Origin of the sequence: Ruminococcus gauvreauii (assembly GCF_025151995.1) — a bacterium.
GTDB lineage: Bacteria > Bacillota > Clostridia > Lachnospirales > Lachnospiraceae > Ruminococcus_G > Ruminococcus_G gauvreauii.
Genome location: NZ_CP102290.1, coordinates 3,748,044 through 3,978,729, shown reverse-complemented (window position 1 = coordinate 3,978,729; position 230,686 = coordinate 3,748,044). Strand labels below are relative to the sequence as shown.

The 230,686-nt window shown below is 48.7% G+C and carries 194 protein-coding genes, 4 tRNA genes, 2 other RNA genes, 1 pseudogene, 1 riboswitch and 2 other annotated features (1 of these 204 running past the window's edge); of the genes and pseudogenes, 40 read left to right on the top strand and 161 right to left on the bottom strand.

Features of this window, described 5'->3' with window-relative positions; all coding sequences use genetic code 11:
• The 14 genes from NQ502_RS19550 to NQ502_RS18510 form a co-directional block, all read right to left on the bottom strand.
• A protein-coding gene (locus tag NQ502_RS19550) for a response regulator (RefSeq protein WP_083963182.1) crosses the window boundary here: on the bottom strand, positions 1–5,451 show its 5' portion. It extends 1,842 nt beyond the left edge of the window; the window shows 5,451 of its 7,293 coding nt (coding positions 1–5,451); it begins with the start codon at positions 5,449–5,451; the stop codon falls past the left edge of the window.
• Positions 5,439–10,460 (bottom strand): diguanylate cyclase domain-containing protein, encoded by a 5,022-nt coding sequence (locus NQ502_RS18570; protein ID WP_028527959.1) that lies wholly within the window; start codon positions 10,458–10,460, stop codon positions 5,439–5,441. Before NQ502_RS18570 ends, NQ502_RS19550 begins: the two co-directional genes overlap by 13 nt.
• Positions 10,461–11,040: 580 nt before the next feature.
• Positions 11,041–12,066, bottom strand: a complete 1,026-nt coding sequence (gene queA, locus NQ502_RS18565) for a tRNA preQ1(34) S-adenosylmethionine ribosyltransferase-isomerase QueA (RefSeq protein WP_028527958.1) — start codon at positions 12,064–12,066, stop codon at positions 11,041–11,043.
• The gene (locus NQ502_RS18560; RefSeq protein WP_028527957.1) at positions 12,063–12,692 is read right to left on the bottom strand and encodes a histidine phosphatase family protein; all 630 of its coding nucleotides are present in this window, start codon (positions 12,690–12,692) and stop codon (positions 12,063–12,065) included. The genes queA and NQ502_RS18560 overlap by 4 nt, the downstream gene beginning before the upstream one ends.
• Positions 12,693–12,702: 10 nt before the next feature.
• Entirely contained in the window at positions 12,703–15,120 is a 2,418-nt protein-coding gene (pheT, locus tag NQ502_RS18555) for a phenylalanine--tRNA ligase subunit beta (RefSeq protein WP_028527956.1), read from the bottom strand.
• 44 nt (positions 15,121–15,164) lie between these two features.
• Positions 15,165–16,184: a phenylalanine--tRNA ligase subunit alpha gene (gene pheS, locus NQ502_RS18550; RefSeq protein WP_028527955.1), complete on the bottom strand. Its 1,020-nt coding sequence runs from the start codon at positions 16,182–16,184 to the stop codon at positions 15,165–15,167.
• Between the two features lie 68 nt (positions 16,185–16,252).
• Positions 16,253–16,473 (bottom strand) — a binding site (T-box leader).
• A gap of 155 nt (positions 16,474–16,628) precedes the next feature.
• Positions 16,629–18,233, bottom strand: coding sequence for a phosphoenolpyruvate carboxykinase (ATP) (gene pckA / locus NQ502_RS18545; protein ID WP_028527954.1), 1,605 nt, complete (start codon positions 18,231–18,233; stop codon positions 16,629–16,631).
• Between the two features lie 81 nt (positions 18,234–18,314).
• A complete protein-coding gene (locus tag NQ502_RS18540; RefSeq protein ID WP_028527953.1) occupies positions 18,315–19,286 on the bottom strand; it encodes a YihY/virulence factor BrkB family protein in 972 nt (323 codons plus the stop codon).
• A gap of 63 nt (positions 19,287–19,349) precedes the next feature.
• A non-coding RNA gene (gene ssrS, locus NQ502_RS18535) (6S RNA) lies at positions 19,350–19,527 on the bottom strand.
• Positions 19,528–19,632: 105 nt separating this feature from the next.
• Entirely contained in the window at positions 19,633–20,814 is a 1,182-nt protein-coding gene (locus NQ502_RS18530) for an MFS transporter (protein WP_028527952.1), read from the bottom strand.
• A gap of 15 nt (positions 20,815–20,829) precedes the next feature.
• Positions 20,830–22,248, bottom strand: coding sequence for a deoxyguanosinetriphosphate triphosphohydrolase (locus NQ502_RS18525; RefSeq protein WP_028527951.1), 1,419 nt, complete (start codon positions 22,246–22,248; stop codon positions 20,830–20,832).
• 14 nt (positions 22,249–22,262) lie between these two features.
• Positions 22,263–23,750, bottom strand: a complete 1,488-nt coding sequence (gene thrC / locus NQ502_RS18520) for a threonine synthase (RefSeq protein ID WP_028527950.1) — start codon at positions 23,748–23,750, stop codon at positions 22,263–22,265.
• Positions 23,751–23,907: 157 nt separating this feature from the next.
• On the bottom strand, positions 23,908–24,789 hold the full coding sequence (locus NQ502_RS18515) for a cell wall hydrolase (RefSeq protein ID WP_049898057.1): 882 nt from the start codon (positions 24,787–24,789) through the stop codon (positions 23,908–23,910).
• 232 nt (positions 24,790–25,021) lie between these two features.
• Complete coding sequence (locus tag NQ502_RS18510; protein WP_187374513.1) at positions 25,022–26,680, bottom strand: 2-isopropylmalate synthase; 1,659 nt, start codon at positions 26,678–26,680, stop codon at positions 25,022–25,024.
• An 81-nt stretch (positions 26,681–26,761) separates the two neighbouring features.
• Positions 26,762–27,019, bottom strand: a binding site (T-box leader).
• A 198-nt stretch (positions 27,020–27,217) separates the two neighbouring features.
• Between NQ502_RS18510 and NQ502_RS18505 the strand changes: the two genes are divergently transcribed.
• Positions 27,218–27,430 (top strand): hypothetical protein, encoded by a 213-nt coding sequence (locus tag NQ502_RS18505; RefSeq protein WP_028527948.1) that lies wholly within the window; start codon positions 27,218–27,220, stop codon positions 27,428–27,430.
• 74 nt (positions 27,431–27,504) lie between these two features.
• Here the strand turns inward: NQ502_RS18505 and NQ502_RS18500 are convergent.
• The 3 genes from NQ502_RS18500 to leuC form a co-directional block, all read right to left on the bottom strand.
• A tRNA-Pro gene (locus NQ502_RS18500) sits at positions 27,505–27,578 on the bottom strand.
• A gap of 96 nt (positions 27,579–27,674) precedes the next feature.
• Positions 27,675–28,163, bottom strand: a complete 489-nt coding sequence (gene leuD / locus NQ502_RS18495) for a 3-isopropylmalate dehydratase small subunit (protein WP_028527947.1) — start codon at positions 28,161–28,163, stop codon at positions 27,675–27,677.
• An 11-nt stretch (positions 28,164–28,174) separates the two neighbouring features.
• Positions 28,175–29,443 carry a 3-isopropylmalate dehydratase large subunit gene (gene leuC / locus NQ502_RS18490; protein ID WP_028527946.1) on the bottom strand — a complete coding sequence of 423 codons (1,269 nt, stop codon included), beginning with the start codon at positions 29,441–29,443 and terminating at the stop codon, positions 28,175–28,177.
• Positions 29,444–29,590: 147 nt separating this feature from the next.
• Between leuC and NQ502_RS18485 the strand changes: the two genes are divergently transcribed.
• Positions 29,591–30,490 carry a LysR family transcriptional regulator gene (locus NQ502_RS18485; RefSeq protein WP_028527945.1) on the top strand — a complete coding sequence of 300 codons (900 nt, stop codon included), beginning with the start codon at positions 29,591–29,593 and terminating at the stop codon, positions 30,488–30,490.
• A gap of 3 nt (positions 30,491–30,493) precedes the next feature.
• On the opposite strand, the gene NQ502_RS18480 is transcribed toward NQ502_RS18485, so the two are convergent.
• From NQ502_RS18480 to NQ502_RS18470, 3 genes are read right to left on the bottom strand one after another with little or no spacing between them, the layout of a single operon-like run.
• Positions 30,494–30,988: a hypothetical protein gene (locus NQ502_RS18480; protein WP_028527944.1), complete on the bottom strand. Its 495-nt coding sequence runs from the start codon at positions 30,986–30,988 to the stop codon at positions 30,494–30,496.
• Complete coding sequence (locus NQ502_RS18475) at positions 30,985–31,554, bottom strand: chromate transporter (protein ID WP_028527943.1); 570 nt, start codon at positions 31,552–31,554, stop codon at positions 30,985–30,987. The genes NQ502_RS18480 and NQ502_RS18475 overlap by 4 nt, the downstream gene beginning before the upstream one ends.
• Positions 31,551–32,114: a chromate transporter gene (locus tag NQ502_RS18470; RefSeq protein ID WP_028527942.1), complete on the bottom strand. Its 564-nt coding sequence runs from the start codon at positions 32,112–32,114 to the stop codon at positions 31,551–31,553. Before NQ502_RS18470 ends, NQ502_RS18475 begins: the two co-directional genes overlap by 4 nt.
• Before the next feature lie 108 nt (positions 32,115–32,222).
• Here NQ502_RS18470 and NQ502_RS18465 point away from each other — a divergent pair, with 108 nt between their 5' ends.
• Positions 32,223–33,104, top strand: a complete 882-nt coding sequence (locus NQ502_RS18465; RefSeq protein WP_028527941.1) for a LysR family transcriptional regulator — start codon at positions 32,223–32,225, stop codon at positions 33,102–33,104.
• Positions 33,105–33,265: 161 nt separating this feature from the next.
• Here the strand turns inward: NQ502_RS18465 and ilvC are convergent, their stop codons facing one another.
• The 7 genes from ilvC to NQ502_RS18430 form a co-directional block, all read right to left on the bottom strand.
• On the bottom strand, positions 33,266–34,285 hold the full coding sequence (gene ilvC / locus NQ502_RS18460) for a ketol-acid reductoisomerase (protein ID WP_028527940.1): 1,020 nt from the start codon (positions 34,283–34,285) through the stop codon (positions 33,266–33,268).
• 219 nt (positions 34,286–34,504) lie between these two features.
• Positions 34,505–35,002, bottom strand: coding sequence for an acetolactate synthase small subunit (gene ilvN / locus NQ502_RS18455; protein WP_028527939.1), 498 nt, complete (start codon positions 35,000–35,002; stop codon positions 34,505–34,507).
• 410 nt (positions 35,003–35,412) lie between these two features.
• Complete coding sequence (locus NQ502_RS18450; RefSeq protein ID WP_028527938.1) at positions 35,413–36,777, bottom strand: MATE family efflux transporter; 1,365 nt, start codon at positions 36,775–36,777, stop codon at positions 35,413–35,415.
• A 17-nt stretch (positions 36,778–36,794) separates the two neighbouring features.
• The gene (locus NQ502_RS18445; protein WP_028527937.1) at positions 36,795–37,439 is read right to left on the bottom strand and encodes an ABC-2 transporter permease; all 645 of its coding nucleotides are present in this window, start codon (positions 37,437–37,439) and stop codon (positions 36,795–36,797) included.
• A complete protein-coding gene (locus NQ502_RS18440) occupies positions 37,436–38,296 on the bottom strand; it encodes an ABC transporter ATP-binding protein (protein ID WP_028527936.1) in 861 nt (286 codons plus the stop codon). Before NQ502_RS18440 ends, NQ502_RS18445 begins: the two co-directional genes overlap by 4 nt.
• Before the next feature lie 2 nt (positions 38,297–38,298).
• Positions 38,299–38,673, bottom strand: a complete 375-nt coding sequence (locus NQ502_RS18435; RefSeq protein ID WP_028527935.1) for a GntR family transcriptional regulator — start codon at positions 38,671–38,673, stop codon at positions 38,299–38,301.
• Between the two features lie 134 nt (positions 38,674–38,807).
• Positions 38,808–40,442 carry a bifunctional metallophosphatase/5'-nucleotidase gene (locus tag NQ502_RS18430; protein ID WP_049898056.1) on the bottom strand — a complete coding sequence of 545 codons (1,635 nt, stop codon included), beginning with the start codon at positions 40,440–40,442 and terminating at the stop codon, positions 38,808–38,810.
• 152 nt (positions 40,443–40,594) lie between these two features.
• Between NQ502_RS18430 and NQ502_RS18425 the strand changes: the two genes are divergently transcribed.
• Positions 40,595–41,275 (top strand): chloramphenicol acetyltransferase, encoded by a 681-nt coding sequence (locus NQ502_RS18425; RefSeq protein WP_044983068.1) that lies wholly within the window; start codon positions 40,595–40,597, stop codon positions 41,273–41,275.
• A gap of 18 nt (positions 41,276–41,293) precedes the next feature.
• Here NQ502_RS18425 and NQ502_RS18420 read toward each other — a convergent pair whose 3' ends face one another.
• Both NQ502_RS18420 and NQ502_RS18415 read right to left on the bottom strand, forming a co-directional pair.
• Positions 41,294–41,512, bottom strand: a complete 219-nt coding sequence (locus tag NQ502_RS18420; protein ID WP_028527934.1) for a DUF3006 domain-containing protein — start codon at positions 41,510–41,512, stop codon at positions 41,294–41,296.
• A 15-nt stretch (positions 41,513–41,527) separates the two neighbouring features.
• A complete protein-coding gene (locus tag NQ502_RS18415; protein WP_083963178.1) occupies positions 41,528–42,580 on the bottom strand; it encodes a ComEC/Rec2 family competence protein in 1,053 nt (350 codons plus the stop codon).
• 90 nt (positions 42,581–42,670) lie between these two features.
• Here NQ502_RS18415 and NQ502_RS18410 point away from each other — a divergent pair, with 90 nt between their 5' ends.
• Positions 42,671–42,883 carry a hypothetical protein gene (locus tag NQ502_RS18410; RefSeq protein ID WP_028527933.1) on the top strand — a complete coding sequence of 71 codons (213 nt, stop codon included), beginning with the start codon at positions 42,671–42,673 and terminating at the stop codon, positions 42,881–42,883.
• Positions 42,884–42,940: 57 nt separating this feature from the next.
• Here the strand turns inward: NQ502_RS18410 and NQ502_RS18405 are convergent, their stop codons facing one another.
• Complete coding sequence (locus tag NQ502_RS18405; protein WP_028527932.1) at positions 42,941–43,561, bottom strand: flavodoxin family protein; 621 nt, start codon at positions 43,559–43,561, stop codon at positions 42,941–42,943.
• Positions 43,562–43,998: 437 nt separating this feature from the next.
• On the opposite strand from NQ502_RS18405, the gene NQ502_RS18400 reads away from it, so the two are divergent.
• The 4 genes from NQ502_RS18400 (at position 43,999) to NQ502_RS18385 (ending at position 44,744) form a co-directional block, all read left to right on the top strand.
• Positions 43,999–44,181 carry a hypothetical protein gene (locus tag NQ502_RS18400; RefSeq protein WP_028529872.1) on the top strand — a complete coding sequence of 61 codons (183 nt, stop codon included), beginning with the start codon at positions 43,999–44,001 and terminating at the stop codon, positions 44,179–44,181.
• Between the two features lie 51 nt (positions 44,182–44,232).
• A tRNA-Val gene (locus tag NQ502_RS18395) sits at positions 44,233–44,306 on the top strand.
• A 3-nt stretch (positions 44,307–44,309) separates the two neighbouring features.
• A tRNA-Ala gene (locus tag NQ502_RS18390) sits at positions 44,310–44,382 on the top strand.
• 89 nt (positions 44,383–44,471) lie between these two features.
• The gene (locus tag NQ502_RS18385; protein ID WP_028529871.1) at positions 44,472–44,744 is read left to right on the top strand and encodes a GNAT family N-acetyltransferase; all 273 of its coding nucleotides are present in this window, start codon (positions 44,472–44,474) and stop codon (positions 44,742–44,744) included.
• Between the two features lie 20 nt (positions 44,745–44,764).
• Here NQ502_RS18385 and NQ502_RS18380 read toward each other — a convergent pair whose 3' ends face one another.
• The gene (locus NQ502_RS18380) at positions 44,765–46,579 is read right to left on the bottom strand and encodes an ABC-F family ATP-binding cassette domain-containing protein (RefSeq protein WP_028529870.1); all 1,815 of its coding nucleotides are present in this window, start codon (positions 46,577–46,579) and stop codon (positions 44,765–44,767) included.
• A gap of 169 nt (positions 46,580–46,748) precedes the next feature.
• Here NQ502_RS18380 and NQ502_RS18375 point away from each other — a divergent pair, with 169 nt between their 5' ends.
• On the top strand, positions 46,749–47,249 hold the full coding sequence (locus tag NQ502_RS18375; protein WP_028529869.1) for a hypothetical protein: 501 nt from the start codon (positions 46,749–46,751) through the stop codon (positions 47,247–47,249).
• A gap of 184 nt (positions 47,250–47,433) precedes the next feature.
• Here the strand turns inward: NQ502_RS18375 and carB are convergent, their stop codons facing one another.
• Both carB and NQ502_RS18365 read right to left on the bottom strand, forming a co-directional pair.
• Complete coding sequence (carB, locus tag NQ502_RS18370; protein WP_028529868.1) at positions 47,434–50,658, bottom strand: carbamoyl-phosphate synthase large subunit; 3,225 nt, start codon at positions 50,656–50,658, stop codon at positions 47,434–47,436.
• 188 nt (positions 50,659–50,846) lie between these two features.
• Positions 50,847–51,590 (bottom strand): TraX family protein, encoded by a 744-nt coding sequence (locus NQ502_RS18365; RefSeq protein ID WP_028529867.1) that lies wholly within the window; start codon positions 51,588–51,590, stop codon positions 50,847–50,849.
• A 137-nt stretch (positions 51,591–51,727) separates the two neighbouring features.
• On the opposite strand from NQ502_RS18365, the gene NQ502_RS18360 reads away from it, so the two are divergent.
• The 3 genes from NQ502_RS18360 to NQ502_RS18350 all read left to right on the top strand — a co-directional run bounded on the left by NQ502_RS18360 (position 51,728) and on the right by NQ502_RS18350 (position 53,765).
• Positions 51,728–52,420, top strand: a complete 693-nt coding sequence (locus tag NQ502_RS18360; protein ID WP_028529866.1) for an iron-sulfur cluster assembly scaffold protein — start codon at positions 51,728–51,730, stop codon at positions 52,418–52,420.
• Between the two features lie 18 nt (positions 52,421–52,438).
• A complete protein-coding gene (locus tag NQ502_RS18355; RefSeq protein ID WP_028529865.1) occupies positions 52,439–53,437 on the top strand; it encodes a GGGtGRT protein in 999 nt (332 codons plus the stop codon).
• 139 nt (positions 53,438–53,576) lie between these two features.
• A complete protein-coding gene (locus NQ502_RS18350) occupies positions 53,577–53,765 on the top strand; it encodes a (2Fe-2S)-binding protein (RefSeq protein ID WP_028529864.1) in 189 nt (62 codons plus the stop codon).
• A 51-nt stretch (positions 53,766–53,816) separates the two neighbouring features.
• Here NQ502_RS18350 and NQ502_RS18345 read toward each other — a convergent pair whose 3' ends face one another.
• On the bottom strand, positions 53,817–55,256 hold the full coding sequence (locus tag NQ502_RS18345; RefSeq protein ID WP_028529863.1) for a PucR family transcriptional regulator: 1,440 nt from the start codon (positions 55,254–55,256) through the stop codon (positions 53,817–53,819).
• 148 nt (positions 55,257–55,404) lie between these two features.
• Here NQ502_RS18345 and NQ502_RS18340 point away from each other — a divergent pair, with 148 nt between their 5' ends.
• The 3 genes from NQ502_RS18340 to NQ502_RS18330 all read left to right on the top strand — a co-directional run bounded on the left by NQ502_RS18340 (position 55,405) and on the right by NQ502_RS18330 (position 58,047).
• Entirely contained in the window at positions 55,405–56,631 is a 1,227-nt protein-coding gene (locus tag NQ502_RS18340; protein ID WP_028529862.1) for a uroporphyrinogen decarboxylase family protein, read from the top strand.
• 25 nt (positions 56,632–56,656) lie between these two features.
• Positions 56,657–57,652 (top strand): amidohydrolase family protein, encoded by a 996-nt coding sequence (locus NQ502_RS18335; RefSeq protein ID WP_028529861.1) that lies wholly within the window; start codon positions 56,657–56,659, stop codon positions 57,650–57,652.
• A gap of 194 nt (positions 57,653–57,846) precedes the next feature.
• Positions 57,847–58,047 (top strand): cold-shock protein, encoded by a 201-nt coding sequence (locus NQ502_RS18330; RefSeq protein ID WP_028529860.1) that lies wholly within the window; start codon positions 57,847–57,849, stop codon positions 58,045–58,047.
• A 142-nt stretch (positions 58,048–58,189) separates the two neighbouring features.
• On the opposite strand, the gene NQ502_RS18325 is transcribed toward NQ502_RS18330, so the two are convergent.
• From NQ502_RS18325 to NQ502_RS18300, 6 genes are all read right to left on the bottom strand, one after another.
• A complete protein-coding gene (locus tag NQ502_RS18325; protein WP_028529859.1) occupies positions 58,190–60,175 on the bottom strand; it encodes an FUSC family protein in 1,986 nt (661 codons plus the stop codon).
• Positions 60,176–60,271: 96 nt separating this feature from the next.
• A complete protein-coding gene (locus NQ502_RS18320; protein WP_028529858.1) occupies positions 60,272–60,940 on the bottom strand; it encodes an acyltransferase in 669 nt (222 codons plus the stop codon).
• Complete coding sequence (locus NQ502_RS18315; RefSeq protein WP_028529857.1) at positions 60,933–62,942, bottom strand: DNA topoisomerase; 2,010 nt, start codon at positions 62,940–62,942, stop codon at positions 60,933–60,935. Before NQ502_RS18315 ends, NQ502_RS18320 begins: the two co-directional genes overlap by 8 nt.
• 15 nt (positions 62,943–62,957) lie before the next feature.
• Positions 62,958–64,043, bottom strand: a complete 1,086-nt coding sequence (gene asd, locus NQ502_RS18310; protein ID WP_028529856.1) for an aspartate-semialdehyde dehydrogenase — start codon at positions 64,041–64,043, stop codon at positions 62,958–62,960.
• A gap of 16 nt (positions 64,044–64,059) precedes the next feature.
• Positions 64,060–65,445, bottom strand: a complete 1,386-nt coding sequence (gene argH, locus NQ502_RS18305) for an argininosuccinate lyase (protein ID WP_028529855.1) — start codon at positions 65,443–65,445, stop codon at positions 64,060–64,062.
• A 71-nt stretch (positions 65,446–65,516) separates the two neighbouring features.
• Positions 65,517–66,161, bottom strand: a complete 645-nt coding sequence (locus NQ502_RS18300) for an epoxyqueuosine reductase QueH (protein WP_028529854.1) — start codon at positions 66,159–66,161, stop codon at positions 65,517–65,519.
• Positions 66,162–66,260: 99 nt separating this feature from the next.
• Here NQ502_RS18300 and NQ502_RS18295 point away from each other — a divergent pair, with 99 nt between their 5' ends.
• Both NQ502_RS18295 and NQ502_RS18290 read left to right on the top strand, forming a co-directional pair.
• Positions 66,261–67,031: an ABC transporter ATP-binding protein gene (locus NQ502_RS18295; RefSeq protein ID WP_044983540.1), complete on the top strand. Its 771-nt coding sequence runs from the start codon at positions 66,261–66,263 to the stop codon at positions 67,029–67,031.
• A complete protein-coding gene (locus tag NQ502_RS18290; protein ID WP_341349433.1) occupies positions 67,018–67,842 on the top strand; it encodes an ABC transporter permease in 825 nt (274 codons plus the stop codon). Before NQ502_RS18295 ends, NQ502_RS18290 begins: the two co-directional genes overlap by 14 nt.
• Here the strand turns inward: NQ502_RS18290 and NQ502_RS18285 are convergent.
• From NQ502_RS18285 to NQ502_RS18145, 28 genes are all read right to left on the bottom strand, one after another.
• Complete coding sequence (locus NQ502_RS18285; protein ID WP_028529851.1) at positions 67,758–68,861, bottom strand: KamA family radical SAM protein; 1,104 nt, start codon at positions 68,859–68,861, stop codon at positions 67,758–67,760. The two genes, NQ502_RS18290 and NQ502_RS18285, sit on opposite strands and share 85 nt — an antisense overlap.
• A 106-nt stretch (positions 68,862–68,967) precedes the next feature.
• A complete protein-coding gene (locus NQ502_RS18280; RefSeq protein WP_028529850.1) occupies positions 68,968–69,735 on the bottom strand; it encodes a membrane protein in 768 nt (255 codons plus the stop codon).
• Positions 69,732–70,652, bottom strand: a complete 921-nt coding sequence (locus tag NQ502_RS18275; RefSeq protein ID WP_028529849.1) for an ABC transporter ATP-binding protein — start codon at positions 70,650–70,652, stop codon at positions 69,732–69,734. The genes NQ502_RS18280 and NQ502_RS18275 overlap by 4 nt, the downstream gene beginning before the upstream one ends.
• Positions 70,649–70,852, bottom strand: coding sequence for a PLDc N-terminal domain-containing protein (locus tag NQ502_RS18270; RefSeq protein ID WP_028529848.1), 204 nt, complete (start codon positions 70,850–70,852; stop codon positions 70,649–70,651). The genes NQ502_RS18275 and NQ502_RS18270 overlap by 4 nt, the downstream gene beginning before the upstream one ends.
• Complete coding sequence (locus NQ502_RS18265; protein WP_028529847.1) at positions 70,853–71,959, bottom strand: helix-turn-helix domain-containing protein; 1,107 nt, start codon at positions 71,957–71,959, stop codon at positions 70,853–70,855.
• Between the two features lie 161 nt (positions 71,960–72,120).
• A complete protein-coding gene (locus tag NQ502_RS18260) occupies positions 72,121–72,945 on the bottom strand; it encodes a hypothetical protein (protein ID WP_028529846.1) in 825 nt (274 codons plus the stop codon).
• Between the two features lie 91 nt (positions 72,946–73,036).
• On the bottom strand, positions 73,037–74,617 hold the full coding sequence (locus tag NQ502_RS18255) for a hypothetical protein (protein ID WP_028529845.1): 1,581 nt from the start codon (positions 74,615–74,617) through the stop codon (positions 73,037–73,039).
• Positions 74,610–75,317 carry an ABC transporter ATP-binding protein gene (locus tag NQ502_RS18250; protein WP_028529844.1) on the bottom strand — a complete coding sequence of 236 codons (708 nt, stop codon included), beginning with the start codon at positions 75,315–75,317 and terminating at the stop codon, positions 74,610–74,612. Before NQ502_RS18250 ends, NQ502_RS18255 begins: the two co-directional genes overlap by 8 nt.
• Before the next feature lie 111 nt (positions 75,318–75,428).
• Positions 75,429–77,159: a recombinase family protein gene (locus tag NQ502_RS18245; RefSeq protein ID WP_028529843.1), complete on the bottom strand. Its 1,731-nt coding sequence runs from the start codon at positions 77,157–77,159 to the stop codon at positions 75,429–75,431.
• Between the two features lie 17 nt (positions 77,160–77,176).
• On the bottom strand, positions 77,177–77,410 hold the full coding sequence (locus NQ502_RS18240) for a hypothetical protein (protein WP_028529842.1): 234 nt from the start codon (positions 77,408–77,410) through the stop codon (positions 77,177–77,179).
• Between the two features lie 239 nt (positions 77,411–77,649).
• On the bottom strand, positions 77,650–78,021 hold the full coding sequence (locus tag NQ502_RS18230; protein WP_028529841.1) for a metallopeptidase family protein: 372 nt from the start codon (positions 78,019–78,021) through the stop codon (positions 77,650–77,652).
• Between the two features lie 172 nt (positions 78,022–78,193).
• Complete coding sequence (locus NQ502_RS18225) at positions 78,194–78,805, bottom strand: manganese catalase family protein (protein ID WP_028529840.1); 612 nt, start codon at positions 78,803–78,805, stop codon at positions 78,194–78,196.
• The gene (locus tag NQ502_RS18220) at positions 78,805–79,278 is read right to left on the bottom strand and encodes a spore coat protein CotJB (RefSeq protein ID WP_049898401.1); all 474 of its coding nucleotides are present in this window, start codon (positions 79,276–79,278) and stop codon (positions 78,805–78,807) included. The genes NQ502_RS18225 and NQ502_RS18220 overlap by 1 nt, the downstream gene beginning before the upstream one ends.
• Before the next feature lie 260 nt (positions 79,279–79,538).
• Positions 79,539–80,843: a phosphomethylpyrimidine synthase ThiC gene (thiC, locus tag NQ502_RS18215; RefSeq protein WP_028529838.1), complete on the bottom strand. Its 1,305-nt coding sequence runs from the start codon at positions 80,841–80,843 to the stop codon at positions 79,539–79,541.
• Positions 80,844–80,937: 94 nt separating this feature from the next.
• A riboswitch (TPP riboswitch) is annotated at positions 80,938–81,043 on the bottom strand.
• A gap of 19 nt (positions 81,044–81,062) precedes the next feature.
• Positions 81,063–82,196: a 4-hydroxybutyrate dehydrogenase gene (locus NQ502_RS18210; RefSeq protein WP_028529837.1), complete on the bottom strand. Its 1,134-nt coding sequence runs from the start codon at positions 82,194–82,196 to the stop codon at positions 81,063–81,065.
• A 95-nt stretch (positions 82,197–82,291) separates the two neighbouring features.
• Positions 82,292–83,071, bottom strand: coding sequence for an enoyl-CoA hydratase/isomerase family protein (locus tag NQ502_RS18205; RefSeq protein WP_028529836.1), 780 nt, complete (start codon positions 83,069–83,071; stop codon positions 82,292–82,294).
• Positions 83,072–83,082: 11 nt separating this feature from the next.
• Positions 83,083–83,373, bottom strand: a complete 291-nt coding sequence (locus NQ502_RS18200; RefSeq protein WP_049898398.1) for a hypothetical protein — start codon at positions 83,371–83,373, stop codon at positions 83,083–83,085.
• Entirely contained in the window at positions 83,370–84,821 is a 1,452-nt protein-coding gene (locus NQ502_RS18195; protein ID WP_028529835.1) for a 4-hydroxyphenylacetate 3-hydroxylase family protein, read from the bottom strand. The genes NQ502_RS18200 and NQ502_RS18195 overlap by 4 nt, the downstream gene beginning before the upstream one ends.
• Positions 84,822–84,843: 22 nt before the next feature.
• On the bottom strand, positions 84,844–85,980 hold the full coding sequence (gene acrA / locus NQ502_RS18190; RefSeq protein ID WP_028529834.1) for an acryloyl-CoA reductase electron transfer subunit beta: 1,137 nt from the start codon (positions 85,978–85,980) through the stop codon (positions 84,844–84,846).
• 17 nt (positions 85,981–85,997) lie between these two features.
• Positions 85,998–86,798 (bottom strand): acryloyl-CoA reductase electron transfer subunit gamma, encoded by an 801-nt coding sequence (gene acrB, locus NQ502_RS18185; protein ID WP_028529833.1) that lies wholly within the window; start codon positions 86,796–86,798, stop codon positions 85,998–86,000.
• Positions 86,799–86,816: 18 nt separating this feature from the next.
• Positions 86,817–87,968, bottom strand: a complete 1,152-nt coding sequence (locus NQ502_RS18180; RefSeq protein ID WP_028530325.1) for an acyl-CoA dehydrogenase — start codon at positions 87,966–87,968, stop codon at positions 86,817–86,819.
• A 301-nt stretch (positions 87,969–88,269) separates the two neighbouring features.
• Complete coding sequence (gene acrA / locus NQ502_RS18175) at positions 88,270–89,406, bottom strand: acryloyl-CoA reductase electron transfer subunit beta (protein ID WP_028529834.1); 1,137 nt, start codon at positions 89,404–89,406, stop codon at positions 88,270–88,272.
• A 17-nt stretch (positions 89,407–89,423) separates the two neighbouring features.
• Positions 89,424–90,224, bottom strand: coding sequence for an acryloyl-CoA reductase electron transfer subunit gamma (acrB, locus tag NQ502_RS18170; protein WP_028529833.1), 801 nt, complete (start codon positions 90,222–90,224; stop codon positions 89,424–89,426).
• 16 nt (positions 90,225–90,240) lie between these two features.
• Positions 90,241–91,380: an acyl-CoA dehydrogenase gene (locus NQ502_RS18165; protein WP_028530288.1), complete on the bottom strand. Its 1,140-nt coding sequence runs from the start codon at positions 91,378–91,380 to the stop codon at positions 90,241–90,243.
• A 211-nt stretch (positions 91,381–91,591) separates the two neighbouring features.
• Positions 91,592–92,416 (bottom strand): energy-coupling factor ABC transporter ATP-binding protein, encoded by an 825-nt coding sequence (locus NQ502_RS18160; RefSeq protein WP_028530289.1) that lies wholly within the window; start codon positions 92,414–92,416, stop codon positions 91,592–91,594.
• Positions 92,417–92,427: 11 nt separating this feature from the next.
• On the bottom strand, positions 92,428–93,246 hold the full coding sequence (cbiQ, locus tag NQ502_RS18155; RefSeq protein WP_148511994.1) for a cobalt ECF transporter T component CbiQ: 819 nt from the start codon (positions 93,244–93,246) through the stop codon (positions 92,428–92,430).
• Positions 93,247–93,356: 110 nt separating this feature from the next.
• Positions 93,357–94,676, bottom strand: coding sequence for an ATP-grasp domain-containing protein (locus NQ502_RS18150; protein WP_028530291.1), 1,320 nt, complete (start codon positions 94,674–94,676; stop codon positions 93,357–93,359).
• A complete protein-coding gene (locus NQ502_RS18145) occupies positions 94,657–95,904 on the bottom strand; it encodes a glutamate-cysteine ligase family protein (RefSeq protein WP_028530292.1) in 1,248 nt (415 codons plus the stop codon). The genes NQ502_RS18150 and NQ502_RS18145 overlap by 20 nt, the downstream gene beginning before the upstream one ends.
• 96 nt (positions 95,905–96,000) lie before the next feature.
• Here NQ502_RS18145 and NQ502_RS18140 point away from each other — a divergent pair.
• A tRNA-Thr gene (locus NQ502_RS18140) sits at positions 96,001–96,073 on the top strand.
• A gap of 172 nt (positions 96,074–96,245) precedes the next feature.
• Here NQ502_RS18140 and NQ502_RS18135 read toward each other — a convergent pair.
• Positions 96,246–97,196 (bottom strand): helix-turn-helix transcriptional regulator, encoded by a 951-nt coding sequence (locus NQ502_RS18135; RefSeq protein WP_028530293.1) that lies wholly within the window; start codon positions 97,194–97,196, stop codon positions 96,246–96,248.
• A 158-nt stretch (positions 97,197–97,354) separates the two neighbouring features.
• On the opposite strand from NQ502_RS18135, the gene NQ502_RS18130 reads away from it, so the two are divergent.
• Positions 97,355–98,713, top strand: coding sequence for an MATE family efflux transporter (locus NQ502_RS18130; protein ID WP_044983647.1), 1,359 nt, complete (start codon positions 97,355–97,357; stop codon positions 98,711–98,713).
• Between the two features lie 50 nt (positions 98,714–98,763).
• On the opposite strand, the gene NQ502_RS18125 is transcribed toward NQ502_RS18130, so the two are convergent.
• On the bottom strand, positions 98,764–99,618 hold the full coding sequence (locus tag NQ502_RS18125) for a GH25 family lysozyme (protein ID WP_028530295.1): 855 nt from the start codon (positions 99,616–99,618) through the stop codon (positions 98,764–98,766).
• Positions 99,619–99,988: 370 nt separating this feature from the next.
• On the opposite strand from NQ502_RS18125, the gene NQ502_RS18120 reads away from it, so the two are divergent.
• Genes NQ502_RS18120 through NQ502_RS18110 form a run of 3 tightly spaced genes read left to right on the top strand, consistent with a single transcriptional unit; the run spans position 99,989 to position 102,814 of the window.
• On the top strand, positions 99,989–100,711 hold the full coding sequence (locus NQ502_RS18120; protein ID WP_028528914.1) for a DUF5058 family protein: 723 nt from the start codon (positions 99,989–99,991) through the stop codon (positions 100,709–100,711).
• Between the two features lie 13 nt (positions 100,712–100,724).
• Positions 100,725–101,378: a hypothetical protein gene (locus NQ502_RS18115; protein WP_028528913.1), complete on the top strand. Its 654-nt coding sequence runs from the start codon at positions 100,725–100,727 to the stop codon at positions 101,376–101,378.
• 2 nt (positions 101,379–101,380) lie between these two features.
• A complete protein-coding gene (locus NQ502_RS18110; protein ID WP_028528912.1) occupies positions 101,381–102,814 on the top strand; it encodes a M20/M25/M40 family metallo-hydrolase in 1,434 nt (477 codons plus the stop codon).
• 49 nt (positions 102,815–102,863) lie between these two features.
• Here the strand turns inward: NQ502_RS18110 and NQ502_RS18105 are convergent, their stop codons facing one another.
• The 15 genes from NQ502_RS18105 to NQ502_RS18035 all read right to left on the bottom strand — a co-directional run bounded on the left by NQ502_RS18105 (position 102,864) and on the right by NQ502_RS18035 (position 119,404).
• On the bottom strand, positions 102,864–103,823 hold the full coding sequence (locus tag NQ502_RS18105; RefSeq protein ID WP_028528911.1) for a P1 family peptidase: 960 nt from the start codon (positions 103,821–103,823) through the stop codon (positions 102,864–102,866).
• Between the two features lie 119 nt (positions 103,824–103,942).
• Positions 103,943–104,872, bottom strand: a complete 930-nt coding sequence (locus tag NQ502_RS18100) for a sugar phosphate isomerase/epimerase family protein (protein ID WP_028528910.1) — start codon at positions 104,870–104,872, stop codon at positions 103,943–103,945.
• A 69-nt stretch (positions 104,873–104,941) separates the two neighbouring features.
• Positions 104,942–106,126 (bottom strand): pyridoxal phosphate-dependent aminotransferase, encoded by a 1,185-nt coding sequence (locus NQ502_RS18095; RefSeq protein WP_028528909.1) that lies wholly within the window; start codon positions 106,124–106,126, stop codon positions 104,942–104,944.
• Positions 106,123–106,974, bottom strand: a complete 852-nt coding sequence (locus NQ502_RS18090; RefSeq protein ID WP_044983300.1) for a mechanosensitive ion channel family protein — start codon at positions 106,972–106,974, stop codon at positions 106,123–106,125. The genes NQ502_RS18095 and NQ502_RS18090 overlap by 4 nt, the downstream gene beginning before the upstream one ends.
• A 6-nt stretch (positions 106,975–106,980) precedes the next feature.
• Positions 106,981–109,182, bottom strand: coding sequence for a 1,4-alpha-glucan branching protein GlgB (gene glgB / locus NQ502_RS18085; RefSeq protein WP_049898181.1), 2,202 nt, complete (start codon positions 109,180–109,182; stop codon positions 106,981–106,983).
• 55 nt (positions 109,183–109,237) lie between these two features.
• Positions 109,238–110,479: a DUF1015 domain-containing protein gene (locus NQ502_RS18080; protein WP_028528908.1), complete on the bottom strand. Its 1,242-nt coding sequence runs from the start codon at positions 110,477–110,479 to the stop codon at positions 109,238–109,240.
• 3 nt (positions 110,480–110,482) lie between these two features.
• Positions 110,483–110,611: a hypothetical protein gene (locus tag NQ502_RS18075; protein ID WP_260046575.1), complete on the bottom strand. Its 129-nt coding sequence runs from the start codon at positions 110,609–110,611 to the stop codon at positions 110,483–110,485.
• A gap of 101 nt (positions 110,612–110,712) precedes the next feature.
• Complete coding sequence (locus NQ502_RS18070; protein WP_028528907.1) at positions 110,713–111,876, bottom strand: phosphoglycerate dehydrogenase; 1,164 nt, start codon at positions 111,874–111,876, stop codon at positions 110,713–110,715.
• Between the two features lies 1 nt (position 111,877).
• Positions 111,878–112,960 carry a 3-phosphoserine/phosphohydroxythreonine transaminase gene (serC, locus tag NQ502_RS18065; RefSeq protein WP_028528906.1) on the bottom strand — a complete coding sequence of 361 codons (1,083 nt, stop codon included), beginning with the start codon at positions 112,958–112,960 and terminating at the stop codon, positions 111,878–111,880.
• Positions 112,961–113,068: 108 nt separating this feature from the next.
• Entirely contained in the window at positions 113,069–114,751 is a 1,683-nt protein-coding gene (gene ilvB / locus NQ502_RS18060) for a biosynthetic-type acetolactate synthase large subunit (RefSeq protein ID WP_028528905.1), read from the bottom strand.
• Positions 114,752–114,762: 11 nt separating this feature from the next.
• Complete coding sequence (gene ilvD, locus NQ502_RS18055; RefSeq protein ID WP_028528904.1) at positions 114,763–116,433, bottom strand: dihydroxy-acid dehydratase; 1,671 nt, start codon at positions 116,431–116,433, stop codon at positions 114,763–114,765.
• 22 nt (positions 116,434–116,455) lie between these two features.
• Positions 116,456–117,538, bottom strand: a complete 1,083-nt coding sequence (gene leuB, locus NQ502_RS18050; protein ID WP_028528903.1) for a 3-isopropylmalate dehydrogenase — start codon at positions 117,536–117,538, stop codon at positions 116,456–116,458.
• A 136-nt stretch (positions 117,539–117,674) separates the two neighbouring features.
• Positions 117,675–118,001, bottom strand: coding sequence for a preprotein translocase subunit YajC (yajC, locus tag NQ502_RS18045; protein WP_028528902.1), 327 nt, complete (start codon positions 117,999–118,001; stop codon positions 117,675–117,677).
• 97 nt (positions 118,002–118,098) lie between these two features.
• Positions 118,099–119,238 carry a tRNA guanosine(34) transglycosylase Tgt gene (gene tgt, locus NQ502_RS18040; RefSeq protein ID WP_028528901.1) on the bottom strand — a complete coding sequence of 380 codons (1,140 nt, stop codon included), beginning with the start codon at positions 119,236–119,238 and terminating at the stop codon, positions 118,099–118,101.
• A gap of 4 nt (positions 119,239–119,242) precedes the next feature.
• Positions 119,243–119,404, bottom strand: coding sequence for a hypothetical protein (locus NQ502_RS18035; protein ID WP_156887909.1), 162 nt, complete (start codon positions 119,402–119,404; stop codon positions 119,243–119,245).
• A gap of 189 nt (positions 119,405–119,593) precedes the next feature.
• Here NQ502_RS18035 and NQ502_RS18030 point away from each other — a divergent pair, with 189 nt between their 5' ends.
• Complete coding sequence (locus tag NQ502_RS18030) at positions 119,594–123,814, top strand: 2-hydroxyacyl-CoA dehydratase (RefSeq protein ID WP_028528900.1); 4,221 nt, start codon at positions 119,594–119,596, stop codon at positions 123,812–123,814.
• Between the two features lie 70 nt (positions 123,815–123,884).
• Here the strand turns inward: NQ502_RS18030 and NQ502_RS18025 are convergent, their stop codons facing one another.
• The 11 genes from NQ502_RS18025 to NQ502_RS17975 form a co-directional block, all read right to left on the bottom strand.
• Positions 123,885–125,507: a putative polysaccharide biosynthesis protein gene (locus tag NQ502_RS18025; RefSeq protein WP_028528899.1), complete on the bottom strand. Its 1,623-nt coding sequence runs from the start codon at positions 125,505–125,507 to the stop codon at positions 123,885–123,887.
• Between the two features lie 14 nt (positions 125,508–125,521).
• A complete protein-coding gene (locus tag NQ502_RS18020; RefSeq protein WP_028528898.1) occupies positions 125,522–126,199 on the bottom strand; it encodes a uracil-DNA glycosylase in 678 nt (225 codons plus the stop codon).
• 15 nt (positions 126,200–126,214) lie between these two features.
• Positions 126,215–126,976, bottom strand: a complete 762-nt coding sequence (hisF, locus tag NQ502_RS18015) for an imidazole glycerol phosphate synthase subunit HisF (RefSeq protein ID WP_028528897.1) — start codon at positions 126,974–126,976, stop codon at positions 126,215–126,217.
• Between the two features lie 2 nt (positions 126,977–126,978).
• Positions 126,979–127,599 carry an imidazole glycerol phosphate synthase subunit HisH gene (hisH, locus tag NQ502_RS18010; protein WP_028528896.1) on the bottom strand — a complete coding sequence of 207 codons (621 nt, stop codon included), beginning with the start codon at positions 127,597–127,599 and terminating at the stop codon, positions 126,979–126,981.
• A gap of 21 nt (positions 127,600–127,620) precedes the next feature.
• Positions 127,621–129,087, bottom strand: coding sequence for a sensor histidine kinase (locus NQ502_RS18005; protein WP_028528895.1), 1,467 nt, complete (start codon positions 129,085–129,087; stop codon positions 127,621–127,623).
• Positions 129,084–129,764 (bottom strand): response regulator transcription factor, encoded by a 681-nt coding sequence (locus NQ502_RS18000; RefSeq protein ID WP_028528894.1) that lies wholly within the window; start codon positions 129,762–129,764, stop codon positions 129,084–129,086. The genes NQ502_RS18005 and NQ502_RS18000 overlap by 4 nt, the downstream gene beginning before the upstream one ends.
• 78 nt (positions 129,765–129,842) lie before the next feature.
• On the bottom strand, positions 129,843–130,433 hold the full coding sequence (locus NQ502_RS17995) for an ABC-2 transporter permease (protein ID WP_028528893.1): 591 nt from the start codon (positions 130,431–130,433) through the stop codon (positions 129,843–129,845).
• Between the two features lie 275 nt (positions 130,434–130,708).
• The gene (locus tag NQ502_RS17990) at positions 130,709–131,299 is read right to left on the bottom strand and encodes an ATP-dependent Clp protease proteolytic subunit (RefSeq protein ID WP_028528892.1); all 591 of its coding nucleotides are present in this window, start codon (positions 131,297–131,299) and stop codon (positions 130,709–130,711) included.
• Positions 131,296–131,712 carry a helix-turn-helix domain-containing protein gene (locus NQ502_RS17985; protein WP_242830269.1) on the bottom strand — a complete coding sequence of 139 codons (417 nt, stop codon included), beginning with the start codon at positions 131,710–131,712 and terminating at the stop codon, positions 131,296–131,298. Before NQ502_RS17985 ends, NQ502_RS17990 begins: the two co-directional genes overlap by 4 nt.
• A gap of 154 nt (positions 131,713–131,866) precedes the next feature.
• A complete protein-coding gene (gene putP, locus NQ502_RS17980; RefSeq protein WP_028528891.1) occupies positions 131,867–133,414 on the bottom strand; it encodes a sodium/proline symporter PutP in 1,548 nt (515 codons plus the stop codon).
• Between the two features lie 143 nt (positions 133,415–133,557).
• Positions 133,558–134,445 carry a LysR family transcriptional regulator gene (locus NQ502_RS17975; RefSeq protein WP_028528890.1) on the bottom strand — a complete coding sequence of 296 codons (888 nt, stop codon included), beginning with the start codon at positions 134,443–134,445 and terminating at the stop codon, positions 133,558–133,560.
• A gap of 225 nt (positions 134,446–134,670) precedes the next feature.
• Here NQ502_RS17975 and NQ502_RS17970 point away from each other — a divergent pair, with 225 nt between their 5' ends.
• Genes NQ502_RS17970 through NQ502_RS17950 form a run of 5 tightly spaced genes read left to right on the top strand, consistent with a single transcriptional unit; the run spans position 134,671 to position 141,382 of the window.
• Positions 134,671–137,490, top strand: a complete 2,820-nt coding sequence (locus NQ502_RS17970) for a molybdopterin-dependent oxidoreductase (RefSeq protein WP_028528889.1) — start codon at positions 134,671–134,673, stop codon at positions 137,488–137,490.
• 34 nt (positions 137,491–137,524) lie between these two features.
• Positions 137,525–139,747 carry a pyridine nucleotide-disulfide oxidoreductase/dicluster-binding protein gene (locus NQ502_RS17965; protein WP_028528888.1) on the top strand — a complete coding sequence of 741 codons (2,223 nt, stop codon included), beginning with the start codon at positions 137,525–137,527 and terminating at the stop codon, positions 139,745–139,747.
• Between the two features lie 2 nt (positions 139,748–139,749).
• Complete coding sequence (locus tag NQ502_RS17960; protein ID WP_156887908.1) at positions 139,750–139,926, top strand: DVU_1557 family redox protein; 177 nt, start codon at positions 139,750–139,752, stop codon at positions 139,924–139,926.
• Positions 139,927–139,938: 12 nt separating this feature from the next.
• Positions 139,939–140,475 carry a class I SAM-dependent methyltransferase gene (locus NQ502_RS17955; RefSeq protein WP_049898177.1) on the top strand — a complete coding sequence of 179 codons (537 nt, stop codon included), beginning with the start codon at positions 139,939–139,941 and terminating at the stop codon, positions 140,473–140,475.
• A 46-nt stretch (positions 140,476–140,521) separates the two neighbouring features.
• Positions 140,522–141,382: an AraC family transcriptional regulator gene (locus tag NQ502_RS17950; protein ID WP_028528886.1), complete on the top strand. Its 861-nt coding sequence runs from the start codon at positions 140,522–140,524 to the stop codon at positions 141,380–141,382.
• A 53-nt stretch (positions 141,383–141,435) separates the two neighbouring features.
• On the opposite strand, the gene NQ502_RS17945 is transcribed toward NQ502_RS17950, so the two are convergent.
• The 8 genes from NQ502_RS17945 to NQ502_RS17910 all read right to left on the bottom strand — a co-directional run bounded on the left by NQ502_RS17945 (position 141,436) and on the right by NQ502_RS17910 (position 150,655).
• Positions 141,436–142,602, bottom strand: coding sequence for a zinc-binding dehydrogenase (locus tag NQ502_RS17945; RefSeq protein WP_028528885.1), 1,167 nt, complete (start codon positions 142,600–142,602; stop codon positions 141,436–141,438).
• A gap of 40 nt (positions 142,603–142,642) precedes the next feature.
• The gene (locus tag NQ502_RS17940; RefSeq protein WP_028528884.1) at positions 142,643–143,686 is read right to left on the bottom strand and encodes a sugar ABC transporter substrate-binding protein; all 1,044 of its coding nucleotides are present in this window, start codon (positions 143,684–143,686) and stop codon (positions 142,643–142,645) included.
• Positions 143,687–143,734: 48 nt separating this feature from the next.
• Positions 143,735–144,718, bottom strand: a complete 984-nt coding sequence (locus NQ502_RS17935; protein ID WP_028528883.1) for an ABC transporter permease — start codon at positions 144,716–144,718, stop codon at positions 143,735–143,737.
• Positions 144,719–144,722: 4 nt separating this feature from the next.
• Positions 144,723–146,228 carry a sugar ABC transporter ATP-binding protein gene (locus NQ502_RS17930; RefSeq protein ID WP_207637658.1) on the bottom strand — a complete coding sequence of 502 codons (1,506 nt, stop codon included), beginning with the start codon at positions 146,226–146,228 and terminating at the stop codon, positions 144,723–144,725.
• A gap of 20 nt (positions 146,229–146,248) precedes the next feature.
• Positions 146,249–147,421 (bottom strand): zinc-dependent alcohol dehydrogenase, encoded by a 1,173-nt coding sequence (locus NQ502_RS17925; RefSeq protein ID WP_028528881.1) that lies wholly within the window; start codon positions 147,419–147,421, stop codon positions 146,249–146,251.
• Positions 147,422–147,854: 433 nt separating this feature from the next.
• The gene (locus NQ502_RS17920) at positions 147,855–149,969 is read right to left on the bottom strand and encodes an NAD(P)/FAD-dependent oxidoreductase (protein ID WP_028528880.1); all 2,115 of its coding nucleotides are present in this window, start codon (positions 149,967–149,969) and stop codon (positions 147,855–147,857) included.
• Between the two features lie 24 nt (positions 149,970–149,993).
• A complete protein-coding gene (locus NQ502_RS17915) occupies positions 149,994–150,371 on the bottom strand; it encodes an aldehyde dehydrogenase family protein (protein ID WP_242830271.1) in 378 nt (125 codons plus the stop codon).
• Positions 150,308–150,655 carry an aldehyde dehydrogenase family protein gene (locus tag NQ502_RS17910; protein ID WP_148511930.1) on the bottom strand — a complete coding sequence of 116 codons (348 nt, stop codon included), beginning with the start codon at positions 150,653–150,655 and terminating at the stop codon, positions 150,308–150,310. Before NQ502_RS17910 ends, NQ502_RS17915 begins: the two co-directional genes overlap by 64 nt.
• Before the next feature lie 181 nt (positions 150,656–150,836).
• Between NQ502_RS17910 and NQ502_RS17905 the strand changes: the two genes are divergently transcribed.
• Genes NQ502_RS17905 through NQ502_RS17895 form a run of 3 tightly spaced genes read left to right on the top strand, consistent with a single transcriptional unit; the run spans position 150,837 to position 152,947 of the window.
• On the top strand, positions 150,837–151,415 hold the full coding sequence (locus tag NQ502_RS17905; protein ID WP_028528877.1) for a TetR/AcrR family transcriptional regulator: 579 nt from the start codon (positions 150,837–150,839) through the stop codon (positions 151,413–151,415).
• A gap of 14 nt (positions 151,416–151,429) precedes the next feature.
• Positions 151,430–152,179, top strand: coding sequence for an EFR1 family ferrodoxin (locus NQ502_RS17900; RefSeq protein ID WP_028528876.1), 750 nt, complete (start codon positions 151,430–151,432; stop codon positions 152,177–152,179).
• A gap of 15 nt (positions 152,180–152,194) precedes the next feature.
• On the top strand, positions 152,195–152,947 hold the full coding sequence (locus NQ502_RS17895; RefSeq protein WP_028528875.1) for an EFR1 family ferrodoxin: 753 nt from the start codon (positions 152,195–152,197) through the stop codon (positions 152,945–152,947).
• A 288-nt stretch (positions 152,948–153,235) separates the two neighbouring features.
• On the opposite strand, the gene ssrA is transcribed toward NQ502_RS17895, so the two are convergent.
• From ssrA to NQ502_RS17820, 15 genes are all read right to left on the bottom strand, one after another.
• Positions 153,236–153,577, bottom strand: a transfer-messenger RNA (tmRNA) gene (gene ssrA / locus NQ502_RS17890).
• A gap of 71 nt (positions 153,578–153,648) precedes the next feature.
• Positions 153,649–154,119 carry an SsrA-binding protein SmpB gene (smpB, locus tag NQ502_RS17885; RefSeq protein WP_028528874.1) on the bottom strand — a complete coding sequence of 157 codons (471 nt, stop codon included), beginning with the start codon at positions 154,117–154,119 and terminating at the stop codon, positions 153,649–153,651.
• Positions 154,082–156,289 carry a ribonuclease R gene (rnr, locus tag NQ502_RS17880; protein ID WP_044983298.1) on the bottom strand — a complete coding sequence of 736 codons (2,208 nt, stop codon included), beginning with the start codon at positions 156,287–156,289 and terminating at the stop codon, positions 154,082–154,084. Before rnr ends, smpB begins: the two co-directional genes overlap by 38 nt.
• 50 nt (positions 156,290–156,339) lie before the next feature.
• The gene (secG, locus tag NQ502_RS17875; RefSeq protein WP_028528873.1) at positions 156,340–156,576 is read right to left on the bottom strand and encodes a preprotein translocase subunit SecG; all 237 of its coding nucleotides are present in this window, start codon (positions 156,574–156,576) and stop codon (positions 156,340–156,342) included.
• Between the two features lie 201 nt (positions 156,577–156,777).
• Positions 156,778–158,094 carry a phosphopyruvate hydratase gene (gene eno, locus NQ502_RS17870; protein ID WP_028528872.1) on the bottom strand — a complete coding sequence of 439 codons (1,317 nt, stop codon included), beginning with the start codon at positions 158,092–158,094 and terminating at the stop codon, positions 156,778–156,780.
• Between the two features lie 52 nt (positions 158,095–158,146).
• Positions 158,147–159,304, bottom strand: a complete 1,158-nt coding sequence (locus tag NQ502_RS17865) for an SAM-dependent methyltransferase (RefSeq protein ID WP_028528871.1) — start codon at positions 159,302–159,304, stop codon at positions 158,147–158,149.
• Between the two features lie 98 nt (positions 159,305–159,402).
• Positions 159,403–160,947, bottom strand: a complete 1,545-nt coding sequence (gene gpmI, locus NQ502_RS17860) for a 2,3-bisphosphoglycerate-independent phosphoglycerate mutase (protein WP_028528870.1) — start codon at positions 160,945–160,947, stop codon at positions 159,403–159,405.
• Between the two features lie 29 nt (positions 160,948–160,976).
• A complete protein-coding gene (locus tag NQ502_RS17855; protein WP_187374523.1) occupies positions 160,977–161,699 on the bottom strand; it encodes an amino acid ABC transporter ATP-binding protein in 723 nt (240 codons plus the stop codon).
• A 7-nt stretch (positions 161,700–161,706) separates the two neighbouring features.
• Positions 161,707–162,399, bottom strand: a complete 693-nt coding sequence (locus NQ502_RS17850; RefSeq protein WP_028528868.1) for an amino acid ABC transporter permease — start codon at positions 162,397–162,399, stop codon at positions 161,707–161,709.
• A gap of 85 nt (positions 162,400–162,484) precedes the next feature.
• Entirely contained in the window at positions 162,485–163,279 is a 795-nt protein-coding gene (locus NQ502_RS17845; protein WP_028528867.1) for a transporter substrate-binding domain-containing protein, read from the bottom strand.
• Between the two features lie 113 nt (positions 163,280–163,392).
• Positions 163,393–164,046: a phosphate signaling complex protein PhoU gene (phoU, locus tag NQ502_RS17840; protein ID WP_028528866.1), complete on the bottom strand. Its 654-nt coding sequence runs from the start codon at positions 164,044–164,046 to the stop codon at positions 163,393–163,395.
• Between the two features lies 1 nt (position 164,047).
• Positions 164,048–164,797: a phosphate ABC transporter ATP-binding protein PstB gene (gene pstB, locus NQ502_RS17835; protein WP_028528865.1), complete on the bottom strand. Its 750-nt coding sequence runs from the start codon at positions 164,795–164,797 to the stop codon at positions 164,048–164,050.
• A 7-nt stretch (positions 164,798–164,804) separates the two neighbouring features.
• Positions 164,805–165,611, bottom strand: a complete 807-nt coding sequence (gene pstA, locus NQ502_RS17830) for a phosphate ABC transporter permease PstA (RefSeq protein ID WP_044983301.1) — start codon at positions 165,609–165,611, stop codon at positions 164,805–164,807.
• Between the two features lie 49 nt (positions 165,612–165,660).
• Positions 165,661–166,524 carry a phosphate ABC transporter permease subunit PstC gene (gene pstC / locus NQ502_RS17825; protein ID WP_028528863.1) on the bottom strand — a complete coding sequence of 288 codons (864 nt, stop codon included), beginning with the start codon at positions 166,522–166,524 and terminating at the stop codon, positions 165,661–165,663.
• Positions 166,525–166,553: 29 nt separating this feature from the next.
• Complete coding sequence (locus NQ502_RS17820) at positions 166,554–167,516, bottom strand: substrate-binding domain-containing protein (RefSeq protein WP_028528862.1); 963 nt, start codon at positions 167,514–167,516, stop codon at positions 166,554–166,556.
• A gap of 186 nt (positions 167,517–167,702) precedes the next feature.
• Here NQ502_RS17820 and NQ502_RS17815 point away from each other — a divergent pair, with 186 nt between their 5' ends.
• Positions 167,703–168,476, top strand: coding sequence for an HAD-IIA family hydrolase (locus NQ502_RS17815; RefSeq protein WP_028528861.1), 774 nt, complete (start codon positions 167,703–167,705; stop codon positions 168,474–168,476).
• A gap of 70 nt (positions 168,477–168,546) precedes the next feature.
• Here NQ502_RS17815 and NQ502_RS17810 read toward each other — a convergent pair whose 3' ends face one another.
• Genes NQ502_RS17810 through NQ502_RS17790 form a run of 5 tightly spaced genes read right to left on the bottom strand, consistent with a single transcriptional unit; the run spans position 168,547 to position 173,008 of the window.
• A complete protein-coding gene (locus NQ502_RS17810; RefSeq protein ID WP_028528860.1) occupies positions 168,547–170,031 on the bottom strand; it encodes an AMP-dependent synthetase/ligase in 1,485 nt (494 codons plus the stop codon).
• A gap of 23 nt (positions 170,032–170,054) precedes the next feature.
• On the bottom strand, positions 170,055–170,282 hold the full coding sequence (locus tag NQ502_RS17805) for an acyl carrier protein (RefSeq protein ID WP_028528859.1): 228 nt from the start codon (positions 170,280–170,282) through the stop codon (positions 170,055–170,057).
• A 21-nt stretch (positions 170,283–170,303) separates the two neighbouring features.
• Positions 170,304–171,707: a condensation domain-containing protein gene (locus tag NQ502_RS17800; RefSeq protein WP_341349415.1), complete on the bottom strand. Its 1,404-nt coding sequence runs from the start codon at positions 171,705–171,707 to the stop codon at positions 170,304–170,306.
• 14 nt (positions 171,708–171,721) lie between these two features.
• Entirely contained in the window at positions 171,722–172,666 is a 945-nt protein-coding gene (locus NQ502_RS17795) for an alpha/beta hydrolase (protein WP_341349414.1), read from the bottom strand.
• A 24-nt stretch (positions 172,667–172,690) separates the two neighbouring features.
• The gene (locus NQ502_RS17790) at positions 172,691–173,008 is read right to left on the bottom strand and encodes an SCP2 sterol-binding domain-containing protein (protein ID WP_028528856.1); all 318 of its coding nucleotides are present in this window, start codon (positions 173,006–173,008) and stop codon (positions 172,691–172,693) included.
• Positions 173,009–173,193: 185 nt separating this feature from the next.
• On the opposite strand from NQ502_RS17790, the gene NQ502_RS17785 reads away from it, so the two are divergent.
• Positions 173,194–173,805 (top strand): TetR/AcrR family transcriptional regulator, encoded by a 612-nt coding sequence (locus NQ502_RS17785; RefSeq protein ID WP_028528855.1) that lies wholly within the window; start codon positions 173,194–173,196, stop codon positions 173,803–173,805.
• Positions 173,806–173,869: 64 nt separating this feature from the next.
• On the opposite strand, the gene NQ502_RS17780 is transcribed toward NQ502_RS17785, so the two are convergent.
• The 10 genes from NQ502_RS17780 to NQ502_RS17735 all read right to left on the bottom strand — a co-directional run bounded on the left by NQ502_RS17780 (position 173,870) and on the right by NQ502_RS17735 (position 182,355).
• The gene (locus NQ502_RS17780) at positions 173,870–174,229 is read right to left on the bottom strand and encodes a YccF domain-containing protein (RefSeq protein WP_028528854.1); all 360 of its coding nucleotides are present in this window, start codon (positions 174,227–174,229) and stop codon (positions 173,870–173,872) included.
• Positions 174,229–174,684, bottom strand: a complete 456-nt coding sequence (locus tag NQ502_RS17775; RefSeq protein WP_028528853.1) for a hypothetical protein — start codon at positions 174,682–174,684, stop codon at positions 174,229–174,231. The genes NQ502_RS17780 and NQ502_RS17775 overlap by 1 nt, the downstream gene beginning before the upstream one ends.
• A 418-nt stretch (positions 174,685–175,102) precedes the next feature.
• Positions 175,103–175,852 carry a triose-phosphate isomerase gene (gene tpiA, locus NQ502_RS17770; protein ID WP_028528852.1) on the bottom strand — a complete coding sequence of 250 codons (750 nt, stop codon included), beginning with the start codon at positions 175,850–175,852 and terminating at the stop codon, positions 175,103–175,105.
• 35 nt (positions 175,853–175,887) lie between these two features.
• Positions 175,888–177,093, bottom strand: a complete 1,206-nt coding sequence (locus NQ502_RS17765) for a phosphoglycerate kinase (protein WP_028528851.1) — start codon at positions 177,091–177,093, stop codon at positions 175,888–175,890.
• An 86-nt stretch (positions 177,094–177,179) separates the two neighbouring features.
• Positions 177,180–178,193, bottom strand: a complete 1,014-nt coding sequence (gap, locus tag NQ502_RS17760) for a type I glyceraldehyde-3-phosphate dehydrogenase (protein WP_028528850.1) — start codon at positions 178,191–178,193, stop codon at positions 177,180–177,182.
• Between the two features lie 142 nt (positions 178,194–178,335).
• Positions 178,336–179,130 carry a histidinol-phosphatase HisJ family protein gene (locus tag NQ502_RS17755; protein WP_028528849.1) on the bottom strand — a complete coding sequence of 265 codons (795 nt, stop codon included), beginning with the start codon at positions 179,128–179,130 and terminating at the stop codon, positions 178,336–178,338.
• Positions 179,127–180,209 carry a tRNA 2-thiouridine(34) synthase MnmA gene (mnmA, locus tag NQ502_RS17750; RefSeq protein ID WP_044983297.1) on the bottom strand — a complete coding sequence of 361 codons (1,083 nt, stop codon included), beginning with the start codon at positions 180,207–180,209 and terminating at the stop codon, positions 179,127–179,129. Before mnmA ends, NQ502_RS17755 begins: the two co-directional genes overlap by 4 nt.
• A complete protein-coding gene (gene nifU / locus NQ502_RS17745; RefSeq protein WP_028528847.1) occupies positions 180,209–180,652 on the bottom strand; it encodes a Fe-S cluster assembly scaffold protein NifU in 444 nt (147 codons plus the stop codon). Before nifU ends, mnmA begins: the two co-directional genes overlap by 1 nt.
• Before the next feature lie 42 nt (positions 180,653–180,694).
• Entirely contained in the window at positions 180,695–181,885 is a 1,191-nt protein-coding gene (gene nifS, locus NQ502_RS17740; RefSeq protein ID WP_028528846.1) for a cysteine desulfurase NifS, read from the bottom strand.
• 11 nt (positions 181,886–181,896) lie between these two features.
• Positions 181,897–182,355, bottom strand: coding sequence for an RrF2 family transcriptional regulator (locus NQ502_RS17735; protein ID WP_028528845.1), 459 nt, complete (start codon positions 182,353–182,355; stop codon positions 181,897–181,899).
• A 128-nt stretch (positions 182,356–182,483) separates the two neighbouring features.
• Between NQ502_RS17735 and NQ502_RS17730 the strand changes: the two genes are divergently transcribed.
• Both NQ502_RS17730 and NQ502_RS17725 read left to right on the top strand, forming a co-directional pair.
• Entirely contained in the window at positions 182,484–184,019 is a 1,536-nt protein-coding gene (locus NQ502_RS17730; protein ID WP_044983296.1) for a polysaccharide biosynthesis protein, read from the top strand.
• Positions 184,020–184,131: 112 nt separating this feature from the next.
• Positions 184,132–185,163: a 3-deoxy-7-phosphoheptulonate synthase gene (locus tag NQ502_RS17725; RefSeq protein ID WP_028528844.1), complete on the top strand. Its 1,032-nt coding sequence runs from the start codon at positions 184,132–184,134 to the stop codon at positions 185,161–185,163.
• 30 nt (positions 185,164–185,193) lie between these two features.
• Here NQ502_RS17725 and xerD read toward each other — a convergent pair whose 3' ends face one another.
• Entirely contained in the window at positions 185,194–186,078 is an 885-nt protein-coding gene (gene xerD / locus NQ502_RS17720) for a site-specific tyrosine recombinase XerD (RefSeq protein ID WP_028528843.1), read from the bottom strand.
• A gap of 202 nt (positions 186,079–186,280) precedes the next feature.
• Entirely contained in the window at positions 186,281–186,865 is a 585-nt protein-coding gene (locus NQ502_RS17715; RefSeq protein WP_028528842.1) for a stage II sporulation protein M, read from the bottom strand.
• Between the two features lie 161 nt (positions 186,866–187,026).
• On the opposite strand from NQ502_RS17715, the gene NQ502_RS17710 reads away from it, so the two are divergent.
• Positions 187,027–187,761, top strand: coding sequence for a LytR/AlgR family response regulator transcription factor (locus tag NQ502_RS17710; RefSeq protein WP_028528841.1), 735 nt, complete (start codon positions 187,027–187,029; stop codon positions 187,759–187,761).
• A complete protein-coding gene (locus tag NQ502_RS17705) occupies positions 187,758–189,125 on the top strand; it encodes a sensor histidine kinase (protein WP_028528840.1) in 1,368 nt (455 codons plus the stop codon). Before NQ502_RS17710 ends, NQ502_RS17705 begins: the two co-directional genes overlap by 4 nt.
• Positions 189,126–189,225: 100 nt before the next feature.
• Here NQ502_RS17705 and NQ502_RS17700 read toward each other — a convergent pair whose 3' ends face one another.
• On the bottom strand, positions 189,226–190,566 hold the full coding sequence (locus NQ502_RS17700) for a CHAD domain-containing protein (RefSeq protein ID WP_028528839.1): 1,341 nt from the start codon (positions 190,564–190,566) through the stop codon (positions 189,226–189,228).
• Between the two features lie 282 nt (positions 190,567–190,848).
• On the opposite strand from NQ502_RS17700, the gene NQ502_RS17695 reads away from it, so the two are divergent.
• The gene (locus tag NQ502_RS17695; RefSeq protein ID WP_028528838.1) at positions 190,849–192,186 is read left to right on the top strand and encodes a M18 family aminopeptidase; all 1,338 of its coding nucleotides are present in this window, start codon (positions 190,849–190,851) and stop codon (positions 192,184–192,186) included.
• Between the two features lie 39 nt (positions 192,187–192,225).
• On the opposite strand, the gene NQ502_RS17690 is transcribed toward NQ502_RS17695, so the two are convergent.
• The 20 genes and pseudogenes from NQ502_RS17690 to NQ502_RS17595 all read right to left on the bottom strand — a co-directional run bounded on the left by NQ502_RS17690 (position 192,226) and on the right by NQ502_RS17595 (position 221,689).
• Complete coding sequence (locus tag NQ502_RS17690; protein WP_148511928.1) at positions 192,226–192,453, bottom strand: hypothetical protein; 228 nt, start codon at positions 192,451–192,453, stop codon at positions 192,226–192,228.
• Between the two features lie 134 nt (positions 192,454–192,587).
• Positions 192,588–193,715 (bottom strand): tyrosine-type recombinase/integrase, encoded by a 1,128-nt coding sequence (locus NQ502_RS17685; protein ID WP_028530329.1) that lies wholly within the window; start codon positions 193,713–193,715, stop codon positions 192,588–192,590.
• 182 nt (positions 193,716–193,897) lie between these two features.
• On the bottom strand, positions 193,898–194,794 hold the full coding sequence (locus NQ502_RS17680; RefSeq protein ID WP_028528769.1) for an RluA family pseudouridine synthase: 897 nt from the start codon (positions 194,792–194,794) through the stop codon (positions 193,898–193,900).
• A gap of 83 nt (positions 194,795–194,877) precedes the next feature.
• Positions 194,878–196,134 (bottom strand): prepilin-type N-terminal cleavage/methylation domain-containing protein, encoded by a 1,257-nt coding sequence (locus NQ502_RS17675; RefSeq protein ID WP_028528768.1) that lies wholly within the window; start codon positions 196,132–196,134, stop codon positions 194,878–194,880.
• A gap of 2 nt (positions 196,135–196,136) precedes the next feature.
• Positions 196,137–196,547, bottom strand: coding sequence for a hypothetical protein (locus NQ502_RS17670; protein ID WP_028528767.1), 411 nt, complete (start codon positions 196,545–196,547; stop codon positions 196,137–196,139).
• A 12-nt stretch (positions 196,548–196,559) separates the two neighbouring features.
• A complete protein-coding gene (locus tag NQ502_RS17665) occupies positions 196,560–197,225 on the bottom strand; it encodes a type IV pilus modification PilV family protein (protein ID WP_148511926.1) in 666 nt (221 codons plus the stop codon).
• A 22-nt stretch (positions 197,226–197,247) separates the two neighbouring features.
• Positions 197,248–208,383, bottom strand: coding sequence for a hypothetical protein (locus tag NQ502_RS17660; protein WP_028528765.1), 11,136 nt, complete (start codon positions 208,381–208,383; stop codon positions 197,248–197,250).
• A gap of 16 nt (positions 208,384–208,399) precedes the next feature.
• Positions 208,400–209,452: pseudogene (locus tag NQ502_RS17655) on the bottom strand (type IV pilus twitching motility protein PilT); the annotation flags it as partial.
• A 37-nt stretch (positions 209,453–209,489) separates the two neighbouring features.
• Complete coding sequence (locus NQ502_RS17650) at positions 209,490–211,172, bottom strand: GspE/PulE family protein (protein WP_242830266.1); 1,683 nt, start codon at positions 211,170–211,172, stop codon at positions 209,490–209,492.
• 9 nt (positions 211,173–211,181) lie between these two features.
• Positions 211,182–211,913 (bottom strand): hypothetical protein, encoded by a 732-nt coding sequence (locus NQ502_RS17645; RefSeq protein ID WP_028528762.1) that lies wholly within the window; start codon positions 211,911–211,913, stop codon positions 211,182–211,184.
• 4 nt (positions 211,914–211,917) lie between these two features.
• Positions 211,918–213,390 carry a hypothetical protein gene (locus NQ502_RS17640; protein WP_028528761.1) on the bottom strand — a complete coding sequence of 491 codons (1,473 nt, stop codon included), beginning with the start codon at positions 213,388–213,390 and terminating at the stop codon, positions 211,918–211,920.
• 16 nt (positions 213,391–213,406) lie between these two features.
• Complete coding sequence (locus NQ502_RS17635) at positions 213,407–214,603, bottom strand: type II secretion system F family protein (protein WP_028528760.1); 1,197 nt, start codon at positions 214,601–214,603, stop codon at positions 213,407–213,409.
• Between the two features lie 41 nt (positions 214,604–214,644).
• Positions 214,645–215,418: a prepilin peptidase gene (locus NQ502_RS17630; protein ID WP_028528759.1), complete on the bottom strand. Its 774-nt coding sequence runs from the start codon at positions 215,416–215,418 to the stop codon at positions 214,645–214,647.
• 82 nt (positions 215,419–215,500) lie between these two features.
• Positions 215,501–215,953, bottom strand: a complete 453-nt coding sequence (locus NQ502_RS17625) for a hypothetical protein (protein WP_028528758.1) — start codon at positions 215,951–215,953, stop codon at positions 215,501–215,503.
• 37 nt (positions 215,954–215,990) lie between these two features.
• The gene (locus NQ502_RS17620; RefSeq protein WP_049898159.1) at positions 215,991–216,428 is read right to left on the bottom strand and encodes a prepilin-type N-terminal cleavage/methylation domain-containing protein; all 438 of its coding nucleotides are present in this window, start codon (positions 216,426–216,428) and stop codon (positions 215,991–215,993) included.
• 272 nt (positions 216,429–216,700) lie between these two features.
• Entirely contained in the window at positions 216,701–217,843 is a 1,143-nt protein-coding gene (locus tag NQ502_RS17615; RefSeq protein WP_028528757.1) for a glycerate kinase family protein, read from the bottom strand.
• Positions 217,844–217,998: 155 nt separating this feature from the next.
• A complete protein-coding gene (locus NQ502_RS17610) occupies positions 217,999–219,153 on the bottom strand; it encodes a CdaR family transcriptional regulator (RefSeq protein WP_028528756.1) in 1,155 nt (384 codons plus the stop codon).
• A 15-nt stretch (positions 219,154–219,168) separates the two neighbouring features.
• The gene (locus NQ502_RS17605) at positions 219,169–220,128 is read right to left on the bottom strand and encodes a D-2-hydroxyacid dehydrogenase (RefSeq protein ID WP_028528755.1); all 960 of its coding nucleotides are present in this window, start codon (positions 220,126–220,128) and stop codon (positions 219,169–219,171) included.
• A 13-nt stretch (positions 220,129–220,141) separates the two neighbouring features.
• The gene (locus NQ502_RS17600) at positions 220,142–220,963 is read right to left on the bottom strand and encodes an ATP-binding cassette domain-containing protein (protein WP_028528754.1); all 822 of its coding nucleotides are present in this window, start codon (positions 220,961–220,963) and stop codon (positions 220,142–220,144) included.
• Entirely contained in the window at positions 220,964–221,689 is a 726-nt protein-coding gene (locus NQ502_RS17595) for a hypothetical protein (protein WP_028528753.1), read from the bottom strand.
• A gap of 390 nt (positions 221,690–222,079) precedes the next feature.
• Here NQ502_RS17595 and NQ502_RS17590 point away from each other — a divergent pair, with 390 nt between their 5' ends.
• Positions 222,080–223,450 (top strand): MATE family efflux transporter, encoded by a 1,371-nt coding sequence (locus tag NQ502_RS17590; RefSeq protein ID WP_028528752.1) that lies wholly within the window; start codon positions 222,080–222,082, stop codon positions 223,448–223,450.
• An 82-nt stretch (positions 223,451–223,532) separates the two neighbouring features.
• Here NQ502_RS17590 and NQ502_RS17585 read toward each other — a convergent pair whose 3' ends face one another.
• From NQ502_RS17585 to NQ502_RS17570, 4 genes are all read right to left on the bottom strand, one after another.
• A complete protein-coding gene (locus NQ502_RS17585) occupies positions 223,533–224,087 on the bottom strand; it encodes an inorganic diphosphatase (RefSeq protein ID WP_028528751.1) in 555 nt (184 codons plus the stop codon).
• 265 nt (positions 224,088–224,352) lie between these two features.
• Complete coding sequence (locus NQ502_RS17580) at positions 224,353–225,342, bottom strand: GGDEF domain-containing protein (RefSeq protein WP_028528749.1); 990 nt, start codon at positions 225,340–225,342, stop codon at positions 224,353–224,355.
• A gap of 125 nt (positions 225,343–225,467) precedes the next feature.
• Positions 225,468–226,691 (bottom strand): serine/threonine transporter SstT, encoded by a 1,224-nt coding sequence (gene sstT, locus NQ502_RS17575; protein WP_028528748.1) that lies wholly within the window; start codon positions 226,689–226,691, stop codon positions 225,468–225,470.
• Positions 226,692–226,769: 78 nt separating this feature from the next.
• Positions 226,770–230,519, bottom strand: coding sequence for a diguanylate cyclase domain-containing protein (locus NQ502_RS17570; RefSeq protein WP_028528747.1), 3,750 nt, complete (start codon positions 230,517–230,519; stop codon positions 226,770–226,772).
• Positions 230,520–230,686 lie beyond the last annotated feature (167 nt).

Genomic DNA, 230,686 nt, shown 5'->3' with positions numbered 1-230,686 from the left:
TGCAACCAACCTGACCGCCGTCTGGAACCGGCCCTCAGCCGGCACCTTATCTTTCACTTCCGGTTTGTACGAGACCATCCGATAGGTATCCCACCGGATATTGACTTCCATAATGTATTCGTAGTCCAGTTCCGTTACCTTGTCCAGGAGCTGCTCCTGCAGCCGCTGCTCTGTCACATCCATAGTATATAAGAATGCAATCACGTCACCGCTTGCCGGATGCTTATGGAACCTGCAATTCGTCCTGCTCCAAAACAGTTCGCCATCTTTGCGTTTCCTCAGAAATTCAAAATGGAGATCCGTCTTCCCGGCTGCAAAGCCGTCCAGCACCTGCTTCTTGTCCAGTGCGGCCCTAAGACGCTCTCCGTATGCCGCATCTGCCGCTGAGTCTGCCATCCTCTGGATTGTCCGGTCATACTTGTCCCCCGTTCTGGATATTGCAATCGTATCCGGAGACTGGTAATTCTCCACCCTGTTCTGCGTAACATTCACCCTGCACTGGGCACTACCCTCATCCGAAGCCGCATTGGCAAAGTGGGACAGTTCCTTCTCGTAGAGCTCCCGGATGCGGTCCTGAAGCTGCTTTTCCTCTGTGATATCCACAAAGACGCCATATACATACATATTCCCGTCATCTTCCGTAAAGAGCTGGGCTTTCAGCGAGATCCATCTGACTCCACTGTCCTTACAGAGCAGCCGGTATTCACCCTGGATAGCTCCGCCGTCTGTTCCAATCTGACTCCTCATGCCCTCAAAATCTTCCGGATGGAGCACACTGGCCATCTGGTTTCCCATCGCCGCAAACTCCTCCATCGTATATCCCAGATACTCATACAGGCCTTCGTTTGCGCTGATAACAGAAAAATGCCTGTCATACCGGCAGCGGAATACTGCGCCGGGGACGTTATTATAGAGGTGCATGACTTCAGCCTGGGCATTTTGACGTACCCTGATTTCCTCCTGAAGCTCCTCCGTCCTCTCATCTACCAGAAAGCGCAGGTTCTCGTATAAATAGGCATTTTCCAGCGAGATTGCAAGCTGTGCCGCAATGGGCATCAGGATCTCCTTCCTCTGCTGGTCAAAGACACCGGCGGCCAGGTTATTTTCCATATACAGGATACCCTGTATTTTGCCCTTGCTGAGTATAGGCATACATAAGACCGACTTACAGTGACACTTCTGTATGTGAACATCCTTTCCATACATCCTGGATCTTTCCGCATCGTCTAAGATCACTGTCTCTGATGTTCTTCCCGCATACATGACGATACTGAGGGGAATCTCCATATCGTCTGCCAGTCTTTTAGAAACAATGCAGGTTTTCTTAGACCCGGAATGACCTTCCGCCTGTACCGCATATCCGGAGTCCGTCTTGACGAGGTAATAGATATTTTGTGCTCCGGCGCATTCTAACAGGCTGTAAATCAGTTTCTCCAATATGCCTTCCATCTCTAATTCTTCCGAAATGGCCTGAGATGCCCTCAGCACAGAGTTCATATCCAGCGAGGCAGCGGTACGGATCATTTCGTCAGATAAGGTGTAATTCCGGTCACCCTCAGACTCCCGGTGGCGCTTAAGCTCCGGGTGGTCCTGTCTCATTCTGGCGCATTTCCCTTCCGCCCCCCAGGAGGAATACAGATGGTAGGTACTACGCAGGTAATGCTTTGCCGCTGACTTTATCCCCAGTTTCTCATATCTCAGTGTAATTACATCGCTGATGATGGCGTGATGGAGGCCGCGGTTATGCTTTCCTGCCGCTTCCAGAGCCTCCTCATAAAGCGGAAGGGCCTCACCGATTTTGCCGCAGACTGCCTTGTATTCCGCCTCGATCACAAGATACAGATGACCGAAATTGCAGAACACATCCTCACTGCGTTTCTTCATCCATTCCTGATTTTCCTTCAGGATTCCCATAAGCTCCTGCCTTACTTCCGGTGTGCCGCCATATTCTTTTATTTCCAAGACCTGACAGATAGACAGGGAATATAAAAAGTTATGAAGCGCCACATTGTAAAAGCTGGAAACATGGCGTAACAGCGGTATCGCATCCCGGCACAGCTGGAAGGCAGTCTGGTAGTCCCCGTATATCACGGCTGTCAATGCCCGTATCACATAAAAATAGCTTTGTGCCTGCAGATTGTGCTCAAATTGCTTTCGATACTCCTGTTCGGAAAATCCGCCCCCGTCAAAGCTGCCGGAGAGAGAAAGTTCTCCCCTTAAGCTTCTGCAAAGCTGACCAAAATTATAAAAGGTTCCCAGCGCATGATAATTTCCGGTCTTTTTCGCAAATTTCAGCGCAGGCTCCACTTCATTCCACAGTTCGTCCACATTGGCGGAACTTTCCACCGCCGCCATCATTGCACTATAATACCCATAACATGCATACTCAAAATCGCCCATCTGAGCGTTCCCCTTAATGGACTCCTTTGCATAAGGAATTTCATTGGCTACATCTTCAAACCAATGGCAGGAATGCAGCGTAAACAGGCAGTAAATACAGTAAATCACCTCACGGTACTGGTGTTTCTCAGCAAGCTGCATCGCTGACCAGGCCGCCTGATAGGCGGTCCTGTAATCCCCGCGCAGCTCACCCAGCGGCATAATCAGATTGGCATACATCTGCAGGGCATACGGGGTATAGCCGTACCGGAACAGACGCCTTGCAGCCGCGATTACCGTCCAGTAGGAGTAGCCGGGGTTAAAGAATATGGCTGGGCCGCATAAACGGCAGAATAATTTGCCGATTCCTGCTTCCCATGGGTCTTCGGCTGCTTCTATATTCGATATATTCCCATCCCCAAGAGCCTCCCATTCCTGATAAAACAAATCCATCTCTTTTTCCATGGTGGGTTCAAAATCTTCCCGCGGAAAAGAAACCCCTAGCTTTGACAGAAGTGCAATCCCAATCTCAAACGCATCCTCATACCGGCCTCTGTTGGAAAAACTGGAGATCTGCATACAACAGCTGTCTACCAGTTCAGCAGGGTTGTCCACCATATCACAGAGCAACCCATAGATACGGTCACATTCCCTGACTTTTACCAGATTGCACAGCACGGTATGGTATTCGGTATAAACCCGGGTCAGAAACCTGCGGTTTACCGGCTTCTTAAGTTCCGGCTGTGCTAGAAGAAGCTCCAGATAATGAGCTGCCGTGTCAAAGGCCGACACAAGCCCGCACCGGTTCGCAGCCTTTAACAGAAGCTCCTGTATCCGATGCCTTTCGCCAGTATCCGTCACTCTCTGCATCCCCTTGGCGTAATGATCTGCAATTTCAAACAGCCGTTCATCCATATCCCCCTCTAAAACCGCCCGCTTCTCATATCGTTTTGCAATCTGATAGTGAACCTGCATCCTTTCCTGCGGGGACAGGACTGTATAGAATACCTGCTGAAACCGGTCATGGGCAAACTGGAACCTGGACTGACGGCCGGTTTTCGCATTTTTTTCTATGGGATAGACTGCCTCCTGCCCGACTGCCACTACCAGCTTCCTGTTAATTTCCTCCTCCGGCTGGCCGCTGACAGCTGACAGATCCTCCACAGAAAAGCTCTGTCCGAGGCATGCCCCAAAGGGAAGCAGCGACAAGGTATCCTCTGAGAACTGGTCAAGGTTTTCTGCAAGAAAGTCCACAACATTCTCCTGCGCAGGTAATGCCTGTATCTTCGCCTCATTCCCGTCCCAGCTTCCATTTTCCATATTCAAAACCAGATATCCCCGGGAATGACAGAGGCGAAGGAACTGCTTGATATAGAAGGGATTTCCTCCTGTTTTCTTATAGATAACCTCTGTCAGCCCGGTCATCTCTTCTGTACTCTTATGAAACAAGTCAGCCACCATCTGTACGGCGCTGCCTGCGTCCAGCCCTTTTAAGTGAATCTTCGTGACACGTCCGCCCCACTGTACGATTTTATTCAGGCTGTGGATAACCGGATGCTCATCACTCACTTCATTTTCCCGATAACACATGACAATCATTAAATGACCAAGTTTCTCATTCTTAAAAATCTCCTCAAGCATTTCCATAGAACCCATGTCTGCCCGGTGCACATCGTCTAAAAACAATACCAGCGGGTGCTCCGGGGAAGCCAACAGAGACAGAAACTTTTCCAAAACCGCCTTAAAACGCGTCCGTTCCTCCAAAGGCCCCATATCCTCAAGTGCGGAATAAACCTCTGTGAGCAGGGACAGCTCCGCCACCTTGCCGGTCAGCAAAACCGCGTCATCTCCTAATGTTTCCGTCAGTTTCTCCTTCCATTCCCGGATGCTCTCTTCCGTCTCCAGCAAAATCTGACTGCAAAACTGTTTTATGGATTCAAAAAATGCAAAATATGGTACATTGGCGTGATACTGGTCAAATTTCCCCTGAAGGAACATGCCGCTTCCCATCAATGCCTCTCCCTGAATCTGATTGACCAGGGAGGTCTTTCCAATGCCGGAATACCCGCTGATCGAAACAAGGATTTTGGAACCGGACGTTACTGCCTTATAGTCATTCTTCAGCTGCATAATCTCAGCTTCCCGTCCGTACAACTGACGGGTGAACTCAAAACGCCTGCTGAAGTCCCTTTCCCCAAGCACAAATTCCTGTTCTGTGCGGCACCGTTCCAAATCATAAAGCAGACCATCACAGCTTACATAGCGGTCTTTCGCCATCTTGGACAGAAGCTTGTTTATGACCGCTGCCAACATGGGCGGCAGATTGGGCAAAAGGGAGCGCAGATCCGGCGGTTCCTTCGCCATATGGCAAAACACCAGCTCTGCGGGAGTTTCTGCCTCAAATGGACAATGCCCTGTAAGCATCTCATAAAAAGTAATACCCAGGGAATAAAAATCAGCGCGGTAATCCAGCTCCGCATTTACCCGCCCGGTCTGTTCCGGTGCAATATAAGGAAGGGTCCCTTCTATGTTGCTAAGCCTGGTTCCGGACATCCTTTCATGCAGATATACTGTGGATATACTGAAGTCTAAAAATACGGCGCGGTCAGTCACCGCGTCATATATGATATTGGAAGGATTCACATCTTTATGGATAATCCCCGCTTCATGCAGGTCACGCAGTCCTGTCACCAGCTGCCTGGCAATCCGGTAGAAGTCCGTCATTTCCAAAGCACCCTGCTTTAGCATCCTGCTAAGCGTAATCCCCGGGTAATACTCCTCCGCCAGATAATAGCGCCCGTCTATCACCACCTCTCCTACGGCTTTCGCCGCATGGGGGCTGTCTGCCTGCTGCATGACCTGATATTCATGCTTCAGCCGCTCAGCCGCTTCCGCTGACATCTGCTCCTGCCCGCCTGTCTTTAAGACTACCGTTCGGCCCGTGCCGCATTCTTTCCCGCGCAGGACTTTGCTGGACGGAGAATCATATAAAATTTCTATGATTTTATACGGATGCTTCACCCCATTCTCCCCCGGATAATCCTCTTTTTTCATTCCTTTCATTCCATCCATGACAGACTGTCATCCTTTCCGCTATCCCCCGCAAAGGAATAGTAATTTTTCTCACTTTTTTTCACGCAGTACATCGCCTGGTCCGCTTGGGTGAGAAGGCTCTTTTCGTCCTGACCGTCCTGCGGAAATACGCTGATGCCTATGCTTGCGGTCATCTGAACTGTTTGATCCGCCGAAATCAGGAATGGCTGTCGGATTTCATTGAGAATCCGCATACACACATGCCGGATCTCATCCTCATCTGCAATCCCGTTTAAAATCAGGACAAACTCGTCGCCTCCTATGCGGGATACCGTATCACTGCTGCGGACAGCATGACACAGACGCCTTGCGGCCTCAGTCAGCACCAAATCTCCCTTATCATGCCCATAGGTATCGTTAATATCCTTAAATCCATCCAGATCCATGTAAAGTACCGCAAGCTTTTTCCTGCCTGTTTCTGCCTTCAGCAGCGACTGTGACAAAATCTCATAGAGCAGCCGACGGTTGGGAAGTCCTGTCAGGGAATCAAAATTTGCCATACGCTCCAACTTCTTCTCCGCCTTTTCACGTACCTTGATCTCCTCCTTGAGCGCCTTCGTCCTCTCATCTACCAGATAGCGCAAATGTTCATACAGATATGCATTTTCTAATGAGATGGCAAGCTGTGCCGCAATCGGAAGCAGATTTTCCTTCCGCCGCTGGTCAAAGACTCCTGCCGCCAGATTATTTTCCAGATACAGGATGCCTTTCATCTCTCCTTTGCTGAGTATGGGCATGCACAAGACTGATTTACAATGTTTCTCTTTTATATGGACATCCTTCCCATAGATCCGGGAGCTTTCCGCATCATCCAGGATAACCGTCTCTGATGTCCTCTCCACAAACGAAACAATACTGAGAGGAATCTCCCTGCCCTCTGCCGGACGTTTCAATATAATGCAGTCATCCTTCAGTCCGGAATGTCCCTCTGCCTGTATCTCGTATTCGGATTTCTTTCTGTTTACATAATAAATATGCTGTGCCCCGGCGCATTCCAGAAGGCTGTAAATCAACTTTTCCAGGATCCCTTCCAATTCCAGTTCTTCCGAAATGGCCTGGGATGCCTTCAGTACAGACTTCATATCCAGTGATGTGGTGGTTTGGATGGATTCCCCGGACAGGGTCGTCTGCCGGCTTTCTTCCGACTTCAAAATACCCGCCAGCTCCGGATAATCCTGCCTCATTCCGGCACATTTTCCCTCTGCGCCCCAGACAGAATACAGCCGGTAGGTGTTCCGCAGGTAATGCCTGAATACGGATTTGACTCCAATCCTTCTATACCGCTGTGCCGTCACACCGCAGATGATCGCTTGATGCAGGCTGCGGTTATGTTTCCCTGCCGCTTCCATGGCGCACTCATAAAGCTTAAGAGCCTCCCCGATACAGCCGCAGACCGCCTTTTGCTCTGCCTCAATTAAAAGATACAGATGTCCGAAATTACAATATGCATCCCCGCTTCGCTTTTTCAGCCAGTCCTGATTATCTTTCAGAACTTTCAGAAGCTTCTGCCTTTCTTCCTGCCGGTCCCGGTACTCTTCTGTTTCCAGAACCTGGCAGATGGACAGGGAATATAAAAAATTATGCAGCGCCACATTATAAAAACCGGAAACATGAGACATAAGCGGCACCGCGTCCCGGCACATCCGGTACGCCGTCCGATAGTCTTCGTATATCACAGCCGCCAAGGCCCTGATCACATAGTAATAGCTGACTGCCTGCCGGTTATGCGTGAATTGCTTTAAGTGTTCCTGTTCGGAAAATCCGTCCCCGTCAAAGCTGCCGGTATAGGAAAGCTTCCCCCGCAGGCTCCTGCAAAGCTGCCGGAAGCTGTAAAAAGTCCCCAGAGCGTGAAGGTTGCCGGTTTTTTCCGCGAACTTCAGCGCAGGCTCCACCTCATGCCACAGCTCATCCACATGGGATGAATGATCAACGGAAGCCATGATCAGACCATAATACCCATAACTTGCATACTCAAAATCGCCCATCTGGATATTTCCTCTCACAGACTCCTTTGCATATGGAATCCCATTGGAAATATCCTCAAACCAATGGCAGGAATGCAGCGCAAACATACAGTACATGCTGTAGATGACCTCCCGGTACTGGTGCTTTTCCGCTATCTGTATCGCTGCCCTTGCCGCCTCATAGGAAGTCCTGTAATCCCTGCGTGCCTCTCCCAGAAGCATCATAAGATTGGAGTACATCTGCAGGGTATGGGGCGTATAACCATGCCGCAGCATACGCCTTGCAGCCGCAATTACCGTCCAGTAGGAATGATGTGGCTTGAAGAAAAAGAACGGTCCATAGATGCGGCACAGCAGCTTGCCGATTCCCCGCTCCAATGGGTCATTGGCTTCAGCCAGGTTCCGGATCCCCCTGTCTCCAAGGGCTTCCTGTTCCTGATAAAACAGTGCAATTTCCCGTTCCATGGTCGATTCAAAATCCTGATGAGGAAAGGAAACCCCCATCTGCTCCAGCAGCGAAAGGCCGATGCGAAAGGCCTCCTCATACTCGCCTCTGTTGCAGAGGCTTGATATCTGCATACAGCAGCTGTCAACAAGCTCGGCCGGGTGTTTCACCATATCGCAGAGCAGTCTGTAGATGCGGTCACATTCGCTCACTTTTACCAGATTGCACAGCACCGTATGGTATTCCATATAGGTCCGGATCAGAAATTCACGGTTTTCCGGCTGCTCCAGTTCAGGCTGAGAGAGGAGGAGCTCCAGATAGCTGGCGGCGGTATCGAAAGCCGATACGAGCCCGCACCGGACCGCCGCCTTCAGCAGCAATTCCTGTATCCGGCGACTTTCATTAAGATCTGCCGCCTCCTCAATTCCCCTGGCATAATGATCCGCAATCTCAAACAGGCGTTCCTCCGAATCCCCCTCTAAAACTACTTTTTCTTCACAGCGTTTTCCGAGGCGGTAATGGATCCCTGCTCTTTTCTTCGGAGACAGAACCGTATAAAATACCTGCTGGAACCGGTCATGGGTAAACTGGTATCTTGTCTGCCGGCAGGTTTTCACATTCTTCCCAATCGGAACAACAGCCTCCTGTCCGACCGCCACAACCAGCCTCCTGTTAATCTCCTTCTCCGACAAACCGCAGACAGCTGCAAGATCCTCCGCGGAAAAGCTCTGTCCAACACATGCTCCAGCGGAAAGCAGAGACAATGTTTCCTCTGAAAACTGGTCCATATTTCCCAGAAGGAAATCGACAACATTCTCCCGGGCAGGACAGCTCTTTATCCCCGCTTCGTCCCAGCTCCAGACTCCGGTATCCATATCCAGATTAAGATATCCATTCGTGTGGCAAAGCCGCAAAAACTGCCTGATATAAAATGGGTTTCCTTTTGTTTTCTTATAGATAATCTCTGCCAGCCCGGATGTTTTCTCCGCTTCCGTCCTGAATATGCCGGCCAGCATCTGTGCAGTGCTCCTCGTTTCCAGCCCCTTTAAATGAATCTGTGTGACACGGCAGCCTCTCTGCACGATTCTGTTCAGGCTGCGGATCAGCGGATGCCCGTCACTGACCTCATTTTCCCGGTAGCATACGACAATTATGATATGACCAAGTTCCTCATTTTTAAATATCTCCTCCAGCATTTCCAGAGACCCCATGTCCGCCCGGTGTACGTCATCCAAAAATAATGCCAGCGGATGCTCCGGCGAAGCCAATAGAGACAGGAACTTTTCTAAAACTGCCTTAAAACGCGTTCGTTCCTCTAAAGGCCCCATATCCTCCAGCGCCGGATAAGCCTCTGTGAGCAGGGACAGCTCCGCTACCTTACCGGTAAGTAAAACCACGTCGTTTCCTAATGTTTCCGATAGTTTCACTTTCCATGCCCGGATGTTTTCTTCCGTCTCCAGCAAGATCTGACTGCAGAACTGTTTTATGGCTTCAAAAAATGCAAAATACGGCACATTGGCGTGATACTGGTCAAATTTCCCCTGAAGGAACATGCCGTTTCCCATCAATGCCTCCTCCTGGATCTGATTGACCAGAGAGGTCTTTCCAATACCGGAATATCCACTGATTGAAACAAGGATTTTAGAACCGGATGCCGCCTCCCTATAGTCAGTTTTCAGCTGTACAATCTCTTCTTCCCGCCCGTACAGCTGATGGATGAACTCAAAACGCCTGCTGAAATCTTTTTCCCCGAGTACGAATTTCTGTTCTGTGCGGCACCTTTCCAAATCATAAAGCAGCCCGTCGCAGCTGACATAGCGGTCTTTCGCCATCTTGGACAGAAGTTTATTAATGATTGATGCCAGCATCGGCGGAATGCCTGGCAAAAGGGCACAAAGATCCGGCGGCTGCTTGGCAATATGTGCAAATACCATCTCCGCGGGAGTCTCTGCCTCAAATGGGCAATGACCTGTAAGCATCTCATAAAAAGTAATACCCAGGGAATAAAAATCAGCGCGGTAATCCAGTTCAGCATTTACCCGCCCGGTCTGTTCGGGAGCTATGTAGCGGACGGTTCCCTCTATATTGTCAAATCTGGCCCCTGTCGTCTTTTCGTGAGAGAAAACCGAGGATATGCCAAAATCCAAAAATACGGCGCGGCCGGACTCTGCGTCATATATGATATTGGAAGGGTTTACATCTTTATGAATAATGCCCGACTCATGCAGGTCACGCAGACCCTGTACAAGCTGTTCTGCAATCCGGTAGAATACAGGCATATCAAGGGCGCCCTGTTTTAACATTCTGCTAAGCGTAACCCCCGGACAGTATTCTTCCACCAGATAGTAACGGCCGCCTATCATGGTCTCTCCAAGGGCTCTTACCACATGGGAACTGTCCGCCTGCTGCATAATTTGATATTCATGCTTCAGCCGCTCCAGCGATTCCGGCGTCATCTGCTCCTGTCCGCCGGTCTTTAAGACTACCGGGCGATCCGTATCACATTCTTTCCCACGCATGACTTTGCTGGATAGCGAATGATAAATGATATCCAGATTTTTATATCGGCGATTATTCATGACACACCTTTATCCTTTCCACGGCAGACATCTTTATCGCTGGGTTCTAAGCAAACATCTCGAACACTTAATGATAATTGTTGTCAATTTAATTGACTATATATGAAAGACACTTACTATAATGGTTATAGTCTACTCGATTTACTTCCGAAATTCAAGCGTTGAACCTTAGAAAAAACATTCTTTTATGGAACCTTTAAAATATTTCATCATTTTCAATGACACTCTTTTGTCATTCTTCATGCAATTATCACGAATTTATAATTTTACAAAGGGAAAAAGGGATCCTGAACCATCAGATATGTATAAAGAATTCATGCTGTATGTGACTGCTCAACAAACGAATGCATGCCATCAATTAAAAAAGTATAGAGTGTACCACAGTATAGACACTGGACACACTCTATTGTTCTGGTATTTTCTTTGGACATAACAGCAAAATCACAAAAACAAAAGAACTGCTGCACACATCCGTAAATAATTAATATATTCCGAATTATTGGTAGTACGCGAACCTCGGTCATGACAATATTACATAAATATTCGCCAATTTGGAGTTCTTTTCTCATGATTTTTTTACTCACCCAATATACATGCTATCACCGAATGAAAAAAAACGATACCGCTCTCTCACTGCCTCCTCATACGCTCTCATGATATTCTCCTTGCCGGCAAGCGCTGACACCAGCATCAGCAGCGTGGATTCCGGCAGATGAAAGTTCGTGATCAGTCCGTCTATCATTTTAAATCTGTAACCGGGGTAGATAAAAATATCTGTCCATCCGCTTCCGGCTTTCAGTATTCCATCATCATCTGCCGCCGATTCCAATGTACGGCAGCTCGTCGTCCCCACAGAGATCACCCGGTGGCCTGAAGCCCTGGTCTCATTAATCAGCTTTGCCTGATCTTCCTCCACGATGTAAAACTCCGAGTGCATATGGTGGTCTGTCACGTCTTCCACCTTGACCGGCCGGAAAGTGCCAAGTCCCACGTGGAGCGTTACATGTGCAATCCGGACACCCTTTTGCATTACTTTTTCCAGGAGTTCCTGTGTGAAATGTAGTCCCGCGGTCGGCGCAGCCGCCGAACCGTCGTGCTTTGCATAGACTGTCTGGTATCTGTTTTTGTCCTGCAGCTTATGTGTGATATACGGCGGCAGCGGCATTTCCCCGAGCACATCCAGGATCTCTTCAAAGATTCCGTCATACGTAAACTGGATCAGACGGTTTCCTTCCTCCACAATCTCCAGGACTTCGCCTCTCAAAGCGCCGTCGCCGAAGATAAGTTTCGTACCGGGTTTTGCCTTTTTCCCCGGCTTTACCAGAGTCTCCCATATATCGTTCTCCCTGCGTTTTAAAAGCAGGATTTCGATATGAGCGTCCGTTCCTTCTTTTCTGCCGAACAGACGGGCCGGAATCACTTTCGTATCATTGATCACAAGACAGTCGCCCGGCCGCAGATATGAAAGGATGTCCGTAAACCTGCCGTGTGTGATCTCTCCGCTTTCCCTGTCAAGGTGCAGCAGCCTGGAGTCCGAACGGTTGGGGAGCGGATCCTGAGCAATCAGCTCCTCCGGCAGCTCATAGTAAAAGTCTGAAGTCTTCATACGTCACTCTCCTCCCGGTAATATATCCGGTCTTCTTCCAGGACGTCGGCAGTTCCATCCTTCACTTCCACGATCGACACCCCGCAGTTCGGAGGCACATGCCCCCGCCAGAATGACGAAGTGAAGTCCTGATAAAAATAATTCATCAATGCACGCAGCGTACACCCGTGTGTCGAGAGCAGGATCGTTTCCTGTTCATTTCCCGGTTCCTGCAGAAGTTCATCCAGAAAATGTTCCGTACGCCTGCAGACTTCCAATACACTTTCCCCTCCCTTTGGCGGATCAAACTGAAACGGATCGCGGAAAAACTGTTCAAAAGAGTCCGAAGGGATCTCATAATTATCTCTGCTGCAGGACAGGCCTTCCCATTCGCCGAAGCTGATCTCTCTTATGCGGTCTTCTATCACAACAGGAATCTGTCGTCCTCCTGCAACCAGCTCCGCCGTCTGAACAGCTCTTTTGAGGGGACTTGTATAAATCCTGGTAAACGGAATATCCCGCATCGCTTCGCCCGTTTTTCGGGCAAGAGATACCCCGTTATCATTTAACGGAATATCACTCATGCCCTGCAGCCTGGCCTGCGTGTTCCATGTTGTTTCTCCATGTCGTATTACATATAATTTCATAAAGCACCTGCTACTGTCTGAGGACAGCTCCCAAATCTTCCAGACCATTCAGTATCTTTTTCATCACGGCAGTGATATCTGCCTCTTCAAGGGTTCTGTCAGCTGCACGGAATGTAATCGAATACGCAACTGATTTAAAGCCTTCTTCAATCTGGCTTCCCTCATATACATCAAACAGCTGATAGCTTTCCAGGATGTTTCCGCCGCGCTGTTCGATAACAGCTTCAATTTGTCCCACAAGAACTTCTTTCGGCAATACCATGCTGATGTCACGTGTCACCGCAGGATATTTTGCAATACCCGTATATTTTCTGTCATATGACGCGAATTCAAGTACTTTCAGGATGTCGATGACCGCAGCATACACGCGTGTTCCGATATCATAATTATCAGCGACATCCGGATGTATTTCTCCGAGATATCCGATATTAACGCCATCATAGATGACATTTGCCTGTCTGCCCGGATGCAGGAACGTCTTCCCTGCCTGAGGGTCATAATGTGGCTTTCTGTGCATACCCACCTTTTCCAGAAACTCTTCGATCACACCTTTCATCGTGAAAAAGTCTCCGTCTCCGTACATTCCGAGCGTAAGCATCATTCTCTCTTCCGGCAGTTCCCGTAGCGGCAGCTGTTTAGGGATATAGATATTGCCAAGCTCATATAATTTCACATTCTTGTTTCTGCGGTTGTAATTGGTGGACAGTGAAGTCAACATTCCGTTCAGCGAAATCGTACGCATGATACTGAAATCCTCACCGAGCGGATTCATGATCGTCACTGCTCTCCGAAGCGGGCTGTCCGGTGTGATCAACAGCTTGTCGAATACTTTCGGACTTTCAAACGAGTAGCACATGCCCTGTGAGAATCCGCAGTATTCCGCCACGTCTCTGGCCGTCTCCTCTATGCGCATTTTAAATGAAATCTTGCCGGTCGTAGCCTCTCCGCTCGGAAGAGTCGTCGGGATGTTGTCGTATCCATAAAAACGTGCAACCTCCTCGGCCAGATCAGCAGTGCGGAAAATGTCATGCCGGAATGTCGGTGCCACGATCTCATTTGCATTCTCATCATATGACAGTTCTACGCGCCCCAGATATTCCAGCATCTGTTCTTTGGAAAGATTAGTGCCGAGCAGTGCGTTGATCTTCTCCGGCTCAAACGGGACACGCACAGGCTCTTTCTTCTTCGTGTAGACGTCGACAGTGCCTCCGACGACTTCACCTGCTCCCAGCTCTTCCATCAGCTGGCACGCACGGTCGATTGCGGCTTTCGCATTGTTTGGATCCAGTCCCTTTTCAAATTTCCCGGAAGCATCCGTGCGCAGACCGACACGTTTGCTGGAAAGCCGGATATTCGTTCCGTCAAAGCAGGCAGCCTCGAACAGGACCGTCTTTACGGAATCAGTAATCATAGAATTCTCACCGCCCATGATGCCGGCAATGCCAACTGGTTTCTCGGCATCACAGATCATCAGTACCGATTCATCCATTTTACGTTCCTGTCCATCCAGTGTTACGAAATTTTCTTCTTTTGCCGCCCGTCTGACGATGATCTCATTCCCTTCGATCATATCAAGATCGTAGGCATGCATCGGCTGACCGTATTCTTCCATCACGTAATTCGTGATATCTACAAGATTGTTAATCGGACGGATTCCATTCGTCGCCAGGCATCTCTGCATCCACTTCGGCGAAGGCCCGATCTTAACGTTTTTCACCACGCGGGCACAATATCTCGGGCAGAGATCTTCATCTTCCACCGTCACTTTGATATAGTCATTGACATCCTCATTATTTCCTGTCTCATTTACGGCCGGCGGATGGAACTCCTTCCGGAATGTAGCGGCAGCTTCCCGTGCAATCCCGATCACACTGTAGCAGTCCACACGGTTAGAAGTCACCTCATATTCAAATACGACATCTTCAAGCCCCAGCGCTTTTATGGCACTCTCACCGACGACCGCATCCACAGGAAAAATGTAGATCCCATACTCCGGAGCTTCCGGATACATTTCTCTTGTGCTTCCGAGTTCCTCGATGGAACACATCATGCCGTAGGATTCAATCCCTCTCAGTTTTCCTTTTTTTATCCTGATGCCTCCCGGCGTCTTCTTTCCGTCGTGTCCTCCGGCTACACGGCCGCCGTCCAGGACAACCGGCACCTTATCCCCTTCCTTCACATTCGGCGCACCGGTCACGATCTGTACAGTTTCTGCGCCCACATTTACCTGACAGATGATCAGCTTATCCGCATCCGGATGTCTCTCGATCTTCTCGATCTGTCCGATCACAATATCTGACAGGTCTGCATCCAGCTTTTCATACCCTTCTACTTTCGTCCCGGAAAGTGTCATGGCGTCTGTATATTCCTGTGCCGTCACTTCCAGATCCGGTACATATTGTTTGATCCATGATAATGATGTATTCAATTCTTCTTCCTCCTGAATTTAAAAATGTCCATCGTGTCACTGCATTAGAACTGTTTTAAGAAACGGTCATCATTTTCATATAACAGTCTCATATCGTCAATCTCGTATTTTAACAATGCGATACGTTCCAGTCCGACGCCGAATGCAAAACCAGTATATTCTTCCGGGTCAATGCCGCACATCTCAAGCACATGCGGGTGAACCATCCCACAGCCCAGAATCTCGATCCAGCCGGTGCCTTTACAGAAACGGCAGCCGCTTCCGCCGCATTTAAAGCAAGTCACATCTACTTCCGCACTCGGCTCTGTGAACGGGAAATGATGCGGGCGGAACTTCGTTCTCGTCTCTTCCCCGAACAGTTCTTTTGCAAATTCCTCCAGCGTTCCTTTCAGGTCAGCAAACGTGATATTCCTGTCGATGACAAGCCCTTCAATCTGATGGAATGACGGTGAGTGGGTTGCATCCACCTCGTCAGAACGGAATACGCGTCCCGGTGCGATCATACGGATCGGAAGTTTCCCCTCTTCCATGACACGCGCCTGGACCGGTGATGTCTGGGTGCGCAGCACGATGTCTTTGTTGATATAGAAGGTGTCCTGTTCATCCTTTGCCGGATGATTGGCCGGTATGTTCAGCTTTTCGAAATTGTATAAATCATACTCCACTTCCGGGCCTTCCACGACTTCATATCCCATGCCGATGAAGATACGCTCCACTTCTTCCAGCGCGATCGTATTCGGATGGCGGTGCCCCACTCTGGCACGCTTTGCCGGGAGTGTGACGTCGATCACTTCCTCTTTCATCTGGTGTTCACGAATCGCCCTCTCCAGACGCACTTTAGTTTCTTCCAGATACTGCTCGATCTTTTCTCTTGTCTCATTGACCATCTGCCCTACTTTCGGACGGTCTTCCGCTGCGACATCTTTCATTCCCTTCAAAACAGAAGTTAACTTTCCTTTTTTTCCAAGAAAACTGACACGCACATCATTCAGCTTGTCAAGGGCGTCAGAATCCTGAATGTTCTGTGTCGCCTCATCCAGAATCGCCTGTAATTTGTCTTTCATACTTTCGCTCATGATTCATTCTCCTTATTGATTGATTAATAATCTGGCAATAAAAAAACCCCGTCCGCAAAAGGGACGAAGTTCAAGATCCGTGGTACCACCCTGATTCCCGGATTTCACCGGGCACTCAAACAGCTTAACGCGCTCCATACGGCATCTCCTACTTGATTTCAGAGATGCGGCTCCAGTGGGAATCTCAATATGCATCTGAACTCAAGGAAGCTTTCAGCCGGTGACTTCCCCTCTCTGATAGAAAATACATATCTACTGACACTTTCATCGCCGATATTAATATAATTACTAATTTTAACACAAAGACCTGATGTGTCAAGGAAAATTTATTTTTTTTAATATTTTTATGCTTCTTCCCTGGTTTTCACCGAAAAAAACCGCATGCAGATCCTTCGCAGATCCGCATACGGCGTTTTTTGTTATTGCTTTCTTTTATAACTGAGGACCAGCAGAAACTAATGCTTTTCCTGCCTCATTACCCTCATATTTTGCAAAGTTCTTGACAAATCTCTGTGCCAGGTCTTTCGCCTTGGTCTCCCACTCAGCAGCGCTCGCATAGGTGTCACGCGGATCAAGGATCGCAGGATCTACACCCGGAAGCTCTGTTGGGATCTCGAAGTTAAAATATGGCAGTTCTTTTGTCGGTGCACTTGCGATGGATCCGTCCAGAATTGCGTCGATGATTCCACGGGTATCCTTGATTGAGATACGTTTTCCGGAACCGTTCCAGCCGGTGTTCACCAAGTATGCTTTTGCACCGCTCATCTGCATTCTCTTCACAAGCTCCTCTGCATATTTGGTAGGATGCAGTTCCAGGAACGCCTGACCGAAACAAGCGGAGAATGTCGGAGTCGGTTCTGTGATTCCGCGCTCTGTACCGGCAAGTTTTGCTGTGAATCCGGACAGGAAATAATACTGTGTCTGTTCCGGAGTCAGAATGGATACAGGAGGAAGGACACCGAATGCGTCAGCAGACAGGAAAATAACATCCTTAGCCGCAGGAGCCGCAGAAACCGGGCGTACGATTTTTTCAATATGGTCGATCGGATAAGATACACGGGTATTTTCTGTTACACTCTTGTCATCAAAATCGATCTTACCGTTCTCATCCAGCGTAACATTCTCCAGAAGAGCATTGCGTTTGATTGCGTTATAGATATCAGGCTCAGATTCTTTATCCAGATTGATGACTTTCGCGTAGCAGCCGCCCTCAAAGTTAAAGATACCGTTGTCATCCCATCCGTGCTCATCATCACCGATCAAAAGACGTTTCGGATCTGTGGACAACGTGGTTTTTCCTGTTCCAGACAGTCCGAAGAAAATTGCGGTATTCTCCCCGTTCAGATCCGTGTTGGCGGAACAGTGCATGGAAGCGATGCCTTTCAGCGGCAGATAGTAGTTCATCATAGAGAACATACCCTTCTTCATCTCTCCGCCGTACCAGGTATTTACGATAACCTGCTCGCGGCTGGTGATGTTGAACATGGCTGCTGTCTCAGAATTCAGGCCCAGCTCCTTGTAGTTCTCGACTTTTGCCTTGGAAGCATTATATACAACAAAATCCGGCTCAAAGTTTTCGAGTTCTTCCGCGGTAGGTTTGATAAACATATTCATAACGAAATGAGCCTGCCATGCAACCTCTACGATGAAACGAATGGCCATGCGGGTATCCTTATTCGCTCCGCAGAACAAGTCGACTACAAACAGTCTTTTGCCGGAGAGCTCTTCCAGAGCAATCTTCTTGACAGTATCCCATGCCTCCTGGCTTGCAGGATGGTTATCATTCTTATACTCATCAGAAGTCCACCATACCGTGTCCTTCGAATTCTCATCCATGACAATAAATTTGTCTTTCGGTGAACGTCCCGTGTAGATACCGGTCATAACATTAACTGCACCAAGTTCACTTACCTGGCCTTTTTCAAACCCTTCCAGACCCGGTTTTGTCTCTTCTTCAAATATCATCTCATAAGAAGGATTGTGAACGATTTCTGTAACTCCGGTAATACCATATTGGCTTAAATCAATGTTTGCCATTTTTATCATCCTCTCTTTCGTCTAGTCAAAATTTTTTGATTCCTTCCCATTATTACATTTTGTGAAAGAAAAATCAATATTTTATTTTTTTTTCAGATTTTCTTTGTCATCCTCATCCTCATCACCCTCATGCTCATGCTCATCATCTTCGTCCGACGAGGAGAAAGAACGCAGTTCCATATACAGATGTTCCACTGCCGTCTGCTGAAGCTTACGGAATTTATCCTCAAAATATGCGTTGATCTCAGCCCCCAGCAATACAATGAACATACAGAAATAGACCCATAACATGATCATGATAAGAGTGGTCAGGCTTCCATACATATTTGATACATTGAAATACTCCAGATATATGGAGAAAATCAGAGAAAATACAGACCATGCGACTGCGGATATGACAGCTCCCGGCAGCTGACTTTTCAGTGTCGCCTTTCTGTTGGGAAGAAACTTATACATCAGCAGAAAAGCCACAGACAGCACTGCCAGCGAAACTCCTGTCCGCATCTGTAAAATGCTTTTTGCGATCTCTCCGATCAGAGGATAGCTTACGGACAGCGCCTCCTGTATGCTGTTACCAAAAACCAGCACGATCAGGGTCAGGATGATCACTGCGATAAAGAGCAATGTATACGCCGCCGACCGAATGCGTGCCAGTACGTAATTTCTCGTCTCAAATACCTGATAGACAGAGTTCAGTCCATTCGTGAGTCCCTGCATCCCTTTCCCGGCAGTCCAGAGTGTGATGATCGCCGTAAGAGGGACAACTGCCAGTGATTTGGAGTAAACCTCCAGGATAATCTGTTTGACAAAGCTCTGAAAGTCTTCCGGAACAATCTGAACAACAGCTTCCAGTATCATATTCTGTGTCAGCGGTGTATATCGTACAGATGTCATCAGCAGAAGAATAAAGGGAATAAACGAGAGCAGAATAAAATAGGAACACTGTGCAGCATACGCGCTGATGTGATCCCTCGTCGCCCGGTCTGTAAACCCAAATATGAGATTCGCAAAATTTTTCAATTTTTTCAAAAATCCAATCTTATTCTTTTTCATACAGGATAACCTGCCTCTTGCATGAAAAGAGAGTCATGAAAATGACTCTCTTTCTTTATCTTTTGTGGTCCCGGGATGCCGGTCCTATATTTTGAGTCCTAGCACTCGGCTAGGTGGGTATCCGCAGCTGGTCTTCTGCCTACCACAACGAGAGGTCTGACATCCGATCAGTGATATAGGATTCCCGTTTAAGATAATGTAGGTTCAAAATTAATAGGGTTGTCGAACATTCCAGGAAACCACAAACTGTTTTCTATATTTAGATTATACCTTATTCTATGTAGTTTTACAAGAACCATACACAATTTTTTCTTGTTGGTATATTTTTACGATAACTTTCCGTCGGTCAATGCGTCCTGTTCTTGTAATGCGCCAGAAATCCAAAGCCTGCCGCCGCCACGAAAACAGCCGCCGCCGCGGGGATAAATATCCCGATCTCCAGAGAAAACCTTGCGCTGACGCTGCCGATGACCGGTGATACCATACTGCCGCCAATATACATTCCGATGAACAGTATTGTGGTCGCGACCAGTGTGTTTGATTTCAGCCTTTCGCAGCTGAGATATGTGACATGTGGTATCGTATTGCCCCCGGCGAAGCCGGTCACTGCCATACAGGCGACCATGATGAACGGATTTTTAAGCAGGATGCCGGTAAGCATTGCAATTGCCGCCAGTGCACTGCCGTATGCCAGCTGCTTCTGCGGCCTGACACCCAGTCTTGGCAGGAGTATCCTGCTGATCGCCGTCCCCACCCAAAAGGCGGATAGCGCCGCGGTGCCCAGTACCCCGCTGCCCATCTCCACTTCAAAGAAACGCCGGATCCATGCCGCGATCCCCATCTGATGCGCACAGTAAAAAAACATCGCAAAGAACAGAAAAATGTTGCCGTCGGCCTTCAGAAAAGCGGCGATCCGTTTGATATTGATGCCTGTGTTTTCTGTTTCTGCATCGCTTTTTGTTCCGGGAGCACCTGCCTTTACAACCAGCAGGAAGACAGCCGCCAGAACCGCCTGCACGGCGAAAACGAATAAAAACACATGATTCCAGAGCACGCCCTCCGAGACCAGAAATTGAAATACCAACGGTGCGGTGATATTGCCGATGCCAAACAGGAAATGCATATCGTTCAGGCGCACCGGCGACTCCGGATGGATATCAACCATCAGGGCGCCGCCGGCAGTATCCTGTATCCCCATTGCAATCCCGAACAGACCGTACAGCAGAGACATCACTGCAAAAGGCGGAACAAGGGAAAGTCCGAGCATGGCAGTACAGGAAAACAGCAATGCTGTCAGCACCGCAGTATGCTTTTTGATTCTGCCCGCCATAAGCATCATCAGGATAATAGCGGCAACCGAAAAAGCATTCTGCAGCATCAGGGGCAGTCCCTGCGAAGATGCTGTCAGATTGTATTTTTCGATAAAGTTGGACAGAAAAAAACCCTGCGTTGCGCCCCCATACGCCAGCGTAAACATCGAAAGCAGTAACATTGCCGTATAAAAACCGGTTAAATGCTTTTTTATCATGGCATATCCCCCCACTTACTGTATCCCATTCAGCTCCTGATACAGATTTTTTGCATAACTATCCGTCATGCCGCTCACAAAGTCTGTCACAAGGAGCAGTCTTAAGTACAGTCTTTCCTGTTCTGACTTTCCTTTGGCGTATGTGTGATACGTCTGCAGATAATTCTCTGAAATCAGAGATATCATTTTCCCTTCCATCATATCCACGGGCTCAGAACTGTCATAATGCACTGCGGCAGGGACCAGTTTGTCCAGTAGGAAGGTCAGTATGGTACCAGCGGCGACTTCCAGTTTTAAAATGGGCTGTGAAGTGAACGCATAGCGATACGCAATATCACCGAGCGCCTCCATGACCCATGCGCCATCCGTCCCATAAAAGATATCATGCGTATAGCTTCCTGCCATAATATCGTCATAATTCGCTGTGAAACCTTCTGTCGCAGCAAAGATCAGCGAACTCTGCAGGCGAACCACCCAGTTCTGGACACTGTAGAGCTGCGGGTCTTTGATCCTGCGCCGGAGGGCATTGTCATACTGATGCTGAAGAATCCCGACGGCATCCATGCCTTCCGCGCGCGGCGCATGCTTTTCCTGAAAGTCACTGATCTCCTGAAAAAGTTCCCGATAGGATATACACCCTTTTTTAAATGCATCTTCAATATCTGCAGTTCTGTACGCGATGTCATCCGCAGCTTCCAGTATAAAGGTAAGCGGGTGGCGGACTCCTGCGGCAGTCGTCCCTGCTGCAATATCCTGATACAGCTGCTGCTCTGCATAAAAATACCCCATTTTCTTATCACGAATGTTTCCGCTGCCGGGTTTCATCCGCGTGGAACTGACCGGGTATTTGATAATCGTGTTTAAGAGGGCATACGTCAGATTCATGCCGTATTCATTTACCAGAAAATGAAGTTTGCTCACAAGGCGCAGTGCCTGGGCATTCCCCTCAAAGTGATACAGGTCCTGCAGCATCTGATCTGACAAGTAATCCGGAACCGGCACGCCGGACAGGCGTACACGGGACAGATTTTTCATGAACCAGTCACGGATCGCCTCCTCCCCAAAATGTCCGAACGGAGGATTCCCGATGTCGTGAATCAGCCCCGCACATTGGAGGATATCGCAGATATCACTTTTCGTCTGCAGATCAAAATCCGGATCTTTCTCATTTTTAAGAATGTACTGTGCAATATTCTGTCCCAGTGACTTTGCAAACGACGAGACCTCCATGGAGTGTGTCAGTCTTGTTCGGATAAAATCACTTTTGTCCAGCGGAAACACCTGTGTCTTATCCTGAAGCCTCCGAAAGGATGCGCTGCCGATGATCCGGTGATAGTCCTTTTCAAATTCACTCCTGAGGTCAGAGGTCCTGTGATTTCCGCTCTTTTGATAAACCCCGGCTCTGACCGGCGAGAGCAAATCTTTCCATCTCATATCTATTCTCCGGATCAGATTCCAAGAATCTTTCTGACAATTCCCTTCATCTCATCTTTTTCAACTACCGTATCGTGAAGCACCGGTGCACTGCGGATATCTTCAATCGCCTGAGGCACTTTTACCCTGGCAATCTTGGCGAGCTCGTCAACCAGTTCAAAGTCTGTCATCTCGTCGTAGGAATGATCGATCGCATTCATCACGCTTCTTGTGAACTTAAACGGGCTTGCCGTGGACGCAAGCAATGTCTTTTTATCGTCTCTCATATCCCGTTTATATTTCTGATAAACGCTCGCTGCCACAGCGGTATGGGTATCGATGATATATCCCGCTGTCTCATAAATACGCCGGATCGTCTGGGCCGTTTCCTCTTCACCCGCATAGTTGCCATAAAAATCTGCAAGCTTTGTCTTCATCGCATCGGTAATGGTATACTTTCCGTCTTTTGAGAGTGCATCCATAAATGCCCTGTTCTGTTCAGAATCGTCTCCCGTCAGATGATAGATCAGGCGTTCCAGATTACTGGAAATCAGAATGTCCATTGACGGTGAGGAAGTCAGGATAAACTCGCGGTTGCGGTCATACGTTCCTGTCGTAAAGAAATCGTACAGCACTTTATTTTCATTGGATGCGCAAATCAGCTTATCAATCGGTACTCCCATCTGCTTTGCATAGTACGCAGCCAGGATATTTCCGAAGTTACCGGTAGGCACAACAACATTGACAGTTTCCTGCGGTTCAATTTCTTTGTTTTTCACCAGGCTGGCATATGCATATACATAGTATACCACCTGCGGCACCAGTCGTCCGATATTGATGGAATTTGCAGAAGAAAACTGGCATCCTGCCTGCAAGAGCTCCTCCGCCAGTTCAGCGTCATTAAACATCTGCTTCACTCCGGTCTGGGCATCATCGAAATTGCCTTCAAGCGCAACAACGTACGTATTGCTGCCTTTCTGCGTCACCATCTGTTTTTCCTGGATCGGGCTGACGCCGTCCTTCGGGTAAAAAACAATGATTTTTGTACCGGGTACATCCGCAAATCCGGCGAGCGCCGCCTTTCCTGTATCTCCAGAAGTTGCTGTCAGGATCACGATGTCATTTTTCACCTGATTTTTGCGGGCGGCCGTTGTCATCAGATGCGGAAGTATTGACAACGCCATATCTTTAAAAGCAATGGTAGCTCCATGGAACAGTTCCAGATAATATGTTCCGTCTGCCTTCACGATCGGCGCAATATCACGGGTATCGAATTTCTCATCGTATGCCTTCTCTATGCAGTCCTGTAATTCTTCTTTCGTGAAATCCGTCAGAAACCGACTCATAACTTCATACGCTACTTCCTGATACGTCATTTTTGCCAGCGTCTCCATATCCATATCCAGTGACGGAATCTGTGTCGGAACAAAAAGGCCGCCATCTGCAGAAAGCCCCTGCAGTATAGCCTTTGAAGCCGTTACTGTTTCGTTATTACCTCTTGTGCTTTTATACAAAATTTCCATTTGTACTACCATCCTCTTCTTTCTTCGCATAAATAAAAACCTTTTCAGCCTTCATCGCTAAAGATTATAGCATATCGCAAAGATTCCCGCAACGCGGCTATGTATAAAAAAGGCGAAAAAAAGGTATTGTCAGCCTCCGGCAATACCTTTTCAATCTTTAATACTTATAAAAACTGTGACAGCCATGTTTAAACAAAAATGTCAGCTTGGAGTCAAACCATTTGACATTTTTCGCTTCGGAGTATTCTTTTTCCAGGAAAAATAACGCCCCGTCAGAATAATCTTCCCCGTCAATCGCCCTGTTCACCGCTTCGCGCGTCGTATCTGATACTGAAACGGTCGCAATCCTTCCGTCGATCGTCGGAGAAAATTGTGCGCTGCCTCCCGACTTATCCCACACGACTTCCGTCACGCTGTCGGGAAACTGATCGCTCGCAACCCGGTTGAATATTACATTTGCCACCAGAATTCGCCCCATAATGTCCTCGCCGCCGGCCTCAGCCTCGACAATCGACAGCAATGTCTCGTAATCATTATCCGAAATTTTCGTCTTTTCTACCAGCTCCCACGACTGGTCATCAATGGAATTCACTGTTTCTTTTACCAGGCTGCCCACATCAAATTCCGAGACTTCTTCCCGTATCGCAGTCCTCTGTCCAACCAGCACATCCTCAACATTTGTACCGATCGGATGGTACTCACCATTGGCAGCTTTCGTCGCATTTACACCGTCTATGATCCCCTGAAATCCCTGCGGTACGGTTTCCTCTTCCTCCGGCTGCACAGTTGCCTCTGCAGCGCCGGCAGGGTCGGGGTCCTCATCAGGATCTGAAAGCTGTTCCTGCTTCGGTACATCTGCCGCTGCAGTTCCCTGACCGGCATCCGCATTCTTGGCAGAGACGCTTCCGGCCGCAACACCCACTACAGCCGCTGTGACAACAACACTGACTATAACAGCGGTTTTGGTCCGGCTGTGTTTTTCATTTCTCCGTGACATAAGTGTCTTCACTTTGCACAGCAGTTTTTTGATTGCTTCCATCGATCTGTCCTTTGCCTTACGCGCTTTTCTACACTAAGCAAAGTATAGATATTCAGTTTGGTAAAGTCAATAGAAAAACCAAAATTTTGGCTGATTTCACTAATTATTCTCCACTTTTTCATGAAAAACGCCCATTATTTTATAAGCATTTCTCCACTTTTCGACGAATATCGCAATTTTTTACAATTCACCCTCCCCGCACACGACCGCGGTTTTGCATGTGAGTTTCATGTTATTTTACCAGATTATTGATGGCTGTCACCAGTGCATCAATAGATGCCCGGATGATATCCGGATCGACCGCGGCTCCCCATGCCATCTGATCCTGGCTCCCTTTCACACCGACATATGCGATCGCTCTGGAGCTGGAACTCTTCTCGAGTGCATGCTCCTGATAAGTAACCAGCTGGTAATCCAGGTCATACGCCTTTTTCAGCGCGTTGCTGACTGCATCCAGACGTCCGTTTCCAACCGCTTCCGTGACAATGGTCTCACCGTTATGGACAGATGTTACCTGTGTTGTGATTCCATCTTTCTGCTGGAAATGAACTTCAATAACATTGTAAGGTTCCGTGATGTTCTCATATTCTTTCTTAAACAGTTCGAATATTTCATCCGGATGCAGCTCTTTGTGCGTGTGATCGGAAACTGCTTTTGCAGCGTACCCCATTGCCTCCCGCATTTTTGCCGGAAGACAGAGTCCATATTTCGTCTCCAGAATATATCCCACGCCGCCCTTTCCTGACTGGCTGTTGATACGTATTACATCCGCATCGTAATTCCTGCCAATATCCGTAGGGTCGATCGGCAAATATGGAACCGTCCAGCGGTCCGGTGTCTTTTCTTCGATCCATTTCATACCTTTCGCGATTGCATCCTGATGAGAACCGGAAAAAGCGGCGAACACGAGTGAACCGCTGTACGGGCTTCTGGCATCAATCTGCATGCCTGTGTATTCTTCATACTTTTCACAGATATCCGGCATGTTCTCAAAGTTCAGTTCCGGGTCTACCCCCTGCGCATACATATTCATAGCCAGTGTAACTATATCCACATTCCCGGTGCGTTCCCCGTTTCCGAACAACGTTCCCTCAATGCGGTCAGCCCCAGCCAGAATTCCCAGCTCAGAGTCCGCAACGCCGCAGCCACGGTCATTATGTGGATGCAGGGATACCACTACATTTTCACGGTATTTCATATTCTTGCACATGTATTCAATCTGACTTGCATAAACATGCGGCAATGAATGCTGTACCGTAACAGGAAGATTAATGATTGCTTTCTTATCCGGTGTCGGTCTCCACACGTCCAATACTGCATTAACCACATCCAGCGCATACTCCGGCTCCGTCCCGGTAAAACTTTCCGGACTGTATTCGAATAGAAAGTTCCCGTCCGTTTCATCTGCCAGTTTTTTCAAAAGCTCTGCCCCGTCGACCGCAATCTTCAGGACCTCTTCTTTCGATTTTCGAAACACCTGCTCTCTCTGTGCCAGAGAAGTGGAATTATAGACGTGAACAACTGCTTTTTTCGCGCCGTCCAGTGCCTCAAAAGTTTTTCGGATAATGTGTTCTCTCGCCTGTGTCAACACCTGAATCGTCACATCGTCCGGAATCAGATTCTGTTCGATCAGCGTCCGAAGGAAAATATATTCCGTATCAGAAGCCGCGGGAAATCCAACTTCGATCTCTTTAAATCCCACATCCACAAGCAGTTTAAAAAACTCAATTTTCTGATCAAGGCTCATGGGAATGACCAGCGCCTGATTGCCGTCACGAAGATCTACACTGCACCAGACCGGCGCTTTGTCAATATACTCTTTTTTGGTCCAATCCATACACTCTGTGGGCGGCATGAAATACTGCCGCTGATACTTTTTGTGATTCATCATAATTCGTTTCCTCCCTGTTTTTTAATTGATACTGTTTCCGATGCAATAGAAAAACAGCCCTTCGCTCAGATGCTGCTTCCAGCAAGAGACGAAAGACTGTTATAGTCTACGCGGTACCACTCTCATTTTATGAATAAAATTCATACACTCACCGGATACGGATGAATTCATCGATATCCTCCCCCAGATAACGGTCGGGGCTCCGTCTGCGTCTACTTTTCAAAGAATTTCGGGCAGCCGCTCAGAGGTGAGTTCCATCAATCTTATCTACTGCTTCACATCAGCCAGCAGCTTTCTGAAATCTAAAATGGATGTACTATTCCTCATCTCAGCATTTAATTATTTAGCTGTATTTAGATTATCATTAACAGCCCATCATTGTCAACAACTTTTTTAACCCATCTTTTCAAATTCAAGTTTTACTTTGCAGCTTACAACTTATACGTAATGTTTGGATAACTGCTCCGTATTCTTTACAAGGCGATCATCATTCAGTCAAAAGCCACGCATCAATAAGTTCGCAAAGGAGATGATAACTTGAGCACAGAGTATAGAGATAAAATACTGCAGTTTCTGATGATGGATGACTCTGAATTTCTCATACAGTATTTGTATGATATGGAATTCAAGGATCTGAAAGACTTTACAGAAGAATTCCCTGAGTTTATGACTGATTTGAATAATGATGAAATAATAAACACATTAAAAAACACCGTCTATCAGGAGATATTAAAAAAGCTGGGAATATAAAACGCAAACAAAAAATCCACATACAGACTTCCGCAGTCATACCGCTTCCGCCATACATGGATTACAGTTATAAATCGGGGCAACAGGATTCGAACCTGCGACCTCACGGCCCCCAGCCGTGCGCGCTACCAAGCTACGCCATACCCCGTTTATTCGCAGGAATGCCGTATCAGGCATCCCCGCTAATTTAATATTATATCTTATTCATCATAAACTGTAAAGATTAATTTACAATTATATTTCATTATTTTTTAGCATTAATGTAGTTTACAAGTCCGCCGCTTGTGATGATTTTCTGCATGAACTCCGGGAAGGGCTGCCCTTTAAAGGAAGTTCCTTTCGTTTGATTGGTTATGACACCGCTGTCAAAATCAACCTCAATCTCATCTCCGGATTCAATTCCCTGAGCTGCTTCCGGACATTCAATGATCGGCAAACCTATGTTGATGGCATTTCTGTAGAAAATCCGTGCAAATGTCTCGGCTATCACACAACTCACACCAGCTGCTTTTATCGCAAGAGGTGCGTGTTCCCTTGAAGATCCACAGCCAAAATTTTTATTTGCTACGATGATGTCGCCTTTTTTTACTTTATTTACAAACTCCTTATCAATATCCTCCATGCAGTGGGTTGCCAGTTCTGCAGGGTCAGAAGAATTCAGATAACGCGCAGGAATGATAACATCCGTATCTACGTTATCGCCGTATTTAAATACTGTTCCGTTTGCTTTCATAGTCTAACCTCCTATAATCCAAGTTCTGCCGGTGCGGAAATTTTCCCCGTCACAGCGCTTGCAGCTGCAACAGCCGGACTCGCCAGATATACCTCTGATTCCACGTGCCCCATCCTTCCGACAAAGTTACGGTTTGTCGTGGATATACATCTTTCACCTTCGGCCAGAATCCCCATATAGCCGCCCAGACAAGGTCCGCAGGTTGGCGTACTTACAACCGCACCTGCTTCGATGAAAATCTTCAGCAGACCTTCTTCCATCGCCTGAAGATAAATTTTCTGTGTCGCAGGAATCACAATACACCGAACCCCTTTTTTCACTTTACGTCCTTTCAGGATCTCAGCCGCAATTCTCAGATCGTCAATCCTTCCATTCGTACAGGAGCCGATGACAGACTGGTCAATGACCACATCCTCCGTGATCTCATCGATCGTTTTTGTATTTTCGGGAAGATGTGGAAATGCGATCGTCGGTTTCAGTTCCGACAGATCAATCGTGTATTCTTCATCATACACTGCGTCTTCGTCCGCTTCGTACACGTTAAACTCACGCAGAGAATGTTCTTTCATGTAGGCTGCCGCTTTTTCATCCACGGGGAAAATACCGTTCTTTCCTCCGGCTTCGATTGCCATATTTGCGATCGTAAATCTGTCGTCCATGGACAGACTGGCGATTCCTTCTCCGACAAATTCCATGGATTTATAACGTGCACCATCCACGCCGATCATGCCGATGATATGGAGAATCACGTCTTTTCCGCTCACCCATTTGGATGGTTTCCCTACAATGTTAAACCTGATAGCAGACGGGACTTTGAACCATGCTTTGCCGGTCGCCATACCGGCAGCCATATCCGTACTTCCCACACCGGTTGAGAATGCTCCGAGTGCCCCGTATGTACATGTATGAGAGTCTGCACCGATCACAGTGTCGCCGGCTACAACCAGACCTTTCTCCGGAAGCAGTGCATGTTCGATCCCCATCTCTCCCACATCAAAATAATTGGTGATGTCATGTTTACATGCAAATTCACGCACACATTTACAGTGTTCTGCTGATTTAATATCCTTGTTCGGGATAAAGTGGTCCATAACCAGTGCCACCTTATCTTTATTAAATACTGTATCTACCGTCATCTTATCCATTTCATGAATGGCAACCGGTGAAGTGATATCATTTCCAAGCACCAGATCCAGATCTGCCTCAATTAACTGTCCCGCTTCCACTTTGTCCAGTCCTGCATGTGCAGCCAGAATCTTCTGCGTCATAGTCATACCCATGATCCAATTCCTCCTTTTCAGTCTTACAATTTAAACGTTTCCTGTCTTTGATATTGCTATTCTAGCACAAACATTGATATAATACAAATATATAAAATGAATACTTATTATAACTTCAAGTTATATAATATGAGGGGGCCCGGGAAAATGGATCAAAATTTATCTCTCTATCGGATTTTTTATACTGTTGCCAACACACAAAACATCTCCAAAGCTGCATCGGAACTCTTTATCAGCCAGCCGGCGATCAGCAAATCGCTCCGAAAGCTGGAAGAAAACCTGAATCTTTCTCTGTTTATCCGTAACTCACGCGGTGTCACGCTCACCTCGGAGGGGAAAACACTGTACACTTATGTCTCACAGGCATTCGACGCCCTGCAGACAGGCGAGGAAAAATTGCGGCAGATACAGGAACTCGGTATCGGTCATATCCGCATCGGAGTGAGCTCAACACTGTGCAAATTCACGCTGCTTCCCTATCTGGAAGACTTTATCAAAACACATCCTCATATCAGGATCACCATCGAGTGCCAGTCCACCAGTCACACGCTGTCCCTGCTTCGTGAAAACAAAATCGATCTCGGTCTCATCGGACGCCCGGAAAGCCTTTTGCACCTTCACTTTGATTCGCTCGGTGAAATCGAGGACATTTTTGTCGCAACCGGCACCTATCTGTCAAACCTTACTCTTCGCTCAGCGGACGGCAATGCCGACATCTTTAAAAATGCCACACTGATGCTGCTCGATAAGGGGAATATCACCCGCCAGTATATCGATGATTATCTGGTGCTCAATCACATAGAGACCGGTAATGTGCTTGAGATCTCCACGATGGACCTGCTGATCGAATTTGCAAAGATCAGCCTGGGCGTTGCCTGTGTCATCAAGCAGTTTGTCCAGAATGAGCTGTCCTCAGGGGAACTTTTAGAGATTCCGCTGGAGTATCCCATCCGGAAACGCGAGATAGGTTTTGCCTATCCTCGTCAGGCAGGCCAGTCCGGTGCTGTGCAGAAGTTCATTGACTTTTGTCTCAGAGATAAACCGTAATGATCAGACGATCAGAACCGTATCATCCTCCAAAAGGCGATTCGCCAGAAACAAAAGGAGAATCATCAGGGTATCATCCTCAGGTTTTTTCCTAAGTGATAACTGTGTTTTCCATCCCATCATATGACGAATGCTTCCTGCCAGCTCGCCTCTGCAGTAAAATTCTATATCCCTTGAGACCATCTGATGCAGCGAACAGCAGTATTTTCCCTTATTTCCAATATCCAGCCGCAGAGGCATCGGAGGCCGAAATGCTGCTTCCTGTACCGCCTTTCCTTCCTGGTCTGTCCGATAGAAAAAATGCCCCTCCAGAAACAGATCACTGCCTTTCATCACCCGGCACGTATCCTGATCGCGCTCATAAAAATATACCGCCGTGTATCCGCCGGCTGTCACTTCCAGCTTTCGGTCGCTTTTCTGCTTTGCTTTCACAATACAATTTGCACGCTCATCATACAGGTACCACCGTCTCAAAAATTTTACGCTGGAAAAGTTCATACGATCACCCCTTTCACAACAGAATACAGCACTTCCATCACGCCGCACATTACCATCACAAGGATTGGATTCTTATTCTTAACTTTCAGCAGTACCACTGCTAAGATAAAAATAATGACTGCATCCAATCTGATATTTCCGGGCTTCACGGCTTCGCTGCCGAAGAATGCCGACAGAAGAATGCTGATACCCGCCGAGGCAATCATGGCGACCACCGCTGGCCGAAGCGAATCCAGAATGCCCTGCAGCATATTCATCTTCCTGTATCGCAGGTAGATACGGGCGAGCGCCAGAACAAGGATGCAGGACGGCAGGATGCATCCGACAGTCGCGATAACCGCCCCGGCGATTCCGGCTATTTTAAGTCCGACGAATGTAGCGGAATTGATGGCAATCGGTCCCGGCGTCATCTGCGATATCGTGATCAGATCTGTGAACTCTCCCAGCGTCATCCACGAATGAACGTTTACCACCTGTTCCTTGATCAGCGGCATTGCCGCATATCCGCCGCCGAAACTGAACATGCCGATCTGCAGAAAACTTAAAAACAATTTGATATAAATCACGACCCCTTCCTCCTCTCCAGCAATGTCCTGATTACACCAAGCAGGGCACAGGCGATCACAACCAGCACAACATTCACGCCAAATATACAGGTTGCCGCAAATGCTGCACACATAATGATGATGGAAACGGTATTCTTTGCGTGTACGATACCGTATCCCATCTCATATACCACCACTGCAATCACAGCCCCGACGCCTGACTGCATGCCGCTCAGCATCATCTGTACGTAGGGATTGCTGTTAAACGCCTCATAGCAGAGGGAAATCAGGGAAATGATCACGAACGGCGGCAGAATCGTTGCAGCTATACTCACAAGAGCGCCCGAAGCTCCGGCGAGCTTATACCCGACCACGATCGCTCCGTTTACTGCAATTGCCCCCGGCGCAGACTGTGCGATCGCTACCAGATCAAGCATTTCACTCTCGTCAATCCATCCGTATTCATCCACAAATTTTTTCTTCATCAGGCTGACGATCACATATCCTCCCCCGAAGGTAAATACACTTAAATAAAATGTCGATAAAAACAATTTCCATAATATTTCACGCTTCTTTTTCATAATTGACCTCCTCCTTATATTTTTTAGTATATTGGCGGTTGATTCATATGTAAAATAGTATTAATATATGAAATATATATGATTTTTAATATGTATAAAGGAGGCGTCATGACTTTAAAACACATGAATATCTTTGTCAGGGTATATCAGAACCAAAGTATAACAAAAGCGGCACAGGAGCTTCACATGGTACAGCCCGCTGTAAGCATCGCCATAAAAGAGCTTGAGAAGTATTATGGGATTCAGCTGTTCGACCGGATATCGAGGCATATCTATCCCACCGAGCACGGGAAGCGGTTTTATCAGTATGCTCTTCACATCGTCTCGCTGTTCGACGAGATGGAAGCACAGATCAAAGACTGGGACAATCTAGGGGAGTTCCGTGTGGGCAGCAGCATCACCATCGGTACCTCCTTTCTGCCGTTGAAAATAAGGGAATTTCACAGACTCTACCCATCGATTAAAGTGTCTGCACACATAAAAAACAGTGAGACCATTATCCAGTATATCCTTGACAATCAACTGGATATCGCGCTCGTTGAGGGATCTGTCTCAAATCCTCAGATTGTCCAGCAGCCTTTCCTTTCCGACCATCTCTGTCTGATCGCAGCCTCTGACCACCCGCTGTCTGCCAGGCAGAGTGTGACGACCGCCGAACTGGAGCCCTATGATTTTTTACTGCGGGAACCCGGCAGCGCCGGGCGCAATATGATCGCCGGAATCTTCGCAGGACATAATCTGAACATTCGCCTGATCTGGGAAAGCGCCAGCACACAGGCTCTCGTATGCGGAGTCAAAAACGGACTGGGACTTTCCGTTCTCCCCTATATGCTGATCAGGGACGAACTTTCGAAGGGAACGATCCGCAGTATCACGATCTCGGATGCAGACCTATCGAGAGAATATTATATTATTTACCACAAGAATAAATATCTCTCCAGATCCGCCAAAGATTTTATTCGTCTGTGCCAGAATCCCTCCGGCGAATGAAATTTCATGTCTAACAATAATCCCGCTTGTGACCTGATTCTCCTCAGCCGCAGTTCGATCCTCCGGAGGTTTTTGTTACACATGGAACGCCGTTTCCTGTGTAACAAAAAACTGCTGCAAAATGGTATACCCATTCTACAGCAGTCTCTCTGTTCAGTTTATTAGTTATTGATCAGTTTATCTTCATCGCTCCAGCTGTACAGCTTACGTACTTCTTCACCTACTACCTCAGCAGGATGCTCCGCAGCAAGCTTTCTCATTGCTCTGAAGTGAGCCTGTCCGCCTGCCTCTGACATATCGAGCAGGAAATCTTTTGCAAAGGTACCGTCCTGAATATCGCTCAGGATCTTCTTCATTGCCTTCTTTGTATCATCTGTAATGATCTTCGGTCCTGTGATATAATCACCGTACTCTGCAGTGTTAGAGATAGAATATCTCATGCCTGCAAATCCTGACTGGTAAATCAGGTCTACGATCAGTTTCATTTCGTGGATACATTCAAAATATGCGTTTCTAGCGTCATATCCCGCTTCCACCAGTGTCTCAAAACCAGCCTGCATCAGTGCACAGACACCTCCGCACAGCACTGCCTGCTCGCCGAACAGGTCTGTCTCTGTCTCAGTTCTGAATGTTGTCTCCAGAACACCGGCTCTTGCTCCGCCGATACCCAGTGAATATGCGAGTGCTTTATCGAGTGCCTTTCCGGTTGCATCCTGATATACAGCGACCAGAGACGGAACACCCTTTCCAACTTCATATTCGCTTCTTACTGTATGTCCAGGTCCTTTTGGAGCAACCATCGTTACGTCGACGCCTTTCGGAGGAACGATCTGTCCGAAATGAATAGCAAAGCCGTGAGCAAACATCAGCATATTGCCTTCTTCCAGATTCGGCTCGATGGATTCTTTGTACATTGCTGCCTGTTTTTCGTCATTGATCAGGATCATGATGATATCAGCCTGTTTAGCAGCTTCCGCTGCGGTATAAACCTGAAATCCCTGAGCTTCTGCTTTTGCCCAGGATTTGCTTCCTTCATAAAGTCCAATGATAACATCGCATCCGGAATCTTTTAAATTCAGGGCATGTGCATGACCCTGGCTTCCGTATCCGATTACTGCGATTTTTTTTCCTTCCAATAATGAAAGATTACAATCTTCCTGATAATAAATTCTTGCTGCCATTTTTCTTCCTCCCGGCTATTAATAATTTATTTGGTAATAATTCAGGACGGCGGGGCAATTGGTACGAAAAAGCAGCGTCAAGCTTGCTTGTAAGCCGCTTTTTCGTACCAATTTCCACATCGGATGAACATCCGATGCTTCTTGACCGGCCTTTTCGGTCAAGAAGATGCGCCGTCCTGAACAGTTACTTTATTTGTTAGGGGTTAATCCTCCAGCGAGCTAAAAAAAACGTACGTCTTCTGATCCCCTGGCCAAACCGGCTAACCCTGTCCTCGCGACCTCCAGAATCTCATACTCACCCAGGATGTCAAGAAATGCTTCCAGTTTATCCTGTGAGCCTGTCAGTTCGATGATCATGGATTCTCTTGCTACATCTACGATCTTTGCACGGAAAATCTGCGCAGTCGTCGTAACGCTCTGACGCTGCTGCGGAAGAACCTTAATCTTTATCAGCATCAGTTCCCTGTTGACGCTCTCATCCGATTTCAATACTTTTACATACCGGACATCAACAAGTTTTTCCACCTGCTTCATAATCTGATCCAGCACCAGATCATCCCCGCTGCACACAACAGTCATACGGGAAATCCTCGGATTCGCCGTTACACCGACAGTAAGGCTGTCAATATTATAGCCTCTGCGGCTGAACAGACCGGAAACACGACTCAGTACACCGGATGTGTTGTCAACTAATATGGATAATACTCTTCGCTTCATACTCATCCTACTTTCTCCCACTAATGCGGTAAATAACCTTGACAATTATTCTACCAATTTATACTTTTTTTGTCAATGACTATTTACGATGAAAGTCCCGGATGGCGGCCATGTGAATGGGCAGGCTCGCCTGCAGCTTCACATGGACATCGGACGGGCAAGCCGGTATGAGCAAGCAGCGCAACAGCGCGGATTGCGAAGGACGGCGGCGATTGCGGGAGTCCAAAGGACGGTGCAATCGACTTTCATCTTACTGCAAAAGTCCCGGATGGCGGCCATGTGAATAGGCAGGCTCGCCTGCAGCTTCACATGGACATCGGACGGGCAAGCCGGTATGAGCAAGCAGCGCAGCAGCGCGGATTGCGAAGGACGGCGGCGATTGCGGGAGTCCAAAGGACGGAGCAATCGATTTATGACTGCACACGCAGCAGCCTTCGGAAAGATATAATAAACAGAATGACCGTCACGCTCACCGCACACGCGTCAGCAAGCGGCTCTGCCGTAAACACTGCCATTGTCTGAGATCCGGTGAAGATCCTGGGAAGCACAAATATAAGCGGTATCAAAAGAAAGACCTTTCTCAGCAGCGCCAGAAAAACTGAAGTTTTTGCATTTCCAAGCGCAATGAACGTCTGCTGACAGGCGATCTGTGCGCCAAACACCAGGGAAGCCGCCATATACACCCGAATCGCTTCAACGGTGAACGAGACCAGCTCTGCATTGGATGTAAACATATGAATCACGACCTGTGGAGCGAACATGCAGACCGCCCATACGAGTGAAGAATATGTAAGACAGCTGATCAGCATCAGCCGGAATGTATGTTTCACCCGTTTCAGGTTCCCGGCCCCGTAGTTGTAGCTGATGATGGGCTGCCCGCCCTGTGTCAACCCCATTAGCGGCAGCATGGAAAACTGCATCGCGCTGTTCAGGATCGTCATCGCACCAACAGCCAGGTCACCGCCGTATTTCAACAGCTGCGTATTGAAACACACGGACAGTATCCCTTCTGTGAACTGCATGATAAACGGTGACACTCCGAGCGCAATACACGGAAGAATTACTTTTGCCCGCAGCCTGAAATAGCGCGGCCGGATATGCAGCACAGTTTTCCGGGAACGCAGAAAACACAGCACCCAGATTGCTGAAACCAGCTGTGAAAGAATTGTCGCAAGCGCCGCTCCTTTCACTCCCATGCCAAACACAAAGATAAAGACAGGGTCCAGGATAATGTTTAAAACAGCTCCGATCAGCACGGTCAGCATGCTTGTCTTGGCAAAACCCTGTGCGGTGATAAACGCGTTCATGCCGAGTGCCAGCTGGACAAACAGTGTACCGCACGCATAAATCCGCATATAATCGATCGCATATCCGATTGTGTTTTCACTCGCACCGAACATCATCAGTATCGGACGCCCGAATATCAGAAAGACGACGGTCAGTATCACGCCGATGATCAGCAGCATGATAAAACTGTTGTTCATGATCTCTTCCGCCGCGTCCTCATCTCCTTTACCCATCATGATCGATGCGCGCGGCGCACTTCCCATGCTCGCCAGCGCTGCGAAGGCCGAGATCGCCATGATCAGCGGCATACACACGCCGACTCCGGTCAGCGCCTTGTCACCGATATCCGGGATATGCCCTATGTACATGCGGTCCACAATGTTATACAGTACGTTAATAATCTGCGCAGCAATAGCCGGCAGGGCCATCTGAAATAACAGCTTCCCTGCCGGCAATGTGCCCAGTCTTTTCTCTTGTTCCTGGTTCATTCCTGCTCTCTCCCTGATTAAAATTCTTTTTTCAGAAATATCTTGACTGAGGTCAGATAGGAGACAGTTACGATCACAACCAGAAGCAGTATACCGACTGCAGCTGCTGTGATGCCGGACATTCCACCTCCGATCCATGCCGAAAGGCTGCGGCGTGTGTCCGGTGTCAGTACTCTGCTGCCGAGTAAAATTACCGCCCCCGGAATCAAAATCATCACAACCAGCAGTATCCGTGCTTTTTCCACCTTCCATTTCAGTGCGGCCGGAATGATAGCAGACAGCGCTGCAAGATAGAAAGCTCCCCCGCCGAACACCTGCGGAAGCCATTCCCGCAAGGGTATGCTGTTTATCACTGCAATAATGGCCCCGATCACCGCTGTCACCGTGAAGATCAGTAAAAGTTCTATTAAGAACAGCAGATATTTCTCCTGTACTATTTTCCTACGATTTACCGGAAGTGTCAAGCAATAAGTGAATCCCCCTGACTCATCGATGGAAATCACGGAAAAGATCTGTGTCAGACCAACCATCAGGCCAAGAAAAGTCATATAAGTCGGGCTTTTCAGCATGACCGCGATCACACTGAAGAGCAGTATGGTCCCCAGGTATTGTTTCAGATACAGTTTCTGCATATAAAAATCTTTTAAAAGCAGTCCTTTCATACTCTCTCCCCCTTTACCATAAACAGAATTATTTCTTCTATATTCGTCGTATCGACCACCAGCTTTGGAAATCTTTTTCTTATCTGCATACGGTTTTCTACAAGCACTTCATACTCAAAATGATTTCTCCTGACACCTTTGACGAATTCTTTCGGCAGCTGTTCGTAGTCCTCACGTGTACAGCGCACTACACCGTAGTCATACAGCATCTCATCTTTGTTCAGGCAGAATCTCAATTCGCCGTTATCCAGGTAAGCGATGTAATCCGCTGCTTTTTCCAGATCACTCGTAATATGTGAAGAGATCAAAACCGTATGTTCTTCGTCCTGAATAAAATCCAGCAGCAGTTCCAGTATGTCATCCCTCACTACCGGGTCCAGACCGCTCGTTGCCTCATCCATGATCAGGAGGCTGGCATTGTGAGACATTGCAATGATGATGTTCAGCTTCATTTTCATTCCCTGAGAATAATCTTTGATTTTTTTAACGGGATCGATGTGAAATCTTTTCAGATACTGCTCATACGTCTCCTGCTGCCATCCGGCAAAAACCGACCGCAAGCAGTTCCCAACCTCCTCCGCATTCATGACAGACGCAAAATCGAGTCCCGTGATCACTGTTCCCACCTTGTTTTTCCAGTCATCCGGCAGCTCTTTCAGTAAAACACCGTCGATTCTGATCTCACCCCCGTCGCAGTGGAGCAGTTCCAGAATCAGCTTTAGAAGTGTTGTCTTTCCTGCCCCATTTTCCCCTACCAGCCCTACGATACAGCCCTTGGGAATATCCAATGTCACGTTGTTCAGTGTAAAGGTGTCAAAATGCTTTGTTACATTTTTCAGGCTGATTGCCGTTCCCATATTTATACCTCCTCATACAGCATGGTGAGCATATCCACCAGCTCTTCTTTTGATACTGCCGCCTGGTGTGCCTGTCCGATAGCGGCATTTAAATGATCCTCGATGATCTTCAGCTGTTCTTCCCTCATTAATTCATGATTGGTGTCCGCAACAAAGCTGCCCTTACCGACAACCGAGTAAATAAACCCGTCTTTTTCAAGATCCTCGTATGCACGTTTTGTTGTGATTACACTGATCCTGAGCTCTTTCGCCAGAAGGCGCATTGACGGCAGTGCGTCATGCGGTTTTAACTCTCCGGCCAGTATCATGCCTTTCATCTGGGAAGTGATCTGCTCGTAAATCGGTTTCCCGCTCGAATTACTGATAATTATATTCACGCCTTCTCCCCTTTCTCTCGCCTCTTTATTGTATATACCCATTATATACACTTATATACATTTTGTCAACAGAATAAAAGAAAGATTGCGCCGAAACGCAATCTCTTCACGGGTTCTGCCGCTGCTCTCTGACTTTACCCATAATATGCGGCAGCAGTTCCCCGTGCTGCCTGCATCTCATATCCAGATTCCCTGCCGCGAAAGATAATCCTGCCGCTGCCAAAAATGTTCTGATATCTGTCTTTCGGTATGCTCCCGCGAAGATTTCGCTTCAGATAAGAAACCAGCATCTCCGTATCTGACGGCAGTTCTTCTCTTTGAAGTACCTTTGCACCGGCAAACATCGTAAAACCATCACCGGCATCCAGAAGCATGTAACAGCTTCCGACCACCGTATACATTTTATCTGGTTCGATCTTCCGTCCATTGATCCGTACATTTTTTACTCTTCTGGACTTCCTGCTGTCCACATACAGAAACATATCCTTTTCATCCGTAACAACCGGACTTTCCCGTATCTGCAGATCGATCTCATACGTGAGGCCGGAGCTCTGCAAAAATCCCCCGCACTCACCGGGATTCATCCTGGCACCGTGCTCAAGCGCGTCCAGGACCTGCTGCCCGGAAATCCTGATCACGCACATCTCGTTATTCCACGGATTCACTTCGCTCATATGCCTGCGTGTCACAATACCCGCCCTAATCGATGCACGGATCCTGCCTCCGTTCACAAGCGCAACATCCGCACAGGAACATGCGCGGTATGCATCCGCGACAAAATCCCCCAGATTTGTTTCACAATTTCTCACCACCCGGTCACCGGTACAGATATCATACGCCACCAGACTGACCTCCGAGAAACCTGTCACCTCATCCAAACCGGAAGTCACTTTCAGGTACCGCTCCGTGATCCGTTTTACGGCATTATACGCTGCCAGCGCCTGTTTCGATTCTGCAGGGTCCACCGACTCCGCGCAGATCAGTTCACTCACTGCCGAACCATCATGCCGAATGATGATCTTTCCAAAGTGATCCAGATTCTCCCCTGCTGAAGTCAGAAGAACATCTCTGTCCTCTTTGTCTCGCTGCCTGATGAAAGGAATCCTCTGATGGGAATGACCATCGATAAACACGTCGATACCTGCCGTATTCGCTATGACATCAACAGACCTCCACCCCTCTGTGATCCCTTCAATCCCGAGATGTCCAAGTACAACGACAGTCTGGGCACCCGCCTCTCTCACATCATTGACCGCCTGCTGCACAACATCATACAGTTTTTCTTCACAGAATGTGTAACGGTACGCTCCGTCACAGTCTTTAAAATACCCGGGAGTGGATTTCGTATATGTTTCCGGAGTACATATCCCGATCAGAGCGATCTTCCTGCTGCCCCCAGTCATGATCCGGTACGGCGCAAAGATCCGGCTGTTGTTTTTCAGGTCCGTAAAATTTGCACTCAGATAAGGAAATTCTGCCTCATACTCTGCAAGCTGCAAAAACACATCCAAACCATAGTCAAATTCATGATTTCCTGGCACCGCAGCATCATATCCGACCGCATTCATGATCTGAACGATCGCTTTTCCTTTCGTCAGCGCCCCGATGGCTTCTCCCTGAATTGCATCTCCTGCATCCGCCAGGATGACGTCATGTCCTGCTTCCTCCATTTGACAGCGATAAGCTGCCAGTTTTGCAAACCCCTCTGCTGCACAATGAACATCATTGGAATATAGTATGACTGTATTGCATGATTTTTGATTTTCCATTCACTGCTCCTCCACAATATGACCGCTTTCTATTACTATGTTTTCGTTGACAGGGTTTATGTAAAGTATAATGAATCTCAGTAAAATCCCTGTAAATATCCTGGACTGCGTGCTATAATGTGGAGAAGCATATAATTGGGAGATGATGAACAATGACTTTTTCTTTAATTGATACAGACAGCTGGGAACGTACCGACCATTTCAACTATTACCGAAACACGCTTCCCTGCTGCTACAGCCTGACTTCCCGGCTGGATGTGACAAAATTCAGAAAAATGCTGGATATACAGAATCTAAAATTTTATCCGTCCTTTGTATACTGTGTATCCAGGCTCATAAAATCGACAGATGAATTCCGTATGGGTGTGGATGCAGACGGTAATCCCGGAAGATATGAATGTATGCATCCCAATTACACGATTTTTCATAAAGATGACGGCACATTCTCAGACGTGTGGACGCCGTATGATGATGATTTCGGCATTTTCTACCGCAATATGCGGTCGGACATGGAACATTACCGGGATGCAAAGGGTGTGAAAGTAAAAGAAGGACAGCCCCGGAATTTCTTCTGTATCTCATGCCTTCCCTGGCTGTCGTATACCGGTATTTCAACTTCTGTTCCGGGAGGCACTCCAAATCTGTTTCCAATTATCACTTTTGGAAAATACGCGGACGAGAATGGCCGGCTAACCATGCCGTTTTCTGTTACTATCTCACATGCAAGCGCCGACGGCTACCATACCTCCCGGTTTATGAATGAACTCCAGGAAATGCTGGACGGAATCAAACTGTGTGAATCGCAGACAGTACAGGAGGTTCACATCAGCTGATCTGAACCTCCTGCACCATCATTTTCTCTTCACCAGACTCTCAAACAGAGAATCGGCTTTCTGCTTTCTGTTACGGGTTTCTCCGGCGAGAATCCTTGCGGCGCCGTTTTCATACACGACAACGTCACCGTCCTCTGGTTCCGATGAGAATGCCGATAAGGGGATCTGCAACATCTCTTTTCTCTCATTTTCGCAGATCACCAGATCTTTTTCTCTGCGGTCTACAATCAATTTCATTCTCATGCTCCTTCCTTACTGAGGCGGCCGGCATCTGCTGCACGGGGTCATGCCTTTCGCTTTTGCTTCCTGAACTTCCACTTCAATATCACTCGATTTCAAATATTCACACCCGGCATTGTGATACTTTTTTCCGGTCTTTGTGATATGGACAGACTGCTCTGTCTGGCGGCTTCCCGCTGTCATCGACGTACTAGGCTTCAGATTCCAGGTGATCCTGCTGCCGTCGCTTTTTGCAATAACAGTACCCTGTTCGTCAGTCCGAAAAACTTTAATTCCCTGTTCTGCAAAGTATTTCAGTACACTTGCATCCGGATGCCCGTATTGGTTCCCTGTGCCGCAGCTGATAACCACATACTCAGGCTTCACGGCCTCAATAAAGCGTTCACTGTTTGAAGTTTCACTGCCGTGATGGCCTGCCTTTAACACATCGCCCCTGATGTCCAGCCCGCTGCTCAAGATATCTTTCTCTGTCCGTTCTTCGCCGTCACCGGTAAAAACAAAATGGTTCTCGCCATGTTCCAGCCTGATCCCAACCGACCAGCTGTTCAGATCCCCGCCATAATCTGCGTCCTTATCAGGCGCCAGTATGGTGAATTTACCGTTCCCGACCGAATACACATCCCCTGCCTGTGCCGGTGTAATCCCGAGCTTTTTCTTTTGTACCGCCCTCAGCACATCCAGAAATGTCTGTGATGTATGTGTCTTATCCGGCATGATCACCGTGCCGATCTCAAACGCGTCAATGACGTCATCCATCCCGCCGATATGGTCTTCATGCGGATGTGTGCATATCACATAGTCCAGCCTCTGAATTTTCATGCGTTCCAGGTACTTAACGACTGTCATACCGTCGTCATTGTTGCCCGCATCGATCAAAAGGCTTTCTTTGTCCGATGTTACCAGAATGCTGTCCGCCTGTCCCACATCGATAAAGTGGACTTCCATTGTAGAGATTTTCGCTGGTTTGGCTGACGTCATATCCGCTGTCGAAAATGTAAATGCTGCAACAGTCAGTATAAACAGCAAGCGCAACAACCACCGCAAAACTTTGTCTGTCTTTCTCATGAGTATCTCCTCTTATACGCAATCTTTCTTGTTTCCACGTACATATTTTTTCAGTCTGCGCACATACTGATTCAGAAAGGTGGTGTTCATATGGAAAGTAAAATCACAACCAATGCCATGGATCTGCCCTCTTCCTGTCACTCCAAAATGGATGACGTCATGGAGCAGGCAATCGCAGCAGAATCTTACAGTATCGCGGATATCTCAGACTCCTGCTGTTCAGAAATTCAGGCCTGTGAACAGAGAATCAGTTCGGAGCTTGGAAAACATATCTCTCTGATCGCTTATGAATCTGAGCGCTGAAAACAGCAGCACTTCCCCCTGCAGTCGTTGTACGAATACAGGGGGAAAAGTGCCGTATCAGCGTATAAAATTTGTCATCGTTCTCTGTCCTGTAGCAGGCGGATCAATTCTTCCTTTCGCGTCATGAATGAGATTCACCAGCCACGCAACATTACGGCCGAGTTTCGCCATTACTTCCACGCCTTCCGTATCCCGGAGTACTTCCCCCGCATCCAGCCCGTGTGCTGCCTGCCAGTAATCGGAAGTCGCGATTACCATCTCCATTGTATTCAGATATGCGTTAAGCTGCTGATAAGTCTCCAGGCCTCCTGACCTGCGCAGTGTAACGAGCGCCGCCCCGACTTTATGGTGCAGCCTGTTGCCTGCTGCAAGAAATGCCCGGTCCAGAAAACACTTCATTCCGCCGGCGATACCGCCGTAATACACCGGTGATGCCAGAATAATCCCGTCGGCTTCCACCATTTTATCAATCCAGTCATTCACTTCATCCTTCTGAACGCAATGTCCGCTTCCGGTTTCCAGACACTTACTGCAGGCAGTACACGGTTTTGCCTTCGCACCCACCTGAATAATTTCCAGTTCAATTCCCCCGGCATTCAATTCCTTTTCGACGATTCTCAGACACTGTTCTGTGTTGCCCCCTTTGCGGGGACTTCCGTTAAACGCAACTACTTTCATACTGTTCCCTCCGTACTTTATTTAATTCGCTGTGCCACCTGCACTCTGTGCAGTCATTATACCACGCGCGCAGGAAAACAAGCAGCCCGCAGGGATATTTGTTTTTCAAGCCGTGGCTCGCCAGGTATCATCCGCTGTGCAGCAGCGGCACAGCAACTATGTTGCTGTGGACTGCACTCTGTGCAGTCATTATACCACGTGCGCAGGAAAACAAGCAGGCCCGCAGGGATATTTGTTTTTCAAGCCGTGGCTCGCCAGGTATCATCCGCTGTGCAGCAGCGGCACAGCAACTATGTTGCTGTGGACTGCACTCTGTGCAGTCATTATACCACACTTTTCACTTCCTGCGTCCGCTACCGCTTAAGATATCGCTGTATAATTCATAAAAATAGCCGCATACTACATAAAAACAACCATTGGGAAAGGAGGCAACATCTATGCTTGATAACGAGGAACTGCCGATCGGTTTTACCATGGAGCTCGCATTACATCCCGAAATCATGAGTCATTTTTCCGGGCTGCCCCAGGAAAAACAGAACTCGGTCATTGACGGAGCACGTGAGATATCCTCCCGGCAGGATATGCACAGTTATGTTATGTCCATTCATGACATTTACTGAAAATTTTTTTGTTGCGCAGAAGGTACTTTATCTGATACAATGTTCTCATATGGAAGCATAGCTCAGCTGGGATGAGCGTTCGCCTGACACGCGAGAGGTCATGGGTTCGAGCCCCATTGCTTCCATATGGGGCATTAGCGCAGCTGGGAGCGCGCAACACTGGCAGTGTTGAGGTCACGGGTTCGAGCCCCGTATGCTCCATTCAAAAAAGCGATAGATCCGGTGTAATGCGTTGGATTTATCGCTTTTGTTCACTATTGATACTACAATTTAAGACAGGAGACTATAACATGAATTTTAATTATGATAAAAACAGAATCTACTTACCGGATGACAGGGATAACACACTCGCGGAAGTTACCTTTCCTTCTATAAGTGATGATACCGTGAATATCAATCATACCTTTGTTGATCATTCACTGAGAGGTCAGGGCGTAGCCGGCAAACTAATGAATGAGACAGCAAAATTTCTGCAGGATCAAAACAAGAAGGCGGTTTTAACCTGCTCGTACGCGGTGAAATGGTTCGGTGAACATCCGGAATACGAACATCTGATCCGATAGTCTTCACGGGCAGCGGGGCGCTACTTCTGCGCCTCGATGCGTTCTGCCAGGTCATCCAGATAGACCCAGCGCTCCATCTTTTCTTCCAGCTCGGCCTCTGTCTTTTCTTTTTCAGCGGTCAGCTCCGACAGCCTCAGCGAATTCGTTGCATTTGCCATCATATCGTCATCCAGTTTTTCAATCTTCGCCTCAAGAACAGCAATATCATCATCAATCGACTCAAATTCCTTCTGTTCTTTGTAAGTAAACTTAAGTTTTACAGGGGCATTTTTCTTCCAGTCTTTCCCCTGTGCTTTTTTCTTTTCGGAATTTCCGCTACTCTCAGTTTTTCCGGACTCCTGTCCCTCACATTCCCTTATTTTTTTAGTCTCGAGATAGTCCGTGTATCCGCCTTCGTACTGCTGAAGATGTCCATTGCCGTCAAACTCAAATATCCGGTCCGCTACATTGTCCAGAAAGTACCGGTCATGCGATACCGTGATGATGATTCCCGGAAAGGTGGTCAGGAAATCCTCAAGTATCGTCAGCGTCGGGATATCAATGTCATTGCTCAGCTCGTCAAACAGGTATACATTTGCACCGGTAAAAATCACTTTCAGCAGATACAGTCTCTTTTTCTCTCCGCCCGACAGCTTCGACACGGGCGCATACTGCATATCCGGCGTAAACAAAAAACGTTCCAGCATCTGGGATGCGGTGATTCTTCCATCCCTTGTCGGGATATATTCGGCCACATCCTTAATATAATCGATGACCCTCTGATTCGTGTCCATATCCGGTACTTCCTGGGCAAAATAACCGATTCTGATCGTTTCACCCAATATTACCTCACCCGAATCCGGCTGCTCCAGTCCCGCGATAATCTTCAAAAGCGTAGATTTCCCGCAGCCGTTCGGACCGATAATGCCAAGACGCTGATTCTTAAGTACAATATAATTAAAATCTTCAATCAGTTTTTTGTCACCGTAGTTCTTGCTGATATGATGCAGCTCCACAGTTTTTTTACCCATTCTGGTTTCCACTGCATCCACTTCTATTGTCTGATCATATGATGCGGCACCGCCGTTTTTCAGCGCGTCCAGCCTCTCCAGCCTGGCTTTTTGTTTTGTGCTTCTCGCACGGCATCCCCGCCTCGCCCACTCCAGCTCCATACGCAGGACACTCTTTCTCTTTCGTTCAGATGCCGCTTCCATCTCTTCCCGCTGAGCTTTCATCTCCAGAAACTTTGAATAGTTGGCATCGTAGCCATATAGCTGGCCATGATCGATCTCCAGAATCTTGTTGGTCACCCTGTCCAGAAAATACCGGTCATGTGTGACCATAACGATGACCCCCCGGTATTTATTCAGATACTCTTCCAGCCAGTTCAGCATCTCGTTATCAAGATGGTTCGTCGGCTCATCCAGAAGAAGTACGTCAAATGCCGCGATCAGCGTTTTTGCAAGTGCGGCTTTCTTTTTCTGACCTCCTGAGAGATGGCAAAGCGGTTCATCGTGGTCGGTGATCCCCAGCTTATTTAAAGCGCTCTTCGCGTCACTCCTGGCTGTCCAGTCCGTCTCCGGTATCCCATCCGTAACATAGGAAAGAACCGTACCGCCTTCTGGATATTCCGGATTCTGAGGCAGATACGCGATGCGCAAACCCTTCTGCGTGATCACCTGTCCCTCATCCGGCTCCTCTTCTCCCGCGATCATCCTCAGCAGCGTTGTCTTTCCGGTTCCGTTGATACCGATAATCCCGATTTTATCTCCCTCATGAATCCCGCAGGAGATATCATCAAAAATTTTTTTATCTCCAAATACTTTACTGATATGCTCTATATTTAAAATGTTCATAATTTCCCTCGTTTCTTTTCAAATGCTCTGTATGCCCTTTTGACCCTGGCATTATATCATTTCATATCATAAGGGATTTTCTGTAAAACGTCAACGACAGCGTATAGATTTTACTGGCCGGTAAGATACTAAATTTGATTCTCATGTGAATGATCGGAGGTTTTTAGTGATGAGACAAATCCAGATACTCCTCATGAAGTACACATCTCTGTTTGTTTTCTGCGGCCTCATATACGTAGGGATCGAATTGCTCTTTCGTCAGCGTTCGGATCACACCATGTTCTTTCTGGCAGGATTCTGCGGCACCGTGTTTTTGACCGGACTGAACAATCTGTTTTCCTATGAACTCGACTACACGCTTCAGGTTCTGATGAGCGGAACCTGCTGCACTATGTCTGAATGGGTCTGCGGCAGGCTTGTCAATATGGATTACCACATCTGGGATTACCGCGGACTCTGGCTGTCCAGTGCCGACGGTCAGGTGAATTTCTTTTTTTTCCTCGCATGGTGTGTGATATCAGCGCTAGCGATTCCCTGCCTGGATTATATTGAATGGAGAGTTTTCAGCTACCGCGAAGATACGCCCCCGTACTATAAGATTTTTGGCCGTATACGGTTCCAGTTCCATCAAAGTATACGAACTCACGTGAAAGAAAAGCCCGTTGACTGAAACTTGCCGCATTCTTTCACAATATGGTCATCGCATATGCGGAGGGATTTTCCTGGGTCATATTGCTGTTATTATACCTGATCCGGCTGATGCAAAAACGAACACCGCATATAAGATGAAAAAAACTGTCACAGCAAAACCGCACCGTCCAATTGGCCGGTGCGATCTTTTTTTTGTTTATGTTTTAGTTTTCTTTAATACTGCTGTGGAATTCCTGCAGGGATTTTACGCCGAACGCAGTGCCGCTCTTCGCAGCACGGATGCCTTCCACCGTAGCCTTTGCAGCAGCCATCGTTGTCATATACGGAATTCTGTTTTTGATGGCAGATTTACGAATATAGCTGTCATCAACCGCGCCTTTCTTTCCGACCGGTGTGTTAATCACCATCGTGATTTTTCCGTTCGCCATGTCATCCAGGATGTTCGGGCGGCCTTCGTTGATTTTTGCAATCTTGCGAACAGGCATTCCCGCCTGCTTGATCATCTCACACGTTCTTCCCGTGGCAACTATCTCAAATCCACATTCATGGAATCCTTTCGCAACCTCCACAAGCTCCGGCTTATCCCTGTCGCTGACACTGATCAGAACGGTTCCGCCGAGCGGAAGCTTCGTCTTCGTCGCTTCCTCCGCCTTGTAAAATGCCTCCCCAAAGTTACCGGCAATGCCGAGAACTTCGCCGGTTGAACGCATTTCCGGTCCAAGTACCGGGTCTACTTCCTGGAACATATTGAACGGGAATACCGCCTCCTTGACTCCGTAATGAGAGAACTGTTTCTCTCGCAGTTCCGGGACCGGAGACTTCCTGCCAGTCAAATGAGCAGTCATGATATCAGTCGCCAGTTTTACCATCTTAATATTGCATACCTTGGATACCAGCGGAACGGTTCTGGATGCTCTTGGATTCGCCTCCAGCACATAGACCACCCCGTCCTCGATCGCGTACTGCATATTCATCAGTCCGACAACATTCATCTCTTTTGCAATCTTTCTGGTATAATCTTTGATCGTTGCAATCTGCTCTTCTGTCAGATGCTTCGAGGGCAGAATACATGCGGAATCCCCGGAATGTACCCCCGCAAGCTCGATGTGCTCCATAACGGCGGGTACAAATACATTCGTTCCGTCACTGATTGCGTCTGCCTCACACTCCGTCGCATGGTGCAGGAAACGGTCGATCAGAATCGGGCGGTCCGGCGTCACGCCGACTGCAGCCTGCATATAGTATCTCAGATCTTCTTCATCATGGACGACTTCCATCCCGCGTCCGCCGAGCACGAAAGAAGGGCGAACCATAACCGGATAACCGATCCTGTTTGCGATCGTCACTGCCTCTTCCGTATTGACAGCCATGCCCGCTTCCGGCATGGGGATCTCAAGCTTATCCATCATCGCACGGAACAGATCACGGTCTTCCGCCATATTGATCGTCTCTGGTGTTGTACCCAGAATATTGACACCGGCCCTTTTCAGATCTTCCGCAAGGTTCAGAGGCGTCTGTCCTCCAAACTGTGCGATGACACCCACAGGCTTTTCCTTCTCATGGATGCTCAGCACATCTTCCAGTGTCAGCGGTTCGAAATACAGTTTATCAGAAGTATCATAGTCAGTGGAAACCGTCTCCGGATTACAGTTGACGATAATCGTCTCAAATCCCAGTTCCTTGAGTGCGATCGCCGCATGAACGCAGCAGTAATCAAATTCAATACCCTGGCCGATCCTGTTCGGTCCGCCTCCCAGAATCATGATCTTGGGTTTGTCGGTATTCACAGAACTGTCATCTGTTATATGATAGCTGGAATAATAGTATGCCGCGTCTTTCGTACCGCTGACGTGGACTCCTTCCCATGCCTCTACGATTCCGGCTTCCTTCCTGGCATTTCTCAATTCTTCTTCGGAAACTTCCAGAATACCGCTCAGATAGCGGTCCGAGAACCCATCCAGCTTTGCCTGGCGCAACGTCTTGATATCGGGAAGCTCTCCCTTCAGCTTTACGAGTGCCTCTTCCTCTTCCACCAGCTCCTGCATCTGTCTGATAAAGTAATGTTTTACTTTCGTCAGGTCATAAATTTCATCGACAGTGGCGCCTTTTCTCAGAGCTTCATACATGATGAAATGGCGCTCGCTGCTCGCGTTCGCAAGCATTTTCAGCAGTTCTTCTTTAGAACGGGACGCAAAATCCTTTGCCCCGCCCAGACCATAACGACCGGTCTCAAGACTGCGGATCGCTTTCTGGAACGCTTCTTTATAGGTTTTGCCGATACTCATAACCTCACCGACTGCGCGCATCTGTGTACCAAGCTTATCTTCCGCACCTTTGAATTTTTCAAACGCCCAGCGCGCAAATTTGATGACAACGTAGTCTCCTCCGGGAACATACTGATCGAGTGTGCCGTATTTCCCGCAAGGAATCTCATCCAGTGTCAGGCCGCAGGCCAGCATGGCGGATACGAGTGCGATCGGAAACCCGGTCGCTTTGGATGCCAGCGCTGAAGACCGGGATGTTCTCGGGTTGATCTCAATTACGATAATGCGGTCCGAAACAGGGTCATGGGCAAATTGAACATTCGTACCGCCGATCACTTCGATCGCCTCAACGATTTTGTACGCCTGTTCCTGAAGACGTTTCTGAACTTCTTCAGAAATCGTCAGCATCGGCGCCGAACAGAAGGAATCTCCGGTATGCACACCGAGAGGATCGATATTTTCAATAAAGCAGACCGTGATCATGTTGTTCTTGGCATCACGCACGACTTCCAGCTCCAGCTCCTCCCAGCCCAGTATGGATTCTTCTACCAGAACCTGACCGACAAGGCTTGCCTGAAGCCCTCTCGAACACACGGTCTTCAGTTCGTCAACGTTATAGACCAGGCCTCCGCCTGCTCCGCCCATCGTATAAGCAGGTCTCAGGACTACCGGATAACCGAGTCTGTCCGCGATGGAAAGTGCTTCCTCTACAGAATAGGCAACCTCGCTGCGTGCCATTTCAATCCCAAGGCTGTCCATTGTCTTTTTAAATTCTATTCTGTCTTCGCCCCGTTCAATTGCATCGACCTGAACACCGATAACCTTAACATTGAATTTATCCAGCACCCCTGCCTTGGCAAGTTCCGAACAAAGATTCAGACCAGACTGCCCGCCCAGATTCGGAAGCAGTGCATCCGGTCTCTCTTTTTCTATGATCTGTGTCAGCCGTTCCACATTCAGTGGTTCGATATATGTGACATCTGCCGTTTCCGGATCTGTCATGATCGTCGCCGGATTGGAATTAACCAATACAATTTCATATCCCAGTTGTCTTAATGCCTTACATGCCTGTGTCCCTGAGTAATCAAACTCACATGCCTGGCCGATAATAATCGGACCAGAACCAATGATCAACACCTTATGAATATCGCTTCTTTTCATTATTCCACCTATTTCCTTTGTAGTTGTTATTTCCCTAACCTCTATTTTAAAAAAATATGAGGTGTTTGTCTACGGGAAATATCATGTTTTTTCATTTTTATTTGATAAAGCCCGCCGCAGAATGTAAATATTGCCTGTGCCCAGGCGGTGTGGCGGCGTATTTTTCGCCGCCGCAGTGCGCTTTCACAACATCAGCCGGCCCCAGATAAGATGAGCAGGCTGCGGATAGCCGCCAGCAGCAGCAGATGCACCGGATAGAAAAAATAAAAGAAGTATTTCATGTTGCTTCCGCGCTGCTTATTGTAGAGATTGATCGGAATAAATGCCAGGCAGGCAGGCGCTTCCCAAAGCAGACTGATACAGCCTGCAGCTGTCATAAGCACCGGGTAATATCGGAAAAAATACAAAATCGCGATCAGTAAAACTCCGTGATAACTGTAATCCGACTTTAACAGCCAGGCAAGACCCATACCAACAGCTATCGCTGCAATCTGTGCATAGGGATTCGTCTCAAACTTCTCCATCAGACATAGCACCACAAGTCCGATCAGCAGCGTAAAAAACACATTCTGGTGGCCCCAGTCCACTGCCGTTCCAAACAGTGCAAGATCAAACGGAAGTTCAGAAAGCAAGGCGAAAACGCCGAGCCGGAACACATATTTTCTTCTGTTTGAAGTGTGAAGGAAGCCCTGAACCAGCAAGAAGCAAAAAACAGGAAATGCACTTCTCCCCACGAACCTCATGGCCCTGTATACGAGATAGACGTTATGAAGCGGAGTTCCTATTATAATAGGTGCATTGGGAAGCAGATAAACCATGTACAAAATTGCCTGCCCTGTATGATCGATCAGCATCAGTATCATCGCCAGCATTTTCAAAGAGCTTCCCGTCAGCCTGCGATATCCTGTTGTATCAGAATCTTGAACCATTGTCATATGAAAATCCTCCCGCAGAATATTTTACCATAACTTTACCCGGATAGAAAACATTATAAAGATTTTTACTGGACTAATTTGTCAGTTTATGAGAGAATAGCATAAAAAGATTTTATATAGTTGAAAGGAGTCTTACAATGATTTATTCACATGAAGTAGAAATGATGTGTCCGGTTGCACAGGGTGTGAACCACGGTGCTGCTCCAATTCCGGAAGAAGCAAAATGGGTAAAATCCAAAGAGATTAAAGATATTTCCGGCTTAACACACGGTGTTGGCTGGTGTGCTCCTCAGCAGGGCGCCTGTAAATTAACATTAAATGTAAAAGAAGGCATCATCCAGGAAGCTCTGGTGGAAACAATCGGATGTTCCGGCATGACGCACTCAGCTGCCATGGCATCCGAGATCCTTCCGGGAAGAACACTCCTCGAAGCACTCAACACTGACCTCGTATGCGATGCGATCAACACCGCCATGCGTGAACTGTTCTTACAGATCGTTTACGGCCGTACCCAGAGTGCATTTTCTGAAGACGGACTGCCGGTAGGTGCAGGACTGGAAGACCTTGGAAAGGGTCTCCGCTCTCAGGTTGGTACCATGTATGGAACTCTGAAAAAAGGTCCTCGTTATCTGGAGATGGCTGAGGGATACGTGACAGGGATTGCACTGAATGAAGACGATGAGATCATTGGTTATCAGTTTGTAAGCCTTGGTAAAATGACAGACTTCATCAAAAAAGGTGATGATCCTACAACTGCATGGGAAAAAGCAAAAGGTCAGTATGGCCGTGTAGATGACGCAGTGAAAATTATCGATCCCAGAGCAGAGTAAGACGAGGAGGAAAAAATAATGGCTTTATTTGAATCATATGAAAGAAGAATTGATAAAATTAACGAAGTACTGAACAGTTACGGAATTTCTTCGCTGGAAGAAGCGGAAAAGATCACCAAAGATGCCGGACTGAATGTTTACGATCAGGTGAAAAGTATTCAGCCGATCTGTTTCGAGAACGCATGCTGGGCTTATATCACAGGTGCTGCCATCGCACTCAAAAAAGGCTGCACAAAAGCTGCAGATGCTGCCGCTGCTATCGGAGAAGGCCTTCAGGCATTCTGTATCCCGGGTTCTGTTGCAGACCAGCGTAAAGTAGGTCTCGGTCATGGTAATCTTGGCAAGATGCTTCTGGAAGAAGACACAAAATGCTTTGCTTTTCTTGCAGGACACGAATCATTTGCAGCTGCAGAAGGCGCGATCGGTATCGCTGAGAAGGCAAACAAAGTTCGTAAAGAGCCTCTTCGTGTCATCTTAAACGGTCTTGGAAAAGATGCCGCACAGATCATCGCGCGTATCAACGGATTTACATATGTAGAGACTGAAATGGACTATTACACAGGCGAAGTAAAAGAGATTTTCAGAAAATCATATTCCGAAGGACTTCGCGCAAAGGTTAACTGCTACGGTGCAAACGACGTGACGGAAGGCGTTGCGATCATGCACAAGGAAGGCGTTGACGTATCGATCACAGGAAACTCAACGAACCCGACACGTTTCCAGCATCCGGTTGCAGGGACTTACAAAAAAGAATGTGTTGAACAGGGTAAAAAATACTTCTCCGTAGCTTCAGGCGGCGGGACGGGACGTACACTTCATCCGGACAACATGGCAGCGGGCCCTGCTTCCTACGGTATGACAGATACTATGGGACGTATGCACTCTGACGCACAGTTCGCAGGCTCCTCTTCCGTTCCTGCTCATGTGGAGATGATGGGTCTGATCGGCGCAGGAAATAATCCGATGGTCGGAATGACTGTGGCTGTAGCAGTGGCGATCGAGGAAGCATCCAAATAAAATAACATGAATCAAACACTATGATGGATATCCAGTTTGTGATCATCTATCATAGTGTTTTTTATTTTACAGGAGATTGCCTCCATTCCGAATATTTTTCTTAAATCTGTGTACCATATCCATGAAAGGATGGTATGTTATGAATTTAGATAAAATTGTATGTAACTGTATGAGCGTTACAAATGGCATGATCAAGGATGCGGTTGATTCAGGTGCAACTACCCTGGAAGAGGTTCAGGAGGAAACAGGCGCCGGTACCGTCTGCGGCGCCTGTGTTGATGATGTTCAGCGGCTTGTTGATTTCTTTATCGAAGAGCGCGGCAAGTGACACTACAGCACCCTTTTTGGTGCCTTACAACCTTCACCTGACATGTCTTCATTAATGATCCAGCATGTACGATAAAAGTAAATAGTTTCTGATCATCGGATCATCCAGATCAATACCTAAAAGTGCTTTTATCCTCTGGATCCTGTACATAAAAGAGTTGCGATGGATATGCAGGGCCTGTGATCCCAGCAGAATGCTGCGTTCGTTCAAAAGATACTGATACAATGTGTGATAGAAATCACCGCCGTTCTCAATATCATATCTCCTGAGCTTGGCAAGGGCCGGGTGAGTCAGCATCTGTCTCTTGTTTTTATCCCCTGTCAGCGACAGCAGATACTCAAAAGCACAGTCCTCGCTTAAGTATATGCCCGGATTGCCTTCAGCGCGTTCGAGAGCAAATAATGTCTGCTCATACCTCACCGTAATATTAGCGAGATCATCAAATGGCATGGAAAGACCTGCTAGATAGTACTGTTTTTCATTGCCTCCCAGAATTGATTTCAGAAGCGGCTGCGCGTCTTCGGCAGAAACAAGAGCCACTGCGCGGTCTCTGTAAATGAGCGGTACACTGGGCGTCGTATGTTCCCGCAGCCTGCTGACAATGCCGCGCGTATAAAATGTATCGCTGCGGTACGGATTATCTATGACGATGAGCTGCCACGGACTTGAACACTTAAGCTCAAGCTTACGTATCAGCTCTACATCGATCTCCGTGCCGTCCAGCAGATCAGAGATAATCGCGGAACTGGAGCGAAGTCCGGCACTCTGTTCTTTCTTTCCGATCATCGATGTTATGACGGAGCAAAGAACTTTAACAAGCCAGACATTCCCCGGGTTAATCGGTTTTCTGTATGCCCATAGACTAAAGGCGGCTACGTTCTCTCCCTCAGATATCAAAACTGCACCTATGGTGTTCGTGCCATCAGGCATCACATATTGGGCTGCTTCATTTGTCCAGGAGCGTACAAGCGATCCTCCCGGACTGCGCATGGGTGAGCCGAGCACAGCCGTTGGAACATGATTCGTATTCCGCGCCTCAACCCAGTACTCATTAATATCTTCATCACGGTACAGGCTGCTCATCGCCAGGATATTACCGTCTGCATCCGAGATCATCATAGGATTGCCAAGCACAGAATCGCTCATATCAAGGAGGCGCTGGAATGACTTATATGCCGATTCTGCCCACAGAGAGGACTCCCATGTGTTGTAATAGTCAAAAACCGCCAGCAGGTCATTGAGTATATTGTTCATATTTGTGCTCTGAAGAAGAATAATATCCCCGCCATTGATAAGCACCACTTCTTCCTCCGCATGAGCGTGGCTGGTAATCCCGGCATCCATTCCGAGGTAGACATACTGTTCTGTAAATGCCATCTCCTCTCCGGAGAAAAAACGAACACCTGTAATCCGTGCCTCCCCATTCTTGATATCATATTTGGGATTGTATTTCTGCAGCCTCTCGGCTATCATCCACATGCTCAGTTTCATGTTCCCACCCCCTTGAGACCATTATAGTGCTCCAGGCACAACACTTCAACTCAAATATCCTGACAAGATTAAGCTTCCGGCACGTAGACGCAAAGGAATGTTCGGTCTATACTTGGAATCAGATATCAAGCTTTAAGGAGGTATAAGCATGGAGACAACAAGAATGAGTTTTCTGGCTAAACGAATGGGTAACTTCGCCAATTTAGCCAATTGGCCAAACGCAAACGTACTGAACACAGCCCTGGTCACTGAGTACATCCCCGAGATGTGTAAAGTGCCCTATGACCTTTTGTTCCGTGATGATCCCCGCGCCATGGCAGAATGCACTCTGCTGATCTGGGAATATCTGCGGCTCGATCTTCTGACTGCAAACATGGATGTGTACAATTTTGAAGCTGAAGCGATGGGTGCGAAGATAAATTTCTACAAAAACCACTGTCCTGATTTTGACCGCGATACCTACTTTATCCAGGGAAATGAAGATCTGGACAAGATAAAGTACACCGGACTTAAAAGCGGTCGTTTCCCATATCTCATCGAATACTCCAGAATATTCAAACAATACACGGGAGTTGACACCTTCCCGATATTCTCTGCACCCTGGACACTTGCAGGTAATCTGTATGGACTGGATAACCTGATCGTTGACACCGTCACCAATCCGGACTTTGTACACGAACTGCTGAGACGCATCGTGGATGATTTCCATGTTCCCATGTACAAAGAGCTGAGCAGTGTCATTCCAGGGATGACCGAGGTCGCACTGGTGGATGCCTTTGCCACCATACCGATGGTTACCGTATCCATAGTCGATACATTCATCCGCCCATATCTTGAGCGGCTGATGGAAAAGCTGGATATGCCTGGCATGCCGCTTCTTGATACTGCATTCTTCGGGAGTTCGCTGCTCTCTGAAGATGACCGCAGGAAATTTGAGGAATTTGTCATCTTCGCAAATGGGCGCTTCTTCTGCAGTGACCCTGATGCCGCCGTGCTGACGCCCGAATACGCCAGAGCCCGTGCTACCGAGTGTCTGCTTCCGCTGCAGACCGGTGTCGATGCGAAAGTACTCCAGTTTGGTACCGTAGATGAGGTCATCGACAGGGTACGGCATTATGTACTGGCCGGCAAGAATGGTCCCACTCCCTGTGTCTTCTTCTTCAACAATATTGCACCGAACGTGCCGTTGGAAAATGTACAGGCGGCAATCAATACTGTGGAAATATACGGTGCCCCCGGTGCTGATGAAAACACACCGTATACCGAACCGGAGTTTCTTACTTTTGAAGACTTCCTACGCCGTAAGATCGCAGACAATAACGAGGGGTACACTTACGACTGGCTGAAACAATCGGGCTATGCATACCTTGCATAGTGCAGTAAAATTCTGGAGGTAACGTATGAGAATCATTACAATAGAAGAACATATTACAGATCCCGCTCTGGATGGCAGCGCCAGGAAATATATTATGGAAGATGCACCGTACTACAGCCTCACTCTGGGAAAAAACCTCCCGTACTATCCGGATTTTAATCTGTATGCGGATATGGACGAACTGCGAATTTCCGATATGAACAAAAACGGGATCGACATGCAGGTACTGTCCTGTCCGGCCCAGTCTGGAATGCTCACACCAGAGGAAGCGATTCCCCTGACCCGGGATGTGAACGACAGGATGGCGGCGGCTGTCGCAAGACATTCCAACCGTTTTGCAGCATTTGCAGCACTTCCATGGACAGATCCCGATGCTGCAGCCGCGGAACTTGAGCGTGCGGTAAATAAACTCAAAATGAAAGGTGTCCTGTTGCCCGGACGTCCTTCCCGTGAAGCTGTTTTTCTGGACGATGCGAAATTTTCACCCATATTGGAAACCGCAGAAAAATTCGGTATTCCCATTTACGTGCACCCTGGTTGTCCGGTTCCAGCTGTACAGGATGCATATTATGCGAGGCTCGATCCCGAGGTAAGTGCCCGGCTGTCCATCTTCAGCTGGGGCTGGCACAATGAGGCCGGGGTTCAGGTCATCCGCATGATTCTCGGAGGTGTTTTCGAGCGTTATCCCAAACTGCAGATTATCTCAGGCCACTGGGGCGAGCTGGTTCCGTTTTTCCTCTCCCGGCTGGATCAGGCACTTCCCCGTGAGGTTACCGGATTGTCGCGCACCATCACAGAAACTTACGCACAACATGTCTACGTCACACCCAGCGGTATTTTCACCTATCCCCAGCTCCAGTTTATGATACAGGTACTGGGCGCAGACAGGATCATCCATTCGGTTGATTTTCCTCTCGTAGGTAATGAGGACGCCCGTTCATTTTTGGAGAATGCTCCTGTCAGCGATGCAGAGAAACAAAAAATTGCATATGGGAACGCAGAAAATCTTTTGGGATTGTGACAGCAGCCTAAATCATATAATTTACTTTTATTTTTTCTTGACTTCATCATGCACATGTGATATAGTAATAAAAGTGTTTTAAAGACTTTTGATTTCGCATATCACTGTAGATCATTATTCTGTTAATGATCTACAGTGATATGCGATTTTTTATATGCCGAAAAAATACAATAAAAAAACAGGAGGTATCTTTCATGAATAAAGGTACAGTAAAATGGTTTAATGCGGAAAAAGGGTTTGGATTTATCACAGGAGAAGGCATGGCTGATGTATTCGTACATTTTTCAGCAATCCAGAGCGACGGATTCAAATCGTTAGACGAAGGACAGTCAGTTACTTTTGATACCGTTGAAGGTAACCGCGGATTACAGGCCGCAAACGTACAGATCGCATAGTAATCAAAGCATTCCTCTCATACTTAATGTCTGCAAACAGGTATTGAGAATTTCTGTATATTTAAGTAGCCAGAGCAATGTTAAATTATTACAGCAAAGCCAGTGAAGTGTATTGTATATGCTTTACTGGCTTAATCTAATGTCAGGCATGGTCCTCACGCCTGAATGACTTGCAAACGCAGCTGTACATCCTGGAGACCTGTTTCGAATACCCCTCCATCAGTTTGGACAGCCGCGGTTCTCCCTTCACGGAGCGTTTATAAATGTGCAGTTCAAAGATTACATCCGCATGATCCGTTTTCATATGGAGCATTTTCTGGATATCAGTGATGATGCATGCTGTAAACGTCAGGTAATCTTTCATCTGCTCGGCATCAAGCTCATTCGTCCTTCTGTTATTGATCAAAAACAACATCTGTTCAGCCTCTGAGACCATAAACCAGGATATTTCGAGCAGTTCTCTGATAAAATCAGCGTTCTCGCTCCCGGTTTTTGTCAAATATTCCAGTATCTGCCCATGGAGCATATGATAATAAATCTGTGCATCACTGATCACCTCGTAATCCAGGGGCGCATTCAGACTGTCTTCCAGCATTTGCAGATAAACATGATGCATATGAAACAGCTGCTGCAGATTATATCGGAACTGACCCTTGAAACTCGTCCGGAAGAAGAATCGATTCACCACCAGCACCAGTATACTTGCAGCGGCAACATAAAGAATCCTCAGTTCAGCGGCAAGTGTCTGAGGCAGTGCCATTGTAGTAAGTGTCAGTGCAAAGCAAGTGGAGAACAGTGCCTGCTGCCAGGTACCTGCCGCCTCCATATAAAGTCCCGCCGCCATAACTGTAGCCAACAGAAAATGCCACGCCGTCCCTGGAAACAGAGGTATCAGTATCTGTATGAGCATGCACCCTGCTGCGGTACCGATAAATCTCGCTTTCATCCTGGTAACGCTGTCCTCATACATGGGTCTCAGCAGCAGAAATGAAATCAGAGCAAACCAGTAACCATGATTAGCCTGACTGACCATACTGTAAACAAAACCCACGGTTAGCACTGCGCTCAGGCGAAGCGCAAACCGTGTCTCAAACGTATCTGTTTTCATCCGGCCGAATATTTTCTTTATGGCTCGGCGGTAAGCCGGACGCTTTCGGGATGGATGCGCTTTCTGTTCGTCAGCACTGGAGATACTTTCCAATATAATCAGAAAAAGCCTCAGAAAATTCTGGGCAAACACATATGGGGCCTCATCCATATCCCCAGTTCTGGAGAGAAAGTCATTTCCCCTCTCTATCAAAGTCTCCTGCCGAAGCCCGCCCGTTCCGGCATCTTCCATATATTGAGCCAGCTGAGACAACAGTTCCTCACATCGATCATCCTTCAGCATTTTGGCCTGGTAAGGGCTTGTAAGGAAATATGCTGCCCGCTGGAACAGGAGCGCAAACATATACTGAATCTTCCCCTGCGGTCTGACCATATAAGTCAATCCACGGCTTTTGTATGCCTCGTTATAGAGCCCGTGCAGGATAAGAAATATCTCATCCGTCTCATTGTCGGTCCCGTCCTGCTCTGAACCGATCCTTTTTCGTACCGCTTTTGCCAAAAGAATCAGCCCTTTTTGCGCAGAGTCAAAAGAATTCCCCTTTTTGTTTCCGGGAGAACATAATAGCAGTGCAGCCGTAAGCACCAGCAGACCGTAAGCCAGAGCACCCATCTGTATCGCCAGTCCCTGCCAGCCCACCACCGGCCGCAGCTGCAGAAACGTAAAGCACATGGCATTTGCGAAATATCCCAACTGATTAAACTGTGAAGCCTGAAGATAAACAAGTAAAAACGGAACTGCCAGATTAAAGAGAACACAGAGTATCAGTCCCTGCGAGGCTAAAAAAGCAAGCATTGCCATCAGAAACTGAGTCCCGATAAGAGTCAGAAGCTGCCTCATGGTGAGATGCTTTCGATAGTTGACCTTGAATAGAATGGTCACCACAGATACAAGAATTGCGTAAGATATTCCGAAAAACAAAACAATCGTATAGAATAAAAACATAAAAAAAGCAATGATTGGCAATGCCTCCGCAAACTTTGCGCGTGACCTTGCCAACCCCGACTTTAACATATTTCTCATAAGCCAATCGTCCCCTTTGGATCCTATTATACCTCCTGTAAGCAGGACTGTCATCTTCTTTCTTGTTTTCCAAATCCAGGGAGACGGTATGCTTTATCAATCTTCCTTTGTCACAATACATCCCGGAGCTTTAAAGATACTGTTCTCCGGCACAACGCCTCTCACAGAGGAGAGCGGATAGATATTGGTATGCGCACCTACAACCGTACCGGGATTCAGCACGGAATTGCATCCCACTTCCACTTCATCACCGAGCATGGCGCCGAACTTCTTAAGTCCCGTCTCGATGCGGACCTCTTCCCCTTTTACCACGACAAGTTTTTTATCGGACTTCACATTGGAAGTGATGGATCCCGCTCCCATATGCGCTTTGTAGCCCAGAATGGAATCTCCCACATAATTGTAATGCGGCACCTGAACGCGGTTAAACAGAACAACATTTTTAAGCTCCGTAGAGTTTCCGACGACTGCATGTTCTCCCACGATCACTTTTCCCCTGATAAACGCCCCGGGGCGGACTTCCGTATTCTTTCCTATGATGGCAGGACCTGTGATGGACGCTGTCGGAGCCACTTTCGCTGACTTTGCGATCCAGACGTTCCCGTCGATGCAGTCATATTCTTCTTCGGAAAGTGTTTTGCCAAGTTTTTCTGTAAACTCCCCAATATCCGCCAGAACCTCCCAGGGATATGTCTTCCCGTCAAATAATTCTTTTGCCATTGTCTCTTCCAGTGTATATAAGTCCTGAATCTTAATCTTATCCATTCTTTTTTGCTCCCTTCTGATAATATTCTGAGACCGCCTGGTAGCAGTTCCTCATCTGATACTGATTATTCAGCCTGAGCACCCCAGTCGTACGGTCTGTGATGAATTTCTCCAGTTTCTGCATATACTCGTCTTCCGTGATGCTTCCCTCCGCCACATAAGTCAGTCCTTTTTCCCAGCTGGCTGTCAGCTCCGGGTTCAGCAGAGAGCGTATAGAACTGTTCACGACATCAAAGATCATCTCACCCAGCATCGTAGGGGTGAGTATCTGTGTTTTTTTATTGAGTGCCATATATTTGTTCGCAACCAGCTTTTTCAGGATTTCAGCGCGCGTCGCACTCGTTCCGATACCGCTTCCCTTGATCTGCGCTCTCAGCTCTTCATCCTCGATCAGCTGCCCGGCATTTTCCATCGCAAGAATAATGGATCCGGAGTTATAACGTTTTGGCGGCGCGGTCTCGCCCTCTTTGATTTCAAATCCCCGTACCTGCAGAATCTGATTTTTCTTCAGCTTCTCCAGAATATCCGCAAGATCCGGTGTCCCGGACGCTTCACCGTTATCCTCCTCTTCCTTTTTCTTTAAGAAAGAAGCCTGTATTACCTTTAAATACCCCTGCTCCAGCAGCACTCTGGCGTTTGTGAAAAAAGTTTCCTTTCCGATGCCCGTGGTAAGTGCAAGCTTCCGGTACTGGGCAGGCGGATAGAATATGCTCAGAAATCTTCTCACCACCAGCTCATAGACTTTCTGTGAGACAGCCGGCAGTTTCGCAAGACCGGAGATTCCCTGTCCGGTGGGTATGATCGCGTAGTGGTCGGTAATCTGCCTGTCATTGACATACCGCGTCTTTGCAAGCCCCTGATAACTCCCGTTTTGCAGCACTTCATCTGTGAATTCAGCAGTGATTCCATACTGCCTGAGTCCCCTCAGATTCTGTGCGATCACCTTTGCCACTGCACTCGAGAGTACACGGGCATCCGTTCTCGGGTAGGTGACCAGCTTCCGCTCATACAATTCCTGCACGATGCGAAGCGTCTCGTCCGGACTGGTTTTCAGCAGCCTGGAGCATTCATTCTGCAGCTCTGCCAGATTATAAAGAAGAGGCGGATTCTTTCTTTCCTTTTTCTTCTCAATATTCAGCACAACAGCCTGTAGCGGATCCATAGCGGACAGTTTATCCGCCAGGGCTTTTGCATCCTTTTCCTCACGGAATCCGTTTTCTTTGTAGAGTGCCGGCGATTGAAAAAAGAGACTCTCAGGGTTCACCCGCCATTCACCTTCCAGTGCACAGCCTTCCAGTTCCAGCCCGGCAATCAGGCGGTAAAACGGTGTTTTTACGAAGTCCCGTATCTCACGCTCCCTGCGCACCACCATGCCCAGCACACATGTCATGACCCGTCCTACGGAAATCACCTGGTATTTGCTGCCCAGAAAATTTGCGACGCTGTTCCCGTATTTCAGGGAGAGCAGACGCGAAAAATTGATTCCCATCAGATAGTCTTCTTTTGCGCGCAGATAGGCGGATGCCGCAAGGTTGTCATATTCTTTCAGGTCTTTCGCTTCCCTGATTCCGCGTAAGATCTCCTCTTCCGTCTGAGAATCGATCCACACACGCCGGCGGTCCTTATCCTTGACATTTGCCATCATCTCGACAAGGCGGTAGATATACTCTCCCTCCCGCCCCGAGTCTGTGCAGACGTAGATCGTCGTAATATCCGGCCTGCGCAGCAGTCCGCTTACAATATCATACTGTTTCTTCACCGACGGAATGACTTCATATTTAAATTCAGACGGTAAAAAGGGGAGGGTCTCAAGCCTCCACCTTTTATACTTCTCATCATATTCTTCCGGATAGCTCATGGTGACAAGATGACCGACACACCACGTCACCACGGCGTCCTCCGACTCCAGATATCCGTCGTTTCTCCGGGCATTGATTTTCAAGGCTTTAGCAAACTCCTGTGCGACGCTCGGTTTTTCTGCAATATATAAAGATTTTGCCATTTGGTCACTTTCCGGCTATTTCGCCTTTATATATCCCTTTGCTTTCAGTGTCTCGGCACAGAGCACCGCTCCGCCTGCTGCTCCGCGGACCGTATTGTGGGAAAGTCCTACGAATTTATAATCATATACCTTATCCTCACGCAGTCTTCCGACTGAGATACCCATGCCGTTTTCATAGTCCACATCCATCGTTACCTGGGGACGATTGTCATCTTCCAGATACTGGATGAACTGCTTTGGAGCACTCGGCAGGTTCAGCTCCTGCGGGATTCCCCGGAAGTTTACCAGACGGTCGATCAGTTCTTCCTTCGTAGGATTTTTGCGGAATTTTACGAACACTGCCGCTGTATGTCCGTTTAAAACAGGAACGCGGATACACTGGCAGGTGATCACCGGTGATTCTGCAGTACGGATCACGCCGTCCTCGATCCTGCCCCACAGACGAAGCGGTTCCATCTCGCTCTTCTCTTCTTCTCCGCCAATGTAAGGAATGATATTTTCCACCATCTCCGGCCAGTCTTTAAATGTTTTTCCTGCTCCTGAAATCGCCTGATATGTCGTCGCTACTACTTCATACGGTTCGAATTCTTTCCATGCAGTCAGTACTGGTGCGTAACTCTGGATGGAACAGTTCGGTTTTACAGCGACAAATCCCCGTGTTGTTCCCAGTCTCTTTTTCTGAAACTCGATCACGTCAAAATGTTCCGGATTGATCTCCGGCACAACCATCGGTACATCGGGCGTCCATCTGTGAGCGCTGTTGTTGGAGACAACCGGTGTCTCTGTCTTTGCGTACTCTTCTTCGATGGCACGGATCTCATCTTTTGACATATCGACAGCTGAAAACACAAAATCAACACCTGACGCTACCTTTTCTACTTCATTAACGTTCATGACAACCAGATCTTTCACTGCCTCCGGCATCGGTGTCGTCATTTTCCAGCGTCCTCCGACCGCTTCCTCATATGTTTTACCCGCACTTCTCGGACTGGCTGCTACGGTCACCACTTCGAACCATGGATGATTTTCCAGCAGAGAGATAAATCTCTGACCTACCATGCCTGTTGCGCCTAAGATTCCCACACGTAATTTTTCACTCATCTTTTCTCTCCTCTTCCTAACATGAAATATCATCTAAAAATGCCCTGTTCGCCTCAACCACCTGTTCCATCGCGTCCGGTCCCGGAGCTCCAAGCGTCATACGTTTTTCCACACATGTCTTCAGACTGATTGCATCATAGATGTCCTCTTCAAATACCGGGCTGATCTTTTTATAATCAGCAAGTTTCATCTCATCAAGTGATATCCTGTGTTCAATGCAAAACAGAACAAGCTGACCGACAATGCCGTGCGCATCTCTGAACGGAACACCTCTGCCCACGAGATAATCTGCCGCATCCGTGGCATTGGTAAATCCCTTCTGTGCACTCTTTTCCATGACGTCTTTTTTGAATTCCATGGTCGCCAGCATGCCTTCAAACAAAGCCAGGCATCCTTTCGCCGTATCGATGGCATCAAAGGTGAGTTCCTTATCTTCCTGCATATCTTTATTATATGCAAGCGGAATGCCTTTCATCGTTGTCAGGATCGACGTCAGGGCTGCATAGACTCTGCCTGTCTTTCCCCTCACAAGTTCTGCAATATCCGGGTTCTTCTTCTGCGGCATGATACTGCTTCCCGTGCTGTATGCATCATCAATCTCTACAAACCCGTATTCGTTGGAATTCCAGATAATAATCTCTTCCGAAAATCTGCTCAGATGCATCATAACCGTGGACAGCGCCGACAGCAGTTCGATCACATAGTCCCTGTCGGATACCGAATCCATACTGTTTCTGGTCGGTCCCGCAAAACCGAGAAGCTGTGCCGTATAATCACGGTCAAGCGGATATGTAGTCCCCGCCAGAGCCCCGGAGCCCAGCGGACAGTAATTCATACGCTTATAAATATCACACAGTCTCTCGTAATCACGCCTGAACATCTCGAAGTAAGCACCCATGTGATGTGCCAGTGTGATCGGCTGTGCTTTCTGAAGGTGGGTGAATCCCGGCATGTAGGTCTCGAGATTCTCACTCATAATCTGATTCAGTGTCGCAAGCATCTTCACAACCAATGCTTTCAGCTCACAGATCTCGTCGCGCACATACAGCTTCATATCCAGTGCCACCTGATCGTTCCGGCTGCGGCCCGTATGCAGTTTCTTACCTGCATCTCCGATCCTGTCGATCAGATTCGCCTCCACAAAACTGTGAATGTCCTCATACTCTGAGGTGACGGGAAGGCGTCCTTCCTTTACATCCTTCAGAATGCCCTCAAGTCCGCCGATAATCTCGTCGCGTTCTGCCACTGTCAGAATTCCCTGTTTCGCCAGCATCTTTACATGTGCAGTGCTGCCTTTGATATCCTGCTCATAAAACTTCTGATCGAATCCGATCGAAGCATTAAAATTATACACAAGCTGATCCGTCTCTTTCGTGAAACGTCCGCCCCACAATTGTGCCATATCCATTCCTCATTTCTTTTATCGGGCACAGTCTCCTGTGTCTGTCTTATCTTGATTGATTTTACCATCCTCTACTTTCCATGGCAAGTATTATTCTTCTTTTTCTCCGATTCCCGCTGTTTTTTCGAGAAAATACAGCCGCAGTAATCCTGCCGGTACAGGCCGTATTCCTCCGAAAGTTCGATGGACCGCTTGTATCCTTCCCTCTTCTTAAAGTCTGACGGCAGCCATTTGACCCCGCAGACCTCCTCCAGCTCCCTGCCTATCTCATTCAGCCACTCTGCATTTTTCAGAGGACTGATCGATAACGTACTGCAAAAATATTCAAATCCGAACTCCCTGGCAGTCTGTGCAGTCCTGAGAAGCCGCAGCCGGTAACAATGGTAGCAGCGTTCCCCCCGCTCCAAAAGCTCCTCCATTCCTGCAGCCGCCTTATAGAATTCCTCCGGTTTGAATTCTCCTTCAAGAAATCCGACGGAATTCCTGACACTCAGTCTTTTGATAAACGTCCGCTGTTCCGCCGCTCGCTTCCGGTATTCTTCTTCCGGATAAATATTGGGATTATAATAAAAAACCGTAATGGAGAAATGCTGAGAAAGGTACTCCAGCACATAACTGCTGCACGGCGCGCAGCAGCTGTGCAGCAGCAGTTTCGGTACGCTCTCGCCCTGATTCCTGATCAGCTCCTCCAGCTGTTTTTGATAATTCTGCTTCATTCCCTGGAAAACTCCTGTCTTTTTCCTTTATTGTAATTCATTCTGACATTTCGTGCAATCGCTTCATATGATATTGTAAACATATCATGGAGGAATACCATGGACCAACCATTGTTAGAGCTGAAAAATGTCAGCCTTTCTTACCATTCTCTGGAGGGGGAGACCCCTGCCATTTCCCATATATCATTTCAGGTTCCTAAAGGCGGTTTCCTTGCAATCGTCGGACCGAGCGGCTGCGGCAAATCGACGATCCTGAATCTGATCTGCGGACTGCTCAGGCCGGAAGAAGGCGAAATCCTTCTCGGCGGAACAAGCCTGTCAGAGAAACCAATGAACATCGGATATATGCTGCAGAAAGATCATCTGTTTGAGTGGCGGACCGTCTACAGCAATATTCTGCTGGGACTTGAAACACAGAAACGTGTCACGCCGCAGAAAGAGGTTTATATCGAAAGCCTGATGCAGACGTACGGTCTGGACTCCTTTAAAAACGCAAAACCTTCGCAGCTGTCCGGCGGAATGCGCCAGCGGGCTGCTCTGATACGTACGCTGGCACTCGAACCTGACCTGCTGCTGCTGGATGAACCATTCTCCGCCCTCGATTACCAGACTCGTCTGAACGTCGGAGATGACATAGGCAAAATCATCAAACAGGAGGAAAAGACCGCAATCCTCGTAACGCATGACATCTCGGAAGCGATCAGTATGGCAGATACCGTTATCGTCCTCACTAAACGGCCTGCGACGATCAAATGTGTCATCCCCATTGATCTCGAACTTCCTGACCGCACACCTCTCACCTCCCGCAGTGCCCCGAAGTTTAAAACATATTTCAATCAGATATGGAAGGAACTGAATGACCATGAATGAACTTCGTGAAATGTCGATCGGACAAAAGAATTATCTGAAATCAAAAAAAAGGGACAGACAGGTCATCCAGCTTGTCCGGATTCTGATTTTTTTTATTTTCCTGTCGTTATGGGAAATCAGTACCCGGCTCGGCTGGATTGATTCTTTTATTTTCAGCAGTCCCTCACGTGTCCTTCGGACCATCGTCGATATGACGCTTCATCAGGGGCTGTTGCTTCATATCGGCACCACACTGTTCGAGACACTCGTAAGTTTCTTTTTTGTCACACTGCTATCCATCGGTGTCGCGGTGCTGCTCTGGATATCTTCCAGGCTTTCCCGTATCCTGGAACCATACCTGGTCATTTTAAACAGCCTTCCGAAATCCGCACTTGCACCGCTTCTGATCGTATGGCTGGGAGCAAAACCCACAACCATCATCGTTGCCGGCATGTCGGTCGCGATATTTGGCGCTATCATCAATCTCTACACTGGATTTCAGGAGGTAGACAAAGAAAAGCTGAAGCTGATTTACACGTTCGGGGGCACAAAAAAGGACGCCCTCATAAAGGTCGTCCTTCCCTCTTCGATTCCACTCATCCTGAGTGTAATGAAGGTTAACATCGGTCTGTGTCTGGTGGGTATCATCATCGGCGAATTCATCAGCAGCAAACAGGGTCTGGGACACCTGATCATCTATGGCAGCCAGGTATTCAGGTTTGCAGGCATTCTGATACTCTGTGATGTTCACGGTATCTCATCCAGCCATGTCTGTCCTGCGTCCAGCATTTTCGTAAAAATACGTCCCCGGTTCCCCTCGTCTTTTGCCTGATGATATTTAAACAGCATCTGACCGTCCGGAAGGTTTCCCAGTATCTCTATCTTTCCCGCCACATGTGACATCACGTAGCGCAGGCATTTTCCCTGACCGTTCTGTTGATTTTTCGCCTCTTCCACGATGTCATATCCGCGCTCCAACGGCACCTGAAACTGGTTCTTCACTCCGGCAACGGGACGGCACTGAAATATGTAATAGGGAATAATGCCGCATGCGGTCAGTTCCCGCAGGAGTCTCCCTGCTGTTTCTTTGCTGTCATTGACTCCCTTCAGCAGTACCATCTGGTTTTTGACAGTGATGCCTGCATCAGTCAGCAGCCTGACAGCCCGCTTCGTCTCATCCGTCAGTTCTTTTGGATGGTTCACATGGGTCATCACGTAAATCTTCTTTTTCCGGTTGTATTCTTTCAGCATCTCAACCAGCTCAGGATCCTCACTCACTCTCATCGGAAGTGTAACCAAGGTGCGCGTTCCAAACCGGATCAGATCCAGATGCTCAATACAGCTGAAAGCTTCCAGATATCTGCGGATGACCTCATTGCTGTTCAGAAATGCATCTCCGCCCGATATCAGTACATTGCTGATCTCTTTGTGCATTCGTACATACGCTGCCATATCTTCCATATTTTCTGCTGTCTCATCCTCAGATATACCGACCAGGCGCTTGCGGAAGCAGTGCCTGCAGTACATGGCACAGCGGTTCGTTGACAGGATCATGACCGTCTCCCGGTATTTGTGCTGCATCCCCGGCATTACTGTATTTTCCGCCTCGCCACTGGTGTCGAACTTCCCCGACAGATCCGTTTCCCCGACAGACGGGATACACATCTTCCGAATCGGATCCTGATCAGGATGCTTCCTGTCAATCAATGAATAATAGTATCTGGGAATCGTCATCGGAAAACGTTCCAGTATCCTGCACATCTGTTCCTCTTCGGCGGCGCCAAGTTTTAATAAATCCCTCACTTCACACGCCTCTGTAATGTTATGCCTCAGCTCCTCTTTCCATTTCATGCGCAGTCCTCCTTGTCTGTTTATCCAGTGTACTGACTACCAGTCTTCTGGATTATACCGTAACATAAATAAACAAGGTTTGCAAACTTTACTGTCGCATTTTTCATTAAATATGCTTTTTATTAAACAATATAACCGATATTCCGAGACATAGAATAGTAATCAGAACCGTCAAAATGACCGCCGGACCGAAGTCAGTCCACACAGCCTGATTCTGGAGCAATGTCATATTATCGGACACCAGCCGTATTGGCAGATTCGCTCTTACCCCCGGGATGATCCCCGCCGCAAACTGCAGGACCACAAAAATCCCGGTAAACAGCAGGCTCCCCCAGCCGCCACAAAACAGGACGCCTCCCAGCAGCACCACCGCAAGCAGCAGGATACCAAACAGCCATACCATGCCGACCGCCATCATAAGCCTTCCGATCTGCACATCCATATCCCAGAAGTATACCGAGTACAGCCAGGAAACGCAAAAACACATGGCGTAGACGGCCGTCCAGGTCAGAGCTGCTGCAGTAAACTTCGCGAACACCACCGTTTTTCTCGCCACCCCTTTCGTCAGGACAGGGATCAGCGTCCCACGCTGCAGCTCACCCGACATACTTCCCCCGAAGACCAGTACGAGCACAAAGAGCCCCATCTGAGGAGTATTTTTAAAAAACTGAAGCCAGGAATCCATCATCGTCGGTTCGGTCATCTCTATCGACATTCCCGCAGGCATAAAATTGCTGATTAACTCCGGCATAAATTTGGCTGTCAGCGGATTCATCATGCCTAGCAGCAGAAATACAAGTCCTGTCACCAGTAACTTATATGTCCGTACCTGTTCACAAAACTCTTTCTTCACAAATGCAGTATATTCCGTCATCCGACCACCTCCATAAACATATTTTCCAGTGTCGGTTCCAGAACCTCGAATTTCAACGGCAAAATATTGTGCGCACTCAGCTGTGCCAGCAATATTTGTTCCGCATGCTCCATGCTGCCGGTCACATGGCAGACCATCTCTGATCCTGAGACCTCCCTGTTCATCTGCAGGTCTTTGATCTCCTGTATGTTCAGAAACCTGTACAGTTCATTTGGATTCTGAAAAGCAATCCGTATACTGTCATGCCGGTGCTGTCCTCTGATCTTTTCCAGATCTCCCTGCAGTACAATTTTCCCGTGATGCAGTACCGCAATATCATCACAAATACGCTCCACATCTGACAGGATATGCGTGGAAAACAGAACCGTTGTGGTCTCCTTTACTTCCTCCAGGATGTCCAGAATCTCCTTTCGCCCCAGTGGATCCAAAGCGGAAGTCGGCTCATCACAGATCAGCAGCTTGGGTTGATTTAAAAGCGCCTGAGCGATCCCCAGCCGCTGCTTCATGCCTCTTGAAAACCCGGAAATCCTTTTATTAACGCCTTCAAGCCCCACAAGTTTCAGCAGCTCATCACTTCTGCTCTTGATCTGCCCGGAATCAAGTCCTGTAATTTCACCACAGAAGCCGAGGTATTCTTTCGGTTTCATAAACCCATAAAACTCCGGTACGTCCGGCAGGAAGCCAATGTGCCGGTTTGTATTCGTCTGACCGTACAAAACACGCTCTCCAAATACACGAATCTCACCTGTATCCGGTTTCAGCAGCCCCAGAATCATTTTCATCGTTGTCGTCTTTCCCGCCCCGTTCTGTCCCAGAAAACCAAACACACTGTTTTGCGGAACCTGAAGATACAAGTCGTCTATCACAGTATGAGTTCCAAAGGCTTTCCCCAGTCCCTTTATCTCAAGTGCATTCATTCTTCTTCACCTCGCCCGAATACGAAATACAGAATAGGACCGATAACCTGAATCAGAACGACAATGATAACCCAGATTGCTTTATTGCCAAACCTGTAATTTGGATGTCTTATCACATGGACCAGCGCGGTCACCATCAGCACCAGCTCAATCACGATAAGCGGCAGTAAGACCACCATGTATTCTTTTAATAGTTGCATTTATTTCACCTCCAGTTTCTGTTTCAGCTGCAGCACCAGCCTTTTATAGCGCGCATCGTCTTTGAGTATCTTCAGTTCTGGATTTTCTGTGAGTCCCTGAATCAGCGTTTCCTTAATCACGTCTGTGTTTAATGGAGCGTCCAGCCCAAGTTCAAGCTCATTCAGCCATGGTTCGATCAGATCGAAATAGGAATCCTTGCAAAGACGCATTGGAAAGTCGAGTTCGCAACAGACATGTACATACCGTTCCAGCATCTTTACTGCCTCATCTTTGTTTTCCACACGGCAGTAATACAGCGCACAGACCATGTAAAGACTGAGCGCCGTATTACTGTGCAGGGTGTCCACTTCATAAACACTGCACACCCGAAGAGAACGCTGTATGGTTTCCTCTGTTTTCTGTGTGTCCTGCATGTTATCTGATATATAACAGATGCTGTCACCCAGCAGAAACAGCATATGCTGATAGATACAGACCTGCATGATCCGGTTTGCCTCGATACGGTTTCCGGCAGCCTGGCAGGCTATCGCAAGGAGTTCAGACTCCTGAGTCATCGGCTGCAGCTTTTCTCCAAACAGCTCCATGATTTTGTGTGGCTCCTGCATCAGCAGATAAGCATTGGCCTCGACCTGAGACGCCTCTTTGGCAGACCAGACATCTGTACACAATTCCCTGGTTCTTTTGCATAATTCCACAGCCCTTTCAAGCACAGGCCGGGCATCCGGTGCCATCTGTGCATGATTCAGCAGCAGCACCGCCATCTGCAGAAGCAGCGCTTCACAGGAATAAAACTTTCGGATAAGTGTTTCGCATTCCTCCATCACTTCCTGAAATGGCCGGTGTGCAAAATCCGCCGCGAGACGGTGGTACAGTTTTCGGATATCGTCCTTTGTCATCTGTGGTTCATATCCCATCAGCGTATCAATGCTGATATTGAAGTATGCCGCAAGCTGGGGCAAAAGTGCGATATCCGGGTAACTGACTCCCGTTTCCCACTTCGATACCGCCGCCTTCGATACGCCCGCATACGCCGCAAGCTCCTCCTGTGTGATACCCTTCTCCCGTCTCTTTTCAATTAAAATCTTTCCGATATTAATTCCCTTCACTTCCTCACCTCCTGCTGCTATTGTATGTCTTTTTTCAGAAAACCACAATGGATTGTCAATTAACTTCCGATTGACAATATCAACCAGCATTCTACGACCCAGGGCGGGAATAAAAAGATTAAAAAAAAGATATGCAATATGATTTGCATATCTTTCACTCATTAAACAGCTGGGATCCTAAATCCGAATTCCCTGTTTCCATTCTCCCAGGATGCTGTGACCAGATAAACATATCCCTGATCTGCCCCCGGTATCACCCAGGTCCCGTCTTTGCTCTCCGCTTTCACAGGCTCACTCTCCGGGATATCCGCCTCGATACCTTCCTTCATCCATAAAGAGATATCCCACCGTTCCACTATTACGTCCTTCGGCTCTTCCGTAAACTGAAGCGTCAGGTCAGTCGGACTGTCAAGATTGATGTCCGTCAGATCTTTCCATGCGAGTATGTGTGCAGAATCAGCAACTACCGACTGCCGTTCTCCTGTTTCATCTTCAAATGACCAGGAATAACCTCCTTCTGTCAGAGAGACACTGGTAATGGCCAGCTCCGTGGTATACTCCGCATTTGCCGCCGGAGGAATCGAGGGATCAGGCTCCTGGTAGATGCCGTCTATGATGTGCTGATACTGATCTGCGTCTGACGGCTGTCCCACATCGACGACGTCCATGCGGCTGACACCGTTATACTGTCCCGGATAAGATTCCGCCATGACTCCGTTGCCGGTGATCTTCACGATATTTCCCTTTTCCAGCCGGTCGCCAGTTATCTGTTTTCCATTGATGTCATACAGTTCTTCCGGTATCGCCGCGGTAAACACCGTCCCGCTTTTTTCTTCTATAAACACTGAAGAATCCTCTCCGTAAGGGATGTACATTGCCTGCATCACATGTTCTTCCTGTTCCGAATCCCTGCCGCACGCTGACAGTGCCAGAGACAGTAAGATCAGATACAGTACAGGTATGATGGTTTTTGTCCTTTTTTTCATAAATTCATTCCCCTTTCCTGATAGCAGCCTATCGTATATATAGTGTCCGGTTCCTCAGTGTTTGTTGCACGGAATGAATTTTTTACCTGCCTTAATTTCTCAGCTTAAATGTCCTATTTGCCAGTTTAAACACAAGGATGCATGCTGCGATACAGTACAGGACACAGAAACTTATAACCAGTATTCCGAACAGAAGTGTATCCATGCGCAGCTGCATAAATCCGAAGCAGACGAAATACGTGATCCATACGACAATCTTATACGTACCGCTTTTCAGCTCGGTTCCGGAATTGTATGGCTGCAGCAGATAGTAGCATGTCAGGTAATGGACAGAAAAGAAGATACTCAAAGCCAGTATGGATATGATCAGTACTGCATAGTTGACGGGATTATCCGTTCCGCCTGAAAAGTATAAAAGTACTGCCAGACCGCCCCCGATGACCGATGCGGGCAGCAGATTGATCTTCATGATTTCTCTGAGACGGATGCGAAACAGTTTCAGAATGGATGCCGGTTCTTTGTAGCAGGAATACGTCAGCATACTGTGATCACAGTTCATAAACAAAACCTGCGTAAAACTGGTTCCCCGGTTCACCATATACATGATAAACACAAAATATGGCAAAAATGACATCAACAGTTCATTTGTCCTCTTCATGACGTCCGGTCTCAGCTGAAACAGAATGAGCATCACTGCTATGATACCTGCGGCGATAACAGCCACCCTCTCCGCTGGACGCCACAGCACCTTCCGGTGACGCTTGATAAACAACTCATTGAGATATTCGAACCCCTTTCTCCTGCTGGTGATTGTGATATCCTGACTGATCGCCTTCCTGCTCTGGTCCTGCGCAGCCTTCTTCACATTCTCCCGATAGTCCACTCCGTTTAGCTTATCCGCCAGCAGAATCTGATACATTTCGCGGTACTCATCGAAACTGACGATTTTAACGGCAGCGAAGATGCCTGTTCCGATCATCAGCGCCATCAGTATCAGCACCAGCCAGACCGGAAGTGCAAGGCCAAAATATACAGGACCATAGGCAGCTGCAAGCAGGACACCTGTCATCACCCATCCGACTCTGGCAGGCAGATTCTCATTCGTACATTTTCCGGTAAGCTTATAGCGTCTCAGCGAGAACCACGCAACCGACAGTTTCGCCCCTGCTATAAAAAAAGGAATCAAAATACAGATCATGGCCGGGACCTCCCTTGTCAATCCGGTCAGAATCGTAAACGGCATGAATCCAACAATAACTTTTATCACATCATATCCGTAATTGGAGAGCGTATATTGCCTGGCATTCATACGCATAAGTATCATCGCGTAATATTTGTCATTTGTAGGATTAAACATGTAAGTATTCATGTATGAGCCGATCAGCGTCAGGAAAAACAGGATATGCAGAAACACACTGTCCTGCGGTGCCTTCTCATACAACAGGCCGATTCCCGTCACCATACAGACAAGATACAGAAACTTGCCGAGGAATGCAGATATCATTTCCCATATCACCGCCAGGATGCAGGCAAATATTTTGAAGAACCGTACGCTGTACAGTTCTCGGGGCAGCAACCTGCCAAGAATGGGGATCTGTCTTATCGAATAGATAATGGTATTTACCCGGTAGGTATTCTTCAGTGAAAAGGAGATGCGAAACGCTCTAATCATGGGCTTCCTCCTTAAGTGCAGCGATAATCTTTTCTTTAAACTCAGAATTGTCCAGATCCGCCTTGTCAACCCGTTCGAGCATTCCATGATTGAGGATCACGATCTCGTCACACAGGTCCAGTGCCAGCTCCATGATATGCGTGGAAAAGATGATGATTTTCCCGTATTTCTGAGAACGGAGAAGCTGTTTCATCTCCTCTGCCACAACTACGTCAAGTGAAGTCAGCGGTTCATCCAGCAGCAGGATATTCGGCTGTACCATGATATTGATCAGCATCTGCATCTTGTTCTTCATGCCATGCGAATAGTCTTTCAGAAGCTTATCCCTGTCTTCGGTTTCAATGTTCATCATGTCGAAGTATTCATCGATCGACCTCGGTTCCTCTATGCTGCCCTCATTGATCTCCATAAAAAACTTTAAAAACTCACGCCCTGTCAAAAATTCCGGGACAGTCGGAGTGGACAGCACATACCCGACGTCTTTTGCACCCAGCTCACGTTCACCGCCTGATTCAGCTATGTAAAACCGGCCTCCGTCTGTTTTCATATCACGGTTGACACAATTAAACAATGTTGTTTTTCCTGCCCCATTGCGCCCCAGCAGACCGTAGATTCTCCCACAGTCGAATGAAAATGAAACGTCTTTTAACACTTCTTTTTTGTCAAAGCTTTTTGACAGGTGTTCCATTACAAATTTCATACTTTGCTCCTTTAGTACTTACTTTCCCGGTCAACATTTTACAGCATTGATAATGTCAACAGGATATCATACCCGCAGTGATTTTTCTATATCCCCAACCTTAAGTTTTCCTTAATCCGTCTCCCACATTCCCCGTCCGCCTGTTCTCCTGTATCTCACCCTGCCCTCCTCCTTTAACTTCCGGATTCTGTAACCCACGCCGGATGTGCTGAGCCCCAGTTTTTCGGCAAGCTGCTTTACCGTGATGTGAGGATCCTCCTTCATCATACGAATGACTTCTTCCCGTTCTAGACTCTTCTGTCTGCGGTAATCAAACAGTGCGCCATAGTCAAGTCTCCGTCTGACATCGCCGGTAATTATCTCCATATACTCCGGAAAGATATAGATCCGATCGACAAATTCAAGCATCGCCTCTGCCGCTGCACGCTCAAACCAGCTGTCCTCTGATATGAAATTCATAATCCGTGAAATTCTGTTTCCCTCTGCTTTGCACAGTCTTTGTTCTTTTTCCAGTCTGTTGATCCTATCCTGAACTTCTCTGAGTCTCTCTTCCAGTTCCTTTTGCTTCATCTGATAAGCGGTATCAGATAGGACACCTTCAAGAAGTTTATCGGCAAGCTGCATCATCTGCCGCTCTACATTGCATCTCTTTTGTTTTTCCCGTTCTTCCAAAGACTGTGTGTCCGCTTCCTTCAGGACAAGTTCCAACAGGCTTCTGAGCTTAACAATAACAGGTCCCCTGTCCAGTTTGTATTGTTTCATGCAGAGACTTCCCAGCACACTGAGCAGTTTCCCCTCATCCAGATGGACATTTTTACATCCCTGTGTATGTTCCGACTGTCTGCCCCGTTCCAGATAACGCCTGCATTTCCACTCATACCGTTTTTTTCCTTCCCCGCCGCGTTTTCTTGTGCAACGGTAAAAAGGACTTTCACAGAAACCGCAATACAGCTTCCTGCTCAGCGGGGATTTCCCCTGGTTGCTCCCTGAAGTGCCCCCCCCGATTCCATTGGCATCGTGTCTTCTCTTCGAAATTTCCAGATTAGCCTGTTCCCACAGTTCCTCTGAGACAATTGCAGGGACTTTATGTTCATAGACATACTGTTCTTCTTCCGGAACGGAAACTGTTTGTTTCAGGTCAAAATCATAATGTTTCCGATTCATGACAACAGTACCTTTGTTAAGGGGATTTTTTATCATCCGCAGGATATCTGCATCAGAAAATGGATTTCCCCTTCTGTTCAGAACCCCTTCATCAGCAAGCATCGCGGAAATCGCTCTGCCTCCGTATCCGGCAGCACACAATTCATACATTCTTCGCTTGACCCGCGCCTCCTCTTCGATTACCCTGATACTCTTATCCGGCATTCTTCGATAACCGTAAGTATTCGATGTCAGTATCACTGCTCCCCCGTTTTTCTGACGGTGATAATGTGCATTGTTGATCTTTCTACTCAGTTCACGGCTGTACTCTTCTGCGAGAATGGCTTTTATACCCGTAATCAGAGCATCATCTGCAGAATAAAACTTCTGCTCCATATACATATACAGCTGTTTTCCTGCCTTGACCATCCGGTCGACAAACAGATACCAGTCCCTGGTATTCCGCATCAGACGGTCCTGAGATTTGATCACGATGATATCAAATTTATTTTCAGATAATTCTTCATAAAGACGGTTATATTCATTCCTTCCCCTGGTACTGGTACCGGAACGGCTTTCCACGTAAGTATCTATAAGTTCCCATCCCATATTGCATACACATTCTTCAGCCTCCGCCACTTGTTTAGCAAGTGCATGTTTCTGACTCTCCTCCTCCGTACTGCAGCGTGCATAGATCACAGCCCGACGCATCCCTGTCAGCAGTCCTTTCTGATCTGTGAATTCAGTCTCAGCATTTCCCCTGGTGTGATCAGCCTCTGCCACTCCAGACGTTTTATCATCTTAAGCATGATCTGTCTTTCCAGCCTTTTTCTGAACGGCATTTCGTTTTCTCTGTTTTCCTGTTCGTTCATACACACATACCCGTAAACCTTCTTTTTACAAGATATGCCGGACAGCATGGCCTCCTTTACGGAATTTGTGCTGTACATTTCAGAATGCCTGCACATCTCTTTAAACTCGACTGGGTCATCATGTCAATCATTATCCTCTGTGTGATTGCTATGGGACTGTACTCTCTTCTGAATCTGGCCGAAAAGCATTATTTAAAACGCAACAAAAAATAGCAAAGACATGGAAAGCCGCATAAACCAAGTTTGTGCGACTTTTCTGTTCTGTCTCAGTTATGGTCAGCAGACCCGCCCGCTGCTTTTCTTCCGGTGATATGATACTACTTCCTGTCCCCATATTTATAGCGGTACAGGTTAACCGCATCCTCAATCTCGAGATCCTTTTCACCTGCTAGTGACTCAAGATGATGCCTGAACTCATGCAGCACCGTGTGGCGTATTTTCTTTTTCATGGCCTGTCTGCCAAGATTCCCGTAAACATTGCAAAAAGAACCATAGTAGATGTTAATGTAGCGTCCCATCGATGACCCGTGAGAGTATTCCCCCATGATCCACAGAGGGGGCGCTGTGCTCTCAGGGTGACGTTTCGCTTCCGGATGCATGATAATCCCCCCGTTAAGCTCCTGGAAAAATGCAGGCGGAAGTTCTGCTGATATTTCTTCCAGGATTTCCAAAAATTCTGCTTCTGTCATGTTCTTATCTCCCTGAACGCTGGATTGTTTTTTGTCTTCTTCCCTTTTTATTTATTATAGAGTACCATCCACAGTGACAGGATTCAACAAGATCTTTTTGAGACAGCACCTGCCATCACAAAAACAGGGCGCCGAAAAATATATCAAATACGCTTCGGTGCCCTGTCCTGATTTACTTCTTCAGGAATTGTTTATCGAATTCCGGGTTAAAATAGTAATAATTCGTACTGTCCAGCTGCTCCTTCGTCTTTTCCAGCGCCTCTCCAAATCTCTGGAAATGGACGATCTCTCTGGCTCTCAAGAACTTCAGCGGTTCTCTCACTTCCGGATCCGGAATCATCCTGAGCAGGTTATCGTATACCGTCCTGGCCTTCTGTTCGGCTGCGAGATCTTCGGTGAGATCGGCAATGGCATCGCCTTTCGACTGAAATTCCAGTGCTGTAAATGGAACTCCCGCTGCCGCCTGCGGCCACAGTGCTTTTGTATGGTCAATATAATAGGCATCGAACCCTGCTGTCTTTGCATCCTCGATCGTGACGTCCCTGGTCAGCTGATACACCATGGCGCATATGATCTCCATGTGTGCAAGTTCTTCCGTGCCGATATCCGTAAGAAGACCTCCTACAGCCTTAACGGGCATGGTATAACGCTGTGATAGATACCGCATGGACGCGGACAGTTCACCATCCGGTCCGCCGTACTGGCTGATGATCAGCTGTGCCGTCTTCGGACATGTTTTTGTGATCTTTACCGGAAATTGTAATCTTCTTTCATAATTCCACATCAGATACACGCTCCTTCCCACGGTGCAGGACCACATTCCCATGAAAAGGCCACCCCGTTCACCGACTCACATTCTTTTTCGCAGCTGCAGTTCGCAAGACATGCCTGCGTCAGCGGATAGAACCGTTCACTGAAGATCTTCAGAAGATCAGCGCGCAGCGCTGCACATTCTGCAAACAGCCGGATCGCCTGACTGTCTTCGCAGTGTGTATCCAGATACAGTGTCAGGTCATTCAGCGCAAAGCTGACTTCGCTGATTTTTGTCATCAGCGTTTCACGGTCTGCCTGCCGGGGATCAATTTCCTGATGATTCTCCTGCTGCTTCGCCGGATTCGTGACAGATTCTGCCTCATAAAACGGAAGATTTAAGACAGGAAAAACAGTTCCTTCTTTTAATGCTTCACAAAACCGATAGACTTCTCCCCATTTCTGCATGGGGACACTGGCTATCGCAAGACATTCGTTTCCTTCCATAAATGCAAACTCCTTTCCTTGGATATCAGGTGACATATTTATTATGTGGAGTTCTGCTGTTTTTACTTTGCCATTTTCAAACACTTTTTGTAACTGTCCAGGACGGCGCATCTTCTAGACCGAAAAAGTCGGTCAAGAAGCATCGGATGCTCATCCGATGTGGAAATTGGTGCAGAAAGCGACTTACAAGCAAGCTTGACGCAGCTTTCTGCACCAATTTCCCCGCCGACCTGAACTGTTACTACATTTTAATAATAATGTTAATCCATGATATCGACGTCTTCACCGCGCAAAATTTTATTGATATTGCGCACCGCACACATTTTTCCGCACATCGTACAGGTATCTTCACGCTCGGGGGTAGATTCTGCACGGTACCTTCTGGCTTTTTCTCCATCCATTGCCAATTCAAACTGGCGCTCCCAGTCAAGCTCTCTCCTCGCCTCGCTCATATCGTGATCCCAGTCCCTGGCACCCTTAATTCCTTTCGCAATATCAGCCGCATGGGCTGCAATTTTTGAGGCGATGATCCCTTCCTTTACATCATCCACGGTAGGCAGGCGAAGATGTTCTGCAGGCGTCACGTAACACAAAAAAGAAGCTCCGTAAGTCGCAGCGATCGCTCCTCCGATCGCAGCCGTAATATGATCATATCCCGGTGCAACATCCGTCACGAGCGGTCCCAGTACATAAAACGGCGCACCTTTGCAGATCGTCTTCTGAATTTCCATATTTGCCTGAATCTGATTGAGCGGCATATGTCCCGGGCCTTCGATGATCACCTGAACATCTTTTTCCCACGCCCTCGTCGTCAGTTCTCCGAGAGTTACGAGCTCCTCAATCTGAGATACGTCACCCGCATCCTCGATGCTGCCCGGACGGCAGGCATCACCGAGACTGAGTGTCACATCATACTGCTGACAGATTTCAAGCAGTTCATCGTACCGCTCAAAAAACGGATTCTCATTTCCGGTCAGTTCCATCCATGCAAATATGATGGAACCGCCCCTGGAGACGATATTGGTATGGCGTTTTGATTTTTTAAAACGCTCCGCAGTAGCCCGGTTAATGCCGCAGTGAATTGTCATGAAATCCACACCATCTTCGGCGTGCATACGGACAATATCGATCCACTCATCAGAAGTGATATCCCTCAGGGCTTTATTGTAGTACACAACGGCATCGTAGATCGGAACAGTGCCGATGACAGCAGGGCACTCGGCTGTCAGCTTCCTCCGGAATTTCTGTGTATCTCCAAAAGAGCTCAAGTCCATAATAGATTCGGCACCCATTTTCACTGCCTCCATCACTTTTTCCAGTTCCACATCCATATCCAGACAGTCTTTCGACGTTCCCAGATTGACATTGATCTTCGTCTTCAGCATATCGCCGATACCGTACGGCTTCAGACACTGATGATTTTTATTTGCCGGAATTGCAAGCTGCCCTTTTGCCACCAGTTCTCTGATGCGTTCGGCATCTATCTGCTCGTAATCCGCAACTGTCTTCATGGCGTCCGTGATGATTCCGTTTCTCGCTGCATTCATCTGTGTTGTATAGTTCATATAGTGCTCCTTTTTTATTCTTTTATAAAGTTTCCATGACATGAATTAAGGGATATATTACGCAGGTAATATATCCCTTACAGTCACAACTGAACTATACGCCGAAATATTTCCCTACGTTGGCATTACCCAAATCAGGTTACAAGGTCGAGACGCACAGTCTCCTCTCAGCCCTTCTTAGAGCTCCCTTAATATTTTCACTATTTAGTTATAAGACAATTAATCATTCAATACCTGCAGGTACAGACTCTTAACTGCCTCTTTGTCCATCTCCACATAAGTATTCGTCATCAGTCTCTGCTGTTCTGCGATAACCAGTTCAGCCATCTGATCACAGATTTCTTCTGTCACGCCGTACTCAGACAGTGGTTTTCTGCGGATCAGTGCAGCGAGTGCCTCTTCCAGCTTATCATAAACTTCAGCGCCCTCTGTCTCGCAGCCAAGGATCTCAGCCAGTACGTGGTTGATCTCTTTGATATCTCCATCCGGGTTCATTTTGTAGTAGTATTTCATAACAGTCGTGAACAGCTCGTAATTGGACTCACCGTGTGCCACATGGAACATTCCGCCCAGCGGGAAACTCATCGCATGTACAGCGTTGCAGCCTGCAGTACCGAATGCGATACCTGCATAGTTGCTTCCGAGAACAAAGTCATCCATGATCTCCAGTCTGTATTCCGGTCCTTTTTCGATCATCTGAGTAAATCCGTTCATGATCAGTTCGATCGCTCTTCTGCCGAACATTCTGGACAGGTCTGTATGACGGCGTCCTACGTAGCTCTCAACCGCATGGATCAGCGCGTCGATCGCACTGTACATGAATGGCTGATATGGCAGGCTCTTAACAAGATCCGGAATCAGCACTGCGTAATCTGCAAATAATTCATCATTAGCGCAGCCTTTTTTCGTCTTTGTCTTTGTCAGATAGATCATGGAGATATTGGTCACCTCACTGCCTGTTCCGCATGTGGTCGGGCAGATGATCAGTTCTGTTTTATGTTTCGGCTTAAATGTCGGATTTTCTTTATATGCATCAACGATATCATCCGGTTTCTCAGATGCTACCCATTTTGCCATATCTACAACGGTACCGCCGCCGACAGCGATGATTCTCTTGTACTCTTTATCTTTCAGATCTTTGAAGATAGAATTGTACATCTCATCTGTAGGCTCTGTTGTTCCGTATTTCTCCTGGAAATAGACGTCACATTTCAGATCCAGTGGTTTCATTTTCGGCGTATACAGAAATTCATTCGTGAATAATAAATCGCCTTCTCCGATTTCGAATTCCTTTGCAAAGTCCTCAAATGTGTCAAATTTGTGAATCTCAGTTCTTAATAATAACTGTCTCATTTTTTTCTCTCCTTTTCTATGTTGTTATTTTTTTAACAATTACAAGAAATAAATCCCATTCCCTATTTACCTTACAAAAGCTCTGTTCGCATCTATTACTTATTATTGAAATGATCAAGTTTTTCTTTATTAACAAATGCGGAAAGAGCATCGTGTGCATCCTGTGTTGTAAACAGAGAACCAAAGGAAAGAATCATGTGTTCTGTACTCGTCGGATAGTCTGTCTCGCTGGCAACATTGATTGCTTTCTTCATTGTAGCAACTGCGATCGGTCCGTTTTTGGCAACTTTTTCTGCCATGACCATTGCTTCTTCCATCAACTTTTCAGTTGGTACTACTTTGTTAACAAGTCCGATTCTGTATGCTTCCTCAGCATCGATCCTGTCGCAGGTAAGCAGCAGCTCTCTCGCTCTTCCTTCCCCTACGATCGCCTGCAGTCTCTGAGATCCGCCGGTTCCGGTCATGATTCCAAGAGATACTTCAGGGAATGCAAATTTTGCATTTTCAGCAGCAATACGCATATCGCATGCAAGCGCCACTTCTACACCGCCTCCAAGGCAGTATCCGTTGATCGCTGCGATAACCGGTACTCTGAACTGATGAATTTTCTCAAGCACGGCACCGCCGAATTTGGCATAGTCCCTTGCCTCATAAAATCCGAATTCGCTCATCTCTTTGATGTCAGCTCCGCCGACAAATGCCTTCTCTCCTGCGCCTTTTACGATTACGCAGTATACGTCTTTCATTTTCTCAACCTGGTCAAATGCTTCGCCTAAATCCGTCAGCACTGCTGTACTAACTGCATTCAATTTTTTCGGAAAATTGATTGTAATCGTGCAGACATGGCCTTGTTGTTCAATTAATGCATATTCCATATCGTTACTCCTTACTCTCCACGCATCCTGGCCTGAAAGTACGCGCGAAGTTCACTTTTAATTATTAAAAAATCTTCTCCGCAGACAGCTATCCACATCTGTCTGCAATTAGAAAATTCTTTATCTGACACACAATCCCGATTACATCCCCTCACCAGCAGACAAGCATCATACGTTTCTTCTGCACGGTAAGACGTAAAGGAAATCTCCAGGTCTTTCAAAGATTCTTTCAGTTCATTTACAGCGGCCACCCGGTCATATACCGGGTTGCAGCCGCCGCAATATTTAATTCCTAAAGTCAATCTTTTTTAATGTTGGCAATATTCTTTGCCAGTTCTTTCTTCTGTTCCAGATTGCTCTGACGCGAGATCATGATACGCTGAGCCTGAGGAGAACCTGCCCCGTGCATAGACTCCGTGCGGTATCCCACAGCCGCTGTTCCGAGTGAAATGTTTTCGATAAGGCGCATAATCCTCATTCTGTCTTCCACAGATACACCTTCCACACCGACCAGATATTTTTCAATATATGGTTTCAGTTCTGCTGTATTAAAGTCTTTTTCTGACGGCAGGGTAACCATCAGTCCGCCTGCGATATCTTCCGCAAGACGTACGATCTCATAAGGGAATCTGGTAATATTCTGTTTGCAGACATTTGCCAGCAGCAAGTCGATGATATAGTTTCCTGATTTCGTCTTGCAGCCTTCACAGGAGCACGCAACCCCGCAGCTGAACAATGTCTCGTTGAGATGTGTCATCTCAATCAGTTTATCTTTTACGTGGGAGGCTTTTGCCGCACCGTTGTAATCTGCTGCCAGAGCCGTAGCGCCGATCAGGACATCACCCACACCAACTTTACATCCGCCATAACTCTGACGGTGATATCCTGAGAAACGTTCTACCAGCATGCCGGCAAATTCCGTCTCTCCGTTCATAAAGATGCGTTCATTTGGAACAAAAACATTATCAAAGATAACCAGCGCTTCATGTCCTCCGAACTCTTTATTGCCGAGATCAATGTCCGCACCCTCTTCCGTCTTGCGGGTATCACAGGACTGACGTCCGTAAATCATGAAGATACCTTCGGAATCCGTAGGAACTGCAAAGGAAATTGCATAGTCCTTATCATCGGGTTTCATTGCAATCGTCGGCATTACAAGAACTTCGTGAGAATTCACGATACCGGTCTGATGAGCCTTCGCACCGCGAACAACCACACCATCCGGACGGCGTTCTACAACGCGCAGATAACTGTCCGGGTCAGCCTGTTTGCTCGGTGACAGGGAACGGTCGCCCTTCGGGTCGGTCATCGCCCCGTCAACAACCAGGTCCTTCAGCTGAACATCATTTAAAAATTTCTTAAAATTCTCATGATAGTTCGTGCCATAAGCCTCATCAATTTCATATGTAGTAGAGAAAACCGCATTGTTGGCATCCATACCAACACATCTCTGGAAACAGGATCCGGTCTTCTGACCCAACAGACGTAACATTTTAACTTTTTTCACAAGATCTTCCGTACTCTGATGAAGATGAGTAAAGCGGTTGACCTTCTGACCGTTCAGTGAAGAAGTAGCAGTCATCAAATCCTCATACTCCGGCTGGTTTGCCAGCTCATAAGTCATCCCGATCGAATTCAGGGACGGGCGGATGATGGGATTGTCAACCGGATTTTCCACTAATTCTCCAAACATGTATACTTTCAGGTTCAATTTTCTTAAACTCTCAAAGTATTCTTCCCGAGTCATCATTAGGCATTACCTCCAAATTGTATTATTTCGCAGCTTTCGCAGCTTTGATCGCTTCCACCAGCATCGGGGCTACCTTGAACAGGTCTCCCGTGATTCCGTAATCCGCAATCTCAAAGATCGGCGCTGACGCATTTTTGTTGACTGCGATGATGCACTCTGATTCCTGCATTCCCGCTTTGTGCTGGATCGCTCCCGAAATTCCAAGTGCCACGTAGATCTTCGGATGTACTGTCTTTCCTGTCTGGCCTACCTGATGGTCCGCTGTCAGCCAACCGCTGTCGATCGCCGCACGGGATCCTCCCACTACGCCGCCGAGTGCATCTGCCAGATCGTGTGCGATCTTGATTCCCTCTTCTACGTTGGAAGAAATACCACGGCCTACGGATACCACATACTCTGCTCCTACCAGGTCTACCAGCTTCTTCGCTGCCTTCACTACCTCTACAACCTCTGTCTGCATATCTGCTTCTGACAGCTCTACGTTTGCTTTTACTACTTCTACTGCATTCGCCTTCGCTTCGTCAAATGCACCTTTCTTCAGCACGCCTGGCCTTACTGTTGCCATCGACGGACGGAATCTCGGGCAGATGATCGTCGCCATCAGGTTTCCTCCGAATGCCGGACGCGTCATCTTCAGGTCTTTCGCTACATCATGAGGCTGTCCCAGCACTCTTGCTGTATTCGTCTTTGTGATTCTGTCTTCCGGCAGTACCGAATTGTTTCTCAAAAACTCCTGATAGTTTGCTACGTCTACATCCAGATGCGTACAGTCTGCACACAGTCCCGTGTGGAGTCGTGCTGCACAGCGCGGTCCCAGGTCACGGCCGATGTTCGATGCACCGATCAGGAAAATCTCCGGTTTCTCTTCTGCGATAATATCACAGATTACTTTTGTATATCCGTCTGTCGTGTATACCCCAAGCAGCTGATGATCTGCTACGATCACTTTGTCCGCTCCGTATCCACCCAGCTCTTTTGCAAGGCCCTCTACGTTGTCTCCAAGAAGAAGCCCTACCAGTTTTACTCCAAGTTCATCCGCCAGACGACGTCCTTCGGACAGAAGCTCGAAGTCAGTCGGCATCAGTTTTCCTTCTCTCTGCTCGCAGAATACCCATACGTCCTTAAAAGCAGATACATTACTACTATCGAAATTTTGCATGTCCTCTTTCTCCTCTCTTAGATCATATGTTTCTCAGCGAGCATTCCTGCCAGTTTATCACATGTTTCCTGGTCTGCGCCCTCAAGCATCTGACCTGCCCCCTTCTGCGGCGGTGTGAAGGATGTCAGGATGTTTGTCGGAGAACCTGCAAGCCCGATGTTATTCACATCGATGAGCGGGCTGTCTTTCAGTGTGTTGTAATCAAACACTTCCATCGGCTTCTCATATGCTTCATAGATTCCGCCAATGCTCATGTAACGCGGCTCGTTCAGCTCTTTGATGCATGTGATCATACATGGAGTCTGTACTTTGATCGTCATATATCCGTCTTCCAGTGCACGCTGTACGGTCAGTGTGTCCCCGTCCTTACAGATATCCTGTGCGTATGTTACCTGCGGCAGATTCAGTTTCTCTGCGATCTGCGGGCCTACCTGTGCGGTATCTCCGTCGATTGCCTGGCGTCCGCAGAATACGATGTCGTCTTTCTCAAGACCGATATGTTCGATCGCTGCTGCGATGATCTGGGATGTTGCGTATGTATCGGATCCGCCGAACTCACGTGCGGAGATCAGTACTCCTCTGTCTGCTCCGCGGGCCATGATCTCACGCAGCATTCCTTCTGCCGGCGGCGGGCCCATTGTCACTGCGATCACTTCGCAGCCTGTCTCGTCTTTTAACTTCAGCGCTGCCTCAACAGCGTTCAGGTCGTCAGGGTTTGTGATTGTCTCCATGGAAGCCCGGTTCAGTGTTCCGTCTGGATTCACTGCGAGTTTGCCGGAGGTATCTGGTACCTGTTTTACACAAACAATTATTTTCATGATTATCTTTCCTCCTGTTTATTTGATTACGTTTTTAGCGATTACCATTCTCTGAACTTCTGATGTTCCCTCATAGATCTCTGTGATCTTAGCGTCTCTCATCATACGCTCAACCGGGTATTCTTTAATATATCCGTAACCACCATGGAGCTGAACAACTTTCGTTGTGACGGCCATAGCTGTCTCTGCAGCAAATAATTTAGCCATCGCAGATTCTTTTCCATAAGAAATTTTCTGTCCCTGGGAACTTAAATATTTTCTGCTCGCAGCGTCATATACCAGCCAGCGTGCTGCACAGATACGTGCTTCCATATCGGCAATCTGGAACTGTGTATTCTGGAATTTAGAAAGCGGTTTGCCGAACTGAACTCTCTGCTGTACGTAGGATACGAGTTCATCCTGTGCGCCCTGTGCAATACCGAGAGCCTGAGCGGCAATACCGATACGTCCGCCGTCCAGTGTAGCCATGGCAACGCCGTAGCCTTTTCCTTCTGCGCCGAGCAGGTTCTCCTTCGGAACGATACAGTCTTCGAAAACAATCTCTGTTGTAGAAGAAGCACGGATGCCCATCTTGTCTTCCACCTGTCCGCGGGAGAATCCAGGGTAAGAAGACTCAACGATAAATGCAGAGATGCCTCTTGTTCCCTTGGAAGGGTCTGTCATCGCAAATACAACAAAGATATCCGCAACACCACCGTTTGTGATAAAGATTTTGTTGCCGTTCAGTACATAATGATCTCCGTCAAGAACAGCTGTTGTCTGCTGCGCTGCCGCATCTGTACCTGCCTCCGGCTCTGTCAGACAGAACGCACCGATCGTGCCGCTTGTCATCTGAGTCAGATATTTTTTCTTCTGCTCCTCTGTGCCGAACTTCAGAATCGGCCAGCATGCAAGTGAGTTATGAGCTGCAACGATTACAGCCGTTGCTGCACACTTCTTAGCGAGCTCTTCCACTGCCATCGCATAGGCAACATCGTCAGCTCCTGCTCCGCCGTATTCTTTAGGCATGTTCATTCCCATAACGCCATAACGGAAAAGTTTCTGTACATTTTCCATTGGGAATTTTTCTGTGACATCAATTTCTGCAGCAATAGGTTTCACTTCGTTTTCAGCGAATTCTGCAACCATTTTTCTGACAAGTTCTTGTTCCTTTGTTAGTTGAAAGTTCACAGTCATTATCTCCTTTTACTTTATGTTTTTTTGGGGGTTACACCTCAGCCTTATAACTTCCCGTCAAGTTTTCCGGTTCACAGCCCAGCTTTCCCCGGGTAAAACTTCTCATAAAAATATTATAGCTGTTTGTTAATAAAAAATCAATATTTTTGTAGGTATTTCACATGAAGTTTTTCTTTTTCATGAAAATTTTCCTGAGAATACCAAAAAACAGCAATGCTGTCCGTCTCCTGCCTAATGAAAAAGACCCAGACTGCCCTTCCGTTTATGTCTGGACGCTGAGCCTTCTTTCATAATCTTATTTCGCAGCTTTCGCAGCTTTGATCGCTTCCACCAGCATCGGGGCTACCTTGAACAGGTCTCCCGTGATTCCGTAATCCGCAATCTCAAAGATCGGCGCTGACGCATTTTTGTTGACTGCGATGATGCACTCTGATTCCTGCATTCCCGCTTTGTGCTGGATCGCTCCCGAAATTCCAAGTGCCACGTAGATCTTCGGATGTACTGTCTTTCCTGTCTGGCCTACCTGATGGTCCGCTGTCAGCCAACCGCTGTCGATCGCCGCACGGGATCCTCCCACTACGCCGCCGAGTGCATCTGCCAGATCGTGTGCGATCTTGATTCCCTCTTCTACGTTGGAAGAAATACCACGGCCTACGGATACCACATACTCTGCTCCTACCAGGTCTACCAGCTTCTTCGCTGCCTTCACTACCTCTACAACCTCTGTCTGCATATCTGCTTCTGACAGCTCTACGTTTGCTTTTACTACTTCTACTGCATTCGCCTTCGCTTCGTCAAATGCACCTTTCTTCAGCACGCCTGGCCTTACTGTTGCCATCGACGGACGGAATCTCGGGCAGATGATCGTCGCCATCAGGTTTCCTCCGAATGCCGGACGCGTCATCTTCAGGTCTTTCGCTACATCATGAGGCTGTCCCAGCACTCTTGCTGTATTCGTCTTTGTGATTCTGTCTTCCGGCAGTACCGAATTGTTTCTCAAAAACTCCTGATAGTTTGCTACGTCTACATCCAGATGCGTACAGTCTGCACACAGTCCCGTGTGGAGTCGTGCTGCACAGCGCGGTCCCAGGTCACGGCCGATGTTCGATGCACCGATCAGGAAAATCTCCGGTTTCTCTTCTGCGATAATATCACAGATTACTTTTGTATATCCGTCTGTCGTGTATACCCCAAGCAGCTGATGATCTGCTACGATCACTTTGTCCGCTCCGTATCCACCCAGCTCTTTTGCAAGGCCCTCTACGTTGTCTCCAAGAAGAAGCCCTACCAGTTTTACTCCAAGTTCATCCGCCAGACGACGTCCTTCGGACAGAAGCTCGAAGTCAGTCGGCATCAGTTTTCCTTCTCTCTGCTCGCAGAATACCCATACGTCCTTAAAAGCAGATACATTACTACTATCGAAATTTTGCATGTCCTCTTTCTCCTCTCTTAGATCATATGTTTCTCAGCGAGCATTCCTGCCAGTTTATCACATGTTTCCTGGTCTGCGCCCTCAAGCATCTGACCTGCCCCCTTCTGCGGCGGTGTGAAGGATGTCAGGATGTTTGTCGGAGAACCTGCAAGCCCGATGTTATTCACATCGATGAGCGGGCTGTCTTTCAGTGTGTTGTAATCAAACACTTCCATCGGCTTCTCATATGCTTCATAGATTCCGCCAATGCTCATGTAACGCGGCTCGTTCAGCTCTTTGATGCATGTGATCATACATGGAGTCTGTACTTTGATCGTCATATATCCGTCTTCCAGTGCACGCTGTACGGTCAGTGTGTCCCCGTCCTTACAGATATCCTGTGCGTATGTTACCTGCGGCAGATTCAGTTTCTCTGCGATCTGCGGGCCTACCTGTGCGGTATCTCCGTCGATTGCCTGGCGTCCGCAGAATACGATGTCGTCTTTCTCAAGACCGATATGTTCGATCGCTGCTGCGATGATCTGGGATGTTGCGTATGTATCGGATCCGCCGAACTCACGTGCGGAGATCAGTACTCCTCTGTCTGCTCCGCGGGCCATGATCTCACGCAGCATTCCTTCTGCCGGCGGCGGGCCCATTGTCACTGCGATCACTTCGCAGCCTGTCTCGTCTTTTAACTTCAGCGCTGCCTCAACAGCGTTCAGGTCGTCAGGGTTTGTGATTGTCTCCATGGAAGCCCGGTTCAGTGTTCCGTCTGGATTCACTGCGAGTTTGCCGGAGGTATCTGGTACCTGTTTTACACAAACAATTATTTTCATGACTCGTATCTCCTCCTTAATTCAGAATATTTCCGGAAATTACGACACGCTGGATCTCAGATGTTCCTTCATAGATCTCTGTGATCTTGGCATCACGCATCATACGTTCAAGCGGATAATCGTTGGTGTAACCATATCCACCACACATCTGAAGTGCTTTTGTAGCTGTCTTGTTAGCCAGCTCAGAGCAGAACAGTTTCGCCGTAGCAGCTTCCAGAGTAAAACGTTTCTGTGTGCTTTTAGCGATCGCCGCCTTGTAGGTGAGCAGCCTGCCTGCTTCAATGCCAACATGCATATCAGCAAATACAAACTGGGAATTCTGGAATTTGGAGATCGGTCTGCCAAACTGAACACGAACTTTCGCAAAATCCATAGCCTCTTTGTAAGCACCTTCTGCGATACCGAGAGCCTGAGCGGCAATACCGATACGTCCGCCGTCCAGTGTAGCCATAGCGATACCGAATCCTTTGCCTTCCACGCCGAGCAGGTTCTCCTTCGGAACGATACAATCCTGGAAAATGATCTCGGATGTCGGTGAGCCGTGAAGGCCCATCTTAACTTCGTGTTTGCCTACTAAAAATCCCGGGAAATCTTTCTCAACGATAAATGCAGAGATGCCTTTTGTTCCCTTGGAACGATCCGTCATGGCAAATACAATGAAGATGTCTGCTACATAACCGTTTGTAATAAAGATTTTAGAACCATTTAATATGTAATGATCTCCGTCGAGAACAGCAGTCGTCGTTCCCTTGGATGCGTCGGAACCGGCATCTGCCTCTGTCAGACAGAAAGCACCGACCTTACGTTCTTTTGTCAGCATCGGAAGATATTTTTTCTTCTGCTCTTCTGTACCATAGCTGATGATAGGACCGCAGCACAATCCGTTATGTGTCGCCACAATATCGCCTGTAGATGCACATGCTTTGGAAAGTTCTTCAATTGCAATAGCTCCGGACAGGTCATCAGCACCTGCTCCGCCGTACTCTTTCGGTACGATCATACCCATAATTCCATAGCGGAAAAGGTCGTCGATAGTCTTTGCGGGATACTGACTCGTTCTGTCAGTTTCAGCAGCGATGGGAGCAACCTCAGTCTCTGTGAATTCGCGGACCATCTTACGAACAAGTTCCTGTTCACGGGATAACTTGAATTCCATATTTCTACCTCCTTGAAATGTGATGGATAATTCCTATTTGATAGGAAGGATCACTCTGAATAGTTGATATTGTCTATATTTTCTGTATCAATAAAGTGATTATGTTCCATCGGTTAGCATTCATGTTGATTTTACTATAAATGTTTACTATTTGCAATAACAAAAAACACGGCATTCGCAAAAAGGGCAGCATTCGCAAAAAAGGCTGTTATTATGCCAGTATTTGCTTTAATTCCTCCGGTGTTTTGGGGTATTTTTTCTCATCCGGCAGATGACCGGAAGTGACCAGTCCCTCATATACCTCCAGCATCATCGGACGTTTCAGATTGGCCCTCTTCACCACGCTGTCATCCAGGAAAACCTCCAGCGGCGTACCGTCTGCAATAATCTCGCCGTCGCAGAAAACCACTGCGCGTTCCGCCCAGCGGTAAGCAAAATCCACATCATGCGTGGAGATCAGCATCGTCTTTCCCTCTTTCTGCAGTTTGTCCAGCACTTCTTCCAGCATCTGGGCATTCATCGGATCCAGCGCTGCGGTGGGTTCATCGAAAATTATGATCTCAGATTTCATTGCAATAATATCCGCAATGCTCACCCTCTTTTTTTCCCCTCCGCTTAAGTAGTGAGGGGGTCTGTCCTTAAAGTCTGTGATATTCATATATTCAAGGGCCTCTTCCACCCTCTGTTTCACTTCATCTCTGGGCAGCCGCAGATTCATGGGACCAAAAGAAACCTCCGCCATTACGGTAGAGGCAATAATCTGGTTATCTGCGTCCTGAAACACGATTCCTATGTTTTTTCGCAGCTCACTTAGGTTTTTCTTTGTGATTTTTGTGTTGCGGAAATAGATTTCTCCCGCCTCCGCCTGCAGGACACCGTTAACATTCAGAAAAAACGTGGATTTCCCGGCTCCATTGGAACCGATGACGGCGATGCGTTCTCCCTGATAGATATTGATATCGATCCCCCGAAGCGCTTCCTTTTCCTCTGCATATGCAAAATGCAGATCTTTCACTTTAACGATTGGTTCTCTCATGTACGTCTCCTTTACCTTGTCAGCAGCCAGATGCACACCAGCAGTCCGATAAAAACTCCCGCCGCCAGTATCTGCATCTTTCCGACAGGCTTTTCCTCTTCCCAGAAGAGCAGCTCTCCTGTATAACCCCGGGACTCCAGCGCATCATAATAGGCGTTTGCCTTTTTCAGTGATACAATAAAAAGATTACTTGCAATATTTCCAAACGACTTGAGTGATGTTCGAAAATCATCATATCCAAGCCTGGACTGCGCCGAATTCTTCATCTTCCGCTGCACCTCTGTCAGAATAAAAATAAAACGATAGATCATATTCATCAGCTCTATGATCAGTTTCGGCACGTGTGCCTTGCGCAGTACCGAAATAATCTCATTTGACGGTGTCGACAGCGTCATCATGAACATCGCCGATATCGCGCCGAATGCCTTCAGCATGATCTCTGCAGTCTTCATCAGACTCTCATCCGATGTATAGATACAAAACAGATTCAAATCCAGACAGTACTGTCCGGTCGGGTGCAGAGAAACTCCCAGTGCTATTGCTAAGCTTCCAAAAATCATGAACATGACAGGGATCATCATAAACGAGAGATAATCGTGGAGGCTCACACCGCCTTTTATCACGGTAAGCCACCCCATGGCCAGTATCACCACTGCCGACACAAACGGATTGTCCAGTGCAACACACAGGACCAGCGTCAAAAATGCAAATGCCACCTTGAACGACGCATTCCAATGCCTGATACCGGACATGTAAGCATAATAATCAATCGAAAACCCCTCACCATGTTTATGCCCGAATTTACGGCGGTGTTTATGTATATTTGACATTATTTCCTCCAAAACCATGACTTCAGAATAAAAATCCTCTGGTAAGTATATCAGTTTTTCAAATTATAGTAAATGAAAGGGATATTCCAAAATGGAATATCCCGAAGTTCTCACTTCACGTACAGCGTCGCAACCGCCTTTTCATTATACTGTGATGAAATGATTCCGCCGTCGGAAAGACGCGAATAGATTCCGGAAAATACACCATCATACACAAAAAGACCCGACATATTCGTATACGGTTTGAACTGTGCATCCGCATCCACCAGATAAATATTATCTGTCCGGTACGGCGGACAATATTCCTGATAAATATAATCTTTACCCGTATGGCGCAAAACGATGTCCTTCCACTCTTCCTGTGTATAATCAATCCCTGCAAACACCCCTCGGGACGCGTAGGAATCAAGCGGTTTGATGATCCATCTGTCTTTTGTGCCCAATACGGTTTCAAGTGTTTCTGCCCGATCGTCCAGGAGCTCCGTAGCCGGAACGTGTTCCATGACAAATTCCTGTTCTTCCGGCGTCAGAAATGACATCGTCTCCCGCTCCCTGATGATCTTAAACAGCCATTTGTTGTGGATGATCTGCGTGCAGAAAGAGCCGATCAGGCAGACGTCCTGATGCTTCACAGCCTCGATAAAATCCTGAACCTCATCGTAATGCTCCATGACGTCTGTTGTAACAGCCCTCCTGTAGATCACATCGATCGGGTGTCCTGACGGAGAATACAGTACGCCGTTTTGATAGTTAAGTTTTGTGATCTCACAGATTTCCGTCTCATAACCGGCCTTCTGAAACCTGCGTGCAAACTCCTCAAATTCGGTAATGGAGCAGTGCTCCAGAAAATCCACGATCGCAATGTACGGGTGTTCTTTCTTTTTCTCATAACTGTTATAAATATTTATAAAAGTTTCAACCCAGCTATCAAACAGTTCAAACGTTTTAAAACAGTATTTCTGTTTCATCCGCTGATGTGCCGGATTAAGAGCAACCGCCGTGTTTAACACATAGTCTTCATTCATCGCGCTCGTCCCGTCTGTATTGATCTCACAAAATTGGAACGTGCCATCATTTTCATTATAAAAGATGTCAAATCGCGCAATGGGAAGCACCGACTGATAAAGATTGGGTATGAGGATCAGCTGCTCCAGTTTATCTGAAAAAGGAAACAGCTTCCGATATTCAGCGTTTGCCAGGTATTCCCTGATCACTTTTTCGAATATTCGGTATGTTGTTGCCACAATTGTGCGATATTGTTCTATCACGTCTGCAGTAAAGATTTTTGGTATATGCAGCGTATGCACGCACCTGCCGTGATACGCAACGGAGGAATGTTCAAGATAGTCCTTGACTTTAAGCGCTGCCTCCCGGTTTTCTTCAAAATGATTTTCTATTTCCTGTCTGTATTCATTTAATATTGTTTTCATAATATTCTCTCGCCAACGTTTTCTTATGATATAGTATTTCTTCCAACGGCAGCAGGGAAAGCTGCTCTGATTCCATAAGCTGATTCTTTGCCGCTTCAATTAAATAACTCAGAAGCTTTGCCGCTTCATAGCCGTATACGTCTCCGTCAAATCCGTCCTGCATCAGATTATGCTGTGCTTTTAAAATTTCCTGCTCCGATGCAGTGAACTTTTCATTGACCTCTTTTACCAGCTCTTTATTGTAAAAAATACCTTTCAAAAGAACGGTGTAAGCAAGCACGCATTTGATCGGCATGCTGTCAGCATATCGTATTTCCAGATAGTGTTTCAGACGTACATCCTGAAAATTCATGGATAAGATGTGCTCAATGTCATGCCGGCTGAGCCGTTCCCCGCCCCAGACCTCCGCCGTACTCTTATGCCCCGTATACATGGGCGCATCCTGACCCTCAACGAAGACAGGAGGCATATCCAGCAGAAAATCTGCATACCTGGCAAACCCGAAGTCTTCATCAAAAAGTCCTCTGGGTATCCCCGTACGTGCAGGGTCTACATGATCCCAGATATAACTCCGGGCCATATACCCTTCATAGATTTCCCCCTCCATGATCGGCGTGTTGTCCGTCAGAAGTTTCAGAAGCGGCATCAGAATATATGCAGCTCTGATCTTCTGTACAAAATCCTGTTCGCTGCAGTAATCGATCGATACCTGCGTTGCTGCGGTCCCACGCATCATATTGATTCCGCATGTGCCTGTCTCCATGAAATAGCGATCCATAAATTCATATCTTGTCTTAGGGATCAGCGGCATATCCCGCACCTTAGATTTCGGATGGTAGCCAAGCGTCAGCATTTCGTATCCGCATTCTCGCAGTATCGGGTGAATCTGCTCCAGAAACATTCTGTAGATCCGATAGATAAGTGTAATATTCTCTCTGGGATTGATACTGATCTCCAGCTGGCCTGCCGGTTCCAGACTGATGGAATAGTCCTCGTTATAAATTCCGATCAGAAATCCTTCCGGCTCATAACGCCATGGGAAATACCCGGACATCCGCTCCAGAATATATGCGATCCCTTTCTCTTCCTGGTAAGTCACGCTCTCGCCGGTCTCTGATTTCACAATCAGATGTTCCAGCTCTACCCCCAGTTTTTCGATACAATTGCGTTTGCTTCCGTTCTCAAAATATTTAATCAGCAAATCTTTATTTTCTTTTCGTATCTCCAAATCTTTTTACCTCGTAAAATTTTTTTAAAAAATTGATAAATTATGGTTGCATTTTTCTCAAAATACGGTATAATACTCATTGTGTCAACCACACACGCTGGAATAGCTCAGTCGGTAGAGCACTTCACTCGTAATGAAGGGGTCGAGGGTTCAAGTCCCTTTTCCAGCTTGTCTTTAAAACTGCTTCAAACCATATAGGTTTGGAGCTTTTTCTTTTGTCGTTTTATGACTGCTAACAAAACTACATTTGATTCTACCTCATTATATCCTCTAATACAAGGCAATATTGAAAATTCCTGTCAGCAGATCAGCAAAGTCAAGTTTATCAGTGATTTAACAAGCTACCTGCCCTTTATGTATTCTCTCGGAGAATCATGGTAGTACTTCCGAAAAGCCTTGTAAAAATTGCTGCTATTGCTATACCCCAATACCGAGCAAATTTCCTCTACCGGCAAAGTTGTCTCTTTCAAAAGAATGACCGCGCGTTCCATGCGCAGTTCCAACAAAATTTCAGAAAAGGACTTCCCAACTTCCCGGTGCAACAAGGTTGAAACATAATTCGGGTGATACGAAAAACGCTTTGCAATTTCTTTGAGCGTTACGGTATCAACGTGTTCCCCGATATACTGTACGATCTTATCCGAAGGGCTTTCGTTTGCAGGTTCCCGATTTGCATGGGCATACTGACGTGCGATCTGAACGAGAAATGATAATGTAAGCGACTTCAAGACAACCTGTGTGTCCTCCCGCCTGTTGGCATACTCTACCACCATCATCTCCAGAAGCGCCCGTATGTTGCAGTCGTCCTCGATTTTGTAATGGATATATTCATCAGAAAATTGATTGGTGGACGGGTCAAGCAGAAAATGAAACAGCTTTGTATTTGCAGAAATCATTGGCAAAAATGCCCGACAAAACGTGTCTTTTTGAATCAGTACGCCCATAATCGTTGTTTCCTTGTCGTCATGGACACAAAGAGCGTGACCGGCAAAGGGCTGGCCTGCATACAGTTCTCCCTCCCGAATCGTAATACGGTTATCGTACTTAAAGCTGATCGAATCGTATTCGCCCTCATAGGTGTAATTGAAATAAAAATAATCGTGCCGGTGAAACAACTCCTGCCGCCCGCCGCTCTGATGGACGACCACCATAATTTCATCTTCCGGCGCACCGGGCCAATAAAACATTTTTTCCTCTTGATTTTCACCGGGGCAATTATGATACGTCCAGTCCAACACCCCAAATTCTTCCCGCAATCTCTCGACCGCTGCACATAAAATCTCTTGTCCCACCTTGCCACTCCTTTACTTAAAAGCCCCCCGATTCTTATTTTTATTATACCTCGTTACATGATAAAATGCCACAGTACATATTAAGATTTGGCGCTGTTTCTTTGGCCGCGATCTTCTATACTAAAGATCGTTATGAAAAACAGACGGGAGGCTATTCGATGGAGGAAAAAGAGTTAGGCGGTGGGAAAACAATCTTTTATAAAAAGCTGTTTTCCCTTGTTCTGCCAATCGCATTTCAACAATTTATGCTGGCGGCGGTAAGTGCTTCGGACGCTCTCATGCTCGGATTTGTCAATCAGGATTCCCTGTCGGCGGTATCGCTGGCCGGGCAGGTCACCTTTGTGTTCAACCTGTTTATGGGCGGGTTGACAATGGGAACAAGCATTTTGGCCGCACAATACTACGGGAAGGGTGACGTAACCGCTATTGAGAAAATATTTGCATATGTCACAAGGGTTTCCTTTTTGATTTCGGCGGTGTTCTTTTTAGCGTCCCTTTTCATGCCCGATCAGTTAATGCGGATTTTTACAAGCGAGCCGCAACTTATAACAGGAGGCAGCGTTTATCTTCGTATTGTTGCAGCGTCCTATCTTTTTACCGGTATATCGCAAATTTTCCTTTGTATCTTGAAAAATACAGGGTATGCCATGAAAAGCATGGTGATTGGGTCAAGCGCCGTTGTTATCAATATTTTCCTAAATGCCGCGCTGATTTTCGGGCTGCTCTTTTTCCCAAAAATGGGGATTGCGGGCGCTGCCCTTGCCACCTCTATTTCAAAGCTCATTGAAATGCTGTGGGCCTATGTGGAATCTCTGCGGAAAAACCGGATCAGGCTGCGGATCAAGTATTGTTTTGCAGCAGACCGGCTTTTAGTTCGGGACTACTGGAAATATACAGTACCCATGATGGGGGATTATCTGGTGTGGGGGTGTGGCTTCACCATGTACTCTGTTATCATGGGACACTTGGGCAGCGACGCTGTGGCCGCCAATTCGATTGCGAATATCGTAAAGAATCTGATCGTTAGCTTTTGTACAGGCCTTGCCAATGGCGGCGGTATTATCGTGGGCAACGAGTTGGGCATGGGAAATTTGAAACAAGCAAAGCAGTACGGCGGTCTGCTCTGGAAAATGGCGGTCATCGGGGGTGTGGCGTCCTGCCTGCTCCTGCTCGCGTTGTCACCTCTGATCTTGAACGTTACGGTTTTAAGCTCCCAGGCGACCGAATACCTGATGTGGATGTTACTATTCTGTGCCTGCTATATGGTTGCTAAGGCAATTAACATGACGACGATAGCCGGAATTTTCCCCGCTGGCGGCGATTCTAAGTTTGGCTTGATTTGCGACGCGATCACCATGTGGATTTTTGCTGTTCCAGCCGGTTTCCTTGCAGCGTTTTATTGGAATCTCCCCGTCGTCGTTGTATTCCTGATTATCAACTTAGATGAAGTTGTCAAGCTGCCCGCCGCCATTATCCATTATCGGAAATACGGTTGGCTAAAGAATATTACAAGATAACTACTGTTTTTGAACTACTGTTGTCGCCCGCAAAAAGGTTTTGCTGAAGATTACAAAGCGATCAGATCAGCCCATGTTTTTTCACCGCAGATTCCGTCTACCGGACCTGCTGCGCCTTCTCTCTCCTTCTGGTATCTGCGGCATGCTTCCTGACATCCGCTGCCGTAACTCCGGTCCAAGTCACCCTGATAGTAACCGCGCGCCTTCATGATCTCCTGAAACAACAGCACATCATTTCCCCCGCTCCCGTACTGCAGCGTACCAACACCAAACATATAAACCGCCTCACTTTCCTGATTCTCACCTTTAAAATAACTGTTCAGATCCACCCATGAAATATCTCTGTCCACATGACCTGATATTCCCGGCACCTTTCCTTTGCTTGTATACTGCCAGATAATTCCGGCGCCCGGCTTCAGGGAGTAATTCGGAGTCCCGTTATCCGCTGCCGGATACCTCGCCAGCCAGAGCGGATATGCTTTCAGGGACTTTGGCAGGACGTTTTTATACCAGTCAGTATTACAATAGATTCCGCACGGATAACCGGCAGCCTGCACCGTATCCAGAAAAGTCATTGCGATCTCCTCCAGTTTTTTTGAGCCAAGCTGCCTCTGTTTTTCCCATTCCAGATCCAGCCATACCCCGCAGGAGATTTTTTTGTCCCTGATAAGCTCCAGTGTTTTCTCCGCCTCGGCGGCGGCTGCTGATTTCGACAGGGCGTAGGAAAATTTATATACACCTATGGAAATTCCCGCATTGCTGCATTGTCTGTAATTCTCTTTAAAAGCGGTATCTTCTTTATTGTTTTTATCAGTCACTCTGATAATAGCGAATTCGATTCCGGCTTCTCTGATTTTTCTGCCGTTTACGTTGCCCTGATAGGCGCTGATATCGATACCATTCATACTAAGCCTCCTTGATTAAGTCTTACAGAGAGGAAAGCCCCTCTAACTTAACTATATGAATCCTGCAGGGATTCTGCTCAAAATCCTGACTTTTTCATATTTGTCAACACATGTCCTCCAAAAAATGATATATTGTAAGAAAACCGTTACTATTCACAGCTGATATGGATATATAGGCAGACTCGTCATGCTTGCATGTAAGAGGATGACTGTACATCCATATCAAGCCTGCGAAGCAGGAACTCCACCCACATAAGCAGTCTTAGCTCCGTAAGGAGTGAGACTGGAGCCTCAAAGAGGCGACGAATGCGCATGTGGGTGGTGGGCTGTGAATAGTAACAGAAAACCAATGAAATTCAGGAGGAAAACCATGCGATTTGATGCAAACAGCGGCTTTTTATATCTGATTGCGTTTCTTGTAATCTTATTCGTGCTCGCCCAGTCCGTCTTTTTTCTGGTAACGGCATACCGGAGAGGAAAAGAAATCAATATGGATGTAAAAAAACTGCGGAAAACCATTTTGTCAACTGCAATTTTTACCATTGCTCCGGCGGTATCCATCTTACTAGGTGTCGTAACACTCTCAAAATTCCTCGGAATCCCCCTTCCCTGGATCCGCATGAGCGTGATCGGCGCGATCACGTACGAACTGCCCGCTGCAACCTCGACCGCTAATGCGCTGGGCGTGTCCTTATCGCAGCAGGTCACCGATCCGGGTACATACTCGGCGATCGCCTGGGTGATGACGCTCGGAATCCTGCCGAGTATCGTTCTCCCTCCCATCCTGATGAAGAAAATCCAGGGAGGCATGGTCAGAATCAAATCCAGAGACAGCAGGTGGGGCGATCTTTTTATGTCTTCCATGTTTCTGGGGATGATATCCGCTTTTCTCGGTATGGTTTTCTCAGACGTGAGAGACGGACTGCCAGGGTTCATTCCGCTCTTTGTACTCCTGGTTTCCGCAGCGCTCATGGCCGTCTGCGGGCTTTTAATTAAAAAATGCAAGATGAAATGGCTGGAAACTTACGCACTGTCCGTCAGTATGATCGGCGCAATGATATTTGCCGTGATCATTACTCCGGTCATCGTTTAACGGGAGGTATCTTATGAATACATATCTGAATAAAATTGACCGGTATGGAAAGATCTGGATCTGGTCTGCCGTCGTGGTTGTCATGATGGTTCCGCTGGCGGTCTGCCTGTACTATGACGCATGGCCGGAGGGAAGCGCCGTCCTGAAAGGCCTTCTGGGTGTCGCCCCCATCTACTGGACGGTTGGGGTCATAGAAGTCATCACCTACACGCCGATGCTCGGAACGGGGGGTACGTACCTGGCGTTCGTCACAGGGAACCTCACCAGCATCAAGGCGCCCAGTGCCTTAAACGCCATGGAAAATGCGAATGCAAAACCCGGCACAGAAGAAGGGGAGATCATCTCGACGATTGCGATTGCGACAAGTTCCATTGTCACGACGGTCGTCATCATCCTTGGCGTGGCGGCGTTATCAGTGCTTGCGCCGATTCTGGATTCGCCCGCGCTCGCGCCGGCTTTTGACAACATCCTGCCCGCACTCTTCGGCGGTCTCGCCGTCGTCTATGTCAGCAAGAACTGGAAGATAGCGATCGCACCGCTTATCTTCATGGCAGGCCTGTTCCTCGCCGTGCCCTCTCTGGCAGGCTCCGTCGGCGTACTGGTGCCGGTAGGCGTACTGATCACGCTGGGCGCCGCAAGATTAATGTACCGGAAGGGATGGTTATAAGAATGATTGGATGGATGATTTCAGGAATTTTGTTACTTTTACTCGCGGCGATACTGATTCGGACAGTGATGTTTCGTCCTGCAAATGAGCCGGCTTTGCACCCGCAGGAAATCATGCTTGACGAAGCAAAGATCATCGATGACCTGGCGGCGATGATCCGCTGTAAAACAGTCTCCAACCGGGATGAGTCGCTGGTGGATCACATGGAATTCGTGAAATTCCAGACGCTGCTGAAGGAACGTTTCCCCGCGGTTCACAGGCATGCCAAACTGACTAAGATCGGCAAAACGGGACTGCTCTACCATCTCAGGGGACAGTCCGCAGAGAAGCCTTCCGTCTGCATGGCCCATTATGACGTGGTGCCTGCCGAGGAAAGCGGGTGGGACAGGCCCGCATTCGCAGGCCTTGTGGAAGGTGATATGATATGGGGCCGCGGCACGCTGGATACCAAGGGCACGCTCTGCGCCCTTCTCGAGGCTGCCGAGCTGCTGCTGAAAGAAGGATACGTTCTGAAACACGACCTGTATTTTTCATTTTCCGGGGAAGAAGAAATCGATGGAGAGACTTGTGCCGATATCGTAGATTATCTCCGCGAAAAGGGCATACAGCCCGCAATCGTGCTGGATGAGGGCGGCGCAGTGGTTGATCACGTGTTTCCCGGTGTCGACAGACCGTGTGCCGTCGTCGGAATCGGTGAAAAAGGCAGTGTGAACATGGATTTTGTCATCGAAAGCGACGGCGGGCATGCATCGACGCCTCCTGCACACACCATACTGGGACAGCTCGCACAGGCGGTAGCATCCATTGAAAAACATCCGTTTAAACGGCAGCTGACCCGGCCTGTCAAGGAAATGTTTGATACCCTGGGCAGGCATTCCAGTCTTGTATACCGCATGATCTTTGCCAATCTGTGGTGCTTCCTGCCGCTGCTGGATTTTATCTGCAAAAAATCCGGTGGAGAGCTAAATGCCATGATGCGCACCACCGTGGCGGTCACCCGCATGGAAGGGAGCAAAGCCTACAACGTGCTGCCGCCAAATGCAGCATTCGGCGCCAACATCCGCCTCTTGGGCGATGACACGATCGAATCCGCGACAAAATACCTGCAGAGAGTCATAAAAAACGAAAAGATCCGCCCCCGCCTCGTAAATGGCACGAACCCCTCCATTTATTCTGACACGTCGTGTGAAGAATGGAATACCTTAAAAGAAGTGATCGCCGAGACATGGCCGGGCACGCTGGTCTCTCCATACCTCATGATGGCGTGCAGCGATTCCAGGCATTACTGCAGCATCACCGACCGCGTCTACCGTTTCTCCGCCATGCAGCTGTCGAAGGAAGAACGCGGTATGATTCATGGAAATAACGAGCGTGTCCCCGTTGAAACCATGCTGACTACCGTACGGTTCTATGTCCGTCTCCTGCAAAGACTTTGAGCAGGATTGGGGAGTTACAGAGCAACGAAGCAATCCATGGGATTCATCTTTACAGTTGTGAGGCACAGATTAATCCATATTCGCCGGAGGCTTTCTGCACGCCCCTGTTAATGGCGTAACCCATAACACGGGCAGCAAGCGTTCCCACCGCATTTGCATCTGCCGTGACTTCACCCGTTGCCATGGCAAAGACAGAATCTCCGTCCGCCCATGTGTGAACAGGACGAATCGTCCTTGCCATACCGTCGTGTGCCATGGATGCAATTTTCATCATCTGGGTTTTATCCAGCTTTGCATTCGTCACAATACAGCCGATAGTCGTATTCCCTGCAAAGTAATTTTTATCGGCGGAATACTTCCGATACATGAGTTCTTCTGAATTGCACAGATATTTTTTATCTTCTGAAAGCAGACCGCCGATCTGTCGTCCCGTATCCAGGTCAAATACATCGCCGAGGGCGTTTACCGTTACGAGCGCTCCTACCTGAAGATCACCCAGCTGCACCGCATAGACTCCAAGACCGCTTTTCATGGCGCGTTGTGTACCCATCAGTTTTCCGATGCTGGCACCTGTACCCGCACCGACATTTCCTTCCGGCACCGGTTGACTGGATGCATTTTCACAGGCAGCTCTTCCCATCACCCGGTCCGGCCTTGCACTGGAGTCACCCACCGCCAGGTCAAAAATTGATGCACCGCAGACGATCGGCACCACGGTCATCCCCACGTCAAATCCGACGCCTCTCTTTTCCAGATACTCCATCACACCGGCCGCCGCATCCAGTCCGTATGCACTGCCGCCGCTCAGCATGACTGCATGGGCCACATCACAGATGTTGCCGGGCTTTACGGCATCTGTTTCCCTGCCCGCCGGAGCACTTCCCCGAACATCTACGCCCGTAGCAGCTCCATTCTCACACAGGATCACCGTGCATCCGGTACCTCCCCTGCTGTCCTGGGCATGGCCGATTTTAATTCCCCTGATATCCGTGATACTGATCTCATGCAGCAGACTTTGATCCATCATATTTTCTTTCCTCCCGGGTTATCCTTTCATTCTCTGGTACAAATATAAACAGTCCCGCCTTCGAAAGGTCCGGCGGGACTGTATGCATTGCTGTATTTTAGTTAAATCCTGTATCCGACAGACTTCAGATAGTCCACACTGGCTTTTACATCCTCCAGTGTGGCTCCCGAGTCACGCGGATCCCTCTCCTGTTCGATTGTTATGTAACCGCTGTACCCGATCTCTTCCAGCGTATCTTTGATCGCCGGATAGTCAAGTGTCCCCGTCCCGATTGGACACATGGAGCCTTTTGCCACACCCTCGAAGAAACGGAGATTCTCCATCGCCATCACTTCCCGGTATATCTTTTCATTCACATCCTTAAAATGAACGTAATCCAGACGGTCCGCATACTTTTTCAGCCATGTCACCGGATCCATTCCAGCATAGTACAGGTGTCCCGTATCCAGGCACAAGCCTGCCGTCTCATAGGGGATATCTTCCGTAAGTTTCTCAATCTCATCCGCAAATTCAATATATCCGCCGGCATGCGGATGAACCACGACGCGGACGCCGAATTTTGCCGCGTGATCACAGATCTCCCGGATATGATCCATCAGCTGTTCCCACTGTGCCTGTCCGAGTCTTTTTGCACGCTCCGGATGTCCGGATGTAAAATCACGCTCATCATGTCCCCAGTCGATCACGACGAGATAAGGCGTCGGAAAATTCTGTCCCTCATATCTGGGCAGCTTCGGCAGCTGTGTGATCAGCCAGCAGATATCATCCGCCGCCTTCAGCACATTTGCGTGATTTTCCCTGCTCACCAGATCCTGAAATATCGTGCCCGCCACAATAGAAATCTCATTTTTCTCAAGTTCTTCTGTCACCGTCTCCACATCAATCGGCAGATAGCCGTACGGTCCCAGTTCCACAGCACTGTAGCCGGCCATCCGTGCTTCTTTCATAACAGTCTGCCAGCTGGGAATATACGGATTCTTCGGGTCTTCTACTCCCCAGCAGCACGGTGCCCCACATATTTGCATTGTCATTTTTGCTGTCACTCCCTTTTATTTATTGTGATGAAGCCATCCGGCGTCATATCCGTTTAGGTGTTTTCTCTATCGATAGCTCTCTGCCAGTCTTTCAAATGCAGACAGCGACCGTTTTACTTTCTCTGTGTCTACACAGTAGGAGATCCTGAAATATCCCGGACAGCCAAAGGTATCACCCGGAACGAGCAGAAGATCATATTCACGCGCTCTCATGCAGAAAGCCCCCGCATCCTCCTCCAGTGCCTTCGGAAACATATAGAACGTTCCCTGAGGCTTCACACAGACAAATCCCAGTTCCATCAGTTTATCATACAGCAGATTCATATTGGTCTCATACACCGACAGATCCGCCGTCTCATTCAGTACATCTTTCACCGCCATCTGAATCAGAGACGAAGGACAGTTATGTCCGATCCCTCTTGAGATCTGACCGCACATGTCGATCAGGAGTCCGGCATCCGGGCATCTGGGTGAGACTGCCACGTAACCGATACGCTCCCCGGGAATGGACAGTGATTTACTGAATGAATAGCAGGTGATCGTCCTGTCATAGATGGAAGCAGGGTACGGCGAGTCAGCCCCTGTAAATATAATCTCGCGGTATGGCTCATCCGATATCACATAGATATCATGTCCGTATTCCGCTTCTTTTTTACGCAGAATCTCTGCCATCTCCTCCAGTGTTTCTGTCGTATACGCTGTTCCGGACGGATTGTTCGGCGTATTGATCAGAACAGCAGACACATCCTCCGTCAGCATATCCTCCAGCTTTTCAAAATCCATCTGGAACCGCCCAAGGTCGGGCGGTACGATCTTCAAATTCAGACCCGCAAGGGTGACGTACGGCTGGTACTCCGGAAAGTAAGGCGCAAATGTCAGTACCGTGTCTCCCGGGACCGTGACTGCACGAAGCGCGTGTGCAATCGAGGATGCCGCTCCGTTTGTCATAAAAATATGTTCCGCCTTATAATCCATATGAAAACGGTCCGACAGGGATTTCGCCACCGCCTCCCTGGCTTCCTGATTTCCCAGTGTCGGGCTGTATCCGTGCAGTTCTGCAGGACTTTTTGTTTCCAGCAGGCTGATCAGCCGTTCTGTAAGTTTATCCGGCGCCGGCACGGAGGGATTCCCGAGGCTGTAATCAAAGACATTCTCATAGCCGATTTCCTCAGCCCGCCTGGAGCCGTATGCGAACGTCTCCCTGATCACGGATTTCGCACCCAGCATATTACGATATAATTCTGCAATCATTTTTCCTGTTTCCTTTCCGTATCCTGACTGTGATTCTGGATATGCACATCCATCTGAGGATAAGGTATCACGATTCCCGCCTCATCAAATGCCAGTTTGATTTTTTCGTTTAGCCTCCAGCGGGTCGGCCAGTAACTTTCCGTTTTCACCCAGGACCGGCATCCGATGCGGACACTGCTGTCACAGAGCGCATCCACAAACACCTGGATTTCCCTGTCCTTCATGATATCCGGATCATCCTGCAGCAGACCGCTTAAGATCTCCTTTGCCTTTTTCATATCCGAATCATACGAAATATCCATTCTGAGATCCAGCTTCCGCTCATCCATGGCCGTGACATTTGTAATGATATGATTCGTCAGAGTCGCATTCGGAATCACGATCCTGCGGTTGTCCACCGTCATCAGCGTCGTGTAAAACAGCTCGATTTTCTGAACCGTACCCTCATTATTCGCAGAACTCTCGATGATATAATCTCCCACTCCAAACGGTTTCAGCAGAAGTAAAATCACTCCGCCCGCCAGATTTGACAGTCCGCCCTGCATGGCCAGTCCGATACCGACACCGGCTGATGCCAGCAGCGCCGCCACAGATGATTCTTTCACGCCGAACTGTGTCGCCAGCTGAAAAATAAGAACCGCATACAGTCCGGCTTTGATGGCTGAATTCAGAAAGCTGATTGCTTCCGGCGCCATGCCGGCTTTGTTCATCGATTTTCTGAAAATTTTGCAGATCCACTTAATGAGTTTCGATGCAATCAGATAGACGACGATCGTCAGTACCACTTTCAGGCAGAAGGAACCAACTTCCGGCAGATGCTGATCCATCCACCGCAATATAATATTCATAGCTTTTTACCCTTTTCTGTATTCAAATACTGCGACACTAAGAGGCGCTGCTTTTATTTTAACCGAATCCGCACGCTCATCGCACTCCACAGGCCTTGATGCTTTCACACGCGGATTCACCATACCGCCGCCGCCGTATTTCTTTGCGTCACTGTTAAATATTTCCTTGTATTTTCCTGCTTTCGGAACCCCCACCTGGTATTCCGGATAGGAAACTGCTGAGAAATTGCAGACGATCAGCAGCATATCATCCCGCTTCTTTCCGCACCGCATAAAAGTCAGGATATTTTTCTCCCACTCCATCTCATTGATCCAGATGAATCCTTCCGTATCATAGTCTCTCTCATAGAGGGCGGGACAGGACTTATACATCTTCAGCAGCGCTTTGAAGAACTCATAAAATTCCCGGTGCTTCGGTTCTTCCATAAGATCCCAGTCAAGCTGTCTGCTTTCGGACCATTCCTGTATCTGCGCAAAATCCTGACCCATGAACAGCAGTTTTTTGCCGGGATGGCAAACCATGTAGGTAAGTGCCGCCCGCATATTCGAAAACTTCTGCTCATCATCACCCGGCATCTTCTCGATCAGTGATTTCTTTTCATGCACGAACTCATCATGCGAAAGTCCCAGCAGGAAACGTTCGCTGTAGGCATAGACCATACTGAAAGTCAGCTCGTTATGATGAGCGCCTCGGAACACCGGATCGTACTCCATGTATCCAAGAAAATCATTCATCCAGCCCATATTCCATTTGTAATCAAATCCCAGACCATCTTTCTTGAAACTCTCGGTCACTTTCGGCCATGACGTAGATTCTTCTGCTATCATCATTACGTCCGGATAACGTTTCTTAAATATGGAGTTCAGATGCCTGAGGAATTCTATGGCTTCCAGGTTTTCATTGCCCCCGTAAATATTCGCAACCCACTCCCCGTCATTTTTTCCATAATCGAGGTAAAGCATGGATGCGACAGCATCCATCCGGATCCCGTCGATGTGATATTTTTCAGCCCAGAAGAGCGCATTCGAAATCAGAAAGTTGCTGACCTGCGGGCGTCCGTAATTAAAGATCAGTGTTCCCCAGTGCGGATGCATCCCCTGGCGCGGATCCTGATGTTCATAGAGGCAGGTCCCGTCAAACGCAGCCAGTCCTGCAATGTCCTTCGGAAAATGTGCCGGTACCCAGTCCAGGATCACTCCGATCCCCGCCTCATGCAGTGCATCAACAAAAGCCATAAAATCCTGAGGACTTCCATAGCGTCTCGTCGGCGCGTAATAACCTGACACCTGGTACCCCCAGGATTCATCCAGCGGATGTTCCATTACCGGCATCAGTTCCACATGCGTATAGCCTGTTTCTTTTACATAATCAACGAGCACGGGAGCGATCTCACGGTAATTGCAGAACAGTCTTCCGTCCTCAGGTTTTCTGAACGAGCCAAGATGAAGTTCATAAATGTACATGGGCTTGTCTTCTCCCTGTACCTTCTTTCTGTTCGTCATCCAGCCCTGATCATTCCATCGGTATTTTCTCAGATTCGTGACAACCGAAGCTGTATCCGGACGGAGCTGTGCCGCATTTGCATAAGGATCCGCCTTCAGGTAAGTCAGACCGTCTCTCAGCTTTAATTCAAATTTATATAACTCGTCGGCCTCAATTCCCGGGATAAACAGTTCAAAGATGCCGGATTCCTCCAGCTTCTCCATCTGGTACATTCTTCCATCCCAGCCGTTGAAATCTCCAACTACGCTGACGCGCAGCGCGTTTGGTGCCCAGACTGCAAAATATACACCGCGTCTGCCGTTTACCCGCATCGGATGAGCTCCCAGCTTCTCATATATGTCATAGCAGATGCCGTGTGAAAACTGTACTTCCTCCTCATGAGTGATCTGTGCGGGAAAGGCATAGGGATCTTCGTATTCCCTATACTTTCCCTCTTCCTGTATAACATAAACATATTCAGGAATCTTCTTTCCCGGAAGTAAAATGGCAAAGAAACCATTTTCGTCCTGCATCTTCATCCGATGATTTACGCGGTCTGCTGTCGTCTTTAACATCACCTTCGTCTTTTCCGGAAAAAAACACTGGATCAGGACACCGTCCTTCGTGACACGCGGTCCGAGTGTTCTGCGCGGCTTGTTCTCCTCCGAGTATACAATCGCCTCTATCGCTGCCCAGTCCATTAAATCGTATAGTTTATCTGCCATATAACAAGTTCCTCCTGGTTTTCATATGATAACGCCCGCACGCAGGCATGTTCTTTTACTCTGATAATTGATGGATGAAAAGTCCGCTTCGAAGTTTTGGTTCAAACCAGGTTGATTTCGGCGGCATCAGACGGTGTGCGTCCGCCACATCAAACAATTCTGAAATCGAGGTTGGATACATGGAAAATGCGACTTTGCAGTCACTGTCTGCCCTGCGTTCCAGTTCTCCAAGTCCGCGGATTCCTCCTACAAAATCAATGCGCTCATCCGTCTTCGGATCCTCGATTCCAAGAATCGGACCCAGCAGGTGATTCTGGAGAATCGATACATCCAGCCCCTCCACAGGATCCTTTGACGTGTATTCCTCTCTGATGCGCAGCCTGTACCAGGTGCCCTCCAGATACATCCCAAATGTCCCTTTCTGATCCGGGTGCACGGCTGCTTTTCCCGCCGGTTCTATCTCAAATTTCTCCGCTGCCTTTGCCATGAATTCTTCCGCCGTGTACCCGTTCAGGTCCCTGACTACACGGTTATAATCCATGATACTCAGCTCATCCTCCTGGAAAAGGACTGACAGAAAATAATTAAACTCTTCTTCCCCGGTGTACTCCGGATGACTCTCCCGTCTCTTTTTTCCAACCTTCACCGCAGATGCGCAGCGATGGTGTCCGTCAGCAATATAGAGACAGTCGACATGTTCAAATGCCGCGCTCATCGCCTTGACTTTGACCGCGTCGTCGATCACCCATACGCGGTGCCTGATATTATCATCACTCACGAAATCATAGACCGGCGGTTTGCGCTTAGCATCTTTGATCAGCTGCTTCAGCGTTTCATCTCTGTGGTATGTAAGAAAGATCGGACCCGTCTGCGCATCACAGACATCCACGTGGTTGATCCGGTCGATTTCTTTTTCGAGACGTGTATTCTCGTGTTTGCGGATCACTTCGTTTTCGTAATCATCAATCGAGGCACATCCCACAATACCAGTCTGCGCTCTTCCACCCATCGTCAGCTCATAAAGGTAATAACAGTTCCACCTGTCTTTAACAAAGTACCCTCCGCGGTACATTTTATTCAAGGTTGACTTCGCTTTTTCATATACTTTTGGATCATAAGTATCCACGGTGTCCGGAAACTGAGTCTCAGCCCTGTCGATCTTCAGAAAAGACAGAGGCTCCCGCCTTACTTCCTCGCAGGCTTCTTTACGGTTGTATACATCGTATGGCAGCGCGGCTATCCGCGATGCAAGCTCCGATGTCGGTCGAATTGCTCTGAATGGTTTTACTGTCGCCATTTTTTAATTTCCTCTCCAAATGTTTTTTAATGACTGGTACGCTCGTCCCAGTTTTTCGCGGTGGTACATCACGGTCCGCAGCCAGACCCAGTTCCTTCTGGCGCGTCTCAGACGCTTTACATATCTTCTCATGCCCTGCTCCTGTTCGTAAGCATTCGATTTCTCAAAGCTCAAAAAGGGCGGGGCTGCCGCAAAATATACATACGCTGATTTTGCGGCAGACTCCCTCCCTTTTATTTTACTATACGAACCCTCAATACGCCATCTAATTTTCTCAATTTATCCACAACTTCCTGCGTAGGCTTTGTCTGAAGGTCCAGCAGTGTGTACGCATAATCACCTTTGCTCTTATTCGTCATATCACTGATATTGACACCGGCTTCTCCAAAAACTGCTGTAAACTGGCTGATCATATTGATGATGTTTTTGTGATGGATGGCAATTCTCCCTGCCACCACGCAGCTGCCCATATCACAATTCGGATAGTTCACCGAATTTTTAATGTTCCCGTTTTCCAGATAATCCATGATTTCCTTGACCGCCATCCGCGCACAGTTGTCCTCGGATTCTTCTGTGGAAGCGCCCAGATGAGGCGTTACCAGTGTGTTTCTGACCCCTGCAACAACCGGATTCGCAAAGTCTGTTACGTATTTCTTTACTTTGTTGTTTTCCAGTGCTTCGACCAGCGCTTTTTCATCTACAAGGATATCTCTGGCAAAATTGAGGATCACAACACCGTCCTTCATCATTTGGATCGCCTCCGCGTTGATCATCCCTCGGGTCTCTTCCAGCAGCGGTACATGGATCGTAATATAATCACACTCTCGGTACAGTGTCTCCAGATTATCGATATGTTTGATCGTTCTGGACAGATTCCATGCAGCCTCCACAGAAATATACGGATCATATCCGTAGACTTCCATGCCCAGATGTGTCGCCGCATTTGCCACCATGACACCGATCGCACCGAGACCGATGATTCCAAGTTTCTTGCCGCTGATCTCACATCCTGCGAACTGTTTTTTCTTCTTCTCTGCCAGCTTTCCAATATCTTCTACGTTCTGCTCACTCTCCACCCACTCAATACCGCCTACGATATCACGGGATGCCAGCAGCATGCCGGCGATCACAAGCTCTTTCACACCGTTTGCATTCGCGCCCGGCGTATTGAATACGACGATTCCTTCATCTGCACATTTGCCTAAAGGAATATTATTGACACCTGCTCCCGCCCTTGCTATCACCTTCAGATTAGCAGGAAAGTTCATATCCTTCATGTTCGCACTGCGGACCAGGACTGCATCCGCCTCTTCCATATTTTCTGTCTCGATATACCGATCCGTAAAGCGTTCGATTCCAACATTTGAAATCGGATTCAGGCAATGATATTTATACATGTTACAGATTCTCCTCTTCAAATTTTTTCATAAATGCTACCAGCTTTTCCACACCTTCCATCGGCATAGCATTGTAAATACTTGCCCTCATGCCGCCGACTGTTCTGTGACCTTTCAGATTTTCAAAACCTGCAGCTTTTGACTCCGCTACAAATTTTGCATCCAGATCCTGATCTCCCGTCACAAAAGGTACGTTCATCAGCGAGCGGTCTTCTTTTACGACCGTTCCGCTGAACATCTTGCTCTGATCCAGGAAATCATAAAGAATTGCCGCTTTTTTCTCGTTATGTAATTTCATTGCTTCCAGGCCGCCCATGCGTTTAATCCACTGGAAAACCTTTCCGCACATATAAATACAGTAACAGTTCGGTGTATTATACATCGAGTTGTTATCCGCATATGTTTTATACTGCATCATCGTCGGTGTCCCCGGCATCACGTCTTCGCTGATCAGGTCTTCACGGATGATTCCGATCACCATGCCCGCCGGACCGATATTTTTCTGCACCCCTCCGTAAATCATTGCATATTTTGATACATCCACAGGTTCCGATAAGAAGCAGGAAGATACATCTGCGATCAGATCCTTCCCTTTCGTATTCGGGAGTTCTTTGAATTTCGTTCCATAGATCGTATTGTTTTCACAGATATAGACATAATCCGCATCCTCGCTGACCGGAAGATCCGAACAGTCAGGGATATAAGAAAATGTTTTGTCTTCAGACGTCGCGATTTTATTTGCCGTCCCGTATTTGCATGCTTCCTGATATGCCTTTTTCGCCCACTGTCCGGTCACGATATAATCTGCTTTTTTATGTTTCATGAAATTCATCGGGATCATCGCAAACTGCAGGGATGCTCCGCCCTGCATGAACAGTACTTTATAATTATCCGGAATCTGCATCAGTTCGCGCAGGTCCGCTTCCGTCTGACTGATAATCTCATCAAAAGCTTTCGAGCGATGACTCATCTCCATCACAGACATTCCCGTCCCGCGGTAATCCAGCATCTCCGCCTGCGCTTCCTTTAACACTTCCTCCGGCAGTACAGCCGGTCCTGCCGAAAAATTATACACTCTACTCACTTTCTTCTCCTCCTAAATGTCATTGTTCTTAAAACATCGTAACAGTTCAGACGGCATCTGAACTGTTACAAGATATCATACTGCTTTGTTATTTTCCTGTCAATATCTTTACTCTTTAATTATTAAATCCTGTTCATCAAAAACTTCCTCGATGGATGCTCCCGCAGGAACCATCGGGAATACTTTATCATCACTGTCGATCTGACAGTCGATCACAACCGTCGTATTCAGTTCGATTGCCTTTTTAAGCGCCGGCACGATCTCAGACTTCTTCGTTACCCGTATACCGACTGCACCCATGGCTTCCGCAACCTTCACAAAATCCGTCTTGTCATTCAATACCGTATGCGAATATCGTTTCTCATAGAACAACGTCTGCCACTGTCTCACCATCCCCAGCACATGGTTATTGATCACCAGCTGGATAATCGGCAGCTCATTGCGCACGGCTGTGGCGATCTCATTCATATTCATACGGAAGCAGCCGTCTCCGCCGACGTTGACAACTATCTTATCCGGTCTTCCGAATTTGGCCCCAATGGCAGCTCCGAGACCGTATCCCATCGTTCCAAGGCCGCCGGAAGTGATAAACGTACGCGGCTGTGTATATTTATAATACTGAGCCGCCCACATCTGGTGCTGACCTACATCTGTCGTCACGATTGCTTCACCGTTCGTCGCCTCGTACAGTGCTTCAATTACGCACGGTCCGGTAAGCCCGGTCGTATTGTACTGCATCGGATACCGTTCTTTCATATCCCGGATATGCTCCAGCCATTCTTCATGCCCCTGCTTTGGAATCTGCTCGTTTAAAAGCTTCAGTACTTCTTTCACATCGCCGATAACGCTGGCATCCACCACCACGTTTTTGTTAATCTCAGCCGCATCCACATCAATCTGGAGAATCTTCGCCTTACGCGCGAATGTTTCCGTATTCCCCGTCACACGATCACTGAACCGCGCTCCGATCGTGATCAGGAGGTCGCTCTCCATTACCCCGAGGTTTGATGTCTTTGTTCCGTGCATGCCGATCATTCCGGTATAAAGCTCATCGTCCTCCGGGAACGCACCTTTTCCCATCAGGGAAGATGCCACCGGGGCGTTGACCTTATGTACAAATGTGCGGACTTCCTCCGCGGCATCCGCGAGAATTGCGCCTCCTCCGATCATGATAAACGGCTTTTTCGCCTTTGCGATCATCTGAACTGCCTGCTCAATATCATGCATTGTGAGTTTTTCCGTACTCGGAATAACCACTTCCGGTTCACGGTAAGAATATTCCGCTTTTAAAGCTGTGACATCTTTTGTCACATCCACGAGCACCGGTCCCGGACGGCCGGACTGTGCAATATGAAACGCTCTGCGAATCGTATCTGCCAGTTTCGTGACATCTTTTACGATCATGCTGTGTTTCGTGATCGGCATCACCACACCGGCAATGTCAATCTCCTGAAAACTGTCTTTTCCAAGCAGCGGAACTCCCACGTTCGCGGTGATTGCAACGATCGGAATCGAATCCATATACGCCGTTGCGATACCTGTTACCAGGTTGGTCGCACCCGGACCTGAGGTAGCAAAACAGACGCCGACTTTTCCGGTAGCTCTCGCATATCCATCAGCCGCGTGTGACGCACCCTGTTCGTGTGAAGTCAAAATATGGTTGATCTCGTCCTGATGACGATATAATTCATCATATACATTCAGGATCGTCCCTCCCGGATATCCAAAAACAGTGTCTACACCCTGTTCCTTCAAACATTCTATAATAATCTCTGAACCTGTTAACTGCATAGGCTACCTCCTTAATTTTTCGGAATTTCCAGTACGGCACCGCGGTCCCCCGAAGTTACCATGGAAGCGTAACGCGCCAGATAGCCTGTCGTGACTTTCGGCTGCTTCGGCTGCCATTTTTTCTTCCTGGCTGCCATTTCCTCATCACTCACTCCGACATTCAGACTGTTATTCGGAATGTCAATCCGGATCATATCTCCTTCTTCAATAAGAGCGATCGGTCCTCCAACTGCCGCTTCCGGTGAAACATGGCCGATCGAAGCCCCTCTGGATGCTCCGCTGAATCTTCCGTCCGTGATCAGGGCTACAGAAGAACCGAGACCCATTCCTGCTATCTGGGAAGTTGGGTTCAGCATCTCACGCATCCCCGGTCCTCCTTTGGGTCCTTCATAGCGGATGACCACAACATCGCCTTCCTTTATCTTTCCGGAAAGGATCGCCTCACTTGCATCCTCCTCACATTCAAACACACGTGCAGGTCCTTCGTGTACCAGCATCTCCTCGACAACCGCAGAACGCTTGACGACACTGCCGTCAGGCGCAAGGTTGCCCTGCAGTACCGCAAGCCCCCCGGTCTCACTGTATGGATTTTCAATCGGACGGATAACTTCCGGATTCAGATTTATACAGTCTTTGATATTTTCTCCGACGGTCTTACCCGTTACTGTCATGCATTCTGTGTTCAGCAGTCCTTTTTTGTTCAGTTCATTCATGACTGCATAGACACCGCCGGCCTCATTGAGATCTTCCATATAAGTCGGTCCTGCCGGTGCCAGGTGGCACAGATTCGGGGTCTTTGCGCTGATCTCATTCGCATACGGAATTTTAAAGTCCATTCCAATCTCATGTGCGATCGCAGGCAGATGCAGCATACTGTTCGTCGAGCAGCCGAGCGCCATATCAACAGTCAGCGCATTGATCACTGCTTCTTCCGTCATGATATCACGCGGACGGATATCCTTTTTCAAAAGTTCCATCACCTGCATCCCCGCATGTTTCGCGAGACGGATCCGTTCGGAATACACGGCCGGGATCGTGCCGTTTCCCTGAAGGCCCATGCCGAGTACTTCCGTCAGGCAGTTCATGCTGTTTGCCGTATACATTCCGGAACATGAACCACAGGTCGGACATGCCTTGCACTCATATTCTTCCACATCCGCATCTGAGTATTTTCCCGCCGCATGTGCGCCCACTGCCTCAAACATGCTGGAGAGACTTGTTTTGTGTCCTTTGACATGACCTGCCAGCATCGGACCGCCGCTCACAAACACGGTAGGAACATTGATTCTCGCTGCCGCCATCAGAAGACCGGGAACATTCTTATCACAATTCGGAACCATTACAAGTGCATCAAACTGATGTGCCAGTGCCATAGCCTCTGTTGAATCTGCGATCAGGTCTCTTGTGACCAGTGAATACTTCATACCTATGTGTCCCATCGCGATGCCGTCACAGACAGCGATCGCCGGAAATACGCGCGGTACGCCTCCGGCGAGTGCGACGCCCATCTTAACCGCCTCTACAATCTTATCCAGGTTCATATGTCCCGGTACGATTTCGTTATAAGAGCTCACAATACCGATCAGTGGTTTATCCATCTCTTCTTTTGTCATTCCAAGCGCATTGAACAGAGATCTGTGCGGCGCCTGCTGCACGCCTTTTTTTACTGCATCACTTCTCATATCCGTCTCTCTCCTTTTTCATCTATATGTTCTGAACAATCATTCTGCCCATTTCAACAGTTCCAAGCTGCGTACAGCCATCCGACATAATATCCACGGTGCGGTAACCATCCGCGAGAACTTTTTTCACGGCCGCTTCCACTGCATCCGCCTCCTCATCAAGATCCAGCGAATAGCGCAGCATCATGGCAGCTGAAAGGATCGTTGCGATCGGATTTGCCATGTTTTTGCCCGCAATATCCGGTGCAGAGCCATGACTCGGTTCGTAGAGTCCCAGTTTCGTCTCATTAAGGCTTGCTGAAGACAGCATGCCGATCGATCCGGTTACCATACTGGCCTCATCCGACAGAATATCGCCAAACATATTTTCCGTAAGGATCACATCGAACTGCCCCGGATTTCTGACCAGCTGCATCGCGCAGTTGTCCACCAGCATGTGTTCCAGTGTCACTTCCGGATAATCTTTTGCCACTTCCTCAACAACGCTTCTCCACAGCCTGGAGGAATCCAGGACGTTTGCCTTATCGACACTCGTCACCTTCCTGCGGCGTTTCATGGCAATGTCAAATCCTCTTTTCGCTATCCTGCGTATTTCATTTTCATCGTATGTCAGAGTATCAATCGCTTTTCTGACCCCGTTTTCCTCGACTGTTCTGCGTTCTCCAAAATACAGTCCGCCCGTCAGCTCACGCATGATCATCATATCAAATCCTGCTCCGATGATATCATCACGCAGCGGGCACGCCGCCTTGAGCTCCTCATAAAGATATGCCGGGCGCAGATTCGCGAACAGGTTCAGGGCTTTGCGGATCGCCAGAAGTCCTGCCTCCGGCCGTTTGGACGGTTCCAGCTGATACCAGGGAGATGTCGCGGCATCCCCTCCGATCGAGCCCATCAGAATGGCATCCGATGCCTTTGCCTGAGCGATCGTCTCGTCTGTCAGCGGGACACCGTTCGCATCAATGGATGCTCCGCCCAGCAGCAGAGTTGTATAATGAAACTCATGCTTGAATTTTTCGCATACCTTATCCAGTACGTTCTTTGCTTCTCCGACAATTTCCGGACCGATTCCATCGCCCGGAATCAACGCTATGTTATATTCCATGATTTTTTCCTCCCGAACAGCCTATTACTCTATATAATAATCTATTTTTATCGATTTTTCAACAAAAAATGGTACCGCCTCTGCGCCGACGTAAACAAGGGGCTGGATGCTGTGACATCCAACCCCTGGCATACAATCAGTTATTCTGTACCTCTTCCGCTTTTTCCACTTCCGCAATGGCAGCTTTTCTCATCGGAATACGGCAGTTTTTATTGTTGCCGAACTCTACAATGACATCCTCATCTGTGATGTCGATCACAATCCCATAAAATCCGCTGGTCGTAACAATCGCATCGCCGACTGCAAGATCGGAAAGCATTGCCCCCACACGTTTCTGTTCTTTTTTCTGAGGACGGATCATCAGAAAATACATCAGTCCAAATAATACTACCAGCCATAAGATCATAGAACCGGTACCAAGCAATCCTGAGTTGGCAGAAGAAGCCGTTGCAGATGCTATCATAAATATTCCTCCTAAGTCTCTTTTATATTTTTACCTAATATATCAATAATACACAACTTATACCAATTCAGCAAGTATTTTTTCATTTTTTATGGTGTTACTGTTTTTTGTCGTTTTCCTGAAACCCCTGCAGTTTTGCCGCTTTGTATTCCTGATAACGTTCCTCCTCGATCGCCTGGCGGATTTCCTCCATCATCGTATTGTAAAAATACAGGTTGTGCAGTACACAGAGACGCATACCCAGCATCTCTTTTGCCTTCAGCAGATGCCGAATATAAGCCCTGCTGTAATGTGTGCATGCCGGACATCCGCAGCCTTCTTCGATCGGGGCATCGTCCAGCTCATATTTTGCGTTCAGCATGTTCAGTTTCCCGCGGTTGGTATAGACATGCCCGTGCCGGCCGTTTCTGCTCGGATATACACAGTCAAAGAAATCGACCCCTCTCGACACCGCCTCCAGAATATTTGCGGGGGTGCCGACTCCCATCAGATACGTTGGTTTTTCCGACGGCAGGTGCGGGACTACCTCGTCCAGAATATGGTACATCTCCGCATGACTCTCTCCGACTGCCAGTCCTCCCACTGCATATCCGTCAAGTTCCAGTTCGGAGATTGCTTTCGCGTGATCGATACGGATATCCGGAAAGATCGCTCCCTGATTAATGCCGAAAAGCAGCTGATGCGGATTAATCGTATCTTCCACAGTGTTCAGCCGCGCCATCTCTGTCCGGCAGCGTTTCAGCCAGCGCGTGGTCCTGTCCACAGAATTCTGCACGTATTCCCTGGATGCGACGCTGGACGGGCATTCATCAAATGCCATTGCGATCGTAGAACCCAGGTTAGACTGAATCTGCATGCTCTCCTCCGGTCCCATAAAGATTTTCCTGCCGTCGACATGTGACCGGAAATACACCCCTTCCTCTTTGATCTTGCGCAGCTCCCCCAGCGAAAACACCTGAAAACCACCGGAGTCTGTCAGGATCGGGCGGTCCCAGTTCATAAATCTATGCAGACCGCCCAGTTTTTTTACCACCTCGTCGCCCGGTCTGACATGGAGATGATACGTATTTGACAGCTGCACCTGTGTTCTGATGTCTTTTAAATCCGTCGTCGCCACAGCCCCCTTGATTGCCGCCGCAGTGCCGACATTCATAAATACCGGAGTCTCAATCACTCCGTGAACAGTTATAAGCCTTGCCCTTTTCGCGAGGCCGTTTCTGTGAATGATCTGATACATGTTCTTAATTCCTTTCCTTATCTGTCTCCAGAGTATACCACGTGCGCAGAAAAGCAAGCAGCCCGCAGGGATATTTGTTTTTCAAGCCGTGGCCTGCCAGGTATAATCCGCTGCGCAGCAGCGGTACAGCAACGCAGTTGCTGCGGACTGCACTCAGTGCAGTCATTATACCACGTGCGCAAAAAAACAAGCAGCCCGCAGGGATATTTGTTTTTCAAGCCGTGGCAGTGCAGTCATTATACCATATTTTTACCAAAAGATTTACATATTTTTTCTGATTGCAATTTTACCCGGTTCAGCGTATAATATCATAGAATTTTACTTATTTAATGGAATCACCAATGAGGAGAACAAAATGAAATATACGTTAGGTATTGACATCGGTTCCACAACCGTTAAAATCGCAGTTTTAGATAAAGAACATCGTCTCCTTTTCTCAGATTACGAACGGCATTTCGCGAATATACAGGAGACCCTTGCGGCGCTTCTCGACAAAGCCTGCCGCCAGACCGGCGACCTTACCGTCCATCCGGTCATCACGGGATCCGGCGGACTGGCTCTTGCCAATCACCTCAAAATTCCCTTTGTCCAGGAGGTCATTGCCGTGTCGTCCTCTCTGCAGGAGCTGGCGCCTAAGACAGATGTCGCAATCGAACTTGGCGGTGAAGACGCCAAGATTATTTATTTTGAGGGAGGTTCCATTGAGCAGCGTATGAATGGGATCTGCGCCGGAGGTACCGGTTCTTTTATCGACCAGATGGCATCCCTGCTTCAGACAGACGCAGTCGGCCTGAACGAATACGCCAAACATTACAAAGCGCTCTACCCGATCGCAGCCAGATGCGGCGTATTTGCAAAATCCGATATACAGCCCCTGATCAATGAGGGCGCCACAAAGGAAGATCTGTCCGCTTCCATCTTTCAGGCAGTCGTCAACCAGACGATCAGCGGACTGGCCTGCGGAAAACCGATCCGCGGACATATCGCCTTTCTCGGTGGTCCGCTGCATTTCCTGTCAGAGCTGAAACATGCGTTTATCCGCACTCTGAATCTCGATGAAGAACATACGATCGTTCCCGATAACTCACATCTGTTTGCCGCCATCGGGTCTGCCATGAATGCAAAAGAAGAAATCAGTCATTCCATGCGCGCGCTGCAGACACAGCTGGCCGCCAGCGTCAAACTGGATTTTGAGGTTGACCGTATGGAGCCGCTGTTCGCTTCCGATGCCGAATACGAATCCTTCAACAGCCGTCAGAGCCGCTATAACGTGAGAACTTCTGATCTCGGCAGTTACGAAGGAAATTGTTATCTCGGCATTGACGCCGGATCCACAACAACAAAAGCCGCTCTCGTCGCGGAAGACGGTTCCCTGCTGTATTCTTTTTATGACAACAACAACGGAAGTCCTCTGGCAACGACGATAAAGGCAATCCAGGAGATTTACAGTCATCTTCCCAAAAAAGCAAACATCGCCTGGTCATGCTCTACCGGTTACGGGGAAGCGCTCATCAAGGCGGCACTGATGCTCGACGAAGGGGAAGTCGAAACGGTATCCCATTATTACGCCGCCGCTTTCTTCAATCCCAAAGTGGACTGTATCCTTGACATCGGCGGACAGGACATGAAATGTATCAAGATCAAAGACGGGGTCGTCGACAGCGTACAGCTGAACGAAGCCTGCTCTTCCGGCTGCGGTTCGTTCATTGAGACTTTTGCGAAATCTCTGAACTACAGCGTGGAAGATTTTGCCAGGGCAGCGCTGTTTGCGAAAAATCCCATCGATCTCGGTACACGCTGTACCGTATTCATGAATTCTAAAGTAAAGCAGGCGCAAAAGGAAGGCGCTGAAGTCTCCGATATTTCTGCGGGACTGGCATACTCTGTGATCAAAAATGCCCTCTATAAAGTCATCAAGGTGTCTGACGCTTCAGAACTCGGCAAACACATCGTTGTACAGGGCGGTACTTTCTACAACGACGCCGTGCTGCGAAGCTTTGAGAAAATCGCGGACTGTGAGGCGGTACGGCCGGATATTGCCGGCATCATGGGCGCGTTCGGCGCCGCCCTGATCGCACGGGAACGCTATGAGGAAGACGCCGTCACATCGATGCTTCCGATCGATAAGATCAATACCCTGAAGTTTACCACCTCCATGGCAAACTGCAAGGGATGCACGAATAACTGCCGCCTGACCATCAACCGATTCAGCGGCGGGCGTCAGTTTATCAGCGGAAACCGCTGTGAGCGCGGAATTGGGAAAGAAAAGAACAAAGATCATATTCCTAACCTGTTTGAATACAAATACCAGAGGATCTTCGGATATGAACCGCTTCCTGCCGATCAGGCAGTGCGCGGTCAGGTCGGTATCCCGCGCGTACTCAACATGTTTGAGAACTATCCGTTCTGGTTCACCTTTTTTACAGCCCTGAAATATCAGGTCGTGCTCTCGCCGACCTCAACACGCAGGATCTACGAGCTCGGGATCGAATCGATTCCCAGCGAATCGGAGTGTTACCCCGCCAAGCTGGCACACGGTCACGTGACCTGGCTGATCCGCCAGGGGGTAAAGTTCATCTTCTACCCGTGTATTCCGTATGAGAGAACGGAATTTGAGGATTCCGTCAACCATTATAACTGTCCGATCGTCACATCATACGCGGAGAACATCAAAAACAACGTGGATGAACTGAATGATGATTCCATTATTTTCAGGAATCCTTTCATGGCATTTACGAATGAGAAGGTGCTGACGGAACGTCTTGTAAAAGAATTTCCGGATATCCCGGACGATGAGATCCGCAAAGCCGCGCATGAGGCGTGGCTGGAACAGGATGCGCAGAGAAAAGACATCATGCGGAAAGGCGAGGAGACCCTGACCTGGATGGAACAGCACGGCCGCCACGGCATCGTACTCGCCGGGCGCCCCTACCATATCGATCCGGAAATCCATCACGGCATCCCGGACCTGATCAACTCGTACGGTGTCGCGGTTCTTACAGAGGATGCCGTATCGCATCTGGCGCCGCTTGAGCGCCCGATAAGGGTCAACGACCAGTGGATGTACCATACACGGCTTTATGCCGCCGCCAACTTCGTCAAGGAGCGGGAAGATCTGGACCTGATCCAGCTGAACTCTTTTGGCTGCGGCCTGGATGCCGTCACGACGGATGAGGTCAGTGAAATCCTCATGCACAGCGGAAAAATCTATACCTGTCTGAAGATCGACGAGGTGAACAACCTGGGGGCAGCACGTATCAGGGTCCGCTCCCTGCTCGCAGCAATCAGAACCCGTGAAAAATTCTGTATCAACCGGACCGTCGCGCCGTCTTCCATAGAGAAGGTCTCCTTCACGAAAGAAATGCGGAAGACATATACCATCCTGTGTCCGCAGATGTCACCGATCCATTTCAAGATCCTCGGCCCGGCGTTCAACGCCGCGGGTTACCGGCTGGAAGTACTGCCAAATGACAATAAAGAGGCTGTTGATGTGGGACTGAAGTACGTAAACAATGACGCCTGCTACCCCTCTCTCATGGTAGTCGGGCAGATCATGCAGGCACTGTTGTCCGGAAAATATGATCTGGATCATGTCGCGATCATCATGTCGCAGACCGGCGGAGGCTGCCGTGCGTCCAATTACATCGCCTTCATCCGCCGCGCACTGGAAAAAGCGGGAATGTCACACATTCCGGTAATTTCCATCAACTTAAGCGGTCTGGAGAGCAATCCCGGTTTCAAGATCACACCGGATCTCGCGATACGTCTGGCATACGCCTGCGTGTTCGGTGATATCCTGATGAAATGCATCTACCGGATGAGGCCCTATGAAAAGAAAAAAGGCTCCGCCAACCGTCTTCACCGGAAATGGGAAAAGATCTGTATCGATTTCATAACTGCAAAACGGATGAGTCATACCCGTTTCAAACAGATCTGCCGCACCATCATCCGCGACTTTGATCACCTGCCGATCACCGATGAGAAGAAACCACGCGTGGGTATCGTCGGAGAGATCCTGGTAAAATTCCTGCCGGCCGCCAATAATCATCTGGCAGAGCTTCTGGAACGTGAAGGTGCCGAACCAGTCGTCCCGGATCTGATCGATTTCATGTGTTACTGTTTTTATAATCAGAATTTCAAATCCAAATATCTGGGAACCAAACAGTCAACCGCCAGGATGGCGAACATCGCAATCAGGGGAATCGAATGGCTGAGAAGCGCCGCCACGAAAGAGTTCGAGAAGAGTAAGCACTTTGACCCGCCGGCAAAGATTGAAGATCTCGCCAGAATGGCTGCTCCGATCGTATCGATCGGTAACCAGACGGGTGAAGGATGGTTCCTGACCGGGGAAATGATGGAACTGATACATAACAACGCGAAGAATATCGTGTGCACCCAGCCGTTTGGATGTCTGCCGAACCACATCGTCGGAAAAGGCGTGATTAAGGAGATCAGACGCGAATATCCGGATGCCAACATCGTAGCCATCGATTATGATCCGGGGGCAAGTGAAGTCAACCAGCTGAACCGCATCAAGCTGATGCTCTCCACGGCTGTGAAAAACATGGATCACTGATATGCCCATATAAGAACACCCGGGAATACGAAATTTTAATAATCTCGTATCCCCGGGTGTCTTTTTCACGTTATTTTAAGAGGTGCAGTTTCTTCATGCCTCTGACCATCGCACCGCCCATCGGAAACCTGCGAAGCTGTGCTTCCGGTATCCTGGTTATCATGACATAGAGGATCAGATACGCAGCGACTGCAAACAGGATCGCCGCGCCGAGGCAGACAATCCTGACCGGAAGAAACAGATGCAGACCGTAATATACGATCCATGCCACGGCTCCCATTCCGGCAGCGGCCCCCATCGGCTTCAGGTAGGTATCGACAAACTCTCCGCGATAGCTCAGATACTTGCGGACTGCAAGATCATTCAGGATACACATACAGAGCGAATACGCCACTGTTGAAGCCAGTACACTGTAAATCCCAAGGTCGGTAAACTTCGTCAGTCCCGCCAGCACGATCACATTCACAACCAGGGAAACGGCCGCGTTGCGCAGAGGAACGTACTGTTTTCCAATGCCCTGAAGCACTCCGTTTGTGATCGTAGAAAGCGAATAAAACAACACCGATACCGCGCCGACGATCAGCATCGTCCCTGCTTCATCCGGTGATCCCGCAAACAGCAGATCCATGATGGGATAAGCCAGCACAGCCAGACCGAACGCCGCCGGAATCGCGATAAACATCGTCATACGGATGGCCTCATTGATCTTGCTTCTGGCTCCGCCCACGTCGCCCGTCGCATAGTTCGCGGTGATCTCCGGCATCATCGCCGTGGATGTCGCATTCGCGAGCGCCACGGGAATATTGATAAGCACCATGTACTGTCCGCTGAATACACCGTATATCTCTGTGATGCTGTCCGCCGCAGCTCCCTTGGCGAGCATCAGAGGTGAGAAGATGGACTGGTCAATATACGCACTGACGTTATACAAAAAAGTACTCAGGAGAACGGGGGTCATCATAAAAAACAGCACTTTTGCAATTTCCCCATAACTCTCCTGACAGGACGAGGTATCACGTTTCAGTTTTCTCTTAATGATTTTTCTGTTCAGTCCGAACACCAGCAGCATGAAGACAATCCCGGACGCAACGCCGATTCCCGTACCCAGCGTTCCGCCGGCTGCTCCGTAGATCGCACGCGTGTCAGAAGTCGTTCCGAAACTCTTCACAAGAAAATATGCTGCCGCAACACTGACGACCGCATTCAGGATCTGCTCCAGAATCTGCGAGATCGATGTGGGAAGCATATTATTATTTGCCTGGAAATATCCCCGCATAACCCCCAACAGGCCGGCCAGCATGATTGTCGGCGACAGTACCCTCAGCGCAAGCACTGCGTCTTCCGCCCCGACAGGAAGCAGCTGTTCGGCAAACACAAACGCTACGATTGAAGCCAGTGAACCGATGATCAGGATATAGACGACGGCTCCCCAGAAAATCTTCTGTGCATTTCTGTACTGCTTTTTTGCAAGCCGCTCCGACATCAGCTTCGAAACCGCTACCGGAATGCTGTAGCCCGAGATCAGCAGCAGTATATTGTATACATTATAAGCATAACCGTAATAACCGTACCCGAGCCCCCCGATGGCCGCCTTCATAGGCGTTCGATACAGCAGACCAATCATGCGCACGATCAAACCGGCAACCATTAAAAAGGATGCCTGTTTCATAAAAGATGAACTTTTCTTTCCCATACGTTTTCTTCCTTTTACTGTCGATTCTCGATCTGCCAGTCAATCGGCTCCAGACCGTGACTCTCCAGATACGTATTGGTCCTGCTGAACACACGGCTGCCAAAGAAACCGCGGTATGCAGAGAGCGGGCTGGGGTGTGGTGATTTCAAAACCAGGTGCAGCGGATTCGTGATCATACTCTCCTTCGCCTGTGCAGGTTTGCCCCAGAGAATAAATACGATCGGACGTTCCTGCTGCGCCAGCACATGAATCGCCGCATCCGTGAATTCCTCCCATCCGATCCCCCTGTGAGAATTCGCCTGATGAGCCCGGACAGTCAATACGGTATTGAGCAGCAGTACCCCCTGACGTGCCCATTTCTCAAGATAGCCGTTGTTGGGAATATAGCATCCGACATCCTCCTCCAGCTCTTTATAGATATTTACCAGGGACGGCGGTATCTCTACCTCCGGTTTCACAGAAAAACACAGGCCATGCGCCTGCCCTTCTCCGTGATACGGGTCCTGTCCCAGGATCACGACCTTCACCTGGTCAAGCGGTGTAAAATGAAAGGCATTAAAGATATCATCTCCATTTGGAAAGATCTGTCGCGTCTGGTATTCCTGTGCTACTGTCTGAAATAATTTTTTATAATACGGTTTTTTAAATTCAGGTGCCAGAGCCCTGGCCCATGCTCCACTGATCGGCGGCATAACAATCCCCTTTTCTTACAGGCGTACCGGAACTCCCCGGCCTGCCAGGTATTTCTTTACTTCTCTTATCTCCAGTTCTTTATAATGGAACAGCGAAGCTGCCAGCGCTGCATCCGCTCCTCCGTCTGTCAATGCATCGTAAAAATGCTCCATCGTCCCGGCTCCGCCGGATGCGATGACCGGTATCGATACGGCTTTTGCAATCGTGCGGGTAAGCGCAATATCATATCCCGCTTTCGTTCCGTCGCAGTCCATACTGGTCAGCAGAATCTCTCCCGCACCCAGTTTCTCCACCGTTCTTGCCCATTCTACAGCATCTGTTCCCACATCAATACGGCCGCCGTTTTTGTATATGTTCCAGCCGCTTCCGTCCGCTCTTTTCTTGGCATCGATCGCCACTACCACACACTGACTTCCGAATTTCAGCGATGCCTCCCGTATCAGCTCCGGATTGTTGATGGCGGAAGAATTGATAGAAATCTTATCCGCTCCCTCCCGAAGTAGCACCTTAAAATCATCCACCGTGCGGATTCCACCGCCGACAGTAAACGGGATAAAAACATTTGCCGCAACTTTTCGCACCATATCCACAACGGTGGCGCGGTCGTCAGAGGAGGCTGTAATGTCCAGAAAGACCACCTCATCCGCTCCAGCCTTATCATAAGCCTTCGCAATCTCAACCGGATCTCCCGCATCCTGCAGATTTACGAAGTTTACACCCTTCACAACCCGTCCGTCATGGACATCCAGACAGGGAATGATTCTTTTGGTAAACATGATCAGCAGTCCTCCCTTCCGATTTTCACAAAATTTCTCAGTATCTGAAGGCCGACATCCGAACTCTTCTCGGGATGAAACTGGCACGCAAATACGTTGTCCTGCTCCACAGACGCATGGATGCACGTACTGTACTGCGTGGATGCTTTCACAATTGTCTCATCGGCGGCTTTCAGAAAATACGAGTGTACAAAGTATACATAGGATTCATCGGAAATACCCCGAAACAGCCGCCCCCCGTGCTGAAGGTGAAGTGAATTCCAGCCCATATGAGGAATCTTGAGGCCTTCCCTGCTGGGAATCCGGAGAATCTCACCCTTCAGGACGCCCAGACCATCGATACCGGGACTCTCGTCACTTCTCTCGAACAGAAGCTGAAGACCCATACAGATCCCCAGAAAGGGCGTTTTACGCCCGATTACCTCGTGGATCACAGGCACCAGTGAAAAGCGATGCAGGTTCTCCATCGCATCCCCGAATGAACCCACCCCGGGAAGGATGACTCTCTCTGCACTTTTGATCACCCCGGCATCTCTCGTCACCGCTACGTCCTCTCCCAGCAGCTGGAGTGCTTTTTCCACACTTTTGATGTTCCCCGCATCATAGTCAATTATTGCAATCATTCATCTATCTCCTCGTTTATCTTATGCTTTTGTTTCCAGGTCAAACCAGAATTCCACACCATTTTCGTAGTTGCGCACCCCGCACTGCTGATGCATGGATTCCATGATTGCCTTTACGATGGAAAGACCGATTCCACTTCCCCCGTATTCTCTGGTCCGAGCCTTATCCACTTTATAAAACTTAATCCAGATTTTATCGATATCCTCCTCCGGAATGGGATCTCCGGTGTTAAATACAGAGGTCCTCACCAGATTTCCCCGCTGCTCACAACGAATTTCAATTTTATTCTTATACCGCACGTGGTTCAGAGCATTCGTAAAGAAGTTCGTCACAACCTCCTCTATCTTGAATTCATCGCCCCATACGTAAAGCGGGTCTCTCTGCGCAAAGATCACTTCCGCCTGCTTCTGTTCAATCAAAATCTGCGATGCCTGAATGACCCCCTGAATCAGTGCGGTCAGGTCAAAACGTTCCATTACGATCTGGTCATTTCCGAATTCCAGCTGATTCAGCGTCAGCAGTTTTTTAACCATCTTATTCATCTTAGCGGCTTCATCCATGATGACTTCACAGTAAAACGCTCTGCTCTCCTCGTCATCGCTGATATTATCCTGCAGCCCTTCCGCATACCCCTGAATCAACGCGATCGGTGTTTTCAATTCGTGTGATACGTTGGACAGAAACTCCTTGCGCATCTCATCGATCTGAATCTTTTTCTGTATATCCTGCTGAAGTTCAATATTGGCGCATTTCAGCTCCGAGATCGTCTGCTCCAGCTTCTCAGACATCGTATTGAAGTTATGCCCCAGAACGCCGATCTCGTTATCTCCTCCGCTCTCGTACTTTGTATCAAAATCAAGCGCCGCCATCTTCTGAGAGATCTCTGTCAGTTCGGTGAGCGGTTTCGTAATGCGTTTCGTAAAAAACCAGATGATGACAGCCGCCAGCATGATCACCCCCATACCGATATATGCGTAGAACCGGTTAGATATCGTGACGCTGTCCTGGATGCTCTCCATTGGCGTGCGGATCAGAAAACTGCCCCCGTCATTCAGCGTTCCCCAGATCTCGATGTAATTCATCTTCTTTTCCAGGTCCTGATTTTTCTGAACGACATACTGGTCCGTCCTCTCCAAAATGATCGGCTTCGCTTCATCGATTCCCGTGATATATCCGAACAGACGGCCCGCCAGCAGCTTTCCGTCCTTGTCCTTCACGTTGGTATATACTTCACTGTATTCGATACTGGTTACTACGATGCTGAGATTATTCGCCGAGCAGAACTGACTGAAGCCGCTGTCCGACGTGATAAGATCTTCGATACTGTAGCTGTTCAGCTGTTCTACCCCTGTTTTCAGGATTTTAATCTTCTGCGCTACATAAAACTCTTCCAGAAAAAAATAATTACACAGCCAAATAGCCGTCAGTGCCAGTCCTACCAGTATGATAAACATTCCGCCAATCTGACGCTTGATCGAGCGCTTCATGGCTCTACCTCAAATTTGTACCCCATTCCCCAGATTGTGCGGATCAGTTCTCCCTTGTCACCCATCTTACTGCGAAGTTTTTTTACGTGGGTATCGATCGTTCTGGCATCACCAAAATAATCATAATTCCACACGTTATTCAAAATCTTTTCTCTGGAGAGTGCGATCCCCTCATTCTCCATAAAGTAAGTCAGCAATTCAAACTCTTTAAAACTGAGTTCGACAGATTTTCCATCTATTGTCACCATATGAGCTGCCTTGTCGATCACAATGCCGCCGGCCGACAGCTGTTCACTCGCATCCGCTTTTCCCGTGCGCCGCAGGATGGCCTCCACGCGTGCAACAAGGATCTTCGGGCTGAACGGTTTTGAAATATATTCGTCCACTCCCAGCTCAAATCCGAGAAGTTCATCCTGCTCATCGCCCTTTGCCGTGAGCATGATAATCGGCACTTTTGATTGCTTTCGGATTTCCTTACATACCTGCCAGCCATCCATCTTCGGCATCATGACATCCAAAATAATCAGTGCAATATCTTTATTCTCATAAAACAGGTCGACTGCCTGCTCACCGTTTTCTGCCTCCAGAACGGAAAAGTCCTGCTTTACCAGAAAGTCTCTCACCAGCTTGCGCATCCTGCTTTCATCGTCCACTACCATGATTTTTAAATGATCCATTCCCTGTACCTCCTGATTTTTCGCCTTTTTTTCAATATAACAGAGAACTATGTTTCTTCTGTGAACATAGCGCTTACTTCACATTTTTTTCTCTTTTCGTGTCGTTAAAAACTGCACAAGAATGCCGGAAACAGCAAGTATGACTCCTGCACCCAGTACATGTACCGGTTCCTTATCCTTCATCAGCATCAAAAAGTCTGACGCCGCACCCAGGCCTCCGCTTATCCCGGTTATGATGATGACCGCGGGCCGCACAAATTTTACAGCGGCGATGCCGACAGCCAATGCCACGATCAAACCTCCGCCCAGTACAAGCAGCATCAGCGTCTCACTGTCCGCCGGTATCCGCAGAAACATGGAAAAAGCCAGGACAAAAGAGATCAGAAATACGCCCAGCAGATATACACGAAATGCCAGAAACCCAATCAGCATGCCCCCGAGCAGTCCTGTCAGAATCGCGATGCCTATATTATTCACATATTCCACTGTCGCAAAATATCCAATCATCGCTCCAATGACAAAACCGACCAGGGTCACCCACAGCTTTAAAAGCCGGTATCCCAGAAAGCAGTTGAGCACAGCGATCACTGCACTGACTGCCAGAAGCCAGTTCGGAGCTGCAATGTCCAAAGCCGTAATGTCCAGGTCAGACAGTTTTGAAATATCCATCTCTTAGCTTCTCCTTTATCTCTTCCGCTACGCCGCCGTGCCTGACGAGTCTTTGCTTCACCCTATAGCATGCACAGATTTTATGCTTCGTTGTCTTCTGCACGGCTCATGGCCTACGCGTACATTATAATATAAACTGGTAGAGATTGTAAAGTTTATCGGTGTTTTCTTTTGGAATACGTATGGGATGTGTTTATTTTTTACAAAAATTCAGCATGGCAGAATGTTTTGGCAACATACTCTGCCATGCTCAGAATGCAGACAAACTCTATTTTTTACCCGCGTTTTGAAATAACCGTATCAATCAAACCATATGCTCTGGCTTCTTCTGCCGTCATAAAATTATCCCGATCCGTATCACGCTCTATTTCTCCAATTGTCCTTCCGGTATTTTTTGCAAGCAGTTGATTTAATCTCTGCTTATTTTTTTGCATATAGTCTGACATTATCTTAATGTCGCTGGCCGGGCCTTTTATCCCCCCGGATATTGCGGGCTGATGGATCATAATTTCTGCATTCGGCAAAGCAAATCGTTTACCCTGAGTACCAGCCGCCAGCAAAAAAGCCCCAAAACTAGCTGCAAGTCCAACGCAGATTGTAGATACATCACACTTAATATAATTCATTGTATCAAATATAGCAAACCCTGCCGTCACAGAACCGCCCGGACTGTTAATATAAAGACTGATATCCTTGTCAGGATCTTGCCCCTCCAAAAACAGTAATTGCGCGATAATCAAACTGGCGGTTGTATCGTTCACCTCTTCACCCAAAAAAATGATTCTGTCTGATAGCATTCTGGAATAGACGTCGTAACTTCTTTCCCCTCTGCTTGTTTGTTCGATTACATACGGTATTGTACTCATGCAGCAATCACCTCACATTTCACAGCAGGTTTATAATGCATCATAAGATTGCTTCTCGCCTTAAATTTATTGATCCTGGAAATATGGACCTTTATTGTCCTATACTCTTGCGGAGGATGCCCGTATAATTGGCGAAATGCAAAGGTAAACGATTGCTGCGAACAATAATTTGCCTCATAAGCAATGTCTATAATGGACTTTTCTGTATAAACAAGTTTTTCAGCTGCCACAGTAAGCCTGCGCATTTGAATATATTTATATATAGTACAGCCAACACAATCTAAAAACATCCTGTTCAGGTGAAATTTAGAATAACCCGCCTCATTTGCAATTTCATCCAGGTTTAACTGGCGATCCAGATTGTTCTCTATATAGTCTATAACTTTCATAATCGTTTTTTCATTTTCCATCATCTCACACTCCATTCACAGTACGAATTCAGTATAGCACGCTTTATCGAGATAGTCTTAATATAAATTGCTGTCTTTATAAAAGGTTCAATTCTGCCGCAGAAAAGCAAAAACCAGACGGAAGTATCATCCGTCTGGTCCAGGTGTGTTCATCCTATTAAAGTTCTTCCTTTGATGCCGCTTTTTCAAATTCATTCTGTATTTCTTCAGACGGTGCTTTCGTCAGCAGACTGAAGATTACGATACAGATCAGACTGATGGCAAATCCGATTGCCAGTGAATAGAGTCCCGTCACCGCTCCGGGTGTCTGGCCTCCGATGATCGGAATATAGTCCCATACGATAACAGTCAGTGCACCGGATGCGATTCCTGCGATTGCTCCTGCCAGATTCGTACGTTTCCAGAACAGCGACAGTACCACCGTCGGACCAAATGCAGCTCCCAGTCCCGCCCACGCGTTCGAGACAAGGTTCATGATGCTGTTGTTCGGATCCCATGCAATCAAAAATGCCACTACAGAAACGACAATAACTGTAATGCGGCTGACTTTCAGCACTTTCTGTTCATCAGCCTTCGGATGCAGAATATCTTTGTATATGTCTTTCGAGACCGCCGATGCTGTAACCAGAAGCTGTGAATCCGCTGTAGACATAATCGCCGCAAGTATTCCGCACAGGAAGATACCGCCGACAAACGGCAGTGCAAAATCCTTTGTAAATACTCTTGTAATCATCTCGATGAAAACACTCTCCGTAGATGCCGCCCCTTCTGTTCCAAGAATTGTGGGAAACAGATAAGCACGTCCAATCACGCCGATAAAGCATGCAGCCACCAGTGAGATTGCCACCCAGATAATTGCTATACCTTTGGATTTTTTCAGCTCCTTTTCGTTCTTTACCGCCATGAATCTTGTCAGAATATGAGGCATTCCACAGTATCCGAGCCCCCATGCAAGCTGAGAAATGACATCAATCGCCTTATACGGTTCTCCGTTATTATAAAGCAGGCTCAAGTAGGCTCCGGAACCGCCCGCGACCTGGCTCTGTTCCAGGATAGAGGTGATATTTCCGCTCACCATCGCATAGGCAACAATCGGAACTACAAGCAGTCCAATCAGCATTAACGTCCCCTGAATAAAGTCCGTCACACATACCGCCATAAAACCGCCCATGAAAGTATAAGCCAGAATAACCAACGCACCGATAGCCAGCGCGATATGATAATCGATTCCAAACACAGAATTGAACAGCTTTCCTCCTGCCGCCAGCGCCGATGCCGTATAGACCAGAAAGAAGATCGTGATGACGACCGATGAGATCGTAAGAAGAATCCTCCTCTTGTCATGGAAACGGTTTTCAAAATACGCCGGAAGCGTTACGGAATTGTTTGCCACAATCGTATAGCGGCGAAGCCTGCCTGAGATCACCAGCCAGTTCAGCACAGTTCCGATAAAAAGCCCGATGGCGATCCATGCCTGCCCTGTCCCAAGTGCATAGATCGAGCCCGGAAGTCCCATGAGCAGCCACCCGCTCATATCGGATGCCTGTGCAGAGAGTGCAGCGACCCATCCGTTCAGTCCCCTGCCTGCCAGGAAATAATCATCTACATTGTTTGTTCTTTTCATGTAGATCGCGCCGATAATGATCATAAAAATCAAATATGCGACAAACGCAATTAGAATTGCAACTATATTGCTTGTTGTCATGTACTTTCCCTCCTCAAAACAATCTTTTGCCATTATGCCATATTAACTGGAAAAAGTCAATTTTTCACCCAATTTCGGCTCATAGAAACTCCTTTATACGCAACAAAACCGGAAATTCCGATCAAAGGACAGATTCTCCGGTTTTAATATTCTTTGTTGTAATACTCCATCATGGAATTAATAAAGAACTGTTCATTCATCTCCGCCTCATCATACGACTCCAGAAGAAAGCCGTACTCAAAGATCGAATCCTCTGTTTTTAACGGCAGTATTTTAAATTCTCTCCCTGAAAAGGACGGGATCAGATAAGAAGGTGCGATCAAAATTCCTACATTTTCACGGAGCATCTGTATCAGGGTCGAAAGATCGTGTGTCTCTGCCGCACATTTCGGATAGGCATTTCTTTTTGCATAAATTTTCACAAGCGACGTAGTAAACGACGAGTATGTAAAATGAGGAAGAATAAGATCCTCGCCAATAATGTCATCCAGTGTAAGTCCTTCTCTCTCCGAAAGCGGATGGTGTCTGTTCAGCATGACCACACCCGGTTCTTTCATCAGCGGCAGATACGTCAGTCCGTATAATTCCGTCGGCCGGAAACAGTACACAACATTACACGTCTTATCCTTAAGGGCCGACAGACAGGAAGTCAGACCCGTGGCAATCTCGATCGAAAGGCTGGATTTGGATGCCAGGAGTATGAGGTCCGTCGGAATAGAAGGCGTCAGAAAGTTTTCCTCCACCAGAATCATACTCTTCCTCCCGGTGTCTGCTGCCTGCTCCCGTATAAATGCCTCATAGTCTTCCACCTGCTGAAGCATCAGTTCACTCCTGGGCAGTATCCGCCTACCAAAATCTGTTAATTTTACCCCCTGTTTTGTTCGGATAAACAGTTGAGCCCCGAGTTTCTTTTCAAAATTCTGCATGGACTGGCTCAGTGTCTGCTGGGACATAAACAGCTCTCTGGCAGCTTTGGAGATACTCTGGAATTTTGCAATATAGATAAATTGTTTCAACTGTCTCATCAGCATAAGTCTGTCCTCACACACTATCATTACAAGTATTATAACAAACAAGTATGATATTTACAATGTAGTAAAAATATTAAAATATTATTTTTGTTACAAGATTTCTTTGTGACCAAAACACAATTATTTGTCAACACATTTTTTATACTGTTAGTGAAGAAAAATATTTGATGTTATAATACAATTATCTAAATTTACGAAAATCACCATATCGAAAGGAGAATGATCATGGGATTAAAAAGGCAAAGTGTTACCATCAACGGCGTTACAAAAATCGTAATGTTCAATCCCGAAACTGATACCCTCGCCGACGTGCTCAGAAGACACGGTTATCTCGGCGTAAAAGTAGGCTGCGGCAAAGGACAGTGCGGCGCCTGCAACGTGATTCTGAACGACAAACTGACCCGTTCCTGCGTTAAGAAAATGAGTACTGTGGAGGAATTCAGCACGATCGAGACCATCGAAGGTTTCGGAACAGCTGCCAACCTTCATCCGCTTCAGGTGGCATGGATGACGTACGGCGGCGTACAGTGCGGTTTCTGCACCCCCGGATTTATCGTCTCCGCCAAGGCACTGTTAGATCAGAATCCGGACCCTACCCGCGAGGAAGTGCGCCAGTGGTTTCAGAAAAACCGGAATGTCTGCCGATGCACCGGATACCATCCGCTGGTTGACGCTGTGATGGCTGCCGCTGCAGTCATGCGCGGAGAGAAGTCAATCGACGAAATCACTTACAAAGGAGAAGAAAGTGTCTACGAAAGCAGAATGCCGCGTCCGACGGCTCTTGCAAAAGTTCTGGGACAGATGGATTACGGAGACGACGTGAGACATCACATGCCGGAGGAAACGCTTCATGTGGCAATCATTCAGCCGAGGAAATACTCTCATGCACGGATCAGAGGCATCGATACTTCTGCTGCCGAGAAGATGCCGGGCGTCGTAAAGATCGTGACGGCAAAAGACGTAAAAGGTACGAATCGGATGCTGGAGCCTCTCCCCCACCCTACCTGCACCATGGCGGGAAATGAATGCAAACTGATCTGTGACGACACGATTTATCATTACGGAGACCTGGTCGGCTGCGTGATCGCCGACAGCAACGAACACGCCCGCGCCGCCGCTGCAGCCGTTGTCGTCGACCTGGAACCGCTGCCGGAATACCGGAACTATCTTGATGCCGTCGCAGTTGGCGCACAGAGCATCTATGAGAAATCGCCGACGAATATCTATATGAAACAACCCGTTCTGAAAGGTGAAGACACCAGAGAGGTCATCGATGATTCCTACTGTTCTGTAGAGGGCAGCTTCTATGCACAGCACGAGCCGCACCTGTCTGTGGAGGGCGAAGTGCTGCAGTGTTACTACGATACCGATGGAAATGTCGTCGTACACTGCAAGACGCAGGCACTCGACTGGAACCGTTCGGCAATCGCAGACGGCATCGGTGTGCCGGTAGAAAACCTTCGCCTGGTCATGAACCCGGCAGGCGGTGCATTTGGCTGGGCATGTCATCCGGCAGGTCCCGCAATGATCGCAATCTGTATGCTGGCAGTCGATCGTCCTGTCACCTGTACATTAACATATGAAGAGTTTATGCATTACAGTGGAAAAAGAACGGCGTCTTATACGAATGCCCGCCTTGCCTGTGACGAAAACGGTAAGCTGAGCGCTCTTGAATTTGATATCGGATGCGACCACGGTCCTTATTTCTCCGATGCATATCCGGAGCTGGAAGCCATGGTCCGTTTTCCGGGTTACCCGTATGTGGTCCCGAACATTCGCGGACTTGCCAGAATGGCCGTCACCAATCACGCATTCGGCGTCGCCTACCGCGGACTCGGTTCTCCTCAGTGTTATACCAGCTTTGAAGCGCTGATTGATATGCTGGCTGAAAAAATGGGCGAGGATCCCTTCGAGTTCCGCTATAAAAATGTGGCACGTCCGGGAGAGACGACCACGAACAGCCGCCCGTACCGCCAGCCGTCCATCGATAAGCTGATGGAGGCGATGCGCCCGCATTATGAAGCGGCCAGAAAGTCGATTGAGGGAAGGGAAACGGAAGACAAGGCATACGGAATCGGTATCAGCTGCGGCGGTTTCATGAGTAATATCGGTGCAAATGATCACTCCGAATGCGCGCTGGAACTCAACCCCGACGGCAGCATTACACATTATAACACCTGGGAAGACGTAGGCCAGGGCGGTGACATCGGTACACTCACCCACACCGCAAAATGTCTGGAACCTTTAGGCATCACCCCTGACCGGATCCATTTAGTCATGAATGATACGCACCGCTGTCCGGACAGCGGCATCGCTGCCGGCAGCCGAAGCCATTTCATGGTCGGAAACGCGACGATCCACGCGGCCGAACAGCTGATGGATGCCATGAGAAAACAGGACGGCACTTACAGAACTTACGATGAAATGGTCGCAGAAGGTATCCCAACCTGGTATAAGGGTGTCTATGACTGTACCGGTACGGCAGAGGGCATTGATTTCAAGACCGGAGAAGGCGACCCGAATAATACCATGAATTACGGATGCTTTATGGCTGTCACAGAAGTAGACAAAAAGACAGGCGCTGCAAAGGTGATTAAAGTGGTCATCACTGCAGATGTCGGTGTGATCGGCAACCAGCTGGCAGTCGAGGGGCAGGCCTACGGCGGAATTTCACATACCATAGGCTATGCACTGAAGGAAGAATATGATGATGTGAAAAAAAGCGGCTCGATCGCAGGCGCCGGAGTCCCCTATATCGAGGATATCCCGGATGATATTCAGGTATATTATTATGAAGACAACCCAAGAGAACACGGACCGCACGGTTCCTCCGGATGCGCCGAGCTGTTCCAGTCCTCCGGCCACATGAGCGTCATCAACAGCATCTATGACGCCGTCGGTGTCAGAATCTATGAACTGCCTGCAAGACCGGAAAAAATCAAAGCGGCAATGGACGCAAAGGCAGAGGGCAGAGAAATGAAGCCATACCGTTACTTCCTCGGCTCCGATATGTTTGACACGATCGAGGAAATCTCAGAACTTTAAAACAGACCGCAGAGCACGGAGGATGGAGGGAACCATGGATATTGAAAAATACAGAGATTACGCTGATGACTGTTTCAGGGACACGCCGCCTCCGTGTTCATCAAAGTGTCCGTTCGGCCTCGATGTGCGCAAGTTCATCGAAAAGATGCAGAACGGTAAATACAAAAGTGCACACAGAATCTACCGAAACGCCGTCATGTTCCCGGGCATCGTGAGTACATTGTGCGATGCCCCCTGTGAACATGCATGTGTCCGCGCCTCAGCGGACCGCGCCGTCCGTCTTAAGAAGCTGGAGGCCTTCTGCCATCAGGAGACCGGCGGAAAACCTCAGAGATACACTCTCCCCAGAAAAGAACAGCGCATCACTGTGATCGGAGCCGGACTGAGCGGACTTGCCTGTGCGCTTCGCATGGCGTCGAGGGGATACCATGTCACAGTGTTTGAGAAGGGTACATCCATCGGCGGGTCCGCCCTGCAGAAGATGGATCCGGCAATGTGCCTTTCTGACCTGGAAAATGAATTCAGCCCTTATAACTGTACGTTCATCACAGAAAAGGATATTACGTCTTTAGATGAAGTACTGCCGGATGCAGACGCAGTCTATGTTGCGACGGGCGAAGGCGGAGAAGATTTTGATCTTCTCCGCGATAACGTTCAGCCGGAAACCCTGGGGACCTCTATCCCCGGCGTATTCTTAGGCGGACAGAGAAGAACCGGCGGCAGCCTGATGGAAGCGATGACCGACGGTATCAACGCAGCGGATTCGATTGAAGTATACTTTAAACTCGGAAACACAGACTACACCTTCAAACACACGGGAAGTGTCCCGCCGGATGGACGGTATTATGATCTGCCCTATGATTTTTCAAAACCCTCTTCTTCAGACGGGGATGAATTTGATCCTGCCGAAGAAGCCGGGCGCTGTTTGCGCTGTAACTGCAGCAAATGTTACGACGTCTGTCCGCTGATGCAAACTGACGGACGCTACCCAAAGAAGATGTGCACAGATATCGTAACGACACTGAAGCCCAATGCCACCAGACGTCCGGCTGTTCGCATGATCGCCAGCTGCACCTTCTGCGGAAAATGCAAAGAAGTCTGTCCTGAACATATCGACATGGGCGTATGCTTAAAATCCGCCCGGAAAGACCTCTTTGCAGACGGTCATTTTGCCCTGGCACTTCACGACTACTGGATGCAGGATCTGGACTTTTGCCTGTCCGGGGATTCTTACCTCGTATGGTCACCCAAACAGGAGAAAAAAAGCGATGTCGTCTTTTTTCCGGGATGTCAGCTGAGCGCCTCATCGCCGGGTCTTGTCCGGCACGCATATGAATATCTTACAGCAGCCGCCGACAATCCCGCACTGTATCTCGGATGCTGCGGAATTCCGGCAGAATGGGCGGGGGATACGGCGCGCAGGCAGGAAGTGACTGACCGGATCTGCGCCGAGTGGGAACACCTCGGCAGACCATTGTTCGTACTGGCATGCACCGCCTGTCAGGTCAATCTGAAACAATATTGCCCCGAGATACAGACGATTTCTCTGTACCGTTATATGGACATGTATCCGGAACATCTGCCTCTGCCGGCAATAAAATTATCGGAAAAGATACAGCTGTTCGATCCGTGCGGCTCCGCAGATGACCCCAAAACCCGTCAGTCCGTGCGTCGTCTGGCTCACAGATACGGCTGCCAGTCTGACGATTCTCCTGAAGTTTGCGGCTGCTGCGGCTTTGGCGGACACATCTATCCGACGAATCCGAAACTATTTGACTCTTTTGCCCAGACACAGACGGATCTGACGGATTCTGAGATCATAACATACTGTGCAAACTGCAGAGATATCTTTGCCGCCCAGGGCAGAGAGTGCCGGCACCTTCTTGATCTGATCTTCGGATTCGATGACAGCAAACGGCAGCCTCCCACTCTGGACGAGCGCCGGGATAACCGCAGGCTGCTGAAACAACATATTACGGGAGGCGATTTCGTGAAACAGCAAAGTTATCTGAAGATTGACATCTGCGAACAGCTTCAGAAAAAACTGGACCGGCTGCTGATCCGCGGTGAGGAAGTGATAAAAACGATTGAGGCCGGCGAAGAAAGCGGCAGAAAACTCTATGACCGCGGGAAAAATCTGTACTATGTACATCACCGGTTTAAGAATATAACGGTCTGGGTCGTGTATGCCATGGCAGACGATACGATCTCTGTCAGGGACGTATACAGTCACCGCGTGGATATCAGGGAGGGATGATGATGGAGTGCTGCAAATGCGGCGTGGAACTGCAAATGAAGAAAACAATCTTTGTCTATCTGGAACATGAGATGTATCATGAGGTGCCCTGCTGCCCCGTGTGCGGACAGGTCTATATCCCGGAAGAACTGGCAAACGGCAAGATCGCCGCTGTGGAAATGGAATTAGAGGATAAGTAAAAGGAGGCTGTTATGATCAGACATCCCGGAGGAACCGCACAGACGAAAAAACTGCTCACACTGTCGGGCATCAGACCGCCTGCCCGTATCCTGGATCTTGGCGCGGGCGACGGGGATACCGTTGCCCTGCTGCGCTCCCGGACCTTTGACGCCACAGGCCTGGATCTCCGGTCAGACGGCAGCACTGAGACCGGAGATTTCCTGAACGCACCCTATCCGGATCAGAGCTTCGATGCCGTTATCTCCGAATGTGCCATGTTTGTATCCGGCGACCGCCAAAAAGCAGTCACCGAAGCTTTCCGGCTGCTCCGGGACGGCGGCAGATTTCTATACGCGGATGTATGGTTCGAACCTGAAGCGGACATACGCTCCCTGCTTGAACACAGTGGGTTTCATATCACCGCCATGGAGGACGTAACACCCGAATGGCAGCGATACTACCTGAACTGTATCTGGGAGGGGACCTTTGAAAAACCGGCCTGCGAGATACCGAAGGGGAAGTGCCGGTATTATTTGATTGTAGGCGAAAAGATTTCAGAATACAAATAACAGAGCCTTAAAATTACGGGAGATATTATGCAAAGGAGCTGGTAAAATGATACGTTTAAACATGAATTATATCTCACGCATGGGCGAATGTGACCCAAAACTGCCGATCGTCACGTCTGCCAATGAGGTGAAAAATGATCCCGGCTGGTCTCATCCAATTCATTCACATAACAGCTCTGTTGAGATTATCTTAATCACCGAAGGACTGGGAATTCTTACGTATAAGGAAAAAGAATATCTGACGGTAAAAGGAGATGTCCTGGTAATGAACCCCGGTGTTCTGCACGGTGAAAAATCGGATCCTTACAGCCCCCGTGGTTCCGTTGCTATCAGAATGAACAATCTTCATATAGAAGGAATGCCCGAAAATCATATCCTTCCAAACTCTCAGGTACCCATTCTGAAGTCCGGCGAGGCCTTTGACATCTTTCTTTCTTTGATGAATACAATTCATGTGAACTTTGAAAAGCGCCAAACTACGTTCAGTGCTGCCGGCCAGCATCTTCTGGTCTGTCTGTTAAAGCTGCTGCAATATTTCCCCAATTCGTACTCTGAATTGACACAGAAGGATTTAAACGACGAAGATATCAAAGATCTGCCTGTCAATATCAAACAGTATATCGATGAAAATTACATGAGAAATATTCGTCTGGAGGATATCTCCCGTGATTTGCATTTTAGTCAATACTATATCTCCCACATCTTTAAAGAATATTTTAACCTGACAATCAGTCAGTACATAGCGAACAGACGTATCGGGGAAGCACAGAGGCTGCTGACAGATACTGCGCTGCCGATCAAAGAAATCGCCCATATCGTAGGCTATGAAAATCTTACACATTTTTACGCCATGTTTAAAAAGATTAAGGGCTGTTCCCCGGGTATATTTAGAGTACCCGATGTATGATACAAAAAAAGAGTGCCGAAAACTGAATCGTCTCACGGCACTCTTCTGCTATGCTACTCTTGATTGGACACGACAACGACCTTCATACTCTCCGGCGTCATGCTTGTACGAATAGCAGTCTCATAATCATCCAGATCGAACTTGTGACTGATAAATTTGGACCAGGGGAAATCCTTCTCGTGGCGAAGCATCATTTCCATCGTGGGACGATACCCTGTGACGGCATGATTGTTCATCCCCACAATTCTGATATTTTTCGCACAGATTTTATGCATATTGATTTCAATCCCACCCACATCCACAAAATGACCAGCTTCCAAATAGACTCCGCATTTTGCAATCATCTCAAGGCCTTCCGGCACCACAGACGGAACCCCGGAGCACTCGCATACTACATTGGCTCCTATTCCATGAGAAGCCTGCTTAACGATATCAATTCGCTCCTCAGCCGATGTCTTCAGGACATTTAAGCACAGATCCGCACCAAATGCTTTTGCCAGTTCCAGTTTATAATCTGAAATATCGGTTACAATGATTTTTCCTGCGCCCATCATCCGGGCTTTAATCACATGTGCAAGCCCGAGCGGTCCGCAGCCCTGTATCACTACCACTCCGCCGAAGGCAAATCCCTCACCGTCAAATGCAAACAGCTCTTTTGCCTTATCGAGTGTGTACGTCACGCACATGAGCTCTGTCAATGTTGCCATATCCGTTGAAAGCTGATCTGGCACCTTGTAAACGTATGATTTTGGAAAAACATACATATATTCAGAAAACGCACCGAATAAATGAGGCGCTGTATCTGCGCACAGGCTATTTCCATAGCACTGACGGTTTATACTGTCACACCATGGGTACCATGGTGCATGCCTGCACCAGTAACATTCGCCGCAAACGATATCCGGACAGAATGTTACCCTGTCACCCACCCGCAGGGGCTCGCCGTTGTAATCAACTTCAAAACTGTTTTCCGCTATTTCGTCGATAATTCCAACACCTTCATGTCCCTGAATAAGCGGAAATGGTGTTTCAAAAGCCGATTCTGTGCCGGTATTCTGTTTTACCTCGCCTTTAAACGTATGTTTGTCTGTACCGCAGATTCCGCATTGAAGGTTCTTAATGACCATACCTCCGCCTGGAGCCAGGTCCGGATACGGATACCGCCTGATTTCGATCTTTCCCGGTCCCGTAAGCACCGCCGCTTTTACTGTTTTCTGCATATAACTTCCTCCCTGCACGATAACATATCCAGGTGTTTTTTTAATGCCACGTCAGATATTCCTTTGCATTCTCAATAGTCACCGTGTCACATCCAGTGTCGATATATGTCTCTTCTATCTCCTGCCCGTTTAAGTATGCGTCTGCCATCTCAACGCAAAGCTTTGTCATGGTCGCAGGTTTTTGCGCGATCGTTGCATCAATCGTACCTTCGATAATTTTCTGGGCTGCGTCAGGCTGACCGTCAAATCCGCAGATCTGGATTTGTTCGCGCTTGCCGGCTGCCTCAACTGCCTGACCCGCGCCGATTGCCATCATATCGTTGCAGCAGAAGATACCTGCAAGATCCGGATGTGCCATCAGCATGTTTTCTGTCACTTCCATCCCCTTTGAAATCTCACAGTTTGCATATTCTACCGCTACGACTTCGATGTCAGGATAGTTTTTAATCTCATCGACGAATCCCTGCATACGCTGCGTCGTGGACACGTTGCCTGCATATCCATCCAAAACCACCACTTTTCCGGATTTCACATTTTCGCCAACCCAGACAGCCCCCGTACGCCCGCCTTCATAGTTGTTTGTCCCTGCAAATGCAATATTCTTACAGGAATCTGCCGCTTCACCCGCATCGGTGTCGACCAGAAATGTAGGGATTCCCTGTTCAAATGCTTTGTTGACTACATCCACACATGCAGCGCCGTCACATGGGCACAGAATCAGTGCATCAATTCCCTGTTCAATAAAAGCTTCCACAATACTGATTTGTTTGTCTACCTCTGTCTCGGCATCGCCCGCGTTGATCAATACTTCATAGCCGAGTGCTTCGCCTGCTGCCTTCCCCGCATCGCACATGGCGACAAAATAGGGATTGTTTAAACATTTCGGTACAATTGCGAGTTTTTTCTTTTCCGATGAATCCGAGGCTTTTTCCAAAGCGGCGTCCGCATCCGCAGTCTCCTCCTGATCAGCGGCTGCAGCATCGTCCGGTGCATTATCGGTGCCTTCGTCGCTTTTCCCTGTGCATCCCGCGAGAAGCGAACAGAGCATACATATCGTCATCAGTATAGCCAATGTCTTTTTCATTTCATTTTCTCCTTTGTAATTTTACAAAATACTTACATTAAAAGATACTCATTTATTTGCGCTGAGTCTTTTGCGTGTGATGTCCAAAGAAACAGCGGCGACTATAATTGCACCCACGACCATCTGCGTAAAAAAGCTCTGAACGCCCAGCAGAACCAATCCGTTTCTTATAATAGCAACAATGATTGCACCGATGATCGTGCCAAAGATCCCTCCTTCCCCGCCTGTGATCGATGTTCCGCCAATGACTGTTGCTGCAACCGCCTCCATCTCATAGCTTTGTCCCGCCGTGGGCTGGGCCGCGCTTAATCTGGACAAATATACAACAGCCGCGATTCCCATGCAGATTCCCGACGCCACATAAACCGTAATCGTCGTCCGCTCAATATGAACACCGGAAAGACGAGCAGTCTCTGCATTGCTTCCGATTGCGAAAATATGTCTTCCTATCGCTGTCTGCGTCAACATAATATGGGCGATCATTCCAATTATCACAAATACGTATACCGGAAACGGAATGGAAAACAGAAATCCCTGACCGATATACTTAAAACTTCCGTGTGAGATCGCTACCTGTGTTGAATTTGTCATCCACAGGGCCAATGCACGCACGATGTACAGTGAACCCAGCGTGACAATAAACGGCGGAATTTTAACATACGCTACCAATACCCCGTTGTATAATCCGATCACTGCCCCGGCTGCCAGTGCGGCTCCGATCCCCAGCCACATATTCCCGGTCGCATTGATCGTGAGTCCTGCGCATACGCAGCTGAGTGCCAGGCTGGACCCCTGTGACAAGTCGATGCCTCCCGTGATAATCACAAAGGTCATGCCGATACCCATAAGTGCATAGACAGATGCCTGACGCAATACCTGCATAATATTGTCAAACTGCATAAAACTGTCGGTGGTAATCCAGAGCAGGAGGATGATCACGAGTAACGGCAACAGTGAGCCTGCTCCGGAAGCACTGTTCATCGATCTGTTAATTTTTCCCAATACATTTCTCTTTGTTTTAGATTTATCCATTCGCTCATTCCCCCCCTAACGCATGGTACATGATTGCCTCCTGCGTAGCCTCTCTTCTGTCTAACACGCCTGTGACCCTGCCTTCATGAAACACCACAGTCCGATCACACACACCCAGTATCTCAGGTAATTCAGAAGAAATGACAACAACCGCATTTCCAGCAGCAGCCAGCATGTTGATCATGCCATAGATCTCGCTTTTGGCGCCTACATCAATACCACGGGTCGGTTCATCAAAAAAATATACACTGGAATCCGCGCAGAGCCATTTCGCAAATACAACCTTCTGCTGATTCCCGCCGCTCAGGTATTTGACCTGCTGAAAGAGAGTGGGGGTTTTAATGTTCAGTCGTTCTCTATAGTCTTCTACAGCCTTTCTCTCTGTTTTTCTGTTGATAAACGGACCTTTTTTGAATTTTTTCAGTGAAGCAAAAATAGTGTTCCAGCAAACCGACTGATTTAAAATCAGTCCCTCTTCCTTACGGTTTTCGGGAAGTAATCCAATCCTGTTTTTGATTGCATCCCTGGGACTTTTAATTCTAACCTCCCTTCCGTCTATTCTGACTGTTCCCGCCGATCTGTGTATTGCGCCAAAAACGGCTTTTGCCGTCGTCGTACGTCCCGACCCTACCAAACCGGAAAATCCAACGACTTCGCCGCGTCTGACCTGAAAGCTGATATCGTATATTAAACCGGGAACTGATAACCCCTCCGCCTCGAGTAAAACGTCCCCGATCTCTGCATTTCTGGCAGGAAATTTCTGATCCAGCGTACGGCCTACAATCAGCGCAATGATTTCATCCATATCCAGCTTTGTTACATCCTCAATAGAAGAAACAAATTCGCCGTCCCGCAGCACGGAGCCGCTGTTGCCGATTCGTTTTATTTCCTCCATGCGGTGCGAGATATACAGGAAGGTGATTCCTTTTTCCTGCATTTTTTTTACGATATCAAATAAATTATCGATTTCATTATCCGATAACGCAGAAGTTGGTTCATCCAGTATCACGATCTGTGGGTTTTGCGAAAACATTTTTACGATCTCGACAATCTGCTGCTGGGCAACCGACAGTTGGTTTATCTTTGCTTTCGGATCAATCTCGATCCCCAGTTCTTTGCACCAGCGCGTACATTCGCTGTACATTCTGTTCCAGTCAATGAAACCGAATTTATTCTTTATTTCTCTGGTCAAAAATACATTTTCAGCCACCGATAAATGTGGGACGAGACTGTTTTCCTGAAAAACAGTGCCGATCCTCAGCTTCTGTGCCTCAACGATATCTCCGATTGTCACTTTCTCTCCATTGATTAATATTTCACCGCTGTCGGCATGATAAACACCCGTGAGAATCTTAATCAATGTTGATTTTCCAGCACCGTTCTCACCCAGCAGACAATGTACCTCCCCACGTTTGATACTGAAAGATATGTCGTTTAAAGCGACAACGCCGGGGAATGTTTTCGTAATATTCTTAAAGCTTACTATTGCATCTGTTCTGACTTCGCTCAAAACAATCACCTCAATTCGGCTTATTTCCAGGGCTCGATCAGAACCTTGTTGCAGTCATCCGTCATACTGAATTTTACGGCCTCATTGATCTGGTCCTGCGGGAACCTGTGCGTAAAATACTTTAACCATGGGAAATCATTCAGGTGTTTTACCATCATATCCATGGTCGCCCTGTATCCGGGCAGCGCATTTTCAGTCATACCGATAATCCTAAGATTCTTTGAGCAAACTTTGTGCATGTTGATGGAAGAATTGCCGACTTCCGCAAACATACCCGGCTCCAGATAAGTGCCGCATTTTCTGAGATACTCCAGGCCTTCCGACACCACTGCCGGCACACCCGTGCATTCCACGACGACATCCGCGCCAAGTCCGCGTGTCCTGGATTTCACAAAATCAATGCGGTCTTTTTCTTCTGTAGTCGTAACATTCAACGTATAGTCAGCACCGAATTCTTTTGCCAGTTTAAGCTTGTATTCAGATTTATCCGTCACAATAATCGTTTTGACACCCAGCATGCGCGCCTTAATCACGTGAGCCAGACCGATGGGACCTGCGCCCTGAATGACCACAGTCGCACCGAAGGGCAGTCCATCCATATGAAAAGAATTTGTGTTCATTGCCGTATCGAATACATAGGTGACTGTCATGATCTCAACCAGGCAGGCAAGCTCATCCGGCAATTCATCCGGTAACTTAAAGAGATAGGAACCCGGCCGAATCGTCATGAAACGTGAGAAGGCGCCGTAAATCTCGTCCGGGGCATGATCACCGTTTATGATACCGCCGTTGTTCCCATAAACGCCTCTGCCCTCCCCTTCACACCAGGTATACCAGGAAGCATGCCGGCACCAGAAACAGCTGCCGCATACGATGACCGGTGAAAAAGTGACACGATCACCCACGTGAAGTTCTTCGTGATCGTAGGAAAGAGTTTTTGAACCTTCTTCGTCGATTTCTTCGATAATGCTGAAGGCTTCATGCCCCTGGTGCAAAGGAAATTGAATCGTATACTCTAAATTTGTGCCTGCAAACTGAGTGGTCTCGCCGCGGTATGTATGTTTATCAGTACCGCATACTCCGCACAATTTGTTTCTCAGTATGGCTCCGCCCTTCTGTAACTTCGGATAGGGCATATCCTGAATCACAATGTTTCCGGGACCTAAGGTTACTGCAACTTTGTTTTTCTCCATGGCTTCCTCCAATACATGTGTATGGGTTTTGTGCAACATTACCAGCCGCCGGCGTTTGGTTATTTTCATTATATGAAACCTGTACAATTTTTTAAATAATATACATTGTTATCAATCTTATGGTATTTTGCTGTGCAGACTTCTTTACACGATATTTTTTATGTAGTTTGCTACTGGAGGTTAATCAGTTATTTATATATTTTGTTATTCTTTTTGTGTTTTTTTGCGATTTTTTCCGCGAGCTGCGCATTGATGCACGAAGTGCATTTTATTACACAGGAGATTCCGGAGGAGTTTCCTGTGTAATAGAACAAAGTGTGCTGAGCATACTCTCAACTCCAAATCAAAAATGAAATTTACAAAAAACATGCTGGCATGAATGTAACGATCAGTAAAGCTGCCCATCTGCAATATCTCAGGTCTTTGTAAGCCCTTACTGTAATCCGCGTGCCAATAGAAAAGCGCTGCCGGTGGCATTACTGATACGTCCGGGCTTCACCGCATCGCCGATGGGATAGAGCCGCGGAAAATGTCCGTCGCACTCTTTTTCCAATGCGTTGTTGCTGCGCACGCCTATCGCCAGTACAGTCACATCGGTGCGGATCTCCTCCGACACACCGTCCTTACGGGTCAGATAGAGCATTCCGCAGCCTATACGCTCAAGCTTTCTGCCGGGCAGAAACCGCACCCCGCCCTTTTTCAGCCGTTCAATGACATCAGAGGCATTGACCGGATAAGCGCCGGGGGCAATTTTTTCCGCCATCTCGATTATGGTGACGGTATTCCCCTGGTTCACCAGAAGCTCCGCTGTTTCAAGCCCAGTCATACCGGAGCCTACCACTGCAATATCCCTGCCGGAGTACTTCCTTTCTCCTGTCAGGATTGGCGTCACTGTCATCACTGCGTCCGATTCGGAGCCGGGGATTTTCGGGGCAGCCGCCTCTCCGCCGGTGGCGAGGAACACGGCATATGGATGAAAGCTTTCAATGATCTCCCTGTCAGCATTTATATTGTACTGAATGTCCGCGCCTTGCCGGATAGCCTGACGCGTCAGATACTCAATCAGCCAGCCGATTTTCTCCTTGAGCGGAGGGGCCTTCGCAAGAATCAACTGTCCACCCGGGGCAGAACCCTGCTCCAGCACAGTCACCTTAAAGTCCCGCGCCGCCAGCTCCCTGGCCGCTGTCAGCCCAGCCGGCCCGGCGCCCACGACAACCACCGGCCGCTGTCCCCCGTCTCTGGGCAAAGTATGGGAGTAAATGCTCTCCCGGCAGGCACGGGGATTGACCGCGCACTCCACCGGCCTGCCATTCATAATGTTCTCCTGAAAAGCCTCCATGCAGCGCAGGCAGCAGATACAGCGGTTAATGTCATCACTCCTCCCCTCCATTGCTTTTTTCGCCCACTCCGGATCGGACAGATAGGAACGCCCCATAGCAATAAAGTCCTGCGTCCCCTCTGCCAGCTGCTCCTCCGCCTGCTCCGGCGTTCGAATCAAATTGGCTGCAATGACAGGTATTTTGACCTGATCCTTGACTGCTTTCGCCAGATACTTCCTCCAGCCGGGAGGGAAGCTTATGGGTTCGCAGGAGGTCTGCGCCGTATCATAGCTGCCGCTGCTGACATTGAGCACATCAACGCCGAAGCTCTCCAGCATTTTAGCCATCTCCACACCCTCGTCCAAGAGGATTCCCTGTCCGGGATAGCCAATCATATCGTAGAACTCCTCCACAGAAAGACGCACGCTGATGGGGAAATCAGAGCCACATTCCTCACGGATGCCCCCGATGATTTCCTTCAAAAGCCGCATCCTGTTTTCCAGAGAGCCGCCGTATTCATCCTCGCGGCGGTTGGTGTAAGAGCTTAAAAACTGCTGGATCAGATAGCCGTGGGTGGCGTGAAGCTCCACCCCGTCGGCTCCGGCCTTCTTCGCCCGTCCCGCTGCCGCTCTGAATTGACCGATCAGCGTTTTAATCTGCAAAATGGTCATGGGAACTGTTTTCTGATTGCGGATGGGATTGTCCGCTAGTCCGCAGGGAACGGCGCTGGGGGCCAGGAGGGGCTTCATGTACTTCTTCATGCGCTTCGCGGTCTTAGGATCGTCTATCGCAGAAGCGTCAAACTTTCCGGCCACCTTGAAATATAAATCCCAATAAGACGGGAATACCCGCGCCATGCGCTCATTAAACTGCCACACGGTGGGAAAGAGGGCCACATTCTGCCGTCCGGGATGATAAAGCTGTACAAACATCCTGGCACCGTGGGCGTGAACACGCTCCACAGCCTTGCGAAGCGGCTCGATATACCGGTCGTGGGACATGGACAGCATGCTGGGGTAGGCGACGGCGTCCGTCTCGTTCACGCGGCTGCATTCTGTAATGATGAGCCCCGTACCTCCGGCTGCACGCTCCTCATAATAAGCGGCAAGAGCGTTGCTGACCGCTCCGTCATGTCTGGCGAGTCCAACGCACATGGCGGTCATAACCAGGCGGTTTTTAATTTGAACTGAGCCAATATTCATAGGGGAAAACAATTTAGGATAATCCATATTCTGTACCTCATTTCTATTCTTTTAGTGGATGCCGTGATAAGCTCCCATACCGCTCTGACCAACCCCGCCAAAGGCCAATCCCACGTCCACAAGGACGGTAGGTTCTATCTTAAGCGCCGATGGATCGGAACGCCCGCCGCTTAAGATTGTCACGCCATCCATAAGCCCCAGCAGACGTTCAAAATGCCGCCTGCTGATAATGCGCGGATACTTGGAATTTGTGAGCGGGTCTCCTGCTATCTTCCGACACTGCACTGCAAACTCCCCGCAAAACTGATCCTTCACCTTCTCATCCACCAGCGCGTAGTCCGGAGCAATGCACGCCTGCCCGCTGTTCATAATCTTGCCATATGCAATATTTTTGGCAGTCTCCCGAACATCGGAATCGGCGGTGACAATGCAGGGGCTTTTCCCTCCCAGTGCCGTGGCAATATATTTCTCCGGAAAGGCGCGGGATATGATTTCCCAGCCGCTATCGCCCCGATGAGCGGCTGCATAGTCAGTGAAAGCGGGTAGTTCCACGGCGATATGATCAGCACGATCCCATAAGGCTCCACCAGCTCATAGGCCTTTCCGGGCAGGCCGGTAATGCCTGCTGCTTTGGAGCGAGGCTTCATCCAGCCTTTCAGCCTGCGCTCAACATGAGTGATCTGCCTGTGCAGTAATTTCTCGTAACTCATCATAACACCTCACAATTATTAGGTCTGAATTCATTTTAAATAAATTATTCATAAGTCTTTATTTTTTCACTTGTCTAAATTTTGTTTTTAGTCTATAATAGCTTTTGTAAAAAGACAAGTGACAAAATGAATCGGTTGTATATATTTAGACAAAAGTAAAAAATTGTCAAAGGAGAGACAAAATATGAAATATGACTTATCAAAAAAGATGACCATTGGAGCCAGCCGCACCCTGCTTTCCCTCCAGAACGCAATGCAGTCTCTGCTCTGCAAAAAATCTTTTGAGGAGATTACCGTTGGAGAGTTGTGTGAGATGGCTATGCTGCCCCGCGCTACTTTCTACAATTACTTTGATGACAAATACGACCTTATGGAGTATTGCTTCATGACCATCCGCGACCGGCTGGACAGCGGCTATCAGGACGGAGGAACCTGTGTGCAGCGGATGGATACACTGATGGAGAACTGCTTTGATTTTTTAGATGAGAACATAGAAATCGTGCAGGCGATCCTAAAGAATAACCCTCCCAATTTATACCTCATCAATCAAATAAGGTTTTATCTGCTGTCCAATATGTCTGCGGCCTTTCAGGACAATTCGGATTCCCATCGCTTCAAGGTGCCGCAGAAAATGGCTGCAAACCTTTACAGCCAGGTGATCCTGCTTATCCTGGAGTGGAAATACCTCGATAACGAAGCGTGTTCCAAGACACAGGCAAAAGAATATTTGGCGCAGATGGTCAGTGGAATTGACCAAAAATAAAGGAGAATATGGATATGATTTTCTATTTCAGCGGTACCGGAAACAGCCAAAGGACGGCAATACAAATGAGTGAGCTCCTTGGAGATGAAATTGTCACTATGAACAAGTATCTCAAAAAGAGTGAAAAAGATACGTTTCAATCGGAGAATCCACTGGTATTTGTGGCGCCTACCTATTCCTGGCAGATGCCAAAGGTTGTGGAGCGATGGATTCGTGAGACAAAATTCGAGGGGAATTCAAATGCTTATTTTATCCTGACCTGCGCCGGAAGCGTGGGAAATGCCGCTGCCTATGCGAAAAAGCTTTGCGCGGAAAAGGGACTGTGCTTTTGTGGTTTGGCGCTGCTCATCATGCCCAATAACTATGTGGCTTTATCCAACACGCCGGACGAGACAGAATGTAAGGGGATTCTTAAAAAGGCCGCAGAACGCTCAGCATTACTGGCCGCGCTGATTAAAAAGGGAGAACCGTTTCCGGAGATTCCAGTCACTTTTAAAGATAAGATAGTAAGCGGGCCAGTCAATGGGCTGTTTTACACGCTCTTTGTCCATGATAAAGGCTTTGCCGCATCGGACGCCTGCACCGCCTGTGGCAAATGTGTAAAACGGTGTCCGCTGAACAATATCCGCCTGGTGGATAAAAAGCCCGTTTGGAACGGAAATTGTACTCACTGCATGGCTTGTATCGGAGGGTGTCCCGCAGAGGCCATTGAGTACAAATCCACCTCCAGGGGAAACCGTAGATATTACATCATGAAAGATTGAAAGGGAGGGAGTTAAATGGTTTTTTATTTTAGCGGCACCGGCAACAGCCAGCTCGCAGCAAAGCAGATAGCGGCGGAGCTTAGCGATGAAATGGTTTCTATTAACCACTGCCTGAAGAAAGGCGAAAAAAAGACGTTCCGATCGGAACGTCCTCTGGTGTTTGTTGCGCCGATTTACGCCTGGCGCATACCCAAATTGGTGGAACAGTGGATTCGTACCACCAGGTTTGAGGGGAATCAAAACGCCTACTTTGTCCTGACCCGCGGCGGCGGCACACAGGGGAATGCGGGGGGCTACGCCGCAAAGCTATGCGCAGAGACCGGTTTAATTTACCGCGGCCTTGCGTCCGCGCAAATGCCGGAAAATTACATTGCCTTATCTGCTGCGCCCAGTGAGAGCGAATGCGCATCCATAATCGCCCGGGCGAAGCCAGTCTTTTCTAAGCTGGCCAGTCAGATCCGCCAGGGCAAGCCGTTCCCTGAGATGCCGGTTTCTCTTGGAGGCCGCTTCATCAGCGGGCCGTTCAATCCGCTCTATTACCGCCTCTATATCAAGGACAAAGGCTTTACAGTCTCGGATGCCTGCGTCTCCTGCGGCAAGTGCGCAAAGCGGTGCCCTTTAAATAACATCGGCATGGCGGAGGGAAGGCCTGTATGGAAGGGAAACTGCACACACTGTATGGCCTGCATCTGTGGATGCCCCACCGAGGCCATTGAGTATAAGTCCATTTCCAAGGGGAAGAGGCGTTACGATATCATGGAGGAGTAAAACCACATCAAGCACCGGTTCCTAGTCTATCTGAGTCAGGCACATACGAAGAAGTACTACACATACTTTTTCAACCGTTCGTTGAATAAATGCTCAGCCAGTCTCCGTTCTCCACATCTACGGAGGCTGGCTTCGAATTTTCAATTCATGCCAGCCGCCAGCAGGAGCAAGGGACAGCAAAAGGACGAAGCAAAAAATCCCCATATTTACGCACTTTTTAGATATATATACAAAAATAGCCCTCCGAACGGGAGCGCTATTTTGTATTAAAGTTTGTCGGTAGATATTTTATGGAGTAGACGGGAGTTGAACCCGTGTCCGAAAATCTATCCCATGTACTTCTACTATCATAGTCTGTTCTTTGACATTCCCTCCGCCACCCGGAAACAGACACCCTGATGGTTTTGGTAGCTTCATATTACGCCTACAGGCTCAAAGCTTTGCCCGCATCGTTTCTCACAAGATCGGCGCCAGATTCCTCATGTGTGAGTGCACAAGGGCTGACGAGCAGCAACTAGGCTGCTAACGCTACGTTTTCGTCTGCGTTTAAATTTAAGTTTTGCGATTTGACGCATCGCGTACGGATAGCTTCTCCATCTTCAAGACCCCCGTCGAAACCGGTACTACCCCGAATGCTTTACCGGCTGCAGACGTGTTTTATCATATACAATATACCACCAAGTTTACATAAAGTCAATGCCCTAATAAAGGTTTTTTACTTTAAAATCACGCTCTGCTTCCCGTCTCTGATCTTTTTTGGCAATATCCTGGCGTTTGTCATACATTTTCTTACCTTTGGCAAGACCGATCTGCACCTTTACCAGGCTGCCTTTAAAGTACACCTGCAGCGGCACCAGCGTATATCCCTTTTCCGCGATCTGACCCTGCAGCTTGCTGATTTCTGTACGATGCATCAGAAGCTTCTTCACACGCAGCGGATCTTTATTAAAAATATTGCCCTTTTCATACGGACTGACATGCATCCCATAGATAAACAGTTCGCCGTTTTCAATCTTTAAAAAGGATTCTTTGATGCTGCATTTACCCATACGAAGGGATTTTACCTCCGTTCCATGCAGGGAAATGCCCGCCTCATACTTCTCTTCGATGAAATAATCGTGGTACGCTTTCTTATTATTCGCAATCAGACGATTGCCTGTTTCCTTCCCCATTTCTTTTTTCCATTCCTTCTGCCAATCTGAAATCTACTGTCTTCGTTACAACATCCGCATCTTCTACGATGACGCGCACGGCCTGTCCCAGGCGATATATTTTTTGGGAAGCCTCACCGACCAGCTGATGCGCGGCTTCATCATAAATATAATAATCGTCCCACATGGAATTCATGGAGACAAGTCCCTCGATCGTATTGCCGAGTTCGACGTAAATACCCCATCCGGTGACACCGGATATGACGCCTTCGAAGGTCTCTCCGATATGGCTGCTCATATATTCCGCCTTCTTCAGTTTGATCGTCTCACGCTCCACTTCCTCCGCACGCCGTTCCAGCATACTCGATTTTGAAGCGACGTCATCCAGCAGAAGCTCATAATGATGCGTCCGCTCCTGCCCCATTCTGCCCCGGATCACATCTTTGATGATTCGATGAATCTGCAGATCCGGATAGCGCCTGATCGGCGATGTAAAATGGCAGTAGTGTTCCGCCGCCAAACCAAAATGTCCGGCGTCCTCCACGGAATAACACGCCTGCTTCATCGAGCGCAGCAGCAGTCTGCTGACCATGGGTTCCAGCGGCATTCCATCTATACTCTGCAGTATTTTCTGAACTTCTTTGGGACTGACGGTATGCTTTGCTTTCTGGACCGGAATCTGATTAGCCCGGAGGAAGGCAAGCACCCCTTCCATTCTGTCTGCATCCGGTTCCTCATGGATCCGGTACACAAACGGCAGTTCCCTGTCATGGTATTCTGACGCCACGGTTTCATTTGCAAGAAGCATAAAGTCTTCGATGATCTTAGTCGCTGTATTGTGCTCATATGGCTTCACAGCCACAGGATGACCCGCCTCATCAAGCAGCACCTTGCTCTCCGGAAAATCAAAGTCGATTGATCCCCGCTTCTCTCTTCTGGCGCGAAGCAGCTTCGAGAGCTCCTCCATGCAGAAAAACATCGGCACAAACTCCTGATACGCTTCCTGCTGTTCCTTATCACCTTCCAGTATCTGCTGAACCGCCGTGTATGTCATTCTGCGGTCTACGCGGATTACAGTCTCGGCGATCTCATGGCTTTTCAGCTTTCCTTTCTCATTCAGGGACATCAGACAGCTGAGTGCCAGCCTGTCCTCGCCCTGGTTCAAAGAACAGATGCCGTTGGACAGCTCTTTCGGAAGCATCGGTATCACACGATCCACGAGATAAACACTGGTTCCCCGTTTCAGTGCTTCCCGGTCCAATGCACTGTTTTCCTGCACGTAATTCGTCACATCCGCTATGTGTACGCCCAGTTCGTATCCGTCTTCCGTCTTTGCCAGGGTAATGGCATCATCCAGATCCTTTGCGTCTTCGCCGTCGATGGTCACACACATCAGATGGCGCAGATCTTTTCTTCCGGAAAAGTCACCGTCCTGTAATATCGGTAAAATCCTGCCGGCCTGCTGCAGCACTCTGGCAGGAAACTCCATGGGCAGCCCATAACTTCTGGCGACCGAGAGTACATCGATTCCCGGATCGGTGCTTTTCCCTAATACTTCTTTTATGCGTCCTTCCGGACTTTTATTCCTGCTTCCGTAGCTGGTGATCTGCACAACGACCTTATCACCGTCCTGTGCATTCATTCCATGCTCCTGCGGAATAAAGATATCCTGCTGCATTTTTGCGTTGTCCGGGACGACAAACCCGTAATGCCTGCTTTTCTCGAATGTGCCGACAACTTCTGTGATGCCGCGCTCCAATACGCGGAGAACCTGTCCCTCACGCCTCTTTCCATTTACACATCCGGAAATCTGAATTTCCACTTTATCCTGGTGGAACGCCCCGTTTACATTGTTTTCCGGAATGTAGATATCATCCTGGTCCCGATCCTCCAGCTCGACAAATCCATAACCTCTCGGATGCCCGATGAAAACACCTGTTGTCAGATTACTTTTCTTCTCCTGTTTCGGCCCGTATTTCCGTTCTTTTGCTTTTCGGTATTTTCCCTGCTTGCTCACGGTGATCATTCCGTCCTCTGTCAGGGCATCCAGTACTGCGGATAACTCCTTCCTGAGAGGCTTGGGAATCTGCAGCAGGGATGCGATTTCTTTCGCTCGCATGGGTTGATATTCTTTGGAACTTATCAGCTCATAGATCAGTTTTTTTCTCTTCTTTAATTCTTTTTTATTCACGCTTCCTCCGACGAAAAAACACTCTTGTATAAAACAAGAGTGTCCTTTTTTTAAAATTTCATGTTTAATACAATTGACAGTACGATAAACAGAACCGCCATGATTTTCGTTGCTCTTACAAGCGCACCTTCCATGGAACGACCCTTATTCTGGCCCCAGTAGGTGTCTGCCATACCGGAAATTGCACCAAGACCCTGGCTCTTTCCCTCCTGCATCAGAACTACCACCGATAAGCCTATACAATCAATTACAAATAATATTGTAAGAATGATTCTTAAAATATCCACTTCTACACCTCCTGCAGTCGACTGGAATTATTTTACCACAGGAAAGAGGGGAATTCAACACATATTTACAATTCTTTATCATAAAGATTGCACCAAAGCGCAATCTCCGCCTGCGGCTGGTCACGCAAGCGACTTCTTCCTCTCTGCCGCTGTGCGATCCCCCGGAGGGTTTTTATAATATAGGATACGATGTTTCCTATATTATAAAAAGGGGTTCTGGTATTCCGCTATTTTTCCAAGGTACTCTTCGATCCTCAGCAGCTGGTTATACTTCGCATTGCGGTCGGTTCTGCAAGGTGCTCCCGTTTTAATCTGCCCTGCTCTCGTTGCCACCGCAAGGTCGGCGATAAAGCTGTCCTCCGTCTCGCCGGAACGGTGTGAGATCACCGCACGGTACCCCGCCTGCTGTGCTGTGACAACTGCATCCATTGCCTCTGAGAGTGTTCCGATCTGGTTGACCTTCACAAGGATCGCATTTGCGACCTCCAGCTTGATTCCGCAGCCGAGGCGTTTGCTGCATGTCACAAAAAGGTCATCCCCGACAAGCTGTATCCTGCCTCCAAGCCGGTCTGTCATTTTTTTCCATCCATCCCAGTCATCTTCATGCAGTCCGTCTTCAATCGAGAGGATCGGATACAGGTCCATCAGCTCCTCATAATATTGGATCATCTCATCGGAATCCCTGGTGATCTCCTCGTTGTGCGTACAGCTCTCACCCGGAAAACTGTAAACACCGCGCTCCTCATCATACAGTTCGCTTGCAGCCGCATCGATGGCGATTCCGACTTCCTCACCCGGCTCATATCCCGCCTCTTTTATGGCATCCACGATCAGTTCCAGAGCATCCGCTGAGCTCTTCAGATCCGGTGCGAATCCGCCCTCATCTCCGACAGCTGTGGAAAGACCGCGGTCTTTGAGCAGCCGTTTTAAGGCGTGATAGATCTCGCTTCCCATGGAAAGCGCCTCATGAAAGCTGAACGCTTTTACAGGTACGATCATGAACTCCTGAAGGTCTACCGTATTGTCCGCATGTTTTCCTCCGTTCAGGATATTCATCATCGGAACCGGCATCCTCCTCGTATATACGCCGCCCAGATACTGGTACAGCGGGAGCCTGAGGGCTGCCGCCGCTGCTCTCGCCACAGCCATGGAGACGCCGAGTACGGCGTTCGCACCCAGGCTGCTCTTATTTTCTGTCCCGTCAGTCTCGATCAGAAGATGATCAATATACGCCTGATTCAGGGCATTCTCTCCTAAGATCGCCTCCGCGATCCGTCCGTTGACGTTATCCACCGCTTTTTGTACACCCAATCCGCAGTAACGCTCTTCTCCGTCACGCAATTCCAGTGCCTCAAATTTCCCGGTAGATGCGCCTGACGGAACCAGCGCTCTTCCTGTATATCCATCGATCCCCACGATGCCTTCTCCTACCGTAACGTCCACCTCAACGGTTGGATTGCCTCTGGAATCCAGAACTTCTCTTGCGTAAATCCGTCGAATCGGTAAATAGCGATACATGAAATAACCTCCTACATATTGATGCAGCTAGTATTACCTGCGCCGCGTATTTTTATACGATGCGCGTCATCGGAAGATCATTGGCGACCCCTTTTGACATCAGGATCTGGTGCAGGTCGATGATCCCATTGTGAAATGTAGCCGCGCAGGAGGCCAGATACAGTTCCCACATTCTTGTAAACTCCTCCCCTTTCAGTTCGACGACTTCCTCCCTGTGGTTCAGAAAATTCTCACGCCAGCACAGCAGCGTTTTGTTGTAATGCCGGCGCAGGCTCTCCACATCAAGCGTATAGAGATTAAAATCCGGCAGAATATTGATGATTTCCCGGAGACTCGGGATGGTTCCCCCGGGAAAAATATGCTTTCGAATCCAGGCATCGCCCGGATGTTCCTTTTGCGCACTGATATAATGCAGCAGGAACAGTCCGCCCGGTTTCAATACCGCATCTACATTTTCTATAAATGTCTCATAATTACCGCGTCCTACGTGTTCCAGCATGCCGACGCTCACCACCCGGTCAAACTGTTTTCCGGATGTTTTCAGATCCCGGTAATCCATCAGTTCAATCCGAAGCATATCCCCAAGACCTTCGCGTTCGATATCCTCCTGAAATTTATCATGCTGCTCCTGGCTTAACGTGATTCCCAGACCCTTAACCTTATACTTCTTAGCCGCTTCTTTCAGAAGGAATCCCCATCCGCATCCAATGTCAAGGAGTGTCATTCCCTCCTGAAGGTGAAGCTTTTCCAGTATATGATGTACCTTATTGAGCTGTGCCTCATACAGAGTGTCCGAATCGCGTTTGAAATAAGCGCAGGAATAGCTCATGGACTCATCCAGCCAGAGTCTGTAAAAATCATTTCCGATATCATAGTGTGAAGATACTTCTTCCTTCTGGTTTTTCCTGCCCAGGGATGTAAACAACAGCTTTTTCAGCATCTGATGGTCGGTGGTAAATTTACCCATCTGTCCCATAAAGCTGTCCAGCACGTGATACAGGTCCTTGTCTACCTCCAGCGTTCCCTTTGTATACGCGTCACCCAGCGCAAGTGACGTACTTGTCAGAAGCTCTTTCCTGCTGATGTCTTCCTTCAGCGTTACCGTAAACTCAGGTTCTCCGTCTCCAAATACCTGATTCTGATCCGGCGTCCGGAGTCTGAATGTTACGGGTACAATGTTCTCAAGATACTGTCCAAAAAACTGATTCATATTATTCCTCCTGCTATCATGTCATATCCTGCCATCTTTTGCCGTAGAGAAAAGGAGACTACCACTGCGGCAATCTCCTTCGATTCTTATCTTTTGTATCAGTTATCTTTTGTCAACAGGCTTTTTCCTGTCATTTCTTTCGGCTGTTCCATCCCCATCAGTTCGATCAGCGTCGGGGCGATATCAGCCAGACAGCCGCCCTCACGCAGTCCATACGACGGTTCTGCGTTTACCAGTATAAACGGAACCGGGTTTACCGTATGGGCGGTAAACGGTTCGCCAGTCTCATAGTCCACCAGCTGCTCGGCATTGCCGTGGTCTGCACAGATAAACATCTGTCCGTTCACTTCTTTCACCGCATCCACCGCACGTCCTACGCATGCATCCACCGCTTCTACCGCCTTGATCGCAGCATCCTCCACTCCGGTATGTCCAACCATATCCGGATTCGCAAAGTTAATGATGATCACATCATACTTCCCGGATCTGATCGCTTCCACCAGACGGTCGCACACCTCATATGCGCTCATCTCCGGCTGCATATCATACGTCGGAACCTTCGGCGATTTTACCAGAATACGCTCTTCTCCCTCATTCGGCTCTTCGATGCCTCCGTTAAAGAAAAAGGTCACATGCGCGTATTTTTCAGTCTCCGCAATCCTCGCCTGTGTCATATGGTTTGCTGCCAGATACTGACCAAATGTATTCTCTATGCTCACTTTGTGGAATGCCACCAGTTTATTCTGAATCGTATCATCATAATCCGTGAAGCACACATACGTGAGGTTTCGCCTGCTGCCCCTGTCAAATCCTGCAAACTCATCATCACAGAAGGCTCTTGTGATCTCTCTTGCACGGTCCGGACGGAAGTTGAAGAACACTACCGAATCACCGTCATTGATCACTGTCACCGGCTGTCCGCCTCTCTCCATCACCGTCGGAAGCACGAATTCATCTGTTTTTCCGTCATCATAGGATGCCTGTACAGCCTCGGCCGCATCGGTTCCCTTCACACCCTCGCCTCTCGTCAGCGCGCGGTATGCGAGCTCTACCCGATCCCAGCGATTGTCACGGTCCATCGCATAATAACGTCCCGATACGACTCCGATCTCCCCGACCCCGATTTCTTTCATCTTCTGCTGCAGTTCCTCAATATATCCTTTCCCGGATGACGGGGGAGTATCCCTCCCATCGAGAAAACAATGTACAAAAACTTTGTTCAGGCCTTCTTTTTTTGCCATTTCGAGCAGACCGTACAGATGTGTATTATGGCTGTGTACACCGCCGTCCGACAACAGTCCCATGAAGTGAATCGCTGAGCCGCGTTCCTTCGCATTTTTGACTGCCGCAAGAAGTGCTTCATTCTTAAAGAAATCACCGTCCTCTATCTCCTTGGTGATCCTCGTCAGTTCCTGGTAGACAATGCGTCCGGCACCCATATTCAAATGCCCGACTTCCGAATTTCCCATCTGCCCGTCCGGCAGGCCGACCGCAAGACCGCTTGCGTTTCCCCGGACAAACGGGCACTGACTCATCAGCTGATCCATCACCGGTGTCCTGGCCTCGCAGACAGCATTCGCCTCACACCTGTCATTCAGCCCGTAGCCATCCAGTATCATTAACACAGTAGGTTGTTTTTTCATAAATAATTCGCTCCTTTTTAACTGCTGTCCTATAGTACCTTTGAAAGGAAATCCTTCAGGCGCGGATTCTGCGGATGATCGAAAAATTCATGCGGAGAATTTTCCTCTTTTATCTTTCCTTCATCGATAAACATCACGCGGTTCGCAACCTCGCGGGCAAATCCCATCTCGTGTGTCACGACAACCATCGTCATCCCCTCTTTGGCAAGCTCCTGCATGATCGCCAGTACTTCTCCGACCATCTCCGGGTCCAGCGCCGATGTCGGCTCATCAAACAGCATGACATCCGGATTCATCGCCAGTGCACGCGCAATGGCAATCCTTTGTTTCTGTCCGCCGGACAGCATTGCCGGATATGCATCTGCCTTTTCCGGAAGACCGACGCGCTGCAGAAGTGTATCCGCTTTCCCGGAAGCCTCCTGCACACTCATCACTCCCAGTTTTACCGGCGCCAGCATGATATTTTCCTTGATGGTCTTGTGCGGAAACAGATTGAACTGCTGAAACACCATGCCTATTTTCTGTCTGATTTTATTAATATCTACCGATGCATCTGTAATATCCGTGCCTTCGAAATAAATGCTCCCGCCGGTCGGTATCTCCAGCAGGTTCAGTGACCGCAGGAAGGTGGATTTCCCGCATCCCGAAGGACCGATGATCGCGACCACCTCACCCTGGTCGATATCGGTCGAGATCTTATCGAGTACCAGATGATCACCGAATGCCTTGCTCAACTCTTTTACTTCAATCAGTACATTTTTATCGCTCATTCGTTCTCAGCCTCGCTTCCAGTTTATTCACTCCGGCCGTCAGCACCATGACAAGCACGAGATAGATTGCCGCCACCGCCAGGAGCGGCAAAAGCGGCGCATATGTCACACTTCTGATAATATCCCCCGCCCTGGTCAGATCCATCATACCGATATATCCGCTGATGGAAGTCTCCTTGATCAGTACGATAAATTCATTTGCCAGAGCCGGCAGCACGTTTTTAAATGCCTGCGGCATGATAATGAGCATCATGGTACTCCTGTAATCCAGTCCCAGGCTTCGTCCCGCTTCAAACTGTCCGGCATCCACCGACATAATGCCGGAACGGACGATCTCTGCCACATACGCGGCGGAGTTCAAACCAAATCCGATCGCACCGACGATGATTTTATTGATATCAACCGACGCAAAGATCACATAATACAGAATCATCAGCTGTACGACAACCGGCGTTCCGCGGATCACCGTCAGATAAACCCTGCAGATGGCGTTTAAAAATTTCATGGAGCCCGTCTTATCGTGCGTCGAACGCACGACTGCGATCAGAAAACCAAGCACAATCCCGATCAGCACCGCGAACACTGTAATCAACAGCGTGTATCCAAGCCCCTTTACAAGGAACATCCACCGGTCTTCCTCGATAAAATTCTGATAAAACTGTTCAACAAAAGTATCCCACATAACACTTCTCCTATCTCATCTGTCGCGACAACGTACAAGAACAGGACTGTCGCTAAAAAGTAACAGCCCTGTTAATACAGTCTAACTATTTTCTTACGATAATAACCTGTGTTGCCGTTGTGTAAGAATCCGTGAAATCAACATTTTTCAGACGGTCTTCTGTCACTGTCATCCCGGCCACACCGATATCGGCTTTTCCGGACTGTACGGCAGTGATGATGGAATCGAATTCCATGTCCTCAACTTTCAGTTCCATGCCAAGTTTGTCTGCGATTGCCTGCGCCATATCGACATCCAGTCCGACAATGGTGTTATTCTCGTAGTATTCATACGGTTCGAAAGCTGCATTGGTCGCCATTACCAGTTTTCCGTTGGAGCGGTCTGTGTCTGCCGGAGATTCATACGGAGATTTTCCCTTTGTGTCATCGCCGATGTAATTGCTGGCGATAGAATCCAGAGTCCCGTCCTCTTTCAGTTCAGCCAGTGCAGCATTGATCTTGTCTTTCAGCTCTGTGTTGTCTTTTTTCAGCGCAATCGCATATTCTTCCAACTCAAACGGATCGTCCAGAATCTTCAGATCATCATTTTTCTCCACGAACGCCTTTGCCGGCTGAGCATCGATGATCACACAGTCGAGTTTCCCCTGTTTCACAGACTGGACAGCATCCATGCCCTTGCTGAACCGTTCGACCTGCGTTCCCTCGTTTTCCTCCGCAAAGTCACTGGCGTAGATATCACCCGTTGTGCCAAGCTGAACCCCGATCTTCTTGCCTGCAAGATCATCCACTGAATTGACCGTGTTCTCTTTTTTAGAACCACCGCAAGCTGCAAGTGAAAAGGCCATCACGGCGGTTAATGCCAATACCAATATCTTTTTCATTACTTATCCTCCTGATTTCGCTGTAATCTGTTAACTATTATAGCAGTTCTTTCACAAATATCAACAAAAACAGGAGTTTTGTTACGTTTTTGGTGAATTTTACTAAGCCTTATCTATGCCTCTTTGCCGTTTCGGTGCCTCCCGAGAATGGAAAACTCGACCCATTCCGCAATATTGGTCGCGTGGTCACCGATTCGCTCGTAATATTTTGCAATCATTAAAAAATCAAGGATTCTGTCATTGTCATCACCTGTGCCCCCCAGACGATTCACCAGGCTCTCTCTCACCTGGACAAACAGCTCATCCACGACGTCATCCGACTGGATAACTTCCTGTGCCTTTTCCAGATTCTGTTCCACGTATGCCTCGATGCTCCTGGACACCATTTCCATCGTGGCTTCTGCCATCTTTCCCAGAAGCCTGCCGCCGTCGGCCTCTAGGATGGTTCCCGTCTCCACGATTTCCGCTATGTCGAGCGCCTGATCTCCGATGCGCTCCATATCTGTGATCATCTTCAGCGCAGCGGAAACCTTTCTCAGGTCCGTAGCCACCGGCTGCTGTTTGAGCAGCAGCTTCATGCAGAGTGCCTCAATGTCACGCTCTTTCTGATTCATCTGGTCCTCCTGCACCACGATCGACTTGATGACTTCACGGTCTCCCTTGCTCAGGAGCTGGTATGTCTCCGATATCACGATCTGGCACAGACCTCCCATCTCCTTTAGTTCCTGATGCAGCTGCTTCAGCTGCAGATCAAAGTATTTGCGCATATTATCCAAACCTCCCTGTAATATAATCCTCTGTCCTCTTATCCTGCGGTGACGCAAACAGAGCATCTGTATCATTGTATTCCACAACTTCACCAAGGAGAAAGAATGCCGTTTTGTCTGAGATGCGGGCAGCCTGCTGCATATTATGCGTGACCATGATAATCGTGTAATTCTGTTTCAGATCGACTGCCAGGTCTTCAATTTTCGAGGTGGAAATGGGGTCTAATGCAGAGGTTGGTTCATCCATCAGAAGGACTTCCGGCTGCACCGCAAGTGCCCGGGCGATACAGATACGCTGCTGCTGCCCGCCGGACAATCCGAGTGCACTCTTTTTCAGACGGTCCTTCACCTCATCCCAGATTGCGGCTCCCTGCAGGGACTGTTCCACGATCTCATCCAGTTTTGCTTTAGCATGGATACCGTGTGTTCTCGGTCCATATGCAATATTATCATAAATACTCATCGGAAATGGATTCGGTTTCTGAAACACCATACCGACGCGTTTTCTCAGAAGATTGACATCCATGTTTCCATAGATGTCCTCTCCGTCCAGTTTGATATCACCTGTAATCTTACACCCGCCGACAAGGTCATTCATTCTGTTCAGAGATTTTAAAAGCGTGGACTTTCCGCAGCCGGAAGGTCCGATAAATGCCGTGATCTGTTTTTCCGGAAGGTGCAGGTTCACATCTTTGAGCGCGTGAAAATCGCCGTAGTACAGATTCATATTTTCTATTGATATTTTGTCCATTTCGTTCTTATCCTTTCGCAATGCGTTTCGCGATCCTTCCGGACAGCCAGTTGATCGCAAGTACGATCACAAGAAGCACGACTGCCGTCGCATATGCCTGATCCATATACAGCCCTTCGCTGGACAATGCATACATATGTACTGCCAGCGTTCTGCCCGATCCCATCAGGCTGGATGGAATCTGTGCCACCGTACCTGCCGTATAAATAAGTGCCGCCGTCTCTCCGACGATTCGCCCCGTCGCCAGAATAATGCCCGCCAGAATACCTGGTACCGCGGACGGGAGTACGATCTTAAATATTGTCCTGAGTTTACCCGCTCCCAGTCCGAAACTGGCTTCCCGGAACGAGACCGGAACCGCTTTTAACGCCTCCTCTGTCGTTCTCATAATCAGCGGCAGTATCATGATGACCACCGTAAAGGAACCCGACAGCAGGGAAAATCCCCATCTCAATGTCGTCGCAAAAAACAGAAGTCCAAACAGTCCGTATACAATCGACGGGATACCGGAAAGTGTCTCCGCTGTGACCCGGATGATTCCGACCAGTTTGCTGCCCCGGCCGGAATATTCCACCAGAAAGATGGCAGAAGCCACACCGATCGGCACTGCGATCACCAGAGATAGCGCCGTCATCGTCAGCGTGTTGATAAGTGCCGGCATCAATGACGCATTGTCCGATGTATAGGTGAACGAAAATAAATCCGGTGTCAGGAAGCGCACTCCTCTGACAAGAATAAATGCAACGAGAAACAGCAGTACAAAGAATGTAACTGCAGTACAGATCATTACGAGCGCTGCCAGAAACGCCGACATGGGACTCTTCGTATAGGCTTTTAATTTTTGAGATAATGACTGATAATTCCTAGCTTTCACTTCCACTGTAAGTCCTCCTGTTCAGCAGCGATACCGCCAGATTGATCAGCATGATAAATACAAACAGTACAACTCCCGTTGCAATCAGTGCTTCCCGGTGAAGGTCTGCCGCGTATCCCATTTCCATTACAATATTTGCCGTCAGTGTGCGGACACCGCGAAACAGTCCCGCCGGCATACGCGCCTGATTTCCAGCTACCATGATGACCGCCATCGTCTCACCGACTGCGCGTCCGATACCGAGTACGATACCGGCTACGATTCCGGATTTAGCTGCCGGGACGATCGTGAAAAACACGCTGCGCTCATGCGTTGCTCCCAGCGCCAGTGAGCCTTCGTAATAACTGTCCGGAACACTTCTGAGTGCGGACTCTGTCACTCCGATGATCGTCGGCAGGATCATGATGGCCAGCAGTACGGAGGCCGCCAGCATCGTACTCCCATCCCTCCCCGATATCCTGTGGATCATGGGAACGATCACGATCAGACCGAAGAAGCCATAGACGACAGACGGGACTCCAGCCAGAAGGTTGATTGCCGACTGCAGAAACGGATAAATTTTTTTCGGACAGTATCTTGCCATAAAAACAGATGTAAATAATGCAACCGGCACCCCCAGAATGATTGCTCCCGCTGTCACATAAATACTGCCCAGTATCATGGGCAGTATTCCGTACAGATGATTGGAAGGTTTCCAGAGTTCCCCCAGAAGGAAATTGCCAATTCCAATCTCCCCGATCGCGGGTATTCCGTTTGCGAAAAGAAATACACAGATCAGTGCAACTGCTAATACGGATGTACAGGCTGCGATCAGAAAGACAATTTTCATTGCTGTTTCTTTGAATTGATTCATATACTTTCCTCACCTTCCCCGGGGGATGATCAGTTCAGGTCTTCCCAGTCCAGGACTTCGCCTGTGTAGATTCCTTTTACCTGGTCACTTGTCAGTTCGTCGATGCCGCTGTCATTGTTTACGATCACTGCAATACCATCCTGAGCGATCGCGGTCGGAACAAGGCCTGCCTTGGTCTCGCTGTCTTTTAATTCACGGGATGCCATACCGATGTCACATAATCCGTCGATTGCAGACTGCATGCCTGTCGTTGAATCACTCTGCTGTACCTCGATCTCAGCATCCGGATTCACTGCTGCGTATGCCTCCTTTAATTTTTCCATAACCGGTGTCACGGAAGAAGAGCCTGCTACGACCACTTTACCCGCCGGTTTGTTCCCTGCATATGCTTCCACATCGCTCACCGGGATGTATCCGTTTTCTTCGACTACCGCCTGACCCTCAGTGCTCATGATAAAGGCCATGAAATCCGCTGCCGCCTCACTTAAGTCTTCCTTTGCCGCAACGTTGAACGGACGGACAACCTTATAAGAGCCGCTTTCGATATTCTCTGCAGTCGCCTCCGCTCCGTCGATTCTGGCAGCTTTTACCGTATCGTTCAATGAACCGAGTGAAATATAGCCGATCGCATTCACGTCACCCTGTACCGTTGTCATCATGACAGAGGTACTGTTTGTGATCTTGGCTTCTTCGGTTGTCATATCGACCTTTTCGCCGTTTATTTCTTCTTCGATCCCGAACAGTTCCACAAAAGCACCGCGTGTACCGGAACCGTCTTCTCTTGAGACGATCGTGATCGGTCCGGATGCCCCGCCTGCCGAAGTATCTTTACCGGTATCTTCTGTACCTGTCTCATCCCCGGCTGCTGCTTCCTGCGTTGTATCCGCTGTATTAGATTCTGAATCTGCCGATGCGTCATTGCCTGCGCATCCTGCTAATATTGTGCTGCCGATAATAATTGTTGTCATTAATGCTACGATAGATCTCTTCATAATAATCTTCTCTCCTTTATCTCTTCGATTTACAAGTCTTATCTTACAATTTCTATTGTAAAATGCATCATCATCGTCCGGTAAAACGTATGTAAAATTTTAGTTAAATCACCGGTTATGCGTTGCACTGTTCCTTTTAACACGGTACAATGAGGACAACAGCAAACAATCAAAGAGGAGACTTATATGGAAAGATTAAGAGAGAAAAAAGGATTTATCTGTGACATGGATGGTGTGATCTACCATGGCAATATCCTGCTGCCCGGTGTCCAGGAGTTCGTGAACTGGCTATATGAAAAAGAAAAACGTTTTCTGTTCCTGACAAATTCCAGCGAACGCTCCCCAAGAGAGCTGCAGCAAAAGCTGGCACGCATGGGACTTGATGTAGATGAGAGTCACTTTTACACCAGCGCACTTGCAACCGCGAAATTTTTGAGCACACAGTCACCGGGCTGCAGTGCATATGTGATCGGCGCTCCGGGACTTCTGAACGCGCTGTATGAATCCGGTATTACGATCAATGATGTCGACCCTGATTACGTCGTGATCGGCGAGACGAGAAATTATAACTACGACAGTATCCTGCACGCTGTCAAACTGATTGAAAAAGGCGCCCGCCTGATCGGCACGAACTATGATCTGACCGGACCTTCGGAGAATGGTATCATCCCCGCCTGCCGCGCATTCGTAGCTCCCATAGAGCTGACGACCGGGAAATCGGCATACTACGTCGGCAAGCCGAATCCTCTGATGATGCGTACAGGGCTTCGGATGCTGGGCGTTCACTCCGAAGATGCCGCGATCATCGGCGACCGCATGGATACCGATATCATTGCAGGTGTTGAATCCGGACTGGACACGGTACTCGTACTCTCCGGCGTGATGACTCGGGAAGATGTCAAACAGTATCCGTACCGTCCGCGTCTGATCCTGGACGGCGTCAGAGATATTCCTGAATAATGCACAGGAAAAAAGCAGATTTTCAAATCCGCAAAACGGTTGAAAATCTGCTTTCATGTTATTGTAACTGTTAAGGACGTTTGATCTTTTTGGAAGGCGTTTTTTCAAACTCTGTATCACGGATACTCAGACGGCTGATCCGCTTGAACACAGGCATACCCTGATTAAAATCATCGATAATCTCCTGAATTGCCGCCGTGATATCTCTGATGCGTTTCTTTTTCGCATACTCTTCATCAGGAAAGACTTCAGCCTGGATACCGCCCGGATACTCGCTGACGATAATCTCTTTGATAAGGTTGTTCTTCAGCAGCCGATTCTCCAGCTCTTCCGGTGACACATTCTCACCATTGGCAAGGATGATCAGATTCTTCTTCCTTCCTGTGATGAAAACAAATCCATCCTCATCCACATACCCCAGATCTCCGGTTTTCAGCCACCCGTCCTCCAGGGTCTGCGCCGTCTCCTCCGGCATGTGATAGTATCCCATCATGACGCTGGAACCGCGTACCCAGATCTCATCATCGACAATCTTTGCCTCACAGTTCGGAAGCAGCCTGCCGACGGAATTTTTCTTCGCTGCCCATTCCAGATTGGTACTGATGACCGGGGAACATTCCGTCATTCCATACCCTTGAAGAATGGTAATTCCATAGTCTTTAAACTTATCGATATATTCCGGATCCAGATACGCGCCGCCGCTGCATATCGTGCGAAGCCGTCCTCCAAATGCTGCTTTCGCCGCCATTTTCTTCGGAATCAGAGGTCCTGCATCCTGCAGTTTTGCATAGATGGACTCGATCACCATCGGAACGAGAAGCACGATCTCCGGCTTGAACAGCTTCATATTTCTTGCCACGTGCATGATGGAATCGTTGATGCAGATGATGATCCCTATGTAGAGTGCTTTTAAGATGTCCATCGTAAAGCAGTACGCATGGTGGATCGGAAGCAGTGTCATGGAAACGGTACCTGCCGGGATTTTCATGTCCACAGAAACCGCATTTTCCGTCAGGTTTCGGTGGTTCAGCATGACACCTTTGCTTTTTCCTGTTGTACCCGATGTAAACAAAATAGCACACAGCTTCTCCTCATCAATCGGAATCGAAAAGCTTCCGCCCTCTTTTTCCAAAAGTCCGGGAAGGTCTGACTGCATGGAGATCACGTGAGAAAGTCCGGGACATCTCTCCTGCACCATGCCTGCAACATCGGCGCGCAGCTCGTCATAGATCAGGATGCTGACCCCTGCCCGCTCCAGCAGTTCACAGACTTCCTCCGCCGGAAGCTGTACATCCACCGGAACGACAACACTCTGAGAGTTCACGACACCAAAGTAGCTGATGATCCACTCATAGCTGGTGGGTCCGATCAGTGCCACATGTTTTCCCAGCATATTCAGACTTTTTAAGATACAGCTGACAGACTCGCTGTCACGCTTTACATCCTGGTAACTCTTACTGACGACTTCTTTTCTGACTTTGTACCGAACCGCATCCTGACTTCCGTAAGTGCAGGCTGCGTGGTCGATCACATCTTTCATTGTTTTTACCGGCATTTTGCTTCCTCCCCCGTTTTCGATTACTCCTGCAGCTCTCTGATATATTTCACTGCGTCGCCGACCGTTTTAACATTCACCACTTCCCGTTCCACAACCTCGATGTCAAATGCCTCTTCGATCTCTCCTACCATCGCCATGAAATCATAGGAGTTGAACCCCAGGTCTTCCATAAATCTGGAATCCTCACTGATATCCTTCTTTTCAACTTCCACATATTCACAGATAATGTCCTTTAATTGTTCCAGCATATCGTCTTCCTCCTCTTATTTTTATACTGACTCTATGATACTGCCCACTGTCGCCTGTGGATCCGCGATCCCGCAAAACAGTATTTTACACAGATAATAATAAATATATTCCAGATGTTCCGGAGTAACGACACCCGTCTGGTACTCAAATCCGAAATCCAGACCATTGTCCTCCGCCCGGTGCATAACCGTCAGATACAGCGTGTGCGCTGCAGCACCGTTCGTATACCGCTCCGTCTTATACCGAATATCTCCCAGCCGTTCCAGACCGCCTGTCTTCAGGCTCATCGGCTGATACGTCAGACTCATCGGTTCATACGTCTGCCCATCCGGCAGATCATAGTACTGTTTACGAAATCCGTAATAATCCACCGGGTTGTAATTTGCATGACGGAAATACTGATTCTGACCGTCACGTATCTTTAACATCCCTTCCATAAAGGTATCCCTCCGCGGAATGACTGTCCGAAACGGGAAACAGTGGATCCTGGAACCTCCGCATTTCTTCTCTGTCAGTGTCGCCCTTCTCGCTATGGTTGTCGTGATGGAAATGTCATCCAGGTCATTTTCCTTCTGCAGGAACGTGCGCAGTCCCATCATCAGCAGACAGACCATGGAGACTCTGTTCTGTTCGCAGAACCTCAGCAGCTGCATCGACGGCTCCGCCTCCAGATGGAAGGTTGTGATATTTGCCTCCACGTTGGAGGAAGTGTTCGTAGCCGCACGCATATCCGGCTTATTTTTTTCCAGTCTTTCCTTTTCCAGTTTCGCAGGACCATAAATGTCTGCAAAAATCGGTTCTGAGGACGCGATCAGCTTTTCAAAGAATTCTCTGTCCCGTCTGGCGCTCTCGCTTCCCTGTTCATACGCCAGGTCTTTTTCGAGCTGTTTAATATAAGAAGCCATGGGTCTCGGATAATCGATCCCCTCGTATTTCATGTTACAGTAGATTTCGATCACATCCTTCAGGAATACGATCAGTGACTGTGCATCCATCGTCAGATGATCCACGAGCAGATAGATTCCCTGAAAACCATCCGGCATTTTAATCATAACAACACGATTTCTGGGTGAATCAAACGGTTCAAACGGTGTTTCCGTCCATTCGACCAGTTTATCCCTCGCATGGCATTCCTGCCATCCCGTAAAATCAAAATGTTCAATCTCCCGTTCTTCCTTATCTACCACGTATTGATAGACATTTCCCTCTTTATCTTCCGCAAAACGCAGCCGCATGGATTCACAGCGGTCATATGCCTGATATACAGCTTCTTTCAGCGCAGCCCAGTCCAGATCCTGTTCAATGGTCAGGCTGCTTCCGATATTCAGCACCTGCTTTTTGGGACAGTATTTCAGACAGTAATAATGAAGCTTCTGCGCTGCCGTCAGCGGATATACCTTATAACCTTTTCTCGTTTTCATCATAGAATTAAACCTCCTCACCGTTTTAGCATATCAAGAAACGAATTCACAGCACGCTCATATGCAACGGTATTTTTATAATATGCCTCTGCGTGGGAGGCTCCTTTGATGATCAGTTTCTGCTTTGGGGATGCACAGCTGCGATAGATTTCCTCACACATCCAGCACGGAACAAACGTGTCCGCATCCCCGTGAATCATGAGGATCGGTACCGTGGCTTTTTTTACCTCTTCAGCAGAATTACATTCTGCCAGCCCATATCCGGCGCGTTTTTTTACCAGTCTGTCCGATATCTGAAGGATCGGAAACGCCGGCATATGATACATATGATTCAGTACAGAAGTAAAAACCTCCCACGCCGATGTAAACCCACAGTCGGAGACAATCCCCTTCACCTGCAGCGGAAGCCTCAGTCCGCTTGCCATCAGTACTGTAGCACCGCCCATGGACATTCCGTGAAGAAAGATCTCCTGTTCCTGTCCGAAGCGGCCGAGCAGATACCGTATCCATTCTACTGCGTCCCATCGGTCCAGGCATCCGAAACCGATGTATGTACCTTCACTTTGGCCATGCGCCCGTTCGTCCGCGAGAAGCACGTTGTATCCCTTTTCCAGATAAAACCTGGCGATACACGGAAAGTCATTCAGCCCTTCGCTTGTATACCCGTGGAAACATAGAAATGTCCTGTCTGACTCCTCTGACGGAAAATACGTGCCGAACAGTTTCAGTCCATCCCGGGACCGTATGAATACATTTTCTTTTTTTCTCTCCATCAGCCAGCTGCGGCACGCTCTGATCCTCGGAATATATGCATCCCATGCAGTCCCTGCCATCTTTTGTGTGCGGTCCCTTTTGGCATTGCTACGAATCATCGTCCGGCGAAAAAAGTATTCCGCGATACCATACTCTGCCGCCGCTGTAACAGTTCCAAGACCTGCCGCCCATTTCCATACTTCCATCATAAATCCCTCCATTTTTGGATCAGGTTAAATCAGTTTCTGTATGCTGAGTGCTTTCTCGATACTTCCATCCACCTTCAGTTTTCCCAATGTAAATGCCATGACGGGATCCGATTTCCCCTCAGCGATCTTAAACAGTGTTTCCGCCGTACAGGTGAAAACCGCGTCTCTGTCATAATACTCATAAGGCTCTACGCTCAAAGCACCGTCGTTTACCTCTGCATAAAACGCGCCCTCACCCTCACCCGTGATATTGAACTGGAAAGCCAGATGTTCTGAGATCTGACTCACATCTGCCTTCATAAAAATTGCTTTTGCTTTTTCATATACTTCTTCAAACGTCATAACCGTTTCTTCCTCCTATATCCGCCGCTGTACTTTTATCCCGGCGTAAACTGACTTTTTTCGACCGTTGGTCGAATTTGATCATGGGCTTACTCTACCACTTTTTCGACCGCCAGTCAAGTATGGTGTTTTCTCCGGATATCTGCTATACTTATAAAATGACGGACTTCTGAAAGGAGATTTTTATGCAGAATAACAACAAAAGAGACCTGATCCTGGACGCCATGCAGGAATTGATGAACGAAACATCAAACCGTGCGATTTCCGTCAGCGATATTGCCGAAAAAGCGGGGATTGGAAAAGGAAGTATCTACTACTATTTTGAATCTAAGAATGATATTATCGAGGCCGTTATCGAGCGTTCCTACTCGATGGCCATAAGAAAGAGCAAAGAGCTGGTCAGTTCCACAGACATTGACGCCTTTGCCAAGATGGAAATCATATTTCGTGCGTGCCTGGAAGCTTCTTCCGAATTGAAGCGGCAGGAAGAATGCGGAAGTTTTATCGAGATACAGCAGAGCGCATTGATTCATCAGAAATTCATGACCTTTTTGATCAGAAATCTGAAACCTATTCTGTCTGACATTATCAGACAGGGAAATTATGAGGGCCTGATCCAGTGTGACTACCCGGATGAGATCGCAGAAATCGTCCTGATCGTGATGACTGTGAAGCTGGACAATCATATCATCCCTTCCACTACGGATGAAATCAGGAATCTTTTGCATGCATTTTCTCTTATGCAGTCCAAGAGTATGGGCATCAGCATGAAGAGTCTGCAGTTTCTCCAGCAATGACATGATGCCAAGGTTAAAAGGCAGTTTCTGCGGATGCTTTCCACGGAAACTGCCTTTTATATTCTTAATAGACTTCACTTCCAAACGGCATCAGAGCCAGCTTCGCCAGTTTAAACTGCTGCATGCCGAACGGAATCCCAATGATCGTGATACACAGCAGAGCTCCAAGAGCCAGATGCTCAAGCGCCAGAGGTATTCCGGAAACAATCAGCCAGATGATGTTCAGGATCATGCTCCCCGCACCTCCGCCGTACCGCACTTCTTTTCCGAAGGGGAAGAAGCTGAGCGATGCAAATTTGAAGCACTGAACACCAACCGGTATTCCTACGATCGTAATACACCACAGCAGTCCGGCTGCACACCAGCTGAGTCCGCTTAAAAAACCCCCAAATATGAACCATAACAAATTACCCAGACATCCCATCAGTCATTCCTCCTGTCTTCCAACAATAAATTCTGTTCCCAGCGTTTCAGATCATCCATGATCATCTGTACTTTTTGCATCGCATCATCAACCTGTTCTCTGGCATCCGTGATTCTGGACTGCACCATCCAGTCGGCGACGAGTCCGTCGAAGAAAAAATCGGCAAATGTCAAAAACTCATTGACATCCATCCGGAGATCCAGCGGCACCTCGATATCCCTGAGTTCATCCCGAAGCCTTCCCAGATGATATTTCGCCTCATCCAGTGCACTCTGTGAATCTTCGATCTTCGAGTGTTTGACCATGGTGCTGAAGAAACCTCCGCCCAGCATGTCGAAGATGCCCCAGTTTCCTGCGCTTTTCAGACTTTCCTGCGCTATTTCCAGACTGCCAAGCGCACACCGTCCCGCCTCCATGGCTTCTCTGATCTCTGTTATCTGTTCTTTTCCCAGCATACTTCATTCTCCTTTTCTGTCATTTTTGCCTGTTTTGTGCGTGACAGATTCCGGCATGCCATGTGGTCCGCAAAAGGTATTCCTTTGAATCAAAAAAGACCCTTATCATGACGATCTGTCACGATAAAAGTCTTGCACATCTCATTTTATACGGCTGCCTCTCGGCAGCGGGTGACGATTTAAAACCCACCTTTCGGTGTTCGGCTACTCCCTTTTATCAGATATGATTATATCATATTACCCTGTTCATGTCAAAGGATTCTTAATTGTAACTAATCAGGACGGCGCATCTTCTTGACCGAAAAAGACGGTCAAGAAGCATCGGATGTTCATCCGATGTGGAAATTGGTGCGTAAAAGCGACTGACAAGCAAGCTTGATGCAGCTTTCTGCACCAATTTCCCCGCCGTCGTGAACTGTTACTTATAATTTACGATCTTACCGAAATCTGGTTTCAGTGCTGCGCCGCCTACCAGGCCGCCGTCGATGTCTGCCTGTGCAAACAGTTCCGGTGCTGTAGCAGCGTTTACAGATCCGCCGTACTGGATACGGATCGCTTCTGCAGTCGCCTCATCATAGATCTCAGCGATGCATGCACGGATCGCTGCACATACTTCCTGTGCCTGCTCCGTAGTCGCGGTTTTGCCGGTTCCGATCGCCCAGATCGGCTCATATGCGATGACAGCCGTCTTTGCCTGGTCTGCAGTTACGTTTAAGAATCCGACTTTAACCTGCTGGCGAATGAAGTCCATGGTCACGCCCTGCTCTCTCTGTTCCAGAGATTCACCGCAGCACATGATCGGTGTAATGCCGTGTTCGAACGCTTTCAGCATCTTTTTGTTCACGGTTTCATTCGTCTCAGCAAAGTATTCTCTTCTCTCGGAATGGCCCAGAACAACATATTTTACTCCGACATCTGTCAGCATGGCAGGAGAGATCTCTCCTGTGTAAGCGCCTTTCTCCTCGAAGTACATGTTCTCCGCACCTACTTCGATGTTGCTTCCCTTACATGCTTCGATAACCGGAATGATATCGATAGCCGGCACGCAGAACACAACGTCCACATCGTCACTGGCAACGAGCGGTTTCAGTGTATTCACCAGCTCAACAGCCTCACTCGGAGTCATATTCATTTTCCAGTTACCTGCAATAATTTTTCTTCTTGCCATTTTCTTATCCTCTTTTCACGTTTTTTTGGTTCGTACTAGCGATTATCTGCTGCGGCTACGCCCGGGAGTTCTTTTCCCTCCAGGAATTCAAGGGATGCCCCGCCGCCTGTGGAGATATGTGACATCTTGTCACCAAAGCCCAGCTGATTGACTGCTGCTGCAGAATCACCGCCCCCGATGATCGTTGTCGCATCCGTCTCAGCAAGCGCCTCAGCTACAGCGATCGTTCCTTTTGCCAGGATCGGGTTTTCGAATACACCCATCGGCCCGTTCCACACGACTGTCTTAGCCGTCTTCACAGCCTCGGCATACATCCTGGCGGTTTCAGTCCCGATATCCAGTCCCATCATATCTGCCGGGATGGAATCCGAAGCAACGATCTGCGTCTCAACCGGAGCATCGATCGGTGACGGGAATTCACTGGTGATGGTGGTGTCAACCGGAAGCAGTAATTTCTTACCGAGTTTCTCCGCCTTCTCGATCATTTCCCTGCAGTATTCCAGTTTTTCGTCGTCAACGAGTGAAGTGCCGATCTGTCCGCCCTTCGCTTTCAGGAAGGTATATGCCATACCGCCGCCGATAATTAAAGTATCGCATTTTTCCAGCAGATTTGCAATAACATTTAATTTATCTGCAACTTTTGCACCGCCCAGGATGGCTACAAACGGACGGTTTGGATTATTTACCGCATTTCCGAGGAAATCAATTTCTTTCTGCATCAGATAACCGACAGCGCAGGTATCCACGTATTTTGTCACGCCAACGTTTGAGCAGTGTGCCCTGTGTGCGGTTCCAAATGCGTCATTTACGAATACCTCGCACAGGGATGCAAGCTCTTTGCTGAATTCCTCACCGTTTTTCGTCTCTTCTGCACGGTAGCGCGTGTTTTCGAGCAGGATAACGTCCCCGTCTTTCATCACTTCAACTGCCGCTTTGGCATTGGCACCGACTACTTCAGGGTCAGCGGCAAATTTCACTTCCTGTCCGAGCAGCTGGGAGAGTCTTACGGCTACGGGTGCAAGAGAAAGTTCCGGTTTCGGTTCTCCCTTCGGTTTGCCCAGATGGGAACACAGGATGACGCGTCCGCCGTCTGCGATCAGTTTTTTGATCGTCGGCAGTGCTGCAACCAGCCTGTTCTCGTCAGTGATTCCGCCGTCTTTCAGCGGTACATTAAAATCACATCTCACCAGCACTCTCCGGCCTTTTACATTGATATCGTCTACTGATTTTTTGTTCAGCATAAAAATCCTCCTTTGGATCATTTTCTGTGCAATAAAAACAGGATCCGGTCCTGCAAGACCGGACCCCTTTGGATCTTAAAAATTGATTAAGCCAGCTCTGAGAAGAATTTGATTGTGCGAACCATCTGGCTAACGTATGAATTTTCATTGTCATACCAGGATACAACCTGAACCTGTGTATCACCGTTTTCAAGAGGAGATACCATCGTCTGTGTTGCATCGAACAGAGAACCGTATGTCATGCCGATCACATCGCTGGATACGATCTCTTCTTCATTGTATCCGAAAGATTCTGTTGCTGCATTTTTCATGGCCTCGTTGATCTGGTCTACGGTAACGCTTCCCTTTACAACTGCTACCAGGATTGTTGTGGATCCGGTAGGAGTCGGAACTCGCTGTGCAGAACCGATCAGTTTGCCATTCAGTTCCGGGATTACCAGACCGATCGCCTTTGCAGCACCTGTGCTGTTCGGAACGATATTCAGTGCGCCTGCGCGGGATCTTCTCAGGTCGCCTTTTTTCTGCGGTCCGTCAAGGATCATCTGATCGCCTGTGTAAGCGTGGATCGTGCTCATGATACCGCTCTGTACCGGAGCCAGGTTATTCAGAGCCTGAGCCATCGGTGCCAGACAGTTTGTTGTACAGGAAGCTGCGGAGATGACGGTATCTTCTGGTTTCAGTGTATCATGATTTACATTATAAACAATAGTAGGAAGATCATTTCCAGCCGGAGCGGAGATAACTACCTTTCTTGCTCCTGCCTTGATATGTGCAGATGCTTTGTCTTTGGATGTATAGAAACCTGTGCATTCCAGAACTACGTCAACACCGATCTCTCCCCAGGGAAGTTCAGCAGCGTCAGCTTTTGCATAGATCCTAATTTCTTTTCCGTCTACAGTAATGGAATCTTCACCGGCTGTTACCGTATCGCCTAATGCATATCTGCCCTGTGAAGAATCATATTTCAATAAATGTGCGAGCATTTTCGGGGATGTCAAATCGTTGATTGCCACTACTTCATAACCTTCTGCTCCAAACATCTGTCTGAATGCCAGACGACCGATACGTCCAAAACCATTGATTGCTACTTTTACTGCCATCTTTAATTTCCTCCTAATTCTTTGCTGTGATCGTGGTACTGAGCCTCCGATTTACGTTGGGAAGCTTCACTAACTGCTATTCTACCCAATTTGTGACAAAAATTCAAGTAAAACTTCATGCATGATTAAAATTCGATTTTTGTTACAATTGTACAAAAAACGGTCTTTTTCCTTCAAATTCCATCACATAACGGTATCCAACCGTTCTCAAATAGTCAGAAACCGCCAGAAAGTCATATCCAATATCTTCCGGAGCGTGTGCATCCGATCCAAGGGTGAGTAATTCCCCTCCCAGTTCGCGGTACCTGCGGATGATATCATAGTGTGGATTCGGAAAACCGAGACCTTTTTTGAGTCCTGCCGTATTGATCTCCATACCACAGCCTGACTCTATGATATGCTTAAGAATCGCATCTATGACATCCCTGTATTCATCATAACCATATTGCAATGCCTTATGCACACCGTACCTGACAACGTAGTCGATATGTCCCAGCACCTGAAATTCGCCGAATGCCTGTACATTTTCCAGAAGGGATTCCAGATATCTTCGATACACTTCCCGGTCTTCCCTGCCTTCAAACACCTCCGGATAGTACGGATCTTTTCCGTCCACCAGATGAAGTGACGCGATCACAAAATCAAACGGATACTGCTTAACATATTCCCAGTGCCTGTCCGCCAGATGCGGCTGCATGCCGATCTCGACACCGATCCTGATCTTCAGTCTTTCCCTGTATTCCTCGCGCAGTTCCAGCATGTACGGGATATAAGCATCCGTATCCAGAATGAATTCCGGCTCCTCGCTGTCCGTGTCCATGTGGTCGGTAAAGCAGATGGATTCCATCCCGAGCGCGGCCGCCCGGTCTGCCATCACGTGTGGATCCGCCTCACTGTCTCCGGAAAAGAAAGTATGCAGATGATAGTCAGGAATCATAGGATCGTACCTCCTCCTGCCACGTAATCTCCCTCATAGAAGACCGCAGCCTGTCCGGGAGTCACGGCACGCTGGGGTTCAAAAAAGGTGCACAGCACCTCGTCCGGACCCGTACGCTTCACCATGCAGGGAGCCCCCTTGTGGTTATACCGGATCTTCACGAGGAATTCCCTCTCTTCCCCTGTCTTCAGCTCCTCCACCGCCATGAAATTCAGCCGGTTGGCGCGCAGCGTCTTCCGAAACACCTCGTCGCTGCCTCCGATCACCACTTCGTTCGTCTCCGGTCTGATCTCCGTGACGAATACAGGACGTCCCATCGAAAGGCCGAGCCCTTTTCGCTGACCGACCGTATAGTGTGTGATTCCCCTGTGACGGCCGATGACCTCGCCTTCGGCGGTGATAAAGTCTCCGGGCTTTGCCCTGACCCCTGTCGTCTCATCGATAAACTTTGCATAATCATTGTCCGGTACGAAACAAATCTCCTGGCTGTCCGGTTTATGCGCCACCGTCAGCCCGATATCCTCTGCCATTTTTCGGATCTCGTCCTTCGTGTAATCCCCCGCCGGCATCAGCGTGTGGGACAGCTGCTCCTGCGTTAGATTATACAGGGCATACGTCTGGTCCTTTGCAGCCGTCCTGGAGTTTTGGATTGCATATCTCCCGTTTGGCAGCTGTGCAATCCTCGCATAATGACCCGTCGCGATATAGTCCGCACCGATCTCAAGGCTTCTCCTGAGCAGCGATTCCCATTTCACATACCGGTTGCAGGCGATGCATGGATTCGGTGTCCTTCCGCTTTGATACTCCGCAATGAAGTAATCCATCACATGCTCTTTGAATTCTCTCTTGAAATTCATCACATAGTGAGGAATGCCGAGAGCCGCAGCAACTCTTCTGGCGTCTTCCACTGCACTCAGGCCGCAGCAGCCGCCATTCTCTTCCTGCACGGTCTCTTCCTCATCCTGCCAGATCTGCATGGTGACACCGATCACATCATATCCCTGCTCCTTCAAAAGCCAGGCTGCCACGGAGGAATCAACCCCTCCGGACATGCCGACGACGACTTTCTTTTTCACCATTAATATGCTTCCTCTTCCTCTTCTTCCCCTTCATGAATATCTGATTTCGGTTTTTCCAGACCTTCAATCTGAATATGATGTTTCTCTGCGTAGTCCCAGAGAGCCGCATGGATCGCCTCTTCCGCCAGAAGAGAGCAGTGTACCTTGACAGGCGGAAGCCCGTCGAGCGCCTCCATCACTGCTTTATTCGTCACCTTCAGGGCCTCCTCGATATGTTTGCCCTTCACAAGTTCTGTCGCCATGCTGCTCGTTGCCACCGCGGCACCGCAGCCAAATGTCTTAAACTTACAGTCATTGATGATTCCCTTATCATCAATATCCAGATAGATCCGCATGATATCTCCGCATTTCGCATTTCCTACGGTCCCGACACCGCTGGCGTTTTCTATCTCTCCTACATTGCGTGGATTCTGAAAATGATCCATTACTTTTTCACTGTACATGTTTTTTCTCCTTATTCTTCTCCTGTTTTGTCCGGCCGGCTGTTATCTGGCCGCCGCCTGTTTTTTTACGAAATCTTCATATAATGGAGACATCTCCCGCAGGCGGTTTACAATCTTTTTAATTGATTCCACCACCGTATCGATCTCATCCTTTGTCGTCTCGTCACTGAGCGTCAGCCTCAGGGATCCATGCGCGATCTCATGCGGAAGCCCGATCGCCAGAAGCACATGCGACGGATCGAGTGAGCCCGATGTACAGGCGGAACCGCTCGACGCACAGATTCCCTCCATATCCAGCATGATCAGCAGGGATTCTCCTTCGATGAACTGGAAACTGATATTGACGTTGTTCGGCAGGCGCTTAGACGGATGTCCATTCAGACGTGTGAAGGGCACTTCTTTCAATATCCGCTGTGCCATATAATCCCGCAGTTCACATTCTTTCTGTGTCCGCTCTTCCATCGTGTCGGCAGCCCGTTTCGCCGCACATCCGTATCCGACGATCCCCGGCACATTTTCCGTTCCGGCACGGCGTTTTCTCTCCTGTGCTCCGCCGTGAATGAAAGAACGGATTTTCACACCTTTCCGGATGTAAAGAAATCCGATGCCTTTCGGTCCGTTGATCTTATGCGCACTGGACGAGAGCATATCAATATTGCAATCATCCACATCGATGGGAAGCTGTCCGAAAGCCTGTACTGCATCTGTGTGGAACAGGACGCCGTGTTCTTTCGCGATCCTCCCGATCTCCTCAACCGGCTGTACGGTGCCGATCTCATTATTTGCAAACATGATGGAAATCAGAATCGTCTTCTCAGTGATCGCCTTCTGCAGTTCCTGCAGATCCACAAGACCGTGCTCATCTACATCAAGGTAGGTGATATCCGCGCCGTTCTTCTCCAGATACTCACACGTGTGCAGGATCGCATGATGCTCAATCTTTGTAGTGATAATATGATTTCCTTTGTCCCTGTAAGCTTCAAACGCCGCCTTCAATGCCCAGTTATCCGACTCGCTTCCTCCTGCCGTAAAATAAATTTCCTCCGGCTTCGCGTTCAGCACACCGGCGATTTCTTCCCTTGCCTTCGTGATGGCTGTTTTGCTGGTAGCCGCCAGATCATAAACACTGGACGGGTTCCCATAATATTCCGAAAAGTACGGAAGCATCGCTTCCACTACCTCAGGTGCTGTTTTTGTCGTTGCTGCATTATCCAAATATATCATTTTTCCCATTTTAACACTCCTCAATTATTACAGGTTGAAGACAGGGGCAGTCCCTTCTCCTGAATCTTACGGCTTTCCTCTGCCAGATGATCAATCATGATGCTGTCCACCGCCTGTGTAATACTGTCATTTATCTTTTGCCATACATACCTTGTCACACATAAGTCTGCGCCCTCGCAGCCGTTGTTCTCCTGATTTCCGGGACAGGTGACAGCCTCAAGACTGCCTTCCAGCGCACGCAGCACGTCTCCCACAGAAATTTCCGTGGCCGGTCTTGCAAGACGGTATCCGCCCTGTGCGCCCCTGACGCTGACGACGATATCCGCCTTTCTGAGCATTCGCATCAGCTGTTCCAGGTAACTGTCGGAAATATTCTGTCTTCTGGCAATACTCTGTATGGAAACAGCCTCCTCTTCACTGTAGACCGCAAGGTCAATCAGCGCTCTCAGACCATATCTGCCTTTCGTTGATAATTTCACTCGCTCACCTTCCATTTCAATCCCGAGTAAATTACTCGGGTTTTCTTAGGCTAGAATATCACCATTCCCCCGTTCTGTCAAGCCGGAAATCTGAATATATTTTTTTAAAGACTAATACGGAGGTCACCATGCCAAAAACACAGCGCCTCCTCTTTGGCACCCTTCTCCTGACCGCTGCAGGCCTGATCAGCCGATTGATCGGTTTCTTCTATAGAATATTCCTCTCACACTCGATTGGTGCAGAAGGAATGGGTATCTTTCAGCTGATTTCCCCCATATTCAATCTATGCTATGCGTTTACGGTCCTTGGCGTCCAGACGGCTCTTTCCAAAAGCGTTGCAGCACGGCTTGCCACCGGAAACAAAAAAGGCGCCCGCGACCTTTTTATCGTCGGAAGCGCCATATCTTTTTGTGCTTCCATACTGGCCTTTATGGCCGTCTACTTTGGATGTGACTGGTTCTGCAGCGTGATACTGGCAGAACCCCGCTGTATTCCGCTGGTTCGGCTCATGTCATTTACCATCCCATTCGGAACGCTGCACATCTGTATCACTTCCTACTACTTTGCACAGAAGAAAACCGTAATTCCCTCCATCGAGCAGATGCTGGAACAGTGCATCCGGGTCATGTCCTCCTGGGTATTTTTCCGCATGATGCTTGCAAACGGCATTCCGGCATCTCCGTTTCTCGCCGTTGCCGGTACCGCTGTCTCTGAGCTGTTCGCCTTTTTCTTCGTCTTCTATTTCCTGAGGAAAGAGTTCAAAGAAGAAGGTTACCACATCCGCCAGGTGTCTTCCGTGCGGGTATACGCATCGGAAATCCTCCGGCTTTCCCTGCCGCTGACTGCGAACCGTGTCATTCTCAACCTCTTAAGAAGTGTGGAGACCGTTCTGATACCGTTCTGTCTGCGATTATATGGACTGACCTCCGGCGAAGCCTTAAGTACATACGGCGTCCTGACAGGAATGGCGCTTCCGCTGATCCTGTTTCCCTCCACCATCACTCATTCTGTCTCCGTGATGCTGCTTCCCGCCGTCGCAGAATCCAAAGCCCGGAACCAAAAAGACAGAATTGCGTTTACTGTGGAAAAGACCATACGGTACGGGCTGTTTCTCGGCATTCTGTGTTTCGGACTGTTCTACCGGTACGGTGACAGTCTCGGAGCGCTTCTCTTCCACAGCGAAGAGGCGGGACGCTATATTGCAATTCTCTCCTTTATCTGTCCTTTTATGTATCTGTCCACCACACTGGCCAGTATCATCAACGGGCTTGGAAAGACCACGCTGTATTTTATTCAGAGCCTGGCGGGCCTGCTGCTTCGCATATGTTTCGTGTTTTTTGCAATTCCCCGCTTTGGAATCCTCGGCTATCTATGGGGTGTTCTCGCAAACGAGATCATTCTGGTTCTCCTGAGCGTCATATCCCTGCACCGCGAGGGAGTCTTGGTATTCCATGCGGCAGACGCCATTGCCAAACCCATATGCTTTCTCATGATTTCAGCGGGATGCGCCCAGAGTCTGCAGCTGGTATCGGACTATCTGCCCGGCGGTCCCCTCACCCTGCTTGCCGCATCCTGTGTTGTCCTGACTTTTGTATACGTACTTTTGCTGAACACCTTCCATCTGATACATCTTCCGAATCTCATCCGTAAGAGCCGCGGATAAATTCCCCATCGACAACCCGGAAGAATTGTATTATACTTAGTGCGGAACCCGCAGGGGAGGGGAAATACTCCGCACGGGTTTCATTCGAATGAGAAAGGACTTTGGTAATATCATGAGTATTGAATTGATGAAAAAACTTCCGACGCCGTCACAGATCAAAGAAGAGTATCCGGTCACGGAGCAGATCATCGCATTGAAAAAAGAACGCGATGCAATGATCCGCGATGTTCTGACCGGAGTATCCGATAAATTCCTGGTCATTATCGGCCCCTGTTCCGCCGACAATGAGGACCCCGTATGCGAATACATCAGCCGGCTGGCAAAAGTCCAGGAACGCGTCTCAGACCGCCTGATCCTGATCCCCAGAATCTACACGAACAAACCGCGCACCACCGGTGAGGGCTATAAGGGGATCGTCCATCAGCCGGATCCCGAGAAAAAACCTGATCTGCTGCAGGGGCTGATCACCGTGCGCAAACTTCATATGCGCGCAATCAAAGAGACGGGACTCACCTCAGCCGATGAGATGCTGTATCCGGAAACATGGCTCTACCTTGATGATCTGCTGTCCTATGTGGCGATCGGCGCACGTTCGGTTGAGAATCAGCAGCATCGTCTCGTCGCAAGCGGCATGGATGTGCCTGCCGGCATGAAGAACCCGACGAGCGGTGATTTCACGGTCATGCTGAATTCCGTGTATGCCGCACAGCACGGTCACAGCTTTATCTACCGGAACTGGGAAGCCCATACCCACGGCAACGACCTGGCGCATACGATCCTGCGCGGTGCCGTCAACAAACATGGAAATGCAATCCCCAATTATCATTATGAGGATCTCCAGCTGCTGCTCGAAAAATATCAGGATCATGATCTGAAAAATATGGCTACCATCGTGGATGCGAACCATTCCAACTCCAACAAGCAGTTCATGGAGCAGATCCGTATCGTCAAGGAAGTGCTGCACAGCCGCAGCGTGTCCGGTGATATCCGTAACTTTGTAAAAGGAGTTATGATCGAGAGTTACATCGAAGAAGGATGTCAGAAGATCGGGCCGAATCATATCTATGGCAAATCCATAACCGATCCATGTCTCGGATGGGAAGATTCGGAGAGGCTGATCGAAACGATCGCAGAATTATGTTAAGATGCAGAAAAGACCCCGCGGGGTCTTTTTCTATTTCCTTGGATGTGCTTTCGTATATACATCCCTGATTTTATTCACATTCATATGCAGATACATCTGCGTTGACGAGATATCGGCATGTCCCAGCATCTCCTGTACACTTTTCAGATCTGCACCGTTTTGTATCAGATGTGTTGCAAAGGAATGACGCAGCGTATGGGGCGTGATGTCAGTTGTGATATTGGCGGATTTCGCATAGCCTTTCAGCACTTTCCAGAAGCCCTGTCTGCTCATCGGCTTTCCCGAACAGTTTGTAAACAGCAGTCCGCAGTCCTGTACCCCGATCAGCGCCCCTCTGGCCTCATTCAGATACGTCTCAAGCGCCTTTCTTGAAACATTGCCGAATGGAATGATCCGCTCTTTATCATGTTCCGTACAGGTGATATACCCCATCTGGATATTGACATCCGATAGTTTTAAATGCACCAGCTCGCTGACGCGTATACCTGTTGCATAGAGGAGTTCCAGCATTGCCTTGTCCCTGAGTCCCTTCGGCGTCATGTCTGACGGCTGCTTCAGCAGCAGGTCGACCTCCTCTATGGTCAATACCTCGGGAGCTTTCTTCTCAACCTTTGGCGGCTTCAATCCATCCGACGGATCCGTCTCAACCATATGCTCTTTCAGCAGGTACTGAAAAAAAGCCCTCATCGCCGCCACGCTTCGTGATACGGTAGAGGGAGCAAAATTTTCCCGTTCCAGATACAGCATATAAGTATTCAGATTCGTTGCTGTCACCTGCGATATCTCCGTTATATCGAGAGTCTGCAGATATCGTGCCATCTTCTTCAAATCACGCTCATATGACACCTGTGTGTTTCTGGAAGTCTTCTTTACATTATTCAGATAATCAATAAATTCTTGAATTGCGCCTACCATTGAGTATTATCCTTATCTTACGTTTTTTTAGCAATTCACCCTTCAAATATAATAGTATTATAAGCATGTTTTACAGGAAAATCAAATGCTATTTTTCTTTCATTTACGCGGATTTTTCAACTTTTTTACAAAAGCACTATATATCGTCTAAACCCGCATTATGTTTACCATATGTAGTTTTAAAAAAAAATATTTTTTTTCTTCAAGTAAAGATTTTCAGCCATAAAACGGAATTTACATAGGTCTCAATCAAAATTCCCAGCGCCATACAGAACAGGAAAATCACACACAGTAGAATCGGCCATCTGATCTCCTGTGCCGTGACGGACGGATATCCCTGGACTGACCGCTTGTGTTTTCCCATCAGTAGCAGGAAGCCAAATACCGCAGGTATGTAAAAGATCAGCTGTGAGAGGATTCCCGCCATACAGAATAAAAATCCCTTGAGGCCTGACTGCAGCAGAAACAGTACTGCGAGGCCGCCCGCCAGAAATCCCAGCCACAGCGACACCAGAACCGCCAGGATTTCGCCGGCCCCCGCAATTCCCGCCAGCATACTGACTCCCACAAACAGACTCTTTTCTCTCAGCATAAAAAGCCCGTATTTTTTCATATCAATGTGTGATACCTTGTATTGTTCCAGCACCGCATAGACCGACACGTAATCCCGGAATCCATCCACTTTCCACAGCTGATTCACCGCCAGGATCCCAAGTAAAAATGCCCCCAAATACAGGTATATAAAAAGCCGGACGGGAACATCCGGCTTTAATCTGAATCTTCTCATCGCTTCGCCTCCCTAGAGTACCCCTTATATAACATATGCGTCCGGGAATGCCTGTATCACACATTTTTAGCGGTACAACGTGATTGACTTCGTCACTTTTTTCAAGTAGAATAGACCCCATACACTTTAAAAACATCAATCCGGATTGTGAGGCGAACTGTATGAATATCCTGATATGTGACGATTCTGTCAGGGACAGAGCGAATATCCGCTGTCTGTTAAGCAAATACATGGATACCCAGAAAGAATCTGTCCGTTTTCTGGAATTTTCTGACGGCAGTGACCTGATCACGTATCTGAAGGACCATTCTGCGGATATGATCTTCCTTGATATCTTTATGAATCAGATGAATGGAATCGAAACCGCCAGGGAACTGCGCAGCCTCGGCTGCAGCGCCTGCCTGATCTTCATATCATCCAGCCGGGAATTTGCTGTGGACAGTTATTCTGTACAGGCAAATTATTATCTGGTGAAGCCCGTCCGCTACGAAGATATATCGAGTGCAATGGTCAGCTGCATGCATCATCCCGTGCTGGAGCATTCGTTTCAAAATTATCAGCTGACCGTGACACATAAGCGCCAGGAGATCACGATTCCGCAGATGACCATCAACTATATCGAAGTGTACAACAGGATCCTCACTGTCCACTGTACGGACAGACTGATCGAGACATACAGCACCCTCGATTCCGTGATGGATAAGCTGAACCGGAACTGCTTTATCCGCCCGAACCGCAGCTATATTTTAAATATGCACTACATAGACCATTTGGACGGAAACCAGTTTATCCTGAAAAACCGCCAGGCAGTACTGATCTCACGATTACAGCGCAGGGAACTGTGCAAAACATACTTTGCTTTTCTGACCGAGCAGTTATGGGGGCCGGAATTATGATACCAGTATTCTTTGAACAGATTGCCGGTCTTCTCATTCAGCTGCTCCCCTGCTCCGCGATCTGCTATTACCTGATGGAGCAGCACTTTTGCATACCGAAGAGAAAGCTTTTTCTTCAACTTGGCCTGCTGCTGTTTCTCACAACCACTGCTTTTGGAATGTTCTCCGCTGCCTTTCACAGACATCAGACAGAAAATGCATACCTCTATCTGAATCTGATCTTTCTCGGGGAAGTTTTTCTTTACGGAATGTATTTCATATTCACAAGCCGGATCAATGTCTGGGTGAAGCGGTTCATTTTCATCTTCGCCTTTAACTACGGACTTTTCATCGGCCTTCTGAAAAATGCATTCGGTTCCGTTTTTCACTATTTTTCCGGAAGAGGCAGTGAACTGCTCTATGACGGACCCATGATATTTGTAGTCCTTCTGATGGAAGTGTTGACGTTTCCCCCGCTGTTTCACATTATGAGGAAATTCAAATGGCTGAGAGATTCTCTTTCCGACACCGCCATCTGGAGGACGCTTACGATCATCGATATCATCTTCAGCGCCGTTTACTATCTGTTTTCTCTTCGTCTCGGAATGACCGAGCTCGACGATGCCATCACGGTTCTGGCTATCATCTTCATCTTCCTTTCCCAGATGCTGCTGATCTATCTGTCACTGCAGATTCTGGCTCAGATGCTGAGAAAAGAGCAGGTGCAGCAGACGACCGCCAACATTAAAAACCAGATGGATATACAGGCAGTCCAGTATGACACGCTGAATCAGCTTCTGAATCAGACACGTGTTCTCCGGCACGATATGAAGCATCATCTGCATTCGATTCAAATCTTTCTGGAAGACGGCGAACCGGAACTGGCACGGGAATATTTGAAGCTGCTGGCCTCACAGGACGTACTGGCAGCACCTTCCCCGTACTGTGCCAATCCCTTTATCAACGCAACCATCAGTTATTACCTTGGTCTGGCAGAAAAATCGGGGATCCGTATCGAGCACAGTATCAGCCTGGATGAAAATATTCCGTTCGACAACACGGATCTCTGCATTATGATCGGGAACTGTCTGGAAAATGCGCTGGACGCGGCAAAAGACACCGTCTCCTCCGGGAATGCCTTTATCCGGGTCCGCGGTAAATGGGTGGAGCACTACTATATCTTCAGCGTTCAGAACAGTTATCTACATCTCCCGCGGAAATCAGGAGACGTATTCTTCTCGACGAAGCACAGCGGCTGTGCCATCGGCCTCAAGAGCATCCGGTCGATTGCTGACAAGTATCACGGACAGATGTCTGTCGATTACCATGACAGCATCTTTCAGATCAGCATCGCACTCGCACCATTGCATGAAAACACACAGTGAGAATCTGCAGATCCGGATTCTCACTGTGTGTTTTTCCTTAGCCTTATATCGGATACAACGGGTATGCAGAATAGTCCTTATCAGTACAGATTGTCAACTGTCACCGGTGATTCCACCTCTTTATAAATCTGCGGTACAGTTGATCCATCTCTTCTCCTGCAGAAGTTCTCAGCTGCTTCAAAACCGTCAGTTCACGCCTGTCTGCGACCTTTCTCACCTTCGGCATCTTCGCAGCAATATCATTTCTCAGCACGGCATAATCGTGCAGTTCTCCGAGTGTCTCCTGAAACCACCTGCCGTCAGATACCGTCTTTTCCCTTCCGCTCCCCGGAAACTTTCCAAAAAACTCCTGAACATACCGCAGTCTCTTAAAAGACAGGCGCAGCCTGTGCAGTACGGGTTCCGGAACATACATTCCGCCGAGCCATTCTCTGTATGCGCCGATTTCCTCACGGCATTTACTAAGATACCTCTGTCTGACCTCTTCCGTCCGAAACGGCCGGGCCTGTCCTGTCCTGACCAGAATCGGCAGGCAGACAGGTTCCTCTGCCGACCGTTCCAGTGACTCAAGAAAATCCCGAAATTCTTCTGACCGGCAGTGCTCTTCCACACGTTCGATCGCCTCCGCCCTGGACACTTCCAGCATCTTTCGGTAAACAGGGATTTCTTCCGGCACTCTGCCGTTCTTCTTCAGCAAATATGTTATTTTCTCCTGCCGTACATCCAGGTCCCGAAGTTTTCCCAGCAAAGAGATCTCACGTTTCAGCAGCACACCAAATCTCTGTATCCATTCCGGCCGGATCATCTCAGCAAAAACATCCATGACAGAATACAGTCTTCTGAATGCTACCCTGATATCATGGATGACCTCCGGATCTCCATAATCCGTCTCCGGTCCCGTCAGCTCTTTTAACTCGTGAATAGCTTTTCGGATAAACGCCTGTATATGACAGGGAACATTGTCGGCGGCTGTCCGGTTCGACGCTTTGCCGGTTCTTCGTTCAGCATCCTGCACAGCCTTTACGATGCACGTGACAACGGCTCTGTCTCTTTCATCTTCCAGGAATCTGTACTTATATTTTCCCTTTGTAATCCGAAGTGCACTTAACGCTTCTGCCAGATACAGCTGTTCCCTGCCGGTAAGTTCAGCGATCGGATGTGTCAGAATCATATCGCCCTCCAGAACCCTGGACTTTTCATCAAATACAAAGGCACCGACGTCTTTCAGCATATAAGCGGCTTTTGCAATCTTCGAAAATTTATCGAAAGACGGATTTTTCTGTCTGAACAATTCCTCCGCCAGGCAGGCGCCTCTCTTTCTGTCCGCAGTATTGCTCCCGAACAGGCTGCACATCTTTTTAATCCCTGTAAATCGGACATCAGACTTCCTGTTTTTCAGATAATCACGTCTGTACAGCAGTATACGGTCTCTTTTTTGCATGACAGCTCTCCTTTTTTATAAAATCATCCACTCAATCAACATGTTTTCTCTGTCTACAGTATAGCATACCCAGATATCCGTATGCTATGATGTTGGGGTCAAAAGGTATTTTGTCCCCAACTGATGCCACGGATTGCTTCGCACGATGTGCTCCCACATCTTTGCTCCGCTTCGGTCGGTGCTAAACGAGTGCCACTGGCATCATGCTATTGAGACATTGCGTAAACTGTGTTAAATTAGGTAATGACGAAAATCACAGCACCAACGTACATGGAGGTAGTTATGGAACGAAAAATCGCGAAAGAATTGTTGACATTTATCGCACAAAGCCCCAGCACTTTTCATGCGGTACAGTCAATTACAGATATACTGGACCAGAATGGATTTCACAGGCTTTCTGAATGCGGGCAGTGGACTCTGGCTCCCGGAAAATATTACGTTACGCGCAACCGCTCCTCAGTTGCCGCATTTTATATCCCGGAACATGAGTTTTCCAATTATCAGATCATCGCATGCCACAGCGATTCACCTGCCTTTAAGATCAAGGAACACGGCGAGATCGTCGTTGACCGCGCCTACACGAAGCTGAACACGGAAGTCTACGGCGGCATGCTTTTTGCACCCTGGTTCGACCGTCCGCTTTCCGTCGCCGGACGCGTTCTAGTCAGAGAGGATACCAGACTTGTCACTAAGCTGGTAAATGTGGACCGTGATCTTCTTGTGATCCCGAATCTTGCGATCCATATGAACCGCGAAATCAATTCCGGTTATACATACAACGCACAGAAAGATCTGCTCCCACTGTTCGGCGACGAAAATGCCAAAGGCACTCTGATGGACATCATCGCCGAATCCGCGGGCGTTTCCCGCGCTTCCATCGCAGGCAGCGACCTCTTTCTGTATAACCGCATGGCCGGGACCATCTGGGGTTCCGACGGAGAATTCCTCTCTGCACCGCGTCTAGATGATCTGCAGTGCACGTTTGCGTCGCTGAAGGGATTCCTTTGTGCGGACAATCCGGATTGCGTCAGCCTTTTTACTGTTCTGGACAATGAGGAGGTGGGAAGTTCTACAAAGCAGGGTGCCGCCTCCCCGTTTCTAAGCGATGTCCTTCGCCGTATCAACCGTACCCTGGGCGGGGATGAGGAGGACTACTGTGTCAGACTCGCCAACAGCTTCATGGTGTCCGCTGACAACGCTCACGCTGTGCACCCGAATCATCCCGACAAATCTGATCCGGAAAACCGCGTCTATCCAAACCGCGGAATCGTCATTAAATGCAGCGCCAATCAGAAATATACGACAGACGGCGTATCGTCTGCGATCTTCCGCACCATATGTGAACGCGCGAAAGTTCCGTATCAGATTTTCGCAAACCGTTCCGATATGGCAGGAGGTTCCACACTCGGAAGTATTTCCAATACACAGGTTGCAGTGAATACCGTGGACATCGGACTGGCTCAGCTTGCCATGCACTCCCCGTACGAGACGGGGGGCGTCAGGGATACCTGCTTTATGTCTGCAGCCGCCGAAGCGTTTTATCATACGCGTATCTCCTGTGAAGCAGACGGGGTTTATGTGGTTCATCAGGATGATCACCGGCGTCAGTCTCCTGTATAATAGAAAGAAGCTCCGGGATTTATACGCCCGGAGCTGTCTCTATTTTTTTAAGTTTTTCAGCAGTTCCCCCTTGGGATCTGCCACTGTATCACTCAGCATTTCGCCTGTCAGATATGAATAGGCGTCCCTCCACTGCCGGTCTGTGTATTCCTTTTCCTCTAAGGAGCAAATGGCATTCAAAATTCTGGTCTTATCCGTCTCCATCCTCAGGTCAGAAAGAAATCCCAACCCACTGTTTATAAAAATATCGTTTAGAAGATCTGCCACCTGTTTTCTCCCCCTTCCGCGGCATGCGATACCGATGCGTTTTCGTAAAATAATAAATTTTGTGAAATACTGCCGGTTTTCCAATATTTACCACAAAGATACCCCGAAACACATGACGGCTTATGACGGCTTATTCAGGCTGTCAGCCGTTCCAGACGGTCAATGTATTTTCGTTTCTGCTGACTGGTGGAATGCCCGTACCAGTCGAGTGTGAATTTGGCCGTGCTGTGTCCCATCAGTTCAGCCAGTGTTTTTATATCAATATGATTTTCCAGACATCTGGTGGCAAAGCTGTGACGCAGCGTATGAAAATGCAGGTTGGCAATTCCGCACGCCTCAGCCAGTTTTTTTATATGATGCTGCAGTGCGCGGGGCTCAAGTACATGAGCATGACTGCGGAATACAAATTCCTCCGCTGTTCCGTGGACAGACTGCCTCATCCCTTTCAGCAGTTCCATCAGAGTTCCTGTCAATGGTATCCTGCGGACTGCGCATTGAGACTTTGGTTCAGAATACTGCAGGCATGTTTTGGAATTTCCGCTGTATGTGCGGACACGCTGAAGCGTATGCGTGATCAACAGCTCAGAATCCTCAAAATGAATGTTTTTCCATTTGACGGCACAGCACTCCCCAATTCGCACTCCTGTATAAAGGCTAAACAACACAGCAAAATCTTTTATGTTATGTCTGGGATCCAATTGGCCTTCAAGCTTCTCTTGCGCAGAAATACTTAAGAATTCAGGAGAATTCTGCGTTTTTTTAGTTTTCTTAAATGGCAGCTTCGGAACATCTGTGAGGAAATGCGCCTCATATGCCGCCGTAAGCGCTGCACGAAATCGCTTGCATATATTCTGAGCCGTACCCTGACATACTTTTTTACTCCTGATCATATCATACAGATACTGGATGGTATCCGCATTGACTTTACACAGCGTTGCTTTTCCGACAGCCGGTATCATATGATTTTCAACCATGCCCCGGTATACAGCATAGCTGGATGCTTTTATTTCCGGTTTTAATATCTCCTCCAGCCATATTCTGAGCCAGACTTCTACACTGCCGTCTCCAACCCAGGCAGTTTCCATTGTATGATTTACCGATGACCCGGCCTTCATAAGTTCCAGTTTACGTTTGACATCCGTATACTTCCTTCCGTATACGTATCCAAATGCAGTTCTTCCATTACTCTTTTTGCCGATCACATATCTTCCTTCATACCTGCCATCCTTCCTAAGATATATATTTTCCCCGCGTTTTGCCATAGTATTTTCCCCCTCTGCATAAATCGTTGACGGCTTATTTGACGGCTTATTAGAAAATACCATAAAACCGCGGTTTTTTACCATATGTTTGGAAGTATTACCATAATTTACCAGTAAAACTTGATATTTTTGCTGAGTCATTGTATATTATTATATATATCATCTGTATTTCACAAAATTTATTATTTTGCGACATTTTGATTCATCTTTTTCCTCATATCTTCCGGCATTTCCGCTTTTATACGGATTTCCTCCCCGGAAAACGGCTGCATCAGCTTAACCCGGTACGCGTGCAGAGCCGCGCGCTCTATCCCGCCGCACTCCGCACCATAAATCTTGTCTCCCAGGAGCGCATGACCTATGGAGGCCATGTGGACGCGGATCTGATGCGTCCTCCCCGTCTCAAGCAAGACCCGTACAGCCGAAAAGCCCCCAAACGTTTCCTGTACCGCGTAATGTGTTACCGCATGTTTTCCCGTTTCTGTAACCATCATTTTCATCAACGATCCGGGGACCCCGGCAATACCCGTCCGGATGCTTCCTGTTCGTTGTTCCGGCACTCCATGGACAAGCGCAAAGTATTCCTTTTTGAACTGACCCAGCTCTCTCTGACGTGCCAGTCGACCGGCTGCCGCCTGATTTTTTGCAAAAACGACAATTCCGGATGTCTCCTTGTCCAGTCTGCCGACAGAACGTATCTTTACCTGCTCGCCCTTTTCCATGAAGTATTGCACCAGCATGTTTGCCAGGGAATCTGAATAATGACCATGCGAAGGATGCACCACGACTCCCGCCGGTTTATTCACCAGCAGAATGTCCTCATCCTCATACAGAATATCCGGTTTGCCCGCATATGGAACCAGATGGCCCGACTGAGTTTCTGCTTCTTCCAGTTTAACTTCCACAACGTCTCCTGCTTGCAGCATGGCGGTGACCCTCGCCCGTCTGCCGTTCACACAGACTCCATCCGTGCGGAATTTTGCCTGGCTGATCTCACGTTTCGTCAGCCCCAGATTTCCTGACAGAAAATCATACAGCAGGCCTTCTTCACTGACTCTTCCCCTGAGCTTTTTCTCCATCGTGTGACCTCTTTCCCTGAATTTATTTGCAGCAACGGAAAAAGATGATATTCAGGGTATCTTCCTGTCTATCATCTTTCCTGTCAGCTGCTTCCGGTTATTCTGCTGACGTCTTCAGCCGTATAGCCGTTGAAATATCCCCATTGCTCTTCGTTTCCTTTATGATCGCCGTACTTCACAGCCATTAGTTTTTTTCGCTCAGTATCAAAATACAGTTCCGGCTTTTTATATTTCTTGGCAAAATCACCGCCGAGTGCATCGAGCAGTTGATTTCCATCATCAGTATCTTCCATGACAGGACCGCTGATGCCTATTACCTTTGTATGATTACCAACCGCTGCAAGTGATTCTCCCCAGGTTTGTAATTCTTGTTTATCCATGTCGACTCCATCATGGTAAATGGCAACATATGAATTTTTACCTGACTCCGATATCCAGGCATATATTGTTGATGTTCTGTTATCGCTCTCATCGACCCCCACCTTCACCGGAATTTCCTGATAACTGCCATTAAAATACTTATGAATTGCCTGAACCAGATCATTTTCATCATCCGTGTAGTCTGAAAATTTCTTATTCCATGGTTCCGGTGTTGATGTTACTTCCGGCGATATCTCAGGTGTTGTATCCGGCGTCACTTCTGGCGTTGTATCGGGTGTCGCCTCAGGATTTTCAGGCGAACTGTCATCATAGATCTTATCAAAATCAGAATCCGAAACAAAATTATAGCATTCCACATACCGGGTAGAGTGGTAACTTCCGTATTTTTTGCAGGTTAGCGTTAAATCTATTTTTATGATATTTTTTGGATACTCAATTCCTTCCGGATCAGCCTGTGAGAACGTAAGTTTCTCAATTTCATATCCCATGTAGAAATTCTTGTCAAATGTCCAGTTTACCGCCTCATATCTATTGACTGCATAATAATGTATCACTAATAAGTTTTCCTGATCAGTCTCCTTCTCTATACTTCTGTCCAGATTATGAATTTTATCATATGAATGAGACGATGTTATGCATATATGGCTTTGCGTCCGGTCATAAAGCTCAATTACGGCACCGTTTTCATAAATTCTCAGTGTTTTATCCTCATTGACGCCTAAAATACTCGGATGTGCCCCTTCTATCTCACCGGAAATCTTTTCCAGAAGAGTGTCCGACACCTGCTGTCCGTAGGTAAGACCTTTAATATGATAATAGACATTTAATGAGTTAGAAATCACCTGACAGGAAACCGCAATAAACAGACCCAGCAGTGCAAACGCCACTACCAGCTCAATCAGAGTAACACCACTTTTATTTTTCAGCTTCGATCTCCATCTCCGTCTTTCCTGTTTCATGATCACTCTCCCACAGACGATTCTTCTTCGGTCGTAAATGAATACATCTTGAGACCTGTTTCCGCATCTTCATAAACCTGCAGCAACGCAAACTCCAGCGGCAGGCTGACCATATCCGCTTTATTTTTATCATCCGTTTCCTCAGTGTCTATCTCAAGATTAAATTCCAGTGACTGATATCGGTCTTTATCACGTGCATTCTGCGATGATACTTTGTAGTAATTCTCGTTAAATGTCTGCGTTTCTTCAATTTTGCCGTGCGATTTCATCAGAATACTTCCTGAAACAGTGATCACTTTCGTGAACAATACGATCAGCAGCATCACAACCATGAAAGCAACCAGAATTTCAACCATTGTTGAACCGGAATTATTGCAGTTTAATCTCCTGCGCATTATTATCCTGTTTTTCATTCTGCTCCTCCGCTATTCCATAGTGCCCTCGCCCCAGCTCCATATCTCGCCAGGCTTAATCGTATTGCGTTTTGGATTAACTGCCGAGTTAAATGGATCTTCATCCTCCGCTGGTGCGTCCTCATACAGTTTTTCCGCAACATTCAGCACATATGTTGTGGTGATTACGCTCTTTTGCTTCCCTTTTTCACAGCTCACCTGAACAATCAGTTCCGTATCTGTTTTATCTGCACCCTCTTCTGCTTCCCAATACATCAAAATAGAAATGTTATCCATCAGCTGAGCCGCATCTGATGCAGAGTCTGAAGGAGTCAACTTAAAATACCGATGTGCAAATTTTGCGGTTTGTCCTGGCAGTTCTGCATCATAGGATACCCAGCTGCTCTGCCATATATTATACCTCAGGTAAAACCAAATTGGATATCTTCCTGCCTCATACGCTGCTCTCTGGTCGGCATAGGAATCAAAAGGCGGAATGGTTACCTCACTTCTCAGTTCCTTGCTCAGGCTCTGCGCCAGTTCCTTGCACTGTGCCGTGTTCTGCTGTCTTGAAGCAGTGGCATACAGATTGAAGGATACGAGCATCAGCGCGAGACTGAGCATCATCACAACGGCCATGATAATAATCGCAACCAAGAGTGCTGAACCATCTTTTTTTGTCAGTGTTTTTTTCTTCACTGCCCGCATCCTCCTTTCCATTCTAGTCAGTCATTTCATCTTCTTCTGCAATGACCGGTTCGATTATTTCTGTTTCCCTGTGGGACTCTGTCTCATGCTCTGTCACGATATCCTCGTTCTCATTCGCCCATCCGGTACGATCTTCTGCCGCAGTATCTTCCGCCGGTTCAACCTGAGCCGATTTCTGATCCGCCCCGGTCTCCTCCGTCGGAACCTGCTTCTCGGCTGCAGGCGGAATGATAAGATCCATCCATTCCGTCCACTCACTGAGGTTACCGCCCGCCCCATCAATGGATGCAATGCGGACCCTCAGATTCCTTCCTGCAAACTGTGCGAATTCTTCCGGCAGCAGCAGACGCGTCGTAATATCACTCGTCCCCTCTCCGTACGCGCTCAGGTATCTCTTTACATACAGATTATCTTCACTGTCCGTCACCGCAAGCTGATAGACAAGCCATCTCCTGGTGCGGGATGTGATCTCATATGCCTTATCCGGCAGCGCTGACGCTGCCATTTCAACTGACAGGGAGGGGGCACTGCCATACGACTGCAGCTCTGTCACATCGGTAAACATCACATTTTCTGTCGTTCTGCCGCGATACCAGTTTGAGATCGCCGAAGTTTCCCTGTATTCCAGGTTTTCTTTATAGAGATACGCCTGCACCGAAGTCTGACCCGTGAACAGATAATTCTCCTCCGAATACGCATCATTTCCGGTATTGATCACCTCTGCATCCGGCAGCACCAGCTCAAATCCTGCATCCTTCATCATGATACAGGATGCCGTGTTCACAACCGGCGCCGTGTCCTCGGGACCTTCCTGCGCCAGCCCCGTGTAGGGGAGCGCCACAAACGGATGCTCCTGTGTGATGGTGCCGAGGTATGCCGCCGTTTCGTCTGCGCTGCATACCGGATTATCAGTGTCTTCGTATTCACCCGCGTCAAATTCCGGTTCGGTAGACTGATAGAATACATGGTATTCACCTTCCCCGCATTTCTCGAGCCAGAGCCAATTTGTGTCATAGATACTGTACAGCTTATCCGGGTCCAGTTTGTCTTCGCCTTTTGCAGACTGTATCATCTGAATGCGGTAACCGTCAGCATAATCCTGGCTGTCAAATATCAGGCTGGTCTGTGTGACCGGAAGATCATCGATCTCCCCTTCTGACTGATTCGGATCTCTCTTCCACTCTCCGTCCAGGTAAAACAATGTTGTCCGGCTCTCCGTCAGTTCCGGCAGGGTGACCTGTACTCTCGGTATCCGCAGCCACTGATAATTCACCGTAGCCTCCGTCACGTCGTCTTCATCCGACCACAGGGAACTGACATTGCTGTCAGAGATGCTCCTCATTGCAATCTTCAGCCATTTTCCGGCATACTCAGCCGATATATTTTTCATCACGTAATTAGAGCTGTTAAAGTTTCCATCCATTGACGTCACCGAAGCCTTGGACACCAGGGTCGCAAGCGCGCCGCTGTTCCAGTAGCCTTCCTGACCGGCTTCTCCATCGCCCGCTCTCACCGTCTGTGTATCCTGTTCATCGCCTTTTTCTCCGTAAACTGCCGCGGCAAATTCATATTTCCCCTGCAGTACCTGGCCCACATTGGTCGCATTCAGAATCAGGCTGATTCCGCTGCTGGTCAGCTCATCCCGTGTGATGAAAGAATTTTCTCCCTCCGGAAGATTTGGATCATTCTGCGTATAATAGACCGGACTGCTCGTGAGTTCCGTGACATCCGGCACATCCAGACGGCTTGGCAGCGTCATTTCCCTGACTACGCCTTTGACGCCGCTGCGGTATGTCCGGGCATCTTCCGCTGCAATCGCTTTCACCGAGATATCGATGACCTCGCCGCGCTCATAATCATTCAGGTCAATTGTCTGTGTCACACTGTTCCCGGCATCCGGCGGGGCGGCAAATATCCATACGCCTGTCAGCTCTTTTGTGATCTCATAATGAGAGTGATCCGCGTCCTCCATCCAGCTGAGAACCATGGTTTTCGTGACATGTCCCGTTCCGTCTGCCTCTTTCCATGTATAGCGGATGCTGTTGTCCCCCAGTACTTCCTGTTCGGAGGCTCTACCGGCATACAGCGCTTTTGCGTTATCCAACGCCTTTGTAAACGCTTGCTGCTCCTCATACGCGAAGACTGCTGCCGTATCACCTGCGGAGCGCTCAGCCGTAATCTCATAAGCGTCAAGTTCACTGCGCTCTTCCGGCGGCACGCTATCCCACGTCACGTCATAGACGAGCGTATTCTTTTCCACCTTACCGTCTTCATCGCGGTGCAGGGAGACCACCGGTTTCGGAATCTGTGTCAGGCGCGTCTTCAGCTTATACTCTGCTGTGTTGATTGACGGAAATACCGTCGTCATTCCCTTTGCGTTCTCTTCACCGTGCCGGCTGATGCTGACTGCCACATTCTGATAATTCCAGGAAGTCGTGTCATATGTGAGGCTGTTTTCCTCGTCCTTCTTCGTCGTATATGATCCCGCATCAATCTGAACGGACGTACCGTCCGGCGTAAATCCGGTGATGACGTAGTCATACACGGCGCCCTCCTTATAATGAATCCGGTTGTCCTCTCCCGCATATCCCTCGTGATTCAGATCCCAGGTGATCACCATGGTGTCTTCATTCGGGTCGCCGTCCGTGCCGTCTCTGCCGGCATCATTCACGCGGATCACCGGCTTCTCTGCCAGCGTCCGCTCTTCTGTCAGCCGATAGTAGAAGACCTGAGTTGCCTTGCTCTGACTGCCCGTTACGGAATAATCGTTACCCGTATAGGCATTGTACTCCAGCAGCGCATTATAATATATCGTATATGTCCCGTCCGACGCCAGTTCGATCGCATATCCTCCGGCAAGCGTCTTTCCTCCCGCCCCATTTTGGCTGATCAGCTTCGTGTCTGTCACATCCGTTGTAACTCCGTGACCCTCCGTCACATACAGCTCCGTGAGTTCTGTCTTCTCAACTCCAAGCGCGTCCGCCTCTTTGATTTCCGACAAGTCCACCGCGTGTCCTGTATAGACGACGTTATTTGACATCAGCGCAGGATAGCTGCGCACCATCAGATTCTGATAGCAGGATTCCTCCAGGATTTCTCTCGGAAGCGAACTCAGTGAAGTCGCCACTGCTTTGTCCGTAGTGTCTGAAGTTCTCAGCTGTGATGTCGATAATACCACCGGAACCCCCAGCTCCACATCATCCGCCACCATCTCTGAGCGCATGTAGACAATGAAGCTTGTATAGCCAATCTTCAGCTGATAACTCAGGGTATCCGGGGTGATGCCCCTGAAACCTATCGAATCGGTATCCGGTTTCATCGCCAGGGATGCTATATTGGTATCGTCAGCCGTATACGTTGTTGAAACAGGCGCCTGTGATTCTCTCATGACCTTCGCCGAACCGGTAAAGGTCAGATCAGCCGACGTCGCCTGTGCCGTGAACATCGTATTTGTATCGTTTCCGCTGAAATAAGATTCTGATTTTGCAGCCTGTGCAGTAAATTCAACCACACTGCCGCCGCAGTTGACATTGATCTCGATGTTTCCAAGAACCTCTTCCGTCTTTCCCTGTTTTTTCAGAAATTCCAGATATTCATCCCTGTTGTCCAGGAAGATCTGATACGTCAGCGTCTCCCCATTCCGGACAAGTTCCAGATGATACTGCGGTGACGGCAGGATCGGTGAAATCTTCACGGTCTTTTCGCCGGGGACTGAAGACCAGACGTCAATGATATCTCCATTTTCATCAAGAGTTTTTGCTCCCGCCCATACGCTGAATCTGATCTCCTCCACAGCTGTTCCATTGATATCCGAAACTGGAAGCAATGTTTCACAGTCATATACGGTGTCCGTCCTCGTCTCCAGTACCCGGCCCCGGGCATCGCGATACTCGGCCTCATACCGGTAAAACGAAGCGTTCTTCACCTCCGTCCATACCGCCTTATAAGCGGCATTGCCGCTGTCCTCAATGCTCGTGACCGCTGGAGTACCAAGGGTCAGCTGGCCGCTTACTGCCTCGGCATTAAAGTAATCGTTATCCGCCTCAAACACCTGATACCGGATATTATCTGCTCCGCTTCCCATCGCTGCCAGTGAGGTATCACTGGTTACTTTGTTGCTGTTTCTGAATTCCCTGAGCGGATTCAAAGAAAACCCCGGAATCCCAACGGTAATCTGATCTGCGCCTTCGCCGGCAGTCAGCTGATAACCGCCTGAACCTAACCGTGTCACATTTAGTCCGGTCCCGCTTTCATACTCACTCTCATTACTTGTATAAATGGCATAAGTTTCAAATGGAAGCCCTGACAGCGTCCAATAGCTGTCACTGTTTCCACGATTTGCTTTCAGTTCCCCGCTGTCTTTATAAGGTCCGTACGTCAGGCCGTCATCCGATTTGACTGCATAGCCGTTTTCTCCTGAATAGTCAAAGCCAAATACTGTACCATTAAAGTTCGCCGTGATCAGACAGATGTTTGCTGCTTTCCCCTGATTGTTGTAAGCTTTCGTCACCTCAATTTTAACTCTTCTGACCATATTCGCTGCCCCGGATACCACTTCTTTTCCGACACCGGAGTCCGTGGGCTCTCTAAGAGGTTCTTCCTCCGTAAAGGTATTCCAGGTCTCGCCGCTGGTCAGTTCGCTGGTGTAGACCTTATATTCCATCATGCGCTCGTCTTTATCGCGGTTCCAGTACAGATCGATACTGCGCAGGTCAATTGCCGTGCTGAATGTAAATTCATACGTAAATGTGTCAGTATTATTTGAATTCCTGTAATATGCACGCCCGCTGCTTCCATTTTGTTCCGGTTTTTGATAAAGAATTCTTACCGCGCCCGCCGGTGTGTCGATTCCCGGCGTATCCAGCTTCGTGACATAAAAGGCATTCGGCGCTTCTTTGGTCACCTTGCCGTCAGCATCGTAAAACGTTTGATTCAAGTACGTTCCTGACTCTGTCAGGTAATAATTAGCATTCAGTTTCCCATTCAGGGAAACGGGATATTTTGTTTCTCCAATACCGAAGCACTGTGTCACTCTTAAATTTGAAAAATTCGAATAATTTGAGGCAATAATCCCTCCGATGTTGGTTCCGTTTATTGCATAGCCGTAATTATTGCACGCGGTAATGTAAGAACCTCTTTGGATTCCTTCGAGCTCACCTACAATCCCGCCGTTGGAATCCCCCGGCTGAATCAGGCCTGTATTGACACAGTTCCGAAGCTGCACAAGAGCTGCAGAATTCACCCGTCCTGCAATTCCGCCCGCATATGAAGTCCCCCGGATGGTTCCATGATTCTCACACCGCACGATCTGCGCTGCGGTCGTCCTCACCTGATAAAGCATGCCGACCATGCCTGCAGCTCCCTCGTTACTGGTGCTGTATATTTCCCCGTAGTTGATACAGTCAGAGATCGTCCCGCCATAATATTTCCACACGCCGATCATACCACCCACACGGTTCAATGCACGGATTTTACCGTAATTGACACAGTCTTTGATTCTCCATGTCGTGCTGTCCGCACACTCCATACGGCCAACCATTCCGCCGACCGCATTTGATTTTGCGGCGGATTTCTCCACCGTCGCACGGTTGATGCACGCCAGCATGTCCTCCCTGGAGGCGCTGTATCCGACGATACCGCCGCACCCGTTGTCCTGAGCGCTCTGAGGTGCATAGACTGCCCACGCGCTTCCGGTCGCCGCTCTCTGCACACTTCCCGTCTTCCGGTTGTATCCGACGATGCCGCCGACATGCCCCCGGTAATTTTCCACGATCACCCTCATCTCATCGACAGGCGCCTCGCCGTATGCACGGTCAGAACCTTCATGACAGATGTCTGATATACTGCCGCTGTTGAAGCCCGCCACACCACCCGTGTGACCATATGCCGTGGTACTGTTTCCGGTGCCCACATAGACGCTGCCTTTGGCATTTTTAACGGCAGTCTCCTTTGCCTCACCGCCAAAGCTGACATCATACCGCTTATCTGTTCCAAATGTTACATAAGAAATCTGTGCGCCCAAGCCATTCACGCCGGCTGCACCGCCGATATTTGCAACATTATTCGGATCGCCCATTCCGGTGATCTTTGCTGCATTGACTTTACAGTTTTCGATGGTTCCTTCGCTTTCTTTTCCGGAATCGCCGTTCACACCGGCGATCCCGCCGTACCCGTAGATCACGGAACCGTTCGTCTCGAAGTCCGTGTTCGGATTGTATTCCGGTGCATTCTGCGGATTATTTGCTGTCCCCTGTACGTCTCCGTTAAACTCACAATACCTGATCGTCCCCGTATTACTGCCCGCGATACCTCCCAGATTTCCATAGTACGCCATGTCCGTCTGCACGAATCCGAGCTGTGCATAGACCGTGCTGTACGCTTTCTTAGTCCCTTCGATCGTTCCGCTGTTGCTGCCCGCGATCCCGCCGGCTAAGATGTCGGATGCGTTGGATTTCAACACGAGCGCCGTCTTACCGGTTCCCACATTGCAGCCGCTGACTGATCCGGTGTTTTTTCCCGCAATTCCGCCGAGCGAACTGCCCCTGCTGGATGCAAGATTGGTAATCGTCAGATTTGTAACCGTACACGCTGAAATATCTCCGGTATTGCTGCCGCAGATTCCTCCGGCATACTGTCTGCCGATAAATGTCAGCCGGTCCGGTCCGTTGAACAGTTCCCTGATCCAGCGGGAGATGGTATCCCACCAGCCATCCAGACTGCTTTTCGGTGTGACATCACACGACTGAATCGTACCGCTGTTCACACCCGTCACGCCGCCGCAGATTCCATTTGGTGCCGAAACGCTCCCGTTATTGGCGCAGTTTAACACACTGCCGAGGTTATTTCCGATCATCCCCCCGGCATTCCCGCTTTTCGTCGCTGATACAGTTCCCTGGTTGATACAGCCTTCAATCTTCCCTTCACTGTTATCCGCCTTCCCGACGATCCCTCCGGCGTCTCCGCCTGATGCCGTCACCGAAGCCTCATTATAAAAACCCGAGAGACTGTCCGCCTGCTGATATCCGACGACGCCGCCGACACGCTGATTACCGGAAATACTTCCTGCAATTCCTGCCGATTCGGCACTGCCTGAGACACTCAGGATGCCCTTATTATAACCGGTGATTCCTCCGACGTTATCACCCGCAGAACTGACAGATATTTCAACCGCCTGCCCCAGCGTGACCGCACCGTTTTCATCGTTATAGCCGGTGATTCCTCCGACATTCCCATCCGCACCGTATGCCGTAACAGCTGCAGCGTTCACAGACGGATGAACGATGGAACCGAAGTTCTCCGCCGTAAATCCGCCGACATAATTCCGTCCGGTCACCGTCCGGTTCTCGAAGGAACAGTCTGTAATTTCACCGCCTGCTTTGTTGACCCCTGCGATACCGCCGACGTAATCTGCGGTTCCGCTTCCGATACTCGATACAGAGCAGTTGACGATTGTACCCTCGCTGACCTCACAGAGCCCGCCGACATACGTCCCCACGGACGACACATCACCGACATCCCGGTTACTGCAGTTATCGATCGTTACGTGCTCGCCGGCGCGCCCGATGATGCCTCCGGCATAGGAATACGTAAACCCATCCCCTGTATATGTCGTCCTGCCGGGCTGTTCATCTTCATTTTCCATGGCAGCTTCTGCCGTAACCGGTGTCAGGTTCGTGACATCTTTGATGTAAAGACCGGTATCATCATCGTTGTATCCGACGACACCGCCCACATGGATCTGTGCCGTGATGCCCCCAAATTTGCTCTGCGCGGCATTTTCCGCATCCAGTCCCTGAATGTATAAAGTGCTTTCGCTTTGCCCCGCCCCTGCTGTACGCTCAGCCAAAACCTTCGCGGCGTCCTGCACTGACTCTGTCTCCTCCAGTGCCTTTGCCAGGGATTCAACCAGTTCCCCTGTGCTTTCTCTGTCCGTATCCCCCGGCATCAGCAGATTGTATCCGATGAATCCGCCGGCAAATGCGTCCGCTTTCAAAACTCCAAGGAAGTTATCGGTGCGGAACGCCGCCTCGATATCATGACCCTTATCCGCTACGATATTTCCGCCGATCGTGCCGCCGATGCAGTACGCGCCCGTCACCTGGTTCGGATTGGAGTTCAGAAAACGGCCTTCATTTTCTTCATCCATCAGCAGAGAGATCGATGCGTTGAGTCCGGCATAGCCTCCGACAAAACTACCGCTTCCGCCTATATAGCCGCCGGCGACTTCATAGTCCTCGACTACCGCGTCCACATCGTTATATCCGACGATTCCTCCCACATAATTATTTCCGGAAATATAGCAGACCGTCTGGATTCTGCCGTTGCTTCCCGACGGATTTGACCCGTCCGCATCCCGTTTCGTATTTCCGATGATTCCGTTATTATAGCCCGCGATGCCCCCGGCGTAATCTCCATTCAGGGATTCCGCCTTCGTCAGATTCTCTGCGGTCGCTGTGCTGTCCACATCGCTGTTGCAGTTATAGATCCACCCGGCGTTATAGCCCGCAATTCCGCCGGCATAGCTGCCTCTTGCCACAACAACGCCTCTGTTGATCCAGTTCTCAATCTTATTGCTCAGCTTACGAATGGGATCAGGGACCACGATTCCGTCTTCATCCATCTTCCCCTGTATCGCCGCATTGCATCCGGTGACACCGCCGACGTACGTATCGCCGATCACATGGATTTCATTGATCCCGCTGGTACCGGAATCCGTACTGCCGTCGATTCCGCTCGCCGAGCCCTCACTATAGCCCACGATTCCGCCCACGTAGCGAAGCCCGAAGACATATCCTTCCCTGCCGTCCTCTTTTTCCGTACTGCAGTACTGTACCGAGGCATTGTCATTGTACCCGATGATTCCGCCTACGTAGACTCCCGTCAGCTTTTCGTTCAGTTTTTCCCTGTCTCCAAGAATGTCATCTATAGAATCATTTATATACTGAGGCGAACTGATACACTTTTTAATCTGCAGTGCTTCAACCGTATCCGTGCTATTTTTGCAGTATCCGACGATTCCGCCGATATAAGACGGTTCCCGGGTGGTCCCGCTTTTCTTTGCCCCCTCAACCGGTCCGTAATTGCGGCACTCCTCCACAAGTACCGTTTTTTCGGCGTTCTCCGACTTGAGCATGCCGACGATCCCGCCGACGTACACATGACCTTTCACCTGTGCGCGGTTCACCAGACCTTTGTAATGAATCTGCTCTTCCCCGTCATAGGACTGTCCGCCTGTGATTCCTCCGACCTGGCTTTCACCCGTGATGGTACTCGGATTTTTTTTCGCATCGGAATCCGCCGTGGTAAGGTTCTCCAGCGTACCCGCATTCATACCGCAGAACGCCCCGGCATTCTCACCGCCGTTCACCGTAATCCGATCGAGCGCAAAGTTTCTCAGGGTGCCGTAATTCGTCACAAATAAGCCTGCAGGACCTTCTGCCGACTCTTCTGTTCCATATAAAAACGCTTTCTGGTTTGCTTTCTCAGTAATATACAGTCCGCTGACCGTATACGTCCTGCGTTCATTCCCTTCAAAGACCGCGTTGGAGCGCAGCTGACGGATAGACGGGAATTCTGTCTTTACCTCCGTCACCTCATTGGAATCGTCTTTTGCTGCATCGGTTGCAAAAAGGCATCCATTTTCTATCAGCGCCCTCCAGTCCATGTTCTGAGTCAGCTGGTACGTCACGTGATCTGCCGTCTTCAGCCCTTCATATCCTGTTTTTTCCCTCTGCTCCTCCGTGTAATCCTCCAGATAACGGATGTTTGACAGATGGCGGGCGTTTGAAACCGTATAAACCGCGGACGTCTCGCCTCCCGATTCCGAATATCTGGCAGAACCAAAATATGTATGTTCGCTGTTGCTCTGCTTCTTCGCCGTTGTCTTATAGTAAGTGCCTCTTCCCTGAACCGTACAGTAAATGTCATCCGTGTTTAAACCGAATCTGTGAAAACTGTAAGTACCGGAAAGTTTGGGTCTGAGTATGCCAACCCCGGCGCTCTCTTCCGTTTTCACAAGTTCCGGATAATCTTCATAGTACTGCGCGCTGGTAGCGGTCAGGTCCACTGCATCGAGAACCACGCGTACCGTCCGGTCAGTCTCCACCCATGCCAGCACGGGGAATTCCCCCAGCTTCTGGGATGTGGGATTCTTCCCGTCCGCATCATAGTTCAGACGCGTCACACTGCAGGGTATTTTATCGCGGAATAATGTATTTTTCAGTTTACTTCCGTCCAGTGTGATGACCAGCAGTTCCCGCTTTGAGCTCCTGTCATAGATCTTAATCTCATACGTCAGCTCCTGAGTCGCTGTCTGCACCTTCGTCAGCCGGAAGGACAGATTCAGTGTCTCCTCGTTGTTCAATTTGACCTCATTGATGGACGGCTTCTGCGCTTTCGGACTCGTGGCCTTTGACAGGGTGTCCACCCCGTAATACCCCACCATGCGGGCTTTTCTGTATTTACTCTCCCTGTTGGAGATTGAAACAGTTCCATCTCCTTCCTTTGTTTCATCGTGAGTAAAATCCTCTGCTTTGTCACTGTAGAGAACGGCAAATACCTGACCGTCTTCCGGTGTGAACTCCACGCAGACAGTGGCATTCAAAATCGCCGGATCGTAGAGATACGGAAGCAGCATATCATACAGCGCCTTGATCTCAGGCTCCAACTGTCCATCTGCCTCTTCATCCAACTCACCGTTCTGATAACTCAGGTACTTCTGGTAATCCCTTGTTGTCCCGATCAGATAACAGATCTGTCCCTGATAACGTGCTGCCTCCGGACGTGTGCTGTCTTTATCACTTTCCGGCCAGATACCAGAGAGCGTATACGGATTACCATCCGGTGCGGTCAGCTGTGTGACATCCAGCGGATTCAGGTAATTCCCCTTGTTATCAGACATTGCCTTCTGCAGCCCGGTCAGCTGACCGCTCTCACTGTACTCCGTCAGCTGATTCTGCGCAGCCGAAAACAGGGTCTGGGCGTACTCATTCTGCTGCTTGAAATTCGTCCACTCGATCCACTTCACCACTCCGACAGCCATAAATCCTGTAAAGATCAGCAGGATCACAACCACGACGATCGCCTCGACCATCGTAAAGCCGCCATTATGTTTTTTGTTTTCCCTGTTCCCGTAACCGCTCATTTTCATACATTTCTCACTTTACTTAAAAATATTGTTCCAGGTCCCGCCTGTCATTCGTATACTGGAATGCCGTCTCCTTCGAAATCCTGCCCTCAGACACCATGCGGACCAGATCCATATTCAGCGTATGCATGCCTGCCGCAGCATTAGACTGCATGACACTTGCCAGCTGATGGCTCTTATTTTCCCGGATCATATTCCCGACCGCATCCGTGCCCAGCAGAATTTCCGTCGCCGCGAACCTTCCGCCGCCGTTTACAGACGGCATCAGGCACTGCGTGATCACGCCCTTCAGCACGCCTGCCAGCTGCGTGCGCACCTGATTCTGACTGCCGGACGGACAGGCATCGATCACGCGGTCGATCGTCTGCGCTGCACCGGTGGTGTGGAGCGTGGACAGTACGAGGTGCCCCGTCTCAGCCGCTGTCAGAGCGGCCATGATCGTCTCATAATCGCGCATCTCGCCTACCATGATGATGTCCGGATCCTCCCGCAGCGCGCTCCGCAGCGCCGATGCGAAATCCCCGACATCCCTTCCGGTCTCCCTCTGATGGATCAGAGCCATCTTTCCGTCATAGTGATATTCCACCGGATCCTCGATCGTCAGGATATGCACCGCACGTGTCTGATTCACGTGTTCGATCATGGACGCAAGCGTCGTCGACTTTCCGCTCCCAGTGGGTCCTGTCACAAGGATCAGCCCTCTCGGTTCCTCCGCCAGTTCATATAGTTTTTTTGATAAATGCAGCTGTTCCAGTGTCGGTATGCTGCTGTTCAGCAGACGGATCGTCGCGGCGAGTTTCCCCTGCTGCCGGAACACGTTGACCCTCTGACGGTTTCCGTCCGATGTCTGCAGTGAAAAGTCCAGGTCACGTCCCTCCTCCAGCACCTTTAACTGCCGTTCATTCAGCAGTCCGCGGATCATCACCTCCGCCGATTCCTCATCGGGCTGTGCGAGCGCCGGGATGAGAACGCCGTGAACCCGAAATACCAGCGGCAGACCCGCCGATATATGGACATCGGATGCCTCCTCCTGTCTTGCCATTAGAATAATCTGATCCATATCATACATAACACTGCCAGCCTCCTGTTTTTATAAATTTTCCTGTCTGTCAGGCATAATACGCCACCTTGCGCAATTCCTCGATCGTTGTGATTCCCTGTTTTACCAGGCCGACGGCACACTCTTTCAGCGTCTTCATGCCCTGACTGCTTACCGCATAGTTTTGAATCGCTTCCACGGATGCGCCGTCCATGATCATCTTCCGTACTTCCCGGTCAATCAGCAGTATCTCGTGAATCGCCGTCCGCCCCCGATACCCTGTGTAATTGCACAGCGGACATCCGTTCGCCCTCCTGATCCTCTCCGTACTTCCGCCCAGCATCATCACCTCTTCTTCCGTGGGCGGCACTTCCTCGCAGCAGTCCGGACAGACCTTGCGCATCAGCCTCTGCGCGACGATCCCGGTCAGCGAACTTGACACCATGTAAGGCATCAGTCCCATGTCTTCCAGACGGACAATGGAGGATGCCGCATTATTCGTGTGTAACGTTGAAAATACAAGATGCCCCGTGATCGCCGCACGCACGGAAATCGACGCCGTCTCCACATCACGCGTCTCACCTACCATGATGATATCCGGGTCCTGCCGCAATAGCGCGCGAAGCCCCGCCTCAAATGTCAGTCCCGCCTGATTGTTCACCTGCATCTGATTCACCTTGGGCAGGTTTTTCTCCACCGGATCCTCGATCGTCGAGATGTTCACCGCCCTCTTCGACAGTTCCTCCAGGATCATATAGAGCGTCGTTGTCTTTCCGGATCCGGTCGGGCCGGTAAAATAGATAATGCCGTTCGGAGACTGCAGCATCCTCTTCAGTTTTAAGTAATCCGGCTCTTCCATGCCAAACGTAGACGGATAATCGATATGCGCATTGCTGCTCAGAAGGCGCAGCACCGCCTTTTCCCCGAATACCGTGGGGATCACCGACACACGGATGTTGATAAACTCTCCCTCCACGCGCAGGCGGAAATGGCCGTCCTGCGGAATCCTTCGCTCCGCAATATCCATCTCTCCCAGAATCTTGATGCGCGCGATCAGCGATGCATGGAGACTCTTCTGAAGCGTCACGTATTCCACAATGACGCCGTCGATACGCATGCGCACGAGCGTCTTGTGCTCAAACGGCTCAATATGAATATCGGACGCATTGGTACTGTGGGCACGGTTGATCAGACGGCTCAGCAGGTTGATGACGGGCGTGTCGCTGTCACCCTCCTCCTCGATCTCGATCTCCTCCATATCCTGGTCTTCAAAGCTCTTGTTGGCAACCTGTGCCGCCTGCCTCGCTTCGACTTCCGTATAGTAGTACTGAATCGCCTTTAACAGACTGTCTCTCATACTGAGACAGATGTCAAGCTGCATGCCGGTCAGCTGATGGATATCTTCAATTCCGTAAAAATTCATGGGATCGTTCAGCACGACCGTCAGCGTGCCTTCTTTTTTCCGGACTGCCAGCATCTCATACTTTTCCGCCAGCGGACGCGGAATCATCTCTACCGCCTCCACTTCCACGTCAATATTCGAGATTTCGACGCGGCGCATGGCAAGACGCGCGGCAAGCGCCTCCAGCACATGTTCCTCCTTGACGTATCCCAGTTCAATCAGGGCGCCGCCAAGGCGGAGATCTCTGTGCTCCTTCTGGTATGCGAGCGCCTCGTCGATCTGCTCATCCGTCACATAACCATATTCTTTTAAAACATCGCCTATCCTCAGGTTTCTGATATTATTTTCCATAACTGCCTCTTACTGATTTGCAGGGTTCTGGTCTTCCTCTGTATTCTCAGTATTTTCCTGTCCTTCTTCGTCTGTATCCTGCTCCAAAAGCTCCTGCATATACTGCGAGGTATCCTCATACATATACAGCTCCATGGAGACCGCAAGGGTATAACCGCCGGTTTCCCCCCTCGTATTTTTCTGCCACTGAAAATTCGATATGCGCAGGCGCGGTTCCTGGATGGCGCACGCATCCAGCATCGCCTGCAGATTCACACGTTCCCCCGTCATGACCATCGTGACAGAAGCCGTGCAGGCTCCGCTGTATACCAGCAGCCCGGACGAACTCTCGTCTTCGGCGCCCGCGGCCTGCTGATTCAGCATCGCCGTATAATCCATCAGTTCTGTATACTGTCCCTTCAGCGGAAGAGAGATATTCAGGTCCTGTACCTGGAGTCCTCTGGCAAGCGCCAGATCTGTGAGCATCTTATCGATCTCCATGCTGGGCATGACTTCATAGAATTCCTGCTGAACCTGTGAAAGATTTTCTTTTAACTGTTTCTCTTTCTCCCGCATGGATGGCAGCATCGCCACCTTCATTTCTTTTTCCTGCCGCTCCAGCCTGGCATCTGCAAGTTCACTGCTGAGATCCTGGCTTTTCTGGATCAGGGGGAGCAGCACGCCCGCCCCGATACCGATGACCACTATGAACACAGCAAGAAAGATGAGCAGCTTTTTGTCCCGTTCTGTCAGCTTCTGCATCGCGTTATCCCTCCTGTCTGTCCGCCATGGTACAGTTTACCTTTACCTGCCACTGTCCCTGGGCATCCTGCGCATATCCCGTATAGTCCACGGCCGCAAAGATATCCTGTTCACTGAGCAGCCGGATAAACTGATTGATCTGTTCCACATTTCCCGCCGATGTATCGAAACTTATGACGCCGCTCTTCGAGTCATAACTGCTGATCTCCGCGGATACCAGCCCGCTGGCACAGCCGGCAATCGTCTCCTCCACAGCGCTGTTCACCATCGGATACGCCAGAACACTCTGCCGAAGTCCGGTAAGGCTCTGACTCAGTCCCGCAATCGCAGAGATTTCCTGGTTCAGCGCCTCATATTCACTGCATGCCGCAAGCACATCCGGGCTGTTGTTGTACTCCTGCTCTTTCTGCAGCTCCATTGAAAGCAGCAGCGTATAGGCGCCGAACGCAGCCGTGATCACACAGAGAATCGCGCCTGCTGTCACAGCCGGTATCAGTCGCCGGTTCCGTCTGCGTCTTTCTTCCGTTCTCCTGGCATTCACTTTCATCTGGCTCATGATATTGGTCCTGGCGTCGGTTTCAATGAGACCGCCCATAGCCAGGGAAAAGTTGGAAAATGTCCGGTCCCTGCCCATCCCGGAAGTGATCGTCACATCTGTCCCCCCGCTCAGCTCTTCCACCTCAAGCGTCGGATCAATCTGACTGATATTCTGAAGATAAAATTCCTGTTCTTCTCTCGAAATCCCGGCAATATAAACCGTCGTGATCTTCTGCGGAATTTTCTGCGCCTTCGCAAACTGCAGGATATTCCCCGCTGCCCGGGCCGCCTCCGCACAGAACGCCTGCGTCCCCGGGTCCGCGAAGAGTCGGTTATGGCTGGAATACTCATACCGCCCTTCGATCAGCAGCACATTGACCAGCGTCATATCATCCACAAACTGTACAATGGCGTTTGCATCATTCACCTGTGACAGGATTCCCAGCAGCCGAATCATTGCCCCCGAGGCGCACTCGACACTGTCAACCGTGATGCCCAGCTTTCCGAACAGCTCCTGATATCCACTGATAAACTCCCTGCTCACCACTGTCGCAAAGACCGTATGTGCCTTTGCCTTGTGTTCCCGCTGGCGCGGTAGCGGAAAATATCCGTAAACCGGATTGGAGATCCTGCCCACATCCGTAAATTCACGGCTTAAAAACTGCATGGTCTGTGCGGGTTTCTGCAGCGGAACATCCAGAACACGGCTCGTAAACTGTGTGCTGTCAATGACCAGATGTATGCCTTTTCTGGCAAGCCCGTTGCTCTCCCACAGATCTTTTATGATCCCCAGAAAGCCTTCCTCGTCCATGACACTGCCGTTCAGAATGCATCCCTGCGTATCCACACTGTAATATAGTCCGGACGCACGTACTTTCCCGCCTGTCTTCTCTCCGGCCACCACACGGATATACCTGTTTGATAAATATACAACTAACATGTCAGTTTCCTCCCTGTCACATACCCGCAACCGCATCGTAGGAACCGTACAGCGCGCTGAACACCGCCACCATCACGAAGGCGACAATGATCCCTAGGACAATCAGCATCACCGGCTCCACATAGGAGACCATCTTGGTAACTGCCATATCTGCATCGTATTCCATGGATTCTGCCGTGGACATCAGCATCGTATCCAGCTTACCGGTCTCCTCTCCGACCCGTATGGAGTCCGCCAGCTTGCGCACGAATCCATCCACCATATCAAGTCCGTCGCTTAGATTGTTTCCCGCCCGCACCAGCGGAATCACGTCATCGAACTGGGCGTCTATGTAATCATTTCCTATCGTCTTCCTGGCGATCTGCAGCGACGGCACGATCGGTATTCCCGCCGTATACAAAAAGCTCAATGTCCGAGCAAACCGTGAGGTGCAGATGACCTTCTGCAGCTTTCCGATCAGCGGCATGTGAATCAGCATCCTGTGCCATCGCCTGCGCATCCTGTCGATCCGCAACAGCGCTTTAAATCCGATCCACAGTCCCAGCAGCAGCGCGATCACCAGCAGCCAGAATTTCTGCATGAAATCACTGATCGCCATCAGGATCATCGTCGGCACGGGAAGCTGTTCCATCTGGTCAAACAGCTCCTGGAACTGCGGAAGCACAAACTTCGTCAGGATGAGGATCACCCCGATGATCAGGACCACCAGAATCCTCGGGTATACGAGAGAACTGGATATCTTGGTGTTCAGCCGATGATCCTTCTCATAGTTGACCGCCATCTGCATCGCAACCTGATCCAGGTTGCCGCTGCTCTCCGCGGAGCGGAACATATAGACCATCAGCGGAGGAAACGCCCCGTTCTGAGATTCCATCGCATCAGACAATGCGATTCCCTGACGCAGCTGACGCAGCATGTCTTCATAGATCGTCTTTTCCTTCGGCTTGACAGCCTCACCGTTAGCGATAATATTCAGTGCCCGGACCAGCGTCACACCGGACGCCGTCAGTGTCCCAAGCTGTCTGGAGAAGTCAGCCAGCACCTTCGGTTTGAACGGCTGCATCCTCTTGCCGGACTCCACGAGTTTTGCAGAAAGCAAAAAGGCATCGTCCTCCCGCAGGCGCAGCTGAAGATCTGCTTCATCCGCCGCATTCATGATGCCCTTTATCTTCTTTCCGTCTATCGTCTGTGCCTGATAGCGATATTGTGCCATGAGGTACTACCTCCCATATTTTTTATAAAATGTTCTTCGTATCAGTATACCAGCATGCCCAGATACCAGTCAATAAGCGGCTGTCCGTACAGCAGTCCCAGGACCATCCCCAGACATAGAAACGGACCGAACGCAAAGTGATCCTTCCGCTCCTTCTTTTTGGCTGCCAGCAGGTAAATGCCGTAGATTCCCCCGAACAGCACGGCGGCAGCCATGGATACCAGCGTCAGCTTCCAGCCCAGAAACAGTCCGGAAGATGCCATCAGCTTGATGTCCCCTCCGCCGAATGCTCCCGGTATCAGAAGCGTCAGGACCAGCATCGGCACGCTCACCGCCGCTGCCCCGATCAGGCGGCTGACTATGGACAGTCCCGGCATCGTGATAACAGATACTGCTGCTGTCAGTACGATGGCGGCAGAACATCCGTCCTCAATCTCCATCGTATCCAGATCAAGAAACGCCACCACCGTCAGCACACAGAAAAATGCAAATACGGTGACTGCCGTTTCGATATTTTCATAATGATAAAAGTTGAGGAGGGCCAATCCCCCGCCCAAAAGTTCTACCCAGGTATCCCTGGAACCGATCGTTTTGCCGCAATATCTGCACTTACCCCTGAGAAACAGATAGCTGAATATCGGGATCAGGTCTCCCGCCCGCAATCGCTGTCCGCATGCCGGACAGACGGAATGGCCTCTGACAAATGACATCCCCCTCGGAACCCTGTAAATAATAACATTTAAAAACGAAAAAATGCAGGCTCCCAGAATAAAGAGCAGCGCCCACAGAAAACCTTCACACAAAATCAGCAGCATACTTCCTCCCGCAGGGATTATTTGCCAGAGCAAAGAAAGAGGAACCCCATCCGGCGGTCCACCAAATGGAATTCCTTCCTTATCATCCCTGATTATCGTATTGATGAATGTTCCAGTAAATGTCCCAGGTGGCAATATCTTCTGATTCTTCATACCTGTACTGTACCAGAAATTTTCCTTTTTGATAATTCATGGTGGCAACACAATTCTTATTTGTATTCCATGATATCAGCTGTATGTCCCCGTCCGCCCCGGAAAAACTCCGTATCTCTTCTTCCGCCGTCCTCGACATTCCGCTCGGACGGGAATTGTCCATAAACGGCGCTCCGAGGCCGTAATACTGGATCGACAGAAGCCGAATATTCTCCACCACGTTCTTGGCTTCCCGCAGCGTCTGACGCTTCTGTATGGACTGGTCCCAAACCCACAGTGCCGGTGCGATCACTGCGGCGCAGATCAGCAATGTGATCAGAGCGATCTTACATGCGCGCCTGAATTTCAGGGTGCGAAAAAGGGATTCATAATGCTCAGTCATTTGGAATTATGAACCCCCTTCCGGTATTTCATATTATTTACGGTCCTGCCGGTGCTTCATCCACGTCTAACCAGCCAGTAGTAGTCCAGTTAACAAAATTTCTTGGATTTCTGTATGCAAATGCTGTAATATCACCATCAGCATTAGTAACATAAGTATATTCTGCTGTACCCACTGCTGTATAGCTACCTGGCTGTGGTGTTGTATTATTACATGGGACACCATTGATAGCAGCCGTTGGAAGAGTAGGAGCTGCTGAGTCTACTAAATACGCATCTGCCACCTCCGCCTGCAACTGAACCAAAATCGTCGCAGCATCTGCCTTACAATTTGCCTCATGCGCCCTGTTTACATACCTCAACACACTCGGTACCATAACTGCTGCCAGAACCAGGATGATCACGATAACAACAATCAGCTCCACCAGGGTAAAGCCCTTTTTGTTCTTGCTTTTTTCTCTCAGTTTTTTAAACATAAAACCTTATCCTCCTATTTTCAGGACCGTTTTCTTCCTGAATCCCACGCATCAGTTCCTGCACCGTACGGTCGATCAGCGTATCGAATCCCTACCGAAAGATCCTGTCTTTCTTAGTATCCAATATACCCTTCTTGCACATTTTTGTCAACATTTTACACAGTAATTGTACGAAAATAATTCAAAGCCCGTCTTAAGACATTATCTCTTTTTTCGTGACATAATTTCGTATTATCGTTCTTATTTCCGGCTCGCGTAAAATGCTCAGAGCATCAGCTCCTCCTGACAGCGGTAATCAGCCGGAAAATCTGCTCGGCGGTCCTGCTCAGATTCCTGGCGGTCTCATCGGGACGCATGGCATCCTCCAGCCGCATCGCTCCAGGCAGAATCGGGAAAAAGGCGTCGATGCCCGCCTGGTTGCACAGGAATGCCTCCTCATTCACGCTGCCTGCCACGGCAATCACGACAGCTCCGTATCTTTTGGCAAGCTTTGCGACCCCTGCAGGGACCTTTCCCATCACTGTCTGTGCATCGAGACATCCCTCGCCCGTGATCACAAAATCGGCGTCCCTCACACACGCCTCCAGTCCGACCGCCTTCATCACCAGATCGATGCCCGGTTCCAGACTTGCATCCAGAAAGGCGAGAAATGCAAAACCGAGGCCCCCGGCCGCTCCCGCCCCCGGACAATGGGCTGCATCTTTTCCAATGGTCCTTTTGGCCAGATCCGCGAACTGCCGGTGCATGCGCTCCATCAGGCGCACCTGTTCTTCAGATCCGCCTTTTTGCGGACCGAACACGCAGGAGGCTCCATGTTCGCCGTACAGCGGATTCGTCACATCACACGCGATGCGAAACCTGCATTCTTTCAGTTCCGGCATCATACGGTCCAGGCGAATGGCGGATATCTGCCCGCAGTCTTCCCCCTTCTTTCCGATGCGGTTTCCCTCCCTGTCCAGAAACTCGGCGCCCAGCGCGCACAGCATACCCGTGCCGCAGTCATTCGTCGCGCTGCCTCCGATACCGATCAGAAAATCCCTGCATCCTCTGTGAATGGCATCCCGGATCAGCTCTCCGACGCCGGAGGTACCCGCTTTCATAATATCCCGCTCGTCTTCCCCAACCAGCGTGATACCCGCCGCAGACGCCATCTCGATCACAGCCTGCCTTTTTTCTCTTATAAAACCGTATCTCGCCTTAACCGTCTTCCCAAGCGGTCCTGTCACAGGGATTTCCACCCACTGACCGCCCATTCCATCCACCAGTGCCTCCGCTGTTCCTTCTCCCCCGTCCGCCATCGGCACAACCTCGACTTTTGCTTCGGCCGCTTTTTGAATTCCCGCTGCAATCGCCCGGCCCGCATCAGCCGAAGACAAGCTTCCTTTCAGGGAATCGATCGCGATCACTACCTTCATTACCCGTCACCCCGCATTTCTTTCTGTTTTCTTTCATTTTACCGGAAATCTGCCGATCATTACTATATTATAAATGCCAATATAAAAGCTGACTTTTTATTCTGTGTACCAAAAAGCCTCCCGGAATCTGTATCCGAAAGGCATGGAGATCTGCACTATAAGATTTTCCGGATTTCCCGGTGAAAACAGGCGGCAATATAAAACATGGCGGAATCCTGCAGGGAACGCGGGTCATAACCGGTGCGGTCACGGATTTTCAGCAGTTTATACTGGAGTGTGTTCTTATGCATGTGCATGCGCTCCGATGTCCTGGCAAGCGAACCCTGGCAATCATAAAATACATCCAGCAGACCGACCGCCTCCGAAATCTCTTCTTTTCGATAATCCTTAAATATCCGTCTCACATATTCTGCTTTTGACAGATCGGAAATCTCATTCAGAAAAATTTCCAGACCAAGATCATGGTAAAAACAGATGTCCCTCTTCCCGTTCCCAAGACATGCCTGAAGTGCTTTGGACGCCTTCTGTTCTGCCGTCCCGATCTGCGTATACGGATAACAGCCATCGTCGATTCCGGCTGCGATGCGGAGCATCCCGTCTTTTGACACACTCTCTTTGATCTGCAGGGCAAACCGTCTCATCTGCTCATCGCTACGCTCCGGTACCGCGCAGACCAGCCTGGAAGATGACTGCAGATAAACGCTGTCGGGTTCCCGTTCTTTTACGCTCTGTCTGATCTGCCGCAGCGTCCTCTCTGCGGTCTCCATACCGTCAATGGTGAAGATTCCGTTCCCCTCCTGACGTACGGCAAACGCCACAACACGCCTCGGCAGTGTGATATCGATCCGCATCGCCCTGCCCCGCTCTACGAATTCCTGGTTGATCAGGGTATCCTCCCGTTTCATCCATTCTTCAACATACCGGTTTCGGATCGTTTCATCCAGCAGCTTCTGCTCTTTTACCAGCATCTCCCGCAGCAGAATTCCCGTGATGCGCTGTATGATCTGTCCGTACTTTACCGCCTCCTGATAAGGACCTGTGATTCCGATCACACCGATGGTCTGCTCCCAAACCGCAAGCGGATAATTCACCCCTTCCCTGCACCCCTCATACTCACCATCCCTGTGTACGATCAGTTCCCCAAGTCCCTGCTTCAGGATCAGTCCCGCGCCCTCATGATACTCACCGATGCGTTCAGGGTCACTGCTCGCAACAATGATTCCTGCATCATCCATCATATTGATCTTGTGGCCGATGACATCATTCAGTTCCTGCACGATCCTCTGTGCATTCTGTCTCGATAAAAGCATAACTCCTCCTCCGAACTACCGGACCGTATTCACCGGCGTTCCCTCAAGAAATGCTCTCAGGTTCCGGCCGGCGGTATCGATCAGCCGCGCCCTCGCCTCCCTCGTGGCCCATGCGATATGCGGTGTGATGATACAGTTCTTTGACTGAAACAGCGGGTTGTCCGCCTCAGGCGGCTCTGTGCTGAGCACGTCCAGAGCCGCCCCCGCAATCCGGCCGCTGTTCAGTGCATCCGCCAGCGCATGTTCGTCAATCAGCGGACCTCTTGCCGTATTGATGAGAAATGCAGAAGTCTTCATAGACTTCAGCGTGTCCGCGTTGAGCATATGTTTGGTCTCCTCAGACAGTGGGCAGTGAAGGCTGACCACATCCGAACATCCGAGCAGTTCTTCCAGCGAGTCCATCCACTGAAACTCAATGTCCGGAACCTGCTTCCTCCGTCTTCCAAACGCTGCCACGCGCATCCCCAGTGCATTCGCCACACGTGCCGTCTGCTGTCCGATCATGCCGAAACCGATGATCCCCATCGTCTTTCCCGCCAGTTCGATCATCGGATAATTCCAATAGCAGAAATCCTTACAGCCGGACCAGCTGCCCGCTTTCACACTGTCACTGTGCTCTTTGACGTGACAGCACAACTGCAGGAGCAGTGCGAAGACCATCTGCGCGACAGATTGTGTGCTGTACGCCGGGATATTGGTCACGGTAATTCCATGTTTCCCGGCCGCATCGATATCCACCACATTATAACCGGTGGCAAGCACCCCGATATAGCTGAGTTTCGGAAGGTTCTCGATGATTTCTGCTGTAAACAGTGCCTTGCTGGTCAGAACAATTCTGGCATCCCGGCAGCGTTCCAGCACGAGGTCTGCCGGTGTCCGCTGATAGACGGTGCATTCTCCCAGCTGCCGGATCACATCCCAGGACAAATCTCCCGGATTGATGGTATACCCATCCAAAATCACGATTTCACTCATACAGTGCTCCCTCCTATTGCTCATACATTTCCCGCAGGGTAAAACCACTCTGCAGCATCTGACCGATAACATCATTGCTCTCCTGTCCTGATACCAGAAGAGTCAGCCTGCCGTTTTGCCTTCCTGCTTTCCCGCCAAGCGCTGACGGCAGCAAAGCATCCGGTTTCTCCTCAAAGACCAGGATATATCTGGATTCCTCAAATTCCCCCGGATTCTCCCGCAGCGAAAGACCTCCGTCCTGAACCTGGTAGATGATATCCGACAGGCTGTGCATCAGAAACGGCTCATGGCAGGACATGATCAGCGTAGTCTTCTGTTCCCTCAGGTGATTCATTTTCTCTATAAAAACCATCTGAGACGGCCGGTCCTGTCCGGACAACGGTTCATCCAGCAGCATAATATCCGGAACTTTCAGAAGCGCCTGGATGACTCCGACTTTTTGGAGCGAGCCCTTCGACAGATGTTTCATCGGCACGTCCTTCATCTGTTCCATAAAAAAATCCTTCAGCAGCTGACCTGCCGCCTGATCTGTGCCGTCCTGATCGATACCGTCAATTCTTCCCATTGCCTTAAGGTACTGCCATACCGTTAAATCGGTCTTTGGAAAATGCTCCGGTATGTAATGAAACAGTGGTTTCTTTGTGACAGTCACACTGCCGGAGGTGGGTTTCACCAGCCCTGCCATCAGTTTCAGCAGCGTGCTTTTTCCGCTGCCGTTATGCCCGCAAAGCGTCAGTGACTGCCCCTCCGGCACAGAGAGGTTCACATTCTGCAGGATGGTTTTCCCCTCATATATTTTAGTGACATTTTTCAATGTGATAATCGTATCGGACATTTAAAACCCCCTCCGTTTCAGCAGCCAGCCATTCAGCAGGAATATCACGCCTCCGTATGCCAGCATGATGATCAGGGAAATCAGAACGTTCGGCATGAAAAAGTGCCCTGCCTGTGAAAAGGCAGCTGCATTCTCGGCAACAGGAGGAAAGATCCACATGACAGCCGCCAGAGCTGGGAGCTGCTGCAGAATCACCGTCTTCCCGATGGTGACTGCCGCAGCCAGCGCCGTGAGGATGACCGCTGTTTTTCTGTCCCTCATAACCCGCGGGCAGAACATCGTTCCGATGGCGCTGCCGTCAAAGGCTGACGCAGTCATGAGCAGAAACCCCCAGACTACATCTCCCGGCCGGATCGCCCTCGTAAACAGACCGGGATTTAACAGGCTCTGCAGTAATGGAAAAACCATGCTGACAGCCGCGGCAAAAGCACTGATCAGGAGCAGAAAGATACCGTAGCTGAGACAGTATCTCCCTGTTCCCCGGATCCGAAGCGTCAGAATCTGCTGCGATTCGCTGCTGTTCAGTTCGTGACAGGACAGTCCCGTCCAGGTCATGACCAGAAACACAAACATGCAGGAGACGGAGAAACTGTCCGCCGCCTCCACCGGAGCTGAGGAATAAATGATATACAGCAGCGCCAGAAGTACCGCCAGCGGCATCACGAATTTATTGGATTTTAAGTAAACATACAGATGATATTTCGTCAGTTGAAAAATTGCTGCCAATGTTTTGCTCCCCTTTGACTTTTGTTATAATATAACATGATGCCAGGGTCAAAAGGTCAAATACCGTTCATGCTTGCATGATAAGGCATTTGACTTTTTGACCCGCCAAACATGAGGAAGAAGCGATTTACACAGTAAATCAGCGGATTCCGAATGTTTACAGGATTGCGGGAGCACGAAGTGCGGAGCAAGCCGTAGGCATCTGTTGGGGTCAAAAGACCTTTTGACCCCAACATCATAACATAAATAGCCGAAAAAGGGAATCACATTGACTTCCCACACAGGATATGCTACACTACACTCGTTTAACGTCAGGTAACGCTTATTCCCATTCTGTCATACCCTTGCAGATGGAGGTAGGCGTTTCATTTTGCCGACAGGGAGAAATGTATGAAACGAACAAATGATTTAGGACGCGATCCTGTTTTCCGTCTTGTACTGCGGCTGGCAATACCCACCATGCTTGCGCAGCTGGTAAGTGTTCTCTACTCGATCGTGGACCGTATGTACATAGGAGCCGGGGTAGGAGACCTGGCGCTTGCGGGGGTCGGGGTATGTGGTCCGATTGTAACTTTATTGTCTTCCTTTGCTTCCCTTGTAGGGCTGGGAGGCTCCCCCATCATGGCCATGCGCATGGGTGAAGGCGACAACCGTGAGGCTAAGCGGATTCTCAACAACAGCTTTCTCATGCTGCTTGTGCTCTCAGCCGTGCTGACCGTCCTGTTCCTGCTTGCAAAGGATCATCTGCTCATGTGGTTTGGTGCAAGTCCTGCTACTTTTGATTACGCCAATACCTACATGACCATCTATACAGCAGGCACCTTCTTCGCTCTTATGTCCGTCGGCATGAACAGTTTTCTGATCGCGCAGGGATTCTCCGGGCTGGGAATGGTGACTGTCATGCTGGGTGCGCTGCTGAACATTGCACTGGATCCGGTCTTTATCTTCGTGTTCGATATGGGGGTGGCGGGCGCCGCTGCTGCCACCGTGATCTCGCAGATGGCGTCCTGCGCTTTTGTACTCTTTTCCCTGCTGCGCAGGAGGATGCCGATACGGCTGGGATGGGGAGACTTTCAGTGGCTGGCAGTGCGCAGGATCGTCTCCTTCGGGCTTTCCCCCTTCCTCATCATCGCCAGTGACAGCGTCCTCCTCATCGTGCTGAACACCGTCCTCCAGCGGTACGGTGGCCCGGAAGAGGGGGATATCCTGGTCACCTGTGCGACTATCGTACAGAGTTATATTCTTCTTATCACGATGCCGCTCGGCGGTATCACGCTGGGCAGTCAGCCCGTGGTCAGTTTCAACTACGGTACAGGGGATGCGGCGCGCATGAAAAAAGCCATCCGCTGTATCGTGGGTCTGTGTGTCGCATTCTGCGTGCTTATGACCGTATTAACGTACACCGCTTCACCGCTCTATGTGACGCTGTTCACAAAAGACCCGGAAGTCATGGCGCGCTCGGTCCGGTATATCAAGATGTTTACCGCTATGATCATTCCCCTTGCAGTCCAGTATCCGCTGGTGGACGAGACCACTGCTCTGGGACATGTGCGGCTTGCACTGTTTTGTTCTGCCTTTCGAAAGACCATATTTCTGGCAGGGCTTTTGCTGCTGCCCCGCCTGATCTCTCCGGAAGCCACCTTTTTCTCCGAGCCCATTGCAGATCTGACGGCAGCGCTGGTGACTTCCGTCCTGTTCTTCCGCTTCTTCCCCCGCATTGTCGCCGCGCGGTCGGAGGCGGTGGCAAAGAAAAATGCCTGATGCTTCAGTGCAGCCGCAGGACAGAAAAAAGGGATGCAGCACGGTTCACAAAACCCGTGCTGCATCCCTTTTCTTTCTAATCTCAATCCTTCTGATCGTTCATTTTGCCGCTATACTTTTTGTGATATGCCTTCATGCTGGTCTCGATCAGCTGAACTGCCTTCATTGCATCAATCCCTCCCCGGACTTCGATCGTATCCGCATCCGGCCCGCGGTAAATGCCGAAGAAATATTTGAGTTCTTCATATACCGTCTTCAAGAGATTTTCTGCCTCCACAACTCCCATGGCATTCGCAGAATCCATAATGGGAATCGCAAGGATCCGTTCTGTCCGTACTCCCTGTATCGATGTCTGCAAAACGCCAACCGGGCAGCATTCTACGAGCGTATTTCCATCCAGAATCTCCTGGCACAGGATCATGACCTCCAGCGGTTTTTGATCTGTCCCCATCGTCCGCGGGATTATACCGCAGTTCACCGGGTAACACGCAGCCGTATACAGAATCTTCACAAGCTGCAGCAGTCCCGTCTGGATATCAAACTCATATTTCTTATTACTCCCCTTTGGTATCGTGACATAGACAGAGAATTTCTCAGGCCTGATTCTTTCCGGTTTCATATCATGCCAAACATTCATTCTCAGTGCCTCCTTCAACATGCACTTTACCATTTTTATGTAACACTCTTATCATACCCGATAAAGTGCGGTTCAGGTCAAGACATAAACTGTGAAACTTCTGTGAAACATAACATATGCTTTCTCTGAAAATACCGTCATATTTCTTCATCCGAATTTTTATACAAGGCTTGATAAATAAATTGTTTTGTGGTAGGATAAAAATATAAATCATAAAAAGGTCGAAAAAATTGCTGCGGACAACCATCTGCAGCAATTTTTTCATTTATCTGCTCTTTTTTTCAGCTGGTTTTAACGGGTAGCTGTGGTGGAGTACCAGATTCTCCGCGTCGACTCTGCGCTCCTCATAAAAGAACCGGCAGATACGCTGAGCAATCATCTCCACATTCTTTTCCGATACATCGGATACCATGACCAGATACTGACAGCTGGTATACTGTGTATATAAATCTCCCATGCGCAGGTTATTCTGAATGCCTTCTCCCAGTATATTCATCTGATAATCACGGTGTTCGAGCTTCGGAAACAGATTATCCTCGTCCGTCAGCGTAAACAGGATGATATACGCAGTACTCGTCATTCTCTCCAGCCTGCGTTCCATAAAACGGTAAATACTCTTAAACGTATCATAATCCTGACAGTACGCCCCCGGGACCGGAGATTCCTCCTGCATTTCCCCGGCTATCAGATTCATATCCAGTTCAATCCCGGCGCTTCTCCTGTTTTCAGCTGCACGCAGCCTGCTCCTCTTCAGATTTCTCGCGCGTTTCTCCTCTATCACCATCTGGTCCACGCGGTCAAACATCTCACGGTAGCTGTCTCCCTCCTGAAAGCCTGTTCCGAAAATCGTCATGCCAAGTTTCAGAAGGAGCCCGCCCTGGATACGTACTTCGCGAAAACGCCCCCGCACCTGTGCGCACCTGCTGCTGATCCCGCTGTCGTCCATGGTATGCCGTACAAATATGATGAACTCATCGCCGCCGATCCGTCCCACAAGGTTCGGCTCCGGAAACATTTTATGTAATGTGTCCCCTACGCTCTGCAGAAGACTGTCTCCCGTAATATGTCCATACCTGTCATTAATCTGTTTAAAATGATCCAGATCCAAAAAGATCAGTGTTCCCGCTGTTTCGGCAGTGATCCATTCATTCACCTTTCGCTCTGTCGTTCCTCGGTTATATAGGCCTGTCAGCCAATCCCGCTCCGCAAGCCTCTGATACGCTTCAACCGTTGACTCCAATTCTCTGTCTCTCATATTTCTTACCCCTTTTTCCGAAAAAAACCAGACTCATCATAGCAAACAGAAAACTTTCCGTCAACCGCAGATGCATAAGTGGTAGATAAATATGCATAAAATGCATCCCGAAATATCCGAGGGCGCTATATTTCAATCTCCCTGCCTTCCTTTCTCCACTGTCTGAGTTCCGCTGAAATTGACAGCAGCAGGTCCGATGAGGAATTCAGCGCCGTCTCCACAGAGTCCTGAACCACACCGATGATAAACCCAACCCCCACAACCTGCATGGAAATATCATCCGGAATGCCGAACAGCGAACACGCCATGGGAATCAGCAGCAGGGAACCTCCTGCGACTCCCGAAGCGCCGCAGGCTGATAACGCCGCCAGTACGCTTAAAATGATTGCCGTCGGTATATCCACCGCGACACCCATGGTATGTGCCGCAGCCATAGTCATGACCGTGATGGTGATCGCAGCACCGTCCATATTGATGGTGGCACCAAGCGGGATAGTCACCGAATACGTATCCTTATCCATCCCCATCTCCCTGCAGACCTCCATATTGACCGGGATATTGGCAGCCGAACTCCGTGTAAAAAATGCTGTGATGGCGCTCCTTTTCAGACATTTGAAAATCAGCGGAAACGGGTTCTTTCTTATACACCAGTACACAAGTACGGGATTTGTGATAAATGTGACAACCAGCATGCAGCCGACGAGCAGGACCAGCAGTAATCCGTACTGTGTAAAAATATCCAGCCCGCTTGTGGAGACCGTGCCAAACACCAGCCCCAGGATGCCAAAAGGCGCAAGATCGATGATCCAGGTCACGAGTGTGGAAATCCCGGATGAGATATCCTGGAGTACCTGTTTTGTATGTTCCCCTGCGGAACGAAATGCGATTCCAAGCAGGACCGCCCATGCCAGTATCCCCAGATAATTGGCATTTGCCAGGGATGATACCGGGTTCGCAACGACATTCATGATCAGCGTCTGCAGCACTTCCAGTACGCCTCCCGGAGCGGCTGCATCTTCCGCAGCCTCAGCCAAAGTCAGTTCGATCGGAAATGCCATGCTGGCAAATACAGCGATGACAGCCGCGAGCAGCGTACTCAGCATGTATAAAATGATCACGGTCCGGATCACGCCTCCATGAGAGTTCCGGGCATTGCTGAGTGAACTCATGACCAGAAAGAAGACCAGGATCGGTGCCACCGCTTTCAGTGCTCCCACGAACAGATCTCCTAACACAGTGATTCCGGAAGCCCGGGGAACGGCGATCCCCAGAACCGCCCCGATGATCAGACCACCCAGGATCCTCTTGATCAGACTGATATCCGTCCATTTTTTGATAAAGTGATTCATGTTTTCATTTTCCTTTCATTAACCCTCATTTATATATGATATCCCAAATAACTGCGGTGCATCCGATTCTCAGCTAAGTTAATCCTCTTTTTCCTGAATCGATTTTTTGTAGGATGTGATATCACGGCAGGATAACAGACACGCCTCCCGGTTCCCCCAGCGGATCAGCGAGGCATCTGCCAGAGCCCACACCTTCAGTGATGGATTATAGACTTCCATTGTTTTACAGGTATTATTTCGTATATCCCTCACCGGACAGGCTGCACATGGGATTACTCTGTCGAAAAAGGCTTTATGGCAGCTCATGCCAACCCTTGCCGCCGGTGCGATTTTACTGGTCTTCGCGTTGATATAGAGCAGTTCGTATTTATCCGGATCAATGACATAGATCCATGAATTCTGTGCGTCAAGCAGGGTATGCAGGTTCTCTGCAGCCTGGGCAAGATTCTCCTGAGCACGCTTTTTAAGCAGATACGTAGATAGTAGTTCTGCAATAAAAGACAACGTTTTAATCTGGCTCTGTGTCCACATACGCCTGGACGTACAGTCGTCAAATCCTGCAAATCCAACGAATTCCCCTTCATTCTGTATTGCACACTGCAGCATGGAACGGATATTCTGTACAGCAAGATCCTCACACTGTGGTTTAGGCAGCGTTGAAATATCCGGGCAATAGAAGACGCCGTTTTCATCGAAATTTTCGTGATAATCCCCGATATCGGCATAGACCACGTGCTGCAGAGACTGAATCTGAGGTTCGATTCCCTCATTGCACCACTCAAAGGTATTGCGGCAATAACTGTGATCCTCGGATTCCTCAAAAATGTAAGCACGGCTGACGTCATACCTGAGCCCGATCAGCTCAAGAATCGACTGTACTGCCACGTCTGTATCCTTTGCCCTGTACAGCAGCTGTGATGCCTGCTGTATCACGGCGGCATTTTCAAAATCATATGCCTCATCCGACTCAATCCGCGTGTTGGCCGTCACCGCCTGCTGTGAATTCATATCAAAAGTCTTCGCCATTGTCCGTTTGTCATACATTGCAAACCGGTTCTTACCCTGTGCCTTCGCATAATAGAGTGCTCTGTCACAGCACTGGAATAATTCCTGGAAACCTGCAGCGTCTTTTGGGAAACAGGCCACTCCCACACTGCAGGACAGCGGAAACAGATGCAGTTCGTCCGCCAGAACAGACTGCATCGCTGCAACCAGATTCTCAGCACGTCCGGTCAGTACATTCTGATCCGGCAGACTGTTGATATAAACCAGGAATTCATCCCCGCCGATGCGTGATACAACGTCCTCCGTACGGAAAAGCCTCTGAAGCTGTCCGGCAACCTCGATGAGCACCGCATCACCAAACATATGTCCAAAATTGTCATTGATGGTTTTAAAATTATCCAGATCGATAATCATCATAGCAGCCATTCCGGCATCTTCCCGGTGTTTCATCGCACTCTGAATCCGTGTGCGTGCGGCATTTTTATTAAACAGATGCGTCAGGTGATCCCGCTCAGCCTTATCTAGCAGATCCTGTGCGCGCCGCTTCTCACTGTCGATGTCCACGATGACGCCCACTGCTTTTACCGGTTTGCCGTCGTTATTGAACTGTGTGGTCGCACGGATGCGGCACCAGATATAACGGCTGTCCGCATTTGCGATGCGCAGTTCCGCTTCGCCGTAAGGAGCACCGGTCCCCACATCCTTCATCAGCTTCAGGAAGTTTGGCATATCCTCTGGAAAAACATGGGATGCCTGGGGAATCCGTCTGTCGATTTCTTCCATGATCGGCTGATACCCGAATTTCTTTGCCCAGTTAGAGGAATACAGAATCTTATTCTGATGTATATCCCATTCAAAGATAATATCATTCGTCTGGTCCATGATGATCTGATGGCGCTCCATCGTGAGCCGCAGTTTTTCCTGCTCCCGCTTGGTATGTGTGACATCAAGCAGTACACAGTTCATGTACTCTACCCCGTCATCACCTGTAAAAAGCTGACTTTTGTCGAGTACCCACAGAACACGGCCATCCTTGGTCCGTATCCGGTATTCAAATTCAAACGTGTTTCTGACGAACTGCTCTTTCCGAAAGCTCTTCAGGACACCTTCACGGTCATCCGGATCGATCATCTCAATAAAGCGGTTCCTGAATACCTGCCGGATCTCTTCCCTGCTGTAGCCGAAAAGTGTAATGAAACCTTCGTTCAGATGCCGGATCGTAAACCACCCGTCATTCAGACACTGTTGAATACCAACCAGCGAATTATCCATGAACCGCAGGTCCTCTTTGGGTGCCTCCGAAGGGACGCATTCATCATTTTCCAGTTTACTCCAGATCAGCAACAGCTTGTGCTGCCTGGGATTCTCTAAATTGATCCTGAGAATCGAAAGCTCATACCAGATATAATCTCCGGATCCATGGTGAAACACCCTGCATTTCTGAGAACGCTTCATCGCGCCGCTCGCCAGAAACACATCGATACAGTGATCTCCAAGCAGTTCCGCCCTGTCATCCGGGTGGACAGCCTTTTCCACAAATGCCTGGTATGACGTTTCGAACAACTCTCCAGAACGCAGCAGATCAAAATCACTGTTCTGCGTATACACCAGATGGTAAATTCCGTTGTCAGCATCCACTTCCATCACGGTGGAGTTTTCATAACGAAGCATCGCAAAATACTTCATCTGTCCGAGTTCCAGTGTATTCTCCGCCTCTGTTTTATAGCCTTCCTGACCTGACATCATCTCGAAATCGGTTCCAGGCGATTTCCCGTCAGCATACTCCCGGGACAGATTCGCAAACGGTTCCCGCACATTTTTAAAGCACTCCAGAAGTTTCGGTGAAAACAGGCCGCACTCACCATTCAGGATCATATTGCAGGCTTTTTCCGGTGAATATGCCTCTTTGTATACCCGGCTGGTTGTGAGTGCGTCATACGCATCAGCAATTCCTGCCGCCTGTGCGCAGATTGGGATGTTTTCTCCCCTCAGTCCGTCAGGATATCCGTTTCCGTCCCAGCGTTCGTGATGATAGCGGCAGATATTATATGCATACTGCAAATACTCTTTATCATGCATACGGTCGAGCCCTGCGAGTATCTCACATCCCTTTACGGCGTGAGTTTTCATAATCTGAAATTCCTCCGCCGTCAATCGCCCCGGTTTATTCAGGATTGCATCCGGGATTGCTATCTTACCGATATCATGCAGTGCTGCCGCACTGGAGATAACTTCAATCTTTCGTTCATCAAGTCCATATTCCGGATAATTGCCTTTCACATCCTCCAAAAGCAGCTTCGTAAACATCCGAATACGCAAAACATGCTGTCCTGATTCGATGCTGCGGTGCTCGATCACAGATGACAGGGCATCCATCAGTACCGCTTTCGATTCCCGAAGATTGATCGCCTGTTCTTCCACGAGTTCTTCCAAATGCCGTTTATGCCGGTTTAATTCCACTACATTTTCCACCCGCCTCCTGACCACATGCGGTTCAAATGGCTTCATCACGATATCGGAGGCCCCCAGATCAAATGCCCGGACCTCATTTTCTGTAGAATCCTGCGCAGTAATCACAATGACCGGAACTTCATCCAGCAGCCTGTTACGTGACATCTCTGTCATAACCTCATAACCGTCCTTGACCGGCATCACAATGTCAAGAAGAACCGCAGCGATCGTGTCTTTATACTGGTTGAGCAGCATCAATCCCTGTTCCCCGTTTTCAGCTTCCAGAAGATTGTATTCCCGCTCAAATAAAGACCGAAGAATGGCACGGTTTACCTCCATGTCATCCACAATCAAAAGTGTGTTCCGATTCATGCGTTGTCCCTCCTGAAAACGGCTCAGCTCGAACAAAGATCCCGGTGGCTGAGCCGAATAATTCATCTGTATATGGATAAATAGAGTATACCAATTATTCCTGTTCAGGTCAACGGATGCTAATGCGTAACCGCCGTATATGCCGGTTTGACACCACGATCACTTTC

Coding starts and splice junctions, on each gene's coding strand:
- NQ502_RS18430 (WP_049898056.1), bottom strand. CDS start 40,442: ATGGAAAATCAAAAATCATGCAATACAGTCATACTATATTCCAATGAT.
- NQ502_RS18255 (WP_028529845.1), bottom strand. CDS start 74,617: ATGATTAGAGCGTTTCGCATCTCCTTTTCACTGAAGAATACCTACCGG.
- leuC (WP_028527946.1), bottom strand. CDS start 29,443: ATGGGTATGACTATGACGCAGAAGATTCTGGCTGCACATGCAGGACTG.
- NQ502_RS17650 (WP_242830266.1), bottom strand. CDS start 211,172: ATGGAAAATAATATCAGAAACCTGAGGATAGGCGATGTTTTAAAAGAA.
- NQ502_RS17845 (WP_028528867.1), bottom strand. CDS start 163,279: ATGAAAAAGATATTGGTATTGGCATTAACCGCCGTGATGGCCTTTTCA.
- argH (WP_028529855.1), bottom strand. CDS start 65,445: ATGGCACAATTGTGGGGCGGACGTTTCACGAAAGAGACGGATCAGCTT.
- hisF (WP_028528897.1), bottom strand. CDS start 126,976: ATGTTTACCAAAAGAATCATTCCCTGTCTGGATGTCCATGACGGACGG.
- NQ502_RS18385 (WP_028529871.1), top strand. CDS start 44,472: ATGAATTTTAATTATGATAAAAACAGAATCTACTTACCGGATGACAGG.
- NQ502_RS18410 (WP_028527933.1), top strand. CDS start 42,671: ATGGAAAGTAAAATCACAACCAATGCCATGGATCTGCCCTCTTCCTGT.
- NQ502_RS17775 (WP_028528853.1), bottom strand. CDS start 174,684: ATGCTGGGAAAAGAACAGATAACAGAGATCAGAGAAGCCATGGAGGCG.
- eno (WP_028528872.1), bottom strand. CDS start 158,094: ATGTATCGCTATTTACCGATTCGACGGATTTACGCAAGAGAAGTTCTG.
- NQ502_RS17580 (WP_028528749.1), bottom strand. CDS start 225,342: ATGAGAGACAGAGAATTGGAGTCAACGGTTGAAGCGTATCAGAGGCTT.
- NQ502_RS18295 (WP_044983540.1), top strand. CDS start 66,261: ATGGACCAACCATTGTTAGAGCTGAAAAATGTCAGCCTTTCTTACCAT.
- NQ502_RS18115 (WP_028528913.1), top strand. CDS start 100,725: ATGAATACATATCTGAATAAAATTGACCGGTATGGAAAGATCTGGATC.
- NQ502_RS18260 (WP_028529846.1), bottom strand. CDS start 72,945: ATGAAAAAAAGGACAAAAACCATCATACCTGTACTGTATCTGATCTTA.
- NQ502_RS17605 (WP_028528755.1), bottom strand. CDS start 220,128: ATGAGTGAAATCGTGATTTTGGATGGGTATACCATCAATCCGGGAGAT.
- NQ502_RS17780 (WP_028528854.1), bottom strand. CDS start 174,229: ATGGGATGTCTGGGTAATTTGTTATGGTTCATATTTGGGGGTTTTTTA.
- NQ502_RS18330 (WP_028529860.1), top strand. CDS start 57,847: ATGAATAAAGGTACAGTAAAATGGTTTAATGCGGAAAAAGGGTTTGGA.
- NQ502_RS17590 (WP_028528752.1), top strand. CDS start 222,080: ATGAAACGAACAAATGATTTAGGACGCGATCCTGTTTTCCGTCTTGTA.
- NQ502_RS18355 (WP_028529865.1), top strand. CDS start 52,439: ATGGCTTTATTTGAATCATATGAAAGAAGAATTGATAAAATTAACGAA.
- asd (WP_028529856.1), bottom strand. CDS start 64,043: ATGAGTGAAAAATTACGTGTGGGAATCTTAGGCGCAACAGGCATGGTA.
- pstB (WP_028528865.1), bottom strand. CDS start 164,797: ATGGACAAAATATCAATAGAAAATATGAATCTGTACTACGGCGATTTT.
- NQ502_RS18380 (WP_028529870.1), bottom strand. CDS start 46,579: ATGAACATTTTAAATATAGAGCATATCAGTAAAGTATTTGGAGATAAA.
- NQ502_RS18070 (WP_028528907.1), bottom strand. CDS start 111,876: ATGTATAAATATCATTGCCTGAATCCGATTTCAAATGTTGGAATCGAA.
- NQ502_RS17815 (WP_028528861.1), top strand. CDS start 167,703: ATGGAAAGATTAAGAGAGAAAAAAGGATTTATCTGTGACATGGATGGT.
- NQ502_RS18035 (WP_156887909.1), bottom strand. CDS start 119,404: ATGACTGCACTGAGTGCAGTCCGCAGCAACTGCGTTGCTGTACCGCTG.
- leuD (WP_028527947.1), bottom strand. CDS start 28,163: ATGAAAGCAAACGGAACAGTATTTAAATACGGCGATAACGTAGATACG.
- NQ502_RS17610 (WP_028528756.1), bottom strand. CDS start 219,153: ATGCTTTTATCGAGACAGAATGCACAGAGGATCGTGCAGGAACTGAAT.
- NQ502_RS17645 (WP_028528762.1), bottom strand. CDS start 211,913: ATGCAGAAGCTGACAGAACGGGACAAAAAGCTGCTCATCTTTCTTGCT.
- glgB (WP_049898181.1), bottom strand. CDS start 109,182: ATGGCAGATAAACTATACGATTTAATGGACTGGGCAGCGATAGAGGCG.
- acrB (WP_028529833.1), bottom strand. CDS start 90,224: ATGAAAATAATTGTTTGTGTAAAACAGGTACCAGATACCTCCGGCAAA.
- NQ502_RS18415 (WP_083963178.1), bottom strand. CDS start 42,580: ATGAGAAAGACAGACAAAGTTTTGCGGTGGTTGTTGCGCTTGCTGTTT.
- NQ502_RS18425 (WP_044983068.1), top strand. CDS start 40,595: ATGACTTTTTCTTTAATTGATACAGACAGCTGGGAACGTACCGACCAT.
- NQ502_RS17630 (WP_028528759.1), bottom strand. CDS start 215,418: ATGCTGCTGATTTTGTGTGAAGGTTTTCTGTGGGCGCTGCTCTTTATT.
- NQ502_RS17865 (WP_028528871.1), bottom strand. CDS start 159,304: ATGAATCAGTTTTTTGGACAGTATCTTGAGAACATTGTACCCGTAACA.
- ilvB (WP_028528905.1), bottom strand. CDS start 114,751: ATGCAGTTAACAGGTTCAGAGATTATTATAGAATGTTTGAAGGAACAG.
- NQ502_RS17970 (WP_028528889.1), top strand. CDS start 134,671: ATGGGATTAAAAAGGCAAAGTGTTACCATCAACGGCGTTACAAAAATC.
- NQ502_RS18205 (WP_028529836.1), bottom strand. CDS start 83,071: ATGGAATATGCATTAATTGAACAACAAGGCCATGTCTGCACGATTACA.
- NQ502_RS18165 (WP_028530288.1), bottom strand. CDS start 91,380: ATGGAATTCAAGTTATCCCGTGAACAGGAACTTGTTCGTAAGATGGTC.
- tpiA (WP_028528852.1), bottom strand. CDS start 175,852: ATGGCAAGAAGAAAAATTATTGCAGGTAACTGGAAAATGAATATGACT.
- NQ502_RS17615 (WP_028528757.1), bottom strand. CDS start 217,843: ATGAAGGTAGTGATCGCGATCGATTCCCTGAAAGGAAGCTTGTCTTCG.
- NQ502_RS17955 (WP_049898177.1), top strand. CDS start 139,939: ATGATCAGACATCCCGGAGGAACCGCACAGACGAAAAAACTGCTCACA.
- NQ502_RS18570 (WP_028527959.1), bottom strand. CDS start 10,460: ATGAATAATCGCCGATATAAAAATCTGGATATCATTTATCATTCGCTA.
- NQ502_RS18365 (WP_028529867.1), bottom strand. CDS start 51,590: ATGACAATGGTTCAAGATTCTGATACAACAGGATATCGCAGGCTGACG.
- NQ502_RS18325 (WP_028529859.1), bottom strand. CDS start 60,175: ATGAGAAATATGTTAAAGTCGGGGTTGGCAAGGTCACGCGCAAAGTTT.
- NQ502_RS17790 (WP_028528856.1), bottom strand. CDS start 173,008: ATGACGTTTGAAGAAGTATATGAAAAAGCAAAAGCAATTTTTATGAAG.
- NQ502_RS17935 (WP_028528883.1), bottom strand. CDS start 144,718: ATGGATAAATCTAAAACAAAGAGAAATGTATTGGGAAAAATTAACAGA.
- NQ502_RS18440 (WP_028527936.1), bottom strand. CDS start 38,296: ATGGGAACGGCAATCAGCCTGAAAAATGTAACAAAGCATTTTGACACC.
- NQ502_RS17940 (WP_028528884.1), bottom strand. CDS start 143,686: ATGAAAAAGACATTGGCTATACTGATGACGATATGTATGCTCTGTTCG.
- NQ502_RS18445 (WP_028527937.1), bottom strand. CDS start 37,439: ATGAAAGGACTGCTTTTAAAAGATTTTTATATGCAGAAACTGTATCTG.
- NQ502_RS18515 (WP_049898057.1), bottom strand. CDS start 24,789: ATGGAAGCAATCAAAAAACTGCTGTGCAAAGTGAAGACACTTATGTCA.
- NQ502_RS17975 (WP_028528890.1), bottom strand. CDS start 134,445: ATGCTGATGAGACAGTTGAAACAATTTATCTATATTGCAAAATTCCAG.
- NQ502_RS18110 (WP_028528912.1), top strand. CDS start 101,381: ATGATTGGATGGATGATTTCAGGAATTTTGTTACTTTTACTCGCGGCG.
- sstT (WP_028528748.1), bottom strand. CDS start 226,691: ATGAATCACTTTATCAAAAAATGGACGGATATCAGTCTGATCAAGAGG.
- NQ502_RS18270 (WP_028529848.1), bottom strand. CDS start 70,852: ATGCAACTATTAAAAGAATACATGGTGGTCTTACTGCCGCTTATCGTG.
- NQ502_RS17730 (WP_044983296.1), top strand. CDS start 182,484: ATGCCAAAAACACAGCGCCTCCTCTTTGGCACCCTTCTCCTGACCGCT.
- NQ502_RS17700 (WP_028528839.1), bottom strand. CDS start 190,566: ATGCAAAAAAGAGACCGTATACTGCTGTACAGACGTGATTATCTGAAA.
- acrB (WP_028529833.1), bottom strand. CDS start 86,798: ATGAAAATAATTGTTTGTGTAAAACAGGTACCAGATACCTCCGGCAAA.
- NQ502_RS18080 (WP_028528908.1), bottom strand. CDS start 110,479: ATGGCGACAGTAAAACCATTCAGAGCAATTCGACCGACATCGGAGCTT.
- mnmA (WP_044983297.1), bottom strand. CDS start 180,209: ATGGTGAAAAAGAAAGTCGTCGTCGGCATGTCCGGAGGGGTTGATTCC.
- NQ502_RS17985 (WP_242830269.1), bottom strand. CDS start 131,712: ATGATGGAAAATGAAAAAACGATTATGAAAGTTATAGACTATATAGAG.
- NQ502_RS18465 (WP_028527941.1), top strand. CDS start 32,223: ATGACTTTAAAACACATGAATATCTTTGTCAGGGTATATCAGAACCAA.
- hisH (WP_028528896.1), bottom strand. CDS start 127,599: ATGATTGCAATAATTGACTATGATGCGGGGAACATCAAAAGTGTGGAA.
- NQ502_RS18540 (WP_028527953.1), bottom strand. CDS start 19,286: ATGAAAAAGAATAAGATTGGATTTTTGAAAAAATTGAAAAATTTTGCG.
- NQ502_RS17910 (WP_148511930.1), bottom strand. CDS start 150,655: ATGATGAGTTACGAGAAATTACTGCACAGGCAGATCACTCATGTTGAG.
- NQ502_RS17715 (WP_028528842.1), bottom strand. CDS start 186,865: ATGAGAAGATTCAGATTAAAGCCGGATGTTCCCGTCCGGCTTTTTATA.
- gpmI (WP_028528870.1), bottom strand. CDS start 160,947: ATGAAAAAACAACCTACTGTGTTAATGATACTGGATGGCTACGGGCTG.
- NQ502_RS18525 (WP_028527951.1), bottom strand. CDS start 22,248: ATGAGATGGAAAGATTTGCTCTCGCCGGTCAGAGCCGGGGTTTATCAA.
- NQ502_RS17960 (WP_156887908.1), top strand. CDS start 139,750: ATGGAGTGCTGCAAATGCGGCGTGGAACTGCAAATGAAGAAAACAATC.
- NQ502_RS18225 (WP_028529840.1), bottom strand. CDS start 78,805: ATGTGGAATTATGAAAGAAGATTACAATTTCCGGTAAAGATCACAAAA.
- NQ502_RS17920 (WP_028528880.1), bottom strand. CDS start 149,969: ATGGATTATCCTAAATTGTTTTCCCCTATGAATATTGGCTCAGTTCAA.
- NQ502_RS18320 (WP_028529858.1), bottom strand. CDS start 60,940: ATGGATAAGATTAAGATTCAGGACTTATATACACTGGAAGAGACAATG.
- NQ502_RS18210 (WP_028529837.1), bottom strand. CDS start 82,196: ATGAGACAGTTATTATTAAGAACTGAGATTCACAAATTTGACACATTT.
- NQ502_RS18420 (WP_028527934.1), bottom strand. CDS start 41,512: ATGAAATTGATTGTAGACCGCAGAGAAAAAGATCTGGTGATCTGCGAA.
- NQ502_RS18360 (WP_028529866.1), top strand. CDS start 51,728: ATGATTTATTCACATGAAGTAGAAATGATGTGTCCGGTTGCACAGGGT.
- NQ502_RS17695 (WP_028528838.1), top strand. CDS start 190,849: ATGGAACGAAAAATCGCGAAAGAATTGTTGACATTTATCGCACAAAGC.
- NQ502_RS17710 (WP_028528841.1), top strand. CDS start 187,027: ATGAATATCCTGATATGTGACGATTCTGTCAGGGACAGAGCGAATATC.
- NQ502_RS18530 (WP_028527952.1), bottom strand. CDS start 20,814: ATGATAAAAAAGCATTTAACCGGTTTTTATACGGCAATGTTACTGCTT.
- NQ502_RS17925 (WP_028528881.1), bottom strand. CDS start 147,421: ATGGAGAAAAACAAAGTTGCAGTAACCTTAGGTCCCGGAAACATTGTG.
- NQ502_RS18075 (WP_260046575.1), bottom strand. CDS start 110,611: ATGAGAAGATATGTAAAGCGTCTGAGACGCGCCAGAAGGAACTGGGTC.
- phoU (WP_028528866.1), bottom strand. CDS start 164,046: ATGCGCAAATACTTTGATCTGCAGCTGAAGCAGCTGCATCAGGAACTA.
- ilvN (WP_028527939.1), bottom strand. CDS start 35,002: ATGAAGCGAAGAGTATTATCCATATTAGTTGACAACACATCCGGTGTA.
- NQ502_RS18250 (WP_028529844.1), bottom strand. CDS start 75,317: ATGAAATTTGTAATGGAACACCTGTCAAAAAGCTTTGACAAAAAAGAA.
- NQ502_RS18275 (WP_028529849.1), bottom strand. CDS start 70,652: ATGAATGCACTTGAGATAAAGGGACTGGGGAAAGCCTTTGGAACTCAT.
- NQ502_RS18240 (WP_028529842.1), bottom strand. CDS start 77,410: ATGTACAGCACAAATTCCGTAAAGGAGGCCATGCTGTCCGGCATATCT.
- NQ502_RS17670 (WP_028528767.1), bottom strand. CDS start 196,547: ATGAAAAACAGGATAATAATGCGCAGGAGATTAAACTGCAATAATTCC.
- NQ502_RS17850 (WP_028528868.1), bottom strand. CDS start 162,399: ATGTGGGATACTTTTGTTGAACAGTTTTATCAGAATTTTATCGAGGAA.
- NQ502_RS18125 (WP_028530295.1), bottom strand. CDS start 99,618: ATGAATGGTATCGATATCAGCGCCTATCAGGGCAACGTAAACGGCAGA.
- NQ502_RS18350 (WP_028529864.1), top strand. CDS start 53,577: ATGAATTTAGATAAAATTGTATGTAACTGTATGAGCGTTACAAATGGC.
- NQ502_RS18560 (WP_028527957.1), bottom strand. CDS start 12,692: ATGAAATTATATGTAATACGACATGGAGAAACAACATGGAACACGCAG.
- NQ502_RS17625 (WP_028528758.1), bottom strand. CDS start 215,953: ATGACTGAGCATTATGAATCCCTTTTTCGCACCCTGAAATTCAGGCGC.
- NQ502_RS18220 (WP_049898401.1), bottom strand. CDS start 79,278: ATGGAAGGAAACGAATGTCTTGCGATAGCCAGTGTCCCCATGCAGAAA.
- NQ502_RS18025 (WP_028528899.1), bottom strand. CDS start 125,507: ATGGGAAAGAAAAGTTCATCTTTTATGAAACAGGCATCCTTTTTAATG.
- NQ502_RS18300 (WP_028529854.1), bottom strand. CDS start 66,161: ATGAAGCAGAATTATCAAAAACAGCTGGAGGAGCTGATCAGGAATCAG.
- NQ502_RS18280 (WP_028529850.1), bottom strand. CDS start 69,735: ATGACGGAATATACTGCATTTGTGAAGAAAGAGTTTTGTGAACAGGTA.
- NQ502_RS17680 (WP_028528769.1), bottom strand. CDS start 194,794: ATGGAGAAAAAGCTCAGGGGAAGAGTCAGTGAAGAAGGCCTGCTGTAT.
- NQ502_RS17640 (WP_028528761.1), bottom strand. CDS start 213,390: ATGTTAGTTGTATATTTATCAAACAGGTATATCCGTGTGGTGGCCGGA.
- NQ502_RS18480 (WP_028527944.1), bottom strand. CDS start 30,988: ATGAACTTTTCCAGCGTAAAATTTTTGAGACGGTGGTACCTGTATGAT.
- leuB (WP_028528903.1), bottom strand. CDS start 117,538: ATGGAATATAACATAGCGTTGATTCCGGGCGATGGAATCGGTCCGGAA.
- NQ502_RS18345 (WP_028529863.1), bottom strand. CDS start 55,256: ATGAAACTGAGCATGTGGATGATAGCCGAGAGGCTGCAGAAATACAAT.
- tgt (WP_028528901.1), bottom strand. CDS start 119,238: ATGTATCAGATCATTCACAGAAACGGCCTCGCGAAAAGGGCAAGGCTT.
- NQ502_RS17675 (WP_028528768.1), bottom strand. CDS start 196,134: ATGAAACAGGAAAGACGGAGATGGAGATCGAAGCTGAAAAATAAAAGT.
- NQ502_RS17995 (WP_028528893.1), bottom strand. CDS start 130,433: ATGGATATTTCAAAACTGTCTGACCTGGACATTACGGCTTTGGACATT.
- NQ502_RS18230 (WP_028529841.1), bottom strand. CDS start 78,021: ATGACAGAAGCAGAATTTTTGGAAATCCTGGAAGAAATATCAGCAGAA.
- NQ502_RS18000 (WP_028528894.1), bottom strand. CDS start 129,764: ATGGATCATTTAAAAATCATGGTAGTGGACGATGAAAGCAGGATGCGC.
- NQ502_RS17945 (WP_028528885.1), bottom strand. CDS start 142,602: ATGCAGAAAACAGTAAAAGCGGCGGTGCTTACGGGACCGGGAAAGATC.
- NQ502_RS18375 (WP_028529869.1), top strand. CDS start 46,749: ATGAGACAAATCCAGATACTCCTCATGAAGTACACATCTCTGTTTGTT.
- NQ502_RS17585 (WP_028528751.1), bottom strand. CDS start 224,087: ATGAATGTTTGGCATGATATGAAACCGGAAAGAATCAGGCCTGAGAAA.
- acrA (WP_028529834.1), bottom strand. CDS start 89,406: ATGCAAAATTTCGATAGTAGTAATGTATCTGCTTTTAAGGACGTATGG.
- acrA (WP_028529834.1), bottom strand. CDS start 85,980: ATGCAAAATTTCGATAGTAGTAATGTATCTGCTTTTAAGGACGTATGG.
- putP (WP_028528891.1), bottom strand. CDS start 133,414: ATGACAACAAGCAATATAGTTGCAATTCTAATTGCGTTTGTCGCATAT.
- NQ502_RS17635 (WP_028528760.1), bottom strand. CDS start 214,603: ATGGCACAATATCGCTATCAGGCACAGACGATAGACGGAAAGAAGATA.
- NQ502_RS18095 (WP_028528909.1), bottom strand. CDS start 106,126: ATGATTGCAGAATTATATCGTAATATGCTGGGTGCGAAATCCGTGATC.
- NQ502_RS18405 (WP_028527932.1), bottom strand. CDS start 43,561: ATGAAAGTAGTTGCGTTTAACGGAAGTCCCCGCAAAGGGGGCAACACA.
- NQ502_RS17950 (WP_028528886.1), top strand. CDS start 140,522: ATGATACGTTTAAACATGAATTATATCTCACGCATGGGCGAATGTGAC.
- yajC (WP_028528902.1), bottom strand. CDS start 118,001: ATGATAGCATCTGCAACGGCTTCTTCTGCCAACTCAGGATTGCTTGGT.
- NQ502_RS18030 (WP_028528900.1), top strand. CDS start 119,594: ATGAAATATACGTTAGGTATTGACATCGGTTCCACAACCGTTAAAATC.
- pstA (WP_044983301.1), bottom strand. CDS start 165,611: ATGTCGGCGTTTCTGGCAGCGCTCGTAATGATCTGTACTGCAGTTACA.
- NQ502_RS18400 (WP_028529872.1), top strand. CDS start 43,999: ATGCTTGATAACGAGGAACTGCCGATCGGTTTTACCATGGAGCTCGCA.
- NQ502_RS18485 (WP_028527945.1), top strand. CDS start 29,591: ATGGATCAAAATTTATCTCTCTATCGGATTTTTTATACTGTTGCCAAC.
- NQ502_RS17990 (WP_028528892.1), bottom strand. CDS start 131,299: ATGAGTACAATACCGTATGTAATCGAACAAACAAGCAGAGGGGAAAGA.
- NQ502_RS18005 (WP_028528895.1), bottom strand. CDS start 129,087: ATGAAGCGCTCGATCAAGCGTCAGATTGGCGGAATGTTTATCATACTG.
- NQ502_RS17810 (WP_028528860.1), bottom strand. CDS start 170,031: ATGCCGGTAAAAACAATGAAAGATGTGATCGACCACGCAGCCTGCACT.
- NQ502_RS18450 (WP_028527938.1), bottom strand. CDS start 36,777: ATGAACCAGGAACAAGAGAAAAGACTGGGCACATTGCCGGCAGGGAAG.
- NQ502_RS18130 (WP_044983647.1), top strand. CDS start 97,355: ATGGAGGAAAAAGAGTTAGGCGGTGGGAAAACAATCTTTTATAAAAAG.
- NQ502_RS18100 (WP_028528910.1), bottom strand. CDS start 104,872: ATGACAATGCAAATATGTGGGGCACCGTGCTGCTGGGGAGTAGAAGAC.
- nifS (WP_028528846.1), bottom strand. CDS start 181,885: ATGGGAAAAATGATATATTTGGATAATGCAGCAACGACAAAAACAGCA.
- NQ502_RS18470 (WP_028527942.1), bottom strand. CDS start 32,114: ATGAAAAAGAAGCGTGAAATATTATGGAAATTGTTTTTATCGACATTT.
- ilvD (WP_028528904.1), bottom strand. CDS start 116,433: ATGAGAAGTGATGCAGTAAAAAAAGGCGTGCAGCAGGCGCCGCACAGA.
- NQ502_RS17660 (WP_028528765.1), bottom strand. CDS start 208,383: ATGAAAATGAGCGGTTACGGGAACAGGGAAAACAAAAAACATAATGGC.
- ilvC (WP_028527940.1), bottom strand. CDS start 34,285: ATGGCAGCAAGAATTTATTATCAGGAAGATTGTAATCTTTCATTATTG.
- NQ502_RS17685 (WP_028530329.1), bottom strand. CDS start 193,715: ATGGCAAAACGCGGGGAAAATATATATCTTAGGAAGGATGGCAGGTAT.
- NQ502_RS18160 (WP_028530289.1), bottom strand. CDS start 92,416: ATGAGAGAACCAATCGTTAAAGTGAAAGATCTGCATTTTGCATATGCA.
- NQ502_RS18090 (WP_044983300.1), bottom strand. CDS start 106,974: ATGAATATTATATTGCGGTGGATGGATCAGCATCTGCCGGAAGTTGGT.
- gap (WP_028528850.1), bottom strand. CDS start 178,193: ATGGCAGTAAAAGTAGCAATCAATGGTTTTGGACGTATCGGTCGTCTG.
- NQ502_RS18285 (WP_028529851.1), bottom strand. CDS start 68,861: ATGAAATGGAAAGAGGAGCTGAGGCATAACATTACAGAGGCGTGTGAA.
- NQ502_RS17805 (WP_028528859.1), bottom strand. CDS start 170,282: ATGCTGGAACAATTAAAGGACATTATCTGTGAATATGTGGAAGTTGAA.
- pstC (WP_028528863.1), bottom strand. CDS start 166,524: ATGAATCAATTCAAAGAAACAGCAATGAAAATTGTCTTTCTGATCGCA.
- NQ502_RS17705 (WP_028528840.1), top strand. CDS start 187,758: ATGATACCAGTATTCTTTGAACAGATTGCCGGTCTTCTCATTCAGCTG.
- NQ502_RS18120 (WP_028528914.1), top strand. CDS start 99,989: ATGCGATTTGATGCAAACAGCGGCTTTTTATATCTGATTGCGTTTCTT.
- NQ502_RS17600 (WP_028528754.1), bottom strand. CDS start 220,963: ATGTCCGATACGATTATCACATTGAAAAATGTCACTAAAATATATGAG.
- NQ502_RS17820 (WP_028528862.1), bottom strand. CDS start 167,516: ATGAAGAGATCTATCGTAGCATTAATGACAACAATTATTATCGGCAGC.
- NQ502_RS18150 (WP_028530291.1), bottom strand. CDS start 94,676: ATGAAAACAATATTAAATGAATACAGACAGGAAATAGAAAATCATTTT.
- NQ502_RS18335 (WP_028529861.1), top strand. CDS start 56,657: ATGAGAATCATTACAATAGAAGAACATATTACAGATCCCGCTCTGGAT.
- pckA (WP_028527954.1), bottom strand. CDS start 18,233: ATGGCAAACATTGATTTAAGCCAATATGGTATTACCGGAGTTACAGAA.
- NQ502_RS17800 (WP_341349415.1), bottom strand. CDS start 171,707: ATGATGAAAACGAGAAAAGGTTATAAGGTATATCCGCTGACGGCAGCG.
- NQ502_RS18195 (WP_028529835.1), bottom strand. CDS start 84,821: ATGATGACTCGGGAAGAATACTTTGAGAGTTTAAGAAAATTGAACCTG.
- NQ502_RS17795 (WP_341349414.1), bottom strand. CDS start 172,666: ATGATGGAAGTATGGAAATGGGCGGCAGGTCTTGGAACTGTTACAGCG.
- xerD (WP_028528843.1), bottom strand. CDS start 186,078: ATGGTAGGCGCAATTCAAGAATTTATTGATTATCTGAATAATGTAAAG.
- queA (WP_028527958.1), bottom strand. CDS start 12,066: ATGAAGACTTCAGACTTTTACTATGAGCTGCCGGAGGAGCTGATTGCT.
- NQ502_RS17755 (WP_028528849.1), bottom strand. CDS start 179,130: ATGATTCCTGACTATCATCTGCATACTTTCTTTTCCGGAGACAGTGAG.
- thrC (WP_028527950.1), bottom strand. CDS start 23,750: ATGGAAATTTTGTATAAAAGCACAAGAGGTAATAACGAAACAGTAACG.
- NQ502_RS17900 (WP_028528876.1), top strand. CDS start 151,430: ATGATTTTCTATTTCAGCGGTACCGGAAACAGCCAAAGGACGGCAATA.
- NQ502_RS17570 (WP_028528747.1), bottom strand. CDS start 230,519: ATGAATCGGAACACACTTTTGATTGTGGATGACATGGAGGTAAACCGT.
- NQ502_RS18510 (WP_187374513.1), bottom strand. CDS start 26,680: ATGATGAATCACAAAAAGTATCAGCGGCAGTATTTCATGCCGCCCACA.
- NQ502_RS18290 (WP_341349433.1), top strand. CDS start 67,018: ATGACCATGAATGAACTTCGTGAAATGTCGATCGGACAAAAGAATTAT.
- smpB (WP_028528874.1), bottom strand. CDS start 154,119: ATGGGGAAGGAAACAGGCAATCGTCTGATTGCGAATAATAAGAAAGCG.
- NQ502_RS17620 (WP_049898159.1), bottom strand. CDS start 216,428: ATGTTTAAAAAACTGAGAGAAAAAAGCAAGAACAAAAAGGGCTTTACC.
- NQ502_RS17725 (WP_028528844.1), top strand. CDS start 184,132: ATGAGTATTGAATTGATGAAAAAACTTCCGACGCCGTCACAGATCAAA.
- nifU (WP_028528847.1), bottom strand. CDS start 180,652: ATGTACAGTGAAAAAGTAATGGATCATTTTCAGAATCCACGCAATGTA.
- NQ502_RS18020 (WP_028528898.1), bottom strand. CDS start 126,199: ATGCCGCCGATCAGTGGAGCATGGGCCAGGGCTCTGGCACCTGAATTT.
- thiC (WP_028529838.1), bottom strand. CDS start 80,843: ATGAACTATACAACACAGATGAATGCAGCGAGAAACGGAATCATCACG.
- NQ502_RS17765 (WP_028528851.1), bottom strand. CDS start 177,093: ATGCTGAACAAAAAATCAGTAGACGATATCAATGTAAAAGGCCGGAGA.
- NQ502_RS18340 (WP_028529862.1), top strand. CDS start 55,405: ATGGAGACAACAAGAATGAGTTTTCTGGCTAAACGAATGGGTAACTTC.
- NQ502_RS17895 (WP_028528875.1), top strand. CDS start 152,195: ATGGTTTTTTATTTTAGCGGCACCGGCAACAGCCAGCTCGCAGCAAAG.
- NQ502_RS18315 (WP_028529857.1), bottom strand. CDS start 62,942: ATGGCAAAATCTTTATATATTGCAGAAAAACCGAGCGTCGCACAGGAG.
- NQ502_RS17965 (WP_028528888.1), top strand. CDS start 137,525: ATGGATATTGAAAAATACAGAGATTACGCTGATGACTGTTTCAGGGAC.
- pheS (WP_028527955.1), bottom strand. CDS start 16,184: ATGAAAGACAAATTACAGGCGATTCTGGATGAGGCGACACAGAACATT.
- NQ502_RS17905 (WP_028528877.1), top strand. CDS start 150,837: ATGAAATATGACTTATCAAAAAAGATGACCATTGGAGCCAGCCGCACC.
- NQ502_RS17785 (WP_028528855.1), top strand. CDS start 173,194: ATGCAGAATAACAACAAAAGAGACCTGATCCTGGACGCCATGCAGGAA.
- cbiQ (WP_148511994.1), bottom strand. CDS start 93,246: ATGTCAAATATACATAAACACCGCCGTAAATTCGGGCATAAACATGGT.